The sequence below is a fragment of the Duganella sp. 1224 genome, assembly GCF_013408245.1.
Classification (GTDB): domain Bacteria; phylum Pseudomonadota; class Gammaproteobacteria; order Burkholderiales; family Burkholderiaceae_D; genus Rugamonas.
This window is the reverse complement of the sequence record NZ_JACBYS010000008.1, coordinates 1-212,672: the sequence shown is the minus strand read 5'-3', so window position 1 is coordinate 212,672 and position 212,672 is coordinate 1. Positions and strand designations below refer to the sequence as shown.

Sequence of the window (212,672 nt, the reverse complement as noted above, 5' to 3'; positions counted from 1 at the left end):
ACTCCGGGGTCAGGTCCTCCATTTCTACACGACCTCTGCCGTACGCGCGCGTACGGCAGAGGTCGTGTAGAAATGGAGGACCTGACCCCGGAGTTCTTGCGGCGGTCGCAACAATGATTTGTGGCGCGACGGATTTTTCTTTGCGGTGCGACGGCCTAGACTGGGGCCTTCGATTTCGCAAGGAACCATCATGCTGGACAAGCTCACCGAGGGCGGCTTCTCGATCGGCCTCGAACTCCCGCTCGACAACGACTGGTCGCCCGCCGGCGACCACGCCCGCCGCGAGGCCGGCCGCCTGCCGGGCGAACCGGATATGCAGCATCACGCCGAATTGGCCGTGCTGGCCGATCAACTGGGCTTCCGCGCGCTGTGGGTGCGCGATGTGCCGCTGTACGATCCGTCCTTCGGCGACGCCGCGCAAGTCTTTGAAACCTTCAGCTACCTCGGCTACCTGGCCGGGATCACCAAGAACATCTTGCTAGGCACCGCCGCCGTGGTGCTGCCGCTGCGCGAACCGGTGCTGACCATGAAGTCCGCCGCCACCGTGCAGCAACTGAGCAACGGCCGCCTGCTGCTGGGCACCGCCAGCGGCGACCGTCCGGTGGAATATCCGATCTTCGGCAAGGAGTTCGACACGCGCGGCGCCATCTTCCGCGAACAGATCGCGCAACTGCGCGCCGGCCACAATCCGGCCTGGCCGCCCGGCATCCAGCTACTGCCGCGCGTGACCCAGCCGATCCCGCTGCTGGTGGCCGGCTTGGCGCAACAAACGCCGCCATGGGTGGGCGCGCACATGGACGGCTGGCTGGCCTACCCCGGCACGCCGGAAGACCACGCGCGCCGCGTGGCGCTATGGCGCGAGGTCGCTGGCGACAAGCCCTACATCAGCTTCATCCACCTCGACCTGCTGGAAGATCCGCATGCGCCGCTGCGCCGCCATCGCTTCGGCGCCGCGGTCGGCCGCCACGGCCTGATCGCCGAACTGCAAGCGATGCGGGACGCCGGCGTCAATCACATCGGCCTGCACCTGCGCCGCAACCAGCGCCCGCTGGTGGAGACGATCGAGGAAATCGCCGCGTACGTGCTTTAGAGGATGTCCCGCACCAGCTCCACAGGACGGCACAGGCGCACGCCCTTGTCGGTCACCACAAACGGGCGCTCGATCAGTGCCGGATGCGCCATCATCGCGTCCAGCAGCGCCTCGTCCGACAGCGAGGCGTCGGCCAGGCCAAGCTCGACGTACAGGTCGCCCTTGTTGCGCATGGCCTGGCGCACGCTGATGCCGGCCTTGGCGATCATCTCCCGCAGTTGCGCGCGCGATGGCGGCTGCTTGAGGTATTCGATGACCTCCGGCTCCACGCCCGCCGCGCGTATCGCTTCCAGCGTTTTGCGCGAGGTGCCGCAGACCGGGTTGTGGTAGATGGTGACGCTCATGATGCTGCCCTTGTATCCAGTAACAAAAGCAGCATTATGGCTTAAAACCGCGTGGCGAGACTGGCCCCGATGGCGCGCGGCGCCAGCCGGTAGCCCTGCACGATCGACGCCACCTGCGGGTGCTGGATGATGGTGTCGGTATCGAAGGCGTTCTTCACGAACACGGTGAAGGCATAAGAACCAAACGTCATGCCGGCGCTGAAGTCCGTGGTGTGATATGCCGGACGCTCATAGTCGGTCTGCTCCGGATCGAGCGAGCCGCGGCTCGATCCCACCCACTGCATGCCGGCCATCACAAACGCCGGCCGCTCCCACGCCGAGAAGTTGTAGGCGGCGTTGACTGCCGCGTTATATTTCGGCACGCCCTGAATGCGCGCGCCGGCCACCGCGCCGATCACGCCGTTCTCGCTGCCCGCGTCGTTGGACAGCTCCGCCTTCACGTAGCCGCCGGAGGCGCTCAAGGTCAGGCCGGGCAGCGGCTTGGCCTTGATGTCGAACTCGAAGCCCTTGGTGGTGGCGTCGCCGGCGTTGGCGTTGTAGGTGTAGGCGCAGGTCGGCAGGTACACGCCCTGCTGGATGTTCTTCCACTTCACGTAGAACACGTCGGCATTGATCGACAGCCGGTTGTTGAGGAAGCGCGACTTGCTGCCTACCTCGTAGCTCCACAGGCTGTCCGGCGAATAGGCCGGCGGGCCGGCCGTCAGTCCATGCTCCTCCAGGTCCGGCCCGCAGGTGGTCGGCGGCACGTAGATGTTGGCGCCGCCGAGACGGAAGCCCTTGGCCACGCTGGTGTAGATGGTGTTGGTGGGATTGATTTCCCACGTCAGCGCGTACTTCGGCGTGAAGGCGCTGGACGAGGTCTCGGCGCTGCTGTTGTTGCCGGCGCCGGCCAGGTAGTTGCCGTTGCGCTGCTCCAGCGTGGTATTCGCCTTGAGGTAGCGCGCGCCGACGGTGGCGTGCAGCGCCGGCGAGAAGTAGTAATTCAGCTCGCCGAACACCGATCCCTGCCGCTCGCGGTAATGGAAGGCGCCGGCGAACGAGTTATCGTTCGGGAACTGGCCGGGCGCCGCGTCCGGCAGCAGGTCCGGGTCGGCGATGTCGAAGCCAAACTGCTTGAAGGTGTCGGTGACGCCAAAGATCGGATCGTTCTCGATGATGTTGGTGTGCTGGCGCGAGAAGTAGGTGCCGGCCAGCCAGGTCCACGGCGACACCTTCTCGTCGTAGGGCCGCGAAGCCAGGCGGAACTCCTGCGAGACCTGCCGCACCTGGTTGTTCAGGTACACCGCCGACGGCAGGCCGGCGATCGCCTCGATCAGCTCCGGCGGCGCCTTGCCCCCATCGGCGGTCGAGGTCAGGAAGGTGGACAGCGAATAGCTGTTGTAGGCCGAACCGTTCTGCGTGCGGTCGAACTTGCGCTGGAAGTAGCTGGTGGCCGAGGTCAGGTCCACCTCGCCCAGGTCCCAGTTGACCGTGACGCTCGGCGCCAGCAGCTTGTCGATCGACGGCTCGCGCACCTGTTTCTGCGCCTGGTACAGGGGCCGGTCCAGATTGAAGGCCGCAATGTCCTTGGCGTCGATGCGCTGGTAGTAGACCGACGGCGTCACCGTCAACGCGCGCGTCGGCCGCCATTTGAGCGAGGCGCGCACTTCCTGGTCGCTGATCTTGTTGATGTTGTTGGCGATGACGTTGCCGTCGCCATCCACCTGGTTGATAAATCCGCCGGTGTGCTGCGCCTGCACGCCGATGCGCAGCGCCAGTTCGTCCGCAATCAGCGGGAAGTTGGCCACCACGTTGGCGGCGTAGTTGGCGCTGCCGCCCTTGGTGTTGGAGCCCTCGGTGTAGGTGGTGAATTCGCGCTCCTTCAGATCCGGCTCGTTCGGCACGAACTTGATGGTGCCGCCCATGGAGCTGGCGCCGTACAGCGTGGCCTGCGGACCGCGCAGCACCTCCACGCGGTCGATGTCGAAGAAGCGCGGCTCGATGTTCCCCATCGTGTAGACGTTGCCCACGGTGACCGGCGTATCGCCCAGGTAGATGCCGACCGTGGCCGCGCCGGCGGTGGAGCTGATGCCGCGGATTTCGATGTTGGAGGTGCCCGGCCCGGCGCCGCCATTGCCGCTGGCGGCGGTGAAGGAGATATTCGGCACCACCCGCGTCAGGTCGGTGATATCGCGCACGTGTTCGGCCTGCAGCTGCGCGCCGGTGACCGCGCTGATGCTCATCGCCACCTTGGCCGGGTCTTCCTTGCGCTTTTGCGCGGTCACTTTGACCACCTCGATTTCGTCGGCGGGCTGCGCCTGTTGCGCCCAGGCGGGCGCGCCGAATGCCGAGATAACGGCGGTTGCAACGAGTTTGCGTCGAATATCCATGTCCGATCTTCTCCTTGGCGCCCCAAAACAGGGCAGTTGCTTATATTTACCACATTGGTATTTTGATAAAGCAAAAACTTTGCCAAGGTGTCGGATATTTGAAACGACAGCGCCCTGCCCCGCCGGCATGCCAGGCGGAACGCCAGCGGGGCAAGAGGAGATTAGCGGGCGGCGTTGCGGCGGCGGCGTGCCATCCAGCCGACCAGGCCCAGACCACCCATCATCATGCCGTAGGTGGCCGGCTCCGGCACGGCCGACACCGAGATGTTATCGACCGCGACGTCGAAGTTGGTGAAGCCGTAGACGTAGCCCGGCTGCAGCGTGGTGAACACTACCTCGTCCACGCTCGACAGCACGCTGGCGAAGGTGCGTCCCGGCGGCAACGTCGGCCCGGTCGCATCCGGACCGCCATAGCCGCCCCAGCCGGCGGGCAGCTGGGTCGCCTTGGTATCGCTGATCGTCACCGACAAATGCTGCCAGCCCTTGGTGGCGTCGATGCTGCCGAGGTTGAAGAACACGCTGGTGTAGGGCAGATCGGCGGGCTTGTTGTCGTAGTCGCGCAGTTCCACCACCACGTTGCGCGACACGTCCTGGCCGAAGTAGTTGATACTCTGGGCCTTGATGTCCAGGCCCAGCGTCACCGCGCCGGCCTTGGTGTAATCGCCGAGGAAGGCCTGGTTGCTGCTGGTGCCCCAGGTGACGCCGAAGTTTTCAATCACGGTGCGCAAGGCGGGCGCCGAATTGCCCAGGGTGGTATCGATGCCGGAACCGCCGATGCCGTTGGCGGGCTGCATGCCCCACCAGCCGTCCAGGCCGTGGGAGAAATCCACCGTGGTGGAGCCCGGCGCAGCCATCGCTGCCCCGCCTGCCACCGACAACAACAGCGCCATCATTGCTTTGGTCAAAGTCATGAGTGTTCCTTCTTGGATAGGTTAGAGGGATACCGCTAACATCACAAAGGCACGGATTCCCCAGTGGCCGAAGCACACCAGAATTAACCGAATCTTAAGCCTTTGTGTAACCGATTTTGTGACCGGCACTACCATCTGTCAAAGACCACTCTGCAGTAAATTGTAAGAAAAATGTAACCAGGTTTCTTAACATTTACGGGGCATTCCAGAAGGGAACTTGTAACTTTTTGTGAGCAATGTAATAAAATTGACGCTTTCCCTATGAAAGCCGAATTTACAATTGGCGCAACTTTTCCCGGTCGGCCAAAGAAAAACTGGCGGCCAGCGCCTGCCGCCGCGCCAGTGCGGCAACGTTTGTTTTTTGCTACACGCTGGCGGCGGACCGGCGCAGCAGCGCGGCCGGATCGGCCACGCAATAGGTGCTACTGCCGCTCTCCTCTTCCAGAATCAGCAGTTCGACCGACTCGCCGCCGCGCCGCATGCAGGTCAGCTCGGCGCTGCCCGGCGTGATCATGGAGAGAATCTGGTCGACGGCCACTGCCACCGGTTGCGCCTCGCCGCGCAGCACCACCAGCGACACCTTGCCGCGCCGCATGGCGCCTCCCACCGGCTGCCGCAAATCGTGCACGGCGATGGTGGCGCCGCGCCAGTTCAGCGTTGCGCCGCCGGCAGGCGCCGGCACGCAATCCTCGGCGGCGGCATGCAGCACTTCCTCGCAGGCGCTGATGGGAAGCGCCAGCTTGCCGCCGGCGTCCAGCACCACGTAGGTGTCGTCGTTGCGGCGCGCGCCGCCGCCGGCCGCCGGCTGCATCGCCAGATTGAGCGACGCTTCCGGGTGCATGGCAAAGAGCGCCGCCGTATCCACCAGGCGCAGCGTCTCGCCGTTGTCGTGGCTGACAGTCAGACAGGGCAGCCGGCCCGGCGCATCGGCGCGCACGCCCTGCGGCGCCACCGGCATCTGGCGCAACTCGCGCACCGATTGAATCGGCAGCCCCAAGGCCTGTTCGCCGCGCCGCAACACAGCCAGCAGCGGCGCCGCGCGCGCCGCGTCCGCACCCAGCAGGCGCGCCAGCGACAACACCGCCAGATGGCTGTCGCGCCAGGTGCACAGCGCCACGCCGGGCCCGCCCGGGAAGGCCACATGCTCGGGCATCGGCGTCACTTCCGCCACATCGTCGGCGCGCAGCGCCAGCAGTTCACCGCCCGCCTCCACCACCGCCCAGCTATGCGTCGCCTGTCCGGTGCCGGCGGCATCCTCGTCCACCGCCGCCACATCGATGCCGGCGGCGGCACACCAACTGCGCGCCAGGTCGAACAGATGGTCCACCTCCAGCAGCGCCAGCATCTCGCCGCTGGCCGGCACGATGGCGGCGCTGTGGAACAACTGTTCGGGATCGTCGTCATGGCACAACCGTTGCACCGCGCTGGCCGGCAGCGCGGCCAGCGGTTCCAGCACGTCGACCTGCAAGGCCGCCATGCGATCGCCGGCGCGCAGCAGCACCACGCGCCGATGCGACGGCGCGCCGCCGGTCACGGCGCCGGCCAGCGCCACCCAGCACGCCAGGTCAATCACCGGCACCGGCACGCCATCCACCGCCAGCATGCCGAGCAAGGCGCCCTGGCGGCGCGGCAGCGGCGTGTAGTGCTCGGGCGCCGCCAGCGCGCGCTCCACGCAGCCGGCCGGAATGCCGATGCGCGCCGCGCCGACCTGCACCACCACATGCGGCGCCAGCGCGCCGCCGGTTTGCGCGTCCATATCAGTTCCTGACGGTCATGCGTTCGAGATCCTGCAGCAGGCCGGACACGTCGCTGGTGGCCGCCGCCTGCGCGGCGGTCGACTCGTGGATGCTGGCGATCGACTCGCGCGTGGTGGACACCGACTTGACGATGCGCGCGAACGCCTCCTCCACCTCGCCCGACAGCCGCGTGCCCTCGTCCACCCGGCTCACGGTCTGGTTGATCAGCTTGGCGATCTCGCGCGCGGCGCCGGCCGACTTCTCGGCCAGCTTGCGCACCTCGTTGGCCACCACCGAGAAGCCCTTGCCATGCTCGCCCGCGCGCGCCGCCTCGATGGCGGCGTTGAAGGCCAGCAGGTGGGTCTGGGCGGCGATGTCGCCGATGGCGTCGACGATCTCGTGCACCTCGCCGGAAGAGGTCTGGATCGCCTCGTTGGCGGCGCGCGCCGAATCCACCAGGCGGCTACCCTCGTGCGCCTCGCTCTGCGTCTGGCCGGCCAGGCCGCTGGAGCGCTCGGAGCCGCGGGCGATTTCGTTGATCGAATTGGTCAGCCCCGCCAGCAATTGGGCGATGGCCTGCACCTTCTGCGCGATGGCCTGCTCGCGCTGCACCTGTTCGGTGATGTCCATGGCGAACTTGACCACCTTGTACGGCTTGCCGTTGAAGTCCAGGATCGGGTTGTAGGTGGCCAGGATCCACACCTCGGCGCCATGACGCGCGCGGCGGCGGAAGCGGCCCGACTGGTACATGCCCTGCGCCAGATTGGCCCAGAAATGGCGGTACTCGCTGCTCTGCACCAGCTCCGGCTCGCAGAACATGCTGTGGTGCTGCCCGAGCACGTCGTCCACCGTGTAGCCCAGCGTGCGCAGGAAATTCTCATTGGCCGAAATCACCTGGCCGCGCAGATCGAACTCGATCACCGCCTGCGAGCGGCCGATGGCGTCCAGCTTGCTCTTGATGTCGGCATGCAGGCGCTTCTGCTCGGTCACATCGGTGGCGAACTTGACCACCTTGTACGGCTTGCCGTCGGCGTCGAAGATCGGATTGTACGAGGCCAGGATCCAGATATCCTTGCCCTGCCTGGTGCGGCGGCGGAACTCGCCGGCGTGGAACTCGCCGCGCGCCAGCCGCTCCCAGAACGTCAGGTATTCCGGCGAATGGGCATACTCGGCGTCGCAGAACATGCGGTGGTGCTGGCCCTTGATCTCGTCCAGCGAGTAGCCGACCACGCCCAGGAAATTCTCGTTGGCGGTCAGCACCCGGCCCTGCAGATCGAACTCGATGACCGCCTGCACGCGGTCGACGGCGGCGTTGCGGCCGGCATAATCGGCGGCGCGGGTCTTGGCCTCGGTGATGTCGGTGGCGAACTTGACCACCTTGACCGGCTGGCCGTCCTCATCGAAGATCGGGTTGTAGGACGCCTGCACCCAGATCGCGCGGCCGTCGCGCGTCAGGCGCTTGAATTCGCCGGCGTGGTAGCCGCCGCCGGACAGATGGCGCCAGAAGCCGTGGTACTCGGTCGACTGGCTGAACGCCGGCTCGCACAGCATGGCGTGGTTGCCGCCGACCAGCTCATCGGCCGCATAGCCGAAAGCGTCAAGAAAATTCTGGTTGGCGCCCAGCACGCGCCCGTCCAGGTCGAACTCCACCACCGCCTGCGCCCGGTTCAGCGCGGCCACCTTGCCCTCGAACTCCAGGTTGTCGTGGATGATGTGGGTGATGTCGGAGGCGTACTCGACGATCTTCAGCGGCTCGCCGTCCGGGCCCAGCACGGCGCTGTAGGAGCCGCTGATCCAGATGCGGCGGCCGTCCTTGGTGCGGCGGCGGAACTTGCCTACCTGGTGGCCGCCGGCCGCCAGCTGCTGCCAGAAGTCCGCGTACTCGGCCGACTGCGCGTCGTCGCGGTCGCAGAACAGCCGGTGGTGCTTGCCCTGCACCTCCTCCGGCGCGTAGCCAAAGACGTTGGTGAAATTCTCGTTGACCGACAGCACCGCGCCGCTGGGGCTGAACTCGGCCACAGCGTGGACGCGGTTGATCGCCGCCATCTTGCCATCATGGTCGGCGGCGCGGGTCTTGCGCACCGTGATGTCGCGCGCCAACTGGATCACCTTGACCACCTTGCCGTCATCGTCCAGCATCGGGTTGTACGAGCCTTGCAGCCAGACGCCGGCGCCCTTGCTGGTCAGGCGCTTGTACTCGCCGGTGTCGGCCTCGCCCAGCGCCAGCTTGCGCCACAGGTCGCCGTAGGCCTCGGACTGGATGAAGTCCTGGCAGCAGAACAGGCGGTGGTCGCGGTCGATGAGCTGCTCGCGCGTATAGCCCATGAGGTCGAGGAAATTCTGGTTGGCGTCCAGCACGCGGCCGTCGGGGTCGTACTCGACCACGCCCTGGGTGCGGTTGATGGCGTCGAATACGGTGGCGGCACGCTGCATGGCCAGCGCGGGCGCCACGGCGGTGGAGAGATCGGTCATGATGACATTCCTGGGTCTATGCCCCGGCGGCGGCGCAAAGGAAGGCGCTGCATTGGAAGTGAACCGGGGCGGCGGCGCATAGCGGCGCGCAACTAGGCCGGAGGGCGGGGACAGGGGCTCAGCGGCGGAGAGATTTTCACTGTAGCACCGGACTTGCCGTTCAGCAAGTAAATTCTGCCGCACGGCGGGTGCGCGCCACAGTTGATAATCGGAGAGAAATCTGGTGTAATTGTCATCACAGTCGGGGCGTAGCTTAGTCCGGTAAAGCGCTACGTTCGGGACGTAGAGACCGGAGGTTCGAATCCTCTCGCCCCGACCATGAAAATTTTGTTGAGCATCTCGCCTCCCTCGCGCAAAGAACGAGTGGCAAGCGCATCCCAGCCCACGAGCTGTTGCCCAGTCCGACTGTGGCGCCAACTGCCAGCGCGGCGGGCAGCGAAACAGGTGCCGCAAGTCCTACCACGCTGGCCAGAGCGCCAGCGCCTCCATAACTTAACGTGCTGGTCGCGCCCGCGCTGACCACGCCGCTGGGCACCGCCACTGGCGCTTGACCGCCGCGTACGTGATCGCATTCACCACATGGCCCTGATATAGCGCGACTTGATGACTTGTATCCCTGCCCTCAATGCATCAGTCAACAAAGTGCTCGCAATTAAAGAGCAAACTATGCCAATCCTGAGTTAGCGCTACACGTCGGCCCAATACCGCTCCAGGTGCTCGAACTGCCAGGTCTGCGGATCCTCGATCGAGACGATGCCCTCGGTCGGGCCCGGCAAGGCCAGGTCGATGGTGGTTGGCGTCAGGTAGACCATCGACGCCGCCGAGAAGAACACCTTCACGGTCGGCTGCAGCAGCGACTTGCTGTTGTCGATCACGATCGCCAGCCGGTTGGACTTCAGCTTGACCAGCGTGCCCACCGGGTAGATGCCGATGCATTTGACGAAGGCGGCAAACAGCGCCGGGTCCAGGTGCCCCTCCTTCGACCACGCCGCCATCTTGCGCAGCGACACGGCCGGGCTCCAGCCGGCCTTGTACGGGCGGTTGGAGGTGATGGCGTCGTAGACGTCGCAGATGGCGCCCATGCGGGCGGCGCGGCTGAGGGCGTCGCCGCTGAGGCGGTCCGGGTAGCCGGTGCCGTCCACCCGCTCGTGGTGGTGCAGGCAGACGTCCAGCGCCAGCGGCGACATGTCGGGCACGGCACGCAGCATCTCGTGGCCGGCGCACGGGTGGCGCTTGACGGCCAGGAATTCCTCGTCGCTCAGGCGGCCGGGCTTGTTGAGGATGGCCGGCGGGATGGCGATCTTGCCGATGTCGTGCAGCAGCCCGGCCAGGCCGCATTCGCGCACCTCGGCGTCCGGCAGCTCAAGCTGGCGCGCCAGCGCCACCATCATGGCGGACACCGCCACCGAATGCATATAGGTGTAGTCGTCAGCCTGCTTCAGGCGCACCAGGCTGAGCAAGGCGCCGGCGTTGCGCAGCACCGAGCCGGCAATTTCCTCGACGATGGGCATGGCGGCGGCGGCGCTGGCCATGCGGCCCAGGCGCACGTCCTCGAACATGGAGCCAACCGCGTCGCGCGATTTCTGGATAATCTTGGCGGCGCGCGCCAGTTCCTCGCGGGTGGGGGTCTTCGGCTGCGGCGGCAACTGATACGCGGGCGCGGCCGGAACGGGCGGTGCCGGCGGCGCGGCCACCTCGGTGGCGGCCGGCTCGGCCTCATCATCCTCCACGTCGATGCCGCGCGCGGTGTCGATCCACAGTTCGCGCACGCCGGACGCCTGCAGCTTGGCAACGTCCGCGTTGCTGCCCAGCGCGAACGAGGTAGTCCAGAACGGATTGTCCAGCCACGAACCGCACAGGCTGTGCACGTACATGCCGGCGCGGATCTGATCAACAGTAATTTTTCTCAACATATAACCGCCATGCGTCGATGGGCGTCACACGATATTCGGAGGCAGGGAATACGGTTTTCTGAACGGGTCGCGCGGCGGGGTCCGGGCTGCGGCAACAGTGGCTGAAGCGCATTCATCTTAGCATTGGCCCAGAATCCGAGGCAACGGCCATGAGCGCTACTAATCAGTAGCATTTAAAACCAATCAGTATTATCATGTGCGCATGCCCCACTTTTTCTGATGGATGCGTATGCAACAGCCCGACCAGTCCCCCGCCCTGCCCACGGTGTCCGCCCGGATACGCCAGCGGCTGCAGGCCAGCCAGACGCGTTTTCACGCCAATGACAACATCGCCGCCCACATCGAGGAAGGCGAGCTCGACGAGTTGCTGGACGAGGTCAGCCAGCGCATGCAGGCCGTGCTCGACAGCCTGGTGATCGACACCGCCAGCGACCACAACACCCAGGACACGGCGCGCCGCGTCGCCAAGATGTACCTGCGCGAGGTGTTTGGCGGCCGCTACACGGCGCCGCCCCCGGTGACCGAGTTTCCCAACATCGCCCAGCTCAACGAACTGATGATCATCGGCCCGTTGACGGTCCGTAGCGCCTGCTCGCACCACCTGTGCCCGATCATGGGCAAGGTGTGGATCGGCGTCATGCCCAATCCGCACTCCAACCTGATCGGCCTGTCCAAGTACGCGCGGCTGGCCGGCTGGATCATGAACCGTCCGCAGATCCAGGAGGAAGCCGTGGTGCAGTTGGCCCAGCTGCTGCAGGAAAAGATGCAGCCGGACGGCCTGGCCGTCATCATGGAGGCCGAGCACTTCTGCATGCACTGGCGCGGCGTCAAGGACGACGACGCGCTGATGGTCAACAGCGTCATGCACGGGGCCTTCCTCAAGGACGCGGCGCTGCGCCGCGAGTTCCTGTCGTTGATCAAGCGCTAAAGGAGGCGTGATGCTGGTCCAACTGCTGTATGTCAGCCGCGCGCACAGCGGCATCGATGCCAGGGCGATCGACGCCATCCTGGCGCAGGCCCGCCAGCACAACCCGGTGGACGGCATCACCGGCGTGCTGTGCCACACCGATCAGTTGTTCCTGCAATTGCTGGAAGGCGGGCGCGAGCAGGTCAACCGGCTGTACGGCCGCATCCTGCGCGATCCGCGCCACAGCGACGTGACCTTGCTGGCCTACGCCGAGGTGCGCGAGCGCCGCTACGCCGCCTGGACCATGGGCCAGAGCAATCTGCACAAGCTCAATCCGGCCACGCTGCTGCGCTATTCGGCGCTGCCGACCTTCGATCCCTACCGGCTGCCGGGCGCCAGCGCGCTGGCGCTGATCGACGAGCTGATGGCGTCGGCCGCCGTGCTCGGCAGGGCGTGAGCCGTGGCCCACGACAAACCGCATCTGCCGCACAAGATCTGCCGCCGCTGTGGCCGGCCGTTCAGCTGGCGCAAGAAGTGGGCGCGCTGCTGGGACGAGGTGCTGTATTGCTCGGAGCGCTGCCGCCGCGCATGACAGCCGCGCGGCCGGCTCACGACAGATAGACGTGCTCGTTGCGCAGGCGCGCTTGCTGCACGAAGTTCTTCGGCGGCTGGCCGAAGGCGCGCAGGAAGGCGCGCCGCAGCCGTTCCTCGTCGCCGAAGCCGGTCATCTCGGCGATGCGGCCGATCGACGAATGGCCCTGATCGATCAGCGCCTGCGCCGCCTCCACCCGTAATTTTTCAATCGCCTTGGCCGGCGCCATGCCGGTCTGCGCCTGGAACACGCGGCTGAAGTGGCGCGGGCTCCAGTGCACCTGTGCCGCCAGGTCTTCCACGCTGAGGTCCTTGTGCAGGTTGTCGCGCGCGTACAGCAGCACGTCCTTGACCCGGTCCGAGCTTGGCTCGATCTCGGCCAGCGCCGAGAACTGCGACTGGCCGCCGCTGCGGCGGTGATACACCACCATGGCCCGCGCCACCTTGCGGGCGATCTCGGTGCCCAGGTCGTCCTCCACCATGGCCAGCGCCATGTCGATGCAGGCGGTCACGCCGGCCGAGGACCAGATGGTGCCGTCGCGGACAAAAATCTTGTCCTCGTCCACCAGCAGCGACGGGTGCAACTCCTGCAGGCGGCGGCCGAACACCCAGTGCGTGGTGGCGCGCTTGCCATCCATCAGCCCGGCGCGCGCGAGGATGAAGGCGCCGGTGCAAACGCTGCCGATGCGGCGCGTGACGCTGGCGCCATCCCGCAGCGCCGCCTCCAGTTCCGGCTGCGGCGCCGGCATGCCGATGGCGCCGCCGATCAGCAGCGTGTCGTAGCCGCCCCAGCCCAGCGGCAGGCTGTCGATCGCCACGCCGCTGGAACTCTTGACCGGGCCGCCGGACAGCGACAGCGCGGCCAATTCATACAGCGGCTGCTCCAGCAGCGTGTTGGCGAACTCGAACACCGTCAGCGCGGCCATGTCCAGCGCCTGAAATTGCGGGTAAACCACCAGTCCGATGCGCTTGCTCATATCGCGTCCAAATCATCATAAAAACCGCATTCTATGACAGATTCCGACTTTTTGCAGAAGACAATGATGTCCTGAATTGCGTGATTTACGTCCCAAAAGACTTTCTCGGCGGGCGCAGAATGGCTTCCATCAACTCAACTGAAAGGAAGCATCATGAAAACCAGCGGCAACACCATCTTCATCACCGGCGGCACCTCGGGCATTGGTCGCGGCATCGCCGAAGCGTTCCACAAGCTGGGCAACCAGGTCATCATCAGCGGCCGCCGCAAGGCGCTGCTGGACGAGGTGACCAAGGCCAATCCGGGCATGCGCAGCGTCGAGCTGGACATCCAGGATCCGCAGCAGATCAAGGCCGTGGCCGCGCAACTGGTCAAGGATTTCCCGACCCTGAACGTGCTGTTCAACAACGCCGGCATCATGCCGTTCGACGATGCGGCCGGCGCCATCGATGACGACACCGCCGTCGCCACCGTCACCACCAACCTGCTGGGCCCGGTCCGCATGACGTCCGCCCTGCTGCCGCACCTGAAAACGCAGCAGGACGCGGTGGTGATCCACAACTCGTCGGTGCTGGCGTTCGTGCCGCTGGCCAGCACCGCCGTGTACTCGGCCACCAAGGCCGCGATCCACTCGTACGCGCTGTCGCAGCGCTTCATGCTGGCCGGCAGCGGCGTGCGCGTGGTGGAAATCTCGCCGCCGTGGGTCGATACCGACCTGATCTACAAGAGCGGCGACAGCCGCGCCATGCCGCTGCCGGACTTCGTGGCCGCCACCATGCAGGGCCTGGCCGCCGGCAAGGACGAGGTCTACGTCGACGCTATCCAGGCGCTGCGCGACAATCCGGGCTCGGGCGAGCACGGCTTCGTCAACGCCTTCAACCAGTCGCTGAAGGACAACCCGATTCCGGTTGGCCACTAAGCAATGGAGGCCATGCCACGTTCCGCCGTGACGGCGTTACGCACGCTGAGCCTGGCCTACTTCGTGCAGGCCACCGGGGCGCTGTCGGTGGTCGGCGCCCTGGCCGCCATTGCCAGCGAGTGGCGCCTCAGCGACGCCCAGACGGCGTTGCTGATCACGGTATTCGGCATCACCTTTGCGGTGGCGGCGCCATTGCTGCAGGTGGCGCTGGGCCATCTGCCGCGGCGGCGCCAGGTGTTGATCGGACTGGGGGTGTTCAGCGCCGCCGCGCTGGTGTTCGCGCTGGCGCCCGACTACCGGGCGCTGCTGGCGTCGCGGGTGGCGATGGGACTGGGGGCGGCGCTGATCGGCCCGGTGCTGGGCGCGCTGGCCGCCGGCCTGGTCACGCCGCAGCAGCAAGGCAGCGCCATCGCCATGGTGCTGCTGGGGCTGAGCATGGCCGGGCTGGTCGGCATGCCGCTGGCAGCCTGGATGTCGTCGGCGTGGGGCGCGCGGGCGCTGTTCTTGGCGGTCGGCGCGGCCGGTCTGCTAACGGCGCTGCTGATCCGGCTGCGGGTGCCGGCGCAGGCCGGTGGGCAGGCCATCTCGCTGGCCACGCTGGGGCGGGTGCTGGTGCATCCGGTGCTGCTGCCGGCCTATCTGGTAGTGTTCTTCATCGCCGCCGGAGTGTATGCGACTTATGCCTTTATTGCGCCCATCATTCGCGATGTGTTTCATGGCGGTCCGCAGACGGTGTCGGCGGGGATGGCGGTGCTGGGCGTGGCGGGTGTGCTGGGCAATCTGTTCGTGGTGCGGGCGGCGCGCCGCTACAGCGCGGATGCGATGCTGGTGGCCGGCATGCTGCTGCTGGCGCTGGACCTGGCGCTGCTGTTGCTGGTGCCGCCGACGCTGGCGTTGTTGTTTGGGGTGTTGCTGTTGTGGGCATTCGCCACCGATATCGTCTGGCCATCGCAGCAGCGGCGGATTGTTGAACTGTCGTCCGAGTTGCGTGGTGTGGCATTGGCGGTGACGGCGTCGTTTGTGTTTGCCGGCATCGCCGCCGGCTCGGCGCTGGCGGGTGTGCTGTATGCGCAGGATGGGTATCACGCCAATTTACTCGGGTCGCTGGGGTTGCTGGTGCTGGCGGCGGCGTGTCTGTGGCTGTCGAGACGGCACCCGTGAAACCCGCACACCGCTGCGGCCAGGGTCTGACCCCGCAGGGGTCAGACCCTTTCGTTTGGGGGTGAAAGCAAACAATGCCAGGACTCTGCGCTTACCGCGAAATCCGGCGCCACCCCAGTATCACTCCGGCCAGCGTGGCCGCTCCGCCCAGCAGACAGAGCACCATCACCATCCCGTCCCACACCGGCCGCACCCGCAGCAGCGCCGCAAAGTCCAGCTGGTGCAGGCCGTTGAACAGCCAGCGGTTCCACTTGCTCCGGTAATCCGCATAACCTGCCAGCTCGCCCTGCGCCGGGTCGATGTAGAACGTCGCTTCATCCGCCTGCGCAAACCGCGCGCGCAGCACCGGCAGCACGGCGCGGTTGTGATGGCTGTAGTGGTAGCTGTCCTCGCTGGTCATCAAGTCTACCGTCACCGCCACGCCGGGACGCAGCGCGCGCACGGCACGCAGCACTTGCGCATCGCCCGGCAGCGCCGGCGCGCCGGTGCGCGCGTCCAGCAGGCGGCGTTGCGCGCGTTCCAGCGCGCTCAGATAAAGCTGGCCATCCACCCGCCGCCATTCCAGTTCCAGCACGCCCGGATGGCGCGCAACGATCCCGGCCACGTCAATCGCCAGATCATCACGCGACAGCGCACCGCCGGCAAACGCCAGCCGGTCGCGCGCCGTCACGCCAGGTGACGCCAGCCAGTCGAACGGCGTCACCGACAGCCAGCCGCTGAACAGCCAGGTCATCATCAGCGTGCCCGCGCCCAGCCCCAGCCAGTGGTGCCACGCCTGCCAGCCGCGATACGGCGAGCGCCGTCCGCCGGCATAGCGACGCCGCAGCCGCAGGCGCTGGATGCCCAGCACCATCCCCAGCATCGCCAGCAGCAGCGCGGCGCCGGAGGTCCACATCACCACCTGCCGCCATGGCTGCCCGTGCGTGCGCAATGGCGTGAAATAAATCCAGTGGATCACCGACCCGGTCCAGTTCCACGCGCGCTCGCCGCGCGTGGTGTCGCGCACCAGTTCTCCGCTGCGGCTGGAGATGTACAGCACACTGCCGGCCGCGTCGTCGGCGCGCACGCGGTACAGCGGGCGATGCGCCTGCAGGCTGCCGAAACTCCACTGGTCGATGTCGATCAGCTCCGCCGTCATGGCGTGCGCGCCGGGCGCCGCGATGCGGGCACTGTCCATCGCCAGCGCCGGCGTCACGCGCAGCGGCTGGCCGCTGTCGGCCCAGACGGACAGCCACAGTCCGTCGCGCTTGAAATGGTAGGCTGGCCGCCCGGCCACCATCGTCAGCCGCACCTCGTCCGGCATGGCGGCGGCGTTGTCGGGCCGCGCGTTGTCGGGCCAAGTGGCGGCATGCCACGCGGCGCCGGCGTCCACGCGCACCTGGCGCGCATCGATCGGCGGCAGCCAGGCCATGCGCTCCTGCGCGGTCAGCGACGGATACGGCACGTACATCATGACGATGCCGGAGCCGAACCACAGCAGCACCAGCAGGCCAAGCGCGATGCCCAGCCAGCGGTGCCACAGATGCAGCTGGCGCTTCCACGAGCCCATGATCAGTAGCGCCACTGCACGGTCAGTTCCGCGTGACGGCGGTCGCCCAGCAGGTACTGGCTATCGCTGTACGACGTCACCGCGTACAGCTTGTCGGCCAGGTTGCGCAGATTGAGCTGCACCAGCACGTTGCGGCTGACGTTCCAGCCCAGCGAAGCGTCGAAGGTGGTGTACGCGGGAAGCGCCTGGCTGTTGGCGTTATCGATGAAGCGCTCGCCGACGTAGCGCGCGCCGGCGGCCGCGCGCCAGCCATGATCGCGGTAGGTCAGCCACAGGTTGGCCGATACCTTCGGCACGTCGGCCGGACGGTTGCCGGCGCGCGACTGGCCGCCGCTTTCGATCAGCTGGTCGAATTGCGCGTCGGTGTAGGCGGCGTTGGCGTCCAGCCGCCACGCCGGCGCCAGCGCCACGCTGGCGGTCAGCTCGGCGCCGCGCGACGATTGCGAACCGCCTTGCACCGACAGCGCCGCATTCAGCGGATCGCGGGTGATGATGTCGTCCTTGCGGATGTGGTACAGCGCTGCCGTCCACTCGGCCTTGCCGCCGGCCAGCGCCTGCTTGACGCCCACCTCCACCTGGCGCGCGGCGGTCAGCTTGTAGCGGCTATTGGCCAGGTTCAGCGACAGCAGGCTGGTGACCGGGTCGCTACCGTTGCTCACCTGCGCGTACAGCGAGGTTTGCGGCGCCAGCGTCCACGTCAGGCCGAGGCGCGCGGCGGTCGCTTGCAGCGCCGATGCAAAGCCGGCCGCGCCCAGCAGGCTGACGCGGTCAACCTGGTAGCGGTCATGCCGCACCCCGGCCAGCGCCAGCAACCGCTCGCTGACGCGGTAAGCATCTTCCACGTAAAACGCGTTGGTGATGGTGTGGGTGGCGTAGTTCGGCCGCAGCGGATCGGGGCTGTCGAACAGGCCCGGATCGAAGCCGGTCGGCGCCACCGTGGACGCGCCACCGTACGGCGAGTTATTCGTGTGCAGGAAGTTGATCACCGCCGCTTCCCATCCGGCCGCCAGGCGGTGCGCGCCGCCGTGCCAGCGCGCTTCCAGCCGGTTGCCGGTCTGCTCCTGGTCGTGGTGGATGGCGATGTAGTCGCTGCGTTCCACCAGGTTGGCGGCGGCGTCGTAGTGGTAGTACTCGGCGTTGCGCCAGTTACGGCGCGCCTTCAGGTAGGCCAGCTCGTTGCTGATGGTGAGCGACGGCGAGTAGCGCCAGGTCAGGCGCGCCAACGCCTTGTCGTCGACGAAGTGAATGTCGGCGTCGGCGACGTCGTAGTTCTGGCCGCGCAGCGCGCGCGACAGGCCGCCGTTGACCAGCGGCGTGCCGAAGTAGCGCTGCGGCTTTTGTTCCAGGTGGTCGAGCTGCAGGTCCAGGTCGACGTCGGGCGTCAGCGCATACGTGACGCTGGTGAGCAGCTTGTCGTGGCGGGCGTCGCCGCGGTCGATGAAGCCATCGCTGCGGTCCGCGTAGGCGTCAATGCGGAAGGCGCCGTGCTCGCCCAGCGCGCCGCTGCCGCCCACGCCGGCGCGCAACGCCCGGCCGCCGCCGACGCCGGCCATCGCCTCGAAGGCGCTGGCGCGGCTGGGCGCCTTGCGCACGGCGTTGATGGTGGCGCCGGTAGTGCCGCTGCCGTACACCACCGAGCCGGGACCGCGCAGCACCTCGATGTGGTCATAGCCCCATGGGTCGGCCGGATAGGTCGCCGTGCCGGCGCCGACCTGCGGGCGCTGGCCATTTTCCAGCAGCGCGATCGAGCCGTTGCCGGTGAAGCCGCGCGCCGAATAGGCGACGCCATTGCCCGGCGAGCTGATGTCGGTCAGGCCGGTGCTGCGCGTGACTGCGTCTTTCAGCAGCAGGTCGCCGCGCGTTTGCAGGGTGTCGGCGCTGAGCGTGTCCAGGCTGGCCGGCAGTTCCAGCGCCGTCAGCTCGACGCGGCTGGCGGTGGCGCTGGGGCGCGCCAGTCCCAGCGCGGACGGGCTGGCTGCCCCCTGGACGGTGACGGTCTGCAGTTCGTCGGCCTGCTGGGCCATGGCGCCGGCGGCGCACAGCAGGGAAATGGCAACGGCGATGGTGCGGGAGTACTGCGTATCGGTCATGACGACTCTCTGTGGTGAAGGGTTGGAGACGTCCGGCGCGCAGGCGTACGCAGGCCCGCGCGGGAAAGCGCGCGACAACGGCACTGCATGCGGAGAGCGACGAACATATAACAAGCAAGGCCACACCCCGGGCCATGCGCATCAATCGTGACTGGCCGGTCTTCTGGCTTGCCATCGTCCTTCCCTGCCCTTGCCTTCCCGTGCGATGCACAGTGGCGGTTGGTCAGGGTCGTCAGGCTTACAGCAGCGGGGGCTGCGCCGGACTGGCGCGCGATGCGAATCGCGCGTGTCACCGGCTTCCCGTTTCACCCCGCGGCTGACAAGTCGCGGGGCACCATTCACGTATGGGTGTGGATTCTACATGAATGCCCCTGCCACTGTCATGGCAAACGCCACGGCGCGCCGGATCAGCTCTATAATTAATGCAATTCACTTGCATTAAGGATTGTATATGAACGAAACCCTGCCGACAATCGAACTGGCGCTGCTGCTCGGCTTGCGTCACGGCCTGGCGCCGGACCACCTGGCTGCCATCGACGGCCTGACCATGCGCGCGCGGCCGGCCGCCGCGCCGTGGATGGGCGCCCTGTTCGCGCTGGGCCATGGCCTGACGGTGCTGCTGGTGGTGGCGCTGGCCGACGCGGCGTCAGCCTGGTTGCAGCCGGATGGCGGCCTGCTGCGAGCGATGGACTGGATGGAGTGGCTGCCGGGCGCGCTGCTGCTTGGCCTGGCGGCGCTGAACGCGCGGGCGCTGCTGCGGCCGGCGGCCACGCGTCACGCGCGCTCGGTCGGGGCACTACTGCTGGCGCGCCTGACGGCGGTGCGGCCGCTGACCGCGCTCGGCATCGGCATGCTGTTCGCGCTGGGCGTGGAGAGCATCCTGCAGTCGCTGGCGTGGGGCTATGCGGCGACGCGGCTCGGCGGCGGCGGCGCGCTGCCGGTGGCCGCCGCCTTCGTGCTGGGGATGGCGCTGACCGATGCGCTGGACGGCTACGCCACCGCGCGCATCGCGCTCCACGCCGGCGCGCAGGCGATGCGGCAATTCCGGCGCCGTATCGGCTGGCCGATCATCGCGCTGTGCACGGTGAGCGGCGTGCAACTGCTGCTGTCCAAGGCGTGCGCGCGCTGCGAACTGGCCGGCGAAAGCCTGGAGTTGCTGGGCATGTGCGTGGCATCGCTGACGCTGGCGCTGTATGCGCACACCTGGCTGCGCGGAATGCGCGCGGCGGTGGAATAGTCGGGCGGACGCCGGACGCCGCCTATAACAGCCGCAGGGTGCGCCACAGCGGCAGCCGGCTGGCGAGGAAGTCGCGGGCGTGGGCCTGCAGCAGCGCCAGGTTTTCCGCTTCGCTCTGCAGCGTGGCGCCGTCGCTTTGCAGGCGCCGGCCGCTGGGCGCCATCAGTTGCCAGGCCGCGCGCGCCAGAGCGTCCGGCGTCAGCTCGGCGCGCTGGTGGATGGCGGCCAGCATCAGCCGGTCCAGGTAGCTGACGCTGATGCCGCTGCTCAGCAGCGGCGAGCACAGTGCCTGGTGCTCGTCGCTGTAGCGGGTCTGCGCCGCCAGCACGGCGTTGAGGCGGGCGGCGGCCGGGTTGTCGGCGGGCGGCGGAAAAAAGAACGCGGCCTGGTTGGCGGCCGTCAGCAAGGCGGCGATCTGCGCCACCGTCTGCAGCCCCTGCCCGGCCAGCGCCGGCAGCTGTGTCAGCTCCAGCAGCGAGTGCGGCCGCTCGGCCAGCGCGTCGAACACGGCCAGGTAAAAATCCTCGCGACCGCTGACTTCACCGATCGGCAGCTTGAGCTTGACCGTGGCGGCGGCGCGCGGCACGGTCAGCGCCAGCCCCACCTGCGCCAGCAGCTCGGCCTGGCGGCGCGCGCCGAGCTGCCGGGCACCGCGCACGAAGACGTCCTTGCGGAAGGCAGTGTTGAGCAGGTAGTCCGTCAGCGTTTCGCGCATGTCCGGATGCGGCAGGCGCTCGATCAGCTGGCGCCGCGCCTCGCTCAGGAACAGCGTCGGGAAGGCGTAGATCAGTTCGGCATTGCCGGCAAACGTCATCTTGGCCTGCGCCAGGTCACGCGCGACGTCGGCGTGGAACAGCGGCTGCCAGTGCTTGTGCAAATATTCGTGCACCAGGTAGTGCGGGTTGGCGGTCTTCAGGCTGTCCAGCCGCGCCTTCAGGCCGGGGTGGGCGGTCAAATAGCCGGCCTGCACCTCCTCCAGCTGGGCGATGAATTCGGTCGCGCCCTTGATTTGCAGGTCGCTGCGGGCGGGGAAGGCGTCGGCGTACTCGACCAGCAGGCGCTGCAACGGCAGCGCGGCCGACCAGCCCGGCATGGCGTTGTAGCTGAGGTAGACCACGCCGCCCGGCTTCAGGTAGCGGTTGATGAAGCGGACGATGTGCTGGCGGTTGTCCGCCGTCACCCAGCTGTAGATGCCGTGCAGCGTGATGAAGTCGAATTGCGGCAGCTCGGCCTGCCCTTGCGCCAGTTCTTCAAAACTGTTTTCCAACAGCGTCAGGTTGGTCAGTCCGGCCTCGGCGGCCAGGGCGCGGGCGCCGGCCACGTGGGCCGGGTTGAAGTCGGCCGCGTAGAACTGGCCGGCCGGGTGGCCGGCCGCCAGCAGCTGGGCGGTCAGGCCGCGGCCGAAGCCCAGCTCGCAATAGGTGAACGGCTGTTGCAGGTCGACCGGCGCGATGCCGGCCAGCAGGCACACGAAGTTGAGCCAGTCGGGGCTCTGCTCGCGGTAGAAGCCCGAGGTGTATTCGATGTCCGATACGTAGCCAGAAGTCCAGTCCATGCGGTGTCCTTTTTCTAGGTGCGAATGCCGGTGCGTGAGGCATGATACTTAACTTTTCGCTATCGGCGTGCACGGCTGGCGTCACGGCTGGAACTCGGCCACCAAGAAGTCGATGAAGGCGCGCATGCGGGCCGGCAGGTGGCTGCGGCTCAAATAGTACAGGTGGAGGTCGGCCGAGGGCAGCGTGTAGCCGGGCATGACTTCGCGCAGGCGGCCGCTGGCCAGGTATTTGGCCACATCCCACTCGGAGCGCTGGACGATGCCGTGGCCGTCCAAGGCCCAGTTCAGCACCACGTCGCCGTCGTTGCTGGAGACGGCGCCGCGCACCTTCACCAGCTCGACCTTGCGGCCCTTCTGCAGGCGCCAGGTGCCGTAGACGTCGTCGTTCTGGCGGTGCAGGATGCAGCGGTGGCGGTGCAGTTCCTGCGGCGTCTGCGGTTCGCCGGCCGCCTTCAGGTAGGCCGGCGAGGCGCACAGGAAGCGGCGATTCTTCATCAGCCGGCGCGCGGTCAGGCGCGTGTCCGGCAGCTCGCCGAAGCGGATCGCCAGGTCGTAGGCCTCCTCCACCAGGCTGATCGGCCGGTCGGTCAGGTGCAGCTCGACCTCCACCTCGGGGTAGGCGTGGGCGAAGCGCGAGATGATCGGCGCGATGCGGGTGCGGCCAAAGCCGGGCGTGGCGTTGACCCGCAGCAGGCCCTTGGGCGCGGCGCGGCCGCTGGCCACCGATTCCTCCATGTCGCGGATGCGGTGCAGGATGTCGCTGGCCTGCGCCAGGTAGGCCTCGCCCTCGTTGGTCAGGCTGATGCGGCGCGTGGTGCGGTTGACCAGGCGCACGCCGAGCTTCTGCTCCATCTGGCTCAGGCGCTTGGTGACGGCCGGCGGCGTCACGCCCAGCTCGCGCGCGGTGGAGCTCATGCTGCCCAGCTTGGCCAGCAGCACGAAAAAATGCAGGTCGGGCGCCGCGTCGCTTTTCATTTTAAGTGAATAATGGTTTTCGTTACGGTGAATTATAAATCACCAATTCAAGAGTAAGCTGGCGCCATCTTGAACAGGAGAACCTTATGCGCATCGTCGACATCCGCGAAAAAACCGTGCCGATCAGCTCCCCCATCCGCAATGCCTACATCGATTTCAGCAAGATGACGCTGAGCCTGGTGGCGGTGGTCACCGACGTCCTCCGCGACGGCAAGCCGGTGATCGGCTACGGCTTCAATTCCAACGGCCGCTACGGCCAGGGCACGCTAATGCGCGAGCGCTTCATTCCGCGCATCCTGGAGGCCGATCCGGCCAGCCTGGTGGACGACAGCGGCGACAACCTCGACCCGCACAAGATCTGGCAGTGCATGTTCACCAATGAAAAGCCGGGCGGCCATGGCGAGCGCTCGGTGGCCATCGGCACCATCGACATGGCGGTCTGGGACGCGGTGGCCAAGATCGCGGACAAGCCGCTGTTCCAGCTGCTGGCCGAACGCTACGGCGACGGCCGGGCCGACCGCAACATCTTCGTCTACGCGGCCGGGGGCTATTACTATCCGGGCCAGGACCACGGCAAGCTGAAGGACGAGATGCGCAGCTATATCGACCGCGGCTACACGGTGGTGAAGAAGAAGATCGGCGGCGCCTCGCTGGACGAGGACCTGCGCCGCATCGATTCCATCCTCAGCGTGCTGCAGGACGGCCAGAAGCTGGCGGTGGACGCCAACGGCCGCTTCGACCTCGACACCGCGATCCGATACGCCAAGGCGCTGTCGCAGTACGACCTGTTCTGGTACGAGGAGCCGGGCGATCCGCTCGACTTCGAACTGCAGGCCACGCTGCGCAACTACTACAAGAATCCCATGGCCACCGGCGAGGACCTGTTCTCGATGCAGGACGCGCGCAACCTGATCCGCTACGGCGGCATGCGCGCCGACCGCGACTGGCTGCAGTTCGACTGCGCGCTGAGCTATGGCCTGGTCGAGTATCTGCGCACGCTGGACATGCTGCGCCAGCATGGCTGGTCGCCCAAGCGCTGCATTCCGCACGGCGGCCACCAGATGTCGCTGAACATCGCGGCCGGGCTGGGCCTGGGCGGCAACGAGTCCTATCCGGACCTGTTCCAGCCGTACGGCGGCTTCCCGGATGGCGTCCAGGTCGAGAACGGCCACATCCTGCTGCCGGAACTGCCGGGCATCGGCTTCGAGGGCAAGGCCGACCTGTACCGCGAGATGGTCAAGCTGGCCGGCTGATCAGCGCGGCGTCAACGCCTGCAGGCCGGCCGACACGTACACCAGCGGCGCGTTCCAGTTGATCGCGATTTCGTTGCTGGCATACGAGCACACATGGTCCAGATACGAACGCGCCGGCAGCGTGGACGGGTATGGCGCCGGGCAATCCTTCCTGTCCTGCTGCCCCGGCTGCGGGCCGCCCACCAGCCAGCCAGGTACCGGCGCCTCGATGCCATCCGCCTCCGACGGCCGATGGTGCGGATGCCGCGGCGCCCGCGTGCCGTAGCCGGTGACGAACGACAGCTCCAGCGCATTGCGCCCCAACACGTAGTCCAGCCCCGACTGGGCGGCGTCCAGGTAGGCGCGCGTGCCATTGAGACGGTAGGCGTGCAACAGCCACATGGCCTGGTTCATCACCACCGCGTTACTGCCCCACACATAGTCCGCCTTGCGCAGCGTGATGCCATACGGCGACTCCTGCCACGCGGCGGCCAGTTGCCGCGCCAGGCTATCGACGCGGCTGGCGATCAGCGCCTGGTCGGCGGCGGCGGTCAGCCCCTTGCGGTGGCGCGCCAGCGACAGCCATGCCAGGCCGCGCACGTCACCCCATGACGGCACGGTGGCGGCCAGTTGCGGCGCGTGCAGCGCCTGGTAGTAGCTGTCGTCGCGGGTGGTGATATAGAGTTCGGCGGCGGCCCAGGCCTGTTCGTCGCTGACGTCGTTGTCGCCGTATTCGCCGGTGGCGACGTCCGCTGGCTGACGGTAATAGTCGCGCGGGTGCGCCTGCGCCCATTGCCAGGCTTGCTTCGCAGCCGTCAGCATGCGGGCCGACAACACCTGATCGTAGGGCGAGTAGATGCGGCTGGCGGCGGCCATGACGGCGGCGAAGTCGAGCGCGGCGGCGGTGGTCTTCTGCACCACGTAGCGCGGCTGCGTGGCCTGCGCCGGCATCACCATGCCGTCGAAGCGCAGGTTGGTCAGCTTGTGGTAGACGCCGCCATCGGCCGGGTCCTGCATGGTCAGCATCCAGTCGAGGTTCCAGCGCGCTTCGTTGAGGATGTCGGGCATGCCGTTGCCGGATTCGGGAATGTTCAGCTTTTGCGCCTGGAACCAGGCGGGGAAGTCTTCAAATGCGGCCAGCAGCGTGTAGGTGGAAATGCCGGAGTTGACGATGTATTTGTTGTAGTCGCCGGCGTCGTACCAGCCTTTCGGGCTGGCGATGGCACTGCCGGCCGGGCGCGATGGCGAGGCCGCGGAGGCGTGGATCAGCACGTGCGTGTCCGGGTGGCCGGCGGCGCGCGCGTAGATGCCGGCGTGGGCAGCGTCCAGCGCGATGCCGGCGCGGTTGAAGTAGTAGGCCTTGAGGGCGGCGGCGTTGAGCGCGTCGTAGGCGCCGGGGCTGATCTCGAATGGCGGCGAGTCCGGCAGGCCGGAGACGCGCAGTTGGTAGCGGCCGGGGGTGCGCAGGTCGGTGAAGTGCGCTTGCCGCACGGTGTCGCCGGAATCGGGGGCGCTGGCGGGCGGGCTCAGGGGGCCGGTCTGCACGACCGTGTTGGTGCCGGCGCGCACGATGCTGAAATCGCGCGCGGCGCCGTCGGGCACCACGGCGACCTTGTCGGCGCCGGGCAGGAAGCCAAGCTGATTGAGCTTGATGCCGTCGTCGGTGGCGGACGCGCTCGCGGCGCAGGCGTAGCTGGCCAGCGCCAGCAGGGAAAGGGCGTGCTTCAACTGTGTCTCCTCCGGTATTTTGAAACCGTTTTCAAAATATCATCGCGCACTTTCGCGGAGCGCGCAAGCACGATGTGGCCCGCCGCTTGGGTGGGGACAGCGCGGCGGCAGCGCGGCCGGCGGTGCGGTGCGGTGGGCGCAGTGGCGCGGCGGTGGTCGCGCAGCGGTGGCGTGGCGGGGCGGTGGCGGCGGCACGACGGCGCCGCAACAGTCGCGGTGGCGGACGCGCGGCGGCTGCGGCGTGGCAGTCGCGTGGGGCGGGGAGCGGCTTAGGAGGTGCGGCGCTGGGTGCGGTGGGCGCTGCGGCTCTTGCGGCGCGAGGCGGCGCGGCGCACGGGCTTGTGCTGGTATTTCTTGGTTTCGCCGCTTTCAGCGCGCTGCTTGTTGACGATGCGCGAGGCCACTTCCTCCTCCCGCCCCTTGTAGCGCCCTTCCTTCTTGAATTTGCGCTCCAGCTTCTCGTATTCGCGTTCCCGCTTGGGACTGGCTCCTCGTGGCATGGCGGACTCCTGTAGATGACGATAGCCGCCATGATGCGCGCCGCCCGCCATTGCGTTCGTTCGCTGCATAACCTTACTGTTGCTTCAGATGGTTGACGAACCAGCGCCCCGCCGGCCCAGGCGGATGATCCTTCATGTGAATCGCATGCATCGAGAACCCCGGCCCAAGCCGCGCGTGCAACGCCACATCAATCCTTACCAGCTTGCCGCTGCGCAAATCGTCCTCGACCATGTGCAACGGCATGTAGCCCCAGCCCAGGCCGGCCTTGAGGAAAGCATGCTTGGCCCCAAGGTCCGCCAGCCGCCAGGTCTGCGCCGCCATCACGCCGAAGTTGCGGCCGGCGGTCAGCGTCGAACGGTCGGTCAGCACCAGCTGCACATGCTGGCCGGCCACCTCCTGCGCAATCGGTCCGTGGTGCGCCGCCAGCGGATGGTTCGGCGCCGCCACCGCCACCGCGCCCACGCTGAGCAGAAACTCCGATGCGCAGCCGGCCGGAATCTCCGGCAGCGAGCCGATGATGGCGACACGGCAACGGCCATCCAGCAACGGCTGCACCACCGCCCCCAGCGCCTCGACGTACAGCCGCAGCGGCGTGGTCGGAAACTGCCGTTGAAACGCCTGCACCGCCGCCGTCAGCGTGGCAATCGGAAACATCACGTCCACCGCTACCGCCAGCTCCGGTTCCAATCCCTCGGCCAACGTGCGCGCCTTGGCCTTGAAGGCGTTCATGCCGTCGACGGCGGCGCGCGCCTGGTCCAGCAGCGCGGCACCAGCCTCGGTCAGGCGCGGGTAGCGGCCGGTACGCTCGAACAGCGCGAAGCCGACCTGCTGCTCCAGATTGGCCAACGTGGTGCTGACCACCGACTGCGCGCGCCGCAACTTGCGGCCGGCGGCCGAAAAGCTGCCCTCGTCGGCGGCGGCAATGAACGTGCGCAGTTGATCGAGCGACATGGCGTCCAGCATGCATCTACTCCCTGTATGGATTCCATCTAATTATATAGGCTATTCAGATCCACCATGCCGGCTTACCATGCTGCTCATCAACGCAACATTCTTGAGGAGCACAACGATGAACCAACGCAACGTCGCTTTCCGCACCGCCGGCCACACGCGCGGCCCGATCACGCGGCTGGCCAGCCCCGGCGATGCGGGCGAGCTGATCAAGCCCTTTGTTTTCCTGGACCGCTTCCTGCTGCCGGCCGGGGATGGTGGCCGCATGGGCATGCACCCGCACTCGGGCATCGCCACCGTGACCGTGCTGCTGGACGGCGCCATGGAATACCGCGAAACCACCGGTGCCGAGGGCGTGCTGCGCACCGGCGGCGTCGAATGGATGAGCGCCGGCAACGGCGTCTGGCATGACGGCGGCCCGGTCGCCGGCGAACACGCGCTCGGCTTCCAGCTATGGCTGGCGCTGCCGCCGGAGGATGAGAACGGCCCATGCGAGAGCCGCTACCTATCTTCCGATCAGGTGCCAGCCGTGGGCCCGGCCCGTATCATCCTCGGCCGCTACGGCGAGGCCGCCAGCCTAGTGCAGCCGCGCGCGTCGCTCACCTATCTGCACGTGAAGCTGCGGGACGGCGAGCGCTGGACCTACACGCCGCCGGCTGGCCATACGGTAGCCTGGGTGGCGCCGGCCAGCGGCGCGCTGCGCAGCGGCCGCACCACCATCGGCCGCGAGCTGGCGATTTTTGAGGAAGGCGCATCGCCGCTGGAGTTTGTGGCGGAGGGCGCGACCGAGTTCGTGCTGGGTTCGGCGGTCAAACATCCGCACGACCTGGTCACCGGCTACTACTCGGTGCACACCAGCGCCGCCGCGCTTGAACAGGGCGAAAACGAAATCCAGCGCATCGGCAAACAGCTACGCGCAGCCAATTTAATCTAAACAGTATAAAAGGAATACCATCATGAACAGCAATACCATCTCGATCATCGGCCGCGTCCTGCTGGCCACCATCTTCGTGTTCAGCGGCATCGGCAAGATCATGGCGCCGGCTGCCACCATCGGCTATATCGCCTCGTCCGGGCTGCCGCTGGCGCCGCTCGGCTTCGCCATCGCGGTGGCGGTGGAACTGGGCGGCGGCCTGGCGCTGGTGTTCGGCTTCCAGACCCGCATCGTGGCGGCCATCCTGGCGGCGTTCTCGGTGGCGACGGCGCTGGCCTTCCACACCAACTTCGCCGACCAGAATCAGCTCATCCACCTGCTGAAGAACTTCGCCATGGCCGGCGGCCTGTTGCAGGTAGTGGCCTTCTACGGCAACAAGGCGAAGGCCTGATCTCATCCGATCCGGCTAACCCTATCCGCCAGCGTTAGCCCTCGCTTTGGCAAGGTGCCAGCCGCCTGGCCGCCGCCGATAATCCTTCTCATCGTTGTTCGAGAAGGATTATCGCCATGAATACCCAAACTGTTTCGCTGATCGGCCGCGTCCTGATGGCCGTGATTTTCTTTTACAGCAGCTTCAACAAGATCACCGGACCGGAGGAAACCCTGGCCCTGATCCGCAGTTCCGGCCTGCCGTTCGCGCCGGTGGCGTACGCGGCCTCGCTGATGGTGGAGCTGGGCGGCGCCCTGGCATTGGTGTTCGGCTTCCAGCTGCGCATCGCAGCCGCCATCCTGGCCGCGTTTTCGGTGGTGACCGGGCTGGCCTTCCACAACCACCTGGCCGACCAGGCGCAGGTCTACAACCTGCTGAAGAACTTCGCCATGGCCGGCGGCCTGCTGCAACTGGTGGCGTTCGCCAGGCCCAAGGCTTAAGGCTTGAGAAACAGCGCCTGCAGGTCGCCGTAGGGCATGGCCTTGGCGATCAGCGGGCCGGCGTTGCCGCTGTCGATGAATCCCTTGGCCATGCCGGCCGCCACCGACCACAGTGCCTGCGAAATGCCGGAGCCGGCGCTCAGGCGCGCCACGCCGAGGCGATGCAGTTCGCCGGCTGGCGGCAGGCCCGGCCAGTCCATCACGTTGAGCGGCAGACCGGCACCGGCCACCACCGCCTTGATCTCGTCCACCTGGCAGATGCCGGGCACGAACAGGCCGTCGGCGCCGGCGTCCTTGTACAGCCTGGCGCGCTGCAGCACCTCGGCCACGCGCTGCCCTTCCGGCGCCAGCCCTTTCAGGTAGACGTCGGTGCGGGTGTTGATGAAGATGTCGTGCCCGGACTGCGCGGCCAGCGCCTTGATGGCGCGGATCTTGTCCGCCAGCAGCGACGGCGCGTCGTTGCCGTCCTCCAGGTTGATGCCGGCCACGCCAACATGGATCAGCCGCAGCACATGGCGCGCCACCTGCTCGGGTTCGGCGGCGTAGCCATTTTCAAAATCCACCGACAGCGGCACCTTGATCACGCGCGCGATGTTGGCGGCCACCGCGATGGCGCTGTCGACTGGCAGGTGGTCATTGTCGGCATAGCCCTGCGCCCACGCCACGCCGGCGCTGGTGGTGGCGATCGCGGCCGCGCCCAGGCTTTCGAATAGCCGGGCGCTGCCGGCGTCCCAGGCGTTGGGCAGGTGCAGCAACTGGTTGCCGTCGTGCAGTTGTTTGAATGCGCTCATGCGGTCTCCGTCAGAAAAGGCTGGCTTGCGCCGTGGTCAGGCTGGTGAAACTGTCGTTCATCGGCTGCAGGATGGCGTCGGCGATCGGCTGCAGTTGCTTGGTCAGGTAGTGCTCGTAATCGATGTTGGAACGCTGCACCTCCAGCGGTTCCGGGCCGCCGGTGGTCATCACGTAGCTGATCCAGCCGCCGTTCTGGTAGCGCAGCGGGCGGCGCTGCGACTGGTTGTATTCGTCGGCGATGCGGGCGGCGCGCACCTGCGGCGGCACGTTGACCTTGTACTCATCCAGCGGCTGGCGCAGGCGCTTGCGGTAGACCAGCAGGTCGTCGTGGTCGCCGGCCAGCGTGCGCTCGGTGTAGTCGCGCACATAGTCCTGGTACGGCTCGTCCTTGAAGATGCGGGTGAACAGCCCCTGCTGGAACTGCTGCGCCAGCGGCGTCCAGTCGCTGCGCGCCACTTCCAGCCCGCGATAGATGACCTCCTCTTCGCCCCTGGCGTTGACCGCCAGGCCGGCGTAGCGCTTCTTGCTGCCAAGGTCGGTGCCTCGGATGGTCGGCATGAAGAATTTTTGATAGTGCGTGTCGAACTCGATTTCGAGGTGGCATTCGAGGCCGTACCGCTCGCGCAGGGTGGTGCGCCACCAGGCGTTGATCTGGTCGGCCAGTCGCTGGCCGATGGCCAGCGCTTCGGCGCTCGGGTATTCCTTTTTGAGCCAGATGAAGATCGAGTCGGTGTCGCCGTAGATGACGTCGTAGCCTTCGGCCTCGACCAGCTCGCGCGTCTGCTTCAGCATCTGGTGGCCGCGCAGCGTCACCGACGACACCAGGCGCGGATTGAAGAAACGGCATTCGCTGGCGCCCAATACGCCGCAGAAGGAATTCATCAGCAGCTTCAGCGCGGTCGACAGCGGCTCGTTCTTGGCGCGCTTGGCAGCGTCGCGCTGCTTCCAGATGTCGGTGGTGATGGCCGGCAGGCAGTGCTTGTCGCGCGAGAACACCGTGCCGTTGACGCCCTCCACCACCGTGGCCGGGTCGTCGGCGATCTCGCCCTCGACCAGGCCGACTGGATCGACCAGGAAGGTGCGGATGATCGACGGGTACAGGCTCTTGTAGTCCAGCACCACCACCGAGTCGTACAGGCCGGGCTTGGAATCCAGCACGAAGCCGCCCGGCGAGGCGCCGCCGCTGACGTCGCCCACGTTGGGCGCCACGTAGCCCTCGCGGTGCATGCGCGGCAGGTAGTGGTGGTTGAAGGCGGCGATGGAGCCGCCCAGGTGATCGGCCGCCAGCCCGGTCACGGTGGCGCGCTCGATCATGAAGGCCAGCAGGTTGGCCTTGGCGAAGATGCGCGTGACCAGCTCGCAGTCCTTGAGGTTGTACAGCGCCAGCGCCGGCTTGTCGTGCTGGAAGCGACGCTCGATTTCCGCCATCTTGTCGTAATCGTCGCCGATGTCCTTGCCCTCGCCCAGCATGGTTTCCGCCACGTTTTGCAGGCTGTAGGACGGGAAGATCCACGAGGCGGCTTTCAGCGCGTCGATGCCGTCGAGGATGATGCGGCCCGGCAGCGGCGCAAACAGATAGCCCTGCTTGCCGGGATGCTCGCGCCATTCGATGGCCTTGCCTTCGCGCCCCAGCGCCAGCGGCACCTTGTGCTGGTCGGCGTTTTTCTGCAGCACGCGCAGGTCGAACTGCACCACGTTCCAGCCGATGATGACGTCGGGGTCGTGGCGCGCCATCCAGGCGTTGAGGCGTTCGATCAGCTGGCGCGGCGTGGCGAGGTATTCGAGGTCGAAGTCCAGCGCGGGCGCTGGGGCGTCGGCCGGCGGCGCGCCCAGCATGTAGACCTGGCGCTGGCCGCAGCCTTCCAGCGCGATCGAGTACAGGTCTTCGTAGGCGCTGGTTTCGATGTCCAGCGACACCATTTTCAGCGTCGGCCGGTAGTCGGGCGCGGGCTTGAGCTTGCAGTTGTGGATGACCTGGCCGCTGGCGTGGCCGCCCTCGGTCTGCACGCCGGCGGTGATGAAGCGCTCCATCAGGTAGCGCTCGGGCGGGCGGATGTCGGCCTCGTACAGCTTGATGCCGTGTTCGCGCAGCGTGCGCTCCAGCGCGGTCAGCTGCTTGTAGCGCGAGGCGTAGACGCCGATCACCGGCTGCTGCTGGAAGGTTTTCAGCGGCAGTTCGCGCAGGGCGATGCCGGCGTCCGCGCCGATCTGGGCGGCCACGGCTTCCCGCAGCGCGGCCTCGGCGAAGGCCACCGAGGTTTGCGCGGTCAGCCGCACCTTGCGCGGGCCAGCATCGGTGGCCAGCCAAAAATCGATCTCCGTTCCGCTGGGCGTGTCGCGCCAGTGGCGGGTCAGGATGAAGCCGGTTTGTGGGATATGCGTCATGCCGGAATTATACTGTATGCGCATACAGGCGGGGTGGCGGTGCGCGGTTCCCGGCTGCCTGGAAGCGTGCGTCGTGTGGCGGCCAGTTTCCCCCGCACGGCGGCAGGCAGGGGTCAGACCCCGTACGGGGTCTGACCCCACGACTGGGGTGCCGGGCAACACTCACTCGGGCAAAAAAAAATCCGGCGCGGGGCCGGATTTTTTGGGGCGCTGACTGATTACGACGATTTGATCAGGCCCGAGATGTAGGTCAGCGAAGCGGTCAGTTTCGGACCCAGGATGGCCAGGCCGGCGGTGATCGCGGCGGCGATGGCGGCAGCCATCAGGGCGTATTCGATGGCGGTGATGCCGTCTTCGTTGCGGATGAAGTTCTTGATTGCGTTCATGATTGAATCCTCGTTAAAGTTGATTGAAGGGGCTACTGCGTCAACTAAAACGGGGTTCGGGTTTTAGGTCCTGCTGTGCTGCACTGCTGATGTAATGCATTCTACGCACCGCCACGCCGCCGCACAGCCGACAAACGTCACTTTCTGCACGTGACATTTGTACCGATAAAAAAAAGCCCGCTGCAGAGAGCGGGCTAAATCTATTTCCTTGGAGGAGAATAGAGGAGACAGGTGTAATCATGCCCGCCGCCGACCTATTAAGCCAATTTATCTTTCTGATGCCAGAGATTCACGCAGCGCATAACACGCTTAGAACTTCACATCCAGCTTGACGCTGAAGTAGCGGAACACGTCGCGCGGCGGCACCCAGCTGCTGGCCGAAACCTGCGGCGAGGTCGGCGTAGGTCCGGCGCGGAATGACGACGGGCCGCTGGCATTGGCGTTCGGAATATAGAAGCGGTCGAACAGATTGTTGATGCGGAAGCTCAGCTTGTACTTGTCCTTCGGATCGCGTACGCCAAAGCCCAGATCGGTGATCGCGTACGGATCGTTCTTGGCGTTCGGGTCGTTGTTGATGTTGGTGTTGTAATCGCTCTGGTAACGCACGCTGACGTCGGCAAAACCCCGCAGCGGCAGCTTGGGAATCGCGAAGTCGTAGCTGGCGCGCAGGTTCAGCTTGATCTTCGGCGTGCCCGGGAACACCGAGTTGTCCAGGTTCTGCACGCCGGTGGTCGAACCCGGCGTGATCGGGAAGCAGGCCGTGTTCTGGCCGGCGATCGAGCCGTTGGCCGCGTACTTGGTGCCATTCACCGCCACATTGGTCGGGTCGCTGTAGCACGGACCGTTGGCCCATTTCTCGATGGTCGGCAGCGTGAAGGCCAGCGCCGCGTTCACCGTCAGGTCCTTGGCCGCCAGCGCGTTCACGTCCAGTTCAAAGCCGTGGGTGGCGATGTGCGGAATCGAATTCAGCTGGCTGTAGATGGTCGGGTCGTTGGGCAGCACGTAGGTGACGTTCTGCTGGTAGCCGAAGAAGTCCGAGTTGAAATAGGTGGCTGCCACCGACATGCGGTTGTCGAACAGGTTGGCCTTGGTGCCCAGCTCGAAGCTCTGGCTGGTTTCCGGCTTGACCGGGAACGCCGCCGATGCCTTCAGGCCCGAGGTCACGTCATACGCCTCACCCTTGTAGCCGGTCGACACCTGGGTGTAGACCATCCAGTCCGGCGTGATCTGCTTCTGCAGGCTCAGCTTGCCGGTGGTGGCGCGGTCGGTGTTGCCGGTGCTCTGGAACTGGTCGACGCCCACCGGACCCGGCACGAACGAGGCCTCGGTCAGCTGGTTGGTGTAGTAGTTGCGCTTGTAGTGGTAGCCCGAGATTTCCTCGTTGAAGCGCAGGCCGCCGGTCAGCGTCCAGCTTGGAATGAATTCCCACGACGCCTGGCCGAACACCGCCTTGTTGGTGTTGTAGATATCGGTGTAATAGTTGGTCGGGCTGGACGGCGAGTTGCCGCTGCAGACCGTCGGCGCCACGCAGTAGCCGCGGATGAAGTGGCGGTAGATCTCGTTGTGCGCCGCCCACAGGCCGGCCACGTACTTGAAGTTGCCGGTGTCCGGCGACACGTAGCGGATTTCCTGCGTCTTCGAGCGGATGTCGTAGGTGCCGAACTGGTTGTTGCCCACGGTCGGAATGGTCGAGCCGGCAACGGCGATGGTCGGCACGTCGGTGAAGTCCTGGTCGCGGAAGTCGTTGGCCAGGTATTTGCTCCACGAGGTGATCGACATCAGCGTGGCGTCGTTCGGCAGCGTCCACGCCACCTTGAGGCCGACGCCGCGGTCGCTGGAGATCAGGCCGGTCGGGAAATCGCGGCGCACGTTGCGGTTGTTCGGATCGTTGACGTTGATGCCGGCCAGCACCGAGGTGGCCGGCAGCAGCGGATTGCCGTTCAGGTACACGCCATCCAGGCCGATCGGCGTCGACACCACATTGCCGGCGGCCGCCGACCCGGTGCGCAGCACAAAGCCGTTGACGGCGGTGACGCCGCGCGAGTTTTCCTGGTAGTTGTAGCGCGGCGACAGGTCGACCTGCACGTTGTCCAGCGGATTCCACTGCAGCTTGGCCATGAAGGTCTTGCCGCCCGAGCCGTTGACGTCCTTGCCGTCGGTCAGGTTGTGGAAGGTACCCGGCAGGCGGCTCTTGCCGGCATACAGGCGCAGCGCGAAGTGCTCGTCCAGCTGGCCGCCGGCCGAGGCGTTGACGCGCCACTCGTTGTCGTTGGTCAGGTAGGTGCTGGCGCGGTACACCATCGGGCCGGAGATCGGCTTGGTGACGATGTTGACGGCGCCGGCCACGGCCGACTTGCCGAACAGCGTGCTCTGCGGGCCCTTCAGCACCTCGATGCGCGACACGTCGGCCAGGTCTTTAAATGCCTGGAACTGGGTGGCGATCGGAATGTCGTCGATGATCACCGCCACGTCCGACTCGACGCCGATGCCGACCGACACGGTGCCGATGCCGCGCATGAAGATGGCGTTGTTGGCGGCGGTGGTGCCCGAGTTCAGCGTCAGCGACGGCATCTGCGCCACCACGTCCTCGATTTCGCGGATATTGGTGCGCTGGATTTCCTGCTCGCTCATCACCGAAATCGCCATTGGAACGCTTTCCAATTTTTCGACGCGTTTATTGGCGGTCACCACCACCGTCTCCAGGGTGCCGGGTTTGGTGGTGGATTCTTCCTGTTGCGCCTGGGCGTTCATGGCCAGCAAGGCCAGCGCCATGGCCGACGCCATCGGCGTCAGGGGGATGGTCTTTTTCATCGTCGTCTCCTGCTTGTAGTTTTAGTTAATCGTTTAACTTGCGTGACGACAAAGATTAATGCAGCCCTCTTGAGATGTCAACACGAAGTCGACACCTGTGGGACCGCCAAACAACAGTTCAGTAATAGACCGACGGAAAACGATTACCTTGCTTTTAAGATAATCACTTGTAGCGCGCCAGTTCCATCTTGCCGATCTGGGCGCGGTGCACCTCGTCCGGGCCGTCGGCCAGCCGCAGTGAGCGGGCGCTGGCGTAGGCATGGGCGAGGAAGGGATCGGCCATGCCGCCGCCGCCCTGCACCTGGATCGCCCAGTCGATCACCTGGCAGGCCATGTTGGGCGCCGCCACCTTGATCATGGCGATCTCCTTGGCCGCCACCTTGTTGCCGACGGTGTCCATCATGTAGGCCGCGTTCAGCACCAGGAAGCGCGCCTGGTCGATCAGGATGCGCGCCTCGGCGATGCGCTCCAGCGTCACGCCCTGGTGCGCCACCGGCTTGCCGAAGGCCACCCGCGACAAGCTGCGCTGGCACATCTGCTCCAGCGCGCGCTCGGCCAGGCCGATCAAGCGCATGCAGTGGTGGATGCGGCCCGGTCCCAGCCGGCCCTGGGCGATCTCGAAGCCCCTGCCCTCGCCCAGCAGCAGATTCCCGGCCGGCACGCGCACGTTGTCAAACACCACCTCGGCATGGCCGTGTGGCGCGTCGTCGAAGCCGAACACCGGCAGGTGGCGCAGGATGCTCACGCCCGGCGCATCGCGCGGCACCAGTATCATCGACTGCTGCTTGTGGCGGTTGTCATTGTGCGGATCGCTCTTGCCCATGAAGATGAACAGCGCACAGCGCGGATCGTTGGCGCCGGACGACCACCACTTGCGGCCGTTGATGACGTAGGCGTCGCCGTCGCGCACGATGGAGCTTTCGATGTTAGTGGCGTCCGACGAGGCCACCGCCGGCTCGGTCATGCCGAAGCACGAGCGGATGCGGCCGTCCAGCAACGGCGCCAGCCATTGCCGCTGCTGCTCCGGCGTGCCGTAGCGCGCCAGCACTTCCATGTTGCCGGTGTCCGGCGCCGAGCAGTTGAACACCTCTGGCGCCCAGTGCACGCGGCCCATGATCTCGCACAGCGGCGCATATTCCAGGTTGCTCAGGCCGGCGCCCTGGTCGGAATCCGGCAGGAACAGGTTCCACAGGCCGACCGCGCGCGCCTTCAGCTTCAGTTCCTCCATCAGCCTGGTCGGCACCCAGGCGTTGCCGGCGGCGCGGTTGGCGTCGATCTCGGCGTGAAACGCCGCCTCGTTCGGATAAATATGCTCATCCATGAACGCCCGCAGGCGCGCCTGCAGTTGCTGTACTTTCGGGCTGTAATCGAAATCCATCTTGTCTCCCTTATCGGTAGGTCACCGCGCCCGGTTGGCCCAGCCATTCCAGGTGCGCGTAATTATTCAGATAGCTCAGCGTGAACTGGCCGGGACGGTGCATCAGCTTGGTGACGGCGCAGTTGGCCAGCGTCCAGTTCAGCTCCATCACCTGGAAATCCTGCAGGCCCAGCAGATGCTGCATCAGCGCCGCGATCACGCCGCCGGAAGTGAACACGATGGTGGTCTGCTTGCTGCTGTCGGTGTCGAGCCGTTCCAGTGCGCGCACGCAGCGGCGGCGGAAGTCTGGCCAGGTTTCGGTGTAATCGCCGTCGTGCCAGCCGCCCATCCAGCGCTGCATGGCGGCGCGGAACAACTGCTCCAGCGCGCGCGGCGGATCGCCATGGCTGGCCAGCAGCGCCTTGAACGCCACCGCGTCGGCGAATTCGGGGCAATGGCGCAGCAGCACCTGGTGATGGTCGAACTCGGCGAAGTCCTCGTCGGTGATCCACTCGGTTTCAATCAGCAACTTCTTCGGCAGCGCGCCCATGCAGGCGTCCGCCGTCTGCCGGTGGCGCGCCATGCCGCCGTTGATCACCTTGTGGAACGACTGCCGCGTATTGGCATACCACTGGCCCAGCAGGCGCGCCTGCTCGAAGCCCAGTTCCGACAACTGGTCGTAATTCGCCTTGCCGAACGAGGCCTGCCCATGGCGCACCAGAAAAATTTGTCCCATATCGCCTCCCGCGTAAGACCTGTAGCTTACCGGCCGGCCTATAATTCATCAAATGAATAGAATTAATGCTCACCGATAAATCCCATGCATCTATCCAAGGTCGACCTCAACCTGTTCACCGTGCTGGAAGCCATCTACGCCGAAGGCAGCATCACGCGCGCCAGCCAGAAAATGCACCTGACGCAGCCGGCCATCAGCCACGCGCTGAACCGCCTGCGCCAGCTATTCGACGATCCCCTGTTCGAGCGCCAGGGCCACGTGATGACGCCAACGCCGCTGACGCGCTCCATCATCGAACCGGTGCGCCGCGCGCTGCGCGGCTTCGAGGTGACGTTGACCGGCGCCGCCCGTTTCGACGCCGCCAGCAGCGAGCGCAGTTTCTCGCTGGCCGTGCGCGACGTGCTGGAAGCCAGCGTGCTGCCGCCGCTAATGACCGGCATCGCCGCCGCCGCGCCATCGGCCACGCTCAACACGCTGCAAGTGAGCCGCAAGGAACTGGCCGGCGAGCTGGCCGCCGGCACACTGGACGCCGCCATCGACATCCTGCTGCCGCTGCCCACCGAGGTGCGGCGCGCGCAACTGGCGCGCGACCAGACCGTGGTGCTGGTGCGGCGCGGCCATCCGCTGATCAAGCGCGGCAAGCTGACGCTGGAGACATATCTGGCGCTGGAACACATCCAGACCAGCTCGCGCCGGCGCGGCCCCGGCCTCGAAGATGTCGAGCTCAGCCGCCAAGGCCTGCAACGCCGCATCCGCCTGCGCTGCCAGCACTACTTCGCCGCCTGCCGCGTGGTCAGCCAGACCGACCTGGCGCTGACCATGCCCGACCGCCTGGCGCGCATCGTCAACCGGCAGTTCAACAACCAGATTTTGCCGGTGCCGCTGGACCTGCCGGCGCTGGACGTCTACCTGTACTGGCACGCCAGCGTCGACAACGACCCGGCCAACAGCTGGCTGCGCGGCCAGATCGCCGCCGCCATGCAGCCCGGAGAAATGTGACCTGGGCTAAGCCGGACGCCGGATCAACGCCACCACCAGCACCGCCAGCAAGGCCATTACGCCAGACACGTAACCGATATTCGCCACGCCCAAGGCCGAAATACTGATGCCGCCGATCAGCGCGCCCAGCGCGATACCGCCGTTGGCGGCCGACACATTCATGGTGCCGGCCAACGCCTGGGCCTGCGTCGCGGCCTGCATCACGCGGATCTGGCAGACCGGATACAGCGCCGTATTCGCGATGCCCCATACCGCCAGCGCCAGCACAAACCAGGCGCCGCGACCGGCCAAAGCCATGCTCGCCGCCATGCCTGCCGCCAGCACCAGGCAGAACGCCGCCGTCGTGGCCAGCGGCCGCTGGCCAGCCCACAAGCCGCCCAGCCAGTTACCCAGCAAGCCCACCGCGCCAAAGCCCATCAGCCACCAGCCGACCAGCGCCGGCGGAACGCCGGCCGATTTCTCCAGCATCTCCGCCAGATAGGTGTAGCCGGTGAACATCGCGGTAAACACCAGCACCGACAGCGCGACATTGGCCAGGAAGAAGCGGCTTTTCAATATCCGCGCCTGATCCGCCATGCGCACCGGATGATGCGCGCGCACTGACGGCATGTACGCCGCCAACAACACCGCAATCAGCAGCGACAGCACGGCCAGCAGCCCGAAAGCGCCGCGCCAGCCGATCGCATCCGAGGCCAGCGTACCGAGCGGAATGCCAAACAGCATCGCGCCGGAGATTCCCAGATAGACCCGCGACACCGCGCGTCCGTCCTGCCCCGGCGCGGCGATCTGCGCGGCCGTCTCGCTCGCCGTGCCCCAAAACACCGGCAACGCCAGCGCCGGCAACAGGCGTGCCAGCGCCAGCACCCAGCCATTTGGCGCCAGCGCCGCCAGCGCATTCGACGCGGCGAACACCAGCAGAATCGCCACGAACAGCCGCTTGCGCTCGACATTGGCCAGCCACGCCGTCAGGAACGGGCCGCACAACATCACCACCACCGCGAACAGCGTCACCAGTTGGCCGGTGGTCGCCACCGCGAGGTGCAAATCACGCGCCAAGGCCGGCAGCAGGCCGACAATCAGAAATTCGGTCGTCACAATCACAAACGCGGCGACCGCCAGAAGAATAGAAGTAAACATGCGGCTTGACCTGGTAACAAATGGCCGCCATGATAACCACGACAAAAATTCTCGTGTTGGATGATTCTTCCATCCCTTAATAGAAATAAATTCCATGAGCGCCACGGAACGCCTGAAAGGCCTGGAAACCTTCGTCGCCGTCGCCGACGCCGGCAGCTTCACCGCCGCCGCCACGCGACTGCACCTGACCAATTCCGCCGTCGGCAAAGCCATCGCCCGGCTGGAGCAGCGGCTGCACAAGCAGCTATTCGACCGCAGCGCGCGCCAGCTGACGCTGACCGACGCCGGCGCCGCCTTCTACGCATCGTGCGTGCGCATCCTCGATGAACTGGCGGTGGCGGAGCGCGCGCTGTCGGACGAAGACACCATTCCCGGCGGCCGCCTGCGCATCGACCTGCCGGCCACCTTCGGTCGCCTGAAAGTACTGGCGCCGCTGCTGGAATTTGCCGCGCACCATCCGCACATCACGCCGCACATCTCGTTCACCGACCGCTTTGTCGACGTCATCGAAGACGGCATGGATTTGGTGGTGCGCATCGGCGGCGACGACGCCTGGCCGGCGGCGGTGGGCTTCCGCCACCTCGGCAATGAAGAACTGATCTTCTGCGCCGCGCCGGCCTACCTCGCCAGGCACGGCGCGCCGCAAAGCAGCGCCGACCTGGCGGACCACGACGCCATCCTGTATGGCCGCGCCGATGGCAGCACCCAACCGTGGCGCATCCGCGACGGCGCCGCGCCGCAGGCGCGCCAACACATTCAGGGCCGCATGATCTTCGGCCAGGCGGAATCGCAAGTGGCGGCGGTGGTCGCGGGACTGGGTCTGGCACAGTTGCCCACCTGGCTGGTGGAGCAGCACATCCGCGACGGCAGCCTGGTCCACATCCTGCCGCAGCTGGCCACCGAGGGGCTGCCGCTGCACCTGCTGTGGCAGCGCAGCCGCGAACACGCGCCCAAGGTGCAGGCGCTACGCCAGCATTTCGAAGCCACGCTGCGCATCGCGCCCTAGCAGGATTTAACGTCCTCCGCTGTGATAATTGAAGAGTATTCCCATTCGGAATTGTTTTATCATGAATAACACCAACGATACTTCAACCCCGGAACGATGCGCAAACGTAGCCTCTTCTCCCTGCTGTTCCTGGCGCTCGTCCTGAGCGTCATCTACACCCAGCTGACGATTTTTGTCGTGCCACCGATAGGCAGCTTGCCGACCGGGATGACCGTCGTTTTCCCCCGGCTCAGCAAGACCAACTTCATCGACAGTCCCGACGCAATCTGCGCACGCGAAACCTCGCACGTCAGCTTGCTGTGCCGTGGCGTGACACTGGGCGCGGTCGCCACGAAAGCGAAGATCATCGCACGCCTGCCATACAAAGAAACGCTGTATCAAATCTCGATCGGTGAGTGGTCACTCTCATCGCTGCGTGGGCGCTGATGGCCGCCTGATTCGCCGGGCTATTTGATCGCGGCATAGCCCCTTACCAGTTCGTTCAGCTTACTTGCCGCATTATCGCCCCACCAGTCCCATAAATGCTCCATTCGATCTACATTCTGCCGGTAGTAATCATTACTGGCCGAGAGCCAAACGGTCGAAGCACGCATCGGTTTGTGGAGACGGAGCAGTTGGCCACCGTAACGAGTGGTGACGATCGAATCCATCGCGTTTACATTCGCGATGGAAACGGCAAAGCCGTCGGCCCGATGAAGCATCACTTTCTTAAGATTGCCGTATGCGTCCGCAGCACCACCGTCAACGACATATCCTTCGTCGCGTAACTGTTCGCCCAAAGGAGCGCCTTGAATAGTCGCGAGTTTGTGATTTCTAAAGTAATGACGAGGATCAGTGTCAGATGGGATAGCATCGATGACGCGGACGTAGACTACTGCCAACACTCGTATTCCTCGGCGCGTATCGGGCACGCCAAGATGCAGGGGCAAGGCGGAATAGGGTTGCTCGCCATCACGCAGATCAACTGGCGCCATATCGATGCTGCCATTCACTAAGGCGAACTTGAGGCGCGCGTTCGGTAGTCGAACAAGTTGCGCCATACAACCAATTTGACTGACCGCCATACGGATCAGATCTACGGCAGCGCCAGGCCGCTCTGGCACCACCGTCCCGTGGCCGAGATAATAAGGGGGCCGTTCGCGATCAGGGTAACCGACACGGATGATGCAGTCGCCAGCCTGTACCGCACTGCATAGCAGCATTGTTGCTGCGAACACAAACCATCTCATATTGCACCTTTTGGGCATAAATTGGCGCTTACCCGGCGTAAGTTCTCCGAAGTCGGGCTGCCGGTAAATAGCTGACTCAGCTCTGCAAGAAGCAAGAGACTGTTACGGCATTGCAAAACAACTTAAACATGCGGTCTTATTGCTGATTTGATGCCGTAATGGTGGAACAAACCATGTCGTCTGTTACCGTTCAAGGCGCGTGCGCAATCTACAAGCTTACACTCCAATTTCGTCGCATGGAATAACAGGCACAGATATTTACAATAAAGCATTTTAAAATGATAATATTATTCTTTCAAAAACTTTAAAGTGCCGATATGTTTCGAGTTACACCAATACTCAGAAAAGTAATGCTTGTCGCGGTTTCCCTCGTAGGCGTCTCTGCAGGCGCTGCTAATGCGGCTGTTGTTACGTTGACTTTCATGGGGACGGTTACGTCCGGCTTCGACGGCTTTAATGAATTTAATACCGGATCGTCAGATTTGACGGGCCAGAGTTTTGTTCAAACGCTGACTCTGGATACCGCGGACCTGAATGTAGTGTGGCAGACGCCTTATAGTTATGCTGCGGGATTTGACAATAAACCCATCCATGCGTCTGGATCTGCGACGATCAATGGCCATACGTTCTCTTGGGAATCAGATATCGCAGTGGCACATCTCGCGCTTTCCACGCAGGTTGTTCATGGTGGTGGCGATGAGTTCCAGATGGGGGCAGACGTCAACATCAGCCCGGGTGAACATATTCAATCGGCAATGTATCTCAACTCATCGATGGTTTCATTCGTCGGTAACGCTGATCCAGGGAAATCGCATTCGTTTGACGGGAGCTTATCTGCGTTTGCCCCGATGGGTTTCTTTTCTAATAGTTCGAACGGACAGTACACCTATTTTATAGGTGATCTGTCGGGCGTTCGTTACCAGGTCAGCGCAGTACCTGAACCTACGCAGTTCGCCATGTTTGGTATTGGCCTTGGCATGGTGGCGTTGCTGCGGCGACGCAGGAGTACGAATCCGGATCGACGGGCTTGAAACGTAACAAAATCCGCTGTCAGAGGCTGCCCGTTAGCTGAAGCTTACGCAGTTTCACACAAGCCCTCACTCTCCCCGCCAAGTCAGCAAGCAGGCAGAGTGCCGGCAGCGAGTGAGCGCACGGCTTTGGCGATGTCGGCGCCGATGCGGGCGACGGCGCGGCGGTGGCCGGCCACCAGCGCGTCGTAGCCCGCGCCCACCGTCTCCTGCGCCACGCTGCGGCAAGTCAGCACCTGCTCGCTGCCCACCTGCCGCACGCTCCACACGGCGTCGATCAGCGCATACTGCCCCGGCGCCGATTCGAAGCGCTGCACATTGGTGCTGATGCGGTACACCGGCGCCTTTTCCGGCACCGGCGTGCGGAAGACGTCGATCGTTCCCAGCTCGCCCGACACCGCCAGCGACAGCGCCTGCCCGATCTCCGCGGCCGGCGGCGACGACCAGCGCTCCTGCTCCAGCAAGTCCATGCGCCCGGCGCCGGTGGTCACCACCAGCTGGTTACGCGCCACGTCTTTCGGCACCGTCACCGCCTGCATCTCGATGAAGTAGCCCGCCCGTGCCGCCGGCGCCGGCGCCACGCCGAGGCCATTGCTCAAGCTATAGAAATGCTCGGGCGGCGAACTCGCGCAGCCGCCCAACGCCAACACCGCGGCCAACGACAGGCCAAATGCACGCATCATTTCGGATCTCCTTTTTTATCGACCTTACCGCGTATCAGCGCTTCCGGATGGCGCTCCAGATAATCGGCCAGCGCGTCCAGCGACTGCATCGTTTGCGTCACCTGCTGCAAGGCTTGCCGCAGGTCCGACTGCGCCGGCGAATCCTTTTTCAGCAGTTCGTCGGCCTCGTGGAAGGTCTTGCGCGCCGCCGCCAGCGTATCCTTCAGCTCCGGCACCACCTGCGAATCCAGGCGCTTCATCAGCACGTCGGCGCTCTTCAGCGTGTCGCGCAGGTTCTTGCCGATATCCTCGAACGGCACCTTGTCCAGCTTGCGCGCGATGCTGGAGATCTGCGTCTGCAATTCATCCAGGCTGTTAGGCACGGTCGGCAGCTCCACCACTTCCTGCGAGCCGTCGATTTTGGCCGGCGGCGCATTCGGGAAGAAATCCAGCGCCACGTACAACTGCCCGGTCAGCAGATTCCCGGTGCGCAGCTGGCCGCGCAGGCCGCGTCCCACCATCCGCTCCAGCACCTGCGTGCCGACCGAACGGTCCTCGTTGTTGCCGATGGTCTGGGCGAAATTGCGACCCAGCCGCGCCGGATACATGTCCACCGTCACCGGCATGCGGAAGTTCTTCTTCACCGGATCGAACTCCACGCCCACCGAGCGTACCTCGCCCAGCACGATGCCGCGGAAGTCCACCGGCGCGCCGGCCGACAGGCCGCGCAGCGACTGATCGAAATACAGCACCGTGGTCACCGCCACGCCATCCGGTTCGCGCAGCGCGCTGGCCTGGTCGGCGGCCAGCGCAAACTCGCTGCCGCCCGCCGCCGGCGCGGACGGCTTCTGCCCGCTCACCGACTCAAAGGCGATACCGCCCACCAGCAACGCGGCCACCGACTGTGTGTTGACCTTGAAGCCCGACGAATCCAGCCGCACATCCACGCCGCTGGCATGCCACCAGCGCGTGTTCTTGCCCACATACTGGTCGTAAGGCGCGGCGACGAACACCGACACCTTGACCCCGCGCCCCTTCTCGTCCAGATCAAAGCCGGTCACCTGCCCCACCTGGATGCGACGGTAGAAGATCGGCGAGCCCACATCGACGGAACCCAGCGACTCGCCGTGCAGCAGATACGAGGTGCCCTTCTCATCGCGCGTCACCTGCGGCGGCTTCTCCAATCCGGTAAATTCATGGGTGGTTTCCTCCGACTTGCCCGCGTCCACGCCGATATAGGAACCGGACAACAGCGTATTCAGCCCCGACACGCCGCTGGCGCCGATGCGCGGCTTGACCACCCAGAAGCGCGTATCCGTGGCGGTGAAACGCTTGGCCTCCTTGCTCATGTCTATCCTGACCAGCACCTTGGTCAAATCAGGCGCCAGCGTGATGGTCTTCACCAGGCCGATGTCCACGTCCTTGTATTTGACCTTGGTCTTGCCCGGCTCCAGCCCATCGGCGCTGCGGAAGCTGACCGTCACCGTCGGCCCCTGCTCCAGCACCGTGCGCACCACCAGCGTCAGGCCGATCAGCGCCGCCAGCAGGGGAATCAGCCACACCAGCGACGGCAGCCAGCGGCTGGGCTTCTCCAGTTCCGGTTCGGGCAACGGCGGCTGGCCGTTCTCGTTTTCAGACATGCTTCTCTCCGTGTGTATCGATAGGATCCCAGATCAGCCGGGGATCGAACTGCATGGACGCGATCATGGTCAGCACCACCACCGCGCAAAACGCCAGCGCGCCGGGACCGGCCGTGATCACCGCCAGCGACTGGAAGCGCACCAGCGCCACCGTCAGTGTGATGACGAAAATATCCAGCATCGACCAGCGCCCCACAAACTCCACGATGCGATACAACATCGTGCGCTGCATCGGCTGCCAGCGCGAACGCCGCTGCGCCGTCCACGCCAGCAGCGCCAGCGCCGCCAGCTTCAGCACCGGCACCACGATGCTGGCGATGAAAATGATGGCCGCCAGCGCCGGCGAGCCGCTGGTCCAGAAGTACACCACGCCGCTGATGATGGTGTCGTCTTCCTTGCCGAACAGCGAATGCGTGTACATCACCGGCAGCAGGTTGGCCGGGATGTACAGGATGGCCGCGGCCAGCAGAAACGCCCAGGTGCGGCCCACGCTGTCCGGATGGCGGCGATGCAGGCGCGCGCCGCAACGCGCGCAGTACTGGTGCCGCACCGTGTACTTCAGCGACTCCACCAGCCCGCAGGCGTGGCAGGCCAGCAGCGGCGCGCCCTTGGTCAGCGCCGCGTAGCGGAAGGTCTTCTGCGCCACGCGCCCTGGCCCCGGAAGATGCTCGCCGATATGCCACAAAATCTTCGGATCGAAGGACACCACGATCGCCAGCATCAGCGTCAGCGCGCCAAACGCGAACAGGCCTGGCTGCACCACCACCTCCGCCAGGCTGGTCATCTTGACGATGGTGATCAGGATGCCGATCATCAGCACCTCGGTCATGCCCCAGCGCCGCGCCACGCCCACCGCCCGCAGCAGATGGTCGAAACCCGCCGGCCGCCGTCCCTCGCGCAGCGACATCGTCACGTACAGCAAGGCGCCCAGCTCCACCGCCGGCAGCGCCATCGTAAACAGGAACACCACCGTCGCCACCAGTTCCATCTGCTCGGTCCACAGCACGCGGATGGCGCCCAGCAGCGTGGCGCTGGTGCTGTAGCCGCCGATATCCAGCTGAACGATGGGGAAGAACTGCGCGATCAGGAACGTGACCACCGCGCCCATGGTGATCGCCGCCATGCGGCTGGCGTCCGAATGGATGCCGCGATACAGGACCGAGCGGCAACGCACGCAGCGCGCCTTCTCGCTCGGGCGCACCGGGCGGCGCACGTGCAGCACGCCGCAATCATGGCAACTGATTAAATCGTATCGATGCACAGGATGGCTGTTCAGTCAATCATGCCCATATCATACGGCAAAGCCGGATCAGCTATCATAGCTTGCCATTCCCATTAATAGCGGACTCCCCATGCCTCGCTACCGCCTTGCCATCGCGGCCGCCGCCTGCGCCGCCGTTGCCGCCAGCGCGCATGCGCAAGGCCCGGACACGCTCATTTTCGGCACCACGCACGAAACCGACTCGGTCATCTTCCACTACGCCAGCGATTACCTGCACCGGCTGTGCGCCGAGGTGCGCCAGCGCTGCGAGCTGCAAAGCCTGCCAGGACGGCGCAGCGAGGCGATGCTGGCCGATGGCAGCATCGCCGGCGAAATGGGTCGGGTCAAGGAATATGGCCTCAAGCATCCACAGTACCTGCGCCTGGATGAGCCGTTTGTGCTGTCACGCACATATGCGTTCACGCCGCCCGGCCAGCCGCCCATCGACAGCTGGGCGCAGCTGGCGGCGGCCGAACGCACCGTCAGCTACAAGCGCGGCATCTACATCTACCAGACCACGCTGGAAAGCCTGCGCCCGCGCGTGCGGCCGCACGACGTGCAAAACGTGCCGGCCTGCCTGGATATGGTGATCAAACGGCGCGACCACGTGTGTGTCTACGACGATGGCAGCCTGAGTGCCGCCTCGCGCGCCATGCTGTCGCAAGGCCGCACCGGCAAGCCGCTGGACGAAATGGGACTGTATATCTATCTCGGCGCCGACCAGCGGGCGCTGGCCGCCAACCTTAACGCCGCCGCCAGGCGCCTGCAGGCGCAGGGCGTCAAGACCGCGCTGCACCGCCGGTACTTCGGCGGCAAAGAGCGCTAGGCTGGTTTGAGGCTGGACGGCAGATCCTGGTAATCGTCGGTCTTGACCAGCGCCTGCCAGGTCGCCATCAGCGCCGGCGGCGGCGCGATCAGCTTGCGCGCCTCCAGATCGAGCCAGCCGCCGGTGCTGCTGACGCGCGCCGCCAGCTTGCCGTCCGGGCGGATGATGTCCGAGCGCAGTATCCAGCGGCTGCCATCCTCCGACAGACCGGCAAGGCCCAGCGTGACGGTGATCTCTTCCAGCAGCAGCACTTCCTTGAAGTACGCAATCTCGTCCTTCATCACCACCGGCCCGATATTCAGCCGCATGAACTCGCGCATCGGGAAGCCGTGCTCCGACAGGAACAGCATCCGCACATCGCCCGCCTTGTCGAGAAAAGCCGTGTTGCGCATATGGCTGTTGAAGTCCATATCGCCCCACGCCGCCATCAGCTGTTTGGAAAACATCTTACGCTCCGAGGAAGTCAAATAAGGTGCATGCTACCACCTTGGTTGCCTTGCGCAGGTCTTCCAGGTTGAGACGCTCGTCCGCCTTCTTGGCGTTGGACTCCGGCACCGTGCGCGGCCCGGCGCCATACAGCACGGCCGGAATGCCATGTTCGCCGTACAGGCGCGCATCCGCGTACAGCGGCGTGCCCTGCGCCGGAATCTTCTCGCCGATGAACGTTTCGGCATTTTTCTGGAGGCTGGCCACCAGCTTCTCCGTCCCCGGACGCTCGCGCAGCGCGTGCGACAGCAGCAGGCGCCGGATCTCCAGCGTGATGCCAGGCACGCCCCGCACCGCGTTCTCGATCAGCGCGCGCACCTGCGCTTCCACCGCCACCGGGTCCTCTTCCGGAATCATGCGGCGGTCCATCTTCAGCACCACCTTGCCCGGCACCACGTTGGTGTTGGTGCCGCCGTCGATGCGGCCCACCAGCATGGTCGGCGAATCGATGCCGGCCACTTTCGACTTGATCTTCTTCAGCTCCGGCAGCTGATCGTAGATCGCGTTCAGGATGCGCGTGGCCGCCTGCAGGGCGTCGTGCCCGGTTTCCGGCATGGCGCCGTGGCCGGACTTGCCGTGCACCGTAACCTCCAGCTGCAGGCAGGCGTTGTGCGCGGTGACGATGTTGTAGCTGAAGCCCGCCGCGATGACAAAATCCGGCTTGGTCAGCTTCTGCTCCAGCAGCCAGCCCGGCCCCAGCAAGCCGCCGAACTCCTCGTCGTACGTGAAGTGCAGTTCCAGCGCCCCCTTCAGCGGCACGCCCAGCGCCTCCAGCGCGCGGACGGCAAAGATGTAGGTCGCAAAGTCCGACTTCGACACCGCCGCCGCGCGCCCGTAGATATAGCCATTTTCCACCACGCCGCCATATGGCGGATAGGTCCAGTTGTCGCCCGGCGGCACCACGTCGCCGTGCGCGTTCAGCGCCAGCGTCGGCCCGCCCGCCGCATAGGGACGGCGGATAATCAGGTTGGTGATGCTCTCCATGCCGTAGTCGCGCACCGTCTGCGCCGGCACCGCGTGCTTCTCGGCCGTCCAGCCATAGGCCTTGACCAGATCCGCCACCACCTCCGCGTGCGGCGCGTTGTTGCCCGGCGGCGTATCGGTCGGTACACGCAGCAACTGCTGCAGCACGCCCACCTCCTCGTCAAAGTGCGCGTCGATCCACTCGGCCAGTTTTTGCTTGCTCATTCTTTGATCCTTGCTTGATGCGTCATTTTGCGCCGGACGCGTACCAGGCCGCGATCTGCGCCCGCTCCGCCTCCGTCATATTGGTCAGGTTAGCCAGCGGCATGGCCTTGGTCTGCACCACCTGCTTGTAGATCTTCTCGGCGTTCTGGTGAATCTCGGCCGCGTTATCGAACGCCACGCCCAGCGGCGCCGCCGCAAAGCCGGGCTGCGTGGGATGCGCTGAATGGCAGGACACGCAACGCTGCGCAATCACCGCCTGCACACCCGCAAACGCCGCCGCCGGATCAGCCGCTGGCGCCACCGCTGCCGGCCTGGATGGCGCGATCGCCACCGCCACGCACGCCAGCAGCGCCACGCCGATGGCCGGATAACGCCATTCCACGCGGCCCTTGTGCCGCAGGTTGAAGAAGTGGCGAATGAACACGCCCGCCGCCATGATGAACGCCAGCACCAGCCACGCGCGCTCGTTCCGGTACGTCATCGCATAATGGTTGCTGATCATGATGAACAGCACCGGCAGCGTGAAGTAGTTATTGTGCACGCTGCGCTGCTTGGCCTTCTGTCCGTGCACCGGATCCGGCATGCGGCCGGCGGACATGGCCTCCACCATCTTGCGCTGGCCCGGAATAATCAGCATCAGCACATTGCCGACCATAATGGTGCCGATCAGCGCCCCCACATGGATATACGCCGCGCGGCCACTCAGCACATGCGTCAGGCCATAGGCCGCCGCCACGATCAGCGCGAAGATCACCACCCCGAACCACAGGTCATGCTTGCCCAGCGGCGAGCGGCACAGCAGGTCATACACCGTCCAGCCAACCACCAGCGTGCCGATGCCGATGCCCACCGCCTGCCAGCTGGAGAGATCCGCTACCGACTTATCGATCATCATCGCCTGCGCGTTGAAGTAGTAGGCGATGGTCAGCAACGCGATGCCCGACAGCCAGGTCGAATAGGCCTCCCACTTAAACCAGTGCAGCTCCTTGGGCAGCTCGGCCGGCGCCACCAGGTACTTCTGCGGGTTGTAGAAACCGCCGCCATGCACCGCCCACAACTCGCCCGACACGCCCTTCTTCGCCAGCTCCGAGCCCGGCGCCGGCGGGCGGATCGAATTATCCAGCCAGACAAAATAGAACGAGGCGCCTATCCACGCGATGCCGGTGATGATGTGCAGCCAGCGCACCAGCAGGTTCGCCCATTCGAGGCCATAAGGGATCAGATATTCCATGTAGTGTGAGAGGTTAAGAATGTGGCTAATTTACAGAAGATAAACGGATTTGATTCCTGCTACATGAACATTAGAGTATATTAAACATATCCATTCCCGTATAAACGAAACAAACCCATGTCCGCTTTGCCGCAACACCTGGACCTCCACCTGATCCGCATCCTCTACCTGCTGCTGGTGGAGAAAAACGTCTCCCGCGTCGCCCTCAAACTGAATCAGCCGCAGCCCTCGATCTCCGCCTCGCTGCGCAAGCTGCGCGAGCTGACCGGCGACCCCATTCTGGTGCGCGGCGCGCGCGGCATGGTGCCGACCCAGCACGGCGAAAGCCTGCTTGCACCAGCAAAGCGCATCCTCGACGAAACCGAGAACCTGTTCCTGAGGAAGGCACCTTTCATGCCACAGGAGGAAGCGCGCACCTTCCACGTGGCAGCGCCGGACTACCTGGACAGCCAGTTCCTGCCCAACCTGGTGGCGCTGCTGCGGCGCGGCTCGCCCAACAGCCGCATCAAGATCCACAGCCTGGGCGCCGGGGTCGACTACGTGCGCATGCTGTCGGACGGCGACATGGACCTGGTGATCGCCAACTGGGACGAGCCGCCCGAGCACCTGCACATGTCCAAGCTGTTCGAGGACCCGATCATCTGCGTGATGCGCGCCGACTGCCCGTACGCGCTGCGCACGCCGGCCGACAAGATGTCGCTGGACGACTATCTCACGCTGCCGCACGTGGCGCCCACGCCCATCCTGCCCGGCTACCTCGGCGTCATCGACGACTACCTGGAGCGCCAGGGCCTGCAGCGCAACGTGGTGGTGGAATCGGCCTACTTTGGCCTGATCCCCAACATGCTGGCGCAGACCGACCTGGTGCTGACCACCGGCAGCCAGTTCGTGCGCCACTACGAAAAGCAGATGCCGCTCAAGACCTACACCGTGCCGGTGCAGTTTCCGGCCATGCGCTTTTACCAGCTGTGGCACCAGCGCGTGCACCAGGCGCCGGAACACAAATGGCTGCGCGAACAGGTGGCCGCCGCCGCCAAGGCGTTGACGCAGAAGTAAGCGCAGTCATATAAACCGTACCGCATACCGCATATATCGCGGCGGCGCTGGCGCGTTATGATGGAGCCATGATGACCACACTCCCAGACCTGAACAGCTGCGACAGCGCCACCTTCGTCGACCGCCTGCGCGGCATTTACGAACACTCGCCGTGGATACCGGAACGCGCCGCCGCGCGCCGTCCGTTCGCCAGCGTCACCGCGCTCAAGCTGGCCTTGCAGGATGTGGTCAACGCCGCCACGCTGGATGAGCAACTGGGCCTGATCCGCGCTCACCCCGAGCTGGCCGGCAAGGCCGCCGTGGCCGGCCAGCTGACCGCCGAATCCACCAGCGAACAAGCCAAATCCGGCCTGCACCTGTGCAGCGCCGAGGAGTTCGCCACGCTGCACCAGCTGAACGCCGACTACAACGCCAAATTCGGCTTCCCCTTCATCCTGGCCGTGAAAGGCCCCACCGGACAAGGGCTGACGCGCCAGAGCGTCATCGCCACCTTCGCGCGGCGCCTGAAAAACCAGCGCGCCGACGAAATTGCCGAATGCCTGCGCCAGATCCATCGCATCGCCGAAATCCGCCTCAACGACCTGCTAGCCGTGCAATTGGAATTCGGCCCCGCCATCATGCAATGGAGCGAAGACCTGGCCGCATGGAGCGATGACGACGGCGCCCTCACCTGTGCCTACATGACGCCCGCCCACCGCCGCACCGCCGCCCAGTTGCTGGACTGGATGCGCGAAGCGGGCATGGAAGCGCACATCGACGCCGTTGGCAACGTGATGGGCGTCTACCGCTCGGACGCCGCCGGCGCCAAAACGCTGATCACCGGATCGCACTACGACACCGTGCGCAACGGCGGCAAGTACGACGGCCGCCTCGGCATCCTGCTGCCGATCGCCATCGTTCGCCACCTGCACCAGCGCGGCGAAAAGCTGCCGTTCCATCTTGAAGTGATCGGCTTCGCCGAAGAAGAAGGCGTGCGTTTCAAGAGCACCTTCCTCGGCAGCACCGCCATCACCGGCCGCTTCGACCTGTCGCTGCTGGACCAGACCGACGCCGACGGCATCACCATGCGCGACGCGCTGCTGGCCGCCGGCCATGACGTGGCGCGCATCCCGGCCATCGCCCGCGACCCGGCCGAACTGCTCGGCTTTGTGGAAGTCCATATCGAACAGGGCCCGGTGCTGCTGCAACACGGCCTGCCGCTGGGCGTGGTCACCGCCATCGCCGGCAGCTCGCGCTACCTGGTCGACCTGAGCGGACTGGCCAGCCACGCCGGCACCACGCCCATGAACATGCGCAAGGACGCCGCCGCAGCCGCCGCGGAAATCGTGCTGCTGGTCGAACAGCGCTGCGCACAGGCGCCCTCGCTGGTCGGCACGGTGGGCCAGTTGCAGGTGCCGAACGGCTCGGTCAACGTCATCCCCGGCGCCTGCAAGCTGTCGCTCGACATCCGCGCCGCCGACGACGCCGTGCGCGTTGCCGCTGTTAAGGACGTCATGGACGGCATCGCCGCCATCTGCGCGCGCCGCCAGATTGAATTCACGCTGCAGCCGCTGCTGGAGGCCAACGCCGCGCCCTGCGCGCCGCGCCTGATGCAGCAGTTTGGCGACGCCATCGAACGTACCGGCCTGCCGCGCTTCGACCTGCTGTCCGGCGCCGGCCACGACGCCATGGCCATGGCCGCGATCACCGACGTCGCCATGCTGTTCACCCGCTGCGGCAACGGCGGCATCAGCCACAACCCGCTGGAAACCATGACCGCCGACGACGCCGACATCGCCGCCCGCGTGTTGCTCGACTTCCTGCGCAGCTACCGCGACTGACCGGCCGCCAGCCCTGCCAGCGCGTCCGCCACCGACGCGATCACCGGCGCCCAGCCAGCGCCGCGCGGCTGGCGGAACAGGCGCATGGACGGATACCACGGCGTGTCCTCGCGCTCCGCCATCCAGCGCCAGTCGCAGCGATAATCCGGCAGCAGCAGCCAGCAAGGCTTGCCCAGCGCGCCGGCCAGATGCGCCACCGCCGTGTCCACACTGATCACCAGATCCAGATTGGCGACCAGCGCCGCCGTCTCGGCAAAGTCGTCGAGGCGCGACGCCAGCGGATGCACATGCATGCCGGCCGGCGGCGCCAGCGCCTCGGCCTCGCCTGCGCCCTTTTGCAGGCTGACGAAATGCACCGCGCGAGGGCTAGCCGCCACAGCCTCGCCCAGCGGCGCCAGCGCCAGCAACGATGGCAGCGAACGATCCGCATCATTTTCAAAATTGGCGTTGCCACGCCAGACCAGTCCCACGCGCAGTCCTGAATCCAGTCCCGCCCCGCGCAACACGTCGCGCCAGCGCGCCACCGACGCCGGCTGCGCGTGCAGATACGGCGTGGCCGACGGAATGGTCGCCATCTCCGTGCCAAACAATCCTGGCAGACGCATAGGCCGCGTCCAGTAATCCCAACCGCCCGGCAGCGCCTCGCCCAAGGCATGTACGCGGTCCACGCCGTCCAGCGTTTCCAGCAAGCGCTGCAAGCCCGGATGACACACCACGTCCACACGCGCCGCGCCGCGCTGCTTCAGCATGCCCGCGTAGCGGCAGAAATGGATCATGTCGCCATGCCCAGCCTCCAGCCCGAGCACAATGGACTTGCCCTCCAGCGACTCACCGTCCCAAAAAGGACGATCGAACGACAGCGGAAAATGGTCGAACTGCCAGCGCGCGTCCAGCATGCGCCAGCCCTCCTCAAAGCGCGCCTGGCGCAGCAGCAGATAACTGAGATTGAACCGCGTGCGCGCATGCGTCGGATCGAGCGCCAGCGCCTGGCGATAGCAAGCCTCGCCCTCCGGCTCGCGGTGCAGGCACACCAGCACCGCGCCCAACTGGCTCCAGGCAGTCGGCGCATCCGGCGTCAACTCCGCCGCCGTCCGCAGGGACGCCTCCGACTCCGCCAGCCGCTTCTCCTTGAACAGCAGCGCCCCCAGATTCTGATGCAGTTGCGCGTGGTCCGGCACCAGCGCGATCGCCTGCCGATAGTGAAATTCCGCCTCCGCCGTGGCGCCTTGCTGCTCCTTCAAGTACCCAAGATTGGCGCGCGCCGCCACATGCCACGGCTGCAGCGCCAGCGCTTGCAGATAGCACGCCTCGGCGCCGGCATAATCGCCGGCGGCCAGAAGGTGGTTAGCATCAAGATAGGCTTGTTGGGGATCGGTGTGCATGCGCTGGAGTATGCACGCCAGCCGCGCACCGGTCAAACCACGCGGGCGCGCTCCAGCATCGCGTGCAGCAGGACGTTGCAGCCAGCTTCCAGGTGTTCGGCCTTGGCGTCTTCGATTTCGTTGTGGCTGATGCCATCCTTGCACGGCACGAAGATCATGCCGGACGGCGCCAGGCGAGCGGCATAGATGGCATCGTGGCCGGCGCCGGATACCACGTCCATGGTCGAGTAGCCGAGCTTCGCGGTGGCGCTGCGGACGGCATCCACGCACTCGGGATGGAACGGACATGGCGGATAATAGGACACGCGCTCGATGGCGATCTTCAGCCCCGTCTCGCCGCGCTGCTTGTCGATGAAGGCCAGCATCTCCTCGTGCATGGTGTTCAGCAGCTCATCGTTCACGTTGCGCAGGTCGATGCTGAATTTGACTTCGCCCGGAATCACATTGCGGCTGTTGGGGAACACCTGCACCATGCCCACCGTGCCGCGTCCATACGGCGGGTAGCGGTTGGCGATGGCCACCACTTCCTGCATGATGCGCGTGGCGACCTGCAGCGCGTCCTTACGCAGATGCATGGGCGTCGGCCCCGCGTGCGCTTCCATGCCGGTCACCACGCAGTCGTACCACGACAGGCCCATCACCGCCGGCACCACGCCGATCACCTTGTCGGCGTCTTCCAGCACCGGTCCTTGCTCGATGTGCGTTTCGAAGTAGGCGCCGATGGGATGGTCGCCCGGCACCTGCGTGCCCTTGTAGCCGATACGCTCCAGCTCCTCGCCGACCGACTTGCCCTCCACGTCGCGCGCGGCGTACGCGGTTTCCAGGCTGAAGGCGCCGCAGAACACGCCGGAGCCCATCATCACCGGCACAAAGCGCGAGCCTTCCTCGTTGGTCCAGAACGCGACTTCGATCGGCGCCTCGGTCTTGATCTTCAAGTCGTTCAACGTGCGCACTACTTCCAGGCCGGCCAGCACGCCGTAGTTGCCATCGAATTTGCCGCCGGTGGGCTGGGTGTCGATATGGCTGCCGGTCATCACCGGCGGCAGCGCGTTGTTGGTGCCGTCGCGGCGCATGAAGACATTGCCGATCTGGTCCACCGTGATCGACATCCCGGCCTGCTTGCCCCAGCTGACCACGAGGTCGCGGCCCTGCTTATCGAGATCGGTCAGCGCCAGGCGTTTGACGCCGCCCTTCTCTGTCGCGCCTATTTTCGCCAGCTCCATCAACGACGCCCACAGGCGATCACCATTAATCTTCATGACATGCTCCTTAACGCGCCGACGTCGCCTTGAACGCCGGACGATTGATATAGCGGCCCGCGCCCTCAACGGCCATCAGCACGCCGCGATGGAACACGACGTTGCCGGCGGCCAGAGTGGTGCTTGGAATCCCGCGCACAGTGCGGCCCTCGAACACATTGAAGCCGCCCTTGGCAAACTGCGTCAGCGCCGAGATGGTGCGCGTACCTTCCGGGTCCCACACCACCACGTCCGCATCCGCCCCCGGCGCAATCACACCCTTGCGCGGATAGATGTTGAAAATCTGCGCCGTGTTGGTGGACGTGATCCTGACGAACTCCGACGGCGTCAGCATGCCGCTGTTGACGCCCGCGTCCCACACCACTGACATGCGGTCTTCCACGCCGCCGCAGCCATTCGGGATCTTCGTGAAATCATCCTTGCCCATGGCCTTCTGCTCGGCGCAGAAGGTGCAGTGGTCAGTCGCGGTGGTGTGCAGATTCCCGCCGCGCAGGCCCTGCCACAAGGCCGCCTGGTGATGCTTGCTACGGAACGGAGGGCTCATCACGTGGCCTGCCGCGAACTCCAGGTCATCGCTCTGATACACGCTGTCGTCGATCACCAGGTGGCCGGCCAACGCCTCGCCGTACACGCGCTGACCGTGCGCGCGGGCGCGGGTGATGGCTTCCAGCGACTCGGCGCACGACACGTGCACGATGTAAATCGGCGTGTTCATCACATTGGCGATGGCGATCGCGCGGTTGGCCGCTTCCGCTTCCACTTCCGGCGGCCGCGACAAGGGATGCGAACTTGGCCCGGTCAGGCCACGCTTCAGCAAGTCCTGCTGCAACTGGTAGACCAGCTCCCCGTTCTCCGCATGCACGGTCGGGATCGCGCCCAGTTCCAGGCAGCGGCGGAAGCTTTTCACCAGCGTCTCGTCGTCCGCCATGATGGCGTTCTTGTACGCCATGAAGTGCTTGAAGCTGTTGACGCCATGGTCGCGCACCAGTATGCCCATGTCGCGGTGCACCGTCTCATCCCACCACGTGATCGCCACGTGGAAGGTGTAGTCGCCGGCCGACTTCTTCGCCCATTCGCGCCACTGGTGGTAGGCCTCGATCAGGTTCTGCTGCGGCGACGGAATCACGAAGTCGATGATGCTGGTGGTGCCGCCGGCCAGACCCGCCGCAGTGCCGGTGTAGAAGTCATCCTGCGTCACCGTGCCCATGAACGGCAGGTTCATATGTGTGTGCGGATCGATCCCGCCCGGCATCACGTACTGGCCGCCGGCGTCGATGACCTTGGCGCCGGCGGATACCTCCAGGTTCTCGCCCACGGCGATGATCTTGTCGCCATCGCACAGCACATCGGCGCGGAAGGCTCGGTCGGCGTTGACGACAGTGCCGCCACGGATGATTGTTTTCATAAGCGTCTCCTTACGGGTGGGCCGGCGCGCGCACGGCGGGCACGGTTTTCCCCTTCATCATCAGTCCATACACCACGGCCGAAATGGCCAGGCCCACGAACCAGGCATAGGTATAAAGCGTTTTGAACGCGGGCGACACACCCGGGAAGGCGGCCGGAAAAGCCTCGCCCAGGAAGCCCGGAATATTCGGCGCCACGCCGACGAGGAACGCCGCCACGGCAGCGGTGTTCCAGCCATTCCCATACGAATACTGGCCATCCTCGCGATACAACTCACTCACGTCGAGCTGCGTCTTGCGCACCAGGTAGTAATCGACGATCAGCACACCGGCGATAGGCCCCAGCAGCGCCGAGTAGCCCACCAGCCAGGTGAAGATGTAGCCATGCGAGGACTCCAGTATCTTCCAGGGCATCATCAGGATGGCGATGGTGGCGGTGATGTAGCCACCGGTTTTGTAGGTGATCTTCTTCGGCGCCAGCGCCGAGAAGTCATAGGCCGGGCCGACCAGGTTGGCCGCCAGGTTGACCGACACCGTATCGATCAGCAGGATCACCAGCGCCACCAGCACCGCCGCACCGGTCATGCGGCTGGACAGGTCCACCGGGTCCCAGATCGCCTTGCCGTACAAGACCACCGTGGCCGAGGTAACGATGACCGCCATCGCCGCCAGCAAACCCATGGGCACCGGCAGGCCGACCGTCTGGCCGATGATCTGGTCGCGCTGCGTTTTGGCGAAGCGGGTAAAGTCGGGAATGTTCAGCGCCAGCGTGGCCCAGAAGCCGACCATCGCCGTCAGCGACGGCCAGAACACGGACCAGAACTGGCCGGCCTTCTTGCCACCTTCCACAAACTGCGATGGCGCGGACAGCAGGTCGCCAAAGCCGCCGGCCTTGCTGTGCACCCACCCAAGCAGCACGAAGCAGATGGCGATCTTCAGCGGCGCGGTATAGGTCTCCAGTTTGCGGATCGACTCCATGCCGTGCACGATGTAGTAGAACTGGATGGCCCAGAAGGCCAGGAAGCAAAGCAGTTGGCCGGCGTTGATGCCGAGGCCCGCGATCTTATCGCCGCCGACGTCGGCGCCCATCATCACGCCCAGCAGCGTGTAGATCATCTGGCCGCCGAACCAGGTCTGGATGCCATACCAGCCGCAGGCCACGATGGCGCGCATCAGCGCCGGCAGCTTGGCGCCCGAGGTGCCGAACGACGCGCGGGCCAGCACCGCGTAGGGAATGCCGTACTTGGTGCCGGCGTGGCCGATGAGCAGCATCGGCAACAGCACGATCGCATTGGCGAGGAACACCGTCATCACCGCCTGGTAACCCGACATACCGCCCTCGATCAAACTGGCGGACAGGGTGTACGCCGGAATGCACATCACCATCCCCACCCACAGCGCCGAGAAGTGATACCAGCGCCAGGTGCGCTGCGCGGCGGTGGTCGGCGCGAGGTCTTCATTCCAGAGTTGCGATTCAGTGCTCACGAGGCGTTCTCCAAAGGGTTGATGTCTGCTCCACCATTGCAATTTTCGTACCTTGACGCTTGCTTTCACCCCGCACGGCGGCATACCGGGGTCAGACCCCGTACGGGGTCTGACCCCATCTGGCCGGGGGTTGGCGCTGGCGCTCAATCACGCTGTCTCCGCGACCCTTTCAGCGCGGGGATTGCGTGGGTCCTGCGTCCAGTTCATGTACGGCTTGCCGGTATCCTGCGGCACCATCGTGATGCAACCCTGCACCGGACAGGTGATCTCGCACAGATTACACCCAACGCACTCCTCCTTGTTCACCTCATACGTGCGCGCCCCGGTGGCCGCGTCGATCAGCTGATTGATCGACTGGTGCGACGTATCCTCGCACGCCACGTAACAACGGCCGCACTTGATGCAATCCTCCTGGTTGATCTGCGCGATCACCTTGTAATTCATGTTGAGGTATTTCCAGTCGGTGGTGTTCGGCACCGCCTTGCCCGAGAACTCGGCGATGTTCTTGTAGCCCTTCTGATCCATCCAGCGCGACAAGCCATCCTTCATTTCTTCAACGATGCGGAAGCCATGCAGCATCGCCGCCGTGCACACCTGCACACAGCCCGCGCCCAGCGCGATGAACTCGGCCGCGTCGCGCCAGTTGCCGATGCCGCCGATACCGGAAATCGGCAGGTCTGCCGTCTGCGGATCGCGCGCGATTTCAGCCACCATGTTCAAGGCAATCGGCTTCACCGCCGAGCCGCAGTAACCGCCATGCGTACTGGCGCCGCCGACGATCGGAAACGCCACCATCTGATCGAGGTCCAGATGCGTGATCGAGTTGATCGTGTTGATCAGCGATACCGCATCCGCCCCACCCGCCTTGGCCGCCCGCGCCGGCGCGCGCACATCGGTAATGTTCGGCGTCAGCTTGACGATCACCGGCAGCCTGGTATTCTGCTTGCACCAGCGCGTGACCATCTCCACATACTCCGGCACCTGGCCGACCGCGGCGCCCATGCCGCGTTCAGGCATGCCATGCGGGCAGCCGAAATTCAGCTCGATACCGTCAGCGCCAGTCGCTTCCACCTTCGGCATGATGTCGGCCCACAGACGCTCCTCGCACGGCAGCATCAGCGACACGATGATCACGCGGTCCGGCCAGTCCTTCTTCACCTGCGTGATTTCCTGCAGGTTCAGCTCCAGCGAACGATCGGTAATCAGCTCGATGTTGTTAAAGCCCAGTACCTCGCGGTTCTTGCCGTAATGCGCCGAGTAGCGCGACGATACGTTGACGGCGGCGGGATCCTCGCCGAGCGTCTTCCATACCACGCCGCCCCATCCCGCTTCAAATGCGCGCACCACGTTGTAGGCCTTGTCCGTCGGCGGCGCGGAGGCCAGCCAGAACGGATTGATGGACTTGATGCCGCAGAATTCTATGCTCAGGTCAGCCATTATGCAGCCTCCTTCAGACCGTTGATATCGTGATGAATGGCGTGCGCCGCCAGCTTGCCATGCTGGACCGCCTGCACCGTCAGATCCTGCCCCGGCGCCACGCAGTCGCCGCCGGCGTAAATGCGCGGCAGCACGGTGCGGAAATGTGCCTCCACGTGTATCTTGTCGCCGTCGCGCTTCAACGTTTTCGCCAGCGGATCGCTGATGCTGGTTTCGTCCATGCTCTGGCCAATGGCCTTGAAGATGGCGTCCGCAGCAATCTCGAACGTTTCGCCGGTGCCGGCCAGCCGGCCGTTGACCACAGCGGTTTTCTCGAAGCGCATGCCGCGCACGCGGCCGGCGTCGTCCAGCAGCACTTGCTGCGGCTGCGCCCAGGTACGCATGCGCACCTGATTTTCCTTGGCGATGTGCTGCTCATGTTCCGTCGCGCTCATCGCCTCGAAGCCACGGCGATACACCAGCGTGACTTCGTCCGCGCCCAGGCGCTGGATCTGCACCGCCATATCGATGGCCGTGTTGCCGGCGCCGATGACGATGGCACGCGACGGCACCGGCAGCCTGCTCAGATCATCGGCCTGGCGCAGTTCCGCGATGTAGTCGACAGCCGCCAGCAGTCCGGGGGCATCTTCGCCGGTCAGGCCCATTTGCTTGCTGGCGCCCAGGCCAAGGCCGAGGAACACCGCATCGTAGTTGGTGTGCAACTCGCGCAGTTGCAGGTTGACGCCCAGCTTTTGCCCATGCTTGATGGTGATGCCGCCGATCCTCAGCAGGAAGTCGACTTCCTTCTGCGCGAAGTTATCGGTCAGCTTGTACTTGGCGATGCCGTATTCATTCAGGCCGCCGGACTTCTCGCGCGCCTCGTAGATCACCACCTCGTTGCCCAGCATCGCCAGCCGGTGCGCGCACGACAGTCCCGCAGGCCCGGCGCCGACGACAGCAATCTTCTTGCCGGTCGAAGGACCTCGCTTGAAAGGGTGCTCGTCCAGCGTCATGTTATCGATGGCGTAGCGTTGCAGCAGGCCGATTTTGACCGGCTGCCCTTCCGCATCGTGATTGCGCACGCAGGCGTCTTCGCACAGGATTTCGGTCGGACAGACGCGCGAGCAACTGCCGCCGAGGATGTTTTGCCTGAGGATGCCGACAGCGGCGCCGTTGATGTTCTCGTCGTGGATATTGCGGATAAAACTGGCCACATCGATCTCCGACGGGCAGATGCGCGTGCAGGGCGCGTCGTAGCAGTACAGGCAGCGCGACGCCTCGATCGCGGCCTGGCGCGCGTTGAGCGCCGGCGCCAGGTCGGTGAAGTGTTTGGCCAATGATTCATTGGCTTCCTTCGATGTCGGCAGGTAGCTAATCGATTCGATCATGATGTCCTCGGTGGCGAATTATTTCATCTGTGGGAATGCAAATTCTGCGCCAGCGCTGGCGGTGTTGGGCCAGCGCTGCATCACCGCTTTATGGCGCGTGTAGAAGCGCACGCCCTCGGGACCATACGCATGATGATCGCCAAACAGGCTGCGCTTCCAGCCACCGAAACTGTTGAACGCCATCGGCACCGGCAGCGGCACATTCACGCCCACCATGCCCACCTGGATCTGCCGCACGAACTCGCGCGCCACGCCGCCATCGCGCGTGTAGATCGCCACGCCGTTACCGTACTCGTTACGGTTGATCAGCTCCACCGCGCTGCCCACGTCCGGCGCGCGCAGCATGCACAGCACCGGGCCGAAAATCTCTTCCTTGTAGATCGTCATCTCCGGCGTGACGTGGTCGAACAAGGTGCCGCCGATGAAGAAGCCGTTCTCGCGGCCGACCACTTTGTGATTGCGGCCATCCACCACCAGCTTGGCGCCCTGCTCCACGCCTTCGCCAATCAGGCGCTCGATGCGCTGCTTGGCCGCCAACGTCACCACCGGCCCCATTTCGGCGTCAGACGCCATGCCATCGCGCACTTTCAGTGCGGCGGTGCGCTTTGCCAGTGCATCGACGATCTTGTCGCCCGCATCGCCAACCGCGACCACCACCGAGATCGCCATGCAGCGTTCGCCGGCCGAGCCGAAGGCGGCGCCCATCAGCGCATCGACCGTCATGTCCATGTCCGCATCCGGCATCACCACCATGTGGTTCTTCGCTCCGCCCAGCGCCTGCACCCGCTTGCCGGCCGCGCAGCCGCGCGAGTAGATGTATTCCGCAATCGGCGTTGAGCCGACAAAGCTCACCGCCTGGACCACCGGATGATCAAGCAGCGCATCCACCGTCACCTTGTCGCCCTGCACCACGTTGAACACGCCATCCGGCAGTCCGGCCTCCTTCAGCAAGCGTGCGTGCAGCAGCGACGCCGATGGATCGCGCTCGGAAGGCTTGAGCACAAAGGTATTCCCGCAAGCGAGCGCGATCGGGAACATCCACATCGGCACCATCACCGGGAAGTTAAACGGCGTAATACCGGCCACCACGCCGAGCGCCTGGCGCATCGACCAGGCATCGATGCCGCGCGAAATCTGGTCGGTGAACTCGCCCTTCAGCATCTGCGGAATGCCAACCGCGAACTCCACCATCTCGATGCCGCGCGCGACTTCGCCCTGGGCGTCGGCGAAGGTCTTGCCATGCTCGCGCGTGACCATGGCCGCGAATTCGTCGGTGTGCTGCTGGCACAGTTGCAGGTACTTGAACAGCACGCGCGCCCGGGTCAGCGGCGGCGTGGCGGACCACGACGGAAACGCCTGCTCGGCAGCGCGCACGGCGGCGTCCACTTCCTCCGCCGTGCCCAGCGCCACCCTGGCGACCGGTTCGCCCACTGCGGGATTGAACACGTCTGCATGGCGGCCGCTTTGCGTGTCGACGCTGACGCCGTTGATGTAATGGGTGATGGTATCCATGATGCTCTTTCAAATGTGCGGCTTAACCCAGCAGGCTGTCCGCGTCTACGTATTGATAACCAAGACCGTGCGCCACTGCTTCGTAGGTAACATGGCCCTGGCAGACATTCAAACCATTCTTCAGATGCGGATTGGCTTTCAGCGCTTTCTGCCAGCCCTTGTCGGCCAGCGCCAGCGCATGGCCTATCGTTGCGTTGTTCAATGCGAAGGTGGAGGTGCGCGCCACCGCGCCCGGCATATTGGCCACGCAGTAGTGCACCACGCCATCCACCACGTACGTCGGTTGCTCGTGCGTGGTAGCGTGCGACGTTTCAAAGCAGCCACCCTGGTCGATCGCCACGTCCACCACCACCGCGCCTTGCTTCATGCGCGAGATCATCGACTTGGTGACCAGCTTGGGCGCCGTCGCTCCCGGCACCAGCACGCCGCCGATGACCAGGTCCGCGTCCAGCACCGCTTCGTCGATCGCATGCGCATTGGAGTACATGGTGGCGACACGGTTGCCGTACACGAGATCCAACTGGCGCAGGCGGTCCACGTTTTTATCGAGGATGGTGACGCGCGCGCCGATGCCGACCGCCATCTGCAGAGCATTGGTGCCGACCACGCCGGCGCCGATGATGGCGATATGGCCCGGCGCCACGCCCGGCACGCCGCCCAGCAGCAGGCCCATGCCGCCTTTGGATTTTTCCAGGTGCGCGGCGCCGGCCTGGATCGACATGCGCCCCGCGACTTCGCTCATCGGCGCCAGCAGCGGCAAGCCGCCATTGGCGCCGGTGATGGTTTCGTAGGCGATGCATACCGCGCCGGACGCCACCAGCGCCTTGGTCTGTTCGGGGTCGGGCGCCAGGTGCAGATAGGTGTACAGGATCTGCCCCTCGCGCAGCATCGCGCATTCCTGCGGCTGCGGTTCCTTCACCTTGACGATCATCTCGGCGCGGCGGAAGATCTCCTCCGCGCTGTCGACGATGCTGGCGCCGGATGCTTCATACATCGCGTCCGTCAGGCCGATAGCGGCGCCGGCGTTCTGTTGTACCAGTACCTGATGACCACGCAAAACGAGCTCCTTGACACTGGCCGGGGTAAGGCCAACGCGGGACTCCTGGTTCTTGATCTCTTTTGGGACGCCGACCAGCATGGTTGTCTCCTTTCGGTTTTACGTTCGTGTGCGGCACAGTTCCAATCCGCACTGCGGCGAACAGGGGTCTGACCCCGTACGGGGTCAGACCCCAGCGGTTGGGGGTTGGCCGCGCCTCTCACTCCAGGTGTTGCAGGACCTTCGTTAATTTTCCGAATAGTTCGTCGATGTGTTTTTTCTCCAGCACCAGCGGCGGCGACAAGGCGATGATGTCGCCGGTGACGCGGATCAGCACCCCGTCGGCAAACGCCTGCTTGAACGCCGCAAACGCGCGCGCGCCCGGCTTGCCGGCGATCGGCGCCAGCTCGATGCCGGCGATCAGGCCAATGGTGCGGATGTCGATCACGTGCGGCAGCCCTTTAAGCGAATGCACCGCATCCGCCCAATACTCGGCCATGCCCGCCGCATGCTCCAGGATGTTCTGCTCCTTGAACACCTCCAGCGTCGCCAGCGACGCCGCGCACGCCACCGGATGACCCGAGTAGGTATAGCCGTGGAACAGCTCAATCCCTGCCGGGGCATCCATGAAGGCGTCGTGAATATGCTTCTTGCTGAACACCGCGCCCATCGGAATGGTGCCGTTGGTGAGGCCCTTGGCGGTGGTCATCATGTCCGGCTCGACGTCGAAGTAGTCGGCGGCAAATGGCGTGGTCAGGCGGCCAAAGCCCGTAATCACCTCATCGAAGATCAGCAGGATGCCGTGCTTGGTGCACAACTCGCGCAGCCGCTTCAGATAGCCCTTGGGTGGAATCAGCACGCCGGTGGAGCCGGCCACCGGCTCGACGATCACCGCGGCGATGGTGGACGCGTCGTGCAGCGCGACGATGCGTTCCAGTTCGTCGGCCAGGTTGGCGCCGTGTTCCGGCTCGCCGCGCGTGTAGGCGTTCTTCTCCAGGTTGTGCGTGTGCGGCAGGTGATCGACGCCCGGCAGCATCACGCCATACGGCTTGCGGTTGCCAGCGATGCCGCCCACCGAGATGCCGCCGAAGCCCACGCCATGATAACCGCGCTCGCGGCCAATGAAGCGCGTGCGGCTGGCCTCACCGCGCGCCTTGTGGTACGCCAGCGCGATCTTCAGCGCGGTGTCCACCGATTCGGAACCCGAGTTGGTATAGAAGACGTGGCCGAAGCGATGGTTGGTGTACTCCATCAGCTTTTCCGCCAGGTCGAAGGCAGCCGGGTGGCCCATCTGGAAGGTCGGCGCAAAATCCAGCTGGCCGACCATCTCGCGCACGGCGGCGACGATCTTCGGCTGCGCGTGGCCGCACGGCACGCACCACAGGCCGGCGGTGCCATCCAGGATGCTGCGGCCGTCCACGTCCTTGTAGTACATGCCTTCCGCCGACACCAGCAGGCGCGGATGCTGCTTGAAATCGCGGTTGTTCGTGAATGGCATCCAGAAGGATTCCATCGATACTGGTCGAGACTCGTTCATGCACCTCTCCTATGAAACAACTGCTTTCGGATTTTTTTGACAGACCGTAAAAAAATTTACCAGTTGGCAAAATGATGATGCAATAATAGACAGCGCAACAACTATGGCACAGATACACAATTCATCAAACTGTCCAACCGTACTGGCAACAAAAACACTACAGTTTCACTTTCGCTGCGTGGAGTCAAGGATGGAACAAGCGGGTTCTGTGATCGATCAAGCCGGCGGGCCGGGCGCGTGGCCCTGCGTCGCCATCGAGCGCAGGCACAAAGGCAGCCTGGTGGACCAGATCGTGGCCGCCATCAGCGCCATGATCGGCAGCCGGGAGTTGCGCGTGGGCACCAAAATGCCCTCGGTGCGGCAGTTCGCCAAGTGTAATGGCGTCAGCACCTTCACAGTTGTCGAGTCCTACGACCGGCTGGTGACGCTGGGACTGCTGTCCTCGCGGCGCGGCTCCGGCTACTTCGTCGCCCGCCAGGATCTGCCGGCGACGCTGCTGCAGGCCGTCCCCAGCGCCGCGCCGCTGGCCATCGACGCGCTGACGCCGGAGCTGTATTCCGGGGTATCGGAAGCGCTGCCGGTGGGCGCCGGCTGGCTGCCGCCCGAGTGGTATGGCGAGGACACCATCCTCGACGCCGTGCGCCAGGCCATGCGCATTCCCGCCAACCGGCTGCGCGGCTACGGCCACCCGATGGGCTTCCCGACGCTGCGCCAGCACATGGCGTCCACGCTCGGCGACGAACTGTTCCCGCTGGAAGCCGAGCAGATTCTGCTGACCCACGGCGCCACCCACGCCTTCGACCTGATACTGCGCACGCTGACCAAGCCGGGCGACACCGTGTTTGTCGAGGACCCTGGCTACAGCAACCTGCTGTCGCTGATACGCCACCACGGCTGCGTCGCGGTCGGCATTCCGCGCGGCGAGCATGGGCTGGATCTGGAGATGCTGGCGCAGCAGGCCGCGCTGGCGCAGCCGAAACTCATGTTCGTCAACACCGTGCTGCAAAACCCGCTCGGCACCTCGCTGACGGTGGCGCAGGCGCACCGGTTGCTGGCATTGGCCGAGCAGTTCGACTTCTGGCTGGTGGAGGATGACATCTACCGCGAGCTGGCGCCGCGCGGCGAAGCCTCGCTGGCAGCGATGGACGGCCTGCGGCGCGTGATCCGCGTCGGCAGCTTTTCCAAGACGCTGTCGCCGGTGCTGCGGGTCGGGTCGATCAGCGCGTCGTCGTCGCTGATCCCCGAGCTGTTGCGGGTGAAGATGCTGGCCGGCCTCACCACCTCCGAGATCAACGAGCGCGCCGTCTACCACGCCATCACCGCGCGCCCCTACCGGCGCATGGTGGACAAGCTGGTGACGCAGCTGGACGCCGGCCGCGAACGCGCCATGGCCAGCCTGCGCGAGGTCGGCATGACGCTGCTGGCGCGACCGCGCGGCGGCATGTTCGTCAGCGCCGGCTGGCACGACGCGCCCTCGCCCGCGTGGAACGGCAAGGTGATCGCCGACCTCGCGCTCAAGCACGGCATCCTGCTGTCGCCGTGCGACTTCTTTATGCTGCGGGCGCCGGAGTCGATCTGGTTCCGCTTCAACGTGGCGTATGCCGACCATCCGCAACTGCTCAACTTCCTGAGACTGATATGCCGACAGTAAAAATCAACCGCCGCCTGCTCAACCGCGACAAGCTGGAAGCCGAAATCACCGCCGAGGCGGTGCGCGTGTTCGCCGAATGCGGCTACGAGGGCACCTCCATCGCCACCGTGGCGGACAACGCCGGCCTGTCGAAGCAGAACCTGATGTACTACTTCCCCACCAAGCAGGCGCTGTACCAGCGCGTGCTGGACGAGGTGCTGGACGACTGGCTGGCGCGCATGGAAAGCCTGGCCGCGGCCGACCAGGACCCGCGCGACGTGCTGCGCGCCTACGTGCAGGCCAAGCTGAAATTCTCGCGCGAGAACCCGTGGGCGTCGCGCGTGTATGCGATGGAGGTGATCAGCGGCGCGCCGTTGTACGGCGGCCAGATACAGAACCGCGTGGTGCCGCTGGTGCGCAAGGATATCGAGGTATTCGAGCAGTGGATCCGCGCCGGCAAGATCGCGCCGGTCAACGCCACGCATCTGCTGTTTGCCATCTGGGCGATGACGCAGTCCTACGCGGACTTCTCGGCCCAGATGGCGCTGGTGCTGAACCGCAAACAGCTGACGAAGAAGGATTTCGACGACGCCGAACAGCTCATCGTCGACATGGTGCTGGCGGCGATCAGCGTGCGGCCGCCGCCTTCTGGCGACGGCGCGCCATGAAGCCCATCAAACCCAGGCCGCCCAGCAGCATGGCGTAGGTTTCCGGTTCCGGCACCGAGCCGATATAGCTTTGCTGGTGGATTTCACCGCCCTGGATCAGCCCCTTGGCATACACGCCGCCTTCCACGTTGGCGCCGCCCTGGTTGCTGAAGGTGCCGTCCACCGCCAGGATCTGGCCGTCGAAGGTGCGGTTGAAGGTCACGCTGGTGGCGCCGGCGAAGTTCCACAGCAGCTTGTTGCCCAGGTCGGTGCGGTTGAAGTTGGCGCTCAGGTTTAACACCGAATCGTTGGTGTTCAGCACGGCCGAGGTGGCGCCGTTCATGTTGAAGACGAAGTCGGTGGTGCTCGACGAGAAGATCTTGCTGTCCAGCGTGGTCAGGTCGAACACGGCGACGCCGTTGGAGGCGGCCTTGGCGTTAAAGGTGACGGTGTGGTCGTCGTTGCTGAAAGCGACCGTGCTGCCGGTCGACTTCCAGGTACTGACGTAGGCCGAGAAATCGCGCAGCACGGCGCTCATGTCGGTCGACTGGGCGGCGTTGACGTTGGTGGTCATGTCCGCCGTGAAGTGCGCGGCGTCGACCTTGGTGGTGTTGACGTTGCCGCCGCTGACGGCGCCAGCGATGTAGTGGCTGCCCGAGCCCACGTAGCTGGAATTGGCCGAAGCACCATAGACCACCGCGTTGCCGTTGTTGACCGTGCTGTTGGACACGTCGCCGTACACCACCACGCCGCCGCCGGTCACCTGCACGTTGCTGAGCGAACCGCGCACCGTCAGGCCGGCGTAGTCGGACGTCGGCAGATTCGACGGCTTCATGGTCAGCACGGCGTTCTGGCCGCTCAGCGAGCCGCCAACGTAGGTGCGGCCATCGATGTGCGACCCGACGGTGGCACTGCCCAGGGTGACCACGTTGAACTGCTCCAGCACCTCTTTCGCGGTCAGGGGCGCGGCGTGGGCGGACGATGCCACCATGGCTGCGGCGGCGATCGAAGTCAGGGCAAGTGCGCGAACGGTCATGTCGTTTTCCTTTGATAATTTCAATTAAGAAACAATAATTGCGTTCAGTATATCACAACTTATCAATAGAATCATATAAACCGGAAATGAAGCGCGCTACAATCTCTCGATGACCACCTTTGACCCCATCACCCTTGACACCGCCCGCCTGCGGTTGCGCTTCATGCGCGCCGACGACGCCGAGGCGGTATTCCGCATCCATTCCGATGCCGAAACCATGCGCTACTTCAGCAGTACGCCGTGGACGCAAGCCAGCCAGGCCGTCGAACATATCGACAAGAGCCTGGCCGATTGCCGCAGCGGCAGCGCGCTGCGCCTGGCCATCGTGCTCGGGGACGACGTCATCGGCAGCATCACGCTGTATGCCTTCGACCGCCGCAACCACCGTTGCGAAATCGGCTACATCCTCGGCCGCCCGCATTGGGGACGCGGCTACATGAAGGAGGCGCTGGCGGCGATGATCGGCCACGCCTTCGGGCCGCTGGCGTTGCGCCGGCTGGAGGCCGATATCCATCCCGACAACGTTGCCTCGGAACGCCTGCTGGAAAGCCAGCACTTCCGGCGCGAGGGCCATCTGCGCGAGCGCTGGTTTGTCGGCGACGAGGTGTCGGACAGCATCATCTATGGCCTGTTGCGCAAGGACTGGGAAGCCGCCGTTCATCCGGCGCAATAACCGGTCAACCCCGCCAAAGCGCAGTTGATCGGATTCCGCTGCGCCGGCGCGGCGTGCTTTGCTAGAGTGCTTCCATCGCAACACCTCTTACGGAGACAGCACATGAACAAAGCCACCGACCTCATCAACGAAGTGTTCCAGGCCCTGAGCAACCTGCTGCGCTACACCGGCCGCCTGATCGGCCGCATGTCGCCGCCGGCCCTGCTGGGCGCGGCGCTGCTGCTGGCCTTCCTGATTTCCATCCTGCCGCTGGCGCTGGTGCTGTTCGCCGCCTTCATGCTGGTCAAGGTGGGCGTGGGCGCCTGCTTCATCAGCGCCCGCCGCCAGCGCGCCACGCCGTACAAGGATGTTGAATGAAAAAGCACAAGCTGGCCCAGGCCGGCTATAACAACGCCAAAAGCCTGCTGGACATCGTGCGCGAGGTCGGCGACACCGCCGCCAGCGTCTGGTGGCATTTCTTCGACTGGCTGGCGCAGGTCGAGTGGCGCAAGCTGATCATCATCTGGCTGCTGCTGTTGATCGTGTCCGCCTCGCTGCTGCACGTCGACGAGCAGCTGTGGTGGTTCATCCTGGCGTCGTCCGGCCTCAAGGTGCTGGCCGGCGGCAAGCGCAAGGCCGAGCTGGAGGCGCGCAGCGCCGAATCGCACGCCGACGAGGAAAGCATCGAGCGGCGCGTGGTCGAGGCGCGCATGGCCGCCCTGCAGGCCCAGGTTGAACCGCACTTTTTATTCAACACCCTGGCGCTGATCGGCCAGCTGATCGAGACCGATCCGCCGCAGGCCGCGCGCATCCACCAGAACCTGATCGACTACCTGCGCGCCACGCTGCCGCAGATGCGCGCCAAGGGCGCCGGCACACTGGGCCGGCAGATCGAGATGTCGCGCGCCTACCTGGCCATCATGCAGGCGCGCATGCGCGCGCGGCTGGCGGTGTCGATCGACGTGCCGGACGAGATGCTGAGCGCCACCTTTCCGGTGATGATGCTGCAGATCCTGATCGAAAACGCCATCAAGCACGGACTGGAGCCGAAGATCGAGGGCGGCCGCATCGACATCCGCGCGGCCGTCGATGGCCAGATGCTGCAGGTCGACGTGATCGACGACGGCGTCGGCTTCAACGCCTTCGCCGGCGATGGCGTCGGCCTGGCCAATGTGCGCGAACGGCTGCGCATCCAGTACGGCAACCGTGCGCAACTGGTGATCGAGGCGCCGCTGACCGGCGGCACCCGCGCCAGCATCCGCGTCCCCTACGCTCCCGATATTTTCGCCCCCCACGCCAAATGAACCGCCCCACCGCACTGATCGCCGACGACGAGGACGGCATGCGACAGCAACTGCGCAGCCGCCTGCTGGACGCCTGGCCGGAGCTCGACATCATCGCCGAAGCCGCCAACGGCATCGAGGCCGTGGCGCTGGCCGGCCAGCACCAGCCGGACATCGTCTTTCTTGATATCCGCATGCCGGGCCTGTCCGGCATCGAGGCCGCGCGCATGCTGTTCAACCGCTGCCACCTGGTGTTCATCACCGCCTACGACCAGTACGCGATCGAGGCGTTTGAACAGGGCGCGCTGGACTACCTGCTCAAGCCGGTCGGCGGCGAGCGCCTGAAGACCACCTGCGCGCGGCTGCAGGCGCGCATCGGCCAGCGGCCGTCCGACATCGAGCGGCAGCTGACCGCGTTGCTATCGCACCACAGCAAGCCGGCCGCCAAGCCCGACTACCTGCGCTGGATCCAGGCCGTGGTGGGCGCCAACCTGCGCATGATCTCCACCCGCGAGGTGCTGTTCTTCCAGGCCGACGAAAAGTACACGCGGGTGCAGACCGAGCAATCGGAAGTCTTGATCCGCAAGACGCTGAAGGAACTGGCGGACGAACTGGACCCGGACGAATTCTGGCGCATCCACCGCTCGACGCTGGTGCGGGTGGATGCGATACAGGAAGTCACGCGCGACTTGCGCGGGCGGCAGATGGTGCGCATCCGCAACCATCCGGCACTGCTGGAAGTGAGCCGCGGCCACAGTCATTTATTCCAGCAAATGTAATCGCCTCGCCGGACCATCGGCGTATACTGGGCAGCTTCACTCAAGGGAGGGAACGATGTCCAGCATACCCAAGCAAACGCTTTGCGGCGTCATACCGTGCCTGCGCTACCGCGATGCGCCGGCCGCCATCGACTGGCTGTGCAGCACCTTCGGCTTCACGGCGCAATTCGTGGTGCCGAATGAAGACGGCAGCGTCGCCCACGCCCAACTTACCTTCGGCAACAGCATGATCATGCTGGGCTCCGCCTTCGACACCGACTACGGCCGCCTGCTCAAGCAGCCGGCGGACACCGGCGGCTTCGTCACGCAAAGCGCCTACCTGGTGGTCAACGACGCCGACCAGGTCTACGGCCGCGTGCTGGAAGCCGGCGGCAAGATCCTGCTGGACCTCAAGGACGAGGACTACGGCGGCCGCGGCTTCACCTGCAGCGACCCGGAAGGCCACGTGTGGAGCATCGGCACCTACGATCCGTATGCTCAGGCCAGCGCGGCCACCAGCGCCTGATCCGCGACCTGCGTCGGGCGGATGCGGATGACGTCGCGGTACAGCGGCGGCATGGCGGCGCAGATGGCCGCCAGTTCGTCGTCCGGCACGGAGGGCAGCACGTACTGAAGCTGGGCCGGATTCTCCAGCGGCAGCGGGCCTTCCATGGTGGAGCCGTAGGCGCCCAGATTCATGTAGCTGACGGCGCCCGCGTCCGGGCCGCGCGCAAACACGAAAGTGCCGTCTTTCGGATGGCCGAGGTAGCGGCGCACCTCGTCCCGCTGCGCCGGCGTGGCGCCGTTCAACAGCTTGTAGCGCAGCTGCGCGTAGGCGCGCGTGGTTTCCATGAAGGCGCTGCGGATGCCGGACTGGGTCAGCCGCCCCGCCATGCACAGCAGCAGATTGCCGAACGCATCCAGCAAGGCCACCGCGTCGCCCGCGCCGCCATGCTCGCGGTCGCGCGCCATCGCCTGCAGCAGGAACGGCGCCAGGCCGGCATCCGGCTGGTGCGGTGCGCAGCGGTAGGTCAGCGCGTCCGGATACGGCTGCTTCAGCGCGCGCACGATGGCGTGGTCAGCCGGCAGTGTGGCCGGATCTTGCAGCGCCGGCGGCGGCAGGTCGCTGTTCAGCAGCGCCATCACGTCGGACGACGTGGCCTCGAATACCAATGAGCACAAGGCCTGCGTCGGCTCGGAGATGGTTTTGCCGATGAAGAAGGACTTCGGCACGGCGCCAGCCGCCGGCCGCGCATACAGCGACGAGCCCAGGATGGCCGGGTAGCTGAAGCTGTCGCCGGCCCGCGCGCGCAGCGCTGGCGGCAGCGCGCTGAAACTGGCGCTGTTGTCGTGGTTGATGCCGGACGCCTTGTCGGGCGCGGCCACCACCACGTTGAAGCCGCCGGCCAGGATCGCCCCGCTGCACATGCAGCAGGGATCGAGCGAGGTGACGATGGTGATGTCCTGCGGCGGCGGCAGGTCGCGGCCCCTGGCGCGTTCGGCGTAGTACCAGTCGATCAGCTGGCGCTCGCCGTGCGCGGTGGGGTCGAACACCAGGCCGTCCTTGACGACGTTGTTGTGCAGCGACTGCAGCACGTTGCCGTGCTGGTCGAGCATCAGGCCGCCGACGCCGAAGGTACCCTGCGTCCTGGCGGCGATGGCTTCGGACGCCGCGATGGCGACGGCCGCCTGCACATCGATCGTCTTCTTGAAGGCCATTACTTCTTCTTGAGATCCTGGCCGCCGAAGGCGTTCGGTAATTGCTCGCCGGCGGTGGTTTCGAGGATGTCGCCTTTCAGGTTGGTCAGCAGCACCGGCAGTTGCGTGCCGCCCAGCTCCAGGATCACCTGGCGGCAGGCGCCGCATGGGGCTATCGGGCCATCGGTTTCGCCGATGACCACCAGTTGGTCGAAGTCGCCCGGCTGGTAGCCGTGCGCCAGGGCGCTGAACAAGGCGGTGCGCTCGGCGCAGTTGCACAGGCCATACGAGGCGTTTTCCACGTTACAGCCGTGGAAGACTTTGCCGTCGCTGGTCAGCAGCGCGGCGCCGACCTTGAAGTTGGAGTAAGGGGCGTAAGCTTTCAGCCGCGCGGCGGCGGCTTCGGCGATCAGTTGTTGTTTGTCCATCTAAGTTATCCTCGATGCCGTCATCGCGGCGAAACATTACCGTCATACCGGCAAAATTACCGTCATTCCGGAGAAAGCCGGAATCCATGGCCAGGTTGCGGATTCGCGAACTCACCATGGGTCCCGGCTTGCGCCGGGACGACGTGGTTATGGGCGGATGGTGCGGTAGATCACCGGATTGGCGGCGGGTGCCGCGTCGGCGATGTGATAGGCCGCCTGGATTTCACGCACGGCCTGCTCGGCCGCTTCCTGCGTGCGCGCATGCACCATCGCCAGCGGCTGACCGGCCTCGATCCGGTCGCCCAGGCCAGCAAGCCCGGTCAGGCCAACCGCGAAGTCGATCGGATCGGCGGCGCGGCGGCGGCCGCCGCCCAGCGACACCACCGCCAGACCAATCTCGCGGCAGTTGGCCGAGGCGGCATAGCCCGACGTCGGCGCGGGCGCCGGCACGATGATCGGCGAACGCTCCAGGTACTTGTCCGGATTTTCCATCAGATCGGCCGGACCGCCCAGCGCCACCACCATGCGCGCAAAGCGCTCGGCGGCTTCGCCGCTGTCCAGCGACGCCTGCAGTTTGGCGCGCGCTTCCTCTTCGGTGGCAGCCAGCTTGCCCAGTACCAGCATCTCGGCGCACAGCGCCAGCGTCACCTCGTGCAGGCGCGCGGGGCGCGACTTGCCGGTCAGGTAATCGATCGCGCCGCGCACCTCGATGGCGTTGCCGGCATAAGGCGCCAGCGATTCGTTCATGTCGGTCAGGATGGCGGACGTCGTCATGCCGGCTCCGTTGCCCACCTTGACGATGCTCTCGGCCAGCTCCACCGATTTATCGTAGGTTGGCATGAAGGCGCCGCTGCCGACCTTGACGTCCATCGCCAGCGCATCCAGGCCGGCCGACAGCTTCTTCGACAGGATGGAGCCGGTGATCATGGCCACCGATTCCACGGTCGCGGTGACGTCGCGCACGCCGTAGAAGATCTTGTCCGACGGCGCCAGCGACGACGTCTGGCCGATGATGGCCACGCCGACTTCCTTGACCACCTTGCGGAACAAGGCGTTGTCCGGCACCGTGCTGTAGCCGGGGATGGAGTCGAACTTGTCCAGCGTGCCGCCGGTGTGGCCCAGGCCACGGCCGGAAATCATCGGCACATAGCCGCCGCAGGCCGCGACCATGGGGCCGAGCAGCAGCGAGACCACGTCGCCGACGCCGCCGGTGGAATGCTTGTCGACCACCGGGCCGTTCAGGTCCAGCGAGCGCCAGTCCAGCACCTCGCCGGAGTCGCGCATGGCCAGGGTGAAGGCCACGCGTTCATCCATGGTCATGTCGTTGAAATAGACCGCCATGGCCAGCGCGGCGATCTGCGATTCGGTCACGCGGCCGGAAGGGATGCCGCCAACGAAGAACTGGATCTCTTCGGCGGACAATACGCCGCCGTCGCGCTTCTTGCGGATGATCTCCTGGGGTAGATACATGACATTCTCCGTACACTAAATTGATAACGCCGCAGTGGAGCTCGCGGCACCCGCGAACCCCGCACTGCGGCGGCGCCGGGGTCTGACCCCGGAGGGGGCAGACCCCATCCGTTTGGGGTGCTGTTTAAACGCCGTAAGGAATCCAGATGTTTTTGACTTGCGACGCATGCGCCAGCACGGCGCGGCCGCCGGCTTGCGCCGTGCTGTACCAGTCACGCCCCTTGGCCCCGCCCACCCAGGTCCGCTTCAGCGTCGACGCCGACAGGCGCTCCACTTCCGCGCAGCCCTCGGCCGAACCATCATGACGCCACACCGCATCGATATCCCCATGCGTGGCCAGCGTGCGCGCCAGTTCATCGGCCGAACCGGTGATGATGTTGACCACACCAGCCGGCAGGTCCGACGTATCCAGCACCTGGTACAAATCGGTCGCCGACAGCGGATGCGCCTCGGACGGCACCACCACCACGCGATTACCCAGCGCGATGGCCGGCGCCACCAGCGAGATGAAGCCCAGCAGCGGCGCCTCGTTCGGGCACACGATACCGATCACGCCCAGCGGCTCGTTCAGCGCCACGGTAATGCCGTGCATCGGCGGCTGGTGCGCCAGGCCATCATACTTGTCGGCCCAAGCGGCCCAGTAGAACAGACGCTCGATCGACGCCTGCACTTCCTTCTCGGCGTTCTTCGAACCGGTCATGGCGGCGATGCGGGCAGCGAATTCCTCGCCGCGCGCCGCCAGGTTCTCAGCGATGTAGTACAGCACCTGCGCGCGGTTGTGCGACGTGGCCTTGGTCCAGCCGGTGGCCTTGTGCGCGGCTTCCACGGCGTTGCGGATGTCCTTGCGATTGCCCTCGCCCACCTCGGCGATGAAGGCGCCATCGGCGCCGTGGATCGCGCGGCTGTAGGCGCCATCCGGGCGCGCCTGCTTGCCGCCGATGTACAGCTTGGCCGTGCGGTCGATGGCGAACGGGCTGCCGGCCGGCGCTGGCGCGGCCTTGGCTTTTGCTTTCGCCTCGATCACCGGCGCGGCCGGACGCGCGTCTTCCGCCTTGGCGGTCAGGTATTCATACATGCCTTCGCGGCCGCCCTCGCGGCCATAGCCGGATTCGCGGTAGCCGCCGAAGCCGCAGGCGGCGTCGAACTGGTTGGCGGTGTTAATCCACACCACGCCGGCCTTGATGGCCGGCGCGACGTCCAGCGCCAGCGAAATGTTCTCGGTCCACACGCAGGCGGCCAGGCCGTACACGGTGTTGTTCGCCAGTTGCACCGCTTCCGGCGGGGTGCGGAAGCTCATCGCCACCAGCACCGGGCCAAAGATTTCGGCCTGCGCCACGGCGGCGGCGGTCGAGGCGCCGGTGATCAGGGTGGGCGGGAACCACGAGCCATCGGCCGGCAGTTCGCAGGCCGGCTGGTACACGGTGCAGCCTTCGTCGCGCGCCGATTGCACCAGGCCTTCGATGCGCTGCTTCTGCACCGGATCGACCAGCGCGCCGATGTCCATCGACTTGTCCAGCGGCGAGCCGAGGGTCAGCTTGTCCATGCGGGCGCGCAGCCTGGCCAGGAATTTGTCCTGGATCGATTCCTGCACCAGCAGGCGCGAACCGGCGCAGCATACCTGGCCCTGATTGAACCAGATCGAATCGACCAGGCCTTCGACGGCGGCGTCCAGGTCGGCGTCTTCAAACACGATGAACGGCGACTTGCCGCCCAGTTCCAGCGACAGTTTCTTGCCGCTGCCGGCGGTGGCTTCGCGGATCAGGCGGCCCACTTCGGTCGAGCCGGTGAAGGCCAGCTTGTCGATGCCCGCGTGCTTGACGATGGCTTCGCCCACGCGGCCATCGCCGGTGACGATGTTGACCACGCCCGCAGGCACGCCGGCCTGCACGCAGATGTCGGCGAACAGCAGCGCGGTCAGCGAGGTGAATTCGGCCGGCTTGAACACCACGGTGTTACCGGCGGCCAGCGCCGGCGCGATCTTCCACGCCAGCATCAGCAGCGGGAAGTTCCACGGCACGATCTGGCCGACCACGCCCACGGCGCGGTAGTCGGCGAATTCTTCGGCCTGCAGCTGCGCCCAGCCGGCGTGGTGGTAGAAATGACGCGCCACCAGCGGCAGGTCGACGTCGCGGGTTTCGCGGATAGTCTTGCCGTTGTCCAGCGTTTCCAGCACGGCGAACAGGCGCGCATGCTTCTGCATCAGGCGCGCGATGGCGTACAGCACCTTGGCGCGGCCATGGCCGCCCAGCGCCTGCCAGCCCGGTTGCGCGGCGCGTGCCGCTGCTACCGCGCGGTCGACGTCTTCTGCGCTGCCCTGGGTCAGGTCGGCCAGCTTGCTGCCATCGGCCGGATTGACGGAGGCGAACAGCGTGTCGCCGGCCTCGCTCCATTCGTTGTTGATGAACAGGCCGAATTGACGGCCGCGCTGTTCCAGCCACGCTTGCGCTTCTTTGGTGCTTTCCGGTGCTGGGCCGTATTCCATGGTGTTGAGGATCTCTTTGATGGTTGGCATGACGGTGTCCGTTGTTATGGTTGCGCGTGGCGGTGAGCGGCCGAGTAGTTACCGGTCACGTGGTGTTCCAGCTGACGCTCGATGTCGGTCAGCAGGCTCGATGCGCCGATGCGGAACAGGTGCGGTTCCAGCCATTCGTTGCCCAGTTCTTCCTTCATCAGGGTCAGGTACTGCAGCGCGGCCTTGGCCGTGCTGACGCCGCCCGCCGGCTTGTAGCCGATCTTGAAGCCGGTCTGCTCGTGGTAGTCGCGAATCGCGCGCACCATGGTCAGCGACACCGGAATGGTGGCGTTGACCGATTCCTTGCCGGTCGAGGTCTTGATGAAGTCCGCGCCGGCCATCATGCATACCCACGATGCCTTGGCCACGTTTTCCAGCGTGACCAGTTCACCGGTGGCCAGGATGGCCTTGACGTGGGCGTCGCCGCAGGCCTTGCGGTAGGCCAGCATTTCGTCGTACAGCGCTTGCCAGTTGCCGGTCAGGACATGCTGGCGGGTGATGACGATGTCGATCTCGGTGGCGCCGGCGGCCACCGACAGTTCGATCTCGCGCACCTTGGTTTCCATGCTGGTCAGGCCGGCCGGGAAGCCGGTCGACACGGCGGCGATCGGCAGGCGGCCCTGCAGCACCTCCACCGCCGGCTTGATCATCTCGTGGTACACGCAGACGGCACCGGTGGCCAGGTTGTAGTCCTGCAGGCCCAGGGCCTCCACCAGGTCGGCGCGCAGCGGACGCAGCGCCTTGCGGCACAGGCGTTCCACGCGGCCGGGCGTATCGTCGCCGGACAGCGTGGTCAGGTCGATCAGGCCGATGGCCTTGACCAGCCAGGCGGCCTGGTATTCCTTCTTCACCGTGCGGCGGTTGGCCAGGCTGGCGGCGCGGCGGTCGGACGCGGATTTGTTGACGCGGATATGGTTGATCCAGCTGAGGTCCAGCGGGACCGCTTCATTGCGCTTGAAGTCGCTCATAACAGATTGGTTCCGTTCGAAAGTGGCTTGACGCCGAGGTGATGGGCCAGGGTCTGGCCGATGTCCGAGAAGGTTTCAGAAATGCCCAGCGACTGCGCTTTCACCTTCGGACCGAAGAAGATCATCGGGATGTGTTCGCGCGTGTGGTCGGAGCCTGGCCAGGTCGGGTCGCAGCCATGGTCGGCGGTGATCACCACCAGGTCGTCCTCTTTCAGCTTGGCGATGAATTCCGGCAGGCGCGCATCCATTTCGTGCAGCGCGTTAGAGTAGCCGTTGACGTCGCGGCGGTGGCCGAAGGCCTGGTCGAAGTCGACGAAGTTCACGAACGTCAGCGACTTGTCGCCGGCTTCGTCCTGCACCTTCAGCAGCGCGTCGAACAGCGCCATGTTGTCCTTGCCCTTGACCACGCGCGATACGCCCTGGGTGGCGAAGATGTCGCTGATCTTGCCCAGCGCGATGACTTCACCGCCGTCGTTCTTCACGTGGTCCAGCAGCGTTGGCGCCGGCGGCGCGACCGCGTAGTCGTGGCGGTTGCTGGTGCGGGTGTAGTTGCCGTTGGCGCCGACGAACGGACGCGCGATCACGCGGCCGATGTTGTACGGCTCCACCAGCTTGAAAGCGATCTCGCACACTTCATACAGGCGCTCCAGGCCAAACGATTCCTCGTGCGCGGCGATCTGCAGCACCGAGTCGGCCGAGGTGTAGATAATCGGCTTGCCGGAGGCGACATGCTCGTCACCGTGCTTGTTGATGATTTCCGTTCCCGACGCGTGGCAGTCGCCGAGGAAGCCCGGCACGCCGGTCAGCTCCTGCAATTTGGCGGTCAGCTCGGCCGGGAACGACGGCACGGTTTTCGGGAAGTAGCCCCAGTCGAATTCCACCGGCACGCCGGCGATTTCCCAGTGGCCGGACTGGGTGTCCTTGCCGGTCGAGCGTTCACGCGCGGCGCCATAGGCGGCGGTGAAGCCCTCGCGTTGGGTGAAGCCGGTGGCCCATTCGCCACTGGCCAGGTGCGCGGCGGCGGTCAGGCCCAGTTTTTCCATGGTCGGCAGCGACATCGGCTTGCCGCTCTTGGCGACTTGCTCGGCGATGTGGCCGAAAGTATTGGCGCCGGCGTCGTTGTACTTCGCCGCGTCGGGCGTGGCGCCCAGACCAAACGAATCGAGCAGCAGGATAAATGCGCGTTTCATGATGTACTCCTAAAAAGCAAAAGTGCGGACTTGCCACTGCAACCCCGCACTGCGGCACACTGGGGTCAGACCCCGTACGGGGTCTGACCCCGCCTCACCCGGGTTACGCTTGCGGCGTCTTGGCCACGTTGCCCAGGAAGCCCAGAATCACTTCCACCAGCGAGGTCGCCGCCACCGCCGCGTATTTCAAGGTCTGCTCATGCGACAGCGGGAACGGCGACAGCCCTTCCGCCAGATTGGTAATCGCCGACACGCCCACCACCTTCAGGCCGCAATGACGGGCCGACACCACTTCCGGCACCACCGACATGCCCACCACGTCCGCGCCCAGCGTCTTGAACGCGCGGATTTCCGCAGGCGTTTCAAAGTTAGGACCGGCGTAGGCGATGTACACGCCTTCATGCAGCGTCACGTTCTTCTCCTTGGCCGAGGCATGCAGCAGCGCGCGCAGCTCGGCGTCGTAGGCGTTGGCCATGCTGAAGAAGCGCGGGCCGAAGCGCTCGTCGTTGGCGCCGATCATCGGCGTGCCCGGCAGGAAGTTGATATGGTCGGTCAGCGCCACCAGCGAACCGGCGTCCACCTCGGTGCGCAGCGAACCGGCGGCGTTGGTCACGAACAGCATTTCGCAGCCCAGCAGCTTCATGGTGCGCACGGCGCTGGTCATCACGCCCAGGCCGTAGCCTTCGTAGACGTGGCCGCGACCCTTCATGCACACCACCTGCACGCCTGACAGCGTGCCGATCACCAGCTCGCCGGCGTGGCCGTGCACGGTGGAGATCGGGAAGCCCGGCAGTTCATCGTAGCCGATGGTGACCGCGTCGGTCATTTGTTCCGCCAGCACGCCCAGGCCGGAACCGAGGATCATCGCCACGCGCGGCTTGAAACCTTGTGGGAGACGGGCGCGAATGATGTCGGCTGCCTGGAATGGGAAGTTATTAGACATGGAAATCCTCGAATTTTTGATATGGCTGGGGAAGCTGACACTATGCATCATCGTGCATATGTATGGCAAATACCATTTTTCTTAGCTATTTATATAAAGATGATATAAATGAGGAGTATTATAAACCACGACAAACCGAGCCGCTGCGCGCCGTTGACGCAATCAAGACAAATGTTTACGATTGCGAACAACTGTTTGGAAGCCCCATGACCGATTCTTCGAAAAAGGAACAGCTCTACCAGCTGATCCGCGCCAACCCCTTCATCTCCCAGCAGGATCTGGCGGTGGAGCTGCGCCTGTCACGCTCCGCCGTGGCCGGGCACATCGCCGGCCTGATCCGCGAACGCCGCCTGCTCGGCCGCGCCTACGTGCTGCCCGATAAACGGCCGGTGATGTGCATCGGCGCCGCCAACCTGGATCGCAAGCTGCGCACCATCGAGGCCATGCAGCTGGGCACCTCCAATCCCGCCACCGCCGAAGAGGTGTACGGCGGCGTGGCGCGCAACATCGCCGAAAACCTGGCGCGGCTGAATCTGCCGGTGGCGCTGCTGACCGCTTTGGGCGACGACGGCGCCGGCCGCAACCTGCAGGACCACGCCGAGGCGGCCGGCATCGACACGCGCGGCAGCCTGAAGCTCCAGGACGCCGCCACCGGCACCTACACCGCCATCCTCGACGACAAGGGCGAGCTGGTGGTGGCGCTGGCCGACATGGCGCTGTACGACCGCCTCACGCCCGAGTTCCTGGCCAGCCGCCTGCCGCAGCGCGCGGCGGCCGCCATGACCGTGGCCGATCTGAACCTGCCCGCCGACAGCATCACCGCGCTGCTGGACAGCGCGCGCACCGACAACGTGCCGCTGGTGATCATCGCCGTCTCGCAGCCGAAGATGGCCCGGCTGCCGGCGGACCTGGGCGGCCTGCGCCTGCTGATCCTGAACCGCGGCGAGCTGGAAACCCGCGTCGGCCGCGCGCTGCCGACCGAGGCCGACGTGCGCGCCGCCTGCAACGAGGTGTGCGCGCAAGGCGCGCGCGACGTCATCGTCACCTGCGGCGGCCAGGGCGTGTACCACACGCGCGGCGGCGAGCTGGTTTGGCTGGCTGCGCACCAGGTGGACGTGGTGGACGTGACCGGCGCCGGCGATGCCTTCTCGGCCGCCGTCTGCTGGTCGCTGTACCAGGGCAGCGGCGACCTGACGCTGGCTTGCCGCCGCGGCCTGAAGGTGGCCGCCATGACACTGGAAAGCCCGGAGACGGTATCGCCGGTGCTGGCCGCCGACGTCCTCGACGAGATACACGATTTTGACTTGAGCGCCCCGCTCTTCCCCAGTAAAGGATAAGACCATGCACCAATACCTGTTGTTCTCGCCGGAAGTGGCCGCAGCCCGCGCCGCCGGCACGCCGATCGTCGCGCTGGAATCGACCATCATCTCGCACGGCATGCCGTATCCGCAAAACGTGCAGATGGCGCGCGAGGTGGAACAGATCATCCGCGACGGCGGCGCCGTGCCGGCCACCATCGCCATCATCGGCGGCAAAATCTGCATCGGCCTGTCGGACGAGCAGCTGGAAATGCTGGGCACTGCCACCGACGCGATCAAGGTCAGCCGCCGCGATTTGCCGTTTGTCCTGGCGCAGAACAAGCTTGGCGCGACCACCGTGGCCGCGACCATGATCTGCGCCGAGCTGGCCGGCATCCAGGTGTTCGTCACCGGCGGCATCGGCGGCGTGCACCGCGGCGCTGAAACCAGTTTCGACATCTCGGCCGATTTGCAGGAGCTGGCGCAGACCTCGGTGGCGGTGGTGTGCGCCGGCGTGAAGTCGATCCTGGACATCGGCCTGACGCTGGAATACCTGGAGACGCATGGCGTGCCGGTGGTCAGCGTCGGCCAGCGTGGCTTCCCGGCGTTCTTTACCCGCGAGAGCGGCTTCAATGCCGACTTCCAGCTGGACACGCCGGCCGAGCAGGCGGCCTTCATCCACACCAAGTGGGCGCTGGGCCTGAAGGGTGGCGTGGTGGTCAGCAATCCGGTACCGGCGGCGGCGGCAATGCCGAAGGAGGAGATCGACCGCATCACCGAACAGGCCTTGGGCGAGGCGGATCAGCAAGGCATCAGCGGCAAGAACGTCACGCCGTTCCTGCTGGCGCGCATCAAGGCGCTGACCGAGGGCCGCAGCCTGGCCACCAACATCGCGCTGGTGAAGAACAACGCCCGCTGCGGCGCCGCGCTGGCGGTGGCCATGCAGCACACCTGACCACCAGGGGCTAACTTTCGAGGCCAGCCATGTCCATCGATCTGAAACAACTCAAGTACTTCCTCGCCGTCGCCGAAGAAAAAAGTTTCAGCCGCGCGGCGGAGCGCCTGCACATCTCGCAGCCGCCGCTCAGCCAGCAGATCATGAAGCTGGAGAGCGAACTGGGTGTCAAGCTGTTCGCCCGCACCACGCGCACGTTTGAACTGACCGTGGCCGGCAAGGCGCTGATGAACGAAGCGGCCGACCTGCTGGCCCGCATGCGCATGACCATCGACACCATCCGCCAGATCGACCGCGGCGAAGTGGGACGGCTGCGCGTCGGCATCGTCGGCTCGGCGATGTGGGGCCCGATCCCCAGCCTGCTGGAAGAATTCCAGACCAAGTTCCCGCGCGTGACGTGGACGCTGCACGAAATGGGCCCCACACTGCAATACGAAGCGCTGCGCGCCAAGCAAGTGGACGTCGGCTTCTGGCGCGAGCCGCGGCTGGATGACGATGTGCTGAAGAGCGACAACCTGCGCCAGGAATTGTGCTTCCGCGAAGACGTGTGCGTGGCCATCAACGAACATCACCCGCTGGCCAAGCAGGAAGCGATAGAACTGATCGACATCGCACAGGAGCCGATGCTGACGCTGGCGCTCGACAAGTCGTCGTTCCCGCGCTACCTGATGCAGTGCTGCGTGCAGGCCGGCTTCCAGCCGACCATCGCGCAGGAGGCCACCGAGCCGCAAACGCTGCTGGCCATGGTGGGCGCGGGACTGGGCGTGGCGCTGATGCCGGAAACCACCAGCCGCATCGGCTGGCCGGGGGTGGTGTTTGTGCCGATCCGGACCAATCCGCCGTCGGCGAATCTGTATATTACCTATACCACGCAGGACGATGCGCCGGTGGTGCGGGCGTTTTTGAATATTCTGAACCCCTCACAGCCTGGGGTCTGACCCCGTACGGGGTCAGACCCCGATCTGCTGACCTTGAGGTTCAGGATCGCGGCGTTGGCCGGTCCGGTTAATGCGTCAGGCCGCCTGCTTCGCGCAGGTCGACCGTGTGGGCCAGCGTGGTGCGCACGGCGATGCGCAGGCCTTCCACCACGTCTTCCAGCTTCATGCTGGCGGCGCCGGGATGGCGCGCGGCCTGCTCCGGCAGATACGGGATGTGAATGAAGCCGGCGCGCATGGTCGTGCCCCACTCGTGCGCCTGGTGCATCAGGCCATAGAACACGTGGTTGCACACGAACGTGCCGGCCGATTGCGATACCGATGCCGGCACCCCCGCCTCGCGCAACTCGTGCACAATCGCCTTGATCGGCAAGGTTGAAAAATACGCCGCCGGGCCGCCGTTGACGATCGGCTGGTCGACCGGCTGCCGCTGCTGGTTATCCGCATACGGCGCATCGTCAACGTTGATGGCGACGCGCTCCACCGAAATATCCACCCGCCCGCCGGCCTGGCCGACCGAGATGACGATACTCGGTTGCAGCTCCTCCACCGCCTGGTGTACCGCCTTCAGCGCGCGCCCGAACACGCACGGCAGCTGCCGCGCATGGACCACAAACTCGCCCTCGTGCCAGCCGTCCAGCTGACGCACCGCTTCCCACGAGGGGTTGATGGTCTCCTTGTTAAACGGCTCAAAGCCCGTTAACAATATTATCTTTTTCATCTCGACTGCTCCGTGACGCCACTATCTAACCCGGTAGCCTCTCACAGATTCATCAAAAAATAAAGCAATGCTACATTCACTAACAATAGTGGCAACGCGGTCGGCACCTGCATTTTGACCACCGCGTTTTTGTCCGGCAGCTCCAGCAAGGCCGCCGGCACGATGTTGAAATTGGCCGCCATCGGCGTCATCAGGGTGCCGCAGTAGGCACTGAACATGCCGATTGCCGCCATCACCGCCGGATTGGCGTGGTAGACGCCGACCAGCACCGGAATGCCGACGCCGCCCGCCATCACCGGAAACGCCGCGAAGCCATTGCCCATGATGATGGTGAACAGCGCCATGCCGACGCAGTACACGGCCACCGCCACCAGCCGCACGTCCATATTGATGTAGGACGTGACCACGTGTGCCACCGCCTTGCCCATGCCGGCATCGGTGAACAGCAGGCCAAGCACCGCCAGCATGTGCGGCAGCACCACCGCCCAGCCCAGGTGGTCGATCAGCCGGCGCGATTCGCGCATCGCCTGCAAAGGCGTGGAGCGCGTCAGCCAGCAGGCGGTGGCCACCGCGAACAGCGAGCCGCAACCAAGACTGACCAGCGTGATGTTTTTCGGGTCGAGCAGGAACAGGCCGTCCCACTTGACGTCCTTGAACAGCGTCGAGCCGATCACCGTGGTGATGGGGATCAGCAGCGCGGGGATCAGCAGCTTGTGGCCCAGGCGGCGGGCGCTGTCGCGCCGCGCTTCCGGCGTGCGCTCGCCGTAGCGGCCCAGCGTAACGCCACCAAAGCCGGCGATCAGCGCCATCGTCACCATCATCAGGCCAGCCGCCACCGGCGGCAGCACGTCGCCGGCCAGGTAGATCGCCGCATACAAGGCCCAGAACAAGGCGCTGCTGTAGCGCCGGGGATTGTGGCGGTCGCGCAGCGCCATCCACGCCACCATCAACAGCATGGCGCCGAGCACGTAATAGAAGTAGTCCAGCTTGAGGATCATGCCGCGCTCCGCGCCAGGTGGCGGTCCAGCCGGTACAGGCGCCAAGCGTGGATGATGAAGGCGCAGATGGCGGTGGGGATGCCCCACAGCGCCATGTGCAGCGGATCGACTTCCAGCCCTTCGCCGCGCAGGATGGTCTGCATCAGCACAATCGCGCCGAAGGCGACGAACACGTCCTCGCCGAAGAACAGGCCGACGTTGTCGGTGGCGGCGGCCATGGCGCGGATGCGGTAGCGCATCTCCATGGTCACGTTCGGATAGCGCACCTCGGCCGCGCCCTCCGCCATCGGCGCGATCAGCGGCCGCACCATGTTCGGATGGCCGCCGATGCTGGTCAGGCCGAAGGCAGCCGCCAGTTCGCGGATGGCCAGGTAGACGATCAGCAGGCGGCCGGTGGTGGCGGACTTGATGCGGGCGATCGACGCCTGCGCGTGCTCCTTCAAGCCATGCCGTTCCAGCAGGCCGATGGCGGCGATCGGCAGCAGCAGGATCATCGGCAGGTTGCGGGTCTTGACGAAGGCCGTGCCCAGTGTGGCCAGCAGCTGGTCGAGCGGCATGGCGGCGGCGAAGCCGGTGACGAAACAGGCGGCGATCACCACCAGGACGGGATGGGCGCGCAGCGCAAAGCCGGCGATGATGACGGCCACGCCCAGCAGCGGCCATAAATTAACCATAAAAACTCCTCGGCGGATGAATCGCCGCATCTTACCCCGCAATGCGCCGAAAGGGGTCTGACCCCGTACGGGGTCAGACCCCAGGGGCCGGGGGTGCGGGTCAAAAAAAACCCCGCACGCCTTGCGGAGTGCGGGGTTTCAGGGTCAGCCCGACGGCTTAGAAGTTGTACTTGAACGTCGCGCCCCAGGTGCGCGGCTCGTTCAGCATGCCGGTCAGGTTGTCGAAGTCGATGGCGCCCAGGATCACGCGCTTGTCGGTGATGTTGCGGCCAAACGCTGCCACTTCATACTTGCCGTCGCCCCACTTGTAGCCCAGGCGCAGACCGCCTTCGGTCAGCGGCTTGGCCTTGTACTCCGGCGCTTCGTACAGGAAGAAGTTGTAGCTGCTGCGGTAGGTCCAGTCGGTGTAGGCGTAGAACTCACCGTTGCCGATCTCGGTGCTGTACTTCAGCGTGAAGTTCAACTGGTTCTTCGGCGCGCGCGGCAGCGGATTGCCGTTGATCAGCGAGGTGCCGGCGAACGGACCGGCCGGATTGGTCGGGGTGCAGCCGCTGGCGTGGGTCGGGTTGTTGCCGTAGTTGCCGCAATACTGCACGAACAGCTTGGAGTCCTTGATCTCGGTGTCGTTGTAGCTGTAGCCCAGCGTGCTGCTGAAGCCGTAGCCCAGGTTGGCCTGCAGGTCCAGCTCGACGCCCTGGCCGGTCACCTTGTCGGCGTTGATCAGCTGGTTCATGTTGACCGAGCCGCTGCCGGCGGTCAGCTGCTTGTCCTTGACGCGGTACTGGAACACCGACGCGCTCAGGCGCGCACGCTTGTCGAACAGGTCCTGCTTGATGCCGGCTTCATACGACAGCGCCTTCTCGGCGCCGGCCTTGGATGGCTTGTCGGTCAGCGCGCTCAACCGGCCCTGCATCGATGGCGCGCGGTAGCCGGTCGCCACGCGGGCGAACAGGTTGGTGTTCTTGTCCAGCTCGTACGTGCCGCTCAGGTCCCAGCTCAGGTTGTGCGAGGTATCGTGCAGGTCGGTGGTGGCGGTGGTCAGCGTGGTGGAGCCGGCCGGGTAGTCGATGCGCGACGCCGAGAAGTCCTTCTTGTCGTTGGTGTAGCGCAGGCCGCCACGCACCTTGAACTGGTCGCTGACGGTGTAGTTCAGCGTGCCGAACGCCGCCCACGACTTGGCCTTCTGGTACTGCACCGAGTACGGCGCCACTTGCGGGTTGCCCGGCGAGAAGGTGTCAAAGGCGATCGAGTCGATCTGGATGTTCTCGTCGAAGAAGAACAGGCCGCCGATCCACTGCAGCGGGCCCTTGTAGTTGGACTCGGCGCGGAACTCCTGGGTGAACTGCTTGTGGTTGGGCAGCAGGTCGGCGGTTTCCACCGCGAACGGGATGTAGCCCGGGCCGTACGGTGGCGCGTACACCGCGCCGTAGCCGCCGTCCACGTCGGCGCGGCTGTTGAACTTCAGCGTCTCGTAGCCGGTAATCGAGTGCAGCGTGATGTCGTCCAGGTTGTACTTCAGGCGGATGCTGCCGCCTTTGTTTTTCAGGATCTGGTAGTTGATGCCGTCGCTCGGATAAGAGCCGTAGTCGAAGCCGTCGACCAGGTCGTTGGTGCCCTTCTTGATGATGTTGGCGCGGAACAGGGTGGCGGTGCCGTGGTAGTCGCGCTCATGGTAGTTGAACAGCGCGTCGAAGTCCTTGGTCGGACGCACCAGCGCCTGCAGGCGGAAGGCGTTGTCGCGGTAGCCTTCGAAGTCCTGCGTGCCCTTGCCCGGGGTCGGGTTGGTGTTGTGCACGCGGTCGTCGCGGTGCTGGCTGGTGCCGGAGAAGCGCAGCGCCACGGTGTCGCTGACCGGGATATTGAACACGCCTTCGGCGTTCTTGGCGCTGTAGTTGCCCACGCCCAGGGTCAGGTAGCCTTCGGTCTTGAATACCGGCTTGGCCGAGTCGAACTTGATCACGCCGGCCGGCGAGTTACGGCCGAACAGCGTGCCCTGCGGTCCGCGCAGCACCTCGACCTGGTCGACGTCGAACACCGGGAAGCCCTTCAGCATGGCGTTTTCCTGCACGATGTCGTCCATCACGTAGCCAACCGGCTGCGAGGCGTTGAGGTCGAAGTCGGTATTGCCCAGGCCGCGGATGTAGAAGCGCGGGAAGGTGCGGCCATAGTCCGATTCCACGTTGACCGACGGCGAACGGCCGGCCAGGAAGCGGATGTCGGCGGCGCCCGAGGTCAGCACGTCCAGCTTGTCGCCCTTGATCGAGGCGATCGACATCGGCACGTCCTTGATGTTTTCCGCGCGGCGCTGCGCGGTCACGATCACCGTTTCCAGCTGATTGGCGGCAGGCGCGCTGGCGGCCGGCGTGTCCTGTCCCTCAGCGGCTGCCGCTCCCTCGGTGGCCAGGGCCGATTGCAGCGGGAAAGCGCCGGCGACGGCCAGGGCGATCAACGATCGCACTGCGAAACCCTGTTTGCTCATGTGTCCAACTCCCTAATTTAGTTGTGGTATTTGTTAATTACCAAACATGCTAGCACGGAAAAAAATGCTGGAAACGCATCTTTTGTAGGACTTGATTCATATCTTATTTATATAAATAACAAAGAAAAATCGAATTTGCCGTACAGATCGGCGCTGATGCATAGTGGGGAATGGCCCGCCATGCCAGGCAAACAGCCGCCTTCCCTATGAAACGCGGGCAGCGCCGGCGGGGCGCGGTTTTGTCCAATCGGACAAAAAAGCAACAATACAAAAATATTTAATTTGGCGGTCACTGTTGCTGCAGTGCGACATGGTCGCGTGGCACTGCCAATCTGACAAGCTTTTAGCAAGTTGCTAGCACTTAACGCGTGAAATCAGGGATTTAGAGGAATAAAACGGCCGGGTTTTGCATCTACCGGCCAATAAAAATATACAATACCGTTCTTCCAGGAGCCTATTCATGAAACTTTCACAACTTAGTTTGACGGTTGCAGCACTGTGTGTCGCTGCCAGCGCGTCCGCGGCAGACCCTAAGCTGGGCATCGTGTATGACGCAGGCGGCAAGTTCGACAAGTCGTTCAATCAGTCCGCTTTCGAAGGCGCCACGCGCTTCAAAAAAGAGACCAACATCAATTTCATCGAGGTGCAAGCCTCCAGCGACACCCAGGCTGAACAGGTGCTGCGCGGCCTCGCCCGCAAGAACCTCGACCTGATCGCCTCGATCGGCTTCGCCCAGCAGGCGGCCGTGCAGAAGGTCGCCAAAGAATTCCCGAAAGTCCACTTCGTGCTGATCGACGGCGTGGCGCAAGGCGCCAACGTCAACTCCATCACGTTCAAGGAAGAAGAAGGTTCCTACCTGGTGGGCGTGGCCGCCGCCATGGCCTCCAAGTCCAAGAAGCTGGGCTTCATCGGCGGTGTCGACATCCCGCTGATCCGCACCTTCGCCTGCGGCTACACGCAGGGCGCCAAGGCCGTCAGCCCGAAAGTGGAAGTGGTGTCCAATATGGTCGGCACTACCTCCGACTCGTGGAACAATCCGGCCAAGGGCGGCGAGCTGGCACGCTCGCAGTTCGACCGCGGCGTCGACGTGGTGTTCGCCGTGGCCGGCGGTTCGGGCCTGGGCACGCTGCAAACCGCCAAGGAAAAAGGCAAGCTGGCGATCGGCGTCGACTCCAACCAGAACAGCCTGTACCCTGGCGCGATCCTGACCTCGATGGTCAAGCGCGTCGACAATGCCGTGTACGATTCCTTCATGCAGATGAAGAACGGCACCTGGAAGGCCGGCGTCACCGCCAAGGGCCTGAAGGAAGGCGGCGTCGACTGGGCGCTGGACGAGAACAACCGCAAGCTGATCACGCCGGACATCGAGAAGCGCGTGATGGGCGCGCGCAAGGATATTATCGATGGCAAGGTCAAGGTCATCGACATCCGTTCGGGCGCGGCCTGCCCGGTCTAAAATCTGTTTGAACATTGAACGCGCCGCCGGGGATGTGCCCCGCGCGGCGCGTTTTACTTAATCTAAAAACGATCCTATGCAGCCAGCAGTAGAATTTCGCGGCATCTCCAAGCACTTCGGAGCGGTCAAAGCGAACACGGACGTCAGCTTCGCCATCGCCAAGGGGTCCATCCATGGCCTGGTGGGCGAGAACGGCGCCGGCAAATCGACCCTGATGAGCATCCTGTACGGATACTACCGCGCCGACGGCGGGGAGATCCTGCTGGATGGCCAGGCGCGCCGCATCCACACCAGCCAGGAGGCGATTGCGCTCGGCATCGGCATGGTGCACCAGCACTTCATGCTGGTCGAGAACATGACCGTGCTGGATAACGTGATGCTGGGCAGCGAGGGCGGCTTCAAGCTGAACAAGAACCGCGCCCGCGTCGAGCAGGAGCTGCGCGACATCTGCGCCCGCTACCGCCTGGAAGTCGATCCGCTGGCCACCATCCACGATTTGTCGGTGGGCGCCCAGCAGCGCGTCGAGATCCTCAAGCAGATCTACCGCAGCGCCAGCATCCTGATCCTCGACGAGCCGACCGCCGTGCTGACCGCGCAGGAGACCGAGTCGCTGTTCGAGATCCTGCGCCTGTTCAAGGAACAGGGCAAGACCATCATCCTGATCACCCACAAGCTGCAGGAAATCCTCGACATCACCGACACCGTGACGGTGATGCGCGCCGGCCGCGTGATCGGCGCCGTGCCGACCGCCGGCACCACCAAGGAAGACCTGGCCAACATGATGGTCGGCCGCCCGATCGAAAATAACCTGCCGCGCGCGCCCTACAATCCCGGCGCGCCGGTGCTGCAGGTCGAGAACCTGCAACTGCTGGACGACCAGGGCGTCAAGCTGCTGGCCGACATCGGCTTCACGCTGCGCGCCGGCGAGATCGTCGCGGTGGCCGGCGTGTCCGGCAACGGCCAGAGCGAGTTGATGGAAATCCTGTCCGGCATGCGCCTGCCGACGTCCGGCAAGCTGGAATTCCTCGGCAAGGACCTGCCGGGTCGATCGACACACGGCCGCACCGATCCGGACGGCCTGCCGCGCACCTTCCGCGAACTGGGCATCGCCCACGTGCCGGAAGACCGCCTGCGCGATGGCGTGGTCAAGGCCTTCTCGGTCATGCACAACACCATCCTCGGTTACCAGGACAAGCTGAAAAACAAGTGGGGCCTGCTCAACTTCAAGGCCATCGCCGCCCGCTGCGCGGCGCTGATGAAAGACTTCGACGTCCGCCCCAACAACCACGACCTGCGTATCGGCCTGCTCTCCGGCGGCAACCAGCAGAAGGTGGTGATCGCGCGCGAAGTGCTGGCGCAGCCGAAGCTGATGCTGGTCGGCCAGCCGACCCGCGGCGTCGACATCGGCACCATCGAGAGCATTCACACCCAGCTGCTCAAGCTGCGCGACGAAGGCGTGGCGATCCTGCTGGTCTCCGTGGAGCTGGAGGAAGTGCGCGCGCTGGCGGACCGCATCCTGGTCATGTGCGGCGGCCGCATCACCGGCGAACTGAAAATTGAAGAATTCGACACCACCCGTATCGGCCTGCTGATGGGCGGGATGCACAAATCATGAATAAAGACTTGCCACGCTGGGCAACCGGCTTTGTAATGCCCCTTCTGAACCTGCTGTCGGCGCTGCTGGTGACGGCACTGGTGATCCATCTGCTGGGCGAGAGCCCGACCGAATCGCTGGCCATCCTGGTCAACAGCGCCGTGGTCAATCCGGAAGGCCTGAGCTACACGCTGTTCTACGCCTCGACCTTCATCTTCACCGGCCTGGCGGTGTCGATCGCCATGGAAGCGGGCCTGTTCAACATCGGCGCCGAGGGCCAGATGTACTTCGCGGGCCTGGGCCTGACGCTGGCCATGCTGACCTTCGACAGCTCGCTGCCGGCCATCCTGCTGATCCCGGTCGGCATGATCGGCGCCGCGCTGTTTGGCGCGCTGTGGGCCTTCGTGCCCGGCTACCTGCAAGCCAAGCGCGGCAGCCACGTGGTGGTCACCACCATCATGTTCAACTACATCGCCGGCGCGCTGATGAACACCATCATCGTCAAGCTGGTGCCGCCGGGCGAGCAGAATCCGGCCAGCCGCGCGTTTGCCGCCGCCGCCGAGATGCCGCGCCTGAACCAGTGGTTCCCGATCCTGGGCGAGACGCCGCTCAACATCAGCTTCTTCCTGGCGATCATCGCGCTGGTGATCTACGGCGTGGTGATGTCGCGCTCCGCCTGGGGCTACAAGGTGCGCGCCACGGGCCTGAACAAGCACGCCGCCCACTACGCAGGCATCCGCATCAGCAAGATGATCATCATCGTCATGCTGATTTCGGGCGCGCTGGCCGGCCTGGGCTCGGTCAATTCCATCATGGGCTCGACCCACTACCTGTCGCTGAACTTCGTTGGCGGCGCGGGCTTCATCGGCATCGCCATCGCGCTGATGGGCCGCCAGCACCCGGTCGGCATCTTCCTGTCGGCGGTGCTGTTTGGCGCGCTGACGCAGGGCGGCTTCGACCTGTCACTGGAAAAGCAGAACATCCCGCCAGAGATGGTGATCCTGGTGCAGGGCCTGATCATCCTGTTCTGCGGCGCGATGGAAAACCTGTACGGCCCGGCCATCGCCAAAATGCTCAAACTGAAGAAGTGAGAACGATATGACTTTTGACGACCTCCATATCGGCAGTATCCTGGTATCCACCGTGCGCAACGCGCCGGTGCTGATTTTCGCCGGCATGGCCGGCCTGTTCGCCGAGCGCTCGGGCGTGATCGACATCGGCCTGGAAGGCAAGATCCTGGCCTCGGCCTTCGTGTCGGCGGCGGTCGGCTTCACCACGCAGAACCCTTGGTACGGCGTGATGGCCGGCATCGTGGTGTCGATGCTGCTGGCCAGCCTGCAGGCCTACATCGCCATCACCCAGAAAGGCAACCAGCTGGTGGCCGGCATTGCCATCAACATCGCCATGAGCGGCCTGACCTTCGTGGTGGCGCAGTACTTCTTCCAGCAGGGCGGCCGCACGCCGGACCTGGGCTCGGCGCGCCTGTTCGACGTGGTGCTGCCCGGCTCCGCCGCCGTGGAGAACATCCCCTTCCTCGGCTGGTTCTACGCCCACCTGATCGGCGGCCACTCGGTGCTGGTCTACCTGGCGTTTGCGCTGGTGCCGATCGTGCACTGGGTGGTGTACCACAGCCGCTTCGGCCTGCGCCTGCGCGCCTGCGGCGAGAACCCGCACGCCGCCGATGCCGCCGGCGTCAGCGTCGAGCGCCAGCGCTACTTCGCCATGCTGATCGCCGGCTTCCTGTGCTCGTTCTCGGGCGCCTACCTGTCGATCGTGCAGAGTGGCTTCTTCCTGCGCGACATGTCGGCCGGCGCCGGCTACCTGGCGCTGACCGCCATGGTGTTCGGTAACTGGCGTCCGCTGCACACCTTCCTCGGCTGCCTGATGTTCGGCTTCTTCGGCGCGGTACAGATCCAGATCGAAGGCGTGGAGTTGCCGGTGGTCGGCCGCCTGCCGGGCGCCATGATCCAGATGGTGCCGTACGTGCTGACCGTGATCGTGCTGGCCGGCCTGATGGCCAAGTCGGTGGCGCCGAAAGCGCTCGGCACGCCGTTCGTGAAATCCCGCTAAAAACCCGTCGTTCCGGCGCAGGCCGGAACCCATGGAACGCCCGCGTGGCATGCTGCCTATGGATTCCGGGCTGCGCCGGAATGACACATCAGACGCCAACTTGACGGCACCGCGCCCGGTTTATAGCGTTTTCAGATAGGACAGCAGGTCGGCGACCTGCTGTTCATCCTTGATCCCCCAGAAGCGCATGCTGGTGCCCGGCACCACGTCATGCGGCGCCCGCAGGAACGCGGCCAGGTTCTTCTCGTTCCACACCAGTCCCGATTTCTTCATCGCCTCGGAATACCTGTAGTCCGTGGTCGACGCCGAACGCCGGCCAACGATGCGGTTCAACTGCGGCCCATAGCCGGCGCTCGCGTACGGCCCCACCGCGTGGCAGGACGCGCAGCGCTGGAACAGCACCTCGCCACGCTTGGGATCCCCGGCCGCATGGGCCAGCGTGAACGGAATTGCGTGCAGCAGGATCATCAGAATAAATCGTTTCATGGCCCTATTATGCACCCGCGCCGCGCTACTTGCCGCTGCCGCGAGGGGATGGCACACTGCGGGAATGAAGCTCTTCCCACCACCCGTCAATCGCGCCGCCAGCTACCTGCTGTTGATGGTCTTGGGGCTTTCCGCCGGCATGTGCAACGCCGCCATGCACGTGGTGTACCCGCTGACCAGCATCGACGACGACACCGACAGCCGCTACGACTACGACTGGGCGGTGCTGCGCGTGGCGCTGCAAAAGACCGAGCCCGGTTACGGGCCGTTTGAAATGAAGCAGTCGACGCAAGCCATGTCGGCGCAGCGGGTGACGCAGGAGATGCTGACGCCGGGCGGCCGCGTCAACGTCTTTGCGCGCGCCACCTCGCCGGGGCTGGAGCGGCAATTCCTGCCGGTGCGCCTGCCGATCGACCGGGGACTGCTCGGCTACCGCATGCTGCTGGTGCGCCAGAACGACCTGCCGCGCTTTGCGGCGGTGCGCTCGCTGGCGGATCTGGCGCCGCTGCGCATCGGCCAGGGAAAGGGCTGGATCGACGTGCCGATACTGCGCGGCGCCGGGCTGACGGTGGAGGAAGGGAGCAATTATCCGGGCCTGTTCGCGATGCTGGCGGCGGGACGTTTCGATGGTTTCTCGCGCGGCATCGACGAGGCGCAACGCGAGTACAAGGAGCGGCATGCGATGTATCCGTCGCTGACGATCGAGCCGACCTTGCTGCTGCAGTATCCGCTGCCGCTGTACTTCTTCACGCGGCGCGACGAGGAAGGCAAGCTGCTGGCGCAGCGCATCAGCGACGGCATGGAACTGATGATCAAGGATGGATCGCTGAATGCCCTGTTCCAGCAGTACAAGGGCGACAGCATCCGCGCCGGCGGATTGAGCAGGCGCAGGGTGCTGCACATACAGAACCCGCACCTGACGCCGGAGACGCCGCTGTCGCGGGGCGAGCTTTGGTTTAATCCGCAAACCGGAAAATAAGCCGGCTTGCCGCCACCCCGCACGGCGACACAGGGGTCTGACCCCGTACGGGGTCAGACCCCACGGCCGGGGGTTACGGCCAGATGGCCTTCAGCACCGCCGCCAGGTGGTAGCCGCCCTGGATCAGCTGCGCTTTCGCCGCCGCCGACGACGGCACCGGATAGTTGTCCGGAATCGCCAGCGGCCACACGTTATACACCTCGCCATTGCGGCTAGTCTGCTGCGCCATCGCTCCCGGCACCACGTCTGCATAGGCCAGCTTGGCCACCACCAGCGTCTGATCGGCCCACTGGTACGGCCACGTCACCGGGTCGCCGCTGTTCGGCGCCACCACCGGCTCGCCGGCGATGACCATTTGCGCAAACTGCTCCGGGTTGCGCGCGCCGATACGGCGGAACGCATAGTTGACCACCGTCGTGTCCCAGTACGAGTGGAAGGCGCGCGTGGTCTGCGGCGCGCGCGGCGGCGTGGCCGGCTTGCTGTCATCCGCCGGCGCCGCCGGAATCAGCTCCGAACTCTTCGCCGTCAGCTTGATGTCGTCCAGCAGCAGGTTATTGCCGCCCTGCGTGGCAAACGCCTCCTTGTCATCCAGCTGCTTTTGCGTCGGCACCACGAAGCCGCCATGCTTGCCGACATAGCCCTCGCCCACATGCAGCGGCTGCGCGATGTCGCCGCTCAGGTGGGTCAGCATCAGCAAGGCCTGGCGCGGCGTGAAGTTGTGCGGATTGGTGGTGGCGTCGCCCTTCCCTTGTAGCACCGCGATGCACTGCTTCAGCGTCTGCACGATATCGTGGTCGGTGGTGCCGACGCCGTGGTCCTCATAGTGCGACAGCTGGAACGGCACGTCGGTGTAGTGGTACTCGCTGTGCTTTGGATTGGCGGTGGTGTAGGCCACCATTTCCTCCGTCTGCGGGCCGCAGTAGGTGCCCTTCACGCAGTCGGCCCACGACGCCACCTTGGCCAGGCTCTCGCCCGGCAGCAGCAAGGCCTGCACCTGCTTCTCGGCGTTGCTGCCCTTGATCAGCTGATCGGCGATGGCGCCGACCGCGCGGTGGCCGTCATTGCCCCAGGCGTGGGCGTTGAAGGAAACGAAGGCGCCGCTCAGCGCCAGGATGCATGCAAGCTTGTTCATTCGGGACTGCCTTTCGCTGGCTTGGGATATTGTTTGTTGATGTCGAGCGGCTGCGCGTACGCCGACGACCAGGTCTGCTCATGCAGCGCCGCCAGGCGCTGCGCCATTTTCTCGTTGCGCATCACCACTTCCAGGTTGCGCGACAAGTCCATATAGCCGCCGCTCCAGTTGCTGGTGCCGACCCAGGCAACCTGGTTATCGATCACCATGGTCTTGCTGTGGATGACGCGGGCAAACGGAATGAAGCCGGTCGAGGCCACCGGCAGCGTCACCACGCGGATCTCCACGTTCGGCAAGATCGCCAGGCTTTTCAGGTAAGCCTGCGCCGGATTTTCGAGGTTCCAGTTGGAGACCATCAGCTTGATTTTGACGCCACGGTTGGCCGCCGAACGCACGGCGTTGTCGATCACCGCGTAGTACGGCCGCGTGCCTTTCGGGCCGTAGCTCAGCGGCGCGTAGTCCAGCAGCTGGATGCGCACTTCGCTCTTGGCCTCCGCCAGCAGCGCCGGCAGGCCGGCCTCGGAATTGCCAACGCCAGCAGGGTTGTATTGCTGTGGGCTGGACAGCAGGAAGGTCGGCTGATGAATATCCGGCGCGGCAGCGCTGGCATTCAGCACCGGCGCGCTCTTGCCCTGCGAGATCAGCGCCTGCGCCTGCCAATCCTGGTTGAAGATCGCCTGCACCTGGCCGACCACTTTCGGATCGGTGATGCGCAAGCCGGTTTCGTGGATGTGCTCAAACGAGCGCCAGTCGAAATTCTGGCTGCCGATGTAGGCGGTGGCGCCATCCACCACCAGATACTTGGCATGGATGATGCCGTTGCCGGTCAGCTTGTTAAAGTCCAGCACACGGAACTCCAGATTCGGAATCGCCTTCAGGCGCTCGATGGTCGGCTGCTCCGACAGGCCCACGCCCTTCTGGTCCAGCAGGAAGCGGATCTTGACGCCACGCTTGCCGGCAGCCTCCAGATGTTCGACCACCTTGTCGAACACGCTGCCCGGCTTGATCACCGCGTAGAACTGGCCGATATCGATGCCCTGCCGGGCGTTGTCAAACAGCTCGCTCCACACCTGCGCCGGATTGCGCAGATCATCGCTGTGCAGCGGCGTTTCCACCGGCGCGGTCTGCACCAGCTCATAGCCGGGAATGGAAAACTCCGCATGCGCCGGCGCCGCCAGCACGCTGGCGGCCACCAGCGCGGAAAGTAAAAGTCGACGCATCATTGCTCCTTCTGTATGTAACGCTTGAGCGGCGCGGCGGCGCCGGCCGGTTTGCCCGCCTGCTCGCGCTTGACCAGATACTGCGTCAGCGCGTCCAGATCGCGCACGCCGGTCTGCGCGCGGCTGGTGCCGTTCCTGAAGCCGGGAAAGCCATCGCCGCCCTCGGCCAGGAAGTTGTTCGTCACCACGCGGTACGCGGTGTCCATCTCCAGCTTGACGCCGTTCAGCTTCACGCTGCCCGGCACCACCTTGCCGCCTTCCGGCTTGCTGGCGTCCCACTGATAGGTGAAGCCTTCCGACAGCTGCAGCAGGCCGCGCTTGGCGTCGCGGTCCTCCAGCCATTGCTGCTCCAGCAGTTCGACGATCTGCGCGCCGCGCAGATTCATCACCACCAGCGTATTCCCGAACGGCAGCACCGCCATCGCCTGGCCCAGCGTCACGCGCTTGCCCGGGCCGGACTCCAGATCCTGGCGGATGCCGCCCGGATTCTGCAGCGCGATCTGCGCGCCGTAAGGACGGCCGGCGGCCAGCATGGAGTCCGCCACCAGGTCGCCCAGCGCGGATTCGTTGACATGGTCCTTCTCGCGCTTCACGCTCGGCACGGCGATGGCGGCCACCGGACGCGCCAGCGCGGCAGCGCTTTGCTCGCGCGCTTTTTTCAGGTAGGCGCTCAGCACCGGATCGGCCGGCCACGTGCCCGGCACCATCACTTCCTGCCTGGCGCTGACGTCGCGCACGGTATTGGTCGCGGTGTCCACCGACAGCTTGATGCGGCCCAGCACGTGGCCGCCCATGTCGGACTGCGTCACCAGGCGGCCGTCCACCTTGCACAGATAGCCCTGGTGCGAGTGGCCGCTGATGACCAGGCGGATCGCCGGATCGAGGCGCTTGACCACGTCCACGATCGGCCCTTTCAGATTGGCGCAATCCTGCTGGTCGAATTTGTCGACGGTGCGGCCGCCCTGGTGGATCAGCACCACGAACACGCCCACGCCTTGCTTGCGCAGCTCCGGCAGCTGGCGGTTGATGGCGTCCGCCTCGTCGACGAAGTCCAGGCCGGCGATGCCGGAGGCCAGCGCCGATTCGGCCGTTTCGCGCAGCACCGTGCCGATGAAGGCGATCTTCACGCCATGCGCGGTTTCGATCTTATACGCCGGCAGCACCGGCTTGCGGGTGGCCATGTCGATGACGTTGGCGGCCAGGTACTGGAACTGCGCGCCCTGGTACGGGCCGTCGAACTTGCAGGCCTTGTCCGCGCGCGGCGAGGCGCAGCCGCCCTTCTGCTGGCGCAGCAGCTCGATGCGGCCCTGGTCGAATTCGTGATTGCCGACCGAGGTCACGCGCAGGCCGAGCAGATTCATGGCGCCGATGGTCGGCTCGTCCGCCCACATCGACGAAATCGCCGGGCTGGCGCCAATCAGGTCGCCGGCGCCGACCACCAGCAGTTCAGGATCCTGCTTGCGCCACGCCTGCAGCGCCGCGCCCAGCGTGTCGATGCCGCCGGCCTGGATGGTGCGCTGGCCGCCGCCGGCGGCGCTGTCCCAGACGTATTTGCTGGCTTCCAGATTGCCGTGAAAATCGTTCAGCGCCACCAGCTGCACTTCGGTCACGCCGGGCGGCGTGGGGGGCTGGCGCCACGCGCAGCCGGCCAGCGCGGCCATCATCATCAGGCTCAGATATTTTTTCATTGCGAGTCGTACGTGTGAGGAATCGGCCATTGTACCGTTCAGCCGGCGCGCTGCGCGCGGCGAAAAATATTACGTTACAAAGCCGTCCAACAATAAAAAACACCCTATAAGTACGGGCCTTATAGGGTGTTGTGCGTGCAGGGAAGACGGGCCGGAACCCGTCTTGCAATGAACGATTAGAAGTCCACCGACAGGGTCGCCGACGCGAAGCGCGGTGCGGCCATGTAGTAGCGGGCCACCGACGAAGCGGCCACGCCCTGGTACGACTGCGCGTTGATCACGGTGGTCGACGATGGGTTGCGGAACTGCTTGCTGGTCAGGTTGCTGACGTTGAAGGTCAGCTTAGGACGCTTCAGACCGCCGAAGTTCGGGAAGGTGTAACCACCATCCAGGTCGAACACGGTGTAGCCTGGCGCCACTTCGTCGTTCAGCAGCGAAGCGTACTGCTTGCTGGTGGCACGCGCCTTGGCACGCATCCAGAATGGACCGTCCTGGTATTCCACCGACAGGCCGGCCTTGCGGCGTGGCGCGTTCGGCGCATCCTTGCCGGCGGTCGGCAGCAGCACGCGGGTGGTGCCGGCGAAGCCGTACTGGTTGTCTTTCAGTTCGGTCTTCAGCAGGCCCAGCGAGCCGTAGAACGCCCAGCCGTTGATCGGGGTGTTACCCAGTTCCACTTCCAGGCCGCTGTGCTTCTCGGCGCCGATGTTCAGGTAGGTGTTCTTCGCGGTTTCAGGGTCGAACGAGCTGGCTTGCTTGTTCTTGAAGTCGGTGTAGAACGCGGTCACCGAGGCGATGAACTTGCTGTCCTGGTGACGATAACCCAGGTCGCCGCTCCACGAGGTTTCCGGCTGGGTGTCCTTGAACGATACCGGATTCAGGGTGGTGGCATCGACCACGACGTTCGAACCAACGTTACCGAAGATGAAGTTCGGCGGCGCCTTCATGTTCTTGGCGACCGAGGCGAAGATCTGGTCGTCGTTGGTCACGCGGTAGCGCGCGCCCAGCTGTGGCAGCACTTCGTTGTAGGTCTTGCTGAACTGGAATGGCTTGACGGTGTTGTTCTCGTCGCCGAAGTTGGTGAAGTCACGCTTGATGTACGGGGTGCGCACGCCAATGTTGATCTTGACCTTGTCGTCCATCAGGCTGATGGTGTCCTGGGCGAAGGCCTGGTAGGCGGTCGAGATCGAGATCCAGTCGCGGGCGTTGGCCGGGTGGCCGTCCGGACGCAGGATCTGGCCATCCTGCAGCCAGATATCGGCGCGGTTGCCGTCGTTGGTCAGCGCCAGCATCGGGCCGGTCTGCTCGTGACGCGCACGCTCCCACCACACGCCGGTCTTGATTTCGTGGTTGTCGGTGGTGTAGATGAAGGCCAGGTTGGCGCCCGGACGCACGGTGCGGGTCACGCTGGCGCTGGCCACCAGCACGGTGTCCAGGGTGTCGCCGTCGCCGTTCAGGTCAACGGTCTGATCGCGCTTGCCGGTGGCCGGGTTGTAGAAGCCTTTTTCCGACTGGGCGCGCTGCTGCGTGCCGCCATTGCCGAAGCCGTACCACATGTACGGGGTGAAGGCCACGTCCAGGTTCTCGCTCAGGCGGAACTTGCTGACCGCCGACGCGATGATGTTCTTGAACGGGTTGACCGACAGGCCGTAGTAAGCGACCGGCGACTGGGTGGTTTCGGTCTGCGCGGTGCCCTTGACCGGGGTCAGGTGGCCCTTGAAGGTGTCGGCGTAGTCGAAGTAGTAGCCGTTGGCTTTCAGTTCGCTCAGGGTCGGGTTGTAGATATTGTTGTTGACCGCCTTGTTGTACAGGATGGTCGCGTGGATGTAGTTGAAGCGGTCCCAGTCGTAGTTCGCACCGAAGTCGATGTGGTTACGGTCGGCGCCGCCCTTGCCCTTCCACTTGTCGGATTCAGCGTGCGAACCCGAGATGAAGGCGGTGAACTTACCATCCAGCATGGCGCCGGTGTCGTAGCGCACGAAGGACTTGCGCATGTTCAGCTGGCCGAAGGTCTGCATGGCGCGGACGCGGCGGGTTTTCTCTGGTGCGCAGGTGGTGATGCCGAAGTTACCGCCGGTGGCGCCCACTTGCGGCGAGTCGACGTCGGTCGAGCCCTGGGTCACGAATTCCGAGCAGGTGTTTTCCTGGTCCACGTACTCTTGTGGGTACACCGCGAAGTTACCGGAGTCGTTGACTGGCACGCCGTTGATGGTGGCGCCGATCTGGTCGGAGTTGAAGCCGCGCAGGGTCAGGCCGCCGCCGAACAGGCCGGTGGCGTCGTAGTTGTAGCTGTTCACTGCTGGCAGCATTTCCAGCGCTTGATAAGCATTGCCGGTAGGACGCTGCTTTTCCAATTCTTCAGCGGTAATGGTCGAACGTGCTTTTGGCGCGTCTTCCGTTACCATCAGGCCCATACCCAGTTTTTTACCGGTGATGACCACCTCGGCCTTGCCTGGCTTGGCAGCGGTTTGCTCGGTCGTCTCCTGAGCAAACGCGGCGCCGGCTGCCAGGGCAGTCAGGTGAGCCGCTACGGCGATGACGCTCAAGCGCAAGACCGGAGATTGTTTGGATTGCATTCAAAACCCCTTAGAGTGTTATTGTGAAAACGTGAGAAAACTTCCGAAATCCGTGTGTGAAGAGCTATTTTTCTCGGCACCAAAGCGAGAGTTTAACCAACGAAAATGACACTGGTATGACAACAAAAGTTGCTAATTTGCTCTAACTATCTACCACTATTGCATGTCAAAACGGGCCGCGACAAATACGTTTTTACTAAATTATTCAGTGGAAAAACATATAAATGGGCGCCTTATGCTAATAAATTAGCAAGTTCAGAGGGCTACAGAGGCAGGGAACGGGCGGAATTATAAGAGCATCGGCTGCCGATGAATTTTGTTCATGGCAACTATTAGAGATAAAACTCTTAATTGTAGTAAAACTGCGACAAAAAGCTAACGCAATTTTGACAAAAAGCAAAGCCGGCGGGGATGCCGCCGGCTTGGGAATGAAGCGGGATGGGTTTAACGTTTGGCTTTGGCGTCGGCGCCGGCGATCTCCGCCTCAAATTTGGCGAATTTGCCGTCCAGGGCTTTTAAAAGTCGCTGTTTGTCGGCTTCGGCCAGGAAAGAATAGCGGATGCTGTCATACGACAGTTTTTTCACTTCCGCGTAATCCGGCTGGTAGCGGGCCGCGTACAGCACGTATTCACCCGACAAATTGTTACGCGACACGCCGGCGTCGTCGGTGGACAACACATACGGCACGCCATATTTGCGGTACAGCGTGACCGGGTGCGCCTGGTCCTTGATGCCGAGGATGAAGTCGTTGCTGCTCAGGTTGACCTCGACCGCAATCTTTTGATCATGCATTTTTTTCATGATCGCCAGCGGATTGCTCTCGTGGGCGATATCCATGCCGTGGCCGATGCGGCTGGCGCCGGCCACGTCGATGGCGTCCTTGATGTGGAAGGTCAGGCCCTCCGGCGGCACCATGCCCAGCGACAGCTCGCCGGCGTGCAGCGCCAGCTTCACCTGCGGATACTTCGCCTTCATGAACTTGAACATCTGCATGTGCAGCGCGTAGTCGCGCATCGACACGTTGACGCTCTCCTGGCCGACGATGTTGACGCCGACGATCTTCGGATTCGAGGACGCCAGCTTGAAGCTGGACACGATCTGCGAGAACACCTGCGACGGCGACAGGAAGCGCAGCGCGAACGGCTGGTAGCGCAGCGTGAAATTGGCGTCGTCGATGCCGGCGCTGACCGTTTCCACGTTTTTCAGGTAGGCGCCGATCCAGCCCTGGAAGGCCTGGTCCTGATCCAGTTTGGTAATCAGCGCGGCAAAGTCGGCGTCGCTCACGCCGCCGGCCAGCGCCTTCTTGTCGAAGTCCGCGTCCTGCGCGATCGGCGCGATTTCGTAGATGGTTTCGATGTAGCTCAGGTTTTCCTGGATGGCCCGCTGCTTCAGGCGCTGCAGGCCGTCCACCGCGTTGGTCGACGCCACCGGGTTGAAGTAGGCGAAGGTGTCGAAGAACTGGCGGTCCGGTGGCGACTGCACCGCGCCGTGGTTGTAAAAGTCCTTGTCCGACCAGCGCTGCAGCAGGTTGGCCAGCAAGGTGTTGTCGTTCATGACGCCCTGGCCGGACACGCAGCCGTCATGCGGCTTGTTCTTCTCGATGGTGTAATTGGCCTTGTTGACGCAGAAGCCTTCCTTGTCCACCCACTCCAGGTACTGCTCGGCGTAGATCGCGCCCGAGTAGTGGTGATGCAGGTCGCCGCCCTTGGGCATCATGGTGAAGAACATCGTCAGCTCGGCCAGTTTCGGCTCCTTGCCCGGCGCGATCAGCGCGGCGAAGTGGCGCTTGGTGGCCTCCTCGTTGGCGTTGGCAGCCTGGGCGTGCGGCATGGCGCACAACACGGCGGCGGCCAGTGCGAGGGCTTTGAGGTTGTTCTTCATGTGTCTATCCTAAATTAAGTCGTTTCACGAACATGCACCTGGCGGCCGGCGGCATACGTGGCCGCGATGGCGCGGTCATCGCCCAGCAGGGCCAGCGCGAACAGCAGTTCTTCCAGGCTGTTGCTGCGCGACGTACGGCGCTGCAGCAGCGGCGTGGCCTGCGGATCGATGACGATGAAATCCGCTTCCGCGCCCGGCGCGAAGCTGCCGATCGTGCCTTCCAGCTGCATGCTGCGGGCGGCGCCCAGCGTGGCCAGGTAGAACATGCGCAGCGCCGGCAGGTAACTGCCCTTCAAGCGCGCTACTTTATAGGCTTCATTCATCGTTTGCAACATGGAGAACGAGGTGCCGCCGCCGACGTCGGTGGCCAGCGAGAGCAGCACGCCGGCATCGTCGGCGCGTTCGAAGTCGAACAGGCCGCTGCCGAGGAACAGGTTGGAGGTCGGGCAGATGGCGGCGGCGGACTGCGTTTCGGCCATGCGGCGGCGGTCCTGCTCATCGAGCCAGATGCAGTGGCCGTACATGGCGCGCGGACGCAGCATGCCGTAGCTGTCGTAGACGTCGATGTAGCTGCGGGCGTTGGGGAACAGTTCGCGCACCCACGCGCATTCGGCTTCGTTTTCGGAGACGTGGGTTTGGATGAAGGTGTCCGGGTAGGCGGCCGCCAGTTCGCCGGCCAATTGCAGCTGGCGTTCGGTGGACGTCGGCGCGAAGCGCGGCGTGATGGCGTACAGCGAGCGGCCGCGCTTGTGCCAGTGCCGGATCAGCGCCTCGGTGTCGCGGGCGCTGGTTTCGGCGGTGTCGCGCAGGAAGTCGGGGCAGTTCCGGTCCATCATCACCTTGCCGGCCACCATGCGCAGGCCGCGCTGCTCGCTGGCGGTGAAAAAGGCGTCCACCGATTGCGGGTGCACGGTGCAGTAGACCATGGCGGTAGTGGTGCCGCAGCGTAGCAGCTCGTCGAGGAAGAAGTCGGCCACGTTGGCGGCGTGCGCGCTGTCCTCGAACTGGCGCTCGGACGGGAAAGTGTACGTCTCCAGCCATGGCAGCAGGCCTTCCGACGGCGAGGCGATCATGTCGGTCTGCGGGTAGTGGATGTGGGTATCGATAAAGCCCGGCATCAGCAGCTTGCCGCTGTAGTCGTGCACCAAGGTCCCCGGCGGCAGCGAGGCGCGCAAGGCGGCGTAGTCGCCGGCGGCCTGGATTTTGCCGTCTTCGACGATCAGCAGACCGTCTTCGTGCCAGTCGTGCGACTGGTCGCTGAAGGCCGGATCGGCGAGGAAGTGCAGCAAGCTGCCACGGTAGGCTTGCAGGTTGGTGGTCATATTGGTCTTCCTGAAATCTTGAATGCTTTGTTAGCTTGCTATCGCCAGCCTTGCTGACGCACCGCCGCCCAGGGCGGCGATTTGCTGTCGTTCCCACACCATCAGCAACTGCGCGCACACGGAGGCGGCGATGGCGGCGGGGAGCTTGCTGGAGATGCCCGGCAGGCCGATGGGGCAGACCATGTTGTCGATGCGGTCTTGCGGGATGCCGCGCGCGGCCATGCGGCGTTCGAATTGTACCCGTTTGGTGTGGGATCCGATCAGTCCGAACCAACCGGTGTCTTTCCGCTCCAGGATGGCCTGGGTCAGGCGCTGGTCCAGCGCGTGGCTGTGGGTCATGACCAGGTAGCTGGCGTCTGGCGGCGCGCTGGCCACGCAGGCTTCCGGCGTGTCTGTCGCTTCCGTGGTGACGTTGGCCGGCAGGTCCGCGGGGAACATGTCCTCGCGCTCATCGACCCAGGTGACGGTGCACGGCAGCTCGCCCAGCAAACGCACGATGGCCGCGCCAACGTGGCCGGCGCCAAACAACACCAGATGCGCGCGCGGCGCCAGGCAGGGATCGGCCAGCCAGCGGCGGCCAGCGGCGTCGCGCAGTACGTGCGTACCGCGCTCGCGGTCCACGGTCGGCGCAGCAACGCCATCGCGGGTGCACGCCGCGCTGCCGTCCGAGCCGTCGCCAGCGACGATGCTGCCGGCCGCGTCGAGCAGCACCGCAGTTGAAGGCCCGTCGATGGCGCTGAGACGCCAGCTGTCTTCGCGCGAGCGGACGCGCAAGCCGGCCAGCACGGCAGCCAGCGCCGGCCCGACCAGCTCAAACGCCAGATGCACCACGCCGCCGCAGCACTGTCCCAGCGTCGGGCCCAGCGCGTATCGCTCCAGCCGCGAACCCGCCACCAACGCGGCGCCATCCGCATCGGCCACATCGGGCGCGCGCGACGGCGCGGCGGCACCGGCCGGCGCGAGCGCATCAGCGGCCAGGCGCTGGCTGACGGCGCTTTTGAGCATCTCGCGCGCCAGCTCCACCGCGCACAACTCCAGATGCCCGCCGCCGATCGTATCGTGCTGCTCATGCGCGGTCACCAGCATCTTGGCGCCGGGCTCGCGCGGGCCGGAGCCCTCCACGATCGCCACCGTCACCAGCACTGCCGGTTCAGACACCCGCGCTGTCAGCCACGTGTTCATCACGACGCCATTTCCACCGCGGACACCGCCCGCAGTATCTCTTCACTGGTGGCCGGCGCGTTCAGCGGCGGATGCACGCGATGGCCGCCCACGGCGGAAATCGCATCCCGTATCGCAAAGAACACCGAAAACGGCAGCAGCAACGGCGGCTCGCCCACCGCCTTCGAGCGATGGATGCTGTCCTCCACGTTCGGATTATCGAACAGCTTCACGCGAAAGTCCTTCGGACAATCCGAGATACCAGGAATCTTGTACGTGGAAGGCGCATGCGTCATCAGCTTGCCCGCCGCGTTCCACCACAACTGCTCGGTGGTCAGCCAGCCCATGCCTTGAACGAACGCCCCCTCCACCTGGCCGATATCGATGGCTGGATTCAGCGAACGGCCGGCATCATACAACGCGTCCGCCCGCAGCAGCTTCCACTCGCCGGTCAGCGTATCCACCACCACCTCCGACACCGCCGCGCCATACGCGTAGTACGAGAACGGATGCCCGCTCATCGTCTTCGGATCCCAGTGCAGATGCGGCGTCGCATAAAAACCGTCCGACCACAGCTGCACCCGCGCCAGATAAGCCTTCTGCACCAGCTCCGCAAACAGCACCTTGTGGCCGTTCACGTGCACGTGATTGTCGAAGAAGCGCACCGGCTGGCCGTCGTCGTCGCCGTACAGCTTGACCGCATACGCCGCCAGCCGCTCGCGAATCTGCCGCGCCGCATCCTGCGCCGCCTTGCCGTTGAGGTCCGCGCCGGTGGACGCCGCCGTCGCCGACGTATTCGCCACCTTGCTGGTATCGGTCGCCGTAATGCGCACGTGCGACAGGTCCAGCCCCAGTTCATGCGCCACCACCTGCATCACCTTGGTGTTGATGCCCTGCCCCATCTCCGTGCCGCCATGATTGACCAGCACCGAACCATCGACATACACATGCACCAGCGCCCCCGCCTGATTCAGGTGGGTGACATTGAACGCAATGCCAAACTTCAGCGGCGTGAACGCGATGCCCTTCTTCAGCACCGGGCTGCCGGCGTTGAACGCCTCGATGGCCTTGCGCCGCGCGCGGTACTCGCTGGTCTGCTCCAGCTCCGCCGTCAGCGCTTCGATCACGTTATCGACAATCTCCTGCCCATACGGCGTGACATTGCGCTCCGTCGTGCCGTAGAAATTCAGGCGGCGGACATCCAGCGCATCGCGCCCCAGATTGCGCGCGATCTCGTCGATAATGTACTCGATCGCAATCGCGCCCTGCGGACCGCCAAAGCCGCGGAAAGCGGTGTTCGACTGCGTATTGGTCTTGCCGCAGCCCGCGCGGATATCCACGTCCGACAAATAGTAGGCGTTATCGAAGTGGCACACGGCACGCGTTGCCACAGGCCCGGACAGGTCGGCCGAGAAGCCGGCGCGCAGCGTCATGTCCACGCGCGCCGCCAGGATCTTGCCGTTATCGTCGTAGCCGACTTCATATTCATAGTAGAAGCAATGGCGCTTGCCGGTGACCAGCATGTCGTCATCGCGGTCCGCGCGCAGCTTGACCGGACGGCGCAGTTTGGCCGCCGCGATGCCGGCCGACGCCGCCCACAGCGCCGACTGCGACTCCTTGCCGCCAAAGCCGCCTCCCATGCGGCGGCACTCCACCTGCACCTTGTGCGAGTGGACGCCGATGGCATGCGCCACCACGTGCTGCATCTCGCTCGGGTGCTGCGTGGAGCATTGCACCAGCATGCCGTTGTCCTCTTTCGGAATGGCGTAGGCGATCTGCCCTTCCAGATAGAACTGCTCCTGCCCGCCGACGAACAACTGCCCCTTCACCACGCGCGGCGCGGCTTCGAAGGCGGCCTGGTAATCGCCGCGCTTGAGCTGCATCGGCGGCAGCACGTAGGAGCCGGCGGCCTTGGCCTCCTGCGGCGTGAAGATGGCCGGCAGCTCCTCGTACGTCACCACGGCCCGACGCGCCGCGCGGCGCGCGTTGTCATGCGTATCCGCCACCACGATGAAGATCGGCTGGCCGACATACATCACCTCTTCCACCGCCCAGATAGGATCGTCGTGGATGATCGGGCCGCAGTCGTTGGTGCCGACGATATCGGCGGCGGTATAGACCGCCGTCACGCCCGGCGCGGCGCGCACCGGCGCCAGGTCCATCGCCACGATGCGCGCATGCGCCTTCGACGACAGGCCCAGCGCCGCGTGCAGCGTGCCTTGCAGCTCCGGAATGTCGTCCGTGTACGTAGCCTGCCCCAGCACATGCAGCGCGGCCGATTCGTGCGGACGCGACACGCCCACCGCCTGCCATGCGTGCTCGCTGGACTGCGCAATCGCGGATGGCGCAACAGGTTGATTCATGATGGCTCCTTTCAGGCGCGGCAAGCGAAAGCGTTGACGGCATCGGCCGCAAGCGGCGCGTCGGCGCGCGTCTCCAGCCAGAAGCGGCGCAGCAGATTCTGCGCCGCCTGCATGCGGTAGCTGCTCGACGCGCGCATATCCGTCAGCGGCGCAAAGTCCTGCTGCAACTGGTCCATCGCCACCCGCAGATTGGCCTCGCTCCAGCGCAAGCCGGTCAGCGACGCTTCGGCACGCGGCGCGCGGCGCGGCGTGGCCGCCATGCCGCCAAAGGCGATCCGCGCATCCTTGACGGTGTCGCCATCCAGCGTGAACGCAAACGCCGCACACACCGCTGAAATATCCTGGTCGAAGCGCTTGGCCAGCTTGTAGGTCCGGAAGCGCACCTCTGCGCGCGGCAGCGGCACCCGCACTGCGGCAACAAATTCGTCGGCCCGCAAGTCCTTCTTCTGGTAGTCCAGATAGAAAGCCTCCAGCGCCAGCAGGCGGCGGCCGGACGGACCTTGCAGCACCACCTCGCTGCCCAGCGCAATCATCCACGGCATCGAGTCGCCGATCGGCGAACCGTTGGCGACATTGCCGCCCAGCGTACCGGCGTTGCGGATCGGCAGCGAGGCAAAGCGCTGCCACAATTCGCCCAGCTCCGCCGGATACAACTCGCACAGCGCCGCATACGCCTCGTTGAGCGACACGCCCGCGCCAATTTCCAGCATGCCGTCCTTCTGCTGGACGCTTTGCAGCGCGCTGACGTGGCCGAGATAAATGATGTCGCCCAGTTCGCGCATCTGCTTGGTCACCCACAGCCCGATGTCGGTGGAGCCAGCCAGCAGCGTGGCCTTGGGGTGCGCGGCGCGCAGCGCCACCAGTTCCTCCAGCGTGCGCGGTGCATGGAACGAGGCGCCGCCGGCGCTGTAGGTGGCGCCGGCCTCGCGTTGCAAGGCCTGCAACTGCCGCGTCAACGCGGCGCGGTCAAACGACACCTTGGGCAGCTCGGTCATGCGCTGCGCCGCGTCGATGATGGGACGGTAGCCGGTGCAGCGGCACAGGTTACCGGACAAGCAGTCATCGATCTCTTTGCGCCGCGCCGGCTGGCCGTCCTTGTCCAGGTACATGCCCCACAGCGACATCACGAAACCCGGCGTGCAGAAACCGCACTGCGAGCCGTGGCACTCCACCATCGCCTGCTGCACCGGGTGCAGCGAACCGTCCGGCTGCTGCATGTCCTCCACCGTGAACAATGCCTTGCCGTCCAGCGTGGGCGCGAACTGGATGCAGGAGTTCACCGCCTTCATCTCCAGCTGGCCGGCCGCGTTCAGGCTGCCGACCACCACGGTGCAGGCGCCGCAATCGCCTTCGGCGCAGCCTTCCTTGGTGCCGGTGCAGTGCAGGTCCTCGCGCAGGTGCTGCAGCACGGTGCGGGTGGGGGCGGCGTCGTGGATCTCCTGCACGGCGCCACGGTAGTAAAAGCGAATCGGGTCGGACATCACAATCTCATTCAGCAAATGGGTGAACCTTGCGCCAGTGTTCGGCGATATCGATGCGGCGGGTGATCCAGACCTTGTCGTGACTTTGCACGTAGTCGAGGAAGCGCGCCAGCGCCGCCGCGCGCGCCGGACGGCCGACGATGCGGCAGTGCAGGCCGATGGACAGCATCTTCGGCTGGTTCAGGCCCCCCGGATCGCCCTCCGCGTACAGCACGTCGAACGCGTCCTTCAGGTAATCGAAGAACTGCGTGCCGGAGTTGAAGCCCTGCGCGGCGGCGAAGCGCATGTCGTTGGTGTCCAGCGTATAAGGCACGATCAGTTGCGGCGCGCTGGCAGCCACGCCGTCGGCATTGGTGTAGTCGACCTTCTGCCAGAACGGCAGGTCGTCGCCGTAGTGATCGGCGTCGTAGCGGAAGCCGCCGTGCTCCATCACCAGCCTGCGCGTCTGCGGCGAATCGCGGCCGGTGTACCAGCCTTGCGGCGCGCTGCCGGTCAGTTCGCGGAGGATGTCCACCGCCTCCTTCATGTGCGCGCGCTCGGTGGCCTCGTCCATGTTTTGATATGAAATCCAGCGCAGGCCGTGGCAGGCGATTTCGTGCCCCAACTGCTGGAACGCCGCCACCGCCTCCGGATTGCGCTTGAGCGCCATCGACACGCCAAAGATCGTCAACGGCAGCTTGCGCTCCTCGAACATGCGCAGCAATCGCCACAGGCCGGCGCGCGAACCATATTCATACAGCGACTCCATGCTCATGTGGCGGTTGCTGAACGACGCCGCGCCGATGATCTCGGACAGGAAAGTCTCGGAACCCGCATCGCCGTGCAGCACGCTGTTCTCGCCGCCCTCCTCGTAGTTCAGCACGAACTGCAGGGCGACGCGGGCCTGGTTGGGCCACCGCGCATGCGGCGGGGTCGGGCCGTAGCCGATCATGTCGCGTGGGTAGTTGTCGTAAGTGGTCATGGCGCGGGCGGGTCTATGGGGAATATATCCTTAATCATATATGCCCACGCGCATGGCGGTATATGATTTACACAATAGATACTCATTACCTACGGATATAGGACCGATCATGGGCAAACTCAGCACGCACGTTCTCGACATCACGCAGGGCAAGCCGGGCGCCGGCGTCAAGCTGGCCTTGTACGCGGTGACGCCGCGGGGCCGCACGCTGCTGAAGACCGACGTGACCAACAGCGACGGCCGCTGCGCCACGCCGCTGCTGGAGGGCGACGCACTAAAACAGGGCAAGTATGAACTGGTCTTCAGCGCCGGCGCGTATTTCGACGCCCAGGGCGTGGCGCTGCCGGAGCCGAAGTTCATCGACGAGGTCACACTGGCCTTCGGCGTGGCCGACGCCAGCCAGAACTACCACGTGCCGCTGGTGGTGTCGCCGTGGGCCTACTCCACTTATCGCGGCAGCTGATCAGCGCTGCTTGCCGAGATACCTGGCAAAGAAGGTCTCCAGGCGGCGATAAACTTCCGCCTGGTTTTCGGTGTCGTAGAAGCCATGGCCTTCATAGTCGATGTAGAACCACTCCGGCGGGTGCCCGGCCTTTTCCAGCGCCTCCTTCATCAGGAACGCATGTTCCTTCGGCGCGCGCTTGTCCTTGCCACCGTGGATCAGCAGCACGCCGGCCTTGATGCTGGCGGCGTTCAGATTCGGCGAATAGCGTTCCCACTCTGTCTTGTCGAGGCCAAATACGCGCTTGTTCCAGGCGATGCGGCGGCTGTTGCCGGCCACCCCGTCCTCCGTCTGCAACAGGCCGATGTCGTACACGCCGGCGTAGCCGACCGCGCACTTGAACAGGTCCGGTTCGCGCGAGGCCAGCATCAGCGCCGAATAGCCGCCGAAGCTGCCGCCGTACACGCACATCTTCGAGCCATCGACCTCGCCCTGGGCGACGGTCCACTTCACGCCATCAACCAGGTCATCCATGATCTTGCCGCCCCACTGGCGATCCCCCGCCCGCTCAAAGCCGCGCCCACGGCCGCCGGAGGCGCGGAAGTTCACCTGCAACACGGCATAGCCGCGATTGGCCAGGAACTGCGCGTCGCTGTCGAAATACCAGCTGTCGCGGATGCCGAAGGGGCCGCCGTGCGGGATCAGGATCAGCGGCGGCTTGTTGGCGGTTTTAAAGGCAGGCAACGTGAGATAGCCGTCGATCTGCAGGCCGTCGCGCGCCTTGAAGCTGACCGGGCGGCGTGCCGCCATATGCTCCGGCTCGATGTCTTCCATCGCAGCGAACAACATGTCGGCCTTGTTGGCCTTGCGGTTGTACAGGTAGTAGGCGCCCGGATCGCGGTCGCTCCCCACCCAGAACAGCACCTGGCTCTGGTCCAGCGACTCGTTCACCAGCCGTACCGTATGGTCGGGGAACTGGCGCGCCAGTTCCTGCATCAGCGCCGTATCGGGATTGGCCGGGTCCAGATAGGAAACCTTGGGCCGCCCGACGGCCGAGTAGACCATCAGCGGGGTATTATCCGGCCCGCCGGACTCCAGCAAATCGACACTGCCGTGATCATCGCTGGCAATCAGTTTGCGATTGCTGCCCGTCATGTCTTCGCTGACCACCCGGGTCGGGCCATTGGCCTCTGCCTGCCATGCATAGAAGGTGCGGTTATCGGGCGAGAAGCCGAACGGCGTCAAGCGCGTGTCATTTTTCTGCAGCGGGAAGATCTCCCATTCCGTCGTAACCTCGTTCAGACGCCACACGCGCGCATGCCCATCTTCGTCGGTGCCGCTGCCAAAGCGCGGCTTGCCGGCGTTGTCGACCACGAACGAGACGTTGGGCGCCTTCACATTGGCCACCAGCTTGCGGATCCCGGTGCGGGTATCCAGGTCATATAGCGCGCTCTGATCCAGATCCCATTGCTGGACGCCAATCAGCAGATGGTCGTTCGGCTGCTTGTAGACATACACCGGATAGGCATAGCCCTCGTCCGGGTTGTAGCGGTTGCGGCCGTACTGGCCGATGTTCCAGCCGTACAAATAGGTTTGATTCTTGCCGTCGTAATCCATGGCCAGCAGTTCGCCGGTCGCCTGCGGAATTTCGCGCGTCCCTACTTCAATCGCCTTCTGCACCAGCACCCGCACGTTGCTGACCCAGGTATAGTCGGCCGGCACCTCGAACACCGGCATGCGTACCGTGCCCTCCAGCTTCAGGTCGGGCAGGCTGTAGAAGCTGACCATCGGCACCGTGCGCGCGCCTACCGGCACCCGCACGGTCATGGCCAGGTGCTTGCCGTCCGGCGACATCACCGGGTTGTAGTACTGGTCCATCCTGGCAAAGCTGGAGATAGGCACCAGCGGCGGCATCGTTTGCGCGCTAGTAATCAACGGGAACAGCGCGGCGAAGGTAAGCAAAGGCAGGCGCATGATATGGACCTGAAGTTGAATTACATAAATACTAACACGCCAAGCAACATTGTCAAATTGAAACAATTGGAGAGATTTCAGGCATCGGCTAAGATGCGGCCATGACTGAATCCCTGATCGCCTCCCTCCTCCAGCAAGCCGTCGAACTGCACCAGCAGGGCCGGCTCGAACCGGCGCAAGCCCTGTACCGGCAAGTGCTGCAACTCGATCCACAGCGCTTCGACGCCCTGCATCTGCTGGGCGTGATTGCGCGCCAGCAGGGCGATGCGGCTGGCGCCGTCGATCTGATCTCCCGCGCGCTGGGCGTCAACGAGGCGCAAGCCAACGCCCATTGCAACCTTGGCGTGGCGCTGCTGGACCTGGGCCGCGCGGAGGAGGCGCTGGCCAGCCACGAGCGCGCCCTGGCGCTCAATCCTGCGTATGCGCTGGCGTGGAGCAATCGCGGCAATGCGCTGCGCCGGCTCGGCCGGCTGGACGAGGCGCTGGATAGCTACCAGCGCGCCCTGCAGATCCAGCCGGCCTATGCGGAAGCGCACTGCAACCGCGCCATCGTGCTGCAGGACCAGGGCCGCTATCTGGAAGCGCTGGGCACGGCAGAAGACGCCTTGCACATCAAGGACCGCTACGCCGATGCCTGGCTGGCGCGCGGTAACGCCTTGCACTGCCTGCGTTATCTGCCGGAGGCGGTGGAGAGTTTCGACCGTGCCATCCATCTGCGCCCCGACTGGGCGGAGGCGTACAGTGCGCAGGGCGCGTCGCTGCACCGGCTGGGCGAGTTCGCGGCGGCGCTGGACAGTTTTGATCAGGCCATCCGCCACCAGCCGGACTACGCGCTGGCGCACTACCAGCGCGGCAACGCCTTGCGTTCGCTGGATCGCCGCGACGAGGCCATCGCCGCTTACCGCGCCGCGTTGGCGCATGGCGATAATCCCGAGACCATCGCTTTCGCGCTGGCGTCGGTGGGCGCGGGCGAAACGCCAGCCGCGCTGCCGAACGATTATGTACGTTCGCTGTTCGACCAGTATGCCAATCACTTCGATCAGCATCTGACCGAGGTGCTGGGCTATCAGACGCCGGCGGTGCTGGACGCGCTGCTGCGCCATGTTGCCCCGGCCTCGGAACTGTCCACCGTGGACCTGGGCTGCGGCACCGGCTTGTGCGCGCCCTACCTGCGCGCGTATTCGCGCCGGCTGGATGGCGTCGATTTGTCGCAGCAGATGCTGGACAAGGCGGCCGAGCGCCGTCTCTACGATTCGCTGACCTGCGCCGACCTCACCACCTATCTGGACGGCCGCGATGCCAGTTGGGACCTGGCGGTGGCGGCCGATGTGTTCGTCTACATCGGCGACCTGGGGCCGGTGTTTCGCGCGGTGTATGCGGCGCTGCGTCCGGGTGGGCGCTTCTGCTTTTCGGTGGAGGCGGGAGACGGCGCCGACTATGTACTACGCCCGTCGAATCGCTACGCACATACCGAAGACTATCTGCGCCGCCTGGCCGCGCAAATGGGCTTCACCGTGCTGGCCATGCAGTCGCTGGACGCGCGGCAGGAAAACGGCGCGCCGATTGCCGCACACGCTTTCCTGTTATGCAAATAGATCATGTCTTCATCCGCGTCTCGCCTGGCGGTCCAGAGGCCGAACTGCTGCGCGCTTTTGGCTTGAGTGAGGGCAGCGGTAACACGCATCCGGGACAAGGCACGGCCAACCGCCGCTTCTTCTTCGCCAACGCTTTCCTGGAGCTGCTGTGGATCGCCGACGCGGAGGAAATCACGAACGCGCGCACGCGGCCGACCATGCTGCGCGAACGCTTGTCAGCCAGCCGCGATGGAGGCGGCGGCGATGGAGGCGGCGGCGATGGAGGCGGCGGCGATGGAGGCGGCGGCGGGGGCAACGGCGGCGGGTGCGGGTGCGGCGGTGGCGGTGGCGGTGGCGGCGGCGGTGGCGGCGAAGACGGCAATGGCGCAGCCTCGCCGTTCGGCATCTGCTTCCGCCCGGCGGCCACGTTTGACACCTGGGATTACGCGCCGGCCTATCTGCCGCCCGGCATGAAGATCGGCATCGCCAGCGAAGCGCCCTTGTGCGAGCCGATGTGGTTCTGCACCTCGGCCGGCAAGGCGCCGGAAGCCTTCGACAGCGACCGCCGCCAGCCGCTCGACCACGCGGCTGGCCTGCGCGCCATCACCGCCCTGCGCTGCACCGTGCCGACGGCCGCCCTGTCGCCGGCGGCGCGCGCCAGCGGCATCCCGTTCGCGCAAGGCGACGCCCACCTGCTGGAAATCACCTTCGACCACGCGGCACGCGGCCAGACCAAGGACTTCCGCCCCACCCTGCCACTGCTATTCCACTACTGAGGCACCTCATGCGCATCCAACACTTCATTGGCGACGCCGTTCTGCACCGCGATGAAATCGGCGAATCACCTTGCCAGGTGCACAGCTTCCGGCGCGGGAACGAACTTTATTTTCTGAAGACGTCACCGCTGATCTACGCCGGCACCACGTACAGCGTCCTGCGCGAGGCGGCGGTGCTGCAATGGCTGGCCGGCAAAGTGCAGGTGCCGGAGGTGGTGATGACCGCGCAGGACCAGCATCAGGAATACATGATCACGCGCGCCGTGCCGGGCGTGCCGCTGGCCGACCACCTGGACGACGAGGGGCGCGCGCTGGCCCTGTTCCGCGAAGCGCTGCGGCAGATGCAGGCCATCGACATCAGCGGCTGCCCGTTCGACTCCAGCGCCGAAGTACGCCTGCGCGAACTCGAATTCCTCGTCAGCCAGGGCCTGATCGACCACGACTACGACTTCAGCGCCTGGCCCGGCCTGGACACGCCGCAAGACCTGCTGGCGCGCCTGCACGCCACGCTGCCGCAAGAAGAGCTGGTGTTCTCGCACGGCGACCTCAACGACAGCAACGTCTTCGTTACCGACAACGACCAGCTCTACTTCATTGACCTCGGCCGCGGCGGCAAAGCCGACCGCTGGCTCGACATCGCCTTCGCCCACCGCAACCTGCGCGAAGACGTCTCCGCCGCCGCCGCCGCGCAACTGCTGCCCGACGACGCCCCGGCGAAACGCCAGTTCTTCGAGCAACTGGACGAACTGTTCTGACCTTTGGAAAGAGCCGCACAGCGGCGCACGAGGCTTGCACGTTGCCCCTGCTTACCGTAGAATCGGAAACTGTTGTCCATTGTTAAAGCCCATCGGGCTGACCACTTTCCCCATGCAAGATTCTTTACGGTGACCCTTGGATACCGTTCCCCTTTGGGTGCAATTCCTGGCACTCTGTTTCCTGATACTCTGCTCGGCCTTCTTCGCGATGGCGGAAACCGCCCTGATGGCGGCCAACAAATACCGCCTGCGCCATGAAGCCAAACGCGGCAGCCGCCGCGCCATCACCACGCTGTGGCTGCTTGACCGCACCGACAAGCTGCTGTCGCTGGTGCTGATCGCCAACACGCTGTTCAACGCCGCCGCCACCGCGCTGGTGACGTCGATCGCCATCCAGACTTTCGGCCACGACGACAACGTCATCACCATCTCCACCGGCGTGGTGGCCTTCCTGCTGATCGTGTTTGCCGAGATTTCGCCCAAGGTCATCGGCGCCACCTTCCCGGAAAAAATCGCGCTGCCGACCAGCATGGTGCTGAAGCCGCTGATGTCGCTCGCCAAGCCGATGATCTGGTTCGTCAACCTGTTCGTGTCGGTGCTGCTGAAGGTGTTCGGCATCAAGGCCGGCTCGCACGCGCACGACCCGCGCCTGTCGCCCGAGGAGCTGCGCTCGATCGTGCTGGAGGGCGGCAACTTCATCCCGCAAAAGCACAAGAGCATCCTGCTCAACCTGTTCGACCTGGAAACCATCTCGGTCGAGGACATCATGACGCCGCGCGCGCAGATCGAAGCGCTCAACCTGGAACTGCCGGTCGAGGAAATCAAGCGCGAGCTGACCACCTGCTACCACAACAAGCTGCCGGTCTACGAGGGCGAGATCAACCGCATCGTCGGCATCCTGCACGTGCGCAAGGCGGTGGCGCTGCTGAACCAGGAAGAGGAGCTGACCACCGCCCACTTCCGCGAGCTGCTGACCACGCCCTACTTCATCCCGCAGGACACCCGCCTGTTCACCCAGCTGCAGTACTTCCAGGAGAACCGCGAGCGCCTCGGCATCATCGTCGACGAGTACGGCGAGGTACAGGGCCTGGTCACGCTGGACGACATCATCGAGGAAATGATCGGCGAATTCACCACCTCGACACCGAGCGCGGCCAAGGCCGACAGCTTCGGCTGGGACGCCCACGGCGAATGCCTGCTGGACGGCGCCACCCCACTGCGCGACGTCAACAAGCGCCTCGGCCTGAGCTTCCCGCTGGACGGCCCCAAGACCCTGAACGGCATGCTGCTGGAACTGTTGCAAGAAATTCCAGACGCGCCCATCAGCATCAAGGTCGAGCAGTGCATCATCGAAGTGGTGCAGGTGCACGACCAGGCCATCAAAGTCGTCAAATTGCGACGCCCGGCCGGTCAGCCCGGCCTGTAAAACCACGCAAACGCGTGGGCGGGCGCAACAGAGCGGAGTAAAATCGGTGCGCACGCTTTACAAAAATAGTGCCTGAGAGCATCATTCCAAGGATACGCTCCCTTCCACCCTGACAGACGCTTCTATGGCCGCAGTCCTACCGAACGCAGTGCCAGGCGCCCCGATGCCGGGGCTGGCGCGGGCATTGGTGCAAGCGGGACGGCTCTCCGCCGCCCAGGCCGAAGCCTTGCAAAAAAAATCGGTGGCGGAAAAGCAGGCCTTCATCGACGTGCTGCTGGCCAGCGGCGTCATCGAGGCCAAGGCGCTGGCCGCGTTCTGCGCCGACACCTTCGCCTACCCACTGATGGACGTCAACGCCCTCAGCGTCGACGCCCTGCCGGCCAAGATCATCGACAGCAAGCTGATGCAGTCGCAGCGCGTGATCGCGCTGGCCAAGCGCGGCAACAAGATGTCGGTGGCCATCTCCGATCCCACCAACACCCAGGCGCTGGACCAGATCAAGTTCCAGACCGAGTCCACCGTGGAACCGGTGATCGTGGCGCACGACGCGCTGCTGCAACTGCTGGCGCGCATCAGCAAGAGCAGCGAGCAGAGCATCGCCGAACTGGCCGGCGAGGAGGCCGAGATCCAGTTCGCCGAGGAGGAGGACACAACCTCGGCCGCCGCGGACGCCGCCGCCAACGAGGTCGAGGACGCGCCGGTGGTACGCTTCCTCAACAAGATGCTGATGGACGCCGTCAACATGGGCGCCTCCGACCTGCACTTCGAGCCGTTTGAAAAGTTCTACCGCATCCGCTTCCGCGTCGATGGCGTGCTGATCGAGCATGCCCAGCCGCCGATCTCGATCAAGGAAAAGCTGGTGTCGCGCATCAAGGTGCTGGCCAAGCTGGACATCGCCGAAAAACGCGTGCCGCAGGACGGCCGCATGCGCCTGATCGTGTCGCCCACCAAGACCATCGACCTGCGCATCTCGACGCTGCCCACGCTGTTCGGCGAAAAGACCGTGATGCGTATCCTCGACGCCACCCAGGCGCAGATGGGCATCGACTCGCTGGGCTACGAGCCGGACCAGAAGCAGCTGCTGCTGGACGCCATCCAGCGTCCCTACGGCATGGTGCTGGTGACCGGGCCCACCGGCTCGGGCAAGACGGTGTCGCTGTACACCTGCCTCAACATCCTGAACAAGCCGGGCATCAACATTTCCACCGCCGAGGACCCGGCCGAGATCAACCTGCCGGGCGTCAACCAGGTCAACGTCAACGACAAGGCCGGCCTGACCTTCCCGGTGGCGCTCAAGTCCTTCCTGCGCCAGGACCCGGACATCATCATGGTCGGCGAGATCCGCGACCTCGAAACCGCCGACATCGCCATCAAGGCGGCCCAGACCGGCCACATGGTGTTCTCCACGCTGCACACCAACGACGCGCCATCCACGCTGACCCGGCTGCTGAACATGGGGGTGGCGCCGTTCAACATCGCCTCGTCGGTGATCCTGATCACCGCCCAGCGCCTGGCGCGCCGCCTGTGCAGCTGCAAGCAGCCGGCCGACATCGCGCCCGAGCTGCTGCTCAAGGCCGGCTTCGCGCCGGAGGAACTGGACGGCAGCTGGAAACCCTACGGCCCGGTCGGCTGCGAGCGCTGCAACGGCGGTGGCTACAAGGGCCGGGTCGGCATCTACCAGATCATGCCCATCACGCCCGCGATCGAGGCACTGATACTGGCCCACGGCAACTCGATGGAAATTGCCGCCCAGGCGCAGGCGGAAGGTGTCAAGTCGCTGCGCCAGTCCGGCCTGGTCAAGGTCAGGGCCGGCCTGACCAGCCTGGAAGAAGTGCTGGGCTGCACCAACGAATAACAGGACACGAACATGGCACTATCGCGCGGCGCGGGCAATCAGGTGAAGGAATCGGTGTTCGCCTGGGAAGGCAAGGACAAGACCGGCAAGACCGTGCGCGGCGAGCTGCGCGCCGGCGGCGAGGCGGTGGTCAACGTCACGCTGCGGCGCCAGGGCATCATGGTCACCAAGGTCAAAAAGAAGGCCTACCGCTCCGGCAAGAAGATCACCGACAAGGACATCACGCTGTTCACGCGCCAGCTGGCCACCATGATGAAAGCCGGCGTGCCGCTGCTGCAGTCGTTCGATATCGTCGGCAAGGGCCACGCCAATCCGTCGATGTCCAAGCTGGTGATGGAACTGCGCGCCGACATCGAGACCGGCACCAGCCTCAACCAGGCGTTCCGCAAGTTCCCGCTGTATTTCGACCCACTGTTCTGCAACCTGGTGGGCGCCGGCGAACAGGCCGGCATCCTGGAGGACCTGCTGACGCGGCTGGCAATCTACAAGGAAAAGACCCAGGCCATGAAGGGCAAGATCAAGTCGGCGCTGACCTATCCGCTGTCGATCCTGGCGGTGGCCTTCCTGGTCACGGCGGTGATCATGATCTGGGTGGTGCCGGCCTTCAAGGAGGTGTTTGCCAGCTTCGGCGCCAACCTGCCTGCGCCGACGCTGCTGGTGATGGCGATGTCGGCCTTCTTCGTCAACTGGTGGTACGTCATCTTTGGCGGCCTGTTCGCGGCGATTTACTTCTTCTTCCGCGCCTGGCAGCGCTCGCTGGAAATGCAGCGCTTCATGGACAAGCTGCTGCTGCGCCTGCCGGTGTTCGGCGAGGTGATCCGCAAGGCCACCATCGCCCGCTGGACGCGCACGCTGTCGACCATGTTCGCGGCCGGCGTGCCGCTGGTGGAGTCGCTCGACTCGGTGGGCGGCGCGGCCGGCAACGCCGTCTACCTGGACGCCACGCGCCGCATCCAGACCGAGGTCAGCACCGGCACCAGCCTGACGGTGGCCATGCAGAACGCCGAGGTGTTTCCCAACATGGTGACGCAGATGGTGGCCATCGGCGAGGAGTCCGGCGCGCTGGACGCCATGCTGGGCAAGGTGGCCGACTTCTACGAGGACGAGGTGGACGAGGCCGTGGCCTCGCTGTCGGCGCTGATGGAGCCGGCCATCATGGTCATACTCGGCGTGCTGATCGGCGGCCTGGTGATCGCCATGTACCTGCCGATCTTCAAGCTGGGCGCGGTGGTGTGACGCAGTGCATGGGCTCAGTGCATGTGTTGCCGCAGCCAGTCCGCCAGCCGGTGGCGCCAGCCCGGCTGGCAAGGCATCTGGTAGCACACCTCGCCCGGCACGCGCAGCGCCACTTCAGTACCCTGTTCCGCCAGCGTCTGCAGCTCGACCGTGCCGGCCAGCCGCGCGGCCCGTTCGCGCATGGCCGGCAGCGCCCGCGGCGGTGCCCCGCTGACCATGCCGTTGTCGCGCACGTAGAGCGAGAAGAACTCGCAGCCATACACCAGTTCCAGCTCGACGGCGGTGGCCCCGGTGTGCTGGTAGGCGTGATACAGCGCCTCGCGCACGATGGCGTAGATGTCCTCGCCGCGGTCGCCGTTGACCGGCGTCACCCGGCCGCTGACCCGCATGCTGAACGGAATGGCGTAATTTTCCTGCAGCGACTGGCCGATGGCGGCAAACGCCTGGCTCAGCTTGTCGCCGTAGACGACCGGCACGCGCAGCGCCAGGATCTGGTGGCGGCCCTCGGCCAGCACTTCGTCGGCCTGGTCAAGGATGTGGTCGATGGTGGCGCGTTCCGGACTGTCGGCCGCCAGCCGGTGGCCGACGCCCTGGAAGCGCAGGATCATGCCCTGCATGCTTTGCAGCAGCGTGTCGTGCAGCGTGGCCGCCACGCGTTCGCGCTCGGCCAGCAGGCGCAGACGGTCCTCGTACGCGCGCCTGGCCCGGCGCCAGTGCAGCAGGCCGGCGGCACCCAGCGCCACACACATCAGTAAAAGCCCGAGCAGCAAAAAAAAAGAGAACGACAAGATTTGCTCCGAGCGGAAAAACGGAGTTACCACATTGCCATTGTTCCAATGTTTTTACTATCTCTCTGACGAGGTAGTGCAATCGGAAAAAGGGTCGGCAAGGTCGCGGCAATGCTTTACACTGGGCGCCTGTTCATTCATGCATTGTTGACGCCCATGCTGCAATCGTCCCTGCTGTTCGCCCCCGCCGGCGACCTGGCCATCAGCCTCATCGCCGGTGTGTTCGGCCTGCTGTTCGGCAGCTTCCTCAACGTCGTCATTCACCGCCTGCCTATCATGATGCAGCGCGAATCGGATAACTATGTGGCGGAAGAAAGCAACAAGCCGCTGCCGCACACCACGCGCTACAACCTGGTGGTGCCGCGCTCGGCCTGTCCGCACTGCGGGCACCAGATCACCGCGATGGAAAACATCCCGGTCATCAGCTGGCTGGCGCTGCGCGGCAAGTGCAGCAGTTGCAAGGCGCCGATCTCGCCACGCTATCCGCTGGTGGAACTGCTGACCGGCGCACTGTCGGCGCTGATGGTGTGGCGCTTCGGCAGCGGCTGGTCCGGCCTGGCCGCGCTGTTCTTCCTGTACTCGCTGATCGCGCTGACCTTCATCGACGCCGACACCCAGCTGCTGCCGGACGACCTGACCTACCCGCTGCTGTGGGGCGGGCTGCTGATGAACCTCAACGGCACCTACGTGCCGCTGCAGGACGCGGTGATCGGCGCGGCGGCCGGCTACCTGGCGCTGTGGTCGGTGTACTGGCTGTTCAAGCTGGCCACCGGCAAGGAGGGCATGGGCTACGGCGACTTCAAGCTGCTGGCGGCGCTGGGCGCCTGGCTGGGCTGGACCATGCTGCCGGCCATCATCCTGCTGTCGTCGGTGGTGGGCGCGGTGGTGGGCATCTGCCTGATCCTGTTCGCCAAACGCGGCCGCAACAACCCGATTCCGTTCGGTCCCTACCTGGCCGCGGCCGGCCTGATCGCCATGCTGTACGGCGCGCCGCTGAGCGCGTTCACGCTGGGCATCGTTCATCCATGAGCGGCGCTCCGTTCGCCATCGGCCTGACCGGCGGCATCGGCAGCGGCAAGAGCACGGTGGCCGACATGTTTGCCGCGCGCGGCGCCACCATCGTCGACACCGACGTCATCGCCCACGGCATGACCGCGCCGCATGGCCCGGCGATGCCGGCCATCGTGGCCGCCTTCGGCGCCGAATTCGCCGACGCCAGCGGCGCCATGGACCGCGCCCGCATGCGCGCGCTGGTGTTCAGCGACGCCGCCGCCAAGGCGCGGCTGGAGGCCATCCTGCACCCGCGCATCCGCGACGCCGCGCTGGCCGCCGGCGCTGCCGCCACCGGCGCCTACGTGATCTACGCCGTGCCTTTGCTGATCGAATCGGGCACGTGGCGTGCACGGGTCACGCGCGTATTGGCGGTAGACTGTGACGAACAAGTGCAAATTGCCCGCGTGATGGCGCGTAACCATTTGCCGGAAGCGCAGGTCCGCGCCATCATGGCGGCGCAGGTAAGCCGGGCGCAACGGCTGGCGGCGGCGGACGATATCATTATCAATAATGCAGGAATTGCCGATTTGGAGGCGCAAGTCGAGCGTTTGCACCAGTTATATCTGCAAATTCGCTGGTAATTTCGCGGATTAGGGCAATAATGCCTTCGCAACGTTTGTAATTTTGCTTGGCTTGCTTCAAAATCACGAGAATTCAGGTCCATCTATAGAGGGATGTTATTTTGATCGTCTACGAATATCCTTTCAACGAGCGCATCCGCACGTTGTTGCGCCTGGAGGATTTGTACGAGAAATTCAAGTTCTTTGTGCATCAAGAACATCCAATGCAGCACCACGTTGCGCTGGCCACCATCTTCGACATGCTGGAAGTGGCCGGCCGCGCCGACCTGAAATCCGACCTGCTGCAGGAACTGGAGCGCCAGCGCCAGACGCTGCTGGGCTACCGCATGAACCCCAACGTCGCACCGGACATGCTGGACGCCATCCTCGCCGAGGTGGACGGCGTCAGCAGCGCGCTGGTGGCGGCGCAGGGCAAGACCGGCCAGAACGTGCGCGACAACGAATGGCTGATGAGCATCCGCGGCCGCACCATCATTCCTGGCGGCGCCTGCGAGTTTGATCTGCCGTCGTACTACGCCTGGCAGCAGCGGCCGGCGGAGGCGCGCTTCAACGACATCATCAACTGGTTCACGCCGCTGGCGCCGCTGTTCGACGCGCTGGGCCTGGTGCTGCGCCTGCTGCGCGACTCGGGCGCGCCGGTCAAGATGATCGCGGCGGCCGGCAGCTATCAGCAAATGTTGCAAGGCAAGGTGTACCAGATGCTGCGCCTGACGCTGGATGCATCGCAGGGTGCGATCCCGGAGATTTCCGCCAACAAGTACATGCTGTGGGTGCGCTTCACCTCGCAGGGCGGCGACCTGAAACCCAAGCCGTTGGAAGATGATGTACCATTCGAGCTCACGCTCTGTAACTTCTGACGATACCCATGACCACTGTAGTTGAATGCCCGACCTGCTCCGCCAAAGTGGAGTGGAAGCCGGAAAACAAGTTTCGCCCGTTCTGCTCGGAACGCTGCAAGAAAATCGACCTGGGCGCCTGGGCCGAGGAAAAATATGTGATCCCGGCCGCGCCGCCGAAAGACGCGCACGACGAGGAATAACCCCGCAAACCGGCGGCGGGGTCTGTCCCCGTTCGGGGACAGACCCCAGCAGTTGCCTTGGGGTTCAGCGATAGCGCACCTGCTCCAGCCATTCCAACAGCGGTATCGTCGCGGGCAACAGCGGCTCCACCCCGACCGTCCCCTGCCACGCGAACGCCTGCCCTTCCAGACTCTGCGGCTCCCCCGACCAGTCGCGGCTGATGAAGAAATGCAGCCGCACGTGCGCGTGCGGATACACATACTCCACGCCGCACCACTCCTCGGCACTATGGATCGTCAGGCCCAGCTCCTCCACGAACTCGCGCTTCAGCGCCTCCAGCACCGTCTCGCCCGGATCGACCTTACCGCCGGGGAATTCCCAGTACCCTTCATATGGCTTGCCGGCCGGACGCTGGCCCAGCAGCACGTCGCCATCCGGCTTGACCAGGATGCCCACCGCCACATCCACAGGCTTGTGCGTCATGCCAGCTTCCCCGCGTAATCCTTGGCGAACTGCCACGCCACGCGGCCCGAGCGCGAGCCGCGCTGCAAGGCCCAGCGCAGGGCGTCGGCGCGCGCCGCCTCGATCTGCGCCGCGCTGCAGCCCAGCGACGCCAGCCAGTGCGCGACGATGGTCAGGTAATCATCCTGCTTGAACGGATAGAACGTCAGCCACAGGCCAAAGCGCTCGGACAGCGAAATCTTCTCCTCCACCGTTTCACCCGGATGCAGGTCGCCGTGCTCGTCGTGCTTGTAGCTCATGTTGTCGGACATGCGCTCCGGCAGCAGGTGGCGGCGGTTCGACGTGGCGTAAATCAGCACGTTGTCCGACTGCGCCGAGATGCTGCCGTCCAGTGCCACCTTCAGTGCCTTGTAGCCGCTCTCGCCCTCTTCAAACGACAGGTCGTCGCAGAAGAGGATGAAGCGCTCCGGCCGCCCGGCCACCAGATCGACGATGTCCGGCAGCTCGGCCAGGTCGGCCTTGTCGACCTCGATCAGGCGCAGGCCGTCCTTGGCGAACTGGTTCAGGCAAGCCTTGATCAGCGATGACTTGCCGGTGCCGCGCGCGCCGGTCAGCAAGACGTTGTTGGCCGGCTTGCCCGCCACGAACTGGCGCGTGTTCTGCTCGATCTGCTCTTTCTGCGGACCGATGTGCTGCAGATCGTCCAGCGCGATGTTGGACACATGCGCCACCGCCTGCAGATAGCTGGCGGCGTTGGCGCGCTTGCGCCAGCGGAACGCAAAGCCGCGCTCCCACTCCGGCTGCGGCGCGGGCGGCGGCAGGATGGCTTCCACGCGCGCCAGCAGCGCCTCGGCGCGCGCCAGGAATTGTGCGAGAGCGTCCGCCATCTCAGGAACGGTAGTCGGCGTTGATCGACACGTAATCGTGCGACAGGTCGCAGGTGTACACGGTGGCCGTGGCCGCGCCGCGCGCCAGCTTGACGCGCACGGTGATCTCGCTCTGCTTCATCACGCGCTGGCCATCTTCTTCCTTGTAGTCCGGATTGCGGCCGCCGTTCTTGGCCACCCACACATCGTCCAGGTACAGGTTCAGCTTCGACACGTCGAGGTCGTCAACGCCGGCGTAGCCGATCGCGGCCAGGATGCGGCCCAGGTTGGGGTCGGAGGCGAAGAAGGCGGTCTTGACCAGCGGCGAGTGGCCGATCGAGTAGGCGATCTTGCGGCACTCTTCCACGCTGGCGCCCTCTTCCACGATGATGCTCATGAACTTGGTTGCGCCCTCGCCGTCGCGCACGATGGCCTGCGCCAGGAACAGCGACAACTCGGTGACGGCGTCGCGCAGCTGCGCGTATTCCGGCTGCTCGACCGAGGTGATCTCCAGCGTGCCGGCGCCGGTGGCGATCAGCATGAAGGAATCGTTGGTCGAGGTGTCGCCGTCGATGGTGATGCAGTTGAACGAGTGGTCGGCCGCGTGCTTGACCAGCTGGTCCAGCACCGGCTGCGCCACCTTGGCGTCGAACGCCAGGTAGCCCAGCATGGTGGCCATGTTCGGCTTGATCATGCCGGCGCCCTTGGAGATGCCGGTCATGATCACCGTGTGGCCGCCGATGGTGACGGTGCGCGAGCCGGCCTTGGGCTGCGTGTCGGTGGTCATGATGGCTTCGGCGGCATTGAACCAGTTGTCGGCCTTGAGGCCGGCGATGGCCTGCGGCAGGCCGGCGATGACCTTGGCGGCCGGCAGCGGCTCCAGGATCACGCCGGTCGAGAATGGCAGGATCTGGGCCGGCTCGACGCCCAGCTGGGCCGCCAGCGCGGCGCAGGTTTCGTTGGCCAGAGACAGGCCCAGCTCGCCGGTGCCGGCGTTGGCGTTGCCGGTGTTGACCAGCAGCGCGGCGATCGGCTTGCCGCTGGTTTGCGCGGCGGCCAGGTGGGCCTTGGAAATCTGCACCGGCGCCGCGCAGAAGCGGTTCAGCGTGAACACGCCGGCCACGGTGGCGGTCGGCGCCAGCTTCATCACCAGCACATCCTTGCGGTTCGGCTTCTTGATGCCGGCTTCGGCGTAGCCGATTTCAATGCCGGCGACGGGCTTCAGGTCAGCGGCGATGGGCAGGGGGGAATTGACGGCCATGGTCTCGATCTCGTGGGGGTAAAGGGGAAGCCGCTATTGTAATGCCTGGCGCGCCGGGCGCGTGGACCGCAACCGCCGGTCACCATGCCAGAACGGCAAATTTAATGAAACGTCACTGTAGAGATATCGTACAACCTGTTGTTTCTACAGTGTTTTTTGCAGAAAAACCACAGAAAATTAGTACGTTCGTTCGGTTTATCGTTTACTTCTTTGATGCTTTTGGGAAACTGGACTAAGGTAATAAGCGCATGCCCCATCCCCGCATCGACCACAGCAAGAACAGACGGATCACCGTCACACCACAACAACCCCCTAGGATTGAACTCATGAAAAAGCAACTGTTAGTAGCTGCCGTACTCGCTGCCACCGCCGCCGCGCAGGCGCAAGCTGGCGCCCTCGACGATGGCAACCTGAGCATCAGCGGCTTTGGCACGCTGGGCGTGGCCAAGAGCAATACCGACGACGTGAAATTCGCCCGCTACAACCAGGCCGACGGCGTCGGCGACAGCGCCCGCATCGGCCTCGACACCAACCTCGGCCTGCAGGCGACCTATAAGATCAACGACTGGCTGTCCGGCACCGCGCAGGTGCTGACCCGCAAGGCCACCGAACACAGCTTCACCACCGACCTGACCTGGGCCTTCCTCAAAGCCCGCATCAACGACGAGGTGTCGGTACGCGTCGGCCGCGTGGTGGTGCCGACTTTCCTGATTTCCGACTACCAGAACGTCGGCTACGCCAACACCATGATGCGCCCGCCGATCGAACTGTACGGCCAGGCGCCGATTGAAAACTCGGACGGCGCCGACATCAACTACCAGCACGCTTTCGGCGACCTCAACGTCACCGCCCAGGCCTTCGCCGGCGTCAGCCGCGGCAAGCTGTTCGTGTCGTCCGGCGCCGGTTCCACCGCCACCTACCGCGCGCCAGCCGCCGGCTTCAGCGTGGCCGGCGAATACGGCCCGTTCCTGCTGCGCTTCGCCCATGCGCGCGCCGACCTGAAGATCAACGACATCCAGCCGATCAACGCCCTGACCAACACGCTGACCGGCGTCGGCTTCGGCCAGCTGGCCGCCGACCTGACCTTCCGCACCGGCAAGAAGATCGCCTTCACCTCGGTCGGCGGCACCATGGACTGGAACAACATCGTCGCCCAGGCCGAGTACGCGCAGCGCCGCGCCAAGGACGCTGTCTACCTGCCGGACACCAACGCCTGGTACGCGATGGCCGGCTACCGCGTCGGCAAAGTGCTGCCGTACTACGCCCACGCCTCGGCCAAGGGCGCCGGCAGCTCGGTCACCCCGCCGGCCGCGCTGGCCAAAGTGCCGGCGCTGAACGCCGCCGTCACCGGCCTGCTGACCTCGGCCGAGCAGAGCTCCGACATCATCGGCGTGCGCTGGGACTTCGCCAAATCGCTGGCGCTGAAGGTGCAGGTCGACCGCGTCAAGCCCAAGGCCAAATCCGGCCTGCTGATCAACGTGCCGGCCGCCGGCTACAACAAGGACGTCACCGTGGTCGCCGCCGGCCTGGACTTCGTATTCTGAGCGAAAGATACCTACAATGAAAAAGCTTATCAGTGTGTTGCTGCTGTCCGTGCTGGGCGGCGCCCTGCTGCCGGCATCGGCGGAAATCGTCGTCATCGTCAGCAAGCAGAATCCGGCCACGCGCATGTTCTCGGAACAGGCGTCGCAATTCTTCCTCGGCAAATCCAACCTGTTCACGCCGGTCGACCAGGCCGATGGCTCGGCCATCCGCAACGAGTTCTACAAGAAGGTGGCGGACAAGGACGCGGCCCAGGTCAAGGCCCTGTGGTCCAAGCTGGTGTTCACCGGCAAGGCCACGCCGCCGAAGGAATTCCCCAACAGCGCCGAGGTGAAGAAGGCGGTAGCTGCCGATCCGAAAGCAATCGGCTATATTGACAAGTCGGCAGTTGACGATACCGTCAAAGTGATCTTGACGCTGCCTTAATCCAGGTCGCCCTGCCCGCCCGCCGCGCCACCCGCGCGGCGGGCCCCTGCGCTCCTGGCCTCGCCACAAGGCGTGACCGTTTTAAGTTTATCGCTGCGCCCTCCCTCTCTCTCTCCCTCAGCCCCTACGCCACGCTTGGCCGGCTGCCTGAACTGAACAACTACCTGACCGAAATGCTGTCCGATCCGGACGACAGCTTCCTGCGCTACCTCACCATCCTGGACGAGCGCGAGCAGCCGATCATCGCCGTCGGCAAGCGCGACATGCCGCTGCAGCCGGCGCTGCGCGCGGGCGGCGCCCGCGTCCAGGGCGCGCGCACGCTGCTCAGCGGCGCCATGCTGCACGCGCGCGCGCCGCTGCTGCTGGCCGACAACCGCATCGGCAGCATCAACTTCGGCCTCAGCACGCGCGACCTGCGCCAGGCGCGCGACGAGGTGCTGATGCAGAGCTGCGTCATCGCGCTGGCCGGCTTCGCGCTGGAGGTGCTGATGTTCTACGTGTTCACGCACGGCATCGGCCGCCGGCTGCAGGCGCTGACCGGCGAGTCGCGCCAGATGGCGCTGGGCGACTACAGCAAGGCCTTGCCGGTGCACGGCGACGACGAGATCGCCGTCTTCACGCGCGCGCTGAACGCCATGAGCGCGGCGCTGCGCGAACGCATCGCCCAGCTGGAGCAGTCGCAGCGCAAGCTGTCCGAGTCCGAGGCGCGCTTCAAGACGCTGTTCGACATGGCGCCGCTGCCGCTGACCGTGACCGACCGCGACGGCCGCGTGGTCGCCGCCAACCGCGCCGTGGCCCACACCTTCGGGCCGGCCGCGCTCAACCTGATCGGCAAGCGCATGGGGCAAGGCGGCACCGGGCTGGGCATGAACATCGTCTACAACCTGGTCACCGGCGTGCTGGGCGGGCGCATCAGCATCGACGCGGCGCCCGGCGCCGGCACCACCATCCACCTGCTGCTGCCGCGCGTGGCGCCGCAGCGCCAGCCGCTCAGCGCGACTTTTGCTGCTTGAAGTGGTCTTCCATCGCCGAGAAGCTCGGGCGCTGGGTGGCGGAGATGACCTTGCGGCCGAACTCCACCGCCAGCGTCGGCGCGTAGCCGTTGAGGCTGGCGATCAGCGTGACCTTGACGCACTGGTACATCTTGGTCGACTCCTGCAGCTTGCGCTCCAGCAGGCTGGCGATCGGGCCGCACACGCCGTATGACAGCAGGATGCCAAGGAAGGTGCCGACCAGCGCGGCGGCGATCAGATTGCCCAGTTCGGCGGGCGGCGAGCCCACCGAACCCATGGTGTGCACCACGCCCATCACCGCCGCCACGATGCCGAACGCCGGCAAGCCCTCGGCCAGCCGGGTGATGGCGTGGATAGGGATTTCGCCGTCCTGGTGATGGACTTCGATCTCGTTGTCCATCAGGTTTTCGATCTGGAACGGGTCCATATTGCCCGACACCATCAGGCGCAGGTAGTCGGTAATAAACTCGGTCAGGTGGTGGTCGGCCAGGATGGCCGGGAATTTGGTGAAGATCGGGCTGTTGGCCGGCGCCTCGACATCGCCCTCGACCGCCATCAGGCCCTCCTTGCGGATCTTCAGCAGGATTTCGTACAACAGCGACAGCAAGTCGAGATACAGCGCATTGGTCTGCCGGGCCGTCTGGAACAAGGTCGGCAGCGCCGCCAGCGTGGCGCGGCGCGCCTTGGCGTCATTGGAAATCACGAAGGCGCCGAGCGCGCCGCCGGCGATCATCATCAACTCATACGGCTGATACAGCGGCCCCAGATGCCCGCCCTCCAGCGCAAAGCCGCCGAATACGCCCGCCAGCACAATTACGATACCAATGATCACCGCCATCAAACTGCCTCATTGCAGAGTTGTTAGTGGTGTAACTTTAACACAGGCAATAAATACCGACGGCGCGTTATCCGGCAGCGCGGATTCAAGCGGAATCTTGCGGCTGAGTACCTGCTTTTTGCAGTTCGTCGCATGCTGAAGATATGGCAACACGCTCCAGTTTAATATGCGATCAGTCCACTTATCCGGAGACCTACCGATGAAAAAACTGATTCCCTTCGCGCTGGCCGCGCTGCTGGCCAGCGGCAGCGCTGTCGCCCAGGGTGCCAAAGAGGTGAGCGACGCCCGCGCCGCCACCGAGAACTTCATGAAACTGATGGACGCGGAAGAGTATTCCGCCGCCTGGAACGCCAGCGCCGACAGCGTGCGCAAGGAGACGTCGAAGATGGCCTGGAACCTGCTCTCCAGCGCCGTCCACCTGCCGCTGGGCGCGGCCAGGGGACACAGCTACAAGTCCGCCAGCGTCAAGCCGGGCACCATCACCTTCGAGTACGTCGGCGACTACGAAAACAGCCACAACGTCCAGGAAAGCATCACCACCGTGCGCGAGAAGGATGGCATGTGGCGCGTCTCCGGCTACGGCATCCACGCCGACAGCAAGCCAGCCACGCCGTAAATCAGGTCGGCGCGACGCGGCAACGGTAGGTAAAGGTGGTGGCGGCGTCGGACGAGGTCACCTCCAGCACGCCGCCGTGCGAGACGGCGATTTCGGAGGCGATGAACAGCCCCAGGCCCAGGCCCAGCCCCTGGCCGCCGGTGGCGCTGTCCGAACGCCAGAACGGCTTGAACAGCTGCGCCTGCGTTTCCGCCGGAATCGCCGGCCCGCTGTTGGTCACCGACAATTCGAACATGCCGTCCGCCAGCCGCGCGCCGACCCGCACCGGGGTCGACGGGCTGCCGTGGATGATCGCGTTCTTCAGCAGGTTGGACAGCAACTGCACCAGCCGCGGCGCGTCGCACCGCAGCGCGATGGCCGCCGGCAGCTCGGCCACGATCTCGCGCTGTGGAAACACATTGCGCAGCTCGTCGATCGCCTGCTGCAGCGACCATTCCAGGTTGCTCTCGTGCTGCAGGTTGAGCGCGATGCCGCCGCCCATGCGCCCGCGCGTGAAATCGGTGACGTCGTCGATCATCGCGGCGATGCGGTGGCTGCTGCGGTGCATGGTGTCCAGCAGCGGCATCAGCGAGGCCGGCGCGCGGTGGCGCAGGATCTCGGTGCCGTTCATGATGGTGCTCAGCGGCGTGCGGATGTCGTGCCCCAGCATGGCGATGAACTGCTCGCGCAGCTTGGCGGTCCGCATCTCGTCGCTGAGCGCGGCCTGCGCCTCGTCCAGCACCACTTCGCTTTGCAGCTGGCGACTGATCAGGTCGGCAAACAGCATCAGCGTGTTGCGCGTGGCCGTCTTGTTGAGCTCGGCCCTATGCTTGTCCAGCCCGCACAGCGAACCGAAATATTCGCCGCTGGGGCGGTACAGCGGGATCGAGAAATAGCTCTCGAAGCCATAGATGCGCGGCGTGTGGTGGTCGCGGTATTGCTCGCTCTCGCTGACCGCGTCGATGATGACGGCGCAGCGCGTGTGCTGCACCTCCTGGCACAAGGTGGTGCTGATGTCCAGCGCGCTGCCGGGCACCAGGTTGAAGCCCAGTTTGTCCAGCACAGCGCACGAGTGCCACGACGTCGGCGTGACCCGGGCGATGCAGACGAAGCCCAGACCGGTCAGCTCGGCCACCGCCTCCAGGATGGTCGGCACGGCGCTGATCTTCGCGATAGTCGCGATGTCCGCGTCCAAGCTCTGCTTCATTGCCTGCCTCCGCTGTGTGGTCCCGCATAACGAAAAAAAACCCGTAAAGCGATGCAGCTTTACGGGTTCATTGTCTACCAGATGGGCGGCTTACGCCAGCTTGCCGTGGCAGGCTTTGTATTTTTTACCGCTGCCGCATGGGCAAGGATCGTTGCGGCCGACCTTCAGGCCCAGCTCCATTAGCTGTTCGCCGGTCAGGTTCTGCAGCTCCGGCGGCAGGCCGCTGAACTGCGGCGGCGCCAGCAGCTCTTCCGGCGCCGCGTTCGGGTTGAAGTCGGCGTGCTGGTAGCTGACGTTTTCCACGTGCGACTGCTGCATCGCCGCTTCCGCCGCGTCGATCTCTTCGCGCGACTGGATGCGCACGGTCATGATCAGCTTGACGACCTCGTTCTTGATCATGTCCAGCATCTGGCCGAACAGCTCGAACGCCTCGCGCTTGTATTCCTGCTTGGGATTCTTCTGGGCGTAGCCGCGCAGGTGGATGCCCTGGCGCAAGTGGTCCAGCGCCGCCAGGTGCTCGCGCCAGTGCGAGTCGACCGACTGCAGCATGACGTTGCGCTCGAAGCCGCCGAACGATTCCTTGCCGACGATGTCCACCTTCGACTGGTACAGCGCGTCGGCGGCGCCGATCACGCGTTCCAGGATGTCCTCGTCGGTCAGGTTGGGCTCGGATTCCAGCATGGACACCAGCGGCAGGTCGATCTGCCACTCGGCCGCCAGCGCGGCCTGCAGGCCCTTCAGGTTCCACTGTTCCTCGACCGATTCTTCCGGCACGTACTCGCGCACCAGGTCGGTGAAGGCGCCGTGGCGCAGCGACTGGATCAGTTCCGAAATGTCGGCCGCCTCCAGCAGCTCGTTACGCTGCTGGTAGATCACCTTGCGCTGGTCGTTGGCGACGTCGTCGTATTCCAGCAGCTGTTTGCGGATGTCGAAGTTGCGCGCCTCGACCTTGCGCTGCGCCGACTCGATCGAGCGCGAGACGATGCCCGCCTCGATCGGTTCGCCTTCCGGCATCTTCAGGCGGTCCATCACCGCGCGCACGCGGTCGCCGGCGAAGATGCGCAGCAGCGGGTCGTCCAGCGACAGGAAGAAGCGCGACATGCCCGGGTCGCCCTGGCGGGCGGCGCGGCCGCGCAGCTGGTTGTCGACGCGGCGCGACTCGTGGCGCTCGGTGCCGACGATGTGCAGGCCGCCGGCCGCCACCACCTGCTCGTGCAGCGCCTGCCAGCCGTCGCGCAGCTTCTGCGCCTGGGCCGCCTTGTCGGCGTCGCTCAAGTCAGGATTGGCCTCGATGAACTGGATTTGCTTTTCAACGTTACCGCCCAGCACGATGTCGGTGCCGCGGCCGGCCATGTTGGTGGCGATGGTGATCGCCTTCGGCGAACCGGCCTGGGCGATGATTTCCGCCTCGCGGGCGTGCTGTTTCGCGTTCAGCACGTTGTGCGGCAGGCCGGCCTTGGTCAGGATGCTCGACAGCAACTCGGAGTTTTCAATCGAGGTGGTGCCCACCAGCACCGGCTGGCCGCGCTCGTAGCACTCGCGGATTTCCAGCATCATGGCGTTGTATTTTTCCTGCGCCGACTTGTACACCTGGTCCTGGCGGTCCTTGCGCTGCGATGGCCGGTTGGGCGGTATCACCACCGTCTCCAGGCCGTAGATCTCCTGGAATTCGTAGGCTTCGGTGTCGGCCGTGCCGGTCATGCCGGCCAGCTTGCTGTACATGCGGAAGTAGTTCTGGAAGGTGATCGAGGCCAGCGTCTGGTTCTCGTTCTGGATCTTGACGCCCTCTTTCGCCTCGACCGCCTGGTGCAGGCCGTCGGACCAGCGGCGGCCGGTCATCAGACGGCCGGTGAATTCGTCGACGATCACCACTTCGTTGTTCTGCACCACGTAGTGCTGGTCCTTGAAGTACAGCGCGTGCGCGCGCAGCGCCGCGTACAGGTGGTGCACCAGCGAGATGTTGGCCGAGTCGTACAGCGAGGCGCCTTCCGGCAGCAGGCCCATCTGCGTCAGGATGCGCTCGGCCTTCTCGTGGCCGGCTTCGGTCAGCAGCACCTGGTGGGCTTTTTCGTCCTTGGTGTAATCGCCGGGGACTTCCACCTTGCCCTTGCCGTCCGGGGTTTCCTCGCCAATCTGCAGGGTCAGCAGCTTGGGCACTTCATTGATCTTGTAGTACAGGTCGGTGTGGTTCTCGGCCTGGCCGGAGATGATCAGCGGGGTGCGCGCCTCGTCGATCAGGATCGAGTCGACCTCGTCGACGATGCCGAAGTTCAGCACGCGCTGCACGCGGTCCTTGGCGTCGAACACCATGTTGTCGCGCAGGTAGTCGAAGCCGAATTCGTTGTTGGTGCCGTAGGTGATGTCAGAGGCGTAGGCCTGCTGCTTGGCGCCGTGCTCCATCTGCGACAGGTTGATGCCGGTGGTCAGGCCGAGCCAGCCGTACAGCTTGGCCATGGTGTCGGCGTCGCGCTGCGCCAGGTAATCATTGACGGTGACAATGTGCACGCCCTTGCCGGACAGCGCGTTCAGGTAGGCCGGCAGGGTCGCGGTCAGGGTCTTGCCCTCGCCGGTGCCCATTTCGGCGATTTTGCCGTAGTGCAGCACCATGCCGCCGATCATCTGCACGTCGAAGTGGCGCATCTTCATCACGCGCTTGGAGGCTTCGCGGCAGACGGCGAAGGCTTCCGGCAGGATCTGGTCCAGCGTTTCGCCGTTGGCGAGGCGTTCCTTGAAGGCTGGCGTTTTGGCTTGCAGCTCGGCGTCCGACAGTTTTTCCATCGCCGGTTCGAGCGCATTGATCTCGCGTACCGTTTTTTGGTATTGCTTGAGCAGGCGCTGGTTGCGGCTGCCGAAAATCTTGGTCAGAAAAGACATGCTTGAATTCTTAGAAAAACGCCGTTAAAAAAAGCTCCGCGCCTTGACGCACTGAGTCGGACTGTGGCAAAAGACAATGATTTTATCACGCGTCCGGCGCTACATTGGGTTATTGGCCGGTATAACAATAGCCCGAGCGTGAACAATGTCACAAAATCAACCGATTTTAACCGCTGGTGACGATTTTGGGGCGATGTCCGGATCTGTGATATGTTTCGCGCCATGCGATTCAATTCCTCCAACCTCGCGCTGAAGCGGCGCGCGCCGGTGGTCGCCACCGATTTCCTGCGCCGCAACGACCGCATGGCGGCGCTGCTGCCGGCCATCGAGCGCATGGCGCGCCTGCAGAAGGACTGCGCCGAATGCCTGCCGGCCATGTTCAAGCATTGCGAGATCCTGTCGTTCGAGGACGGCCAGCTGCTGCTGTCGCTGCCGACCACCGCGCTGGCGGCCAAGCTCAAGCAGCAATTACCAAAACTGCAAGACACGCTGGCGCGGCGCGGCTGGCAAGTGACCGGCGTACGCATCAAGGTGCAGATGACCAAGGCGGCCGAGATCAAGGAACAGATGCGTTCGCTGGAACTGCCGCCGGCGGCGGTCGAGGCCTTCGACCAGTTGGGCGCGGCGCTGGAGGCCAGCCCGCAGAACAGCCCGCTGATCGAGGCGGTCAAGGCCATGGTGGCGCGCCGCCGGGCCGGCTAACGCCGCCAACCGCCACCGTCATTCCGGCGCACGCCGGAATCCATACACAGCCTGCTTGATGGCGATGCCACCGTTCCATGGGTTCCGGCCTGCGCCGGAACGACGTGTCAACTTAAGTGAGCGCCCACTCGCGCGCCATCTGGCGCACATAGGATTGCGGCGCCACGTCAGTGCTGTCAAACGTGACGATTTCGTAGGCATCCGGGTGCTTCAGCAATTCCAGCAGCAACTGGTTGTTCAGCGCATGGCCGGACTTGTGCGCCTCGTAGCTGGCCAGCAGCGGGTGGCCCACCAGGTACAGGTCGCCGATGGCGTCGAGTATCTTGTGGCGCACGAACTCGTCCTCGTAGCGCAGGCCGTCGGAATTGAGAATCCGGTACTCGTCCATCACGATCGCGTTCTCCAGCGAACCGCCGCGCGCCAGGCCGATGCCGCGCAACATCTCCACATCCTGCATGAAGCCGAAGGTGCGCGCGCGCGCCACGTCGTGCACGTACGAGACGTCGCCGAAATCCACGTGCGCGCGCTGCTGCGTGCCGTCCACCGCCGGGTGGTTGAATTCGATAAAGAAGTCGAGCTTGAAGCCATCGTGCGGCAGCAGCCGCGCCCACTTCTCCTTGTCGCCGCTGCCCTCGCGGATCTCGACCGGCTTCAGCACGCGGATGAATTTCTTGGCGGCCGGCTGCTCCAGCACGCCAGCCTGTTGCAATAAAAACACGAACGACGATGCCGAGCCGTCCATGATCGGGATTTCCTCGGCGCTGACCTCGATGTACAGATTGTCAATGCCGAGACCGGCGCAGGCCGACATCAGGTGCTCCACCGTGGAGACGCGCGCGCCCTCCTTCACCAGCACCGAGGCCATGCGGGTATCCCCCACCGCCATGGCGCTGGACGGGAATTCCACCACCGGGTCGAGATCGACGCGGCGGAACACGATGCCGGTATCCGGCGCGGCCGGGCGCAAGGTCAGCTCGACCTTGGTGCCGGAGTGCAGGCCGACACCCGTGGTGCGGACCAGTTCTTTGATCGTACGTTGTTTTAGCATCCGGCGATTATAACGAACTGTGGTTAAGGATGCTCGGCTTCAACATGCACCGCCTCGCGCCGCACCAGGTAGACACCGCTGGCAATGATGATGCCGGCGCCCAGCAAGGTGTAGCCGTCCGGCAGCGCCTGCCACAACAGCCAGTCGATGGCCACGCCCCAGGCCAGCGCCGTGTACTCGAACGGCGCCACGATCGACGCCTTGCCGGTGCTGAAGGCCTTGGTGATCGCCAACTGGCCGAAGAAGCCGGACAGCGCCAGCGCCAGCAGGATCCAGCCATGCTCGGCGCGCACCGGCACCCAGTTGCGGTAGCACAGCGCCAGCGCGCCGGCCGCCATCAGGGTCAGCAGCCAGAACATCATCGACTCGGTGCTGTCGGTGCGCGCCAGCACGCGCGCGCTGATGGCCGATACCGCGTAGCAGCTGGCCGCCGCCAGGATGGCCAGCCCGCCCAGCGACAGAAAGCCGGCGCCCTCGGGACGCAGCACCACCAGCACGCCCAGCAGCCCGACCGCGATGGCCACCCACTGGCCCGCGCCGACCTGCTCCTTCAGCACCCACACCGACAGCGCCGTGATCAGCGCCGGCGCAATAAAGAAGATCGAATACGCCTCGGCCAGCGACAGCGACTGCAGCCCATAGGCAAAGGTGGTCAGCATGCCGATGCCGAGCGCGGCGCGGAACAGATGCATCGGCCAGCGCACCCGCAGCACGGTCTTGAAGGCGCCGCGATACAGCATGTAGCCGCACAGCAGCGGCAGCGAGCTGAGCGAACGCAGCGCGGTCACCTGCATGGCGGGATAGTGGGCGGACAGCAGCTTCATGCTGGTGTCCATGAACGAGAACATGGCGACGGCGGTCAGCATCGCATAGATGCTGCGCAGGTTTTCTTGGCGGCTGGACAGAGGAAGCTCCATGACGACAGGCCCGTGGCGGACCAACAGGACGTCATTGTGGCGACGCCCGGAGCCAGGACGGCGCGCGGCGCCATCGCTGCCATTATAGCAAGCCGGCGCCGGCCTGCATCCGAATCGGCCGCCGGCGCGTAACTCAGGTTATCGCCCGCCATCAGGAAAGTCGCATGTCGAACGGATTAAACCAACGCTTCAAGCTGAACCCCGTGGAATTTCTCTCGTCCTACTGGGACATCAACTCCTCCCAGCCGCAGTACGGCGAAGGCTACGGCATCGACGTCAACGGCATCGCCCACCTCGACCTGCGCGAGCTGGCGCCGGAAACGGTGGAGATCAAGAAGGCCGCCAGCGGCCTGCTGGCCTTCATCGGCAACGAGGCGCCGGTCAGGGCCTATTACCTGCCGGCGCACTTCGACCAGACCACCAGCCTGCAACTGGGCCGCGACGCCGACTACTTTTTCACCGACACCATCACCGGCTGCCAGTTCATGGCGTACGGGAACAACCGGCACAACCTGACCGTCTGCCACGTCAATGCCCTGGAGCGCGGCAACTGCGCGTACGACGCCGAGGCGGCCGAGGTGCGCACTGCCAATTATCCGGTGCAGATTATCTACGGCAAGCGCCAGTACCAGGGCGACCTGTCGCCGCTGGACGCGCCCGAGGTAGTGGTGACGGTGATCGGCTGGCGCCGCGCCGACGGCTGGCATTTCTACCAGCGCCGCCGCGTCAACCGCTCCAACCACCGGCGCGTGCTCGGCGCCGCCGCGCAGGAACTCTAGGCGGGCAACAGCATCACCAGCTTGAGGTCGTGGCGCTGGGCGAGGTGCAGGGTGACCTGGTTGAAAAGGAGTTCGCCGGCGCGCGGATGGTGGAAGCGGCGCTGGCCGCCCTCGCGGCTGACCACGTCCTGCTGCCGCCACAGCGCGTCGAACGCCGGGCTGTCCTGCGACAGCTCGGCGATGAGCGCGGATAGCGCGGCGTCGCCGGCATGCTTACCGATGTCGGCGCGGAATTCGGCCACCAGGCGGCGCGCACGTTCGTCCCAGTCGACGATCAAGCCGCGCGCGGCCGGGGCGCGGAACATGAAGCGCAACAGGTTGGGCCGCGCCGGCGCTGCCACTTCCACATCCAGCCAGCCGCCGAACAGGGCCGCCGCGTGCGCGTTCCACGCCACCGCGTCCCACTGCCGGTCCAGCACGTAGGCCGGCGCATCGATGGCGGCGACGATGGCGTCCAGCGCCTCGCCGCCATCGTCCGGCGCATCGTCATGTTGCGGGTCGAGCCGTTCGGCCAGGCCGAACAGATAGCCGCGCTCGGCCGCGCTGAGTTGCAGCACCTCCGCCATGCGCGCCAGCAGCTTGCCGGACGCCGAGACTGGCCTGCCCTGCTCCAGCCACGTCAGCCAGGTCGGGCTGACATCGCACAGTTGCGCCAATTCCTCGCGCCGCAGTCCCGGCGTGCGACGCCGCCCGCCGGCCGGCAAGCCGACGCTGGCCGGCGTGGTGCGCTCGCGATGCGCGCGGATGAACGATCCCAGGGTGTCTTGCATGGTAGGTCCTTATACCAGGATAAATCCTTGTCTTGTTACAGGATAAAAACCCGCCTATTCTGCCCTGCCCCGTTCCACTCTGGAGAAAAATCATGCAACAGCAAGCCGTCGTCGCCCGGCAGTTCGGCAATACCGCCAGCGCCTACCTGACCAGCAGCGTCCACGCCCACGGCGCGGACCTGGCTCACCTGCGCGCGTTGGCCGCCGCCCTGCCCGCGCGGCCCGTTGTGCTCGACCTCGGCTGCGGCGCCGGCCACGCCAGCTTCGCGGTGGCGCCGGCGGCGTCATCGGTGACGGCGTTCGACCTGTCGCCCGAAATGCTGAACGTAGTCGCCAGCGCCGCGCGCGACCGCGGCCTGGACAATATCGGCACGCGGCAAGGCAACGTCGCCAGCCTGCCGTTCGACGACGCCGCGTTCTGCATGGTGATCACGCGCTTCTCTGCCCATCACTGGCTGGACGTGCCAGCCGCGCTGCGCGAAGTGCGGCGCGTGTTGAAGCCGAACGGCGTATTCGTCGTCATCGACATCACCGCGCCGGAAACACCGCTGCACGACACCACGCTGCAAGCCGTCGAACTGCTGCGCGACGGCTCCCACGTGCGCGACTACCGGCCCACCGAATGGACGCATATGCTGGGTACGGCGGGCTACACCAGCGAGCGCGTCAGCGACTGGAAACTGCCGATGCAATTCGACGACTGGACCGCGCGCATGCGCACGCCGGCCGAGCGCATCGTCGCCATCCGCAGCCTGCTGCGCGGCGCGCCCGAGGAAACCCGCCGCTACTACGCCGTGCAGGACGACGACTCGTTCACCATCGACGCGAGCCTGTTCATTGCCCGGCCGGGCGCTGCGGCGGCGTCTTCTCCGGCATAGCCGGCGCGTGGCCGACGCCGCGGGCCTGGTCGGAGGGGAGACTAGCATGGGCACCATCGACGCCGCGTACGCGGACGGACACACCGGCGCGTTCCTGTTCGGCTGACGCAGGTATACTTTGTCTTTGCCATCGTCTTGCCCACCGTCCGGCGCCGATGGCCTGGCGTGGACGGTGCCCAGCCCGGCGCCGCACCACACATTCGACACGCCACCGCAAGTGGTCTGACACGAGAACGCCATGCCCCGCGATGAACCGCCGGAGCACCGCAGCTGGCTGCTGCAACGCCGCCACAGCCTGAGCCAGCGCCAGCTGGCGCAGCTGTTCGCGGCCATCTGCATCCCGTCGCTGACGTTGACCGGGGCGTTCCTGTGGTGGGGCTACTGGTACATGCTGGCTTACGCGCTGCTGGAAATGACGGTGGTCGCGCTGTGCCTGCGCCACCACGCCCGCCACGCGGCCGACTACGACCGCATCATCATCTCGCCCAACGGCATCACCATCGAACAGCGCCGCGCCCGCTGCCGGTGCCACATCCGCGTGCCGCCGCTGGCCACCCGACTGCTGCCGCCACAACGCGACAGCGACCCGGTGCGCCTGATTGCCGCCGGCGCCAACGTCAAGCTCGGCGAATTCCTGCCCTCCGCCCAGCGCTACCAGCTCGCGCGCGAACTGAGCGCCTACCTCGACGTGATCGGGCCCCGGCATGCCGGCGGCGCCCAACGATAACGGTGGCTCAAAGTAAAACGGCGCCCGCGGCGCCGTCTTGGGGATTACAGCTGACCCAGCAGGGTTTCAGCGTTGGACACTTCAAACTTGCCGCCCTGTTCGACGTTCAGTTGCTTGACCACGCCGTCTACTGCCAGCAGCGAGTAGCGCTGCGAGCGGGTGCCCATGCCGAACTTGCTAAAGTCGGCGTCCAGGCCCAGTGCCTTGGAGTAGGCGGCATTGCCGTCGGCCATGAAGCGGACGATGCCGGTGGCTTTCTGGTCGCGGCCCCACGCGCCCATCACGAAGGCGTCGTTGACCGAGATGCACCAGATTTCATCCACGCCCTTGGCTTTGAGTTCTTCCGCGTGCTGGACGTAACCCGGCACGTGCTGCGCCGAGCAGGTGGGCGTGAAGGCGCCTGGCAGGCCGAAGATGGCGATGGTCTTGCCCTTCACCAGATCCTGCACATTGAAGGTATTCGGGCCCAGCGAGCAGCCTTCGGTTTCGATTTCGATGTATTCGGACAGCGTGCCTTCCGGCAGCTGGTCGCCGATCTTGATGGTCATGGATGACTCCCTATTTATCAGTATGGATGTAAAAAAAGCCGCACCGAGGTGCGGCTTTTCCCGGAATAGAACCGGCAGTATGCCTTAATCGGCCTGTTTGCGCAGGAACGCAGGAATGTCGTAGGTTTCCATGCCGTTCTTTTCCATCGCGCGCACCTGCTCCGAGGCCGACTCGCGACGCCACACGGCAGGCGCCTTCATGCCGTCGAAGGCTGGCGATGCGCCGCCGCCCATGCCGCCGGCCGCGCCCATCGACAGGCCTTGCGCCGCAGCCGCGCCGCCCATGGCAGCCGATGGCATCATCGGGCTGTTGTGGGTGCCGGTGCGCAGCATCTGTTGCGGCACCAGTTGCACGTGCTTCTTGGCCTTGCCCAGGCCGGTGGCCACCACGGTCACGCGGATGTTGTCGCCCATGTCGTCGTCGTAGGCGATGCCCTGCGCGATCGACGCGTCCGGCGCGGCGAAGGCGCGCACGGCGGCCATGACTTCCTTGATCTCCTTGCCCTTCAGGCCGCGCGAGGCGGTGACGTTGACCAGCACGCCGCGTGCACCCGACAGGTCGACGCCGTCCAGCAGCGGCGAGGCCACGGCCTGCTCGGCGGCGATACGCGCGCGGTCGACGCCGGACGCGGTGGCGGTGCCCATCATCGCCTTGCCCTGCTCGCCCATGATGGTCTTGACGTCGTTGAAGTCGACGTTGATGTGGCCCGGCACGTTGATGATCTCGGCGATACCGGCAACGGCGTTGTTCAGCACATCGTCGGCGTGCTGCAGCCATTCGATCAACGACTCGTCTTCGTAGATCTCTTCCAGCTTCTCGTTCAGGATGACGATCAGCGAGTCGACGTTGGCCGACAGCTGTTCCAGACCCTCGTCGGCGATGTCCATGCACTTCTGGCCTTCGTGCGAGAACGGCTTCGATACCACGGCAACCGTCAGCGCGCCCAGCGACTTGGCCACTTCCGCCACGATCGGCGCGGCGCCGGTGCCGGTGCCGCCGCCCATGCCGGCGGCGATGAACACCATGTGCGCGCCGCGCAGCGAGTCCTCGATGCGCTGACGCGATTCTTCCGCCAGCTTGCGGCCGACGTCCGGCTTCATGCCGGCGCCCAGGCCGGTGTCGCCGATCTGGATGATGTTGTCGGCCTTGGACGTGGCCAGTGCCTGCGCGTCGGTGTTGGCGGCGATGAACTCGACGCCCGACATGCCCTTGTTGATCATGTGCTGCACCGCATTGCCACCCGCACCGCCGACCCCGACGACCTTGATGACGGTGCCCAAAGCTGCGTTATCGACCATATCGAACTCCATGATGTGACTCCCTATCAGAATGCGGTTTTCAAGCGCCAGTCCTCATAATTGTAGGAGAACTGGAGATTGAAAACTGCGGTTTAATATAAAAAATTTTTAACGTGTTACCCGTGCGTTACCTGTACCTCAGAAGTTCCCGAGGAACCATTCCTTCATGCGCTGCCAGACTGCCTTTACCGATCCATCCTGCCGCGTGACGATGTGGCCACGCAGGTACTGCTTTTTCGCTTCCTGCAACAGGCCAAGCACGGTCGCGTAGCGCGGGCTGCGCACCACGTCGGCCAGCTGGCCACGGTAGTCCGGCGTGCCCAGGCGCGCCGGCTTGAGGAAAATGTCTTCCGCCATCTCGACCATGCCCGGCATGATCGAGGTGCCGCCGGTCAGCACGATGCCCGACGACAGCACGCCTTCATAGCCCGACTCGCGCACCACCTGGTGCACCATCGCGAACAGCTCTTCCACGCGCGGCTCGATGACGGCGGCCAGCGCCTGGCGCGACAGGTTGCGCGGACCGCGGTCGCCCAGGCCCGGCACCTCCAGCGATTCGCCCGGATCGGCCAGCACTTGCTTGGCCACGCCGTAGCGGATCTTGATCTCTTCCGCCTCGGTGGTCGGGGTGCGCAGCGCCATGGCGATGTCGTTAGTGATCTGGTCGCCGGCGATCGGGATCACGGCCGTGTGGCGGATCGCGCCGTCCGAGAACACCGCCACGTCGGTGGTGCCGCCGCCGATGTCGATCAGCACCACGCCCAGCTCCTTCTCGTCGCCGGTCAGCACCGCGTCGGCGGAGGCCATCGGTTGCAGGATCAGGTCCGACACTTCCAGGCCGCAGCGGCGCACGCACTTGACGATGTTCTGCACCGCCGACACCGCGCCGGTGACGATGTGCACCTTCACCTCCAGCCGGATGCCGCTCATGCCGATCGGCTCGCGCACATCTTCCTGGCTGTCGACGATGAACTCCTGCGGCACCGTGTGCAGCAGTTGCTGGTCGGTCGGAATGTTAACCGCCTTTGCCGTTTCAATGACGCGCGCTACGTCGGTCGCCGTCACTTCCTTGTCCTTGATCGCCACCATGCCGCTCGAATTGAAGCTGCGGATATGGCTGCCCGCGATGCCCGCGTAGACATTGCGGATCTTGCAGTCAGCCATCAGCTCCGCCTCTTCCAGCGCGCGCTGGATTGATTCCACGGTCGCCTCGATGTTGACCACCACACCTTTTTTCAGGCCGCGCGATTCGTGCTGGCCCAGGCCGATCACTTCGTGGCGTCCGTCGCCCATCACCTCGGCCACCACGGCCACCACCTTGGAGGTGCCGATATCGAGGCCGACGATCAGGTTTTTCGCGTCTTTAGTCATTTCTTCTCTGCCTGCTAGTTATGCTTTGGTGTCCGGTTTTTTCTTCACTAATGGTTTTGGCTTGGCGCCTTCCGCGGGTAGCTTCAGCCCCCGCGCGCTCAATGCCAGACCGTTCTGGTACCGCATGTCGATCGTTTCTATATCGGGCAAATGCTCCACCAGCTGCGGATAAATCCCCACCAGCCGGTCCACCCTTTCCCGCAACGTGGTGCTGGTCTGTTCCCGTCCCAGTGCCACGCTCATCCCGTTGTCCAGCTTCACCGTCCACGCGTAGCGGCTGGACAGCGACAGCGCCTGCGGCACCAGCTTCAGCGGCGCAAACCAGTTGCGCAACTCGCCGTAGCGCGACAGCACTTCCTTCTCGCTGCCTTCCGGCCCGTCAAACTCCGGCAGCGCGTGATCCTCTTCCGCCTCGGCCAGGTTGGCGGTGAACACGTCGCCCTTGGTCGACAGCAGCCTGCCATCCTCGCCCCACGTGCCCAGCGCCTCATGCTCCTCCAGCGCCACGATCAGCTGGTCCGGCCATTCGCGCCGCACGGTGGCGCGGCGTACCCAGGGCACCGACTCGAACGCCTGGCGCACCGCGTCCAGGTTGGTGGTGAAGAAGTTGCCCTTGATGCGGCCCAACGTGTTGTTACGCAGCGTCAGGTGATTCACATGCCTTAACTCGTCCTGCCCGATACTCTCGATACGGATGGTGCGCAGGTTGAACATCGGCCGCTGCGACACCCACCACACGCCGGCTGCTATGCAGGCCAGCAGCGTCATCGCAAAGATGCCACTGGCGGTCGCATTCAAAGCCTTCGCGTCTTGCCACATCTACTGCTTATCCCTTCATCTTCAAACGCGCGCTGCGCAGGATCTCCACGCACAGGTCTTCATAGCTGATGCCTTCCGCGCGCGCCGCCATCGGCACCAGCGAGTGGCCGGTCATGCCGGGCGAGGTGTTCACCTCCAGCAGGAACGGCTTCTGGTCGCGTTCGCGCAGCAGCACGTCCACCCGTCCCCAGCCCTCGCAGCCGAGCGCGCGGTAGGCGTCCACCGCGATGCGGCGCATTTCCTCGCTCAACGCTTCAGGCAGCGCGGCCGGGCAGAAATACTTGGTGTCGTCGGTGAAGTACTTGTTCTGGTAATCGTAATTGCCTTCCGGCGCCACGATCTCCACCACCGGCAGCGCGCGCGCGCTGGCGCCGCCGCCCAGGATGGCGACCGTGAATTCGCGGCCGGTGACAAATTCCTCGGCCAGCACCGCATCGTCCAGCGCGGCGGCCTTGTCGTAGGCGGCCTGGAAGCCGCCCGCCTCGGTCACCTTGGTGATGCCGATGGTCGAGCCCTCGTGCGGCGGCTTGACGATCAGCGGCAGGCCCAGATCAGCGGCGGTGGCGGCCAGGTCGGACTGCGCGTTCAGCACCGCGTAGCGCGGCGTCGGCAGGCCGGCGTTGAGCCACACGATCTTGGTGGTGATCTTGTCCATGCCCACCGCGCTGGCCATCACGCCACTGCCGGTGTAGGGAATGCCGAGCAGCTCCAGCGCGCCCTGCAGGCTGCCGTCCTCGCCGTAGCGGCCGTGCAGCGCGATGAATACGCGGTCGAATTCTTCCGCCGCCAGCTCGGCCAGCGAGCGCTGGCCCGGATCGAAGGCGTGGGCATCGATGCCCTTGCTCTGCAGTGCGGCCAGCACGCCGGCGCCGGACATATTGGACACTTCGCGCTCGGCCGAGCGGCCGCCAAACAGCACGCCAACCTTGCCGAATGCTTTTGCGTCTTGTGCGCTTAATGGATTAACGAGGGTACTCACGTTCAGACCTTTGGATAATTAGTCAGTTTGGCCGGGACGCCGCTGATCGAGCCTGCGCCCATGGTCATCACGACGTCGCCGTCGCGCACCACGCCCATGATGGTCTCCGGCATATCGCCGATGGCCTCAACAAAAATCGGTTCCGTCTTGCCGCGCGCGCGCAAGGCGTGCGCCAGCGCGCGGCCGTCGGCCGCCACCACCGGCGCCTCGCCGGCGGCATACACTTCGCCCAGCACCAGCACGTCCGGCGTGCCGAGCACCTTGACGAAGTCCTCGAACAGGTCGCGCGTGCGGCTGTAGCGGTGCGGCTGGAAGGCCAGCACCAGACGGCGGCCCGGATAGGCGGCGCGCGCGGCGGCCATGGTCACTTCCATTTCCAGCGGGTGGTGGCCGAAATCGTCCACCAGCGTAAAGGTGCCGCCGGCCGGAATCGCCACTTCGCCGTACTTGGTGAAGCGGCGGCCGACGCCGGCGAAACCGGCCAGGCCGGCCTGCGTGGCGCTGTCCGGGATGTTGATCTCGCGGGCGATGGCCACGGCCGAGCAGGCGTTCTGCACGTTGTGCATGCCCGGCTGGTTCAGCACCACGTCCAGGTCCGGATAGCCTTCCTGCTTGACGGTGAAGTGCATCTCGGTGCCGACCGCGCGCGCGTTCACGGCGCGCACTTCGGCGTCTTCGGCAAAGCCGTAGGTGGTGACCGGCTTGGTGACGTGCGGCAGGATCGAACGCACATGCGGATCGTCGATGCACAACATGGCGCGGCCGTAGAACGGCAGGCGGTGCGTGAAATGGACGAAGGCCTGCTTGAGCTTCTCGAAATCGTGCTCGTAGGTTTCCATGTGGTCGGCGTCGATGTTCGTGATCACTTCGATCATCGGCGTCAGGTTCAGGAACGAGGCGTCCGACTCGTCGGCTTCGGCCACCAGGTAATCGCCAGTGCCCAGCTTGGCGTTGGCGCCGGCGCTGGTCAGGCGGCCGCCGATGACGAAGGTCGGGTCCAGCCCGCCCTGCGCCAGCACCGACGCCACCAGGCTGGTAGTGGTGGTCTTGCCGTGGGTGCCGGCAATGGCGATGCCGCGCTTCAGGCGCATCAACTCGCCCAGCATCACCGCGCGCGGGACGATGGGAATCTTGCGGCTGCGCGCCGCCACTACTTCGGGATTGTCCTGCTGCACAGCGGTCGAGGTCACGACGGCATCGGCCTTGCCGATGTTTTCCGCCGCGTGGCCCTGATACACGGTCGCGCCCATGTCGGCCAGGCGCTGGGTCACCGCGTTGCTGCCCAGGTCCGAGCCGGACACGCTGTAGCCCAGCGTGAGCAGCACTTCCGCGATGCCGCTCATGCCGCTGCCGCCGATGCCGACGAAGTGTATGTTCTGTACCTTATGCTTCATGCCAGTTCTTCCAATACTTTAGCGATTGCTTCATTCGAATCGCGCTTGCCGACCTCGCGCGCCGCGTTGGCCATGGCCAGGCAGGACGCGCGGGTCAGCGTTTCCAACAGCGTCGCAACCGATTGCGCGCTCAATTCCGTTTGCGGCATGTGGATCGCCGCTTTCTGTTTCGCCATCCACTGCGCGTTGTCGCGCTGGTGGCTGGTGGTCGACGCCATGAACGGCACCAGCACGCTGGCCACGCCGGCCGCCGTCAGCTCGGACACGGTGATGGCGCCGGCGCGGCAGATCACCAGGTCCGCGACACTGTAAGCCGCCGCCATGTCGTCGATGAAGTCGACCACGTTGGCCGTCACACCGGCCTGCTGATACGCGGCGCGCAGCGCGTCGATATTCTTCTTGCCCGACTGGTGCGTCACGATCGGCCGCTGTGCTTCCGGAATCAGCGCCAGCGCCGCCGGCAGGCTGTCGTTCAGCGCCTTGGCGCCCAGGCTGCCGCCCACCACCAGGACGCGCAGCGGGCCTTCGCGGCCGGCGAAACGCTGGTCCGGCGGCGCCATATCCAGGATCTCCTTGCGCACCGGGTTGCCGGTGACCACCGCCTTGCCGGCGGCGCTGCCGAAGTTGGCCGGGAAGCCAAAACACACGCGGCCGGCGAACGGCACCAGCGTTTTGTTTGACAGCAGCAGCGCGGCGTCGGCATTTACCAGCACCAGCGGCGTGCCGCGCAGGCGCGACATCAGGCCGCCCGGCACGGTGACGTAGCCGCCCATGCCCATTACCACGTCCGGCTTGCGGCGGCCGATGAAGCCGAAGCAGTCGGCGAATGCCTTGATCATCTTCAGCGCGCCGCCCAGCGAGTGCTTGATGCCCTTGCCGCGCATGCCGGTGAAGTTGATGCTGTCCATGCTGATGCCGTGCTTCGGCACCAGGTCCTGCTCCATGCCGGTGGAGGTGCCCAGCCAGCTCACTTCCCAGCCGCGCGCGCGCATGGTTTGCGCGATCGCCAGGCCGGGGAAAATATGGCCGCCGGTGCCGGCCGCCATAATCATCAGTCGTTTCATAGTCTGCCACCACGCATCAGGACCCGGTTCTCGTAGTCGATCCGGAGCAGGATCGCGAGTCCGACGCAGTTAATCACAACGCCCGTACCGCCATAGCTCATCAGCGGCAGGGTCAAGCCCTTGGTTGGCAGTAAGCCGAGGTTCACACCCATATTGATAAACGTCTGCACACCGATCCAGATGCCAATGCCCTTGGCGGTGAGGCCGGCGAAGGTCTGGTCGATGGCGATGGCCTGGCGGCCGATATCGAAGGCGCGCTTGATGATCCAATAGAACATGGCGATCACCACCAGCACGCCGGCCAGGCCGAGTTCTTCGCCGATCACCGCCAGCAGGAAGTCGGTGTGCGCTTCCGGCAGGTAGTGCAGCTTTTCGACGCTGCCGCCCAGGCCCACGCCAAAAATCTCGCCGCGCCCGAAAGCGATCAGCGAGTGCGTCAGCTGGTATGCCTTGTTGAGCGCATTGTCTTCTTCCCACGGATTGAGGTAGGCGAAGTAGCGCTCGCGGCGGAACTTGGACAGCGCGATGATGGAGCCGAAGATCACCACCAGCACGGCGCCGATGCCGCCGAACCAGATGGCGTTGATCCCGCCAAGGAACAGGATGCCCATGGCGATGCAGACGATTACGCCGAAGGCGCCCAGGTCCGGCTCCAGCAGCAGCAACAGGCCGACGAAGCCGACCGCCGCCGCCATCGGCATGAAGCCCTTGGTCAGCTTGTGCATGTACTGCTGCTTGCGCACCGTGTAGTCGGCGGCGTACAGCACCGCCACTATTTTCATCAGCTCCGACGGCTGCACGTTGAACACCTTGAGCGACAGCCAGCGGCGGCCGCCGTTGACCACCACGCCGAGGCCGGGAATCAGCACCGCCACCAGCAGCACCAGCGTGCCGATGAACAGATAAGGCGCAGCCTTCTGCAGGTCGGCCACGCGGATGCGGAACACAAACAGGCCGGCAATCAGCGACACGGCGATGAACATCGCCTGGCGCTGCAGGAAGTAGGTGTTTTGCCAGCGCACGTAGGCGGCGAACTTGGGCGAGTCGGGCAGCGAGATGGAGGCCGAGTAGACCATCACCATCCCGAACAGCATCAGCAGCAGCGTAACCCAGACCAGCGGCTGGTCGTATTCCATCATCTTCGATGGCCGCGCGCGCGTCTCCATCGGCGTTTCAGCCGATGAGGAGCCAAAGCGGAACGGCAGCTGGAAGGCCATCAGATCTCCTGTCCCGCGTCGAGGGCGATGTCGCGCACGGCGTCGATGAACACCTGGGCGCGATGCGCGTAGTTCTTGAACATGTCCATGCTGGCGCAGGCGGGCGACAGCAGCACGGCGTCGCCGGCTTGCGCCAGTTCGCTGGCGCGCTTGACGGCGCGCGGCAGGTCGGTGCCGCAGTCTTCCAGCACGTAGGGCAGCCCGGCGCCCTGTTCGCGCGAGGCTTGCTCCAGCGCGGCGCGGATGTGCGGCGCGTCGCGGCCGATCAGCAGGGCGGCGCGGGCGTAGCGGGACATCGGTTCGGCCAGCGGCGCGAAGTCCTGGCCTTTGCCGTCGCCGCCGAGGATCACCAGCAGGCGCTGGTTGTCGCCGGTGAAGGCCTTGCCCAGACCACTCAACGCGGCCACGGTGGCGCCGACGTTGGTGCCTTTGCTGTCGTCGTAGTATTCAACGTCGTTGATGGCGCTGACCAGTTCCACGCGGTGCGGCTGGCCGCGGTATTCGCGCAGGCCGTGCAGCAGCGGCGCCAGCGGCAGGTCGATGGCGCGGCACAGGGCCAGCGCGGCCAAGGCGTTGGCGGCGTTGTGGACGCCGCGGATTTGCAGGGCGTCGGCCGGCATCAGGTTCTTGACGATGCATTCCACTGGCGGTGGCGGCGGGTCGTTCTTTTTGCGTTTCTTCGGTTCGCCCTCTTCCTCGGCCGGGATGGCGGTGGCCAGCCACAGCACGCCGCGCTCGTTGTTCAGGCCAAGGTCGTCGCGCAGGGTTGGCGCGTCGGTGCCGAAGGTGACGTTGTGGCCGTTCGGATTGGCCATGCGCATGGTCGTGGCGTCGTCGCGGTTCAACACGCGCACGGTGTTGGCGGCGAAGATGCGGTGCTTGGCGGCGGCGTAGGACGGCATGTCGCCGTGCCAGTCCAGGTGATCCTGCGTTACGTTCAGGACGGTCGCCGCGTCGGCTTCCAGCGTGAAGGTGGTCTGCAATTGGAAGCTGGACAACTCCAGCACCCAGATGTCCGGCAGCGCCGACGGCGCAGCGGCGACGACAGGCTCGCCGGCGGCGGGCGCGGCGGAATCTGCGGCGGTGGTGGCGGTGGCGATGGTGGCGGCGGTGGCGATGGCGCCATCGTCACCGACCGGCGCGGCGGGCGTTGGCGACGCGTCTAGCACTTCGCGCAGGACGTCCAGCGCGGCGGGGCTGATGTTGCCGGCCACGCGCACCGTCTTGCCGGCGCGTTCGCACAGTTGGCCGACCAGCGTGGTCACGGTGGTCTTGCCGTTGGTGCCGGTGATGGCAATGACTTTCGGCGCGTAGCCGCGCTGCTCTTTCAGCCACTCCAGCGCCTGCGCGAACAGTTCGATCTCGCCCCACACCGGAATGCCGGCGGCCATGGCGGCCGGATTGATCTCTTTCAGCTCGCGGCCCGGTGCCAGGCCAGGGCTGACGGCGACGAAGTCCACGCCTTCCAGCAGCGACGCGCCAAACGAACCGGCGACGAATTCAGCGTCCGGCACGGCAGCGCGCAACGCTGGCAAACGGTCCGGCGACTCGCGCGTATCGGCCACGCGCACGCGCGCGCCGCTGCGGGCGAGCCACAGCGCCATCGCCAGGCCGGATTCCCCCAGCCCGAGTACCAGTGCGTTTTTGCCTTCGTAAATCATCAGCGCAGTTTCAACGTCGAGAGTCCAACCAGTACCAGTATCATCGTCACAATCCAGAAGCGCACGACAACCTGGGTCTCTTTCCAGCCTTTTTGTTCAAAGTGGTGATGCAGTGGCGCCATCAGGAACACGCGACGGCCGGTGCCATAGCGCTTCTTGGTGTACTTGAACCAGCTCACCTGAATCATCACCGACACCGTCTCCGCAACGAAGATGCCGCCCATGATGAACAACACGATCTCCTGGCGCACGATCACCGCGATGGTGCCCAGCGCGCCGCCCAGGGCAAGCGCGCCCACGTCGCCCATGAACACCTGCGCCGGATGGGTGTTAAACCACAGGAAGGCCAGGCCCGCACCCGCCAGCGCGCCGCAGAAGATAATCAGTTCGCCCGCGCCCGGAATATGCGGCAGGAACAGGTACTTCGAATACGTGGCACTACCGGTCAGGTAAGCGAACAGGCCCAGGGCCGAACCCACCATAATCGTCGGCATGATGGCCAGGCCATCCAGACCGTCGGTGAAGTTAACGGCGTTGGACGAGCCCACGATGACACAGTAGGTCAAGGCGATGAAGCCCCACACGCCCAGCGGGTAGCTGATGGTTTTAAAGAACGGCACGATCAAGTCGGCCTTCGGCGGCAGGTCCATCTCGAAGCCCGAGCGGACCCACGAGAAGAACAGCTCGAACACCTGCGACGTGCTCGGCGCCGACACCGAAAACGCCAGGTACAGCGCGGCGGCGATACCCACCAGCGACTGCCAGAAATACTTCTCGCGCGAGCGCATGCCTTCCGGGTCCTGGTACACCACCTTGCGGTAGTCATCCACCCAGCCCACCGCGCCAAAGCCCAGCGTGACGATCAGCACCGGCCAGATCAGGCGGTTCGACAGGTCGCACCACAACAGCGTGGAAATCGCGATCGAAATCAGGATCAGCACACCGCCCATGGTCGGCGTGCCGTGTTTTTTCAGGTGGGTCTGCGGACCATCGGTGCGCACGGCCTGGCCATACTTCATCGCGGTCAGCTTGCGGATCACGAACGGGCCGGCGGCCAGACCGATGAACAGCGCCGTCGCGGTGGCGAACACCGCGCGGAAGGTGATGAAGTTGAAGACGCGGAGTACCCCGACGTCCTGCTGGAAAAATTGTGCGAGCCAGAGCAGCATGATTAGTGACTTTCCTTGTTAGCTTGTTGCGACCCAATCAAATGCTGCACGACCCGCTCCATCTTCATGAAACGGGAGCCCTTGATTAATACAGTTGCATCAGGCGACACCGCCGCGTCCACTGCGGACAGCAAGTCGCCAAAGTTTTCAAAATGACGAACCTGCGCGCCGTGGATATGCGCGGCAAGTTCGCCGGTAACCAGCACCGTTTCGATGCCCTTCGTTTGCGCATACGCGCCAACTTCTTCGTGGAACTCGCGGCCCTGCGTGCCGACTTCGCCCATATCGCCCAGCACCAGCACTCGCGGCGCGGCGGCTTTCGCCAGCACGTCGATGGCGGCGCGCACCGAATCCGGATTGGCGTTGTAGGTATCGTCGATGACCACCGCGCCGTTGGCGGCCCGCTTCTTCTGCAGGCGGCCGCTGACCGGCGCAAAGGTGTCGAGTCCCAGCTTGATCTTTTCCAGCGGGATGCCGGCGGCGTAGGTGCACGCCACCGCCGCCAGCGCGTTGCGGACGTTGTGCTCACCGGCAGCCTGCAGGCGCACGAAGAACTGGCGCGGATCCGCCTCGCTCTCGCAGATGGTGATGAACATCTCGCTTTCGAAATCGCTGGCGCGGAAGGTGCAGCTCACTTCCGCTTCCTTGGTCAGGCCGAAGCGCAGCATGCGGCGGCCGGCCGAGAGTTCTTCCCATATTGGTGTGAACTCGTCGCCATGCGGGAACACCGCCACGCCGTCGGTCGGCAGCGCGGCCAGCACGGCGCCGTTCTCGCGCGCCACCGCTTCCACGGTGTGCATGAATTCCTGGTGCTCGCGCTGGGCGTTGTTGACCATGGCGATGTTGGCCTGGGCGATGGCGGCCAGGCGGCCGATTTCGCCCGGATGGTTCATGCCCATCTCGATCACGGCCGACTGCTGGCTGGCGTCCATGCGGAACAGCGTCAGCGGCACACCAATTTCGTTATTCAGGTTGCCGCGCGTGGCCAGTCGGCCTTCGTCGCCATGGGCTGCGGCCAGGATCGCGGCGATCATTTCCTTCACCGTGGTCTTGCCGTTGCTGCCGGTGACGCCAATCACCGGAATGCTGAACTGATTGCGCCACCAGTTGGCGATCTGGCCCAGCGCCACCAGGGTGTTGGGCACGACGATGGCCGGCAGCGTGAAGCCCTCCGGCACTTCTTCCACAACCACCGCGGCGACACCCTTCCCCGCCACTTGCGGCAGGAAGTCGTGGGCGTCGAACACGTCGCCGCGCAGGGCGACGAACAGCGCGCCGGCGGCCACGGTGCGGCTGTCGGTCGACACGCCGTCAAATGCGAGATCGAGCGGACGCGCGCCGGCGTTCACCAGGTGCGCGCCGGTCAGAGAAGGCAGAATTTGTGCGACTGCTGCACGCATTAATTCGTCCTCATCATGGTTAAGCGGGCCGACAGCGCCAGTTGCGCGTGGTCGGCGTCCGAGAAGGGCAACTTCTTGCCCTTGATTTCCTGGTACGGCTCATGGCCTTTTCCGGCCAGCAGAATCACGTCCGGCTTGGCGGCGTGCTTGATGGCCGACAGGATGGCGGCGGCGCGGTCGTCCAGCGCCTGCACCGTCGATGCCGGATTGTTCTGGTCCATGCCGGCCAAAATCTGTTCGATGATGGCGTGCGGTTCTTCGCTGCGCGGATTGTCGCTGGTGACCAGCACATGGTCGGCCGCCTGCGCGATCTTGCCCATTTGCGGACGCTTGCCCGGATCGCGGTCGCCGCCGCAGCCGAACACGCACCACAACTGGCCGCCGCGGTCGGCGGCCACCGGGCGCAGCGCGGCCAGGGTTTTCTCCAGCGCGTCCGGCGTGTGCGCGTAATCGATGACGATCAGCGGCGCGTCGTGGCCGCCCACCTGCTGCATGCGGCCCGGCGCCGGTTCCAGCGCTTCCACCGCGTCGATGGCGGCGCGCAGGCCCAGGCCTTTGGCCAGCACCGCGCCCATCACGCCCAGCGCATTGCTGATATTGAAGCCCCCCACCAGGTGCGTGCGCACTTGCGCCACACCCAGCGCGCACTCCAGGTGGAATTCGGTGCCGCCGCTGCGGCCCGCGCGCAGCTGGCTGGCGCGCAGCACCAGCACGCCGTCGATATCCGGCTGCGCCGCCGCGTCGCGCAGCGTGTAGCCGATCAGCGGAATCTCGCCTGCCAGCGGCGCGCGCGATTTCAGGTGCGCGATCAGGCGCAGGCCGGCCGGATCGTCCAGATTGACCACCGCCGTTTTCAGGCTTGGCCACTCGAACAGCTTGACCTTGGCCGCCTCGTAGGCTTCCATGGTGCCGTGGTAGTCCAGGTGGTCGCGCGTCAGGTTGGTGAACAGCGCCACGTCGAAGTGCATGCCCGACAGGCGGCCCTGATCCAGGCCGATCGACGAGGCTTCAATCGCCAGCGAGGTCGCGCCCTTGTCGCGCAGGTCGGCCAGCGAGCGCGCCAGCAGTACCGCGTCCGGCGTGGTGTAGCCGGTGACGTCGTATTCCACTTCGCCGCGCGGCTTGAACACACCCACGCCCAGCGTGCCGATGACGGCGGCCGGCTCGCCGCCGCGCGACAGCGCCTGGCCGAGCCACACGGCGCTGGAGGTCTTGCCATTGGTGCCGGTGACGGCGGCGGTGAACATGCCGGCATCCGGTTGCTGATAAAACGCGTGGGCGATGAAGCCGGCGTGCTGTTTCAGGTCCTCGACCGTCAGGTAAGGCACGGTCCACTTGTCGTTCCAGGTAAAGCCGGCCGGGTCGAGCACCACCAGCGCCGCGCCCTGCTCGATGGCGCCTTCAATAAAGTTACGTCCGTCGGCGGTCTCGCCGGCGACGGGTGCAAAAGCAAAGAACACATCGCCCAGCTTGATGCGGCGCGAATCCGAAGCCAGGTTCGCCTTGGGCGCCAGCTTGCGGATCGCGGCTGCGACAGCCGATGGGTCGAAAGTAGAAGTCGTCACATGTTCCCCTGTGCTGCAGATTCAGGAATGATGATATGGGTCAGGTCCGAGTCCGGCGCCACGTTCTTGGCGCGCAGCGCCTGCGCCGCCAGCGCCGAGAACACCGGGCCGGCCACGTCGCCGCCGACGTGCACCGGGCCGCCCGGTTCGTCGATCATGGCGGCGATGATGAAGCGCGGATTCGACATCGGCGCCATGCCGATGAAGTTGCCGATATATTTGCTCTGCGAGTAGCGGCCGTTGAGCACTTTCTGTGCCGTACCGGTCTTGCCGCCGACGCGATAGCCCGGCACCTGCGCCTTGACGGCGGAACCGCCCGGCTGCGTCACCATCTCCAGCATCTCGCGCATTTCGGCTGCGGTCTTGGGGCTGATCACCGGCGTGCCATGCGGCGCCTCGGTCACTTTCTGGAACGACAGCGGGATGATGTCGCCATCGCGGGCAAAGATCATGTAGGCGCGCGCCAGCTGGATCAGCGACACCGAGATGCCCTGACCGAAGCTCATGTTGGCCTGCTCCACCGTGCGCCACGATTTGTAAGGACGCACGCGGCCCGCCACCGCGCCGGGGAAGCCCCACTTGGGCTGCTGGCCGAAACCGACCTTGGTGAACATCTCCCACATATCCTGCGCCGGCATGCCCAGCGCGATCTTGGAAGTGCCGATGTTGGACGACTTCTGGATAATGCCCTGCACGTCGATCAGGTAGTGCGGGTGGGTGTCGTGGATGATATGGCCGCCGATCAGCGCCGAGCCGTTGCCGGTGTCGAACATGGTGTGCGGCGTGATGCGTTTTTCGTCCAGCGCCAGCGCCACCGTGAACGGCTTCAGCGACGATCCCGGCTCAAAGGTGTCGGTCATCACGCGGTTGCGCAGCTGTTCGCCGGTCAGCTTGGAGCGGTCGTTGGGGTTGTAGGTCGGCCAGTTGGCCAGCGCCAGCACCTCGCCGGTGTGCACGTCCAGCACCACGGCGGCGCCGGCCTTGGCGTGGAACTTCTCCACCGCGTCCTTGATCTGGGTGAAGGCGATGTACTGGATCTTGCTGTCGATCGACAGCACCAGGTCCTTGCCGTCATGCGGCTCGCGCACCGACTCGATGTCCTCGACGATGTGCCCCAGGCGATCCTTGATCACGCGGCGGCTGCCTGGAATGCCCTGCAGCGTTTTCTGCTGCGCCAATTCCATCGATTCCTGGCCCTGGTCCTCGACGTTGGTGAAGCCGACGACGTGCGTGGTCACCTCGCCCTGCGGGTAGAAGCGCTTGTATTCCTTGCGGGTCTGGATGCCGTCGATATCCAGCTTGGCGATCTGGTCGGAGATATCCTGCTCCACCTGGCGTTTCAGGTAGACGAAGCTGCGGTCCGAGTCGAGTTTTTTCTGCAGCTCGGCGTCGCTCATGTCGAGCAGCCTGGCCAGCTGTTTCAGCTTGGCCGGCGGCGCTTCCTGCACGTCTTCCGGGATCGCCCAGATGGCCTTGACCGGCACCGACGACGCCAGCACCTGGCCATCGCGGTCGGTGATCTTGCCGCGCGTGGCCGGCAGTTCCAGCGTGTGCATGTAGCGGCTGGCACCCTGCTTCTGCAGGAACTGGGTCGACACGCCCTGCAACCACAGCGCGCGCACCGCCAGCGCCACGAACGCGATGAACAATACGAACAGCACCACGCGCGAGCGCCAGGTCGGCAGACGCACGGCCAGCACGGGGCTCTTCGAGAAGGCCACGCCCTTCGAGGCGGCCACGCGCGAGGTGTTCACATTGCTGGCGCGGCTCATTTTGCGTGCTCCGGCGTCAGGTACTGGGTGCGGGCGGCGGTCAGCTGCGTCATGTTCAGGTCACGGCGGGCGATTTCCTCGATGCGGGCGTGCTTGCCCAGCGTCGACTGGTCCAGCTGCAGCTGCGCCCATTCGATGTCAAGCTGGCGCGCCTGCGCCTGCGTGCGCTCCAGTTCAATGAACAGGCGGCGCGCCTGGTACTGCGCGTTGACCAGCGACAGGCCGCAGCCCACCAGCAGCACCGTCAGCACCAGGTTGATCTTGCCGCTCATGCGCCCTCCGGAATGGGAAGGCGGCGCGCCACGCGCATCACCGCCGAGCGGGCGCGCGGGTTCTCGTCCACTTCCTGGTCGGACGGCTTGATCTTGGCCAGCAGCTTGAGTTCCGGCTGCGGCAGGTCGGCCGCGCGGATCGGCAGGCGGCGGTCCGGCTGCTCGACATTGGCCTTGGACGCGAAGAAGCGCTTCACCATCCGGTCTTCCAGCGAGTGGAAGCTGATGATGGCGAGGATGCCGCCGGGCGCCAGGCTGTCGTACGCATGGTTCAAACCGACTTCAAGGTCTTCAAGCTCTTTATTGATGAAAATCCGGATAGCCTGAAATGTGCGGGTGGCCGGATCCTTGCCCTTCTCCCGGGTTTTGACCGCGCCTGCCACGATGCCGGCAAGCTGTCGTGTGGTTGAAATTGGCTCGACTGCCCTGCGAGCAACAATCGCCTTTGCAATCTGAAAAGCAAACCGTTCTTCCCCATATTCCTTTATCACCTTTTCCAGTGTCTGTTCGTTTTCAGTGGCGAGCCACTCCGCCGCCGAGATGCCGCGCGTGGTGTCCATGCGCATGTCCAGCGGGCCGTCGTTGCGGAAACTGAAGCCGCGCGCGGCGTCATCGACCTGCGGCGACGAGATGCCCAGGTCGAGCAAAATGCCGTCGACCTTGTCCACGCCCTCGGCCGCCAGCGCCGCGCGCATGGTGGCAAAGCTGTCGTGGACGATGGTGAAGCGCGGGTCCTTGATTTGTTCGGCGGTGGCGATGGCCTGCGGGTCCTTGTCGAAGGCGATCAGGCGCGCGTTGGCGCCCAGCTTCGACAGGATCAGGCGCGAATGGCCGCCGCGGCCGAAGGTGCCATCGACGAACACGCCGTTGGCGCGCGCGCCGTCCAGCGCCAGCGCAGCAACCGCTTCGTCTAGCAGCACCGTGCGATGCTGGAATTCAGGCACCGTTGTCGTGGTCATATGACGGAGCCTTAGAAGGAGAAATTGGCGAGTACATCGGGCGTGCCGGCCTCCAGGGCCTGCGCTTCTTTTTCCGCCATCTTGGCGGCGTCCCAGATCTCGAAGTGCGAGCCCATGCCCATCATCATGACCTCTTTGTCCAGGCCGACGGCGGCGCGGAGTTCGGGCGAGATCAGGATGCGGCCGGCGGTGTCCATTTCCACGTCGGTGGCGTAACCGAGGAAAATGCGCTGCCAGGCGCGGGCTTGCATGGGCCATGCAGCGATCTGTTGACGGTGTTGTTCCCACACAGGCCGGGGGAACAGCATGACGCAACCGTCGGGGTGGCGCGTCAGCGTGAGGCGGCCTTCACACTGGATCGACAGCGCGTCACGGTGCTTGGCAGGGATGGACATCCTGCCTTTGGCATCGAGATTGATTGCGGACGCGCCTTGAAACACGTGATTACCTTTTTACCTCAGTATGGTTAGCGGAGCATGAAACCATGACCATCTGCATGGAACTTCCCTGTCCGCTAAGTCAGGCAAAATTTCCCACAAAAAGACACTTTTTCACACAGATGCCCACTTTAGAGGAAGCAAGAATAGTGGTCAAGCGCTTTCAGCCAATCGAAACGGCGATTTTAGTAATGAAATTAAGGACTTAGCGCGATTCCTTGAAGCCGGCTAGAAACAAAATAGTCCGATAAATTAAGTACTTATGTCAGGTTGTGAAGGTGACACCTCATCTGTACCCATGTGTTTTAGTCGAAAATTTAATAGTGATCTAAATGCATAAAGTTGCAAACCGCCAACATTGCAGTAGCAAATAGACAACGCACCAAAAATGGGAGAAAGAGGAGGGGAAATGCCAGAGGTCGCATCAGGAGCGCCCTGACGCGGAGTGCGGAACCTTCACAAAACAAGGAGAAAACTTTACATAACGACAAGCATGCCACGCAACTTGTCTATACAAATTTTGCGGAGCAGCTGCGGCCTTGGGGCGCCATTATACGCTGTCGCCGGCGCAAAATTGGTCCCATTGCGGCGCGTCGGCGAAGGCCGCGGCCACGTGATCGATAAAGCTGCGCACCTTGGACGGCAGGTAGCGGGAACTGGGATAAATCGCCTGCACCGTCAGCTCCTCGGCAGCGCAATCGGGCAGCAATTGCCGCAGTTTTCCTTGGGCGATGGCCGGACCAAAAGCGAAGGTGGGACCGTAGGCAACGCCCAGTCCGGCCACCGCCATGGCCAGCAGCAGTTGCATGTTGTTGGCTTGCGCGCGCAGCGGACCGGCAATCTGGTGGCTGCCGCCCGCCGCGTCGGTTACGCGCCAGTCGGCGGCGGTGACGGCGCCGCTGAAGGCCAACCGGGGCGCCGCATGCAGGTCGGCTGGCGTTTGCGGCGTGCCGTGCCGCGCCAGGTAAGACGGCGCCGCGCAGAACACCATGCGGCACGGCGCCAGCCGCCGGGCCACCAGGTCCGAGTCCGGCAAGCGGCCGATGCGGATCGCCACGTCGATGCCGGCCGTGTGCAGGTCAACGTAATGGTCATCCAGCAGCACGTCGGCACTGACCTGGGGATGGTCCGCCAGGAAGCGCGCGATGATGTCGCCCATGTGGAGCGCGCCAAAACTGACCGGCGCGGCGATCCGCAGCGGGCCGCGCAGGGTTGCGCTGGCATCGCTGGCCTCCTGGTTGGCCTCGTCGAATTGTTCCAGGATGCGCTTGCAACGGCTGTAATACGCGCGGCCGGCGTCGGTGATGCTGAGGCTGCGCGTGCTGCGCTGGATCAGGCGCGCGTTCAGATCGCTTTCCAGCCAGGCCAGATACTTGCCCGCCATCGAGGCCGACAAGCCGAACCTGCGCCCGGCGGCGACCAGGCTGCCCTCCTCCACCGCCGCAACAAATACGGATATGCATGCAAACCGGTCCATGGCGCCATTCGATCATTTTATGAGGCATTCATGATAACAAATCATGGATTATCACAGCTAGCTATCGAATCTAGAATCGCCCATCTTCATCAACAACGGAGCACATCATGCACATCAAAGAACGCGGCGGCGACGGTCCCGCACTGGTATTCCTGCATTACTGGGGCGGCAGCTCGCGCACCTGGACCGAGGTGATCAGCGCGCTGCCGGCCGACTATCACACCATCGCGCCGGATCTGCGCGGCTGGGGCCAGTCGGGCGCGCGCGAGGGAGACGCCTACGCGCTGGCCGACTTCGCCGGCGACGTGGAACAGCTGGTTGCCGACCTGGGCCTGAAGCGCTATGTGCTGGTCGGCCACTCCATGGGCGGCAAGATCGCCCAGTTGCTGGCCTCGCGCCGCCCGCCCGGCCTGGCGGGCCTGGTCCTGGTGGCGCCCTCGCCGCCAACGCCGCTGGCATTGCCGCCGGAAGCGCGTGCCGCCATGGCTGCCGCCTACGATACGCCGGCCTCGGTGGGCATGGCCATCGACCACATGCTGACCGCCAAACCGCTGACCGCGGCGCAGCGCGAACAGGTCGTGGCCGATAGCCTGCGCGGCACGCCGGAAGCCCGTGCCGCCTGGCCGGCCCACACCAGCCGCGAGGACATCAGCGCCGAGGTGCAACGCATCGCCGTGCCAACCATGGTGGTGGCCGGCGAACTGGACAAGGTGGATCCGGTGGCGGTGCTGGCAGCCGAGCTGCTGCCGCGCATTCCGCAGGCGACGCTGTACGTGCTGCCGGGCTGCGGCCACCTGTCGCCGCTGGAAGCGCCGCAGGCGCTGGCGACCGTCATCAGGAACTTTGTCGCCGCGCTGCCGCCGGCATGAAGCTCAGCCGGCCCAGGCCCGGGCGCGGCGCACCGCGTCGGCCCAGCGCGCCATCAGCGCGGCGCGCTGGTCAGCGCTCATGGACGGTTCAAAGCGGCGCTGGCAGGCCCACTGGGCGGCGATTTCTTCGCGCGAGTCCCAGAAGCCGACCGCCAGGCCGGCCAGGTACGCGGCACCCAGCGCGGTGGTTTCGGTGACTTTGGGCCGCACCACCGGCACGCCCAGCAGGTCGGCCTGGAATTGCATCAGCAAGTCGTTGCGGGCGGCGCCGCCGTCGGCGCGCACTTCGCGCAGCGGCAAGGCGCCGTGCGACGCCTCGACATCCTTCTGCATCGCCGCCATCAGCTCGGCGCTCTGGTAGGCGATGGCTTCCAGCGCGGCGCGGGCGATGTGGGCGCGGGTGCTGCCCCGGCTCAGGCCGAACAGCGCGCCGCGCGCGTAGGCGTCCCAGTGCGGCGCGCCGAGGCCGACGAAGGCCGGCACCATGAACACGCCGTCACTGTCCGGCACGCTGGCGGCCAGCGCCTCCACCTCGGCCGAGGACTGGATGATGCCCAGACCGTCGCGCAGCCACTGCACGGTGGCGCCGCCCATGAACACGCTGCCCTCCAGTAGATAATCGGTTTCGCCGTCGACGCGCCAGCCCACCGTGGTCAGCAGGCGGTTGTGCGAGGCCACCGGGTGGCGGCCCAGATGCATCAGCATGAAGCAGCCGGTGCCATAGGTATTCTTGACCATGCCCGGCTGGTAGCAGGCTTGGCCGAACGTGGCCGCCTGCTGGTCGCCGGCGATGCCGGCCACCGGGATCGGCGCGCCGAACAGCTTGGCATGGGTGGTGCCCACCTCTTCGCTGGACGAGACGATCTGCGGCAGCATCTGCTCGGGGATGTCGAACAAGTGCAGCAGGTCATGGTCCCAGCGCATCAGGTGGATGTTGAACAGCATGGTGCGCGCCGCGTTGCTGACGTCGGTCACGTGCTGGCCGCTCAGCTTGTACACCAGCCAGCTGTCGACGGTGCCGAAGGCCAGTCCGCCCTGGCGCGCCTTGTCGCGCGCGCCCGGCACGTGGTCGAGCAGCCATTTGAGCTTGGTGGCGGAGAAGTAGGCGTCCAGTTCCAGGCCGGAGATGTCGGCGATCTTCTTGGCCTTGCCGTCGGCGCGCAGGGCGTCGCAGATGTCGGCCGTGCGCCGGTCCTGCCAGACGATGGCCGGGGCGACCGGCTCGCCGGTCTTGCGGTCCCACACCACCGTGGTTTCGCGCTGGTTGGTGACGCCGATGGCCAGCACGTCGCGGGCATCGATGTGGTTGTCGGCCAATACCTTGCGGGCGACGGCCAGCTGGCTCAGCCAGATGTCGTGCGGGTCGTGCTCGACCCAGCCGGGATGCGGGAAATGCTGGGGAAATTCTTGCGCCGCGCAGCCGGCAATCTGGCCCTGGTGGTCGAACAGGATGGCGCGCGAACTGGTCGTGCCCTGGTCGAGGGCAAGAATGTATTTTTTCATCGCGAAAAAATCGAAATTAGATGAAGCAAGCCGATAGGCCGGATTTTGTTACGGCGCAGGCGAACCTGCGCTATGACAGCCATTCCTCTAGGCGCTGGATTGCTCCAGCGCTCAAGCTTCCTACCCGCACGCTCCGCGAGCAACATCATCGCGTGCCTATTTGGAATTGCACCAGGTGGAGGTTACCGCGTTTCACCGTAACTTAATACGCTCGTCTCTGTGGCCCTATTCCTCGCCTTATACCCCGAGGGGCTTTCGGCGGACGGCCGTTAACCGTCACCCCGCTCTATGGAGTCCGGACCTTCCTCCCGTCAGGCATTACGCGCTGACCAGCGGCTGTCTGGCTTGCATCGGGCGCTATTGTACCAGACGCTTTCACCCCGCAGTGCGCTTCGCCGGGGTCTGACCCCGTACGGGGTCAGACCCCACCTCCGGGATTGAAGGTTCTGGCACTTCCAATTCTGTAATTTGGTGTCGCCATTCCAAAAGCCGCCCTTGCGCCGCCGCCGTAGAATGCTTCGATCATTCACCCACAAGGCGCATCACAATGACCCAACCATCCCGCACCGGCGGCCAGATCCTGGTCGACGCCCTGAAGATCCACGGCGTGGACACCGCCTTCGGCGTCCCCGGCGAGAGCTACCTGGACGTGCTCGACGCCCTGCACGATTCCGACATCCGCTTCATCATCAACCGCCAGGAGGGCGGCGCCGCCTTCATGGCCGACGCCTACGGCAAGATGACGGGCAAGCCGGGCATCTGCTTCGTCACCCGCGGGCCGGGCGCCACCAATGCCTCGATCGGCGTGCACACGGCGTTCCAGGATTCGACGCCGATGATCCTGTTCATCGGCCAGGTGGGCAGCGACTTCATCGACCGCGAGGCGTTCCAGGAAATCGACTACCGCCGCATGTACGGCCAGATGGCCAAGTGGGTGGCGCAGATCGACCGCGCCGACCGCATGCCGGAATACATCGCGCGCGCCTTCCAGGTCGCCACCAGCGGCCGTCCCGGCCCGGTGGTGCTGGCGCTGCCGGAGGATATGCTGACCACCCGCGCGACCGTGGCCGACACCGGCCGCTATCAGCCGGTGCAAGCCTCCCCTTCCGCCGCGCAGATCGACGCCGTGCGCGGCCTGCTGGCCGGCGCGAAAAAGCCGCTGGTCCTGCTGGGCGGCGGCGGCTGGAATGCGCAGGCCTGCGCCGACATCCAGCGCTTCGCCGAGGCCAACCACCTGCCGGTCAGCTGCGCCTTCCGCTTCCAGGATCTGCTGGACAACGAGCACCCGCACTATATCGGCGACGTCGGCATCGGCATCAATCCCAAGCTGGCGGCGCGCGTGCGCGAGGCGGACGTCATCCTCGCCATCGGCCCGCGCCTGGGCGAGATGACCACCAGCGGCTATGCGATCCTGCAATCGCCGGTGCCAGCGCAGCGCCTGATCCACGTGCACGCCGACGCCGAGGAGCTGGGCAGCGTCTATCAGGCGGAATTGATGATCAACAGCGGCATGCCGCAGGTGGCGGCGATGCTGGCGGCGATGCCGCCGCTCGACGCGTCGGCATGGCGGCACACGGTGGCCGAGGCGCGCGCGGAACTGAAGGCATGGCAGCAGCAGCCGGCCATTTTCCTGGACGGCACGGCGCCGCTCGACCTGTGGCAGGTGGTACAGCAGATCGACCAGCTGGCGCCGCACGACACCATCATCACCAACGGCGCCGGCAACTACGCCACCTGGGCGCACCGCTTCCACAGCTACGGCGGCATGCGCACGCAGCTGGCGCCGACCAGCGGCGCCATGGGCTACAGCGTGCCGGCCGGCGTGGCGGCCAAGATCATCGATCCGTCGCGCACGGTGATCACCTTTGCCGGCGACGGCGAGTACATGATGAACGGCCAGGAGCTGGCGACGGCGGTGCAGTACCAGGCCGGCGTCATCATCATCGTGTTCAACAACGCCATGTTTGGCACCATCCGCATGCACCAGGAGCGCGAGTATCCGGGCCGCGTGTCCGGCACCACGCTGCACAATCCGGATTTTGCCGCGCTGGCGGCGGCCTACGGCGGCATCGGCGAAGTGGTGACGCGCACCGCGGAATTCGCGCCGGCGCTGGAGCGCGCCCTGGCGCACACGCGCGACAGGCACCTGCCGGCGCTGATCGAGCTGCGCTACGACGGCAACCTGATCACGCCCGGCGCTACGCTGGAAACCATCCGCAAGCATGCGCAGGCAGCGCACGCCGCCAGATCATAAGCCGGCGGTGGTGGTGGAGCCGCTGTCCAGCAGCGGCTTGTCTTCTTCTTTTTCCTTCTTGACCTTGGGCGCGGGGCAGGCGCGGCACACGCCGGCCTTGCGGCTGAAGTCGGTCACCAGCGGCAAGCGCATCGGCACCGCCTCGTCGCCGCAGTAGCCGCCATCCAGCACCAGCGTCTTGCCGCCGTCGGCCAGCTTGCCGCTGATGGTGCGCTCGTCCTCGTCGGGCGGCTGCACCGTGAAGTACAGTTGCTGGCCGCGCGGATCGATATTCACGTCGCTGGCCACCACCGGCCAGCTCAGGCCGCCGGCCGTGTATTCGTACAAAATCGTGTCCACCTCGGCAAAGCGCTGCAGCGTGATGCGCTGGCCGCCGAACTCGCCGCTGTCGGCGTGGATGCATAAATCGGAAAACACCAGCATGCCATAGCGCGGCAGCACGCCGGGCTTCTTGCTTGCCTTGGGCGCGGCCAGCACGGCGCAGGAGGCCAGCAGCAACAGGGCGCCGGCAAACAGGACACGTCGTGTCATTCGTTGTCGCTTTCAGAAATGAACAACGGCTGCACCAGGCAGCCGTTGTTGAATCTAAACCTGAATAATCAGATTAGAAGGTGTGCTTCAGGCCCAGGTTGAAGGCCTTGTCGCCCGAACCGGCTTCGGTGTTGTTACCAACGGTGTAGCCTGCGCCGTTCTTGTTCTTGATCTTGGCGTAAGCAACGTAGGTGCTGGTGCGCTTCGACAGAGCGTAGTTGTAGCCGATGGCCCACTGGTCAGCATCGCGGTTGAACGATTCCTTGTCGTTCTTGCGGATGTACGAAGCCATCACGGTGCCGGCTTCCGACACTGGCGCGGTCAGACCCACCAGCGCGTCGTTGCTGTCTTTCGACGGCGCGAAGGTGTAGCCGTAGAACGAGGTCGACGCGTTAGGACCCGAGGTGCCGTTGATCGGCGAGCTGCCGTAGCCCTTGTCTTTCGAGAAGGCGGCGTACAGTTTCACGACCTTGAAGTCGTAGTTGGCAGCGACCAGGGTGTTGTGGCCAACGCCAGCGCTGACGGCTGGGGTGGTGCCAACAGCGGTGGTGTCGTTGTTCTTCATGTTGTACGCAACAGCGATGTTCAGAGGACCGTTGCCGTAGGCCAGCGAGCCGCCCACTTGACGGGCTGCCGACGCGTCGCCCTGCTGCTCGCCCAGGCTGTACGATACAGCGCCGGTGAAGCCTTCCAGGTTAGGGGTCTTGTACACCACAGCGTTCGAGTTACGGGTCATGTAGCTGGCGACCGGGAACAGGTTTTTCGCGGTACCGGCGTAGCCCATCGCGAATGGATCGCCGATGTCGCGCAGGGTTTCGTAGTACGGGGTGTACTGACGGCCGATGGTCAGGGTACCAGCGGTTTTCGACGACAGGCCAACGAAGGCTTCACGGTTGAACAGCACGTTGTTGGTGTTGTCCAGGGCGCCGTCGTCCACTTTCACGCCAGCTTCCAGCTTGAAGATCGCGCTCAGACCGCCACCCAGATCTTCGGTGCCTTTGAAGCCGATACGCGATGCCGAAGCGGCGCCGCTGGTGACTTTGGTGTTGTTACCTTGTGCGCCGCCGCGTTCAGCGGTGATGCCGGCATCCAGGATGCCGTAGATGGTCACGTTCGACTGAGCGAAAGCTGCGGAGCTGGTAGCTGCCAGGACGGCGATAGCGATAAGGGATTTTTTCATTACGTGTTTCCTTCAGTTGTGTTGCTGTAAAAATAAGCCAGTAGTGCGGCGTGTTCGGTGCTTCACGGCTTAGCGCCGTTGTGTGCGTGAGGGCAAACTCCCCAGCTGCCACTGTGCATCCCGACGTGGGATGCGTTCACTAATCGCGGCCGATCAATTGTCGCCGGCTTTATCGCAGCGCCTCTTGAGCGCTGGAGGCGGCACTATACTGATGCCAAGAAACTTCAACAAGTGTAAAACCATTCATAGTGAATCGTCTGCATACTTGTCGCTTTTTCAAAGCAGCGGTATTTTAGCGCATCGCAATATTTCCTGCCGATCAAGCGAAACAGGCTGGATACCCTACGAGGAACACGGTGTTGACACCACTTCTTCGTCGGACCAAGTAAAAATAGCCACATTGCTATTTCTGACGTTATTTTATACTGAACCCGACGCGCACTCGCCTCTCCCGAATGGTATTAAGCTAACAACTCCGGACTTTCTTCGGTAGTTTTCTCAAGCAAAATAGGCCATAAACCAACTTTGTCCCTAGGATTGCCCCTTTATTTATGTAGTAAATTTTGTAAAAGGCGCAGAAAGTTGCACGACGTTACCGATTTGTAAGAAATTGCTACCTGTTGTTTTGAAGCGACAAATCGGTGCATCTTCTTGCACATCCGCACCGTCTTGGTGCATGAAATTGATTCATTTCGTCGCACGCAACAAGCAGCCAGATTATTTTTGGCGGCGTTGAAAGATTTTTGTCCTGAACAAAATCGGGCGAAAAACGATATTCAGTTAAATAGTTCTTTATGCCAACTGTGTGTCTTGGACAAGGGGATTTGCCCTTGGAAAGAGTCGGCCACAGCGGCTCGGAACGTCGCACTTCGCTGTGAAAAACGCAGGTAGAATGCAGGGCGCACCCCGCCCCCGTGCACCTTTCCTATATCTGATGACGAATAAAGTTTCCCCACAAGCCGTGCCCAGCACGATCAGCGACGTCGAACGCGATACCGGCGTGGCCAAGGAAACCTTGCGCGTGTGGGAAAGGCGCTACGATTTTCCGCAGCCACTGCGCGATCCCAATGGCGAACGGGTGTACCCCATCGAGCAGGTGCACAAGCTGCGCCTGGTCAAGCGCTTGATCGACCTCGGCTTCCGCCCCGGCAAGGTGATTCAATACAGTACCGACGAACTGCAGGCGCTGACCGGCAAGGCCAGCAGCAAGGGCGACGCGCCGTCGGCGCCGGCGCCGGAACTGCAGCTGTATCTGGACCTGTGCAAGAGCCACCAGATGGAAGCGCTGCGGCGGCGGCTGTCGCAGGCGTTGCTGATGATGGGGCTGAAGAGCTTTGTCATCGAACTGGTGGCGCCGCTGACCACGCTGATCGGCGAGGCCTGGGCCGCCGGCCAGTTGGCCACGTTCGAGGAACATTTATATACCGAGTCGCTGACAGTGGTGATGCGCAGCGCGATCTTTGCCATGCCGCAGGCCAACGCCAGCAACGTCGGCGCGCCGCGCATCTTGCTGACCACGCTGCCGCAGGAACGTCACGGCCTGGGGCTGCTGATGGCCGAGGCCATGTGCGTGGCCGAGGGCGCGCACTGCATTTCGCTGGGCGTGCAGACGCCGCTGCTGGATATCGTGGAGGCGGCGCGGGTGCAGCGGGTGGATATTATTGCGCTGTCGTTCTCGGTGGCGATGAATCCGCGCCAGGTGCTGGACGGGCTGGCGGAGCTGCACACGCGGCTGGCCGGCTGCGCCGATTTGTGGGCTGGCGGGAACAACGCGGCACTCAAGCGGCGCCGGCCGCCGTTTGTGCGGGTGTTTGAGCTGGCGGATCTGGCCGGGGCGATACGCGATTGGCGGACGCGGCACGCCGCGGCGTAAGTTAGTCCCCCTCTGTCGTAGTGCGGGTTGGGCTCTGGTAAAATAAGCAAACTCCGTGCTGGCCAGCACCCCAACTACATATCCATGTTCAGCTTCTTCAAGAAAAAACCTGTCGCTCCCGAAGCGCCTGCGGCGCCTGTCGTCGCCCCCGCGGCCGCCCCGGTCGCCGCCGCGCCCGATGTTCCCGACCTGCTGCCGATCGAGGAACCCGCCGAGAAAAAACAATCGTGGATGGCGCGCCTGAAAGCCGGCCTGTCCAAAACCTCCAACAACCTGTCGGTGCTGTTCGTCGGCGCCAAGATCGACGACGACCTGTACGACGAGCTGGAGGCCGCGCTGCTGATGTCCGACGCCGGCGTCGACGCCACCGAATACCTGCTCGCTGAACTCAAACGCAAGGTCAAGGAAGACAAGCTGCTGGACGCCGCCGCCGTCAAGGCCGCGCTCAAACAGCTGATGACCGACCTGCTGACGCCGCTGCAGCGCCCGTTCGAACTGGGCCGCCACACGCCGACCGTGATGATGATCTCCGGCGTCAATGGCGCCGGCAAGACCACCACCATCGGCAAGCTGGCCAAGCACATGCAGACGCACGGCCAGTCGGTGCTGCTGGCCGCCGGCGACACCTTCCGCGCCGCCGCCCGCGAACAGCTGATGGTCTGGGGCCAGCGCAACAACATCACCGTCATCTCGCAAGCCTCGGGCGACCCGGCCGCCGTGTCGTTTGACGCCGTGCAGTCCGGCAAGGCCAAGGGCGTCGACGTCGTCATGGTCGACACCGCCGGCCGCCTGCCGACCCAGTTGCACCTGATGGAAGAACTCAAGAAGGTCCAGCGCGTCATCGGCAAGGGCATGGAGGGCGCACCGCACGAAACGCTGCTGGTGATCGACGGCAATACCGGGCAAAATGCGCTGGCGCAGGTCAAGGCCTTCGACGACGCCCTCAAGCTGACCGGCCTGGTGATCACCAAGCTGGACGGCACGGCCAAGGGCGGCATCCTGGCGGCCATCGCCCGCGTGCGCCCGGTGCCGGTGTACTTCATCGGCGTGGGCGAGAAAATCGAAGACCTGCAGCCGTTCGTGGCTGCCGAATTTGTAGAAGCACTGCTTGGCTAATCCACCTCACCAGACCTCTATGATCGAATTCAGGAACGTCTCCAAACAATACTCTTCGGAAGTAAGCGCGCTGCGCGACGTGTCCTTCACGATAGCAAAAGGCGAACTGGTGTTCCTGGCCGGCCCGTCCGGCGCCGGCAAATCCACCCTGATGAAGATGATCGCCGCCATGGAGCGGCCGAGCGCCGGCCAGGTCATCGTCAACGGCCAGGACATTTCCCGCATCAAGCCGGTGGCCGTGCCGTTCCTGCGCCGCAACCTGGGGCTGATCTTCCAGCAACAGCGGCTGCTGACCGACCGCACCGTGCTGGCCAACGTCATGCTGCCGCTGCTGGTGACCGGCGCCTCGAAGACGCAGGCCGAGCAGCGCGCCCGCGCCGCGCTCGACAAGGTCGGCCTCGGCGACCGCGCCGGCGCCCAGCCGCTGGCCCTGTCCGGCGGCGAGCAGCAGCGCGTGTCGATCGCGCGCGCCATCGTCAACCGTCCGCAGGTGATCCTGGCCGACGAGCCGACCGCCAACCTCGACCGCGCCAGCGCCAACAAGGTGCTGGACGCGCTCAAGGCGTTCAACTCGGTCGGCGTCACCTGCCTGATCTCCAGCCACGACGAGGTGATGCTGGACGCCGCCGCGCGCGTCATCCATCTCAACCACGGCCAGGTGGAGGTGCCGGCATGACCTACTGGTTCCGTCAACACCGCTACGCCCTGTCCGCCGCGCTGGTGCACCTGCGCCGTTCGCCGGGCGGCTTCCTGTTCAATATATTAGTGGTGGCCATCGCGCTGGCCCTGCCCTTCATGGGCGTGACGCTGCTGGACAATGTGCGGCCGATGTCCGAGTCGCTGTCGGTTGATCCGGAAATCTCGGTGTTCCTCAAGCAGGACACGCCGCGTGACCAGGCCGAAGCGCTGGCGGTGCAACTGCGCCAGGCAGTCAAGAACAAGCAGGCCAAAATCATCTTCACGCCGCGCGAAAAGGCGCTGGACAAGCTGAAGGACAAGAACGGCCTGGCCGACGTGCTGGCCACGCTGGGGGACAACCCGCTGCCGGACAGCTACGTGCTGAAGCTGGACGCCTTCCGCAATGCCCAGGCCGGCGGCGACGTCGACCAGCTGGCCGAACAACTGCACGCGCTGCCGGGCGTCGACACCGTGCAGGTGGACTCGGCCTGGGTCAAGCGGCTGGCGGCGCTGCTGAATATCCTGCGGCTGGCGCTGCTGCTGCTGGCGGCCACGCTGGGCACGGTGGTGGTGGCGGTGATTTTCAACACCATCCGCCTGCAGGTGCTGACCCAGCGCGAGGAAATCCTGGTCTCCAAGCTGATCGGCGCCACCGACAGCTTCATCCACCGTCCCTTCTATTACACCGGCGCGCTGCTGGGCCTGGGCGCCGGCGCGCTGGCGCTGGGCGCGGTGACGCTGGCGCTACGGCCGCTGAACAACGCCATTGCCGAATTCGCAAGGTTGTACGCCTCGGAATTCCAGCTGGCGCCGCTGCCGCCACTGGCCGTGGCCGCGCTGCTGGCGCTGTCCGCCACGCTCGGCCTGATCGGCGCCCGCCTGTCGGTCAGGCGCCATACCGCCCGTCTCAACTAAGCATGCAATTGAGTCCTGTCGCCCCTCCGTGCGTCCGCGCACGGAGGGCGCGCCTTCGGCGGGCTTAAGATGTTCTCCTGTGTTAAGCCCTCCCTAAGATCCATCGCGCATCCTAAAGATAAAGGAAGTCCCGATAGTGTTTTTACTATCAGCTTCATTGATTTTGGATGATTGGCACTCATCGACAGAGAGTGCTAATATATGTCCATCGGAGTACATAAGTGCTCATATGCAGTATTCAAGCGAAGGAAACGAAAATGACTATGATGTCCGTGGTACCTGCGAAAAACAGTGCTCTGGGACTCGGGTTTAGTGGCAACCTGGGTAACCTGGATGCCTACATTTCGGCTGTCAATCGCCTGCCGATGCTGACGCACGACGAAGAAATCTCGCTGGCCAAGCGCCTCAAGGACCAGGCCGACCTGGGCGCCGCCCAGCAACTGGTGATGTCCCACCTGCGCCTGGTGGTGTCGATTGCCCGCGGCTACCTGGGCTATGGCCTGCCGCACGGTGACCTGATTCAGGAAGGCAATATCGGCCTGATGAAGGCGGTAAAACGTTTCGACCCGGACCAGGGTGTGCGACTGGTGTCGTACGCCATGCACTGGATCAAGGCCGAGATGCACGAATACATTCTGAAGAACTGGCGCCTGGTCAAAGTGGCCACCACCAAGGCCCAGCGCAAGCTGTTCTTCAACCTGCGCAGCCACAAGACCAGTCTGGACGCGATGACGCCGGCCCAGATCGATCAACTGGCCAAGACGCTGGACGTCAAGCGCGAGGAAGTGATCGAAATGGAAACGCGCCTGAGCGGCCGCGACATCGCGCTGGAGTCGCCCAGCGATGACGAAGACGACAAGTTCGCGCCGATCGCCTACCTGTCGTCGGAAGCGCAGGAGCCGACCCGCGTGCTGGAAGCCGAACAGGTGACCCGTTTGCAGTCGGAAGGCCTGGAAGAAGCGCTGGGCAAGCTGGACGCCCGTTCGCGCCGCATCATCGAGGCGCGCTGGCTGGCCAACGACGACGGTTCCGGCGCCACGCTGCACACGCTGGCGGACGAGTTTGGCGTATCGGCCGAGCGGATTCGCCAGATCGAATCGGCTGCGCTGAAGAAAATGAAAGGCGCGCTGGCCGCGTACGTTTAAGTCTCACAGTCAGATCTCCCCGGCTGCCGCCCGGCGCTAGCGCGCCGCGCGGCACTTTTTTTTCCACCCCAACCGAAGGGGTCTGACCCCATGCGGGGTCAGACCCCGGCCGCAGCGGTGTGCGGGTTTCGCGGGTGCCGCATGCAGCAAGGCACCATCTATTTAGACCTTCATTGAGCTAGCGCTCACCCCATGCCGTTCGTGCGCCGCCCGCGTGGTCTTTTTGTTAAGCTTGCCTCCAATTGATGCAAGAGGCTCTCCCATGAAAAAAAACATCATCAGGCAACTGATCGTGCTGCCGCTGCTGGCGGCCGTGATGGCCATGCTCTACGCCTGCGGCGCCGCCAGCAGCCGCGTGCCGCCGGCGCCGGCGCCGTTCACCGCCACCTACGTGCTGCGCCAGGGCGCCAGCGCCACCATCGGCGCTGCCGCCGTCCAGCACAATGCCGGCGTCGCCGCCGCCGCGCCGGTGGTGCGGCTGGAACGCGTCAACGACAGCCGCTGCCGCGCGGACGCCGTGTGCGTCTGGGCCGGCTACATCAGCTTCAGCTTCGCGCTGCTGCAGCAGGACGGCACGGCCAGCAACTTCGTCCTCTCCGACAACATGCCCAACGGCACCCCCAGCATCAGCCGCGACGGCCTGACCTTCACGCTGGCCGGGTTCGAGCCGCAACAGGTGCCGGCAAAAAATGAAGCAGCGCCGGATTATCAGGTAAGCTTAAAGGTGAGCAACATTAACCCACCTTAAAGCTTGCCCAGATGACCATCCGCCCGCCCTTCCGCACCGTTCTCGTCTCCTCCATCATTGTTTCCCTGGCCTTGCCGGCCGCCGCCAAGACCCCGGTTGCCACCGGCACCGGCGGCGCCGTGGCCACCATCAGCGAGCCGGCCTCGCAGGCGGCCATCGCCATCCTCAACAAGGGCGGCAACTCGATCGACGCGGCGGTGGCGGCGGCTGCCACGCTGGGCGTGACCGATCCGTTCAGCTGCGGCATCGGCGGCGGCGGTTTCATGGTGATTTATCTGGCCAGGGACAAGCGCGTGATCACCATCGACCACCGTGAAACGGCGCCGGCCAGCTTCACGCCGACCGTGTTCCAGAAAGACGGCAAGGAACTGGACTTCGACACGGTGGTGGCCAGCGGCATGTCGGTCGGCGTGCCCGGCACGGTGCGCGGCTGGCACGAGGCGCTGGACCGCTACGGCTCGATGTCGTTCAAGCAGGTGCTGGCGCCGGCCATCGACGTCGCCACCAAGGGCTTCACGGTCAGCGACAATTTCTCCCATCTGGTGCAGGGCAACGAGGCCAAGTTCGCGCTGTTCCCGGCCACCGCCGCGCTCTACCTGCGCAACGGCAAGGCCATCCCGGCCGGCGCCACGCTGCGCAATCCGGACCTGGCCAAGGCCTACCGCGAGCTGGCGGCTGGCGGCGTCAAGGCCTTCTACAGCGGCAGGATGGCGCGCGCGATCGTCGACGCGGTCAACGCCCCGCCCACCGCGCCCGGCGCCAGGGTGGCCGCCGGCAAGATGACGCTGGCCGACCTGGCCAACTACGAGGCGCGCCTGCGCCAGCCGGTGCACAGCACCTACCGCGGCTACGACTTGTACGGCATGCCGCTGCCCAGCAGCGGCGGCGTGGCGGTGGCCGAGGCGCTCAACATCCTCGAAGGCTACGACCTCAAAGCCATGCCGCGCGCACAGGCCGAGCACCTGTACCTCGAAGCCAGCCGGCTGGCCTTCGCCGACCGCAATGCCTATCTGGCCGATCCCGAGTTTGTCGACGCGCCGGTGGCCGGCCTGCTGAACAAGGCCTACGCCGCCCGGCGCCGTGAATTGATCAATCCACGGCAGGCCAGCGCGCAGGCGCCGGCCGGCGATCCGTATCCGTTCCAGAACGACGTCAGCGTGCCGCTGCGCCCCAACGCCCCCAAGCTGATTGCCGAAGGCGCGCACACCACGCACCTGACGGTGTCCGACAAGGACGGCAACATCGTCTCGTATACCTACACCATCGAATCGTGGGGCGGCAGCGGCATCGTGGTGCCCGGCTACGGCTTCCTGCTGAATAACGAGATGACCGACTTCGATTTTTCCGGCCCGGCGCCCAATGTGCCGGAAGCCGGCAAGCGCCCGCGCAGCAGCATGTCGCCGACCATCGCCTTCAAGGACGGCAAGCCGGCGTTCTCGGTCGGCAGCCCGGGCGGCGCCACCATCATCACCACCGTGCTGCAAACGATCTTCAACTACGTCGACCTGGGCATGTCGATGCCGGACGCGGTCAACGCGCCGCGCCTATCGGAACGCAATGGCCTGGCGACCGATGTGGAACCGGGCTTCGCCGGCAGCGCGCAGGCGCTGGCGCTGGAAAAGACCGGCCAGCGCTGGAGCAAGGAGGCGGAGGAAATCGGCGCCGCCAACGCGCTGGTGTTCAATCCGGACGGCACGGTGACGGCGGTCAGCGAGGGCCATCGCCACGGCGTGGGCAGCGCGCTGGTGCAACAGCGCGCGCACTAGGCGCGTTGCGCCATCCATTCCTGCAGCGCGTTGACCGCCAGTTCGCAGGCCAGCAGGTGCCGCGGGCAGTCGCCGTTGCAGAACGATGGCGACGGCGGATCGAGGCGGCTGACCTGGCGCACCAGGAACGGCAGGTCGGCCCAGCCGCTGCGGCCTTCTTCCGGTTCACTCATCAGCGCGCGCAGGCTGTTGCCGATCAGGCCAGCCGCGTAATCGCGCACTTCGCCCGACAGCAGCAGCGGCAGATCGTAGGGTTTCATAGAGACTCCGCAGCTAAGCCATGATTAAGAATCTGCTCACAATATTAACGTCGGCTACACGGCCCGACTATCACTCACTTGGGAGAAGACATGAAAAAATGGCTGCGCGCAAACAAGGGCTTTCTGATGTTCCTGGCGCTGTTCGGCATCTTCCGCACCGCCGTCGCCGACTGGAATCCCATCCCCTCCTCGTCGATGCATCCCAACCTGCTGGAGGGCGACGTGGTATTCGTCAACCGCCTGGCCTACAACGTCAAGGTGCCGCTGACCGACATCGTCATCAGCCCCACTGGTGAGCCGAAGCGCGGCGACATCGTGACTTTTTCCTCGCCAGTCAACGGCACGCGCCTCATCAAGCGCGTGATCGCCCTGCCCGGCGACCGCGTCGAGATGCGCAACGATGAACTGATCATCAACGGCCAGGCGGCCGGTTACACGGCGCTGGGTCACGGCGTGGAAAGCATCCGCGGCGTCGGCGAGCTGGCCGCCGTGCAGGTCAACGAGGCGGTCGGCGACAGCCGCCATGCGATCCAGTTCCTGCCGCAGGTACGGGCGCGGCGTGATTTCGCGCCGGTCGTGGTGCCGCCCGGCCAGTACATGATGTTGGGCGATAACCGCGACAACAGCGAGGACTCGCGCTACATCGGCCTGGTGCCGCGCGCGCTGCTGATCGGCCGCGCCGAGCGCGTGCTGGCTTCGGCCGACATCACCGGCAACTGGATGCCGCGCACCGAACGTTTTGGCATGAGCCTCTATCCAAAGCAGTAGCCGGCGGCGCCGGCGGTGTTATGATGGCATAGTAAATTCATAACGTTGCCGGTGTCCCTCATGATCGAGTTTCAAGGCCTGTCCAAAGTCTATGGCAGTTTCAACGCCGTCAAACCGCTGACGCTGACCGTGCGGCGCGGCGAAGTGTTCGGCTTCCTCGGCCCCAACGGCGCCGGCAAAACCACCACCATCCGCATGATGATGGGCATCCTGGTGCCCAGCGGCGGGCGGGTGCTGATCGACGGCCTCGATTGCCACGCCGAGCCGGCCGAGGTGAAGCGCCGCGTCGGCTACCTGCCGGATACACCGGTGTTCTACGATTACCTGCGCGGCCGCGAAATCCTGCAGTTCGTCGGCGAGATGCACGGCTTGCCGCGCGCCGAGGCGGCCGCGCGCGGCGCGCGCCTGCTGGCGGAATTCGGCCTGGGCGACGCCGGCGAGGACTACGCCGTCAACTACTCGCTGGGCATGAAGAAGCGTCTCGGCCTGGCCTGCGCGCTGATCCACGACCCGGCGGTGCTGATTCTCGATGAGCCGATCAACGGCCTCGATCCGCGCGCCTCGCGCGACGTGCAGGAGCGCTTGCTGGCGGCGGCGGCGCGCGGCGTCACCATCTTTGTCTCGACCCACTTGCTGGACATGGCAGAAAAGCTGTGCGACCGCGTCGGCATCATCCATCGCGGCGAACTGGCGGCCACCGGCACGCTGGACGAAATCCGCGCCGAGTCGTCCGCCAGCGGCTCGCTGGAAGACGTGTTCCTCAAGATCACCGAAGAATCCAGCGAAGAGACGGCGCAATGACCGCGCTGCACACCATCTGGCTGATGACGCGCATGCGTCTGACGCGCCAGCGCAACATGGTGTTCAACAACCTGTTCCGCTTCCAGAAGAAAAAGCCGCGCGACACCAGCGGCGGCAAGCGCAGCAGCCTGTGGGTGCTGATGGTGCTGCTGATGTCGTTCTCGTTCACCAGCATGTCCAACAACGTGGTGCTCAATATGCAGTGCCAGCTGGCGCCGGCCAGCGAATGCGTCTACGTCGACGCGCAAGGCGAGCGCCACACCGACCAGCATGCGGCGGAGGAGGAACTGGCCACCGCGCCGTTCGCGCCGGCGCTGGTCAACGGGTTGACGATGGAGGTGACGCTGCTGCTGCTGGTCGCCGTGCTGCTGCCGCTGGGGAGCAAGGAGCTGGCGCAGCCGGACTGGGATCTGGAATGGCTGGTGACGCTGCCGGTGCAACGCGGCACGCTGCTGTGGGGCCGTGTTCTGGAACGCAGCGCCAGCAACATCGCCGGCTGGTTCGCGCTGGTGCCGGCGTACGGCGTCATCGCCTGGCATTCCGGCCACGCGTGGAGCGCGCTGCCTGTGGCGCTGCTGTCGGCCGCCGCGCTGCTGCCGCTGGCGGCCATGCTGCACACGCTGGCCGACACCGGCCTGCGCATGTGGCTTCCGGCCGCGCAGCTACGCAACATGCAGGCGGTGACGGGCTTGTTCAATCTGCCGCTGATCTACTTCGTCATGGCGCTTGGTATGCCGCAGGCCAGCGGCTTTGCAATGGAATGGGCGCGCGCGTTTCCGGCGTGGGTCGGCTGGCTGCCGCCCGGCCTGGTGCTGCGGGCGATCCAGGCACAGGACGCGGCGCAACTCGTGCAAAACGTGGCGCTGCTGCTGGCGCAAGGCGCGCTGCTGATGTGGGCCGGCATGGCGCTGCTGCGTCATCAACTGCGGCATGGCGTGGTCAACTCGGGCGCGCGTGAGAGCGCGCGGGGCGCGGCGGCGGCAGCAGCGCCGTCACGCGGCCTTGTGGCGCTGCTGACTGCCGTGCTGTCGCCGGTCAAGCGCCGCGAGCTGCGCCTGCTGAGCCGCGACCGCAACTTCATGTTCCAGACCCTGCTGCTGCCGATCATCATCGTCGGCAGCCAGATGGTCTTCAACGGCAAGCTGAATAGCCTCGCGGAGCTGGGCGACCACCACATCGTGGCCGCCGCCATCGCCTTCGGCATGGGCGTCTACGTGCTGATGCTGTCGGCCTTCCAGACGCTGAACAACGAAGGCCACGTCCTGTGGCTGCTATACACCGTGCCACGCTCGCTGGAAAGCGTGTTGAAGGAAAAGGCGCAACTATGGGGCACGCTGACGCTGGTGTATCCAGCCACTGTCATCGGCATCGCCGCGTGGTACACGACGGAAGTCGACTGGAGCACGCTGGCGCTGGTGCTGACGGTGTTCGCCGGCATCCCGATCTACTCCATGATCGCCGTGTCGCTGGGCGTGTTCGCCTGCGACCCGCTGGCGGTGGACGCGCGCACGCGGGTGCGGCCCACCTACGTCTACCTGTACATGCTGCTGGCCAGCTTCTACACCTGGTCGATCTACAGCAATGTGTGGTCGCAAAAGCTGGTGGTGATGGTGCTGATCGCGTCGATGGCGCTGGCGCTGTGGCAGAAGGCGCGCGACGCCCTGCCCTACCTGCTCGACCCCGCCGCCGCGCCGCCGGCGCGCGTGTCGACCGCCGATGGCCTGATCGCCGCCACCGCGTTCTTCATCCTGCAAGGCCTGCTGCTGCTCATCTTCGGCAAGTCCGACCTGCGCGCGATGACCATCGCCTTCGGCATTTCCGGCGTGGTGATCTACCTGCTGATGCGCTACGTCTACTGGCGCAACAAGGCCGCCGGCGTGCCGGTCATTGTTCACGGCATGGAGGTCGGCATCTCGCTGCGCCGCGCCGGCATTGCCGCGGCGGTGGCTTGTGCGGTTGGCGCGGCCTATCTCATCGCGATCCAGCACACCGCATTGTGGGCGGAACTGGTGAAAGGCGCGCCGAAGCTGGCCGGTGGACGCGGCTGGGTGCTGGCGCTGGCAGTGGTGGCCGCGCCGCTGTGCGAGGAGTTCATCTTCCGGGGGCTGATTTATGGCGGTCTGCGGCGCTCCATGTCGGCGTCGCGGGCCATGCTGATGAGCGCCGCTGTCTTCGCGGTGGTGCACCCGCCGCTGTCGATTCTGCCGGTGTTCGTGCTCGGCCTGTGCGCGGCGTGGACGTATGAACGCAGCAAAACGCTGCTGGCGCCGATGCTGGTCCACGCCACCTACAACGCCGTCATTCTCTCTATGCAGTTCTGGCTCTGAAAAGCACCCCAAAACGAAAGGGTCTGACCCCGTACGGGGTCAGACCCTGGCCGCAGCGGTTTGCGGGTTTTAGCAATCTCCGCGCGCGCCGCAGAAAAGCCAAACCTTAACCCGCTTGGGCTTACTCCTTGTAGCGCACCTCGGCCAGGGCGAACGCGCCGCCGTGGTAGGTGACCGATGCATTCGGGTCGGGATAGTCGCCGCTGTCCGGGAACAGGCCGTCGAATTGCGACGAACTGTCCTTCGGCTTGTAGCCCAGGTGCGCGGCCTTGCTGTTGTCCCACCACGCCACGTCGTTGTCAGACATGCCGAACAGGATGGTGAAACCAACCCGCGTGGCGAACAGCGAGCGACGCAGCGCTTCCACCAGGTCGTCGTAGCTGAGCCACGTGACCATCATGCGGCGGTCCTTCGGCTCCGGGAACGAGGAGCCGATGCGCAGGCTCACCGTCTCCAGGCCGGTGCGGTCCCAGTAGTAGCTGGCCAGCTGTTCGCCGAAGCACTTGCTGATGCCGTAGAACGAGTCCGGCCGCGTCGGCGCGGTGGCGTCGATGTAGTCGGTGTTGCGGTAGAAGCCCACCGTGTGGTTCGAGCTGGCGAACACGATGCGCTTCACGCCCTGCTTGTGCGCCGCCTCGTAGATATTGGCGGTGCCGAGGATGTTGGCGTGCATGATGTTCTCGAAGGTGTTCTCGGTCGAGATACCGCCGAAGTGCAGCACCGCGTCCACGCCCTCCATCATCTTCATCACCGCCGCCTTGTCGGCCAGGTCGCACTGGACGATTTCCTCTCCCTCGCGCGCTTCGCCCATGTCGGCGATGTCCGACAGCACCACCACATCGGCCCAGGGCTTGATGCGGTCGCGCAGCACCTTGCCCAGGCCACCGGCGGCGCCGGTCAGCAGCAGTCGTTTGAATGGCTTGCTCATTTTTCTCTCCGTTGTTATCGGTCGTCGTTGGCAGCAGCATCGTCATTCCCGCGCAGGCGGGAATCCGTGCCGAGCGTGCGTGTAAGCGTTCTAGGGATTCCGGCTTGCGCCGGAATGACGGTGCTTAGGTCACTGGGGCCGGGTTGAACAGGACCAGGGCATTATGCAGCTTCCATTTCTCCGCCCAGGTTTCCTTGCCGCTGGCGACGTCCAGCAGCATCTGGAACAGCTCCCAGCCGACATCCGCGATGGTGGCCTCGCCGCTGGCGATGCGGCCGGCGTTGATGTCCATCAGATCGTGCCAGCGGTTGGCCAGGTCGTTACGGGTGGCGACCTTAATCACCGGCACCTCGGCCAGGCCGTAGGGCGTGCCGCGGCCGGTGGTGAACACGTGCAGGTTCATGCCGGCCGCCAGCTGCAGCGTGCCGCAAATGAAATCGCTGGCCGGCGTGGCGGCGTAGATCAGGCCTTTCTGCGTCAGCTTCTCGCCCGGCGACAGCACGCCGGAAATCGGCGCGCTACCCGACTTGACGATCGAGCCCATGGCCTTCTCGACGATGTTCGACAGGCCGCCCTTCTTGTTGCCCGGCGTGGTGTTGGCGCTGCGATCGACGCCGCCGCGCTTCAGGTAATTGTCGTACCAGTCCATCTCGCGGATCATGGCTTCGGCCACTTCGGGCGTGGTGGCGCGGGAAGTCAGCTGGTCGATGCCATCACGGACCTCGGTCACTTCCGAGAACATCACGGTGGCGCCGGCGCGCACCAGCAGGTCGGTGGCAAAGCCCACCGCCGGATTGGCGGTCACCCCCGAGAAGGCATCGCTGCCGCCGCACTGCACGCCCACCACCAGCTCCGAGGCCGGCACGGTTTCGCGCTGGCGCTTGTTCAGCTCCGCCAGGTTGATCTCGGCCTGCCGCATGATCGAGTCGATCATCGACATGAAGCCGACGTGCTGCGCGTCCTGCAGGCACACCAGGCCCGGATCGGCGCCGCCGGCGTTCTGGATCGGAATCGAGCCTTTGGGGAACAGGCGCGTTGGCTGCAGCTTCTCGCAACCGAGACTGACCACCATCGCCTGGCCGCCGAAGTTGGGGTTGAGCGCGATGTTGCGGATGGTGCGGATCGGGATCGGCGCGCCCGGCGCATCAATCGCCACGCCGCAGCCGTAGGTGTGCTCCAGGCCCACCACGTCGTCGACGTTGGGGTACTTCGGCAGCAGCTCCTTCCTGATGCGCTCCACCGCGAATTCCACCACGCCGGATACGCACTGCACGGTGGTGGTGATCGCCAGGATGTTGCGGGTGCCGACGCTGCCGTCCGGATTGCGGTAGCCCTGGAAGGTGTAGCCCTCCAGCGGTTCCATCGGCGGCGGCTTGACGGTGGCGATGGGCAGACCCTCCAGCTCGCGCGCGGCCGGCATCTCCACATTGTGCTCGGCCAGCCAGCTGCCGGCCGGCAGGTCCTTGGCGGCGAAGCCGATGGTGACGTTGTAGCGGATCACGCGGTCGCCCTTGGCCAGATCGCGCAGCGCCACCTTGTGGCCCTGCGGGACCGCTTCCAGCAGCGTTAAACCGTTGGCAAACACGGCGCCGGCCGGCAGGCCGCCGTCGTTGACGACAATGGCGACGTTATCGTTGTCGTGCATGAGGATGTAGCGCGGCGTGTTGGCGCTCGTCGGTGTCGTCATTGGCTTTCCTACGTTGTTTTTTGGTCTCGCAAAGTGGTCTGACCACTTCTGTTATTGGCCGGCCCTAACATGATTGTGGCCTGCGCGCCACAGCCCGAAAACCGCATGTTCCCTAGGGGATTTGCCCTTCAAACATGGGAGGAAGACTGCCGCCCGATGAATTCAGTATGCCAGTTTAAAATTAATTTGGCTAGTCCACATTGCGTATTTGGTCTGACCACCTTAGAATGGCCTGACCAGATGGCAGATCGATAAGCCACAGATACAGACGAGACAAGCAATGCAGAAAAAAACTGCCCCTCCTGCCGAAAACGCCGCCCACGAGCCGCGCCTCTACCGCGTGGTGGCGGACCGCATCCAGGAACTGATCCGCAACGAAAACATCGCCGCCGGCGAGCGTCTGCCGTCCGAGCGCGACCTCGCCACCAAGCTGAGTGTCAGCCGCGCCTCGCTGCGCGAAGCGCTGATCGCGCTGGAACTGGGCGGCGTGATCGAAGTGCGCGGCGGCTCCGGTGTCTACGTCAGCGAAATCCCCGAACCGGCCGATACCGACCTGCCGGAAGCCGGTCCTGGCCCGTTTGAAGTGCTGTCCGCGCGCCGCCTGATCGAATCCGAGATCGCCGCCATCGCCGCCCGCGTGGCCACCGACAGCGCCGTCGACGCCATCCTCAAAGCGGTGGAGGAGATGGAAAAGCACCACGCCAATTATTCGAGCAACGAGCAGGCCGACCGCAACTTCCACCTGGCCATCGCGCGCGCCACCGGCAACAGCGCGCTGGTCGGATCGCTGAACTACCTGTGGGACCAGCGCGGCCGCCTGTGGCACAAGCTCAAGGAACACTTCCAGACCGAGGAACTGCGTCAGGAAACGCTGAAGGACCACCGCCGCATCCTGGAGGCCATCGCCGCCCACGATCCGGCGGCGGCGCGCAAAGCCATGCGCGCCCACCTGGAACGCGTGACCCGCACCTTCTCGCGCGGATAACGCGGCCCATCGCAACACCCGTAGCACCGCAGGTCCGGCCTCGACGCCGGCCGCGCATAAAAGCAAATCAAGTTATCGACCGGCCCGACCTCGGCCGCCACTCTGCCATCCCCGGCACAGCGGCCCTCGTCACGGCGGCACGGAGTACGCGAGGTGCTCCACTCACGCAGGCGCTGCACAGCGCCGCGTATAACTTTATTCAAGAGACGAAGGAGACAACACCATGAAGTCCGTGCACTCGGTCCAGAACCGTTCCGCCCAACCTCGCCTGCTGCTCACGGCCATCAGCCTGGCCGTGCTGGCCCTGACCAACCAAGCCAGCGCCCAGACCGATGATGCCAACATGACCCGCGTCGAAGTGACCGGCTCCAGCATCAAGCGCGTCGCCAACGAAGCATCGCTGCCGGTCACCAGCGTCAAGGCCGAAGACCTGGTCAAGCAAGGCATGACCACCCTCGCCGACTTCATGATGGCGCTGCCGCAATCGGCCTCGCTGGCGCCATCGAACGCCGGCTCCGGCACCAACATCAACCTGCGCGGCCTGGGCGTGAACCGCACGCTGGTGCTGCTCAACGGCCGCCGCCTGGCCAACGAGGCCATCGCCGACGGCTACGCCAACCTGGACGTGATTCCGCTGAGCGCCATCGCCCGCGTGGAAGTGCTGCGCGACGGCGCCTCGTCGATCTACGGCTCCGACGCCATCGGCGGCGTGGTCAACTTCATCACCAAGACCCAGTCCGAAGGCGCGCAAGTGACCTTGCAAGCTGTGCAGCCCGAGAAAAAAGGCGGCGGCGACGAACAGCGCATCACCGCCACCTGGGGTAAGGGCAACCTGGAACGCGACGGCTGGAGCTTCTACGCCACCATCGACGCTCACCAGCGTTCGCGCCTGGCCGCATCGGACCGCGCCTACCTGAGTTCCGCCGACGTGCTGACCGCGCTGGGCCGCCCGCCGACGCTGGGCACCGGCGGCAACGCCACGCCGGCCAACTTCACCACGCCGACCAACAAGAACGCGCAGAACCCGTATGCCGGCAAGTGCCTGGCGCCGTATTCGATCGTCGGCCAGAAAGGCACCTGCGTACTGGACGCCAATGAGTACGGCACCGCGTTGTACGCCAACCAGCAGGTCACCTTCTACACCCGCGCCGCCAAGAAGCTGAGCGAAGACCACATCGTCAGCATCGACTACTCGCGCGGCGAGGAATTCATCCTCGGCACCAAGAACCCGACCAATGCGCTGGCGGTCAACGGCGTCAACGCCATCCTGCCATCGACCAGCAAGTGGTATCCGGGCGGCAGCGGCGGTGTGCCGGCGGTGGCGGGCCTGAACAACGCGCCGCTGACCGTGACCTGGGCCGTGGCCGACGGCGGCCTGGCCACCACCAAGGACGTGCAGCTGAATCAGCGCGTGGCCATCAGCGACGAAGGCACGCTGGCCGGCTGGGACTACAAGGCCGGCCTGGTGATCGGCATCTCCGAACGCACCAACTACTACTACTCGGGTTACTTCAACGGCCAAGGCCTGCTGGACGGCCTGAAAAACGGCAAGCTGAATCCATTCGGCCTGCAGGACGCGGACGGCAAGGCTTACCTGCAGTCGATCAGCGTGGACGGCGCCAAGAACCGCTACTCGAAATCGACCTTCACCGGTGTCGACCTGACCGCCAGCCGTTCGCTGACGGAACTGCCAGGCGGCGCGCTGGCGATGGCGCTGGGCTTGGACCTGCACCGCGACACCACCGAAGACACCAAGCTGCCGATTACCTCGCAAGTCACCTACGCCAACTCCTCGCCATCGCACGGCGAAGGCCAGCGCAACGTGGCCGCCATCTTCACCGAGATCAACGCGCCGGTGACCAAGTCGCTGGAACTGAACGCCGCCGTGCGCGCCGACCATTTCAACGACTTCGGCACCACCGTCAATCCGAAGGTCAGCTTCCGCTGGGAAGCCGCCAAGACGCTGATGTTCCGCGGCTCGGCCAACACCGGCTTCCGCGCGCCGACGCTGTTTGACGCCTACGGCTACCGCCTGCCAGGCGCCACCGGCCTGACCTCGGCCAAGTGGGACGATCCCGTGCTGTGCCCTGGCGGCACGCCGGGCGTGGCCGGCAGCGGCACCGCCCTGCCGGGGTATGTGGCGTCGACCGTCTGCAACACCCAGTTGCCTAAACAGACCGGCTCCAACGCCGGCCTGAAACCGGAGAAGTCGAAGGGCTACACGCTGGGCGTGGTGATGGAACCGGTCAAGAACAGCATGATCTCGCTGGACTACTGGAACATCAGGATGAAGGACATGCTGGCCAATCTGCCGGAGCAGGTGTACTTCCTGGACCCGGTCAAGTACGCGTCGTACTTTGTGCGTAACGCCGATGGCACCATCAACTACATCAACAACACCATCATGAACCTGGGTGGCCAGAAGGCGGCGGGTGTGGACGTATCGGGTTCGTACAACTTCCCGAAAACGGCGTATGGCGATTTCAAGGTCGGCATCGACGGCACCTATCTGACGCAGTTCGACAACCAGCTGTATGACGGCAGCCCTTTCGTGTCCAACATCGGCCAGTTCGGCCTGGCCAGCAATGGCACCACGTCGAGCTTCCCGATCATCACCTACCGCTGGAAGCACACGCTGAAGCTGAACTGGGCCAAGGGTAACTGGAACAGCCAGCTGACGCAGAACTACAACTCGAAGTACACCGATCAGAATCTGGTGGCCAAGCAGTACTGGCGCAACATCAACTCGTACAAGCAGTGGAACTTCACCACCACGTACGCGGGCTTCAAGAACATGCAGGTGGTGGCGGGTATCACCAACCTGTTCAACGCGCCGCCGCCGGCGACCAACAGCAGCTTGTACAGCTTTGGTTACCTGAGCAGCGCGTCCAGCCCGATCGGCCGTGCTTACAATGTGCGGGTGACGTACAACTTCTGATCGGCGCACCCGACCGAAAAGGTCTGACCCCGACCGAAAGGGTCTGACCCCGTACGGGGTCAGACCCTGGCCGCAGCGGTGTGCGGGTTTCCGAGGTGCCGTCAGCACCACACCACGCCTTTATCCGGATAGTCCTATGAAAGACCTGATCTTCTTTGCCGCCACCCTCTCCCTGCTGGGCGCGGCACACGCGGCGGACGCGCCATCCAAGCCCATACGCCTCATCCTGGTCGGTGACTCCACCCTGGCCAACACCAGCGGCTACGGCGACGCCTTCTGTGCCCGCGTCAACCGCGCCAACACCTGCCTCAATCTCGCCAAGGGCGGCCGCAGCTCCGGCAGCTTCCGCGCCGAAGGCCGCTGGGACGAGGTGGAAGGCCTGCTGCGCGGCAGCGCCGCCTACCGCGCCACCTATGTGCTGATCCAGTTCGGCCACAACGACCAGCCGGGAAAACCCGGCCGCTCAACCGACCTGAAAACCGAATTCCCCGCCAACATGACGCGCTACGCGAAGGAAGTCAAAGCTCTCGGCGGCATCCCGGTGCTGGTCACGCCACTGACCCGCCGTACCTTCAAGGACGGCATCCTGGAAAACAATCTCGCCCCATGGGCCGACGTGATCCGCGCCACCGCCGCCGAAGAGCACGTGCCGCTGCTGGACCTCAACGCCGACAGCTACGCCGCCGTACAAGCCATGGGCCAGGACGAAGCCGACACGCTGGCCATGGTCCCGCGCCCCGCCGACTATGGCGCGCCGCAACCGCCAGGCAAAGTCGAAGTCGCCGGCGCCGCCAAGAGCGCCTTCGACCGCACCCACCTCGGCGCCAGGGGCGCGGCCTTCTTCTCGCGCATGGTGATGGAAGAACTGAAGCGCGCCGTCCCTGAACTGGCCGCCCAGTTCAAGCCGGAGAACGAGCAGTGAACACACGACGCATCGCCTCCTGCGCCGCGCTGCTGACCGCATTTTGCGGCGCGCCAGCCCACGCGCAGGACACCCGCAACGTCACCGAACCAAGCGCGCCGCCATCCTGCAGCGTGCTGACCGCCGGCGCCGGCGCGGCCATCGACGCCACCAACGACACCGCCCGCATCCAGGCCGCCATCGACCAGTGCCCCGCCGGCCGCGCCGTGCGCCTGTCGGGCAGCAACGAGAAACAGCGCTTCGTCGCCGGCCCGCTGTCGCTGCGCAGTGGCGTCAGCCTGCTGGTGGACGCCGGGGTCACGCTGCAAGCCAGCGGCAATCCCAAACTGTACGATCGCGGCGCCGGCACCTGCGGCACCATCGACAAACAGGGACGCGGCTGCAAGCCCTTCATCAGCATCGACAACGCCAAAGGCAGCGGCATCTACGGCGACGGCGTGATCGACGGCCAGGGCGGCCGCGTGGTCGACGGCGGCACCGAATCGTGGTGGCAGCTGGCGCGCCGCGCGCAAAAGGAAGACGCCCGCCAGAACGTCCCGCGCCTGATTGAAATCACCGGTTCGCTGGACATCACGCTGCACCGCATCACGCTGCGCAATTCGCCCAACTTCCACGTGGCGCTGAACCGGGTGGACGGCTTCACTGCCTGGGGCGTGCGCATCGACACGCCGGCCACCGCCCGCAATACCGACGGCATCGATCCCATCTCGTCGCGCAACGTGACCATCGCCTACAGCCATATCCGCACCGGCGACGACAACGTCGCCGTCAAGGCGGGCAACAACGGGCCGACCGAGAACATCTCCATCGTGCATAACCGCTTCTACAGCGGCCATGGCATGTCGATCGGCAGCGAAACCAATGGCGGCGTGCGCCGCGTGCTGGTCGATGACCTGAGCATGGACGGCACCACTTCCGGCCTGCGCATCAAGAGCGACGTGTCGCGCGGCGGCGTGGTCGATCAGGTCAGCTATCGCAACGTATGCCTGCGCGATGTGAAAACGCCGATCGACATCAGCACCCGCTACGCCAGGGATGCGCAAGGCGCGCTGGTGCCGGTGTTCACCAACATCGATTTCTCGGATGTGCATGCCGTATCACCGGGCCGTGTGGTGGTACAGGGCTACGACGAGCAGCGGCCGGTGCAGGCGCGCCTGCATGACGTCAGCATCGCCGGCAAGGTGGACCGCAAGATCGAGTTTGCGCGTCTGAGCGGCGATGCGATCAGCGCCAGCGACACCAGCAACTGCGGCAACCGCTTCGTGCCGTTTCCGGAAAGCGCCGCACTGAGCGCACGCCCGCAGTTGTCGCTGGATCAGGCCAGGCAGTTCTCATACGGCGAAGTGCTGAAGTACGTCGGCGTGGCCGGCAAGGAGACCGTCGATCCATGGGATCCGTTGAGCGACCCGCTGGCCAGGGGCGCGGCCTTCACGCCGGACTACATCGTCGACAAGGCCGCCAAAGCGGATGGCGTCCGTATTTTCAACACGGTGCAGGAAGCTGTCAGCCGCGCGGTGGCCGACAGCGCCGCGCGGCCGGCCAAACGCTTGTACCTGCTGCTGAAGCCCGGCGTGTATCAGGAACTGGTCTACATCCCCGCTTCCGCAGCGCCGATCACTATGTATGGCGAGGGCAAGGATGCGGCGGCGACGCGCATCACCGCCAAGCTGGAGGCGTCGATGACCGGCGCCGCCTACGATGCGCTGTACCGCGCGCAGTTCGCCAGGGCCGCGCCGGCGGTGCAGGCCATGTACGCCACCATCAAGGACCGCGCGCAGATCGGCACCTTCGGCACGCAAACCGTCTGGACGCAGAATGCCGGTTTCCAGGCGCGCAATCTGACGTTTGAAAACGCCTACAACAAGGACACCGGCAACGCCCGCGCCGAGGAACTCCCCAACATCAACAACGTGCACCACCAGGCGCTGGCGCTGAGCGTGGACAGCGCCGACAAGGCGCAATTCGAGAACATCCGCCTGATCGGCTTTCAGGACACGCTGTATCTGAAGTCGCCGCAGATCGGCAGCACCGTGCGCAGCTTCTTCAACAAGTCATACATTGAAGGCGACGTCGATTTCATCTTCGGCGACAGCACCACCTATTTCTACCAGACCGAGATCCGCACGCTCGGCGACCGTGGCGTGTCCTACACCGCCGCGCCAAATACCTATGTGAAGACCAGGTACGGCTTCGTCTTCGACAACTGCCGCTTCACCCACGAGGGCAAGAAGAACGGCGACTTCTACCTGCTGCGCCAGTGGTTCGCCGGCTCGCGCTGCACCCCGTATGCGCCGTTGCCGATTGACGGCTACAGCTGCGCCTACGGCGCCACCAACGCCTACAAGGCGCCGACCGGCACCATCGCGCGCACCTCGCTGGAAGCGGTCGGCAAGATGGTGGTACTAAATTCGCGCATCGGCGCGCACATTAACCGCGAGCATCCGTGGGCCGACTGGAACAAGAAAGGCACGATCTCCTTCCGCCCCGCGCAATACAACTCGGACGACCACTGGAACAACCTGGTGAAGGCCGGCATCGATCCGGTCAGGGATCTCGGCTACAGCAAACCACCTTCGCCGCCGGACGTCTTCCTCGGCGAGTTCAATAATTCGGATGAATAAGGATCACAGCATGACCATCAACAGCCAACGCCGCAACCTGATGAAAGCACTGCCGGCGGCGGGCATGTCGCTCAGCCTTCCCGCCCTCGCCGCCACCGCGCCCGATCCCTGGCTGCAGGCGCAGGCGATCATCGATCACGTCTCCAGGCCGCTGTCGTTCCGCAAGCAGGACTTCAACATCACCGCCTACGGCGCCAGGCCGTGCAAGCTGACCAAGGTGAAGGCCTGGGTGTCGCACGAAGATCAGGAAGAGTTGGGCACGCCGGCCGCCGGTTCCACCGACTGCTACGCCGCCATCAAGGCCGCGATCAAGGCCTGCAACGCGGCCGGCGGCGGCCGCGTGCTGATCCCGGCCGGCGACTGGTACTGCGCGGGCCCGATCGTGCTGCTGTCGAATGTGAATCTGCATCTGGCCAAGGGCGCGCACGTCTACTTCAGCCACAATCCGGCCGACTATGCGAAGTACGGCGACATCGACTGCGGCAGGAACGGCAAGCTGACCATCTCGCGCTGGCAGAGCAACGATTGCCTGAACTACTCGCCGATGATTTACGCCTACGGCCAGAACAACATTGCGCTGACCGGCGAGGACTGGACCTCCATCCTCGACGGCCAGGGCGGCGTTCCGTTCAACGATGCCGGCGATTCGTGGTGGACCTGGAAGGGCAAGCAGAAAACCATCAACTCCATCGGCCAGGGCACCACGCCCAACTTCAAGGCTGGCAAGATGTCGGAAAACACGGTCAATCCCTTGAACGCGGAATCGCTGGCCACCGTGGCGCCGGCGCTGACCGAGGCGGAACGCCTGCTGATTCAGGGTGAAGGCGATAAATGGCGCGCCGACGCGCAGTATCTGCCGGCACTGTCGGAGGCCGGCGTGGCGCTGTCCAAGCGCGTGTTCGGCATCGGCCACTACCTGCGCGCGCCGATGATCCAGATCATCGGCTGCACCAACGTTCTGCTGCAGGGCTACAAGGTGCTGAACACGCCGTTCTGGCAGCACCACCCGGTCCACTGCCGCAACCTGGTGATCCGCAAGGTCTACATGCATAGCCACGGCCCTAACAGCGACGGCTTCGATCCCGAGGCCTGCGATCACGTGCTGGTGGAAGACTGCACCTTCGATACCGGCGACGACTGCATCGCCATCAAGGCCGGCAAGGATCAGGATACGCAGTATGGCCCGTCGCAGAACATCGTCATCCAGAACTGCATCATGCACAGCGGCCATGGCGGCGTCACGCTGGGCAGCGAAATGGCGGGAGGCATCCAGAACGTGTTTGCGCAAAAACTGGTGTTCGAGAACGCCAACTGGAAGACCAATCCGCTCAATACCGCCATCCGCATGAAGACCAATATGAATCGCGGCGGCTACCTGCGTAACTTCTACGTGCGCGATTGCACGGTGCCGAATGGCGTGCAGATTTCGCCGTCGTTCTATGCGTCGCTGCCTGGGTCGCCGATTCAGTCGAAGACGGTGGCCACTGCGGCCGGCGCCATCGTCACCTTCGATTGCGATTACACGCCGATCAGCGACAACGTGCGGATACGCCCGCCGGTGGTGGACAACATCCAGATTTCCAACATCAAGGCCAGCAATGTGAGCAAGGATGGCAAGACCGCGTCCTGCTTCCAGGCGATTGTGATCCTTGGTCCGGTGGCGTCGGACTACAACGGTCCGCAGCCGATGCCGCCGGTGTTCCCGGTGACGAATGTGTCGATCAGCGATTGCGATTTCGGCACGCCGGTGAATACGGCGACGCCCTGGTTCCTCTACAACGTCAAGAACCTGGCGCTGAAGAATGTGACCATCGGCGGCAAGGTGCACAACGCCGTACTGTCGGCTTGAGCAGCGCACCGATCGCGCTGCCGGCGGTCGCCAAACGGATCACGGGGTGACGCGGAAGTAGTCGAAGTCGGCGTGGCCGCCGTTGCCGGCGCTGAAGAGGCCCATCTGGGCGCCGACCCAGCGGCCCATCCTGGCGGTGAATTGCGCGCCGATCGGCGTGTACTGTCTGCCGTCCACGCTGTACGAGAATTGCGTGACGCCGCCGGCGATCACCTGTATGCGCAGCCACACCTGCGGCGACGGCAGCTCCACGCCGGCTTCCTGCTGCTCGTGGCACCTGGCGTCGGCCTTGTAGCAGCTCACCAGCGCCAGCTGGGTTTTGCCGTCGCTGCGGCGCGTGCCCAGCCAGGCGTAATCCGCGCCATACATGACCAGGCCGGCGACGCCCGCTTCCGCCAGGCCGGCGGCATCCAACCGGGTGTCGACCGTGAACGTCTCGGCCGGCAGTTTTTGCAGCAGCAGCGATGGCACGTCCCACAGATTGGTGGTGCGCGGCTGGCCGTACAGGCGCAAGCGACCGTCGCCCAGCGCGTACCACGACGGCTGCCAGTTCGCGTTCCACTGCCACTGCAGGCCGAGCGACGCGCCGTTGAATTCATCACTCGTCGGCGGCGCGGCGGCGGCCTTGCCGCTCACCGGCAGGCGATAACGCAGCACCGGCTGGCCGGCCGCGCCGCCGACGTCCTGCCCGATCAGCGGCCAGCCGTCGCGCCATACCATCGGCTGCAGATGCACCACGCGGCCGTAGGCGCGCTTGTCCTGGAAATGGATGAACCAGTCCTCGCCCTGCGGCGTCTGCACCCACGCGCCCTGGTGCGGACCGTTCACCGCCGACCGGCCCTGCTCCAGCACGATGCGATCCTCATACGGCCCGTCGATGCGGCGCGAACGGAACACCGACTGCCAGCCGGATTCCACGCCGCCGGCGGGCGCAAAGATGTAGTAGTAGCCGTCACGCTTGTAAAACTTGGGGCCTTCCAGCGTGGTGTACTTCGGCAGCTTGTCGCCGTTGATGATGACCGTGCCCTTGTCGTCCAGCAGGCGGCTGGCGTCCGGCGCCATGCGGCGCAAGGTCAGCACGTTGGAGAAGCCGGCGCGGCTCTTCGCCCAGGCGTGCAGCAGGTAGGCCTGGCCGTCATCGTCCCACAGCGGCGTGGGATCGATCAGCCCTTTGCCGGCGACCAGCAGATGCGGCGCGGACCAGGGGCCGGCGAACGCGCTGGCCGTCATCACGTAGATGCCGACATCGGGGTCGGGATAGAAAATCCAGAATTTGCCGTCGTGGTAGCGCAGGCATGGCGCCCACACGCCCTTGCCATGCTGCGGCGTGGCGTAGACCTCGGCCGGCACCAGTTGCGGCAGGGCGTGGCCGACCAGCGTCCAGTTGACCAGGTCCGGCGATTGCAGCAGCGGCAGTCCCGGCGCGTTATTGAAGCTGGACGACACCAGGTAGTAAGTGTCGCCGACGCGAATCACATCCGGATCGGAATAGTCGGCGTGCAGCACAGGATTGGTGTAGTCGCGCGGCCCGGTCGCGCAGGCGGCCAGCAGCGCCGCAAACAAAAAGGGCAGACACCGCAACAGTATCCGCCCCATGATCATGCTCCGAACGGCGTTTCGGCAACGCCCTTGACGCCTGGCCGCAGCAGCGCCACCGCCCCGCCCCACTCCGCGTCCTCCGGCTTGCCGGAGACGATGGAGGTAACCAGCAGCGTGTCCAGATCCTTGCCGCCGAAGGCGCACATCGAGGGCTTGAGCATCGGCACGTCGATGCGGCGATCCAGCTTGCCGTCCGGCGTGAAGCGCAGCACGCAGCCGCCGTCGTTACCGCAGATCCAGTAGCAGCCGTCGGCATCGACCGCGGCGCCGTCGGGACGGCCGACATAAGTCGTCATGTCGGCAAACACGCGGCGGTTGCTGGGCACGCCATCGGCGATGTCGTAGTCGAACGCCCACACCATGCGCCGCTGCGGATGCGAGTCCGACAGGTACATGGTGCGGCCATCCGGCGAGAACGCCGTGCCGTTCTGCGTCAGCAGTTCGGACACGAACGGCGCCGAAATGCCGCGCGCCGCGTCGTAGCGATACAGCTGGCCGACCGCCCTGGCGGCGCCCATGTCCATGAACATGGTGCCGGCCCAGAAGCGGCCCTGGCGGTCGCAGCGGCCGTCGTTGAAGCGCATGCCCTCACCGAGGCCGGAGGCCGGCGCCGCCAGCTTCGTCGCGGTCGCGGCTTGCGCCTCGCCCAGCGCCAGGCTGAAGATGCCGGTCTCCATGCCCGCGATCAGGCCGCCGTCCGCCCTGGCCGCCACGCAGGCGACCATCTCGGCGTTGTCCCAATAGCGGGTGGCGCCGCTGGATGCGTCCATGCGCCACACACGCTTTGCCGGAATGTCCACCCAGTACCAGGCCGATTCCGCCGCGCTCCACGTCGGGCTTTCGCCCACCGTGCAGGAAACGCCGTTGACGCGTTCCACCTTAGCCATTCCAGACCAGATCGCCGTTGACCACGCGCGGGATGTGCTGCGGGTTGGCGTCCTGCAGCGACTCCGGCAGCAGGTAGGCCGGCACGTCCTGGTACGACACCGGACGCAGGAAGCGGTCGATGGCCGATGCGCCCACCGAGGTGGTGCGGCTGTCCGAGGTCGACGGGAACGGGCCGCCGTGCACCATGGCATGCGCCACTTCCACGCCGGTGCCGAAGCCGTTGAACAGGATGCGGCCGACCTTGCGTTCCAGGATAGGCAGCAGCTTGGTGGCCAGCGCCTTGTCGTCGGCGGTGGCGTGCACGGCGCCGGTCAACTGGCCTTCCAGGTGCTCGGCCACGGCCAGCAGTTCCTCTTCGTTTTCAGCGACCACCAGCAGCGAGGTCGGGCCAAAGATTTCGCCTTCCAGCGCGGTGTCGGTCAGGAAGCGCTTGGCGTCCACCTGGTACAGGAAGGCCTGCGCGCCGCACGGCAGGTCGCCGGCCTGGCCGATCGCCACCTGCTTCACGCCGTCCACGCCCGCCAGGCCCTTGACGCCGCTGGTGTAGGCCTTGTGGATGCCCGGGGTCAGCATGGTCTGCGCCGGCTTGGCGCCGATGGTGCCGGCGGCGGCGTCCACGAAGGCTTGCAGCTTGTCCGACTTCAGGCCGATCAGCAGGCCGGGATTGGTGCAGAACTGGCCGGCGCCCAAGGTCAGCGAATCGGCAAACGCCTGCGGCAGCTTGGGATTGTCCAGCGCGCCCGGCAGCAGGAACACCGGGTTGATCGAGCTCATCTCGGCGTACACCGGGATCGGTTCCTTGCGGGCGGCGGCGGTGTGCATCAGGGCGATGCCGCCGGCGCGCGAGCCGGTGAAGCCCACGGCCTTGATGTACGGGTGCGCCACCAGGTTCTGGCCGATGGTCTGGCCCGAGCCGATCAGCATCGAGAACACGCCCTCCGGCATGTTGCACTCGGCGGCGGCCTGGGCCACGGCCTTGCCGACCAGTTCCGAGGTGCCCAGGTGGGCCGAGTGGGCCTTGACGATGACCGGGCAGCCGGCCGCCAGGGCCGAGGCGGTGTCGCCACCGGCCACCGAGAACGCCAGCGGGAAGTTCGAGGCGCCGAACACGGCCACCGGGCCGAGGCCGATCTTGCGCAGGCGCAGGTCAGGACGCGGCGCCGGCGCGCGGTCCGGCAGCGCGCTGTCCAGCGTGGCAGTCTGGAAGCGGCCGTCGCGCACCACCTTGGCGAACAGGCGCAGCTGGTTGCAGGTGCGGCCGCGCTCGCCTTCCAGGCGGGCTTGTGGCAGGCCGGTTTCCTGCATCGCGCGCTCGATCAGGGCCGGGCCCAGATCCATGATGCGGTCGGCGATGGTTTCCAGGAACTTGGCGCGCGCTTCCAGGCCGGTGGCGCGGTAGGTGTCGAAGGCGGCGTTGGCCAGTTCGGCCGCGCGTTGCAGGTCGGCAGCGCCGGCCAGGCCGAACGCGGGTTCGATTTCCACGTTGCGCGATGGATCGACCGCCTTGACGGTGCCTTCTTTGCCCAGGACCGCGTCGCGGCCGATAATCATTTCGCCAACTACTTGCATGGTGACTCCTTAATGTGTGAAAAGCGCGGACGAAGCCGCGCTTTGATTTTGCTTATTTTGCCACAGATTAAACGATTACTGCGCGCCTTGCTTGAGCATCAGCTTGTGCAGTGCGTCCACTTCTTCGGCGGTCAGGTCGGTCAGCGGCGCGCGCACCGGACCGGCGTCGTGGCCGGCCAGCTTGGCGCCGGCCTTGACGATCGACACGGCGTAGCCGGCCTTGCGGTTGCGGATCTCCAGGTAAGGCAGGAAGAACTCGTCGATCATGCGGTTTTGTTCGGCGTGGTTGTCCGAGGCCACCGCGTGGTAGAAGTCCATCGCCAGTTTCGGCATGAAGTTGAACACGGCCGACGAGTACACCGGCGTGCCCAGCGCCTTGTAGGCGGCGGCGTACACCTCGGCGGTCGGCAGGCCGCCCAGGTAGCTGAAGCGGTCGCCCATCTTGCGCCAGATCGACACCATCAGTTCGATGTCGCCGATGCCGTCCTTGAAGCCGATCAGGTTCGGGCAGCGGTCGGCCAGGATGGCCAGCGAATTCGGGGTCAGGCGGCAGTTGGCGCGGTTGTAGACCACCACGCCCAGGTTGGTGGCCTTGCAGACCTCCTGCACGTGGGCGATCAGGCCGTCCTGCGAGGCCTCGGTCAGGTAGTGCGGCAGCAGCAGCAGGCCTTGCGCGCCGGCCTTCTCGGCTTCCTTGGCGTAAGCGGCGGCCACGCGGGTCGGGCCGCCGACGCCGGCCAGGATCGGCACCTGGCCACGGCAGGTGTCAACCGCGGTCTTGATGATTTCCGGGTATTCCTGCGGGGTCAGAGAGAAGAACTCGCCGGTGCCGCCGGCGGCGAACAGCGCGCTGGCGCCGTACGGGGCCAGCCATTCCAGACGTTCAATGTAGGTCGACTTGCGGAAGTTGCCTTCGGCGTCGAAGTCGGTGACCGGGAACGACAGCAGGCCGGAGGAAAGGATTTTTTTCAGGTCATTCGGTTGCATTACAGTCTCCAATATTGACGTCTGGTGGGGATGGGTGACGACATTGCCTCGTCGCGTTGTATGACATCGTACAACTAGATGCGGATCGGCGCAAGCAATTTGATGCGCCGGCTGCCCGGCGCGGCGCCGGGTGTTGCTTAAGCGCTCACCTCTTGCTGGGCGCGGCGCAGGCGTTCGCGGCTATTGCTGAGGTGGGTGCGCATGGCCGCGCGCGCCGCCTCGGCATCCTTGCGCAGGATGGCGTGATAAATATCGTCATGTTCGCGGTTGACGCGGTCCTGGTAGGCCTTGGGGTCATCGTGCGCCAGCTGCTCGGAATCCAGCCGCGCGCGCGGGATGATGGTGTTGCCCAGGTCGCTGAGGATGTCGACGAAATAGCGGTTGCCGGTGGCCTGCGCGATCAGCAGGTGGAAGGCCTTGTCCGACTCCACCGCCACCGCACGATTGGGCGCGGCGACGATGCGCTTGAGCGCGGCGTCCATGGCCGCCACCTGCTCGTCGCTGCGGCGGCTGGCGGCCAGCCAGGCAGCCTCGGTTTCCAGGCTGATGCGCAGCTCCAGGATGGACAGCACGTCGCCGATGGTGCGAATGGTGTCGGCGGCAAAGATGTTGGCCGGCTGCGGCTCCAGCACAAAGGTGCCGATGCCGTGGCGCGTCTGCACCAGGCCGGCGGCCTGCAGGTGCGAGATGGCCTCGCGCACCACGGTGCGGCTGACGCCGTGCATTTCCATGATGACCGACTCGGTCGGCAGCTTTTCGCCCGGTTTCAGCGCGCCGGCCTGGATGCTGCTGGTGAAGCTCTCCACCACGCCCTGGGCGAGGTTGCGGTGCTTTTTCTTCGGGGCGGCGGCGGAGACGATCTGATTCATGGCAATAGTTTGTTGTATGACGACGATTAGGATACACGCATTGGCGCGTGGATTATATCGACAACATCATTTTTGCCACAAATCGGGGGGCTTACACCAGCAGCGCCGCGCTCATCGAGGCGGCTTCGTCGGCCGATTCCAGCAGGATCTGGTCGAGCAGCGCGTTGTCGTCGACGAAGCCCTGCAACGACGGGCTGTCCTGCCCCGCCAGCGGCGAGCGCACTGGCGCCAGGCGCTTGGCGATCAGCAGCGTGTCGCGCAGGCCCAGCGGCGGCGGCGTCAGCGTGGCGCCGCGCAGCGAGACGATGGCCTGGCTGACCGGCTCGGGAATGTGCATCTTCCGCATCATCTCGCGCGCGATGATCTCCTGCGCCGCGCCCATCCACTCGGCCGGGTCGTCCAGCAGGCCGGGAATATCGTCGGCGCGCGACAGCAGGTAAAAGCCGCCGGCCTCGTGCACGATGCCGGCGAACAGCGCGGTGTCGGGATCGGTGGCGGTCAGCTTGCGGCCGATGACGTGGGCCAGCGCCGCCACGTGCGCCGTGTGGCGCCACAGCTGGTCGGCCTGGGCGCGCAGCGCGTCGTCGCGGATGCGCGCGCCGAACTGGCGCACCACCATCGCCGCCGCCATCGTGTACAGGTTGCGGTAGCCCACGCGCTGCACCGCCGCGCGCACGCTGGTGACCGGCGTGCCACTGCGGTTGAACACCGCCGCGTTGGCCAGCGCCACGGTGCGCGCCGCCAGCTGCGGCTCGGCCAGCACCTTGCGGATCACATCCTCCGTCTCGCAATCGGGATCGGCCAGCGCCATCTGCAGGCGCAGCGCCGCGTTCACGCTGGTGGGGAACACCAGCTCGCCGCGCGCAGCCTGCGCCACGATCTGCGAGAAGTCTTTGAGTTTTTCCATGGAAACATTATACGCGCTAACGTCCGGCGCCCCTTGCAACTTGCTCGCCGGCGTGGGGCGAAAGCCGCAACGCGTCCGCCAGGCCCAGCAGGCTGACCAGCGCCACCAGCACAAACGCCAGGCGATAATCGATGGCCGGCCAGTCGCCGATGCCGAGCTGGCGCGCGCTCCAGTGGCCGGCGCGCACACCGGTGGCGCCCAGCGCCACGCCCAGGCCCAGCGCCACCTGGAAGGCGGTGCTGAACAAGGTATTGGCAGCCGCCATGCGCGGCTGCGGCACGTCGGCGAAGGCGATGGTGTTGAGCGCGCTGAACTGCATCGAGCGCGTCAGGCCGCCAACGAACAGCACGGCGGCGATCAGCCACACCGGCGTGGATGGCGTCAGCAAGGCGCAGGCGGCCAGCGCGGCCACGTTGGCCAGGCCGTTGACCAGGATTACCGGCTTGAAGCCGAAGCGGCGCAGGATCGGCGTGGTGGCCGGCTTCATCATCAGGTTGCCGGCGAACACCGCGATCACCAGCAGGCCGGCGTGGAAGGCGTCCAACCCGAAGCCGAGCTGGAACATCAGCGGCAGCAGGAACGGCACGGCGCCAATCGCCATGCGGAACAGCGAGCCGCCGAGGATGGTGATCGAAAACGTGGGAATCGCCAGCGACGACAGGTCGATCAGCGGATGCGCGGCGCGCCGCAGGTGCCAGCCCAGCGCCGCCAGCAACAGCGCGCCGGCGGCCAGGCAGATGCCGGCCTCGCGCCAGTCCGGCGCCTGGCCGCCGACCACTTCCGCGCCCCAGGTCAGCAGCAGCAAGGCGCTGCCGCTGAGCAGGAAGCCGGGCCAGTCGAACGGCCGCCGCACGGCCGCGCGCTGGTCGGGGATCAGCCACCACGCCAGCGCCAGCGCGATCACGCCCAGCGGCAGGTTCAGGTAAAAAATCCAGCGCCACGAGGCGTAGCTGGTGATGAAGCCGCCCACCGGCGGGCCCAGCACCGGCGCCACCAGCGCCGGCCAGGTCAGCGTGGCGATCACCGAGATCAGCCGCTCCTTCGGCGTGTTGTTGAGCACGACGAGGCGGCCGACCGGCACCATCATCGCCCCGCCCGCGCCCTGCAGCACGCGCAGCCAGACGAATGCGGTCAGGCTGTCGGCCAGGCCGCACAGCACCGACGCCAGCGTGAAGATGGCCAGCGCCGCCGCAAACACGCGGCGCGCGCCGAAGCGCTCGGCCACCCAGCCGCTGATGGGGATGAACACGCCCAGCGTCAGCAGATAGGCGCTGACGCCGATGTTCAACGCCAGCGGCGCCACGCCGAAGGTGCGGGCGATGTCCGGCACCGCCGTGGTGATGACGGTGCCGTCCAGGTTCTCCATGAAAAACGCGCCGGCCACCAGCAAGGCGATCCACCTGCTGTCGACCGGCGAGCGCGTACTGCCTTGCATAAGCCGCCCCTGCCGCATTGAATGTCCGCCATTCTGCCGCATCGGACAGATCGGCGCACAGCGGCTTGCAATGCGCTAGCGCCGCTTCGTGTCTGCAAGTGTGTTATTCCAGCCACGGATTATCCGAACACTCGTGCCATTTTGTTGGGACTGCTATAGAGTCGAGCTACCGAACACCATTAAAAATATCGGAGACAAACCACATGAAGAGAACCGCCGCATCCGCAGCGTGCCTGGCCGCGCTCGCCCTGTTCACCGGCCACGCCGCCGCGCAATCCTCGGTCACCATTTACGGCACGCTCGACGTCGGCGTCGACCGCGTCGACAAGAGCCAGGGCAATGTGCAAGGCACCGTGTTCGGCGTCAGCGGCACCACGCCCGTCCCCAACAGCGTGGCCGCGCCGGCCAGCGTGACCACGCGCCTGAGCCCGTCGCACACGCGCCAGAGCAACATCGGCTTCAAGGGCGTGGAAGACCTGGGCGGCGGCTACCGCGGCCTGTTCGTGCTGGAGGGCGGCCTGACCATCGACAACGGCGGCCTCGCCAACGACGGCCGCCTGTTCGGCCGCCAGGCCTACGTGGGCCTGACCACGCCGGCCGGCGAGGTCAAGATCGGCCGCCAGGCCAGCCCGATGCTGATCGCCTACTACCTGGTGACGCCGGAAGCGCTCGGCAGCACCGACTTCTTCGGCGCCGGCCTGGTGGTCAACACCGTGCAGACCTGGCAGGACAACCAGGTCAGCTACGCGGTGAAAAAAGGCCCGATCACGGCGATTCTGTCCTACGCCACCAACGCCGGCATCGGCAACGGCATCAGCGCCGCGCGCTCGACCGCCACCTCGTCGACGCCGGTGGCCAGCGCCAGCACCGGCCAGATCGCCGGCGGCCTGACGGCCGGCGCCGAAACCCCGAGCGGCCGCGGCAAGGCGGCCGGCGCCATGCTGGCCTACCGCACCGACGAGCTGGTGGCGCTGGCCTCGTACCACCGCAACAACTTCGACAACGTGCCGATCGGCGTGGTGTCGGGCACCACGCTGGTGCCGCTGTTCATCGGCGAGAAATTCACCTCCTACATGGGCGCCGTGAAATACACCATTCCCGGCGTTGGCACGTCGATCGCGATTGGCGGGCACGAGGCCAAGTTCTCGCTGCGCGGCAACACCGATCCCAAGGTGCGCACCTGGACCGCGACGCTCAAGCATCCGATCGGCCTGTTTGACCTGAGCGCGATCTTCCTTGATACCCGCTTCACCAACTACACCGAGGGCAAGGACCGCGGCCTGATGCTGGGCGTGGACTACAACTTCAGCAAGCGCACCGCGCTGTACACGCGCTTTGGCGGCATCAAGGACAAGCGCGGCAAGACCGTGGTGTCGAGCGCGACGCCGCTGCCGCTGGCGGGGGGGCCGGGCGCCATTCTGATTCCGCTGGGGACGCAGGAAGTACCGCTGTTCTCCGGCGCGGGGCAGAATATCGATGCGCGCACCACCATGTTCAGCGTCGGGCTGCGCCATTCTTTCTAGAGCAACGCGCGCTCGCTTTCACCCCAAACGAAAGGGTCTGACCCAGGGTCTGGAACAGGGGCTGCGCCCCGCCGGCCCATGGGCCGGCCCCTGGCACCAGCGGAGTGCGGGTTTCGCCGGTGCCATCCGCAAAAAAAAAACGGAGCACTGCCGGTACAGTGCTCCGCCGAAGACTACAGCCGAGGATAATGATTAGAGGTGCGTTGCGATCTGCGGCAGCAGGTCATCAAACGTGCGGCCATTGCCGTTCTCGCCGATGGCGTGCATCTTCCACTCGCCATTGTGGCGATACACCTTGGCCATGATCTGCGCCGAATGCGGCCCCTGCACCGACAGGTTAAAGCGCGCCACTTCCCTGCCGCTGGTCGCGTCGAGCAAGCGGCAATACGCATTCTCCACCTGTGCAAAGGTCTGGCCGGTGAAGCTGTTCACCGTGAACACCAGGCTCTTGATGTGCGCCGGCACGGCATTCAGGTCGACGTTGATCTGCTCATCGTCGCCATCGCCGGCGCCGGTGCGGTTGTCGCCAGTGTGGACCACGCTACCGTCCTTGCTCTTCAGCTGACGGAAGAAAATCACATCCACCGGACGATGGCCCTCGTCGAACATCACGCACGACGCATCCAGGTCCACCGCCTCGGTCTTGGAACCAAAGCCAAGAAAGCCCTTGGTCTTGATGGCATCCCAACCCAGGCCCATGGTGACGCGCCCCAGCGCGCCGCCGGCTTCCTTCTCCAGAGAGATCTTCTGGCCCTTGCTCAAATTGACTGACATATTCGTACTCCTTGAAATTACTGTGCGGACTGGCGCATCAGCCAGGCCTGCAGCGAAGCGCTGTTGCGCGAGCAGATCAGGATCTTGCCCTTGCCCGAGAAGCGCAGCACCACGCCTTCGCCGCTGGTCTGGCTGTTGACCAGATTGCTGAGAAAGCCGCTATTGCCGCCCGTGGTCACCGAGATTTCATAGCGCAGCGCGCTATCCCAGGCCACCACGTGCGAGTTGTCGATGATGACGTCGCGCCCCGGCTCCACCTCCAGCTGCGAGATCGAACCAAACCCCGACACCACGGCCTGGCCGACGCCGCTCGTTTCGGTGATGAAAAAACCGCCACTGCCGGCGAACAGCGCATTGCCGAGGCTTTGTGTGCGCACCTTCAGTTCCACGCCGGAGCTGGCGGCGACAAAGGCGCCATCGCTCAGCATGTACTGCTGGTTGCCAACGTCCAGCGTCTGCATCGCGCCGGGCAGCGTTGGCGACAGCAGGCAATCGCCGTCGCCGCGCACCGCCTCGATGTGCTGCTGGAAGAAGGACTCGCCGTTGGCGAAGCGCCGCATGAGTGCCGCGCCGATGCCGCCGCTGATCTTGCCCTTCAGGTCCAGCGCCGCCTCCATCATCACCATGGCGCCCGATTCGCAGTAGATTTTCTCTCCCTGACGCAGCGACACATGCAGAAATGGGTCGACGTCGCCGGTGATGGTAAATACAGGCATGATCAGAGTCCTTTCCGTGTTGACTTAAACGCCCACGCCGAACGAGGCGGCCAGCGGACCGAGGCCGCCCTTGAAGCCCTGGCCGACGGCCTTGAACTTCCAGTCGCCGCCGTTGCGGTAGACCTCGCCGAAGATCATGGCCGACTCGGTCGAACCGTCTTCCGACAGGTCGTAGCGGGCGATCTCGGTGTTGCTGGCGGCGTTGACGGTGCGGATGAAAGCCTTCTGCACCTGGCCGAAGTTCTGGCGGCGGGCGTCGCCCTCGTGGATGGTGACGCAGATGGCGATGCGCTCGACATCGGCCGGCACCTTGGTCAGGTCGATGGTGACGGTTTCGTCGTCGCCATCGCCGGCGCCGGTGCGGTTATCGCCCGAGTGCGCCACCGACTGGTCGCTCGACTTCAGGTTGTTGTAGAAGATGAAGTCGCTGTCATTGCGCACCTTGCCGTCCGCCTTCAGCAAGAAGGCCGAGCCGTCCAGGTCGAACGCGCTGCCATCGGTGGCGCGCACGTCCCAGCCCAGGCCGACGGTGATTTTCGACAGGCCAGGGGCCTCCTTGCTCAGGTTGACGTTGCCGCCTTTTTGCAGACTGATTGCCATTTTGATGCTCCTTAAATGAAAACCGGACTTGGTACTACAGGCGGCGGGCCGTTGTCCGTATAAAACGGCCCGCCGGGTTCTTTACGCATTACGCCGTGACGGCGGCTGCTTCATGCTTGCGGCGATGGCGCACCGAGGACCACACCGAGGCGGCGATGAAGGCCACGCCGATCAGGCCGGTGAAGATTTCCGGCACGTGGTACTTCATGCTCGCCAGCATGATCGCGGCCAGGATACCGATCGCGTAGTGGGCGCCGTGCTCCAGGTACAGGAACTTGTCCAGCGTGCCTTTCTTCACCAGGTAAATCGTCATCGAGCGGACAAACAGCGCGCCAATGGCCAGGCCCAGCATGATGATCACGACGTCGGTGGTGATCGCGAAGGCGCCGATCACGCCGTCGAAGCTGAACGACGCGTCCAGCACTTCCAGGTACAGGAAGCCGCCGATACCGCCGCGCTTGACCATGTCGCCGACGTTGCCGCCGCCCTCCTCTTCCTTCTCCAGCAGGCTGCTGATGCCGTCGACGCCGACGTAGATCAGGATGCCCCACAGGCCGGAAATCAGCACCACCAGCTTCTGGCCTTCAGCCACCAGGCCCATGCAGCCCAGCAGCACGCCAATCGCGATCATCACCGAGATGGATGAGACCTTGCCCAGCGAGCCAAGTTTCTTCTCGAAGTTGCCAAGCCAGTGGGTTTCCTTGTCCGCATCCAGCAGGAAGTTCAGAAACACCAGCAGCAGGAACATGCCGCCAAAGGCCGCCACCTCGGCGTGGTGATTGGTCAGGTGCGTCGAATAGGTCTTGGGATCGTTGAGCGCCAGCGTCCACACGTCCAGCACGTTCATGTCGGCGGCCACCGCCACGATCACCAGCGGGAACACCAGCCGCATGCCGAACACGGCGATGATGATGCCGACGCCGAGGAACAGCTTTTGCCAGTACTCGTCCCAGTTCTTCAGCACGGAGGCGTTGACCACCGCGTTGTCGAACGACAGCGACACTTCCATCGCCGCAAGAATCAGCGCGATACCAAAGGCCGACAGCGCGCCGCCCCAGCCGGCCAGCTCATAGCCCCACCAGCCCGCCACGCCAAGGCAGAGCAAGCTGACGAGGAAAGAAATCCTGAAATGTTGCATCGTTTTCTCTCGTGATGATGAATGAATGGACGCAGTGTAAAGAAAACCTGCCAATTGAAAAATAGAAGATAATCGAAGTATTACTTCGTAAAAATAGAACCATGAAAGACCGCGGACTTAATTATCGGCACCTGTATTTTTTCTGGATGGTGGCCAAGGAAGGCGGCGTCACGCGCGCCGCCGAGCGGCTCGGGCTGGCGGTGCAGACCATCAGCATGCAGCTGGCGTCGCTGGAGCAATCGGTGGGCAAGCAACTGCTGGAACCGCAGGGCCGGCGGCTGGTGCCGACTGAAGCGGGCAAGCTGGCGCTCAGCTATTGCGAGCAGATCTTCCTGCTGGGCGACCAGTTGCAGGACGCGCTGGAAGCGGCCGAAACGGACAAGATGCGGCTGACGGTCGGCATCTCCGACTCGCTGCCCAAGCTGATCGCCTTCCGCCTGCTGCAGGCCACGCAGCAGATGGACACGCGTGTGCGCCTGGTCTGCATGGAAGATGAATTTGAGAACTTGCTGGCCGACCTGGCCCTGGGCAAGCTGGACGTGGTGCTGACCGACCGTACGGTACGCGCCGGCGGCAGCCTGAAAGTCTTCAGCCATTTGCTGGGCGAAAGCGACCTGAAGCTGTTCGGCGTGCCGAAGCTGGCGCGCAAGTACCGCCGCCACTTCCCCGACAGCCTGCACGGCGCCCCGCTGCTGCTGCCGACCCGCAACAACGCGCTGCGCGGCCGCATCGACGCCTGGCTGGTGCAGCACAAGGTGCGGCCGGAGATCGTCGGCGAGTTCGAGGACAACGCCATGCTCAACACCTTCGGCCGCAACGGCCTGGGGCTATTCTTCGCCCCCTCGGCGCTGGCGCAGGACATCGAAGACCAGTTCGGCGCCGTGCTGGTCGGCGACGCCCCCGAGCTGCGCGAACACTTCTACGCCATCTCCAACGCCCGCAAGATCACCCACCCGGCGATCGAGGCCATCCTCAACGAAGTGCATAGCGGCCTGTTTGCTTAACTCCGGGGTCAGGTCCTCCATTTCTACACGGCCTCAGCCGCAAAGCGGCTGAGGCCGTGTAGAAATGGAGGACCTGACCCCGGAGTAAAATCGTTTAAGATGCGGGTTTCAACTACGTAAATTGCCGCTCGGCCCCTATGCAAAATTTCCTGCTTGTCGTTCTCGCCATCTTCCTGGTTGCTTTGAACGGTTTCTTCGTCGCTGCCGAGTTCGGCATCGTCACGCTGCGAAAAACGCGCGTACGCGCTATCGCCAAGACAAAAGGGATACAGGGGCGCATCCTCGGCAAGGTACACGGCGAGCTGGATGCCTATCTGTCCGCTTGCCAACTGGGCATCACGCTGGCGTCGCTGGGCCTGGGCTGGGTCGGCGAGCCGGCCTTCGCCAGCCTGCTGGAGCCGCTGCTGACCGTGCTCGGCATTACCTCGCCCGAACTGGTGCACGGCATCGCCTTCGTGTTTGCGTTTGGCGTGATTTCCTTCCTGCACATCGTGGTCGGCGAGCTGGCGCCGAAGTCGCTGGCGATCCGCATGCCGGAAGTCATCGGCCTGTGGAGCGCGATTCCGCTGTATGCGTTCTACTGGGCCATGTACCCCTTCATCTGGGTGCTGAACGCCAGCGCCAACATGGTGCTGGGCCTGGCCGGCCTGGCCGGCAAGGGCGGCCATGACAGCCATTATTCGGTCGAGGAGCTGAAACTGATCCTGCGCACCAGCCAGCCGGGCGAGAAATTCAATCAGGACGAGCGCAACATCCTGGCCCATTCGCTGGATTTCAGCGATCTGTCGGTGTCTGACCTGATGCGTCCGATTAACGAGGTGATCAGCCTGCACGCCGGCCGCTCGATCAGCGATAACCTGGCCACCATGCTGCGCAACCGTTTCAGCCGCTATCCCTACTACGACAAGGACGGCGAAACCGTGCTGGGCGTGGTGCACCTGAAGGACCTGTTCTTCGCCATGCAGTCCGGCCGCCCGGTGACCGACCTGGTGCCGTTCCTGCGTCCGGTGGAGACGATTTCCGCGCGCACGCCGGCGCTGGAGCAGTTCCGCCGCTTCCGCGACGGCGCGCCGCACTTCGCGCTGATCGGCGAAAAGGGCAAGCGCCCGGTCGGCTTCATCACGCTGGACAATCTGCTGGGCGCCATGGTCGGCGAGATCCACGACGAGTTCCGCCTCAACGAGAACGACTGGCTCAAGCAGCCGGACGGCACGCTGATCGGCAAGGCCAGCCTGCCGATCTTCTCGCTGGAGCGCACGCTGGGCATCGATATCGAAAACGAAGAGCTCGGCATGGAGGAGGTGGAATCGGTGGGCGGCCTGCTGATGCTCAAGCTGGGCGATATCCCCAAGCAGGGCCAGCGCATCAGCTTCCGCCACTTCGACATCGTCGCCAAGAAGATGAACGGCCCGCGCATCCTGCTGGTCAAGGTGATCCCCAAGGATGACACCGAGGATAACGCCGACCTCGACTGAGGTCTATAGCTGGTCGGCGGTCCAGTTGCGCAGCAGGCCCAGGCCCACCGCCAGCAAGGTCGGTCCGATGAACAGGCCAACGAAGCCGAACGCCAGCACCCCGCCCATCACGCCCAGCAGCACCAGGATGAACGGCAGGCTGCTGCCGCGCGAAATCAGCAGCGGCTTGATGACGTTGTCGACGCCGCTGATGACGAACATGCCCCAGAAAAACATGAAGATGGCCCAGCCGGTATCGCCATGGTTGAACAGCCAGATGGTGGCCGCGCCCCAGATCAGCGGCGGGCCGACCGGGATCAGCGAAAACAGGAAGGTGGCCACCGACATCAGCGCCACCGCCGGCACGCCGGCAATCAGGAAGCCGATCGCCGCCACCACCGCCTGCGCCAGCGCGGTGCCGAGGATGCCGTACATCACGCCGCGCACCGTGCGGCTGACGGTGTCCGCCACCGTGGCGCCCTGCTCGCCGATCAGCTTGTCCATGCCGGTCGCCAGCGCCTGCACGATGGCGTGGCCGTCGCGGTACAGGAAGAAGCTGACAAACACCGCCAGGCTGACCTGCGCCACGCCCGAGCCCAGCACGATGCCACCGCCCAGCAGCAGCCGGCGCGCCGGTTCCAGCAGGTTCTTGGCGACCGCCAGCAGTTCCTCGCGGCTGTGCAGCAGCTTGCGCAAATAGGTGTCGGCCATTTCGCCGACCAGCGGGATATCCTTCAGCCACGCCGGCGGATCCAGCGTGCCGCTGTCCAGGCTGGCCTTGAACTGGTCGTAGTAGGACGAGGCATTGTCGGCGATGTTCCACGTGACCAGCGCCAGCGGCACGATGATCAGCAAGGTCAGGCCGACGCTCATGACCAGCGCGGCGATGGTGCGCCGCTGCTTGAGCCTGGCCAGCAGGCGCAGGTACAGCGGCCAGCTGGAAATAGTGATGGCTGCGGCGAACAGCACCGCCGCCAGGAAGGGCCGCAGCACGATCAGGCAGCCGATCACCAGCAGGATGACGGCGGCCAGGCGGGTAAAGGGCTGGAAGCGCTGTTGCATGCGGTCTCCCCGGATCAGGACAGCAGCAATTTCAGGTCATGCACGGTGGTGGAGGTGGGCTGGCCGGGGCGCAACAGCAGGCGGATCTTGCCCTGCTTGTCGAACACGTAGCTGGCGGCGGTGTGGTCCATCGAGTAGCTGCCCGGCGTGGTGCCCGGCACCTTGTTGTAGATGACCTTGAATTCCTTGCCGACGGCGGCGGTCTGTTCGGGCGTGCCGTACAGGCCGAGGAAGCGCTTGTCGAAGGTGGGCACGTACTGGGCCAGCAACTGCTGGGTGTCGCGCTCCGGGTCGACGGTGACGAACAGCACCTGCACCTGGTCGGCCTGCGGGCCGAGCTGCTTCATCACTTCCGACATTTCGGCCATGGTGGTCGGGCAGACGTCCGGGCATTGGGTGTAGCCGAAGAACATGATGACGACCTTGCCCTTGAAGTCGGCCATGGTGCGCGGCTTGCCGTTGTGGTCGGTCAGCGCGAAATCCCGGGCGAACGAGGCGCCGGTCAGCTCGGTGCCCTGGAACGCCAGCTTGGGCTGCGCCTCCCCTTTCTTGTCGCCGCAGGCGGTCAACAGGGAAACAGTGATCAAGGCGAGGGCGAGAACTTTTTTCATCGGGTCGAGTCTTTCAGTTGAACTGGTTCTGCTGAGCAGGTCTGACAGCATGATACCGCGCATGGAGGCGATCATGAACGAAAGCGACGTCATCCCGGCGCAGGCCGGAATCCATGCACAGCATGCGTTCTATGGGTTCCGGCCTGCGCCGGAACGACCGCTCATCAGATTTTAATGTAGTGGTCGACCAGCAGCGCCAGGAACAGCAGGCCGAGGTAGATGATCGACCAGGTGAAGGCCTTGCGGGCGATCAGGTCGGTGTAGTGGCGGTAAATCTTCCACGCGTAATGCAGGAACACGGCGTTGAGGATCACCGCGCTGACCAGGTAGATCAGCCCGCTCATCTGCACGGCGTACGGCAGCAGCGTGGTGGCCGCCAGCGCGATCGAGTACAGCCAGACGTGGAATTGCGTGAACTTCATGCCGTGCGTGACCGGCAGCATCGGCAGGCCGGAGCGGGCATAGTCGTCGCGGCGGTACAGCGCCAGCGCCCAGAAGTGCGGCGGCGTCCAGACGAAGATAATCATCACCAGCAGCCACGCCTCCATCGGCACGTCATTGGCCACCGCCGCCCAGCCCAGCGCCGGCGGCATCGCGCCCGACAGTCCGCCGATGACGATGTTCTGCGGCGTGGCCGGCTTCAGTATCATCGTGTAGATAATCGCGTAACCGAGGAAGGTCACGAACGTCAGCCACATGGTCAGCGGATTGACCAGCGTGTACAGCACCCACATGCCGGCGCCACCGATCACCAGCGCAAAGATCACCGTCTGCGTGACGGTGATGTTGCCCATCACCATCGGCCGGCGCGCGGTGCGCGCCATGCGCGCGTCCACTTCGCGCTCGGCCAGGCAGTTGACCGCGAACGCCGCCCCGGTCAGCAGCCAGATCCCCACCGTCGCGTACAGCACCAGCGACGCGCTCGGCAAGCCTTCCGGCACGCCGAGGAACATGCCGATGATGGCGACGAATACCGCCATCATGGTGACGCGCGGTTTGGTCAGCGCCCAGAATTGCGCGGCGATAGGCTGGTGTTTGGTGGTTACGGTCTGCGTGGCCATGAATGCAACTTAATCAATGACGTACCGTCGACGAGGGAGGATGCGCAGCCCCTGAAGCTGCTTTTTTTGCAATGTCGTACTGGTACTTAGCCTTGTAGTTTAACATGGTCAGCAAAAGCACGAGCGCCGCCGCCCCGGCGTTGTGCAGCACGGCGATGGTCAGCGGGAAGCTCAGGTAGATGGTCGCCACCCCGGTCAGGATCTGCGCGACCAGCACCAGCGCGATGTTGCGGGCGGTTTTGTGCAGCACGTCGTGCCCCCACGCGCGCCACGCCGCATAGCCGGCCGCCAGCGCCACGATGAAGCCGACATTGCGGTGCACCCAGTGGATGGCCGTCAGCGCCGAGAATGGCAGGTAGTGGCCGGCGGCGGTCTTGCCCAGCTCGCGCCACAGCGTGAAGCCGTGCTCGAAGTCCATCTCCGGGATCAGCTTGCCGCCGCACAGCGGGAAATCGGTGCAGGCCAGCGTGGCGTAGTTGGTGCTGGTCCAGCCGCCCAGCGCCAGTTGCACCAGCAGCAGCGCGGCCGCCACGCCGGCCACGATGCGGATCTTGCGCATGGCCGGCGGCGAGGCGCTGACCACGGTGCGCGGCGCGTGCAGGTGGTTTTGGCGGCCGCCATACCATACCAGCATCGCCAGCAGGCCCATGCCCAACAGCAGGTGGGTGGTGACGATCACCGGCTGCAGCTTCAGCGTCACGGTCCAGGCGCCGAACGCGCCCTGAAGGCAGACGAAGAAGAACAGCGCGGTCGGCATCCACGGCGCGTACTCCGCGCGGCGCGTCTTGCGCCACTGGTACCAGGACTGCGCCATCATCGCAACGATCAGCACGCCGATGGTCATCGCCAGGTAGCGGTGGATCATCTCGATCCAGGCCTTGAACACGGTCACCGGCCCGGTCGGCATCAGCGTCTCGGCGGCAACGATCTGCTCGTGCGCGAGGAAGGGATTGGCGGCGCCGTAGCAGCCCGGCCAGTCCGGGCAGCCGAGGCCGGAGTCGGTCAGGCGCGTGAAGGCGCCAAACACGATCAGGTCAAAGGTCAGGAACACGCTGACCCACACCAGCTTGCGGTACTTGTTGGCGTCCGACGAGGTCCAGACGATGGTGGCCGGCAACAGCGCGATCATCAGCGCCGTGATCGCCATTTGTGCGAGAGTGAGATGCATAAACCTTAACCTATGGCTGAAGCCTTCAACAATTTGGCGATGTCCTTGTGGACCCGCTTGACCTTGTCCACATCGCTGGACACGGCGCCCTTGGGGAAGCGCATCATCAGGTTGCCCAGCGGGTCGATCAGGTACACATGATCGGCCGCGTTATCGGCGACGCCGTTTTCCAGCGGCAGCCACTTCTCCACCACATCGGCCGGCGCGCGCAGCATGCGGGTGCCGTCGTTGACGCGCAGCAGCATGGTTTCCAGCGGCTCGTTGTCCGTGATCAGCCACACGCGCTCGATGCGGTTCATTTCCTTGCCCTGCATGGTGCGCAGCTGGCGCATGGCGAACAGCTGGTCCTGGCAGGTCTGCTGGCAGTCGGACGGGCCGACTTTCAGCATGATCCACTTGCCCTTGTAATCCTCCAGCCGCGCCGGCTTGCCGTCCAGCGTGGTGCTGGTCATGGCCGGGATCGGATACTGGCGCGGATCGATCAGCGCGCCATAATTGGTTGCGCCGCCTTTCGGCTTGATCACGTAATAGGTGAAGTATGACGCAATCAGCGGCGCCGCGCACACCGCCAGCACGGCCAATAGTTTCCAGCGCCCGCGCGACACATTATTTGCTTTTTCCACGTCTGAATCCGTTTGCTACAAAAAAGATGACCGCCATCGCCGACAGTGCGTACCACTGGAAGGCGTAGCCCTGATGTTTTTCCACGCCCAGCGACGGCGCCGGCCAGTCGCGCACCAGCTGGGCGTCGTCGCCCGACGGCTGCGCCGGCAAGCTCTGCTCCACCACGAAGGGCTGCATGGTCAGGCCGCTGTCCTTGGCCAGTTGCAAGGGATCAGCGTTCTGCACGATGGCGTTGGGCGTCAGCGGCGGCGTGCTGCCCAGTTCCATCACGTGGCCGGCGTTGAGGCGGGCGATGCCCTGCAGCGTGACCGTGCCGTCCGGCGTGGCGTAGGCCGGCAGCTTGTCGCGCACCTGCGGGTCGCGCGGCAGCCAGCCGCGCGCCACCAGCACGTGCATATGCGATCCCGCTATTTTAAACGGCATCAGCAGGTAGAAGCCGGCGCGGCCCTGGTAGGGGCGGTTGTCGAGATAGACCGGCCAGTTTTTGACGAATTCGCCGCTGACGGTGACGCGGCGCCAGGCGGCGGCCTCGGCGGCCAGCGGCGCGCCGTCCAGCACCAGCGGCATGGCCTCGGCGCCCTGGGCCAGTTTTTGTTGCAGGGCGATTTTCTGGTCGGCGCGGCGCTCCTGCCAGTTGCCGAGCAGGATGCCGACAGTGGCCACCAGCACGGTCGCCACGAAAGGAATCAATTTCAAGCGGAACGCCATTACAATGGAACCTTGATCAAATCGCCACTCCCTGTTGAGATGAAAATTGCTGTCGCCATTGCCTTCATCCTGATCCTCGGCAGCCTGGGATCGGCGCTGTTTTTCCTGATGCGCGACAAGGGACGCAGCAACAATACCGTGCGCTCGCTGGCGGTGCGGGTGGCGTTGTCGGTCACTCTGTTTTTGCTGATCCTGCTGGCTTACAAGCTCGGCTACATCCACCCTACGGGTATCCGGACCGCTTAACCCGCACTGCGGCTACCAGGGGTGGGGCCCCCGACCGGGGGCGACCCCCCCCGGGTGGGCCGGGCAGGGGAAAAAAAAAAAACCCCGGACCCCCGGGGGGGGGGGGGTTTTAAAACCAAAAGAAAGGGGGGGAAAAGACACAAAGGCCCAAAAAAAACACAAAAAAACACC

At 65.1% G+C, this 212,672-nt stretch carries 184 protein-coding genes, 1 tRNA gene, 1 other RNA gene and 1 riboswitch; of the genes, 74 read left to right on the top strand and 112 right to left on the bottom strand.

Annotation, left to right across the window (positions count from 1 at the left end):
- The first annotated feature begins 190 nt into the window (after positions 1-190).
- Entirely contained in the window at positions 191-1,090 is a 900-nt protein-coding gene (locus FHW58_RS24930) for a TIGR03571 family LLM class oxidoreductase (protein WP_179675875.1), read from the top strand.
- Here FHW58_RS24930 and arsC read toward each other — a convergent pair.
- The 5 genes from arsC to FHW58_RS24905 all read right to left on the bottom strand — a co-directional run bounded on the left by arsC (position 1,087) and on the right by FHW58_RS24905 (position 8,922).
- On the bottom strand, positions 1,087-1,434 hold the full coding sequence (gene arsC / locus FHW58_RS24925; RefSeq protein ID WP_179675874.1) for an arsenate reductase (glutaredoxin): 348 nt from the start codon (positions 1,432-1,434) through the stop codon (positions 1,087-1,089). The two genes, FHW58_RS24930 and arsC, sit on opposite strands and share 4 nt — an antisense overlap.
- Positions 1,435-1,475: 41 nt before the next feature.
- On the bottom strand, positions 1,476-3,803 hold the full coding sequence (locus FHW58_RS24920) for a TonB-dependent receptor (protein ID WP_179675873.1): 2,328 nt from the start codon (positions 3,801-3,803) through the stop codon (positions 1,476-1,478).
- A 161-nt stretch (positions 3,804-3,964) separates the two neighbouring features.
- The gene (locus FHW58_RS24915; RefSeq protein WP_179675872.1) at positions 3,965-4,714 is read right to left on the bottom strand and encodes an FxDxF family PEP-CTERM protein; all 750 of its coding nucleotides are present in this window, start codon (positions 4,712-4,714) and stop codon (positions 3,965-3,967) included.
- Between the two features lie 364 nt (positions 4,715-5,078).
- Positions 5,079-6,470: a chemotaxis protein CheW gene (locus FHW58_RS24910; RefSeq protein ID WP_179675871.1), complete on the bottom strand. Its 1,392-nt coding sequence runs from the start codon at positions 6,468-6,470 to the stop codon at positions 5,079-5,081.
- A 1-nt stretch (position 6,471) separates the two neighbouring features.
- A complete protein-coding gene (locus FHW58_RS24905) occupies positions 6,472-8,922 on the bottom strand; it encodes a PAS domain-containing methyl-accepting chemotaxis protein (RefSeq protein ID WP_179675870.1) in 2,451 nt (816 codons plus the stop codon).
- 242 nt (positions 8,923-9,164) lie between these two features.
- Here FHW58_RS24905 and FHW58_RS24900 point away from each other — a divergent pair.
- Positions 9,165-9,241, top strand: a tRNA-Pro gene (locus FHW58_RS24900).
- Between the two features lie 367 nt (positions 9,242-9,608).
- On the opposite strand, the gene FHW58_RS24895 is transcribed toward FHW58_RS24900, so the two are convergent.
- On the bottom strand, positions 9,609-10,835 hold the full coding sequence (locus tag FHW58_RS24895; RefSeq protein WP_179675869.1) for an HD-GYP domain-containing protein: 1,227 nt from the start codon (positions 10,833-10,835) through the stop codon (positions 9,609-9,611).
- 229 nt (positions 10,836-11,064) lie between these two features.
- Here FHW58_RS24895 and folE point away from each other — a divergent pair, with 229 nt between their 5' ends.
- From folE to FHW58_RS24880, 3 genes are read left to right on the top strand one after another with little or no spacing between them, the layout of a single operon-like run.
- Positions 11,065-11,763 carry a GTP cyclohydrolase I gene (gene folE / locus FHW58_RS24890; RefSeq protein ID WP_373996728.1) on the top strand — a complete coding sequence of 233 codons (699 nt, stop codon included), beginning with the start codon at positions 11,065-11,067 and terminating at the stop codon, positions 11,761-11,763.
- A 10-nt stretch (positions 11,764-11,773) separates the two neighbouring features.
- The gene (locus tag FHW58_RS24885) at positions 11,774-12,199 is read left to right on the top strand and encodes a BLUF domain-containing protein (RefSeq protein ID WP_179675867.1); all 426 of its coding nucleotides are present in this window, start codon (positions 11,774-11,776) and stop codon (positions 12,197-12,199) included.
- Between the two features lie 3 nt (positions 12,200-12,202).
- Positions 12,203-12,334: a DUF2256 domain-containing protein gene (locus tag FHW58_RS24880; protein WP_179675866.1), complete on the top strand. Its 132-nt coding sequence runs from the start codon at positions 12,203-12,205 to the stop codon at positions 12,332-12,334.
- Between the two features lie 16 nt (positions 12,335-12,350).
- Here FHW58_RS24880 and FHW58_RS24875 read toward each other — a convergent pair whose 3' ends face one another.
- Positions 12,351-13,310 carry a GlxA family transcriptional regulator gene (locus FHW58_RS24875; RefSeq protein ID WP_179675865.1) on the bottom strand — a complete coding sequence of 320 codons (960 nt, stop codon included), beginning with the start codon at positions 13,308-13,310 and terminating at the stop codon, positions 12,351-12,353.
- 153 nt (positions 13,311-13,463) lie between these two features.
- Here FHW58_RS24875 and FHW58_RS24870 point away from each other — a divergent pair, with 153 nt between their 5' ends.
- Together FHW58_RS24870 and FHW58_RS24865 are read left to right on the top strand one after the other, a co-directional pair.
- Positions 13,464-14,228 carry an SDR family oxidoreductase gene (locus FHW58_RS24870; protein ID WP_179675864.1) on the top strand — a complete coding sequence of 255 codons (765 nt, stop codon included), beginning with the start codon at positions 13,464-13,466 and terminating at the stop codon, positions 14,226-14,228.
- Between the two features lie 12 nt (positions 14,229-14,240).
- On the top strand, positions 14,241-15,389 hold the full coding sequence (locus FHW58_RS24865) for an MFS transporter (protein WP_179675863.1): 1,149 nt from the start codon (positions 14,241-14,243) through the stop codon (positions 15,387-15,389).
- A 91-nt stretch (positions 15,390-15,480) separates the two neighbouring features.
- Here the strand turns inward: FHW58_RS24865 and FHW58_RS24860 are convergent, their stop codons facing one another.
- Positions 15,481-16,953 (bottom strand): PepSY domain-containing protein, encoded by a 1,473-nt coding sequence (locus FHW58_RS24860; protein ID WP_179675862.1) that lies wholly within the window; start codon positions 16,951-16,953, stop codon positions 15,481-15,483.
- A complete protein-coding gene (locus FHW58_RS24855; protein WP_179675861.1) occupies positions 16,941-19,028 on the bottom strand; it encodes a TonB-dependent siderophore receptor in 2,088 nt (695 codons plus the stop codon). Before FHW58_RS24855 ends, FHW58_RS24860 begins: the two co-directional genes overlap by 13 nt.
- 135 nt (positions 19,029-19,163) lie before the next feature.
- Positions 19,164-19,382: riboswitch (cobalamin riboswitch) on the bottom strand.
- Positions 19,383-19,479: 97 nt separating this feature from the next.
- Here FHW58_RS24855 and FHW58_RS24850 point away from each other — a divergent pair.
- Positions 19,480-20,265, top strand: coding sequence for a hypothetical protein (locus FHW58_RS24850; RefSeq protein WP_179675860.1), 786 nt, complete (start codon positions 19,480-19,482; stop codon positions 20,263-20,265).
- Positions 20,266-20,287: 22 nt separating this feature from the next.
- Here FHW58_RS24850 and FHW58_RS24845 read toward each other — a convergent pair whose 3' ends face one another.
- Together FHW58_RS24845 and FHW58_RS24840 are read right to left on the bottom strand one after the other, a co-directional pair.
- A complete protein-coding gene (locus FHW58_RS24845; RefSeq protein ID WP_179675859.1) occupies positions 20,288-21,820 on the bottom strand; it encodes a methyltransferase regulatory domain-containing protein in 1,533 nt (510 codons plus the stop codon).
- 81 nt (positions 21,821-21,901) lie between these two features.
- Complete coding sequence (locus tag FHW58_RS24840; protein WP_179675858.1) at positions 21,902-22,795, bottom strand: LysR family transcriptional regulator; 894 nt, start codon at positions 22,793-22,795, stop codon at positions 21,902-21,904.
- Between the two features lie 86 nt (positions 22,796-22,881).
- Between FHW58_RS24840 and FHW58_RS24835 the strand changes: the two genes are divergently transcribed.
- On the top strand, positions 22,882-24,048 hold the full coding sequence (locus tag FHW58_RS24835) for a mandelate racemase/muconate lactonizing enzyme family protein (RefSeq protein WP_179675857.1): 1,167 nt from the start codon (positions 22,882-22,884) through the stop codon (positions 24,046-24,048).
- On the opposite strand, the gene FHW58_RS24830 is transcribed toward FHW58_RS24835, so the two are convergent.
- From FHW58_RS24830 to FHW58_RS24820, 3 genes are all read right to left on the bottom strand, one after another.
- On the bottom strand, positions 24,049-25,755 hold the full coding sequence (locus FHW58_RS24830) for a glycoside hydrolase family 9 protein (RefSeq protein ID WP_179675856.1): 1,707 nt from the start codon (positions 25,753-25,755) through the stop codon (positions 24,049-24,051).
- Positions 25,756-26,024: 269 nt separating this feature from the next.
- Positions 26,025-26,255 (bottom strand): hypothetical protein, encoded by a 231-nt coding sequence (locus FHW58_RS24825; RefSeq protein ID WP_179675707.1) that lies wholly within the window; start codon positions 26,253-26,255, stop codon positions 26,025-26,027.
- Between the two features lie 73 nt (positions 26,256-26,328).
- On the bottom strand, positions 26,329-27,219 hold the full coding sequence (locus FHW58_RS24820) for a LysR family transcriptional regulator (RefSeq protein ID WP_179675855.1): 891 nt from the start codon (positions 27,217-27,219) through the stop codon (positions 26,329-26,331).
- Between the two features lie 106 nt (positions 27,220-27,325).
- Between FHW58_RS24820 and FHW58_RS24815 the strand changes: the two genes are divergently transcribed.
- The 3 genes from FHW58_RS24815 to FHW58_RS24805 all read left to right on the top strand — a co-directional run bounded on the left by FHW58_RS24815 (position 27,326) and on the right by FHW58_RS24805 (position 29,011).
- On the top strand, positions 27,326-28,141 hold the full coding sequence (locus FHW58_RS24815) for a pirin family protein (RefSeq protein WP_179675854.1): 816 nt from the start codon (positions 27,326-27,328) through the stop codon (positions 28,139-28,141).
- A gap of 22 nt (positions 28,142-28,163) precedes the next feature.
- Entirely contained in the window at positions 28,164-28,532 is a 369-nt protein-coding gene (locus FHW58_RS24810) for a DoxX family protein (RefSeq protein WP_179675853.1), read from the top strand.
- 116 nt (positions 28,533-28,648) lie between these two features.
- Positions 28,649-29,011 (top strand): DoxX family protein, encoded by a 363-nt coding sequence (locus FHW58_RS24805; protein WP_179675852.1) that lies wholly within the window; start codon positions 28,649-28,651, stop codon positions 29,009-29,011.
- Here FHW58_RS24805 and FHW58_RS24800 read toward each other — a convergent pair.
- The 6 genes from FHW58_RS24800 to FHW58_RS24775 form a co-directional block, all read right to left on the bottom strand.
- Positions 29,008-29,802: an isocitrate lyase/phosphoenolpyruvate mutase family protein gene (locus FHW58_RS24800; protein WP_179675851.1), complete on the bottom strand. Its 795-nt coding sequence runs from the start codon at positions 29,800-29,802 to the stop codon at positions 29,008-29,010. The two genes, FHW58_RS24805 and FHW58_RS24800, sit on opposite strands and share 4 nt — an antisense overlap.
- A 10-nt stretch (positions 29,803-29,812) precedes the next feature.
- Positions 29,813-32,188: a DNA polymerase II gene (locus tag FHW58_RS24795; RefSeq protein WP_179675850.1), complete on the bottom strand. Its 2,376-nt coding sequence runs from the start codon at positions 32,186-32,188 to the stop codon at positions 29,813-29,815.
- Positions 32,189-32,406: 218 nt separating this feature from the next.
- Positions 32,407-32,574, bottom strand: coding sequence for a Flp family type IVb pilin (locus tag FHW58_RS24790; RefSeq protein WP_179675849.1), 168 nt, complete (start codon positions 32,572-32,574; stop codon positions 32,407-32,409).
- Positions 32,575-32,883: 309 nt separating this feature from the next.
- A complete protein-coding gene (locus FHW58_RS24785; protein WP_179675848.1) occupies positions 32,884-35,385 on the bottom strand; it encodes a TonB-dependent receptor in 2,502 nt (833 codons plus the stop codon).
- A 163-nt stretch (positions 35,386-35,548) separates the two neighbouring features.
- On the bottom strand, positions 35,549-36,763 hold the full coding sequence (locus tag FHW58_RS24780; protein ID WP_179675847.1) for an acyl-CoA dehydrogenase family protein: 1,215 nt from the start codon (positions 36,761-36,763) through the stop codon (positions 35,549-35,551).
- 10 nt (positions 36,764-36,773) lie between these two features.
- Entirely contained in the window at positions 36,774-37,478 is a 705-nt protein-coding gene (locus FHW58_RS24775; RefSeq protein WP_179675846.1) for a histidine phosphatase family protein, read from the bottom strand.
- Between the two features lie 84 nt (positions 37,479-37,562).
- Between FHW58_RS24775 and FHW58_RS24770 the strand changes: the two genes are divergently transcribed.
- Positions 37,563-38,477, top strand: a complete 915-nt coding sequence (locus FHW58_RS24770) for a LysR family transcriptional regulator (RefSeq protein ID WP_179675845.1) — start codon at positions 37,563-37,565, stop codon at positions 38,475-38,477.
- A 6-nt stretch (positions 38,478-38,483) separates the two neighbouring features.
- On the opposite strand, the gene FHW58_RS24765 is transcribed toward FHW58_RS24770, so the two are convergent.
- A complete protein-coding gene (locus FHW58_RS24765) occupies positions 38,484-39,614 on the bottom strand; it encodes an MFS transporter (protein ID WP_179675844.1) in 1,131 nt (376 codons plus the stop codon).
- 94 nt (positions 39,615-39,708) lie between these two features.
- On the opposite strand from FHW58_RS24765, the gene FHW58_RS24760 reads away from it, so the two are divergent.
- Both FHW58_RS24760 and FHW58_RS24755 read left to right on the top strand, forming a co-directional pair.
- Complete coding sequence (locus FHW58_RS24760) at positions 39,709-40,620, top strand: LysR family transcriptional regulator (RefSeq protein ID WP_179675843.1); 912 nt, start codon at positions 39,709-39,711, stop codon at positions 40,618-40,620.
- Positions 40,621-40,716: 96 nt separating this feature from the next.
- Entirely contained in the window at positions 40,717-41,046 is a 330-nt protein-coding gene (locus tag FHW58_RS24755) for a hypothetical protein (RefSeq protein ID WP_179675842.1), read from the top strand.
- Positions 41,047-41,066: 20 nt separating this feature from the next.
- On the opposite strand, the gene FHW58_RS24750 is transcribed toward FHW58_RS24755, so the two are convergent.
- Complete coding sequence (locus FHW58_RS24750) at positions 41,067-41,849, bottom strand: hypothetical protein (protein WP_179675841.1); 783 nt, start codon at positions 41,847-41,849, stop codon at positions 41,067-41,069.
- A gap of 350 nt (positions 41,850-42,199) precedes the next feature.
- On the opposite strand from FHW58_RS24750, the gene FHW58_RS24745 reads away from it, so the two are divergent.
- Entirely contained in the window at positions 42,200-42,880 is a 681-nt protein-coding gene (locus tag FHW58_RS24745) for a PEP-CTERM sorting domain-containing protein (RefSeq protein WP_179675840.1), read from the top strand.
- Positions 42,881-42,963: 83 nt separating this feature from the next.
- Here the strand turns inward: FHW58_RS24745 and FHW58_RS24740 are convergent, their stop codons facing one another.
- Genes FHW58_RS24740 through FHW58_RS24730 form a run of 3 tightly spaced genes read right to left on the bottom strand, consistent with a single transcriptional unit; the run spans position 42,964 to position 46,440 of the window.
- Positions 42,964-43,560, bottom strand: coding sequence for a membrane integrity-associated transporter subunit PqiC (locus tag FHW58_RS24740; RefSeq protein ID WP_229265484.1), 597 nt, complete (start codon positions 43,558-43,560; stop codon positions 42,964-42,966).
- Positions 43,557-45,179 carry an intermembrane transport protein PqiB gene (locus FHW58_RS24735; protein ID WP_179675839.1) on the bottom strand — a complete coding sequence of 541 codons (1,623 nt, stop codon included), beginning with the start codon at positions 45,177-45,179 and terminating at the stop codon, positions 43,557-43,559. Before FHW58_RS24735 ends, FHW58_RS24740 begins: the two co-directional genes overlap by 4 nt.
- Positions 45,172-46,440 carry a paraquat-inducible protein A gene (locus tag FHW58_RS24730; RefSeq protein ID WP_179675838.1) on the bottom strand — a complete coding sequence of 423 codons (1,269 nt, stop codon included), beginning with the start codon at positions 46,438-46,440 and terminating at the stop codon, positions 45,172-45,174. Before FHW58_RS24730 ends, FHW58_RS24735 begins: the two co-directional genes overlap by 8 nt.
- 91 nt (positions 46,441-46,531) lie before the next feature.
- Here FHW58_RS24730 and FHW58_RS24725 point away from each other — a divergent pair, with 91 nt between their 5' ends.
- Entirely contained in the window at positions 46,532-47,266 is a 735-nt protein-coding gene (locus tag FHW58_RS24725; RefSeq protein WP_179675837.1) for a hypothetical protein, read from the top strand.
- Here the strand turns inward: FHW58_RS24725 and FHW58_RS24720 are convergent.
- From FHW58_RS24720 to FHW58_RS24710, 3 genes are read right to left on the bottom strand one after another with little or no spacing between them, the layout of a single operon-like run.
- Positions 47,263-47,712, bottom strand: coding sequence for a thioesterase family protein (locus tag FHW58_RS24720; protein WP_179675836.1), 450 nt, complete (start codon positions 47,710-47,712; stop codon positions 47,263-47,265). The two genes, FHW58_RS24725 and FHW58_RS24720, sit on opposite strands and share 4 nt — an antisense overlap.
- 1 nt (position 47,713) lies before the next feature.
- A complete protein-coding gene (locus FHW58_RS24715) occupies positions 47,714-48,940 on the bottom strand; it encodes an ArgE/DapE family deacylase (protein WP_179675835.1) in 1,227 nt (408 codons plus the stop codon).
- Between the two features lie 22 nt (positions 48,941-48,962).
- Positions 48,963-50,171 (bottom strand): urate hydroxylase PuuD, encoded by a 1,209-nt coding sequence (locus FHW58_RS24710; RefSeq protein WP_179675834.1) that lies wholly within the window; start codon positions 50,169-50,171, stop codon positions 48,963-48,965.
- Positions 50,172-50,288: 117 nt separating this feature from the next.
- Between FHW58_RS24710 and FHW58_RS24705 the strand changes: the two genes are divergently transcribed.
- Both FHW58_RS24705 and FHW58_RS24700 read left to right on the top strand, forming a co-directional pair.
- Positions 50,289-51,227: a LysR substrate-binding domain-containing protein gene (locus tag FHW58_RS24705; RefSeq protein ID WP_179675833.1), complete on the top strand. Its 939-nt coding sequence runs from the start codon at positions 50,289-50,291 to the stop codon at positions 51,225-51,227.
- Between the two features lie 71 nt (positions 51,228-51,298).
- Entirely contained in the window at positions 51,299-53,047 is a 1,749-nt protein-coding gene (locus tag FHW58_RS24700; RefSeq protein WP_179675887.1) for an allantoate amidohydrolase, read from the top strand.
- Here FHW58_RS24700 and FHW58_RS27835 read toward each other — a convergent pair.
- The 9 genes from FHW58_RS27835 to FHW58_RS24655 all read right to left on the bottom strand — a co-directional run bounded on the left by FHW58_RS27835 (position 53,035) and on the right by FHW58_RS24655 (position 65,465).
- Complete coding sequence (locus FHW58_RS27835; RefSeq protein WP_179675832.1) at positions 53,035-54,429, bottom strand: tetratricopeptide repeat protein; 1,395 nt, start codon at positions 54,427-54,429, stop codon at positions 53,035-53,037. The two genes, FHW58_RS24700 and FHW58_RS27835, sit on opposite strands and share 13 nt — an antisense overlap.
- 32 nt (positions 54,430-54,461) lie before the next feature.
- Positions 54,462-55,688, bottom strand: a complete 1,227-nt coding sequence (locus tag FHW58_RS24690) for a Zn-dependent hydrolase (protein ID WP_179675831.1) — start codon at positions 55,686-55,688, stop codon at positions 54,462-54,464.
- A gap of 10 nt (positions 55,689-55,698) precedes the next feature.
- Positions 55,699-57,093 carry a dihydropyrimidinase gene (gene hydA / locus FHW58_RS24685; protein WP_179675830.1) on the bottom strand — a complete coding sequence of 465 codons (1,395 nt, stop codon included), beginning with the start codon at positions 57,091-57,093 and terminating at the stop codon, positions 55,699-55,701.
- 10 nt (positions 57,094-57,103) lie between these two features.
- Complete coding sequence (locus FHW58_RS24680; RefSeq protein ID WP_373996727.1) at positions 57,104-58,576, bottom strand: NCS1 family nucleobase:cation symporter-1; 1,473 nt, start codon at positions 58,574-58,576, stop codon at positions 57,104-57,106.
- A gap of 147 nt (positions 58,577-58,723) precedes the next feature.
- Complete coding sequence (preA, locus tag FHW58_RS24675) at positions 58,724-60,013, bottom strand: NAD-dependent dihydropyrimidine dehydrogenase subunit PreA (protein ID WP_179675828.1); 1,290 nt, start codon at positions 60,011-60,013, stop codon at positions 58,724-58,726.
- Positions 60,013-61,383, bottom strand: coding sequence for an NAD(P)-dependent oxidoreductase (locus FHW58_RS24670; RefSeq protein WP_373996729.1), 1,371 nt, complete (start codon positions 61,381-61,383; stop codon positions 60,013-60,015). Before FHW58_RS24670 ends, preA begins: the two co-directional genes overlap by 1 nt.
- Positions 61,384-61,398: 15 nt before the next feature.
- On the bottom strand, positions 61,399-62,892 hold the full coding sequence (locus tag FHW58_RS24665; RefSeq protein WP_179675826.1) for a CoA-acylating methylmalonate-semialdehyde dehydrogenase: 1,494 nt from the start codon (positions 62,890-62,892) through the stop codon (positions 61,399-61,401).
- Positions 62,893-62,914: 22 nt separating this feature from the next.
- On the bottom strand, positions 62,915-64,030 hold the full coding sequence (ald, locus tag FHW58_RS24660) for an alanine dehydrogenase (protein ID WP_179675825.1): 1,116 nt from the start codon (positions 64,028-64,030) through the stop codon (positions 62,915-62,917).
- 118 nt (positions 64,031-64,148) lie between these two features.
- On the bottom strand, positions 64,149-65,465 hold the full coding sequence (locus FHW58_RS24655) for an aspartate aminotransferase family protein (RefSeq protein WP_179675824.1): 1,317 nt from the start codon (positions 65,463-65,465) through the stop codon (positions 64,149-64,151).
- A gap of 190 nt (positions 65,466-65,655) precedes the next feature.
- On the opposite strand from FHW58_RS24655, the gene FHW58_RS24650 reads away from it, so the two are divergent.
- Positions 65,656-67,116: a PLP-dependent aminotransferase family protein gene (locus FHW58_RS24650; RefSeq protein WP_179675823.1), complete on the top strand. Its 1,461-nt coding sequence runs from the start codon at positions 65,656-65,658 to the stop codon at positions 67,114-67,116.
- Positions 67,104-67,763 (top strand): TetR/AcrR family transcriptional regulator, encoded by a 660-nt coding sequence (locus FHW58_RS24645; protein ID WP_179675822.1) that lies wholly within the window; start codon positions 67,104-67,106, stop codon positions 67,761-67,763. Before FHW58_RS24650 ends, FHW58_RS24645 begins: the two co-directional genes overlap by 13 nt.
- Here FHW58_RS24645 and FHW58_RS24640 read toward each other — a convergent pair.
- Positions 67,723-68,778 (bottom strand): collagen-binding domain-containing protein, encoded by a 1,056-nt coding sequence (locus FHW58_RS24640; protein WP_229265483.1) that lies wholly within the window; start codon positions 68,776-68,778, stop codon positions 67,723-67,725. The genes FHW58_RS24645 and FHW58_RS24640 overlap by 41 nt on opposite strands.
- Positions 68,779-68,887: 109 nt before the next feature.
- On the opposite strand from FHW58_RS24640, the gene FHW58_RS24635 reads away from it, so the two are divergent.
- The 5 genes from FHW58_RS24635 to FHW58_RS24615 all read left to right on the top strand — a co-directional run bounded on the left by FHW58_RS24635 (position 68,888) and on the right by FHW58_RS24615 (position 71,997).
- Positions 68,888-69,451, top strand: a complete 564-nt coding sequence (locus FHW58_RS24635) for a GNAT family N-acetyltransferase (RefSeq protein WP_179675821.1) — start codon at positions 68,888-68,890, stop codon at positions 69,449-69,451.
- 102 nt (positions 69,452-69,553) lie between these two features.
- On the top strand, positions 69,554-69,808 hold the full coding sequence (locus tag FHW58_RS24630; RefSeq protein ID WP_179675820.1) for a hypothetical protein: 255 nt from the start codon (positions 69,554-69,556) through the stop codon (positions 69,806-69,808).
- Entirely contained in the window at positions 69,805-70,734 is a 930-nt protein-coding gene (locus FHW58_RS24625; protein WP_179675819.1) for a sensor histidine kinase, read from the top strand. The genes FHW58_RS24630 and FHW58_RS24625 overlap by 4 nt, the downstream gene beginning before the upstream one ends.
- Complete coding sequence (locus FHW58_RS24620) at positions 70,731-71,492, top strand: LytTR family DNA-binding domain-containing protein (protein WP_179675818.1); 762 nt, start codon at positions 70,731-70,733, stop codon at positions 71,490-71,492. Before FHW58_RS24625 ends, FHW58_RS24620 begins: the two co-directional genes overlap by 4 nt.
- Positions 71,493-71,547: 55 nt before the next feature.
- Positions 71,548-71,997 carry a VOC family protein gene (locus FHW58_RS24615; RefSeq protein WP_179675817.1) on the top strand — a complete coding sequence of 150 codons (450 nt, stop codon included), beginning with the start codon at positions 71,548-71,550 and terminating at the stop codon, positions 71,995-71,997.
- Here the strand turns inward: FHW58_RS24615 and FHW58_RS24610 are convergent.
- The 7 genes from FHW58_RS24610 to xapA form a co-directional block, all read right to left on the bottom strand.
- On the bottom strand, positions 71,970-73,190 hold the full coding sequence (locus tag FHW58_RS24610) for a nucleoside deaminase (RefSeq protein ID WP_179675816.1): 1,221 nt from the start codon (positions 73,188-73,190) through the stop codon (positions 71,970-71,972). The genes FHW58_RS24615 and FHW58_RS24610 overlap by 28 nt on opposite strands.
- Positions 73,190-73,597: a cytidine deaminase gene (locus FHW58_RS24605; protein WP_179675815.1), complete on the bottom strand. Its 408-nt coding sequence runs from the start codon at positions 73,595-73,597 to the stop codon at positions 73,190-73,192. Before FHW58_RS24605 ends, FHW58_RS24610 begins: the two co-directional genes overlap by 1 nt.
- 147 nt (positions 73,598-73,744) lie before the next feature.
- Complete coding sequence (gene deoA, locus FHW58_RS24600; protein WP_179675814.1) at positions 73,745-75,067, bottom strand: thymidine phosphorylase; 1,323 nt, start codon at positions 75,065-75,067, stop codon at positions 73,745-73,747.
- A gap of 124 nt (positions 75,068-75,191) precedes the next feature.
- A complete protein-coding gene (locus FHW58_RS24595) occupies positions 75,192-77,579 on the bottom strand; it encodes an aldehyde dehydrogenase family protein (RefSeq protein WP_373996726.1) in 2,388 nt (795 codons plus the stop codon).
- A 14-nt stretch (positions 77,580-77,593) separates the two neighbouring features.
- On the bottom strand, positions 77,594-78,547 hold the full coding sequence (deoC, locus tag FHW58_RS24590; protein ID WP_179675813.1) for a deoxyribose-phosphate aldolase: 954 nt from the start codon (positions 78,545-78,547) through the stop codon (positions 77,594-77,596).
- Complete coding sequence (locus FHW58_RS24585) at positions 78,544-79,737, bottom strand: phosphopentomutase (protein ID WP_179675812.1); 1,194 nt, start codon at positions 79,735-79,737, stop codon at positions 78,544-78,546. Before FHW58_RS24585 ends, deoC begins: the two co-directional genes overlap by 4 nt.
- A gap of 103 nt (positions 79,738-79,840) precedes the next feature.
- On the bottom strand, positions 79,841-80,680 hold the full coding sequence (gene xapA, locus FHW58_RS24580; protein ID WP_179675811.1) for a xanthosine phosphorylase: 840 nt from the start codon (positions 80,678-80,680) through the stop codon (positions 79,841-79,843).
- Between the two features lie 206 nt (positions 80,681-80,886).
- On the opposite strand from xapA, the gene FHW58_RS24575 reads away from it, so the two are divergent.
- From FHW58_RS24575 to FHW58_RS24565, 3 genes are read left to right on the top strand one after another with little or no spacing between them, the layout of a single operon-like run.
- Positions 80,887-82,017: a carbohydrate kinase gene (locus FHW58_RS24575; RefSeq protein WP_179675810.1), complete on the top strand. Its 1,131-nt coding sequence runs from the start codon at positions 80,887-80,889 to the stop codon at positions 82,015-82,017.
- 4 nt (positions 82,018-82,021) lie between these two features.
- Positions 82,022-82,933: a pseudouridine-5'-phosphate glycosidase gene (locus tag FHW58_RS24570; RefSeq protein WP_179675809.1), complete on the top strand. Its 912-nt coding sequence runs from the start codon at positions 82,022-82,024 to the stop codon at positions 82,931-82,933.
- 29 nt (positions 82,934-82,962) lie between these two features.
- Positions 82,963-83,871: a LysR family transcriptional regulator gene (locus FHW58_RS24565; protein WP_179675808.1), complete on the top strand. Its 909-nt coding sequence runs from the start codon at positions 82,963-82,965 to the stop codon at positions 83,869-83,871.
- Positions 83,872-83,938: 67 nt separating this feature from the next.
- On the opposite strand, the gene pcp is transcribed toward FHW58_RS24565, so the two are convergent.
- From pcp to FHW58_RS24545, 4 genes are all read right to left on the bottom strand, one after another.
- Complete coding sequence (pcp, locus tag FHW58_RS24560) at positions 83,939-84,589, bottom strand: pyroglutamyl-peptidase I (RefSeq protein ID WP_179675807.1); 651 nt, start codon at positions 84,587-84,589, stop codon at positions 83,939-83,941.
- A gap of 41 nt (positions 84,590-84,630) precedes the next feature.
- Positions 84,631-85,587 carry a DUF979 domain-containing protein gene (locus tag FHW58_RS24555; protein ID WP_179675806.1) on the bottom strand — a complete coding sequence of 319 codons (957 nt, stop codon included), beginning with the start codon at positions 85,585-85,587 and terminating at the stop codon, positions 84,631-84,633.
- Positions 85,584-86,261, bottom strand: coding sequence for a DUF969 domain-containing protein (locus FHW58_RS24550; protein WP_179675805.1), 678 nt, complete (start codon positions 86,259-86,261; stop codon positions 85,584-85,586). The genes FHW58_RS24555 and FHW58_RS24550 overlap by 4 nt, the downstream gene beginning before the upstream one ends.
- A gap of 157 nt (positions 86,262-86,418) precedes the next feature.
- Positions 86,419-88,740: a TonB-dependent receptor gene (locus tag FHW58_RS24545; RefSeq protein ID WP_179675804.1), complete on the bottom strand. Its 2,322-nt coding sequence runs from the start codon at positions 88,738-88,740 to the stop codon at positions 86,419-86,421.
- Positions 88,741-89,200: 460 nt separating this feature from the next.
- Between FHW58_RS24545 and FHW58_RS24540 the strand changes: the two genes are divergently transcribed.
- From FHW58_RS24540 to FHW58_RS24525, 4 genes are all read left to right on the top strand, one after another.
- Positions 89,201-90,196 (top strand): BMP family protein, encoded by a 996-nt coding sequence (locus FHW58_RS24540; protein ID WP_179675803.1) that lies wholly within the window; start codon positions 89,201-89,203, stop codon positions 90,194-90,196.
- 76 nt (positions 90,197-90,272) lie between these two features.
- Positions 90,273-91,811: an ABC transporter ATP-binding protein gene (locus FHW58_RS24535; protein WP_179675802.1), complete on the top strand. Its 1,539-nt coding sequence runs from the start codon at positions 90,273-90,275 to the stop codon at positions 91,809-91,811.
- Between the two features lie 35 nt (positions 91,812-91,846).
- On the top strand, positions 91,847-92,881 hold the full coding sequence (locus FHW58_RS24530; protein WP_218892871.1) for an ABC transporter permease: 1,035 nt from the start codon (positions 91,847-91,849) through the stop codon (positions 92,879-92,881).
- A 7-nt stretch (positions 92,882-92,888) separates the two neighbouring features.
- Positions 92,889-93,860, top strand: a complete 972-nt coding sequence (locus FHW58_RS24525) for an ABC transporter permease (RefSeq protein WP_179675801.1) — start codon at positions 92,889-92,891, stop codon at positions 93,858-93,860.
- 120 nt (positions 93,861-93,980) lie between these two features.
- Here the strand turns inward: FHW58_RS24525 and FHW58_RS24520 are convergent, their stop codons facing one another.
- On the bottom strand, positions 93,981-94,346 hold the full coding sequence (locus FHW58_RS24520; protein WP_179675800.1) for a cytochrome c family protein: 366 nt from the start codon (positions 94,344-94,346) through the stop codon (positions 93,981-93,983).
- Positions 94,347-94,410: 64 nt separating this feature from the next.
- Here FHW58_RS24520 and FHW58_RS24515 point away from each other — a divergent pair, with 64 nt between their 5' ends.
- On the top strand, positions 94,411-95,325 hold the full coding sequence (locus FHW58_RS24515) for an ABC transporter substrate-binding protein (protein WP_229265482.1): 915 nt from the start codon (positions 94,411-94,413) through the stop codon (positions 95,323-95,325).
- 73 nt (positions 95,326-95,398) lie between these two features.
- On the opposite strand, the gene FHW58_RS24510 is transcribed toward FHW58_RS24515, so the two are convergent.
- The 10 genes from FHW58_RS24510 to puuE all read right to left on the bottom strand — a co-directional run bounded on the left by FHW58_RS24510 (position 95,399) and on the right by puuE (position 111,107).
- Positions 95,399-96,457 carry a S1/P1 nuclease gene (locus tag FHW58_RS24510; RefSeq protein ID WP_179675799.1) on the bottom strand — a complete coding sequence of 353 codons (1,059 nt, stop codon included), beginning with the start codon at positions 96,455-96,457 and terminating at the stop codon, positions 95,399-95,401.
- Entirely contained in the window at positions 96,454-97,677 is a 1,224-nt protein-coding gene (locus FHW58_RS24505) for a phospholipase D-like domain-containing protein (protein ID WP_179675882.1), read from the bottom strand. The genes FHW58_RS24510 and FHW58_RS24505 overlap by 4 nt, the downstream gene beginning before the upstream one ends.
- Positions 97,677-99,365 carry a bifunctional UDP-sugar hydrolase/5'-nucleotidase gene (locus tag FHW58_RS24500; RefSeq protein ID WP_179675798.1) on the bottom strand — a complete coding sequence of 563 codons (1,689 nt, stop codon included), beginning with the start codon at positions 99,363-99,365 and terminating at the stop codon, positions 97,677-97,679. The genes FHW58_RS24505 and FHW58_RS24500 overlap by 1 nt, the downstream gene beginning before the upstream one ends.
- A gap of 176 nt (positions 99,366-99,541) precedes the next feature.
- The gene (locus FHW58_RS24495) at positions 99,542-101,938 is read right to left on the bottom strand and encodes a TonB-dependent receptor (RefSeq protein ID WP_179675797.1); all 2,397 of its coding nucleotides are present in this window, start codon (positions 101,936-101,938) and stop codon (positions 99,542-99,544) included.
- Between the two features lie 444 nt (positions 101,939-102,382).
- The gene (locus FHW58_RS24490) at positions 102,383-103,819 is read right to left on the bottom strand and encodes an adenosine deaminase (protein WP_179675796.1); all 1,437 of its coding nucleotides are present in this window, start codon (positions 103,817-103,819) and stop codon (positions 102,383-102,385) included.
- A gap of 14 nt (positions 103,820-103,833) precedes the next feature.
- On the bottom strand, positions 103,834-105,141 hold the full coding sequence (gene guaD, locus FHW58_RS24485) for a guanine deaminase (protein ID WP_179675795.1): 1,308 nt from the start codon (positions 105,139-105,141) through the stop codon (positions 103,834-103,836).
- A 30-nt stretch (positions 105,142-105,171) separates the two neighbouring features.
- Complete coding sequence (gene xdhC / locus FHW58_RS24480; RefSeq protein ID WP_179675794.1) at positions 105,172-106,323, bottom strand: xanthine dehydrogenase accessory protein XdhC; 1,152 nt, start codon at positions 106,321-106,323, stop codon at positions 105,172-105,174.
- Positions 106,323-108,665, bottom strand: coding sequence for a xanthine dehydrogenase molybdopterin binding subunit (xdhB, locus tag FHW58_RS24475; protein ID WP_179675793.1), 2,343 nt, complete (start codon positions 108,663-108,665; stop codon positions 106,323-106,325). The genes xdhC and xdhB overlap by 1 nt, the downstream gene beginning before the upstream one ends.
- An 11-nt stretch (positions 108,666-108,676) precedes the next feature.
- Positions 108,677-110,146, bottom strand: a complete 1,470-nt coding sequence (xdhA, locus tag FHW58_RS24470) for a xanthine dehydrogenase small subunit (RefSeq protein WP_179675792.1) — start codon at positions 110,144-110,146, stop codon at positions 108,677-108,679.
- 7 nt (positions 110,147-110,153) lie between these two features.
- Entirely contained in the window at positions 110,154-111,107 is a 954-nt protein-coding gene (gene puuE, locus FHW58_RS24465; protein WP_179675791.1) for an allantoinase PuuE, read from the bottom strand.
- A gap of 109 nt (positions 111,108-111,216) precedes the next feature.
- Here puuE and uraH point away from each other — a divergent pair, with 109 nt between their 5' ends.
- Positions 111,217-111,570, top strand: a complete 354-nt coding sequence (gene uraH / locus FHW58_RS24460; RefSeq protein ID WP_179675790.1) for a hydroxyisourate hydrolase — start codon at positions 111,217-111,219, stop codon at positions 111,568-111,570.
- On the opposite strand, the gene FHW58_RS24455 is transcribed toward uraH, so the two are convergent.
- Positions 111,571-113,523, bottom strand: a complete 1,953-nt coding sequence (locus tag FHW58_RS24455; RefSeq protein ID WP_179675789.1) for a S9 family peptidase — start codon at positions 113,521-113,523, stop codon at positions 111,571-111,573.
- A 101-nt stretch (positions 113,524-113,624) separates the two neighbouring features.
- On the opposite strand from FHW58_RS24455, the gene FHW58_RS24450 reads away from it, so the two are divergent.
- From FHW58_RS24450 to FHW58_RS24425, 6 genes are all read left to right on the top strand, one after another.
- Positions 113,625-115,118 (top strand): tetratricopeptide repeat protein, encoded by a 1,494-nt coding sequence (locus FHW58_RS24450; RefSeq protein ID WP_179675788.1) that lies wholly within the window; start codon positions 113,625-113,627, stop codon positions 115,116-115,118.
- Entirely contained in the window at positions 115,109-115,873 is a 765-nt protein-coding gene (locus FHW58_RS27650; RefSeq protein ID WP_229265481.1) for a VOC family protein, read from the top strand. Before FHW58_RS24450 ends, FHW58_RS27650 begins: the two co-directional genes overlap by 10 nt.
- An 8-nt stretch (positions 115,874-115,881) precedes the next feature.
- Positions 115,882-116,628: an APH(3') family aminoglycoside O-phosphotransferase gene (locus FHW58_RS24440; RefSeq protein WP_179675787.1), complete on the top strand. Its 747-nt coding sequence runs from the start codon at positions 115,882-115,884 to the stop codon at positions 116,626-116,628.
- Between the two features lie 136 nt (positions 116,629-116,764).
- Positions 116,765-118,054, top strand: a complete 1,290-nt coding sequence (locus FHW58_RS24435) for an HlyC/CorC family transporter (RefSeq protein ID WP_179675786.1) — start codon at positions 116,765-116,767, stop codon at positions 118,052-118,054.
- Positions 118,055-118,178: 124 nt separating this feature from the next.
- Positions 118,179-119,909 carry a type IV-A pilus assembly ATPase PilB gene (pilB, locus tag FHW58_RS24430; RefSeq protein ID WP_179675785.1) on the top strand — a complete coding sequence of 577 codons (1,731 nt, stop codon included), beginning with the start codon at positions 118,179-118,181 and terminating at the stop codon, positions 119,907-119,909.
- 12 nt (positions 119,910-119,921) lie between these two features.
- On the top strand, positions 119,922-121,145 hold the full coding sequence (locus tag FHW58_RS24425; RefSeq protein WP_179675784.1) for a type II secretion system F family protein: 1,224 nt from the start codon (positions 119,922-119,924) through the stop codon (positions 121,143-121,145).
- A gap of 14 nt (positions 121,146-121,159) precedes the next feature.
- Here the strand turns inward: FHW58_RS24425 and FHW58_RS24420 are convergent, their stop codons facing one another.
- Positions 121,160-121,933: a sensor histidine kinase gene (locus tag FHW58_RS24420; RefSeq protein WP_179675783.1), complete on the bottom strand. Its 774-nt coding sequence runs from the start codon at positions 121,931-121,933 to the stop codon at positions 121,160-121,162.
- A 156-nt stretch (positions 121,934-122,089) separates the two neighbouring features.
- Here FHW58_RS24420 and FHW58_RS24415 point away from each other — a divergent pair, with 156 nt between their 5' ends.
- The 4 genes from FHW58_RS24415 to FHW58_RS24400 all read left to right on the top strand — a co-directional run bounded on the left by FHW58_RS24415 (position 122,090) and on the right by FHW58_RS24400 (position 124,606).
- Positions 122,090-122,962 carry an A24 family peptidase gene (locus FHW58_RS24415; protein WP_179675782.1) on the top strand — a complete coding sequence of 291 codons (873 nt, stop codon included), beginning with the start codon at positions 122,090-122,092 and terminating at the stop codon, positions 122,960-122,962.
- Positions 122,959-123,567 carry a dephospho-CoA kinase gene (gene coaE, locus FHW58_RS24410; RefSeq protein WP_179675781.1) on the top strand — a complete coding sequence of 203 codons (609 nt, stop codon included), beginning with the start codon at positions 122,959-122,961 and terminating at the stop codon, positions 123,565-123,567. The genes FHW58_RS24415 and coaE overlap by 4 nt, the downstream gene beginning before the upstream one ends.
- 101 nt (positions 123,568-123,668) lie before the next feature.
- Positions 123,669-124,424 (top strand): cell division protein ZapD, encoded by a 756-nt coding sequence (gene zapD, locus FHW58_RS24405; RefSeq protein WP_179675780.1) that lies wholly within the window; start codon positions 123,669-123,671, stop codon positions 124,422-124,424.
- 8 nt (positions 124,425-124,432) lie between these two features.
- Positions 124,433-124,606, top strand: coding sequence for a DNA gyrase inhibitor YacG (locus FHW58_RS24400; RefSeq protein ID WP_179675779.1), 174 nt, complete (start codon positions 124,433-124,435; stop codon positions 124,604-124,606).
- 64 nt (positions 124,607-124,670) lie between these two features.
- Here FHW58_RS24400 and FHW58_RS24395 read toward each other — a convergent pair whose 3' ends face one another.
- Genes FHW58_RS24395 through argJ form a run of 3 tightly spaced genes read right to left on the bottom strand, consistent with a single transcriptional unit; the run spans position 124,671 to position 127,175 of the window.
- Complete coding sequence (locus tag FHW58_RS24395) at positions 124,671-125,069, bottom strand: NUDIX domain-containing protein (protein ID WP_179675778.1); 399 nt, start codon at positions 125,067-125,069, stop codon at positions 124,671-124,673.
- A complete protein-coding gene (locus FHW58_RS24390; RefSeq protein ID WP_179675777.1) occupies positions 125,066-125,935 on the bottom strand; it encodes an ATP-binding protein in 870 nt (289 codons plus the stop codon). Before FHW58_RS24390 ends, FHW58_RS24395 begins: the two co-directional genes overlap by 4 nt.
- 1 nt (position 125,936) lies before the next feature.
- Positions 125,937-127,175, bottom strand: coding sequence for a bifunctional glutamate N-acetyltransferase/amino-acid acetyltransferase ArgJ (gene argJ / locus FHW58_RS24385; protein WP_179675776.1), 1,239 nt, complete (start codon positions 127,173-127,175; stop codon positions 125,937-125,939).
- A 326-nt stretch (positions 127,176-127,501) separates the two neighbouring features.
- Between argJ and FHW58_RS24380 the strand changes: the two genes are divergently transcribed.
- The 3 genes from FHW58_RS24380 to FHW58_RS24370 all read left to right on the top strand — a co-directional run bounded on the left by FHW58_RS24380 (position 127,502) and on the right by FHW58_RS24370 (position 130,156).
- The gene (locus tag FHW58_RS24380) at positions 127,502-128,719 is read left to right on the top strand and encodes a porin (protein ID WP_179675775.1); all 1,218 of its coding nucleotides are present in this window, start codon (positions 127,502-127,504) and stop codon (positions 128,717-128,719) included.
- 16 nt (positions 128,720-128,735) lie between these two features.
- On the top strand, positions 128,736-129,143 hold the full coding sequence (locus FHW58_RS24375; RefSeq protein ID WP_179675774.1) for a hypothetical protein: 408 nt from the start codon (positions 128,736-128,738) through the stop codon (positions 129,141-129,143).
- 173 nt (positions 129,144-129,316) lie between these two features.
- Positions 129,317-130,156, top strand: coding sequence for a HAMP domain-containing protein (locus tag FHW58_RS24370; RefSeq protein ID WP_179675773.1), 840 nt, complete (start codon positions 129,317-129,319; stop codon positions 130,154-130,156).
- On the opposite strand, the gene motA is transcribed toward FHW58_RS24370, so the two are convergent.
- On the bottom strand, positions 130,134-130,994 hold the full coding sequence (gene motA / locus FHW58_RS24365; RefSeq protein WP_179675772.1) for a flagellar motor stator protein MotA: 861 nt from the start codon (positions 130,992-130,994) through the stop codon (positions 130,134-130,136). The genes FHW58_RS24370 and motA overlap by 23 nt on opposite strands.
- Before the next feature lie 199 nt (positions 130,995-131,193).
- Between motA and FHW58_RS24360 the strand changes: the two genes are divergently transcribed.
- Positions 131,194-131,610, top strand: a complete 417-nt coding sequence (locus FHW58_RS24360; RefSeq protein ID WP_179675771.1) for a DUF4019 domain-containing protein — start codon at positions 131,194-131,196, stop codon at positions 131,608-131,610.
- A 1-nt stretch (position 131,611) separates the two neighbouring features.
- On the opposite strand, the gene FHW58_RS24355 is transcribed toward FHW58_RS24360, so the two are convergent.
- Together FHW58_RS24355 and secA are read right to left on the bottom strand one after the other, a co-directional pair.
- On the bottom strand, positions 131,612-132,796 hold the full coding sequence (locus FHW58_RS24355; protein ID WP_179675770.1) for a sensor histidine kinase KdpD: 1,185 nt from the start codon (positions 132,794-132,796) through the stop codon (positions 131,612-131,614).
- 90 nt (positions 132,797-132,886) lie between these two features.
- Positions 132,887-135,670: a preprotein translocase subunit SecA gene (secA, locus tag FHW58_RS24350; protein ID WP_179675769.1), complete on the bottom strand. Its 2,784-nt coding sequence runs from the start codon at positions 135,668-135,670 to the stop codon at positions 132,887-132,889.
- Positions 135,671-135,892: 222 nt separating this feature from the next.
- On the opposite strand from secA, the gene FHW58_RS24345 reads away from it, so the two are divergent.
- Entirely contained in the window at positions 135,893-136,372 is a 480-nt protein-coding gene (locus FHW58_RS24345; protein WP_229265480.1) for a DciA family protein, read from the top strand.
- A gap of 112 nt (positions 136,373-136,484) precedes the next feature.
- On the opposite strand, the gene lpxC is transcribed toward FHW58_RS24345, so the two are convergent.
- Both lpxC and FHW58_RS24335 read right to left on the bottom strand, forming a co-directional pair.
- Entirely contained in the window at positions 136,485-137,420 is a 936-nt protein-coding gene (gene lpxC / locus FHW58_RS24340; protein WP_179675767.1) for a UDP-3-O-acyl-N-acetylglucosamine deacetylase, read from the bottom strand.
- A gap of 23 nt (positions 137,421-137,443) precedes the next feature.
- On the bottom strand, positions 137,444-138,286 hold the full coding sequence (locus FHW58_RS24335) for a DMT family transporter (RefSeq protein WP_179675881.1): 843 nt from the start codon (positions 138,284-138,286) through the stop codon (positions 137,444-137,446).
- A 215-nt stretch (positions 138,287-138,501) separates the two neighbouring features.
- Between FHW58_RS24335 and FHW58_RS24330 the strand changes: the two genes are divergently transcribed.
- Positions 138,502-139,116, top strand: coding sequence for a hypothetical protein (locus FHW58_RS24330; protein ID WP_179675766.1), 615 nt, complete (start codon positions 138,502-138,504; stop codon positions 139,114-139,116).
- On the opposite strand, the gene FHW58_RS24325 is transcribed toward FHW58_RS24330, so the two are convergent.
- Positions 139,113-139,886, bottom strand: coding sequence for a helix-turn-helix transcriptional regulator (locus tag FHW58_RS24325; protein ID WP_179675765.1), 774 nt, complete (start codon positions 139,884-139,886; stop codon positions 139,113-139,115). The genes FHW58_RS24330 and FHW58_RS24325 overlap by 4 nt on opposite strands.
- Positions 139,887-139,978: 92 nt before the next feature.
- Here FHW58_RS24325 and FHW58_RS24320 point away from each other — a divergent pair, with 92 nt between their 5' ends.
- Both FHW58_RS24320 and FHW58_RS24315 read left to right on the top strand, forming a co-directional pair.
- A complete protein-coding gene (locus tag FHW58_RS24320) occupies positions 139,979-140,764 on the top strand; it encodes a class I SAM-dependent methyltransferase (RefSeq protein WP_179675764.1) in 786 nt (261 codons plus the stop codon).
- 238 nt (positions 140,765-141,002) lie between these two features.
- Positions 141,003-141,491: a DUF2244 domain-containing protein gene (locus tag FHW58_RS24315; RefSeq protein WP_179675763.1), complete on the top strand. Its 489-nt coding sequence runs from the start codon at positions 141,003-141,005 to the stop codon at positions 141,489-141,491.
- 44 nt (positions 141,492-141,535) lie between these two features.
- Here FHW58_RS24315 and FHW58_RS24310 read toward each other — a convergent pair whose 3' ends face one another.
- From FHW58_RS24310 to FHW58_RS24230, 17 genes are all read right to left on the bottom strand, one after another.
- Entirely contained in the window at positions 141,536-142,039 is a 504-nt protein-coding gene (locus tag FHW58_RS24310) for a peroxiredoxin (RefSeq protein WP_179675762.1), read from the bottom strand.
- Between the two features lie 84 nt (positions 142,040-142,123).
- Complete coding sequence (gene ftsZ / locus FHW58_RS24305) at positions 142,124-143,350, bottom strand: cell division protein FtsZ (protein ID WP_179675761.1); 1,227 nt, start codon at positions 143,348-143,350, stop codon at positions 142,124-142,126.
- A 126-nt stretch (positions 143,351-143,476) separates the two neighbouring features.
- Positions 143,477-144,709 carry a cell division protein FtsA gene (gene ftsA / locus FHW58_RS24300; RefSeq protein ID WP_160989484.1) on the bottom strand — a complete coding sequence of 411 codons (1,233 nt, stop codon included), beginning with the start codon at positions 144,707-144,709 and terminating at the stop codon, positions 143,477-143,479.
- Positions 144,710-144,727: 18 nt separating this feature from the next.
- Entirely contained in the window at positions 144,728-145,528 is an 801-nt protein-coding gene (locus FHW58_RS24295) for a cell division protein FtsQ/DivIB (RefSeq protein ID WP_179675760.1), read from the bottom strand.
- Positions 145,529-145,535: 7 nt separating this feature from the next.
- Positions 145,536-146,507, bottom strand: a complete 972-nt coding sequence (locus FHW58_RS24290) for a D-alanine--D-alanine ligase (RefSeq protein WP_179675759.1) — start codon at positions 146,505-146,507, stop codon at positions 145,536-145,538.
- Between the two features lie 2 nt (positions 146,508-146,509).
- Positions 146,510-147,901 carry a UDP-N-acetylmuramate--L-alanine ligase gene (murC, locus tag FHW58_RS24285; protein ID WP_179675758.1) on the bottom strand — a complete coding sequence of 464 codons (1,392 nt, stop codon included), beginning with the start codon at positions 147,899-147,901 and terminating at the stop codon, positions 146,510-146,512.
- Entirely contained in the window at positions 147,898-148,965 is a 1,068-nt protein-coding gene (gene murG, locus FHW58_RS24280) for an undecaprenyldiphospho-muramoylpentapeptide beta-N-acetylglucosaminyltransferase (protein WP_179675757.1), read from the bottom strand. Before murG ends, murC begins: the two co-directional genes overlap by 4 nt.
- Entirely contained in the window at positions 148,962-150,182 is a 1,221-nt protein-coding gene (gene ftsW, locus FHW58_RS24275) for a putative lipid II flippase FtsW (protein ID WP_179675756.1), read from the bottom strand. Before ftsW ends, murG begins: the two co-directional genes overlap by 4 nt.
- Complete coding sequence (gene murD / locus FHW58_RS24270) at positions 150,182-151,843, bottom strand: UDP-N-acetylmuramoyl-L-alanine--D-glutamate ligase (protein WP_179675755.1); 1,662 nt, start codon at positions 151,841-151,843, stop codon at positions 150,182-150,184. The genes ftsW and murD overlap by 1 nt, the downstream gene beginning before the upstream one ends.
- A complete protein-coding gene (mraY, locus tag FHW58_RS24265) occupies positions 151,843-153,012 on the bottom strand; it encodes a phospho-N-acetylmuramoyl-pentapeptide-transferase (RefSeq protein ID WP_179675754.1) in 1,170 nt (389 codons plus the stop codon). Before mraY ends, murD begins: the two co-directional genes overlap by 1 nt.
- Before the next feature lie 2 nt (positions 153,013-153,014).
- Positions 153,015-154,412 carry a UDP-N-acetylmuramoyl-tripeptide--D-alanyl-D-alanine ligase gene (gene murF, locus FHW58_RS24260; RefSeq protein ID WP_179675753.1) on the bottom strand — a complete coding sequence of 466 codons (1,398 nt, stop codon included), beginning with the start codon at positions 154,410-154,412 and terminating at the stop codon, positions 153,015-153,017.
- Positions 154,412-155,977: a UDP-N-acetylmuramoyl-L-alanyl-D-glutamate--2,6-diaminopimelate ligase gene (locus FHW58_RS24255; RefSeq protein WP_179675752.1), complete on the bottom strand. Its 1,566-nt coding sequence runs from the start codon at positions 155,975-155,977 to the stop codon at positions 154,412-154,414. Before FHW58_RS24255 ends, murF begins: the two co-directional genes overlap by 1 nt.
- Positions 155,974-157,749: a penicillin-binding protein 2 gene (locus FHW58_RS24250; RefSeq protein ID WP_179675751.1), complete on the bottom strand. Its 1,776-nt coding sequence runs from the start codon at positions 157,747-157,749 to the stop codon at positions 155,974-155,976. The genes FHW58_RS24255 and FHW58_RS24250 overlap by 4 nt, the downstream gene beginning before the upstream one ends.
- Positions 157,746-158,021 (bottom strand): cell division protein FtsL, encoded by a 276-nt coding sequence (gene ftsL, locus FHW58_RS24245; protein WP_179675750.1) that lies wholly within the window; start codon positions 158,019-158,021, stop codon positions 157,746-157,748. The genes FHW58_RS24250 and ftsL overlap by 4 nt, the downstream gene beginning before the upstream one ends.
- Positions 158,018-158,980, bottom strand: a complete 963-nt coding sequence (rsmH, locus tag FHW58_RS24240) for a 16S rRNA (cytosine(1402)-N(4))-methyltransferase RsmH (RefSeq protein WP_179675749.1) — start codon at positions 158,978-158,980, stop codon at positions 158,018-158,020. Before rsmH ends, ftsL begins: the two co-directional genes overlap by 4 nt.
- A gap of 11 nt (positions 158,981-158,991) precedes the next feature.
- Entirely contained in the window at positions 158,992-159,420 is a 429-nt protein-coding gene (gene mraZ, locus FHW58_RS24235; protein WP_179675748.1) for a division/cell wall cluster transcriptional repressor MraZ, read from the bottom strand.
- Positions 159,421-159,967: 547 nt separating this feature from the next.
- On the bottom strand, positions 159,968-160,894 hold the full coding sequence (locus FHW58_RS24230; protein ID WP_179675747.1) for a LysR family transcriptional regulator: 927 nt from the start codon (positions 160,892-160,894) through the stop codon (positions 159,968-159,970).
- 107 nt (positions 160,895-161,001) lie between these two features.
- On the opposite strand from FHW58_RS24230, the gene FHW58_RS24225 reads away from it, so the two are divergent.
- Complete coding sequence (locus tag FHW58_RS24225) at positions 161,002-161,763, top strand: alpha/beta fold hydrolase (protein ID WP_179675746.1); 762 nt, start codon at positions 161,002-161,004, stop codon at positions 161,761-161,763.
- 3 nt (positions 161,764-161,766) lie between these two features.
- On the opposite strand, the gene glpK is transcribed toward FHW58_RS24225, so the two are convergent.
- Positions 161,767-163,266 (bottom strand): glycerol kinase GlpK, encoded by a 1,500-nt coding sequence (gene glpK / locus FHW58_RS24220; protein WP_179675745.1) that lies wholly within the window; start codon positions 163,264-163,266, stop codon positions 161,767-161,769.
- An 18-nt stretch (positions 163,267-163,284) separates the two neighbouring features.
- An RNA gene (gene rnpB / locus FHW58_RS24215) (RNase P RNA component class A) lies at positions 163,285-163,618 on the bottom strand.
- A 195-nt stretch (positions 163,619-163,813) separates the two neighbouring features.
- Between rnpB and FHW58_RS24210 the strand changes: the two genes are divergently transcribed.
- Positions 163,814-165,520: a thiamine pyrophosphate-binding protein gene (locus FHW58_RS24210; protein WP_179675744.1), complete on the top strand. Its 1,707-nt coding sequence runs from the start codon at positions 163,814-163,816 to the stop codon at positions 165,518-165,520.
- Here the strand turns inward: FHW58_RS24210 and FHW58_RS24205 are convergent.
- Together FHW58_RS24205 and FHW58_RS24200 are read right to left on the bottom strand one after the other, a co-directional pair.
- On the bottom strand, positions 165,515-166,051 hold the full coding sequence (locus tag FHW58_RS24205; RefSeq protein WP_179675743.1) for a hypothetical protein: 537 nt from the start codon (positions 166,049-166,051) through the stop codon (positions 165,515-165,517). The two genes, FHW58_RS24210 and FHW58_RS24205, sit on opposite strands and share 6 nt — an antisense overlap.
- Positions 166,052-166,124: 73 nt before the next feature.
- A complete protein-coding gene (locus FHW58_RS24200; protein WP_179675742.1) occupies positions 166,125-167,231 on the bottom strand; it encodes a porin in 1,107 nt (368 codons plus the stop codon).
- 934 nt (positions 167,232-168,165) lie between these two features.
- Here FHW58_RS24200 and FHW58_RS24195 point away from each other — a divergent pair.
- The 7 genes from FHW58_RS24195 to ggt all read left to right on the top strand — a co-directional run bounded on the left by FHW58_RS24195 (position 168,166) and on the right by ggt (position 175,472).
- Positions 168,166-169,104 carry a MerR family transcriptional regulator gene (locus FHW58_RS24195; protein WP_179675741.1) on the top strand — a complete coding sequence of 313 codons (939 nt, stop codon included), beginning with the start codon at positions 168,166-168,168 and terminating at the stop codon, positions 169,102-169,104.
- An 84-nt stretch (positions 169,105-169,188) separates the two neighbouring features.
- Positions 169,189-170,220, top strand: a complete 1,032-nt coding sequence (gene ftsY, locus FHW58_RS24190) for a signal recognition particle-docking protein FtsY (protein ID WP_179675740.1) — start codon at positions 169,189-169,191, stop codon at positions 170,218-170,220.
- A 19-nt stretch (positions 170,221-170,239) separates the two neighbouring features.
- On the top strand, positions 170,240-170,896 hold the full coding sequence (locus FHW58_RS24185; RefSeq protein WP_179675739.1) for a cell division ATP-binding protein FtsE: 657 nt from the start codon (positions 170,240-170,242) through the stop codon (positions 170,894-170,896).
- Positions 170,893-171,813 (top strand): permease-like cell division protein FtsX, encoded by a 921-nt coding sequence (gene ftsX, locus FHW58_RS24180; protein ID WP_179675738.1) that lies wholly within the window; start codon positions 170,893-170,895, stop codon positions 171,811-171,813. Before FHW58_RS24185 ends, ftsX begins: the two co-directional genes overlap by 4 nt.
- 257 nt (positions 171,814-172,070) lie before the next feature.
- The gene (rpoH, locus tag FHW58_RS24175) at positions 172,071-172,958 is read left to right on the top strand and encodes an RNA polymerase sigma factor RpoH (protein WP_373996725.1); all 888 of its coding nucleotides are present in this window, start codon (positions 172,071-172,073) and stop codon (positions 172,956-172,958) included.
- 262 nt (positions 172,959-173,220) lie between these two features.
- Positions 173,221-173,706 (top strand): hypothetical protein, encoded by a 486-nt coding sequence (locus tag FHW58_RS24170; protein ID WP_179675737.1) that lies wholly within the window; start codon positions 173,221-173,223, stop codon positions 173,704-173,706.
- Between the two features lie 11 nt (positions 173,707-173,717).
- The gene (ggt, locus tag FHW58_RS24165; RefSeq protein ID WP_179675736.1) at positions 173,718-175,472 is read left to right on the top strand and encodes a gamma-glutamyltransferase; all 1,755 of its coding nucleotides are present in this window, start codon (positions 173,718-173,720) and stop codon (positions 175,470-175,472) included.
- Here ggt and FHW58_RS24160 read toward each other — a convergent pair.
- Positions 175,469-175,732 carry a hypothetical protein gene (locus FHW58_RS24160; RefSeq protein WP_179675735.1) on the bottom strand — a complete coding sequence of 88 codons (264 nt, stop codon included), beginning with the start codon at positions 175,730-175,732 and terminating at the stop codon, positions 175,469-175,471. The genes ggt and FHW58_RS24160 overlap by 4 nt on opposite strands.
- A 90-nt stretch (positions 175,733-175,822) precedes the next feature.
- Between FHW58_RS24160 and lepB the strand changes: the two genes are divergently transcribed.
- From lepB to FHW58_RS24145, 3 genes are read left to right on the top strand one after another with little or no spacing between them, the layout of a single operon-like run.
- The gene (lepB, locus tag FHW58_RS24155) at positions 175,823-176,500 is read left to right on the top strand and encodes a signal peptidase I (protein WP_179675734.1); all 678 of its coding nucleotides are present in this window, start codon (positions 175,823-175,825) and stop codon (positions 176,498-176,500) included.
- A gap of 60 nt (positions 176,501-176,560) precedes the next feature.
- Positions 176,561-177,301, top strand: coding sequence for an ABC transporter ATP-binding protein (locus FHW58_RS24150; RefSeq protein WP_179675733.1), 741 nt, complete (start codon positions 176,561-176,563; stop codon positions 177,299-177,301).
- Positions 177,298-179,628, top strand: coding sequence for a CPBP family intramembrane glutamic endopeptidase (locus FHW58_RS24145; RefSeq protein WP_179675732.1), 2,331 nt, complete (start codon positions 177,298-177,300; stop codon positions 179,626-179,628). Before FHW58_RS24150 ends, FHW58_RS24145 begins: the two co-directional genes overlap by 4 nt.
- Before the next feature lie 121 nt (positions 179,629-179,749).
- On the opposite strand, the gene FHW58_RS24140 is transcribed toward FHW58_RS24145, so the two are convergent.
- The gene (locus FHW58_RS24140) at positions 179,750-180,556 is read right to left on the bottom strand and encodes an NAD(P)-dependent oxidoreductase (protein ID WP_179675731.1); all 807 of its coding nucleotides are present in this window, start codon (positions 180,554-180,556) and stop codon (positions 179,750-179,752) included.
- 124 nt (positions 180,557-180,680) lie between these two features.
- The gene (garD, locus tag FHW58_RS24135) at positions 180,681-182,243 is read right to left on the bottom strand and encodes a galactarate dehydratase (RefSeq protein WP_179675730.1); all 1,563 of its coding nucleotides are present in this window, start codon (positions 182,241-182,243) and stop codon (positions 180,681-180,683) included.
- Positions 182,244-182,523: 280 nt separating this feature from the next.
- Between garD and FHW58_RS24130 the strand changes: the two genes are divergently transcribed.
- The 5 genes from FHW58_RS24130 (at position 182,524) to FHW58_RS24110 (ending at position 191,558) form a co-directional block, all read left to right on the top strand.
- Complete coding sequence (locus FHW58_RS24130; RefSeq protein WP_179675729.1) at positions 182,524-183,228, top strand: FadR/GntR family transcriptional regulator; 705 nt, start codon at positions 182,524-182,526, stop codon at positions 183,226-183,228.
- A 223-nt stretch (positions 183,229-183,451) separates the two neighbouring features.
- The gene (locus FHW58_RS24125) at positions 183,452-186,166 is read left to right on the top strand and encodes a TonB-dependent siderophore receptor (protein ID WP_179675728.1); all 2,715 of its coding nucleotides are present in this window, start codon (positions 183,452-183,454) and stop codon (positions 186,164-186,166) included.
- Positions 186,167-186,302: 136 nt separating this feature from the next.
- A complete protein-coding gene (locus FHW58_RS24120) occupies positions 186,303-187,088 on the top strand; it encodes a rhamnogalacturonan acetylesterase (protein WP_179675727.1) in 786 nt (261 codons plus the stop codon).
- The gene (locus tag FHW58_RS24115) at positions 187,085-189,709 is read left to right on the top strand and encodes a pectinesterase family protein (protein WP_179675726.1); all 2,625 of its coding nucleotides are present in this window, start codon (positions 187,085-187,087) and stop codon (positions 189,707-189,709) included. Before FHW58_RS24120 ends, FHW58_RS24115 begins: the two co-directional genes overlap by 4 nt.
- Before the next feature lie 10 nt (positions 189,710-189,719).
- Positions 189,720-191,558, top strand: a complete 1,839-nt coding sequence (locus FHW58_RS24110) for a glycoside hydrolase family 28 protein (protein ID WP_179675725.1) — start codon at positions 189,720-189,722, stop codon at positions 191,556-191,558.
- 39 nt (positions 191,559-191,597) lie between these two features.
- Here the strand turns inward: FHW58_RS24110 and FHW58_RS24105 are convergent, their stop codons facing one another.
- The 7 genes from FHW58_RS24105 to FHW58_RS24075 form a co-directional block, all read right to left on the bottom strand.
- The gene (locus FHW58_RS24105) at positions 191,598-193,154 is read right to left on the bottom strand and encodes a glycoside hydrolase 43 family protein (RefSeq protein ID WP_179675724.1); all 1,557 of its coding nucleotides are present in this window, start codon (positions 193,152-193,154) and stop codon (positions 191,598-191,600) included.
- Between the two features lie 2 nt (positions 193,155-193,156).
- A complete protein-coding gene (locus tag FHW58_RS24100) occupies positions 193,157-194,044 on the bottom strand; it encodes an SMP-30/gluconolactonase/LRE family protein (RefSeq protein ID WP_218892868.1) in 888 nt (295 codons plus the stop codon).
- Entirely contained in the window at positions 194,037-195,614 is a 1,578-nt protein-coding gene (locus FHW58_RS24095) for an aldehyde dehydrogenase (NADP(+)) (RefSeq protein WP_179675723.1), read from the bottom strand. The genes FHW58_RS24100 and FHW58_RS24095 overlap by 8 nt, the downstream gene beginning before the upstream one ends.
- Positions 195,615-195,689: 75 nt before the next feature.
- Positions 195,690-196,601 carry a 5-dehydro-4-deoxyglucarate dehydratase gene (gene kdgD, locus FHW58_RS24090; protein ID WP_179675722.1) on the bottom strand — a complete coding sequence of 304 codons (912 nt, stop codon included), beginning with the start codon at positions 196,599-196,601 and terminating at the stop codon, positions 195,690-195,692.
- Positions 196,602-196,738: 137 nt separating this feature from the next.
- Positions 196,739-197,470 carry a FadR/GntR family transcriptional regulator gene (locus tag FHW58_RS24085; protein WP_218892867.1) on the bottom strand — a complete coding sequence of 244 codons (732 nt, stop codon included), beginning with the start codon at positions 197,468-197,470 and terminating at the stop codon, positions 196,739-196,741.
- 91 nt (positions 197,471-197,561) lie between these two features.
- Entirely contained in the window at positions 197,562-198,377 is an 816-nt protein-coding gene (locus tag FHW58_RS24080) for an HDOD domain-containing protein (RefSeq protein ID WP_179675721.1), read from the bottom strand.
- Between the two features lie 16 nt (positions 198,378-198,393).
- Positions 198,394-199,812, bottom strand: coding sequence for an MFS transporter (locus tag FHW58_RS24075; protein WP_179675720.1), 1,419 nt, complete (start codon positions 199,810-199,812; stop codon positions 198,394-198,396).
- A 203-nt stretch (positions 199,813-200,015) separates the two neighbouring features.
- Between FHW58_RS24075 and FHW58_RS24070 the strand changes: the two genes are divergently transcribed.
- On the top strand, positions 200,016-201,335 hold the full coding sequence (locus tag FHW58_RS24070; protein ID WP_179675719.1) for a porin: 1,320 nt from the start codon (positions 200,016-200,018) through the stop codon (positions 201,333-201,335).
- A gap of 192 nt (positions 201,336-201,527) precedes the next feature.
- On the opposite strand, the gene FHW58_RS24065 is transcribed toward FHW58_RS24070, so the two are convergent.
- The 4 genes from FHW58_RS24065 to FHW58_RS24050 all read right to left on the bottom strand — a co-directional run bounded on the left by FHW58_RS24065 (position 201,528) and on the right by FHW58_RS24050 (position 204,563).
- Entirely contained in the window at positions 201,528-202,109 is a 582-nt protein-coding gene (locus FHW58_RS24065) for a TerD family protein (RefSeq protein ID WP_179675718.1), read from the bottom strand.
- Positions 202,110-202,126: 17 nt separating this feature from the next.
- A complete protein-coding gene (locus FHW58_RS24060; protein ID WP_179675717.1) occupies positions 202,127-202,825 on the bottom strand; it encodes a TIGR00266 family protein in 699 nt (232 codons plus the stop codon).
- A 24-nt stretch (positions 202,826-202,849) separates the two neighbouring features.
- Positions 202,850-203,425: a TerD family protein gene (locus tag FHW58_RS24055; protein WP_179675716.1), complete on the bottom strand. Its 576-nt coding sequence runs from the start codon at positions 203,423-203,425 to the stop codon at positions 202,850-202,852.
- Between the two features lie 88 nt (positions 203,426-203,513).
- The gene (locus FHW58_RS24050; RefSeq protein ID WP_179675715.1) at positions 203,514-204,563 is read right to left on the bottom strand and encodes a DUF475 domain-containing protein; all 1,050 of its coding nucleotides are present in this window, start codon (positions 204,561-204,563) and stop codon (positions 203,514-203,516) included.
- Positions 204,564-204,664: 101 nt separating this feature from the next.
- On the opposite strand from FHW58_RS24050, the gene nhaR reads away from it, so the two are divergent.
- On the top strand, positions 204,665-205,567 hold the full coding sequence (nhaR, locus tag FHW58_RS24045; RefSeq protein ID WP_179675714.1) for a transcriptional activator NhaR: 903 nt from the start codon (positions 204,665-204,667) through the stop codon (positions 205,565-205,567).
- A 137-nt stretch (positions 205,568-205,704) separates the two neighbouring features.
- A complete protein-coding gene (locus FHW58_RS24040) occupies positions 205,705-207,042 on the top strand; it encodes a hemolysin family protein (protein ID WP_179675713.1) in 1,338 nt (445 codons plus the stop codon).
- 3 nt (positions 207,043-207,045) lie between these two features.
- On the opposite strand, the gene FHW58_RS24035 is transcribed toward FHW58_RS24040, so the two are convergent.
- The 6 genes from FHW58_RS24035 to FHW58_RS24010 form a co-directional block, all read right to left on the bottom strand.
- Positions 207,046-208,083 (bottom strand): AI-2E family transporter, encoded by a 1,038-nt coding sequence (locus FHW58_RS24035; RefSeq protein ID WP_179675712.1) that lies wholly within the window; start codon positions 208,081-208,083, stop codon positions 207,046-207,048.
- A 14-nt stretch (positions 208,084-208,097) separates the two neighbouring features.
- A complete protein-coding gene (locus FHW58_RS24030; protein WP_179675711.1) occupies positions 208,098-208,694 on the bottom strand; it encodes an SCO family protein in 597 nt (198 codons plus the stop codon).
- A 164-nt stretch (positions 208,695-208,858) separates the two neighbouring features.
- Positions 208,859-209,755, bottom strand: a complete 897-nt coding sequence (cyoE, locus tag FHW58_RS24025; protein ID WP_179675710.1) for a heme o synthase — start codon at positions 209,753-209,755, stop codon at positions 208,859-208,861.
- 13 nt (positions 209,756-209,768) lie between these two features.
- A complete protein-coding gene (locus FHW58_RS24020; RefSeq protein ID WP_179675709.1) occupies positions 209,769-210,923 on the bottom strand; it encodes a heme A synthase in 1,155 nt (384 codons plus the stop codon).
- Between the two features lie 5 nt (positions 210,924-210,928).
- Positions 210,929-211,546 carry a redoxin domain-containing protein gene (locus tag FHW58_RS24015; protein WP_179675708.1) on the bottom strand — a complete coding sequence of 206 codons (618 nt, stop codon included), beginning with the start codon at positions 211,544-211,546 and terminating at the stop codon, positions 210,929-210,931.
- On the bottom strand, positions 211,530-212,261 hold the full coding sequence (locus FHW58_RS24010; protein ID WP_179675877.1) for an SURF1 family protein: 732 nt from the start codon (positions 212,259-212,261) through the stop codon (positions 211,530-211,532). The genes FHW58_RS24015 and FHW58_RS24010 overlap by 17 nt, the downstream gene beginning before the upstream one ends.
- Positions 212,262-212,294: 33 nt before the next feature.
- Between FHW58_RS24010 and FHW58_RS24005 the strand changes: the two genes are divergently transcribed.
- The gene (locus FHW58_RS24005; RefSeq protein ID WP_179675876.1) at positions 212,295-212,501 is read left to right on the top strand and encodes a twin transmembrane helix small protein; all 207 of its coding nucleotides are present in this window, start codon (positions 212,295-212,297) and stop codon (positions 212,499-212,501) included.
- Positions 212,502-212,672: the final 171 nt, after the last annotated feature.

Coding starts and splice junctions, on each gene's coding strand:
- FHW58_RS24930 (WP_179675875.1), top strand. CDS start 191: ATGCTGGACAAGCTCACCGAGGGCGGCTTCTCGATCGGCCTCGAACTC.
- arsC (WP_179675874.1), bottom strand. CDS start 1,434: ATGAGCGTCACCATCTACCACAACCCGGTCTGCGGCACCTCGCGCAAA.
- FHW58_RS24920 (WP_179675873.1), bottom strand. CDS start 3,803: ATGGATATTCGACGCAAACTCGTTGCAACCGCCGTTATCTCGGCATTC.
- FHW58_RS24915 (WP_179675872.1), bottom strand. CDS start 4,714: ATGACTTTGACCAAAGCAATGATGGCGCTGTTGTTGTCGGTGGCAGGC.
- FHW58_RS24910 (WP_179675871.1), bottom strand. CDS start 6,470: ATGGACGCGCAAACCGGCGGCGCGCTGGCGCCGCATGTGGTGGTGCAG.
- FHW58_RS24905 (WP_179675870.1), bottom strand. CDS start 8,922: ATGACCGATCTCTCCACCGCCGTGGCGCCCGCGCTGGCCATGCAGCGT.
- FHW58_RS24895 (WP_179675869.1), bottom strand. CDS start 10,835: ATGTTGAGAAAAATTACTGTTGATCAGATCCGCGCCGGCATGTACGTG.
- folE (WP_373996728.1), top strand. CDS start 11,065: ATGCAACAGCCCGACCAGTCCCCCGCCCTGCCCACGGTGTCCGCCCGG.
- FHW58_RS24885 (WP_179675867.1), top strand. CDS start 11,774: ATGCTGGTCCAACTGCTGTATGTCAGCCGCGCGCACAGCGGCATCGAT.
- FHW58_RS24875 (WP_179675865.1), bottom strand. CDS start 13,310: ATGAGCAAGCGCATCGGACTGGTGGTTTACCCGCAATTTCAGGCGCTG.
- FHW58_RS24870 (WP_179675864.1), top strand. CDS start 13,464: ATGAAAACCAGCGGCAACACCATCTTCATCACCGGCGGCACCTCGGGC.
- FHW58_RS24865 (WP_179675863.1), top strand. CDS start 14,241: ATGCCACGTTCCGCCGTGACGGCGTTACGCACGCTGAGCCTGGCCTAC.
- FHW58_RS24855 (WP_179675861.1), bottom strand. CDS start 19,028: ATGACCGATACGCAGTACTCCCGCACCATCGCCGTTGCCATTTCCCTG.
- FHW58_RS24850 (WP_179675860.1), top strand. CDS start 19,480: ATGAACGAAACCCTGCCGACAATCGAACTGGCGCTGCTGCTCGGCTTG.
- FHW58_RS24845 (WP_179675859.1), bottom strand. CDS start 21,820: ATGGACTGGACTTCTGGCTACGTATCGGACATCGAATACACCTCGGGC.
- FHW58_RS24840 (WP_179675858.1), bottom strand. CDS start 22,795: ATGAAAAGCGACGCGGCGCCCGACCTGCATTTTTTCGTGCTGCTGGCC.
- FHW58_RS24835 (WP_179675857.1), top strand. CDS start 22,882: ATGCGCATCGTCGACATCCGCGAAAAAACCGTGCCGATCAGCTCCCCC.
- FHW58_RS24825 (WP_179675707.1), bottom strand. CDS start 26,255: ATGCCACGAGGAGCCAGTCCCAAGCGGGAACGCGAATACGAGAAGCTG.
- FHW58_RS24820 (WP_179675855.1), bottom strand. CDS start 27,219: ATGCTGGACGCCATGTCGCTCGATCAACTGCGCACGTTCATTGCCGCC.
- FHW58_RS24815 (WP_179675854.1), top strand. CDS start 27,326: ATGAACCAACGCAACGTCGCTTTCCGCACCGCCGGCCACACGCGCGGC.
- FHW58_RS24810 (WP_179675853.1), top strand. CDS start 28,164: ATGAACAGCAATACCATCTCGATCATCGGCCGCGTCCTGCTGGCCACC.
- FHW58_RS24805 (WP_179675852.1), top strand. CDS start 28,649: ATGAATACCCAAACTGTTTCGCTGATCGGCCGCGTCCTGATGGCCGTG.
- FHW58_RS24800 (WP_179675851.1), bottom strand. CDS start 29,802: ATGAGCGCATTCAAACAACTGCACGACGGCAACCAGTTGCTGCACCTG.
- FHW58_RS24795 (WP_179675850.1), bottom strand. CDS start 32,188: ATGACGCATATCCCACAAACCGGCTTCATCCTGACCCGCCACTGGCGC.
- FHW58_RS24790 (WP_179675849.1), bottom strand. CDS start 32,574: ATGAACGCAATCAAGAACTTCATCCGCAACGAAGACGGCATCACCGCC.
- FHW58_RS24785 (WP_179675848.1), bottom strand. CDS start 35,385: ATGAAAAAGACCATCCCCCTGACGCCGATGGCGTCGGCCATGGCGCTG.
- FHW58_RS24780 (WP_179675847.1), bottom strand. CDS start 36,763: ATGGATTTCGATTACAGCCCGAAAGTACAGCAACTGCAGGCGCGCCTG.
- FHW58_RS24775 (WP_179675846.1), bottom strand. CDS start 37,478: ATGGGACAAATTTTTCTGGTGCGCCATGGGCAGGCCTCGTTCGGCAAG.
- FHW58_RS24770 (WP_179675845.1), top strand. CDS start 37,563: ATGCATCTATCCAAGGTCGACCTCAACCTGTTCACCGTGCTGGAAGCC.
- FHW58_RS24765 (WP_179675844.1), bottom strand. CDS start 39,614: ATGTTTACTTCTATTCTTCTGGCGGTCGCCGCGTTTGTGATTGTGACG.
- FHW58_RS24760 (WP_179675843.1), top strand. CDS start 39,709: ATGAGCGCCACGGAACGCCTGAAAGGCCTGGAAACCTTCGTCGCCGTC.
- FHW58_RS24755 (WP_179675842.1), top strand. CDS start 40,717: ATGCGCAAACGTAGCCTCTTCTCCCTGCTGTTCCTGGCGCTCGTCCTG.
- FHW58_RS24750 (WP_179675841.1), bottom strand. CDS start 41,849: ATGAGATGGTTTGTGTTCGCAGCAACAATGCTGCTATGCAGTGCGGTA.
- FHW58_RS24745 (WP_179675840.1), top strand. CDS start 42,200: ATGCTTGTCGCGGTTTCCCTCGTAGGCGTCTCTGCAGGCGCTGCTAAT.
- FHW58_RS24740 (WP_229265484.1), bottom strand. CDS start 43,560: ATGATGCGTGCATTTGGCCTGTCGTTGGCCGCGGTGTTGGCGTTGGGC.
- FHW58_RS24735 (WP_179675839.1), bottom strand. CDS start 45,179: ATGTCTGAAAACGAGAACGGCCAGCCGCCGTTGCCCGAACCGGAACTG.
- FHW58_RS24725 (WP_179675837.1), top strand. CDS start 46,532: ATGCCTCGCTACCGCCTTGCCATCGCGGCCGCCGCCTGCGCCGCCGTT.
- FHW58_RS24720 (WP_179675836.1), bottom strand. CDS start 47,712: ATGTTTTCCAAACAGCTGATGGCGGCGTGGGGCGATATGGACTTCAAC.
- FHW58_RS24715 (WP_179675835.1), bottom strand. CDS start 48,940: ATGAGCAAGCAAAAACTGGCCGAGTGGATCGACGCGCACTTTGACGAG.
- FHW58_RS24710 (WP_179675834.1), bottom strand. CDS start 50,171: ATGGAATATCTGATCCCTTATGGCCTCGAATGGGCGAACCTGCTGGTG.
- FHW58_RS24705 (WP_179675833.1), top strand. CDS start 50,289: ATGTCCGCTTTGCCGCAACACCTGGACCTCCACCTGATCCGCATCCTC.
- FHW58_RS24700 (WP_179675887.1), top strand. CDS start 51,299: ATGACCACACTCCCAGACCTGAACAGCTGCGACAGCGCCACCTTCGTC.
- FHW58_RS27835 (WP_179675832.1), bottom strand. CDS start 54,429: ATGCACACCGATCCCCAACAAGCCTATCTTGATGCTAACCACCTTCTG.
- FHW58_RS24690 (WP_179675831.1), bottom strand. CDS start 55,688: ATGAAGATTAATGGTGATCGCCTGTGGGCGTCGTTGATGGAGCTGGCG.
- hydA (WP_179675830.1), bottom strand. CDS start 57,093: ATGAAAACAATCATCCGTGGCGGCACTGTCGTCAACGCCGACCGAGCC.
- preA (WP_179675828.1), bottom strand. CDS start 60,013: ATGGCTGACCTGAGCATAGAATTCTGCGGCATCAAGTCCATCAATCCG.
- FHW58_RS24665 (WP_179675826.1), bottom strand. CDS start 62,892: ATGGATACCATCACCCATTACATCAACGGCGTCAGCGTCGACACGCAA.
- ald (WP_179675825.1), bottom strand. CDS start 64,030: ATGCTGGTCGGCGTCCCAAAAGAGATCAAGAACCAGGAGTCCCGCGTT.
- FHW58_RS24655 (WP_179675824.1), bottom strand. CDS start 65,465: ATGAACGAGTCTCGACCAGTATCGATGGAATCCTTCTGGATGCCATTC.
- FHW58_RS24650 (WP_179675823.1), top strand. CDS start 65,656: ATGGAACAAGCGGGTTCTGTGATCGATCAAGCCGGCGGGCCGGGCGCG.
- FHW58_RS24645 (WP_179675822.1), top strand. CDS start 67,104: ATGCCGACAGTAAAAATCAACCGCCGCCTGCTCAACCGCGACAAGCTG.
- FHW58_RS24640 (WP_229265483.1), bottom strand. CDS start 68,778: ATGACCGTTCGCGCACTTGCCCTGACTTCGATCGCCGCCGCAGCCATG.
- FHW58_RS24635 (WP_179675821.1), top strand. CDS start 68,888: ATGACCACCTTTGACCCCATCACCCTTGACACCGCCCGCCTGCGGTTG.
- FHW58_RS24630 (WP_179675820.1), top strand. CDS start 69,554: ATGAACAAAGCCACCGACCTCATCAACGAAGTGTTCCAGGCCCTGAGC.
- FHW58_RS24625 (WP_179675819.1), top strand. CDS start 69,805: ATGAAAAAGCACAAGCTGGCCCAGGCCGGCTATAACAACGCCAAAAGC.
- FHW58_RS24620 (WP_179675818.1), top strand. CDS start 70,731: ATGAACCGCCCCACCGCACTGATCGCCGACGACGAGGACGGCATGCGA.
- FHW58_RS24615 (WP_179675817.1), top strand. CDS start 71,548: ATGTCCAGCATACCCAAGCAAACGCTTTGCGGCGTCATACCGTGCCTG.
- FHW58_RS24610 (WP_179675816.1), bottom strand. CDS start 73,190: ATGGCCTTCAAGAAGACGATCGATGTGCAGGCGGCCGTCGCCATCGCG.
- FHW58_RS24605 (WP_179675815.1), bottom strand. CDS start 73,597: ATGGACAAACAACAACTGATCGCCGAAGCCGCCGCCGCGCGGCTGAAA.
- deoA (WP_179675814.1), bottom strand. CDS start 75,067: ATGTATCTACCCCAGGAGATCATCCGCAAGAAGCGCGACGGCGGCGTA.
- FHW58_RS24595 (WP_373996726.1), bottom strand. CDS start 77,579: ATGCCAACCATCAAAGAGATCCTCAACACCATGGAATACGGCCCAGCA.
- deoC (WP_179675813.1), bottom strand. CDS start 78,547: ATGAGCGACTTCAAGCGCAATGAAGCGGTCCCGCTGGACCTCAGCTGG.
- FHW58_RS24585 (WP_179675812.1), bottom strand. CDS start 79,737: ATGAAACGCGCATTTATCCTGCTGCTCGATTCGTTTGGTCTGGGCGCC.
- xapA (WP_179675811.1), bottom strand. CDS start 80,680: ATGTCTAATAACTTCCCATTCCAGGCAGCCGACATCATTCGCGCCCGT.
- FHW58_RS24575 (WP_179675810.1), top strand. CDS start 80,887: ATGACCGATTCTTCGAAAAAGGAACAGCTCTACCAGCTGATCCGCGCC.
- FHW58_RS24570 (WP_179675809.1), top strand. CDS start 82,022: ATGCACCAATACCTGTTGTTCTCGCCGGAAGTGGCCGCAGCCCGCGCC.
- FHW58_RS24565 (WP_179675808.1), top strand. CDS start 82,963: ATGTCCATCGATCTGAAACAACTCAAGTACTTCCTCGCCGTCGCCGAA.
- pcp (WP_179675807.1), bottom strand. CDS start 84,589: ATGAAAAAGATAATATTGTTAACGGGCTTTGAGCCGTTTAACAAGGAG.
- FHW58_RS24555 (WP_179675806.1), bottom strand. CDS start 85,587: ATGATCCTCAAGCTGGACTACTTCTATTACGTGCTCGGCGCCATGCTG.
- FHW58_RS24550 (WP_179675805.1), bottom strand. CDS start 86,261: ATGGTTAATTTATGGCCGCTGCTGGGCGTGGCCGTCATCATCGCCGGC.
- FHW58_RS24545 (WP_179675804.1), bottom strand. CDS start 88,740: ATGAGCAAACAGGGTTTCGCAGTGCGATCGTTGATCGCCCTGGCCGTC.
- FHW58_RS24540 (WP_179675803.1), top strand. CDS start 89,201: ATGAAACTTTCACAACTTAGTTTGACGGTTGCAGCACTGTGTGTCGCT.
- FHW58_RS24535 (WP_179675802.1), top strand. CDS start 90,273: ATGCAGCCAGCAGTAGAATTTCGCGGCATCTCCAAGCACTTCGGAGCG.
- FHW58_RS24530 (WP_218892871.1), top strand. CDS start 91,847: ATGCCCCTTCTGAACCTGCTGTCGGCGCTGCTGGTGACGGCACTGGTG.
- FHW58_RS24525 (WP_179675801.1), top strand. CDS start 92,889: ATGACTTTTGACGACCTCCATATCGGCAGTATCCTGGTATCCACCGTG.
- FHW58_RS24520 (WP_179675800.1), bottom strand. CDS start 94,346: ATGAAACGATTTATTCTGATGATCCTGCTGCACGCAATTCCGTTCACG.
- FHW58_RS24515 (WP_229265482.1), top strand. CDS start 94,411: ATGAAGCTCTTCCCACCACCCGTCAATCGCGCCGCCAGCTACCTGCTG.
- FHW58_RS24510 (WP_179675799.1), bottom strand. CDS start 96,457: ATGAACAAGCTTGCATGCATCCTGGCGCTGAGCGGCGCCTTCGTTTCC.
- FHW58_RS24505 (WP_179675882.1), bottom strand. CDS start 97,677: ATGCGTCGACTTTTACTTTCCGCGCTGGTGGCCGCCAGCGTGCTGGCG.
- FHW58_RS24500 (WP_179675798.1), bottom strand. CDS start 99,365: ATGAAAAAATATCTGAGCCTGATGATGATGGCCGCGCTGGCCGGCTGC.
- FHW58_RS24495 (WP_179675797.1), bottom strand. CDS start 101,938: ATGCAATCCAAACAATCTCCGGTCTTGCGCTTGAGCGTCATCGCCGTA.
- FHW58_RS24490 (WP_179675796.1), bottom strand. CDS start 103,819: ATGAAGAACAACCTCAAAGCCCTCGCACTGGCCGCCGCCGTGTTGTGC.
- guaD (WP_179675795.1), bottom strand. CDS start 105,141: ATGACCACCAACCTGCAAGCCTACCGTGGCAGCTTGCTGCACTTCCTC.
- xdhC (WP_179675794.1), bottom strand. CDS start 106,323: ATGAACACGTGGCTGACAGCGCGGGTGTCTGAACCGGCAGTGCTGGTG.
- xdhB (WP_179675793.1), bottom strand. CDS start 108,665: ATGAATCAACCTGTTGCGCCATCCGCGATTGCGCAGTCCAGCGAGCAC.
- xdhA (WP_179675792.1), bottom strand. CDS start 110,146: ATGTCCGACCCGATTCGCTTTTACTACCGTGGCGCCGTGCAGGAGATC.
- puuE (WP_179675791.1), bottom strand. CDS start 111,107: ATGACCACTTACGACAACTACCCACGCGACATGATCGGCTACGGCCCG.
- uraH (WP_179675790.1), top strand. CDS start 111,217: ATGGGCAAACTCAGCACGCACGTTCTCGACATCACGCAGGGCAAGCCG.
- FHW58_RS24455 (WP_179675789.1), bottom strand. CDS start 113,523: ATGCGCCTGCCTTTGCTTACCTTCGCCGCGCTGTTCCCGTTGATTACT.
- FHW58_RS24450 (WP_179675788.1), top strand. CDS start 113,625: ATGACTGAATCCCTGATCGCCTCCCTCCTCCAGCAAGCCGTCGAACTG.
- FHW58_RS27650 (WP_229265481.1), top strand. CDS start 115,109: ATGCAAATAGATCATGTCTTCATCCGCGTCTCGCCTGGCGGTCCAGAG.
- FHW58_RS24440 (WP_179675787.1), top strand. CDS start 115,882: ATGCGCATCCAACACTTCATTGGCGACGCCGTTCTGCACCGCGATGAA.
- pilB (WP_179675785.1), top strand. CDS start 118,179: ATGGCCGCAGTCCTACCGAACGCAGTGCCAGGCGCCCCGATGCCGGGG.
- FHW58_RS24425 (WP_179675784.1), top strand. CDS start 119,922: ATGGCACTATCGCGCGGCGCGGGCAATCAGGTGAAGGAATCGGTGTTC.
- FHW58_RS24415 (WP_179675782.1), top strand. CDS start 122,090: ATGCTGCAATCGTCCCTGCTGTTCGCCCCCGCCGGCGACCTGGCCATC.
- coaE (WP_179675781.1), top strand. CDS start 122,959: ATGAGCGGCGCTCCGTTCGCCATCGGCCTGACCGGCGGCATCGGCAGC.
- FHW58_RS24400 (WP_179675779.1), top strand. CDS start 124,433: ATGACCACTGTAGTTGAATGCCCGACCTGCTCCGCCAAAGTGGAGTGG.
- FHW58_RS24395 (WP_179675778.1), bottom strand. CDS start 125,069: ATGACGCACAAGCCTGTGGATGTGGCGGTGGGCATCCTGGTCAAGCCG.
- FHW58_RS24390 (WP_179675777.1), bottom strand. CDS start 125,935: ATGGCGGACGCTCTCGCACAATTCCTGGCGCGCGCCGAGGCGCTGCTG.
- argJ (WP_179675776.1), bottom strand. CDS start 127,175: ATGGCCGTCAATTCCCCCCTGCCCATCGCCGCTGACCTGAAGCCCGTC.
- FHW58_RS24380 (WP_179675775.1), top strand. CDS start 127,502: ATGAAAAAGCAACTGTTAGTAGCTGCCGTACTCGCTGCCACCGCCGCC.
- FHW58_RS24375 (WP_179675774.1), top strand. CDS start 128,736: ATGAAAAAGCTTATCAGTGTGTTGCTGCTGTCCGTGCTGGGCGGCGCC.
- FHW58_RS24370 (WP_179675773.1), top strand. CDS start 129,317: ATGCTGTCCGATCCGGACGACAGCTTCCTGCGCTACCTCACCATCCTG.
- motA (WP_179675772.1), bottom strand. CDS start 130,994: ATGGCGGTGATCATTGGTATCGTAATTGTGCTGGCGGGCGTATTCGGC.
- FHW58_RS24360 (WP_179675771.1), top strand. CDS start 131,194: ATGAAAAAACTGATTCCCTTCGCGCTGGCCGCGCTGCTGGCCAGCGGC.
- FHW58_RS24355 (WP_179675770.1), bottom strand. CDS start 132,796: ATGAAGCAGAGCTTGGACGCGGACATCGCGACTATCGCGAAGATCAGC.
- secA (WP_179675769.1), bottom strand. CDS start 135,670: ATGTCTTTTCTGACCAAGATTTTCGGCAGCCGCAACCAGCGCCTGCTC.
- FHW58_RS24345 (WP_229265480.1), top strand. CDS start 135,893: ATGCGATTCAATTCCTCCAACCTCGCGCTGAAGCGGCGCGCGCCGGTG.
- lpxC (WP_179675767.1), bottom strand. CDS start 137,420: ATGCTAAAACAACGTACGATCAAAGAACTGGTCCGCACCACGGGTGTC.
- FHW58_RS24335 (WP_179675881.1), bottom strand. CDS start 138,286: ATGCTGACCGCCGTCGCCATGTTCTCGTTCATGGACACCAGCATGAAG.
- FHW58_RS24330 (WP_179675766.1), top strand. CDS start 138,502: ATGTCGAACGGATTAAACCAACGCTTCAAGCTGAACCCCGTGGAATTT.
- FHW58_RS24325 (WP_179675765.1), bottom strand. CDS start 139,886: ATGCAAGACACCCTGGGATCGTTCATCCGCGCGCATCGCGAGCGCACC.
- FHW58_RS24320 (WP_179675764.1), top strand. CDS start 139,979: ATGCAACAGCAAGCCGTCGTCGCCCGGCAGTTCGGCAATACCGCCAGC.
- FHW58_RS24315 (WP_179675763.1), top strand. CDS start 141,003: ATGCCCCGCGATGAACCGCCGGAGCACCGCAGCTGGCTGCTGCAACGC.
- FHW58_RS24310 (WP_179675762.1), bottom strand. CDS start 142,039: ATGACCATCAAGATCGGCGACCAGCTGCCGGAAGGCACGCTGTCCGAA.
- ftsZ (WP_179675761.1), bottom strand. CDS start 143,350: ATGGAGTTCGATATGGTCGATAACGCAGCTTTGGGCACCGTCATCAAG.
- ftsA (WP_160989484.1), bottom strand. CDS start 144,709: ATGACTAAAGACGCGAAAAACCTGATCGTCGGCCTCGATATCGGCACC.
- FHW58_RS24295 (WP_179675760.1), bottom strand. CDS start 145,528: ATGTGGCAAGACGCGAAGGCTTTGAATGCGACCGCCAGTGGCATCTTT.
- murC (WP_179675758.1), bottom strand. CDS start 147,901: ATGAAGCATAAGGTACAGAACATACACTTCGTCGGCATCGGCGGCAGC.
- murG (WP_179675757.1), bottom strand. CDS start 148,965: ATGAAACGACTGATGATTATGGCGGCCGGCACCGGCGGCCATATTTTC.
- ftsW (WP_179675756.1), bottom strand. CDS start 150,182: ATGGCCTTCCAGCTGCCGTTCCGCTTTGGCTCCTCATCGGCTGAAACG.
- murD (WP_179675755.1), bottom strand. CDS start 151,843: ATGATTTACGAAGGCAAAAACGCACTGGTACTCGGGCTGGGGGAATCC.
- mraY (WP_179675754.1), bottom strand. CDS start 153,012: ATGCTGCTCTGGCTCGCACAATTTTTCCAGCAGGACGTCGGGGTACTC.
- murF (WP_179675753.1), bottom strand. CDS start 154,412: ATGCGTGCAGCAGTCGCACAAATTCTGCCTTCTCTGACCGGCGCGCAC.
- FHW58_RS24250 (WP_179675751.1), bottom strand. CDS start 157,749: ATGAGCCGCGCCAGCAATGTGAACACCTCGCGCGTGGCCGCCTCGAAG.
- ftsL (WP_179675750.1), bottom strand. CDS start 158,021: ATGAGCGGCAAGATCAACCTGGTGCTGACGGTGCTGCTGGTGGGCTGC.
- rsmH (WP_179675749.1), bottom strand. CDS start 158,980: ATGACCACGACAACGGTGCCTGAATTCCAGCATCGCACGGTGCTGCTA.
- FHW58_RS24230 (WP_179675747.1), bottom strand. CDS start 160,894: ATGGACCGGTTTGCATGCATATCCGTATTTGTTGCGGCGGTGGAGGAG.
- FHW58_RS24225 (WP_179675746.1), top strand. CDS start 161,002: ATGCACATCAAAGAACGCGGCGGCGACGGTCCCGCACTGGTATTCCTG.
- glpK (WP_179675745.1), bottom strand. CDS start 163,266: ATGAAAAAATACATTCTTGCCCTCGACCAGGGCACGACCAGTTCGCGC.
- FHW58_RS24210 (WP_179675744.1), top strand. CDS start 163,814: ATGACCCAACCATCCCGCACCGGCGGCCAGATCCTGGTCGACGCCCTG.
- FHW58_RS24205 (WP_179675743.1), bottom strand. CDS start 166,051: ATGACACGACGTGTCCTGTTTGCCGGCGCCCTGTTGCTGCTGGCCTCC.
- FHW58_RS24200 (WP_179675742.1), bottom strand. CDS start 167,231: ATGAAAAAATCCCTTATCGCTATCGCCGTCCTGGCAGCTACCAGCTCC.
- FHW58_RS24195 (WP_179675741.1), top strand. CDS start 168,166: ATGACGAATAAAGTTTCCCCACAAGCCGTGCCCAGCACGATCAGCGAC.
- ftsY (WP_179675740.1), top strand. CDS start 169,189: ATGTTCAGCTTCTTCAAGAAAAAACCTGTCGCTCCCGAAGCGCCTGCG.
- FHW58_RS24185 (WP_179675739.1), top strand. CDS start 170,240: ATGATCGAATTCAGGAACGTCTCCAAACAATACTCTTCGGAAGTAAGC.
- ftsX (WP_179675738.1), top strand. CDS start 170,893: ATGACCTACTGGTTCCGTCAACACCGCTACGCCCTGTCCGCCGCGCTG.
- rpoH (WP_373996725.1), top strand. CDS start 172,071: ATGACTATGATGTCCGTGGTACCTGCGAAAAACAGTGCTCTGGGACTC.
- FHW58_RS24170 (WP_179675737.1), top strand. CDS start 173,221: ATGAAAAAAAACATCATCAGGCAACTGATCGTGCTGCCGCTGCTGGCG.
- ggt (WP_179675736.1), top strand. CDS start 173,718: ATGACCATCCGCCCGCCCTTCCGCACCGTTCTCGTCTCCTCCATCATT.
- FHW58_RS24160 (WP_179675735.1), bottom strand. CDS start 175,732: ATGAAACCCTACGATCTGCCGCTGCTGCTGTCGGGCGAAGTGCGCGAT.
- lepB (WP_179675734.1), top strand. CDS start 175,823: ATGAAAAAATGGCTGCGCGCAAACAAGGGCTTTCTGATGTTCCTGGCG.
- FHW58_RS24150 (WP_179675733.1), top strand. CDS start 176,561: ATGATCGAGTTTCAAGGCCTGTCCAAAGTCTATGGCAGTTTCAACGCC.
- FHW58_RS24145 (WP_179675732.1), top strand. CDS start 177,298: ATGACCGCGCTGCACACCATCTGGCTGATGACGCGCATGCGTCTGACG.
- FHW58_RS24140 (WP_179675731.1), bottom strand. CDS start 180,556: ATGAGCAAGCCATTCAAACGACTGCTGCTGACCGGCGCCGCCGGTGGC.
- garD (WP_179675730.1), bottom strand. CDS start 182,243: ATGACGACACCGACGAGCGCCAACACGCCGCGCTACATCCTCATGCAC.
- FHW58_RS24130 (WP_179675729.1), top strand. CDS start 182,524: ATGCAGAAAAAAACTGCCCCTCCTGCCGAAAACGCCGCCCACGAGCCG.
- FHW58_RS24125 (WP_179675728.1), top strand. CDS start 183,452: ATGAAGTCCGTGCACTCGGTCCAGAACCGTTCCGCCCAACCTCGCCTG.
- FHW58_RS24120 (WP_179675727.1), top strand. CDS start 186,303: ATGAAAGACCTGATCTTCTTTGCCGCCACCCTCTCCCTGCTGGGCGCG.
- FHW58_RS24110 (WP_179675725.1), top strand. CDS start 189,720: ATGACCATCAACAGCCAACGCCGCAACCTGATGAAAGCACTGCCGGCG.
- FHW58_RS24105 (WP_179675724.1), bottom strand. CDS start 193,154: ATGGGGCGGATACTGTTGCGGTGTCTGCCCTTTTTGTTTGCGGCGCTG.
- FHW58_RS24100 (WP_218892868.1), bottom strand. CDS start 194,044: ATGGCTAAGGTGGAACGCGTCAACGGCGTTTCCTGCACGGTGGGCGAA.
- FHW58_RS24095 (WP_179675723.1), bottom strand. CDS start 195,614: ATGCAAGTAGTTGGCGAAATGATTATCGGCCGCGACGCGGTCCTGGGC.
- kdgD (WP_179675722.1), bottom strand. CDS start 196,601: ATGCAACCGAATGACCTGAAAAAAATCCTTTCCTCCGGCCTGCTGTCG.
- FHW58_RS24085 (WP_218892867.1), bottom strand. CDS start 197,470: ATGAATCAGATCGTCTCCGCCGCCGCCCCGAAGAAAAAGCACCGCAAC.
- FHW58_RS24080 (WP_179675721.1), bottom strand. CDS start 198,377: ATGGAAAAACTCAAAGACTTCTCGCAGATCGTGGCGCAGGCTGCGCGC.
- FHW58_RS24075 (WP_179675720.1), bottom strand. CDS start 199,812: ATGCAAGGCAGTACGCGCTCGCCGGTCGACAGCAGGTGGATCGCCTTG.
- FHW58_RS24070 (WP_179675719.1), top strand. CDS start 200,016: ATGAAGAGAACCGCCGCATCCGCAGCGTGCCTGGCCGCGCTCGCCCTG.
- FHW58_RS24065 (WP_179675718.1), bottom strand. CDS start 202,109: ATGTCAGTCAATTTGAGCAAGGGCCAGAAGATCTCTCTGGAGAAGGAA.
- FHW58_RS24060 (WP_179675717.1), bottom strand. CDS start 202,825: ATGCCTGTATTTACCATCACCGGCGACGTCGACCCATTTCTGCATGTG.
- FHW58_RS24055 (WP_179675716.1), bottom strand. CDS start 203,425: ATGGCAATCAGTCTGCAAAAAGGCGGCAACGTCAACCTGAGCAAGGAG.
- FHW58_RS24050 (WP_179675715.1), bottom strand. CDS start 204,563: ATGCAACATTTCAGGATTTCTTTCCTCGTCAGCTTGCTCTGCCTTGGC.
- nhaR (WP_179675714.1), top strand. CDS start 204,665: ATGAAAGACCGCGGACTTAATTATCGGCACCTGTATTTTTTCTGGATG.
- FHW58_RS24040 (WP_179675713.1), top strand. CDS start 205,705: ATGCAAAATTTCCTGCTTGTCGTTCTCGCCATCTTCCTGGTTGCTTTG.
- FHW58_RS24035 (WP_179675712.1), bottom strand. CDS start 208,083: ATGCAACAGCGCTTCCAGCCCTTTACCCGCCTGGCCGCCGTCATCCTG.
- FHW58_RS24030 (WP_179675711.1), bottom strand. CDS start 208,694: ATGAAAAAAGTTCTCGCCCTCGCCTTGATCACTGTTTCCCTGTTGACC.
- cyoE (WP_179675710.1), bottom strand. CDS start 209,755: ATGGCCACGCAGACCGTAACCACCAAACACCAGCCTATCGCCGCGCAA.
- FHW58_RS24020 (WP_179675709.1), bottom strand. CDS start 210,923: ATGCATCTCACTCTCGCACAAATGGCGATCACGGCGCTGATGATCGCG.
- FHW58_RS24005 (WP_179675876.1), top strand. CDS start 212,295: ATGAAAATTGCTGTCGCCATTGCCTTCATCCTGATCCTCGGCAGCCTG.